The following is a 230,686-nucleotide window of genomic DNA, read 5'->3' on the forward strand; positions in this document are numbered from 1 at the left end:
CATCTTCCGGAGGAGGGGAATTACTAGGTTTTGAAGATGCCGAAAATGGACAATACCGTGTTGAACAGTACAATTTGGAAACCGCTTTTGTTTATAAGGGGATTACCTGGCAAAGTGAATGGCACCACAAGAAAATCATCGACATGCACAACGATGTCCCAGATAGGCTACTGAAAGGTTATTATTTGCAGGCAGGTTACTACCCACAGGGAGATATTCCGTGGTGGCCCAAACCTTTGGAAATAGCTGCACGCTACTCGTCCTATATCCCCGATTCGTATTTAGACCAAGACCATCAGGACGAACTTTCTTGTGCTCTAAATTGGTTTTTTAGAGGCCATAAAAACAAATTGACAGCTGAGGTCAGTCATTTTGACTATGAACAATTTGACAGGCAAGTTGATAAAAAATGGCGCTTTAGAGTACAATGGGAAGTTTCTTTTTAAAAAGGTTAAAAACTCAGCTTCTAAAATTTCAACCCATATACAAAACCAAGACCAAAAATATCGTACACGTCTTTATAAATGTAATTGAACCCAACAGAAAGTTCCCAATTATTCTTTTCCAAAAGAATAAACTCCGATCCCAAACGGACAATCCATAAGGTTTCGTGGGCATCGGTTTCAATACCACCTCCCAAGGAAACGGTCCACCTTGGTAAGGCTTCCCAAGTACCGGCCACAGACAATACGGTAGCATTTTCACGCTCCAGGAAATCGCCCTTTTCATTTTCAACATGTAAATTCACAATTTCCACATCATTATAGGTACCGATTGCCCAACGTTCGGTCAGCCAATATTCATAGGAGAACCCAAAGGTTGGCGCAATAATTACCTCCTTTTCTCCAGTATCAATGTCTCTACCTTCTGGAATCCAGGAATACCCAGCATAAAATGCCAATTTGTTTCGGTGAAAAACCTCTTCTTCTTCTTCTTCTTCAAACTCCATTTCCACCTCAGCCTCAATGGTCTCTTCTGTTTCTTGAGCAAATACGGGAACGGATAAAAGCAACATACTTAAAAACCATATATTTTTCATCATTCCAAATCGTAATACTGTGTCCATAAACGCTTTTATTTTAAAAGTTAAACAACTGAATATTAACACTTAAAGTTACAGAATTTAATTTATTCACGAACATTTTTTTATCCCCCCTTGGGATAGGTCCATAAAAAAAACCTGCCCAATGGTATTGGACAGGTTTTAACTCTCTATAAATTATCAAGAAATCCGCTTTCCTCTTATTGCAAGCTCGCCAAACTTGATTTAATAGTTTCTATTTTAGCTAAAGCGTCGGCTTCTTTTTTACGTTCGTTCGCAATCACCTGTTCTGGTGCACCATTTACGAAACGCTCGTTAGACAGCTTTTTCTGAACCGATTTTAAGAAACCTTCTGTATAATTTAACTCTTCGGTTAACTTTTTAATTTCAGCTTCTACATCAATACTTCCTGCCATAGGCACAAAGTATTCATTGGATTTTACACGGAAGGTTAAAGCACCATCTACAGCTTCAGTTACATATTCAATCGTTTCAAGATTTCCTAACTTTTGAATGATGGAATCGAAAGTTGTACTGGTATTTCCATTATTAATTACTGAAAAACCAATGGCATCTTTAAAGGCTATGTTCTTTTCTTTTCTGATATTTCTGATTCCTGAAACTACTTCTGAAGCAAAATCAAACTCAGCAATCAAGGTTTCGTTTACTGGCTTGGCTTCTGGCCATTTTGCTACAATTAAAGCTTCTTCCGGAGTACGCTCGGCGATGTAATGCCAGATATCTTCTGTTAAGAACGGCATAAATGGATGAAGAATTTTTAAGTTATCTTCAAATGCAGCGATTAATGATTTATAAGTTGCAGCATCTACCGGTTTTTGATACGCAGGCTTCACGATTTCCAATAACCATCCTGAGAAATCGTCCATTATCAATTTATAAATCGCCATTAACGCATCGCTTAAACGGTATTTACTAAAGTGATCTTCGATTTCAGTTAAAGCTTTTTGGAATTTAGAAGCGTACCAGTCTAATGCAATTTTACTTGATTCAGGCTGTGGAATAGTTTCATCGATTTCCCAACCATCAATTAATCGATAAGCATTCCAGATTTTGTTTCCGAACCCTTTACCTTGTTGACAAAGCGCTTCGTCAAACAATAAATCATTACCCGCAGCACTACTCAACAATAATCCTACACGAACACCATCGGCGCTGTACTCTTCAATCAGTTTTAAGGCATCAGGAGAATTCCCTAGGGACTTACTCATTTTACGACGTTGCTTATCACGAACAAGTCCAGTTAAGTACACGTTGTTGAATGGTCTTTCACCTTTATACTCGTATCCTGCAATAATCATTCTGGCAACCCAGAAGAATAAAATATCCGGACCAGTTACTAAATCGTTTGTTGGGTAATAGTATTTTATGTCCTCGTTTTCAGGATTGCGAATACCATCGAACACGCTCATTGGCCATAACCAAGATGAGAACCAAGTATCCAAAGCATCTGTTTCCTGACGTAAATCTTCAGCTTTTAAATCAGCGTTTCCTGTTTTATCCTGAGCCAAGGTTAAAGCGTCTTCCATAGTTTCAGCAACCACAAAATCTTCTTTTCCATCACCATAGTAATACGCAGGAATTTGTTGCCCCCACAATAACTGACGTGAAATATTCCAATCGCGGATGTTTTCCATCCAATGGCGATAGGTATTCTCGAATTTCTTAGGGAATAACTGAATCTCTGAATCTTCACCTAAAACCGCTTCGATGGCAGGTTTTACCAACTCTTCCATTTTCAAGAACCACTGATCGCTTAAACGAGGTTCGATAACGGCTTTAGTACGTTCTGAAGTTCCTACTTTATTTACGTGAACTTCAGTTTTTACCAAAGCTCCGATTTCTTCCAATTCTTTAGTAATTGCTTTACGTACTACAAAACGATCTTGTCCTTCGTAATGTAAACCGTAGCTGTTTAAAGTTGCATCTTCATTGAAGATGTCCACTACTTCCAAATTGTGTTTATCACCTAAAACCTTATCGTTTTCATCGTGTGCCGGCGTTACTTTTAAACATCCCGTACCGAATTCAACATCTACATATTCATCTTCAATAATCGGGATAACACGACCACAAATTGGTACAATGGCTTTTTTACCCTTTAAGTGTGTAAAACGCTCATCGGTAGGATTGATACAAATGGCGGTATCACCAAAAATAGTTTCAGGACGCGTGGTTGCAATGGTTAAAGTATCATCGCTACCTTCAATCCTATAGTTTAGGTAATAAAGATTTCCTTGCTTTTCTTCATAGATTACCTCTTCATCAGACAAGGTTGTTTTTGCTTCCGGATCCCAGTTTACCATGCGGTAACCACGGTAAATCATGCCTTTGTTGTACAAGTCGACAAACACCTTTATTACTGCTTCAGACATATCGTCGTCCATCGTAAATTTGGTTCTATCCCAATCGCAAGAACACCCTAATTTTTTAAGTTGTTCTAGGATCACACCACCGTATTCATGAGTCCAATCCCAGGCATGCTTTAAAAATTCATCACGAGATAAATCGTTTTTATCAATCCCCTGCTCTTTTAATTTCGCAACCACTTTAGCTTCGGTAGCAATAGACGCATGATCGGTACCCGGTACCCAGCATGCATTTTTACCTTGCAAACGCGCACGACGTATCAATACATCTTGAATGGTATTGTTTAACATGTGCCCCATGTGCAAAACACCAGTTACGTTTGGTGGTGGAATTACAATGGTGTAAGGTTCTCTCTCATCTGGCTCTGAATGAAAATAGTTGTGTTTCATCCAGTAATCATACCACTTTTGCTCTACCTCTGTGGCTACATATTGTGTTGGAATTGCCATATCCTAATTATCTTGTTTTGTAGTTTTTAACTTTCAAAGGCTAACATTACAGGGATTTCATTGCTTAACTCCCTACTAAAACAGGGCCTTTGGTACTGTTTTTGTATATGAACTGACAAAAGTACTTATATTTCTTTTTTCGTGAAATTATTAGGAGAAATAATCCCCTTGTTTTAAGCTTGCTGAGCGTTAAGAATACGGTAATACGTCTAATTAATTTTGCTGAATGATAAAAAGTGAGTAGTTTTGACTATCAATTTAAATTTTAAGTGATGAAAAATTTAGTACTGATTTTATTTGTAGGCCTTGTAAGCCTTGGTGCCATGGCACAAGAAAAAGTAGCTAAGATTGAATTTAAGAGCACAACTATAGACTACGGAACTATTGAAAAAGGTTCGGACGGCGTTCGCGTATTTGAATTTACAAATACAGGGAATGCCCCTTTGATCATTTCTAATGTAAAGTCTACCTGTGGTTGTACTGTTCCTAAAAAACCAGACGGACCAATTATGCCAGGTGAAACTGGAGAAATCTCTGTAAAATACGACACTAATAGAGTGAACCCAATTAGAAAAACCATTACCGTAACTTCTAATGCGGATACCCCAACAGTAGCCTTAAAAATTAAAGGTTTGGTGGTAGACTCTAGCAAAAACAGTGTTCTTGAGAAAAAGGACAAAAGCGTAATGGAACAATAAGAAAACGCTACTTACACAAACTAAAAAACTCCCTCTTCAGGGAGTTTTTTAGTTTAATAGACTTTCCAACCTAAATTTAAACACCATTGAGTTGCCAGCTCGATCTACCACCAGTTTGATATTGGTTTCATCATCGTCACAAAACCTTTGGGTCAATTCCTGCAATGTCATAGTATGAGTTCCTTTGTTATTTATAGACAAAATAACATCCCCAACCAATAATCCCGCTTTATAAGCTGGTGAATCCTCCCGCAGTTCCACAATAGTATACGCTGGCTTCAAGGCAAATTTGTAAATGGTATTCAACATGATTCTATTGCTAGCATTCTTATCATCCCCTTCTTTTGCATAATTAAATAAGGATTGCTCTTCCTTCACGATTCGCACCCCATTTTGCTCCAGTACAATCCCACTCTTATTGTAATGGAAGGGCTTTTTAAAATTTCCGTTTTTCTTAATGGTCATTTTAAAATTGTGGTAATCCAAAACAATGTTAAAGCGCTTGAGCAATTCCCCCGAAATACTCCCATTTCGCTCTGTAAAGTTTCGAGCTTCCGTAATGGCAACAGAATCTGGAAATGCCACATTTACCCTTTTCAAGTCAAAACCACTCAACGAGAAACTTTTTACTTTAGAGCGCTTTCCATGAATGTTGCCACTAAGTCCTTTTCCTAAAAAATCCTCAAAGAAATTATCACTTGAGGGCAACAGTTGCTGAGTGGTATCCTCAAAAAGCCAAAGGGCGTCACTACTGCCTGTATCGACCAGTAATTTTACTGGGATTTCAGCAGAATCAATACACACCAAAGCATCTACATAGGGTTTGTTTTTATACAAAATCAAATCCAGGGTTTCGCAATTGTTACATTTTTTATAGGAATAGGTTTCTGGCTTGTGCAATTTTAAATGTTTAGCGCCATAATTAATTTCTACAATAAAATCTTTAAATACATCATACCCAATGATACCGTGAACACTCACTCCTAACCTAGGGGTGAAATTGATGGAATTATCGAACACCACATACACATCTTGATTGACGTTAACCGCATCACCAATTTTAAACTTATTATGGCTAGACTTTAAGGCCTCAATTTCTCCATCACCACCAAGACCTCTGAGGAAAATCCGCTCCCCATTATAGATGTGCAAAGAGTCGGTAAGATTAAAAATATTGAAGAGAATGGGCTTGCTCACGCCAGAGTCCAATAAAAAGGATAATTCTACCCCATTAACCTCCACAGGAATTATAATTAAGTTGTTAATTAGTTGGAATTTGACCTTGCTATTATCCTGAGAAGGCATGTTGAAATTACCCTGAGCATGTAGGTTAATACTCAGCGCTAAAAAACACCATATAAAAACCCATTGTATTCGCATATTAACTAATTGACTATATACAAGTTACAACCTTTTGAGATATTATCATTTTTTAGGGTTTGTTTTTAAAAAAACTTTAAGATAATTTTCAGACCTTTGCGCTTTAAAATCAAGAATAAAATGCCATCTATTTCGAAAAAAGGGCTTGACATGCCTGCATCTCCGATACGTAAACTTGTTCCTTACGCAGAACAAGCCTATAAAGACGGAAAAACTGTATACCACTTAAACATTGGCCAGCCAGATATCAAGACTCCAGAAGTTGCTTTGGACGCTGTAAAGGTGCATTCCTTGGATATTTTAGCCTACACCCGTTCTGAAGGTTCAGAAGGGTACCGCAAAAAAATTGCTGCCTATTATGAGAAAAATGATATTCACGTAAACCACGACGATATCATTGTAACTACTGGAGGTAGTGAAGCGCTAATGTTTGCCTTTGGAAGTATTATGGATCCAGACGATGAGATCATTATCCCTGAACCATTCTATGCCAATTACAATGGTTTTTCAAAAGCTTCGGATATTAAGGTAGTACCTGTTATTTCTAAAATAGAAGACAATTTTGCATTGCCAGCAATTGAGGAGTTTGAAAAATTGATCACTCCAAAAACAAAGGCTATTTTAATTTGTAACCCAGGAAACCCAACGGGATATTTATATTCAAAAGAAGAAATCCAAAAACTAGCGCAAATAGTAATTAAGCATGACCTATTCTTAATTGCTGATGAAGTTTACCGTGAGTTTGTCTATGACGGAAACAGCTTTTATTCTATCATGCAAGAAGATAGCATAAAGGACCACGCCATTATGATTGATTCGGTTTCTAAGCGTTACAGCATGTGTGGAGCTAGAATTGGATATTTGGTTTCAAGAAACAAAACCTTTATTCAAACGGCTTTAAAGTTTGCCCAAGCACGTTTGAGTCCGCCAACTTTGGCTCAAATTGCCAGTGAAGCAGCATTAAATACTCCACAGAGCTATTTTGACGATGTCAATGAAGAATACGTACATAGACGTAACACCTTGATTTCCGAATTGGAAAAAATTGAAGGCGTAAAAGTAGCCAAACCTAAGGGAGCGTTCTACTGTATAGCAGAACTCCCTGTGGAAAACGCCGATGATTTTGCACAATGGCTTTTGGAGAAATTTGATGTTGATGGCGAAACCGTAATGGTAGCCCCTGCCGCAGGGTTCTATTCTACCCCAGGTGTTGGTCTTAATCAAATACGCATTGCCTACGTATTAAATGAAAGTAGCCTTATCAAGGCGGTAAATATATTGAAAGAAGCCCTAAAAGTTTACAATAGCTAAATGCTTGTACAACAACATATATCTCTAAAGCCCTACAATACTTTCGGTATTGATGTGTCTGCCAAACAGTTTGTGTCTGTTTCTTCCTTGGAAGCGCTCAAAAGTGCTTTGGCAGACAAGCAAAACTCCCCTATTTTTATTTTGGGAGGTGGTAGCAATATGTTACTAACTAAGGATGTAGAGGCTTTGGTAATTCATGTCAATCTTAAGGGCATAGAGGTTGTAGAAGAACAGGACAAGCATGTTTTGGTAAAGGCCCAAGCAGGTGAAAATTGGCATGAGTTTGTATTATGGTGTTTGGAACATGATTTTGGAGGCGTCGAAAACCTATCCTTGATTCCAGGGAATATAGGGACAGCCCCTATTCAAAACATTGGTGCTTATGGTGTAGAATTGAAAGACGTGTTTGAAAGATGCGAAGCAATCGATATCAAGACGCATGAACTTGTCTCCTTTTCCAAGGAAGAATGTCAGTTTGGGTATCGTGAGTCTATCTTCAAGCAAGCAGCCAAAGGCAAATACATCATTTGTAACGTCACCTTAAAATTGACGAAACACAACCACGTTCTTCATACCGAATATGGTGCCATTAAAGGACAATTGGAGCAGGACAATATTACAACTCCAAATATTAAGGACATTTCCAATGCCGTAATTGCCATAAGGGAAAGTAAACTTCCCAACCCAAAAGAAATTGGTAATAGTGGCAGTTTCTTCAAAAACCCAGTGATTTCAAAACAACAGTTTGATCAATTAAAGGAGAACTTTCCAAATATTCCAAGCTATGTCGTTTCGGAAGAAGAGGTAAAAGTCCCTGCTGGATGGCTCATTGAAACTGCAGGCTTCAAAGGTAAAACCTTCGGAACTTATGGAGTTCATAAACAACAAGCCTTGGTTTTGGTAAATTATGGAGGCGCTAAAGGCGAAGATATCTTTGAGCTTGCAAAGCTGATACAAGACACCGTCAAACGTCTTTTTGGAATTTCTATTGAAATGGAAGTCAACATTATATAAAAGAAGCCCCGTTCACTCGGGGCTTCCCTTCTATAGTAAATGTAATTGCGCTATTAACCTTTATCTGTTTAGGAAAGAAAACATTTTAACTATAGTATCTTTTTAAAAGGTTTTTCAGCAATGTTTGTAATAGTAATATTTTGCTATTTTTACTACCTTTATTTATATACGTTTTAAAGAAGACTTTTAGATGTAATCGAAGTACTCTTAAAACCTTAATACACAAACCTTTTGAGCACATCTATTGAGCAGAAAATTGTCGAACTTTTAGAAAAAGAAGACAAAACCGCCATTAATTTACTCTATAAATATTATAGCGATAGTCTTTATGGTGTCATATTGAAGGTTACCAACGATGAGGAACTTGCCCAGGATGCTTTGCAGGAAACCTTTGTAAAGGTCTGGAAAAATGCCAAATCGTACGACCCCAAAAAGGCCAAATTGTTCACCTGGTTATACCGAATTGCCAGAAACACAGCCATTGACAAATTAAGAAGTTTCAATAATCGATTTGAAAAGGAAGTCCAAATCGATCAATCCAACGTATATATACTACCAACAGCAAGTTTAAACCAAGATGTCCTTGATTTGAAAGAGCACGTTGGCAGATTGGACGAAAAGTACCAAATAGTACTGAAAGCCTTATTTTTTGAAGGCATGACGCAGCAGGAAGCCAGTGAAGAACTGGACATTCCGTTAGGTACCATAAAGTCTAGATTAAAAATTGGACTTAGAGAATTGAAAAAACTTTATGTTCATTAACGCAAAAGCAATGGAAACAACATTACAATCTTTCTTGAAGTCTGACCTATTGGACAAGTATATCCTAGGGACAGCAGATGCTTCGGAGATTTTAGAAGTAGAACATTTTATTTCCAAATACCCAGAAGCCCATGATGAGTACATTAGATTGCAGGACAATTTAGAAATCCTTGCCAAATCCAATGCGGTAGAAGCTCCCCAGTTCATTTTGGATTCCATTCACAAAGCCATCGAAAAAGAGGAAACCAAAAAGGAAACGCCTGTTATCAGCTTAACGCAAACTCGTGTAAAGCGCAAAAAAACTTGGTACCGCTATAGTATCGCGGCCAGTATTGTTGCCTTCATTTTTGCCAGTGCTGCCTTTTTGCTGTACCAACAGAACATCCTTTTACAACAGGAAAACCAAGTGGTTGTTGATGAGCTTTTTGATTTGAGAAACGACATTGAAAACAACAACGAAAAACTGGACAATCTCATGAGACAGTTCATGAAATTAAACAACCCAGAAACCGAAAAGTATGTATTGCGCGGCAACGACAGAGCCAAAGACCTTAAAACCGTAGCTTACATCAATGCCGTAGACAAAACTTCGATGATCGATGTGGTATCCTTACCTCAGTTACCTGAAGATCAAACCTATCAAATTTGGGCAGAGTTACAGGGAAAAATGGTTAACCTAGGAATTTTGGATGCTTCAGATCGCAAATTAAAACCTATTCCTTATATGGAAGATGCATTGGGACTTAGCATTACCATAGAATCTAAAGAAGGACAAAACAATGCAGCTTCTGCAGAAAATGAAGTTGCAGAAATCTCCTTAAAAAACAATTAGAAATTAGCACATTTGAAATAAAAAAACCTCGGAATTTCCGAGGTTTTCTTTTTTATTCCATCTCCGGTTTATCGAACAAGGTTTTATGAATTAATCCAGCCACAATCGCTCCTAAAATAGGAGCTACCCAAAACAACCATAGTTGCGAAATATAAGGCCCTGTAGCAAACAACGCCTGACTTGTAGATCTCGCAGGGTTAACAGAAGTGTTTGTAATTGGTATACTGATTAAATGAATTAAAGTTAATGCCAAACCAATGGCTATAGGCGCAAAACCCTTTGGAGCCCGCTCATTGGTACTTCCCAAAATTATCAACAGGAAAAACGAAGTAAGTGTAAACTCGGCCACCAATCCAGATAACATAGAATAACCTCCGGGGGACAACTCTCCGTAGCCATTGGCTGCAAAACCGCCCACATCAGTAAAATTAGGTTGACCAGAAACAATTAGGTACAACACGCCAGCCGCGGCAATACCTCCAATAATTTGAGCCGCTATGTACCCTACCAAATCTTGAGCTGGAAATTTTCCTCCTGCCCATAACCCAAAAGTTACTGCTGGATTAAAATGTCCTCCTGAAATGTGCCCAACGGCAAAAGCCATTGTAAGCACCGTTAGTCCAAAAGCAAGGGCCACCCCAGCAAAGCCAATACCCAATTCAGGAAACGCTGCAGCAAAAATAGCACTGCCGCAACCTCCAAAAACCAACCAAAAGGTTCCAAAAAACTCAGCAAATATTTTTTTCATAAGTTATAACATTAACAGTTAGCGTTTTAAATTTAACATTATTTTTCTTCCCCTGTAATTCACAAACTCAAAATCTTACAACAAACTGTCAACACTTGTTAACATCTGCTTATAGAATTAGTCATTTTACATCAAAAGCTTTACCTTTGCAGAAACCTTTTACGCATGAAATTGTTACTTATCACACTTATCCTTTTAGGATTGGGAATTGCTGGAATCGCCATTAAAATATGGGCTAAAAAGGATGGTAAATTTGCTGGAACTTGCGCAAGTCAAAATCCTATGCTTAATAAAAGTGGGGAAGCTTGTGGTTTTTGTGGAAAGACTCCAGACCAATTTGATAACTGCAACGAACCTCAACACTCCTAATCCTTAATGCTGATATTTGATGTTCTGTTCTACAGTTTTATTGTAGTTATCATTGTTCAAGCGTTTTATTATTTAGGGATTTTTCAAAAGTTTGCTTTTTCTAAAGCCCTCAAAGCGGTACCCCAAAATTTTCCGGTATCGGTTATTATTTGTGCCAAAAACGAGGCCGAGAACCTTCGTGAATTTCTTCCATCCATTCTACAACAGGATTATCCAAATTTTGAAATAGTCCTTATCAACGACAGCTCTAGCGACGACACTTTGGAAGTCATGGAAGAATTTAAATCGTCTCATGATTTCATTAAAATTGTAGACGTTAAAAATGTTGAGGCCTTTTGGGGCAACAAAAAATACGCCCTTACCCTAGGGATCAAAGCCGCCAAGAACAAACACCTCCTATTTACAGATGCCGACTGCAAACCTGTATCCAACCAATGGATTTCTGAAATGTGCAGCCATTTTTCCTACACCAAGTGTATTGTCATTGGTTATGGTGCTTACCAAAAAATTAAAGGCTCACTCCTAAACAAACTTATACGGTACGAAACCTTACTAACGGCTACCCAATACCTTTCCTATGCACAAATAGGAATTCCATATATGGCAGTTGGGCGCAACTTAGCCTATAAAAGCGATACGTTTTATGAAGCCAGAGGTTTTATGAGCCATATTGATCTCAACTCTGGTGACGACGATTTGTTTGTAAATGAAATTGCCACATCTAAAAATACGGCTGTGTGCGTAAGCCCCGAAAGCTTTACACTTTCAAAACCCAAAACCACATTTAGCAGTTGGATCTTGCAAAAGCGGCGCCATGTAAGCACAGCTCAACGGTATAAAACCAAACACAAAATAGCATTGGGTCTGTTCTATGTTTCCCAAGTTCTTTTTTGGGCATTGGCCACCTTATTGCTATCTATCCAATATCAATGGATGATTGTGGCCGGACTGGTTGGATTCCGATTTTTAATGGCCTATACCATATTGGGTTTGTCCGCTAAAAAGCTAAATGAAAAAGACGTTTTAGTATTACTTCCCTTCTTGGAACTATTTTTAATTGTGGTACAATTCTTTATATTTATAAAAAATCTAATTGCAAAACCTCATCATTGGAAGTAAAAGAAGCCATTGCAAAAGCCAAACAAAATGACCAAATGGCATTCAATTTTTTGTTGGACACTTTTTGGAACGACGTATACGGCTTTCAATTGAAACGCACCGAAAATGAGAATGATGCCGAAGATATAAGCATCCAAACATTTTCAAAGGCCTTTGACAAAATAGCCACCTATGATGAGAGCTATGTATTTAGAACATGGTTGATTACCATTTCAAAGAACATCCATATCGATTTGTTGCGCAAACGAAAATCATCAATTACGAGCACTACAAATCGAGAAGATGACAATGAGTTTTACAATATTATAGACGAATCTCCTTCACCGGAAGACAAACTCATCACCGAACAGAATCTGGCAAAACTTTTAAGGGACATCAAAAAGCTGCAGCCCCATTATCAAGAAATTATCAACCTAAGATATTTTCAGGAGCTGAGTTACAAGGAAATTTCGGAACAACTTCAAGAGCCCATCAACAATGTAAAGGTGAAACTCCTTAGGGCAAAAAAACTATTGGCAGAAATTATCACCAAAAAATAATGTCCTTTGATTTTAAAAAGCTAGGTCCTGGATTACTCTTTGCCGGTGCAGCAATTGGTGTATCACATTTGGTACAATCCACTAGAGCTGGCGCCGATTATGGTTTTGGACTTGTGTGGGTTTTACTTTTGGTAAATTTGTTTAAATATCCCTTTTTTCAATTTGGCCCACGCTATGCCATGGCTACGGGAGAAAGTCTTTTAGAAGGTTACAAAAAATTGGGCAAAGGTGTTCTTTTCACATATACTATAGTAACATTGGCTTCAATGTTCACCATTCAAACAGCCGTTACAATAGTTACCGCTGGATTGGCCCACAACCTGTTTGGAAATAGCATTTCTTTAGAAATTTGGACAGTAATTATTCTCTTTATATGTGTCTTGATACTATTAAAAGGAAAATACCGATTTCTAGATAAAATCATGAAGGGGATTGTTGTCACCCTTACCATCAGCACACTTATAGCTGTAGTTTTGGCTTTTAAAGAGCAACCAACGTCTATTTCGTTTTTACAGATACTTCCAAAAGACCATTTGCAAATAGCTTTTTTAATTGCTTTTATGGGATGGATGCCCGCCCCTTTGGATATTTCTATCTGGCATTCCTTATGGACCATTGAAAAAAAGAAAGAAGTTCAAAACTTAACAGTGAAATCCTCTTTATTCGATTTCAATATTGGATTTATAGGAACAATCATCATTGGATTAGGATTTTTAACATTGGGCGCTTTGGTAATGCACCAAAGCAGTGTGGCATTCAGTGCTAAAGCGAGTGAATTTTCAAACCAATTAATCTCCATGTATTCCAAACACATGGGAGCATGGACCTATCCCATCATTGGTATTGCCGCTTTCACCACCATGTTCAGCACTACCCTCACCACTATGGATGCCTCTCCTCGATCCATGGCCCACAGTCTGCAATTACTGTTTCCTAAAAAACAGTTTAAAGGATATCTTGCATGGATGTTCATTCTGCTTTTAGGAACCATCTTGATTTTCTTTTTCCTAGCTTCGGAAATGGGACTTCTCATCCAAATTGCTACGATTCTTTCGTTTTTAACGGCGCCCTTTTTCGCTATCGCCAATTATGTGCTTATCTGTAGCAAACATACGCCAACAGAATGGCGTCCTTCAATGGCAATGCATATTTGGAGTCTCTTGGGCATAGTTTTTCTTATAGGTTTTAGCGCTTGGTATCTTAGTACGATATAGCAAGGTATTACAATTATACTTTGTATCTTTGCGGTTGCAAATTACAGATTACATGAACACAGAAACTGCTTCAAACACGGTAACAGAAAGACAGCCAAAACCAAAATGGTTACGAGTTAAATTACCTACCGGTAAAAAGTATACAGAACTTAGAGGCTTGGTGGACAAATACAAGTTGAACACCATTTGTACTTCGGGAAGCTGTCCTAATATGGGTGAATGTTGGGGAGAAGGTACTGCAACCTTCATGATTTTAGGAAATATCTGTACCCGTTCCTGTGGATTTTGCGGAGTAAAAACAGGTCGTCCAGAAACTTTGGATTGGGACGAACCAGAAAAAGTGGCACGCTCCATCAAGTTAATGAACATCAAACACGCTGTATTAACCAGTGTAGATCGTGACGATATCAAGGATATGGGGAGTATCATGTGGGCCGAAACGGTAAAAGCTGTTCGCCGTATGAACCCGGAAACTACCTTGGAAACCTTGATTCCAGACTTTCAAGGCATCGAACAACATATTGACCGCATTATAGAAGTTGCTCCAGAAGTTGTATCTCATAATATTGAAACCGTAAGACGGCTTACCAGAGAAGTACGTATCCAAGCGAAATACGACCGTAGCTTGGGTGTTTTGAAATATTTAAAAGCACAAGGACAACGTCGTACGAAATCTGGAATTATGTTAGGTCTTGGAGAAACCAGGGAGGAAGTTATCGAAACCCTACACGACCTAAAAGCAAATGATGTTGATGTTGTAACCATTGGTCAATATTTACAACCAAGTAAAAAACACCTTCCTGTTCAAAGTTTTATCACTCCTGAACAGTTTAAAGAATATGAAACCATTGGTTTGGAATTAGGCTTTAGACATGTTGAAAGTAGCGCTTTGGTAAGATCTTCCTACCACGCGCAAAAACACATCCACTAGTCATGATTAGGGTTGCCATAAATGGGTTTGGCCGAATTGGCCGACGCGTATTTAGACTCATACAAAACCATCCCAACCTTAGTGTAGTTGCCATAAATGATTTAGCAGATGCGCATACCTTAAGTCATTTGCTCAAATACGATAGTATTCATGGTGTTTTACCAAACGAAGTGGCCTGGGATAACCACAATATCATTGTAGACAATCAAAAGATTCCACTACTGAATCATAAGCATCCTAAAGATATTGATTGGCGTCCTTATGATGTTGATTTCACTATTGAAGCTAGCGGAAAATTCAAGACTACTGAAGATTTAGAATGGCATATAAAAAATGGTGCCAATCGTGTGATTTTATCGGTCCCTCCTTTAGATGATAGTATCAAAACTATTGTCATGGGCGTCAACGACCATTTATTGGATGGTACGGAAAAAATTATTTCAAACGCCTCCTGTACTACCAACAATGCAGCGCCAATGCTAGCTGTTGTTAAGGAACTCTGTGGCGTCAAGCAGGCCTATATTACCACGGTTCACTCCTATACAACAGACCAAAGCTTGCACGATCAACCTCATCGCGACTTGCGTAGAGCACGTGCCGCAGGGCAATCCATTGTACCTACAACTACTGGTGCCGCCAAGGCTTTGACCAAAATTTTCCCCGACCTTTCCAATGTTATTGGGGGCTGCGGAATAAGAGTGCCCGTAGCCAACGGTTCCTTAACGGATATCACTTTTAACGTGGAAAACACGGTATCTATAGAAGATATAAACCAAGCCTTTAAAAATGCTTCAGAAACTAAGCTGAAAGGCATTTTGGAATACACCGAAGACCCCATCGTATCAATAGATATTGTAGGAAATACCCACAGTTGCATCTTCGACTCACAGATGACTTCCGTGATAGGAAATATGGTTAAAATTGTAGGGTGGTACGACAATGAAACTGGATATTCTTCAAGAATTTTAGATTTAATTTGCAATTTATCGGACAAATCATGACTTTTATCGAATAAATATTTATATTTGTTACAATAAAAGCGGTCTAAATATGTCCCAAATTAAGTACTTCATCCTTATTTTAGGCTTCAGTTGTTGGCTTCAGCTAGGAGCGCAAAACAACGCTGATGATCGTGATTTATTGCAAATGCGCATTGAAAATCACATCACGTATGCTTCCTTAAACAGTAGCCGTGGCGATTATTACGAGGCAAAGGAAAATCTTACAAATGCTTTGGATATAGCCAAAACTATTGGCAACAAACAAAGTCAAGGAATTATCTATACCAAGATTGCCAAACTGCAATACACCATTGAAGAGTCCAAAGAAGCAATAGTTTCCCTTAATAAAGCTGCAGAGATTCAAAGGGAGATTGAGGATTACGCCAATTTGGCAATAACCTATAATGTTTGGGGAGTTATTTACTACAGCTCCAAGGATTACCAAACGGCTTTAGACTACTTTAATTCTGCCAAAACCAAATTTGAAGAGGAAGACCTAGAGGAATACATCCCAGAAGTATGCCTTAATGAAGCCAAGGTTTACATTCAAATGGAAGACTACAAACAGGCCAAAGCCCAATTGGAAAAGGCTATTGTACTTGCTAAAAAATACAATCAAAACAATATTTTAAGTAGTGCCTTAATCAATAATGGAAAAGTTCTGCAACAACTAGGCAATAGTGATTTGGCCCTTTCTGTTACCAACGACGGATTAAAAATTGCCCAACAGAACAAGCTTATCGAAAGCCTCAACGAAAGTTACCTTACTTTGAGCGACATTTACCAATCTGAACAAAACTACAAGCTTGCCAACGAATTTTTACTCAAGCACATCAAGTTATCGGATTCTATATTGGATATCAAACGTGAGAACTTGAGCCCAGAAAAACGCACACAATTTATCAGTGAATATAAAGATGCCGAAAACCAACAGTTAAAGGCAGAAATGAAGCAAAAGAATGCCGATAGCAACCTTACCAAAATCACCACTATTTTGAGTATTGCCCTTATCACTATTCTTTCGCTGCTAACACTTTCACTCTACAAAAACAACAATATTAGGCTCAAGACCAACAACATGCTTCACAAGAAAAATGACGAGTTGGTATTGGCCAAAGAAAAGGCCGAGTTGGCGTCCAAAACAAAAGCCAATTTCCTTTCCACGGTAACGCATGAGCTTAGAACACCTTTGTATGCCGTCACCGGATTGACCAATATGCTTTTGGAAGAGCAACCAAAACCAGAACAGATACCTCACTTAAAATCATTGAAATTTTCTGGAGACTATCTTTTAACCTTCATCAACGACATTCTACAAATCAATAAAATTGAAGCCAACAAGGTAGACTTGGATCCTGAAATTTTTGATTTAAAGAAGAAAGTAGGCAATGTAATTTCTGCGCTCAACAATTCTGCAATGGACAATAACATTACCATGCATTTTGAGTACGACAAAGACCTTCCTCGCACCTTTGAAGCTGACCAACTTAAGATTTCCCAAATCTTGATCAACCTTATTGGTAACGCTATTAAGTTTACCAAAGACGGTGATATTTGGGTAAGAGTTACCAAAATGAATGAAAAAGATGGGGTATATGGGGTAAGGTTTGAAGTAGAGGACAACGGTATAGGAATTACCAAAGAAAAGCAGGAGCACATGTTTGAAAGTTTCTCTCAAGGCTCCATTCAAATAAACCGTAAGTACGGAGGAACTGGGCTTGGACTTTCCATTGTGAAAGGGCTTATAGAAATCCTGAAAGGAAAAATCTACCTAAAAAGTGAGCTCGGAAAAGGATCTACCTTCATTTTTGAAGTGCCAATGGCTTATGCTGAAAAGCTTGAGACCATCGCGAAACCAAACTATTCAAATAACATCAATCAATTGGACTTAAGCAATGTTAAAATTTTGGTTGTCGAGGACAACAAAATTAACCAAATGATCACGAAGAAGATTTTGAACAAAATGAACCTTCAGTGCGATGTCGTGGACAATGGTGAAGATGCCGTTGAGAGAGTAAAAGAAGTAAATTACAGTGTTGTTTTAATGGATATCCACATGCCTGGAATTAGCGGATTGGAAGCTACCAAAATCATTAGAACTTTCGACAAAGAGCTTACCATATTTGCCCTTACCGCGGTAACCTTGGAAGACAAAATGCATGAGTTTGATGAAGCTGGCTTCAACGATATTATCTCAAAACCGTTTAAACAGGAAGATTTTGAGAAGAAGCTATTCAACGCTTTAAGCAACCAGAATCAAGCTTCTACCATTTAATTTTAAAATTGGTTAACAAAGGTGTTCACCTTTGAATTGAACAATTCTGGTTTATCCAACTGTACTTCTATGGGTAAATAGAACAGGTCATCTTGATTTTTGAAATGTGGAGATAGGCGCATATAATCCTTTTCCGTAGTGATGATCAGTTCTTCGTTTTTCAACATATCAATCTCACTTTCTGAAAAATCGTGGTGATCCTTAAAATTTAAGTGTTTAAACTCTAGTTGAAAAGACTTCAAGTACTCCAAAAGAGGTTTTGGATTCGCTATACCTGTCACCAAGCTAAACGGTTTACCTTTTAACAAATCAAGAGCTATTTCTCCTTTTCGACCTTTAAGTACATCTGAATAATCAATTGAACTAAAAAACACCTCCTGCCCTTCATTTGGCTTTAATTGCTTTATAATTTCTGTTTTTTCAACCTCACCCAAATTGTTTGGGCATTTAGTTACTACAATCACATCAGCACGTTTGGCACCAGATCGTGGCTCTCTTAAATCGCCTGTTGGCAACAAAATATCGTTAGCGTATAATTTGGAATAGGAAGTCAACAACACATAAAATCCGGCCTTCACTTTACGATGCTGAAAAGCATCGTCCAAAAGGATAATTTCAGGAGCATTTTTCAATTCGCGTAACACCGCAATGCCATGACGTCTGTCCTCATCGACACACACCAATAGATCTTCAAACTTAGAATGAAATTGGAAAGGTTCATCTCCAATATCCTCTACTTTCGTTTCCCCATTGGCCAAAAGAAACCCTTTGGTTCCCCTCCTATACCCCCTACTCAAAGTTGCCAAGGTTCGATCTTTCCCTAATAACCTAACCAAATATTCAATCATTGGCGTTTTTCCCGTTCCACCAACACTCAAATTGCCAACTGCGATCACGGGGAAATTATATTCCGTTGACTTAAAAACACCAACATCATATAATTTGTTTCGCAACCAAGTGACCACATAATAAACAGGAACAAAAGGCAATAAAAGCTTCCGAAGTAAGTGCATAAATGACTATTTAAAACAGCATTGAATTGGTTTGGCAATATAGTCAATATTTAAATCATGCTTCTTTCCAATTTCTAACCTTCAGAAAACTGCCGAGCGTATCACTTTATTTTTATCTTTGAAACAAACAATACTTTTATGCTTATAAAAGATGTCATTGCGCATTTGGAAGATTTGGCCCCAACGGCCTATGCAGAAGATTTTGACAATGTAGGCCTTTTGGTAGGAGACAAAAACACTCCATTAACAGGGGTTTTGGTAACTTTAGACACCTTGGAAGCCGTTGTAGACGAAGCCATTGAGCACAACTGCAATCTTATTGTGAGCTTCCACCCCATCATTTTTAAAGGCTTAAAAAAACTAAACGGTAACAGTTATGTAGAGCGAGTGGTGATTAAAGCCATTCAACATAACATTGCCATTTATGCCATTCATACAGCTTTGGACAATGCCTTACAAGGCGTAAATGATATTATCTGCAACCAATTAGAATTACATTCCAAAGAAATATTGATTCCACAAAAAAGCACCATAAAAAAACTGACCACCTATGTTCCTACGGAATCTGCCATTCAGTTACGCGAAGCTTTATTTGCTGCAGGAGCGGGTAGTATAGGTAATTACGACCAATGTAGTTTTAATACGGAAGGTACCGGAACCTTTAGGGGAAATGCCTCCTCCAATCCTACAAAAGGAGAAAAGCAAGTATTGCATTACGAAACAGAAACCCAAGTTTCGGTAACCTTTCAAAAACATCACGAATCTAGTATTCTAAAGGCACTTTTTTCGGCTCACCCGTATGAGGAAGTCGCCTACGAAGTGCAAACTCTGGACAATATCAACCAAACCATTGGCATAGGTATGATTGGGCAATTGGAAAAAGAAATGGATCCCATTCCTTTTTTAAACTATGTAAAAGAAAAGATGAACGTATCGGCAATTAGACATACCGAACTCCCACAGAAACCTATCAAAAAAGTAGCGGTGTTGGGGGGCTCCGGAAGTTTTGCCGTTGGTGCAGCCAAAGCAGCCAAAGCTGACATCCTAATTACTTCAGACTTAAAATATCATGACTTCTTTTCCGCCGAAAACCAAATTATTTTAGCAGATATAGGTCATTACGAGAGCGAACAGCACACAAAAACATTTTTAGCGGACTATCTATCAAAAAAAATTACTAATTTTGCAGTCGTTTTATCGATGACAAATACCAATCCAGTAAAGTATTTATAATTATGGCAAAAAAAGCTGAAGCTTCTGTTGAAGAACGATTAAGAGCGTTATACGATTTACAATTAATCGATTCCAGAGTAGACGAAATCAGAAACTTAAGAGGCGAGCTTCCTTTGGAGGTAAGAGACCTTGAAGATGAAGTAGAAGGATTAAATACAAGACTTGAAAAATTAGGTTCAAATCTTGAAATGATTGATGAGGAAATCAAAGGGAAGAAAAATTTAATTGAAGAAGCCAAAGCTTTGATTAAAAAATACAGTGAGCAACAAAAAAATGTTAGAAATAACAGAGAATACAACTCATTGACTAAAGAAATAGAGTTTCAGGAATTGGAAATTCAATTGGCCGAAAAACACATTAAAGAGTTCAAGGCGCAAATTGAGCAGAAAAAAGAAATCATTGCTGAAACCAAAGATCGTCTTAAAGACCGTCAAACCCACCTTAAGCACAAGCGCAGTGAGTTGGACGCTATTTTAGCCGAGACTGAAAAAGAAGAACAAGCTTTACTTCAAAAATCTGAAGAATACCAAGAGCAGATTGACTCTAGATTGGTAAAAGCTTACCAAAGAATCCGTAGCAATGTAAAGAACGGATTGGCCGTTGTGCCAATTGAAAGAGGTGCCTCAGGAGGTTCTTTCTTTACAATTCCACCACAAATTCAGGTTGAAATTGCTTCTCGTAAAAAAGTAATTACAGACGAGCACAGTGGACGTATTTTGGTAGATGCACAGTTAGCCGATGAACAAAGAGAGAAAATGGAAAAATTGTTCTCTAAACTTTAGACCATCATAAAACTTCATATAAAAATCCCTAGCCTATCGGTTAGGGATTTTTTTTGTGACCACTTTCTTATAGTTTTCAATAAGGTTTTCCAAAGTCCCACGACTATTAAAAGAAAAACATCATGAAATCCATCAGCACCTTTATCATCGCCCTCTTGTTTTTTAGTTGCAACAACCATGCGCAGGTAAACCCGAAACAACAAGCCTTAATGAATGTAGAACCTGTTGAAGTCCCAATGGAAAACGGTTTGGCCCGCGCCTATTTTGCCAGTGGATGCTTTTGGTGTGCCGAAGCCATTTACGAAAGTGTAAAAGGTGTGGAAGAAGCCATTTCTGGGTACTCCGGAGGCCATTCAGAAAATCCTACGTACGAAGACAGCAACACAGGACGCACAGGACATGCGGAAGCCATTGAAGTGATTTACGATCCTAAAGTGGTGGATTTTGCCACCTTGGTGGATGTTTACTTTAACTCGCAAGACCCCACTCAATTCAACGGACAAGGTCCTGACAATGGCAGCCAATACCGCTCCATTATTTTTTACCAAAATGAAGAACAAAAACAAATAGCCATTGAAAAAAAAGCTGCTTGGGCTAAAAAACTAAACACCGATATCGCTGCTGAAATCATGCCATTCCAAAAATTTTGGGAAGCCGAAGCCTATCATCAGAACTTTGAAAAACGCAATCCGAATCACCCTTACATCAAAAATATCTCCCAACGCCGTTTGGAAAATTTCAAGCGTAGCTGCCCTATGCTCATCAAAAATGATGATGAATAAACATCAAACTCATACATAAAAAAAGCCCACTTTTATAGTGGGCTTTAAGCTGCAACAACAGTATACTATTAAACAATTATCGCCTGGATTGAACTAATTTACCAGTAACACGCTCTCCATTCACCGTTAGCACATAAATGAGCGTATTGTTTTGCGGGGCCGGTAAATTGACATTATATGAGTTTTCACCTTGCTTCAAGTCTCCTTCAAAAACCATTTTAACACGTTGCCCCAGTAAATTCATCAATTCCAAACTTCCCTTAGAATCTTCGGAAGCCACTACCTTAAAGTTCACTTGATCGTTAAAAGGATTTGGATATGCTTTGATAATGGTTTTAGAAGGAAGTTGCTTTATGGATGTGTCCTCAGGAACAGTAGTGCTTGCCATTCGTGCTTCAGCACTCGGACAATCAGAATTACTACACGACACACTTGAAGACACACATCCTGATGATTTGTCCCTCACTAAAATCCCAGAAACAGACCCTGCCGTCAAATCCGTAAAATCTGGACTATCCTGGTAAGTGGTTCCTCCATCAATACTATATTCATAATCACCACCCAATGGACTTAAAAAAGTAATACTTCCCGCATCAGGACCACACAAAGAAGGTTCAACCACACAAATTGTTGGTGCAGAAGGAGTATCCGTATCTACTGTTACGGTCACAGTATCCCTATCAAAACAACCTGTTGTGGAATTGGTTTTGGTCACCGTATAAATAGTTGTACTTATTGGATTAGCCGTTGGATTACCTATGTTAGAAGCACTTAACCCTGTTGCGGGAGACCAAGAATAGGTAAATCCTGTTTCACTAGCCTCTCCTATTACAGCTCCACTAGCATTGGAGATACAGGTCTTGATAAATGAATTTCCCGCTTCAGCTGTGACTGTAGCATTATTCACTGTTACCTCTACAGTGTCTGTATCTAAACACCCCGTAGCATCATTTGTTTTAGTCACCGTATAAGTTGTTGTACTTGTTGGGTTGGCTGTTGGATTACTAATATTAGAAGCACTTAATCCTGTAGTAGGCGACCAAGAATAGGTAAACCCTGTAACTGATGCCTCTCCTATTCCTGAACCTCCTACATTGTCTTCACAAGTAATGGTAAAATCACTTCCCGCATTGGCCGTAACAATGGCATTATCCACAGTTACGGTCACAGTATCCGTATCAAAACAACCTGTTGTGGAATTGGTTTTGGTCACCGTGTAAATAGTTGTACTTGTTGGATTAGCTGTTGGATTACTTATGTCAGAAGCGCTTAAGCCCGTTATAGGTAACCAAGAATATGTAAACCCTGCTTCACCAGCCTCACCTATTTGTGCCCCATTATCATTGGAAGTACAAGTCTTGGTAAAAGAATTCCCCGCTTCAGCTACAACATCAGCGTTATTTACAGTAACCTCCACGGTATCTGTATCAAAACAGCCAGTTGCAGTATTGGTTTTTGTAACAGTATAGGTCGTAGTTGTCGTTGGATTAGCAGTTGGATTACTAATATTAGCGACACTTAAACCTGTTGCAGGAGACCAGGAATAAGAAAATCCCGTAGTTGTATCTTCCCCTATTTGAGCTCCATCCGGATTAGAGACACAGGTTTTAGTGAAATCTGCTCCCGCATTGGCTGTTACAACAGCATTATCCACTGTTATAATCACCGTATCTGTATCTGTGCAGCCATTAGACGTATTTGTTTTTGTTACAGTATAAGTAGTTGTCACCAAAGGGACAACTACTGGATTTGCAATTGTCGAATCAAAAATCAAGTCCTCTGGTGATGATTGCCAAGAATAAGTATATCCTGTTTCTCCACTTTCCCCTATCGTACCACCACTTACGTTTTGAACACAGGTAATTTTGAAAGGAGAACCTGCCTCTGCCACTGGTGGAATTGCTGGGTTAATAGTCCTCATAAAAGTATTGGTGCACCCTCTAGAATCCGTAATTAAAACGGTATAAGTACTTGCTGCCAATGCAGAATAGGTCGTCGATCCTCCTACTTGCAACTGAACACCTGTACCTCCATTCAATTGTACGGAATATGGTGGAATCCCACCAAAAGGAGACACCTGAATAGAACCTCCTGTTGTACAATCTGCGTCTACAACACTTAAAATCCCATTTACACCTGTTTCCACCTTTATTGCATCTAAGGTTCCACATTTAGGATTAATTCCTCCTGGATCATTGGCTAAAGATTCACAGGTAGCGTTGGGACTAGCCGAAGTCCAAGCCAAGTACAAATCAGTAATTTCTAAAGAGGTATCACAAGTCACTTCAATTTCCGTTGAAGACACTAGAGTTGTTGTTGAATTTGGCGGAACAGGTCCCACACACGCGAAAATAGGCTCCGGCTCTCCTATTTCGACTCCATCTGAATCATATCTATGCAAATATCCCCAAAACGCAAATGAGGTCCTAGTCGACCCTGTTTTATTGTAAATAGACAACTCCAATAACCTTGTTCCACTACAGTTACAGGGGTCCTCATCTGGTGGGGGTAAAGCAGCCCCTACCAATTCCAAATCCTTGGAGGTACAAGAAATATCTGCTGGAGGAAAAACAATATCCTGAGCAATTGTAATGGAAGAAACCATCAAAAAGAATAACAACATAATCGTCTTAAACGATAGACTGCTCAAAATTTGTAGATGGTGGAGCTCAACAAAAATGCCAGTAGCGGATTGGTCGGAAGTACTACTTCCGTTGGTAATCTGTGTTTTCATTGGTCTTAGAATTAAATTGGTTATTAAATAATGCCTAGGTAAATCCCAGATAGATGAATGAGGTTCTAAAACCAAACACAAGAAAATATAAGTCAACAGCCATTGGGAGCTTTGCCTCTAACATAAATACCTCTAAATAGTGTTTAATTGATAGCAAAAATTCTACACAATCACAGAAGATGTTGGTGCCTGTTTGCTATTAATAAATTTAATCTTGGAGAGAATTGCGAATTAATTTCAATTCGACTTTCATATACATCTAAACTAATTTTAAAAAATAGGTCCTCAAAATAAAACCGTTGGACGACTAAAATTAACTTTAATTTACTGATTTTAAGCAGAATAAAACTACAAAACACCCATTTAAAGTGCTCATTTTCAAGAAAATTTGGGTTAAAATCATCCAAACCCAAAGCTTCACCCGTATATATTATAAAATATCCCGCAGTTTGCGTCTATATATATTGAAAGCGCTTCTACCAATGGTCGAAGCGCTTTTTCTTTAAATATTTCTTTAAGAACTATCCCCCAAAATCAATCTTTCTGTGGGTGCCGTCACAATAGGGTTTGTTAGCGGAACCTCCACAACGGCAAAAAGCAGTTGTTTTATCTTTGGTCTCAGTCCGGCCATCCGTATGGTTCACACTTAAGGTACCGTGTACCAATAACGGTCCATTTTCCATAATCTCCACTTTAGTTTCCATCGCTTTAGTATTATCTTGTTTTGCACCGTTCATATAAAAACTCAATGCGCCAGAAGGGCATTGTTTTACTTGGTTAACCAAGGCCGATGTACTCGCAGCTTGAATCTTAATCCATGGTTTATCCTGAGGTTGGAAAACATCAGGCAAGCCTTTCACACAAATTCCCGAATGAATACATTTTCTAGGTTCCCAAACAATGGTGACTTCTCCATTGCTATATTCTTTTGTAACATCCATGGCCGCGGTTTTTACTAAAGATACAAATTCCCTGTTGAAATCTCTCCTAATTTACACTTCATTCCTAGATTTATAATTCCTATTTTTGTGAACAACCCAAAAAAAAATTACAATTGTCTACATATAAATCAGGTTTGAATTTTGCCAAAGAACTAGACCAAAATGACGACCTCGCACAATACAGAACCAAGTTTCACATCCCAAAAGATTCACAAGGAAACGAGCTAATTTACCTTTGCGGAAATTCATTAGGACTACAACCTAAAACTACCAAATCTTACATTGATCAAGAATTGGAAGATTGGGCCAATCTAGGGGTTGAAGGCCATACCGATGCCAAAAACCCATGGATGCCCTACCATGAATTCCTAACGGAAAACATGGCTAAAGTAGTTGGTGCCAAACCTATCGAGGTAGTGACCATGAACACCCTTACGGCCAACCTACATTTCATGATGGTGTCCTTTTACAAACCTACCCCAAAACGCTATAAAATTGTCATCGAATCTGATGCGTTTCCTAGTGATAAGTATGCTGTAGAGTCACAATTACGCCACCATGGTTATGACGATAAGGAAGGTTTGATTTTATGGACTCCAAGAGAAGGAGAAGAATTGCTGCGCTATGAAGATTTACAAGCAATTTTGGACGCCCATGGCGATGAGATTGCCTTGATCATGATTGGAGGAGTCAACTACTATACAGGACAATATTTCGATTTAAAACTTATCACGCAAATGGGGCATCAACATGGTTGTATGGTTGGTTTCGACTGTGCCCATGGAGCCGGAAATGTGCAACTCAACCTTCACGATTCGGGAGCCGATTTTGCCGTTTGGTGTACCTACAAGTACCTCAACTCAGGACCTGGAAGTTTGGCAGGAGCCTTTGTGCACGAACGCCATGCCCATGACAAAAACCTCAACCGTTTTACCGGTTGGTGGAGCCACAACAAGCAAACCCGTTTCAATATGCGTCATGAGTTTGATGTCTTGCCGGGAGCAGAAGGTTGGCAATTGTCCAACCCTCCTATACTTTCCTTGGCTGCTATTAAGGCTTCCTTGGATATCTTTGGAGAAGTAGGCATTGAAAAACTCTCCAAAAAATCGAAAGAACTAACCGGCTATTTTGAATTCTTACTGAAAGAACTTGGCGAAGACACAATTAGAATCATCACTCCAGAAAATCAAGACGAGCGTGGTTGCCAATTGTCCATTCAAGTAAAAAATGCCGATAAAAATCTACATAAAAAATTAACCGAAGCAGGTGTGATTAGTGACTGGAGAGAGCCTGATGTGATTCGTTGCGCTCCCGTGCCGCTTTACAATTCTTTTCAAGACGTGTACCACATGGTAGACAAGTTAAAAGCTATTTTAAATTAAACACACCGTCTGACGTTAGACAACTAAAAATGAATAACACACAACAACATATATTGATTATTGGCGCCGGACTTTGCGGAAGTCTTTTGGCTCTTCGTCTTGGACAAAGAGGTTATAAGGTAACCGTTTATGAAATGCGGCCAGATTTGCGAAAAGTAGATATTAGTGCTGGCCGCTCCATTAACCTAGCCTTTTCAGACCGTGGTATCAAGGCCATGAACATGGTAGGCATTCAAGACCAAATTGAGCCATTGTGTATTCCTATGAACGGAAGAATGCTCCACGACTTGGAAGGCAACACGTCTTTTTCTCCCTATAGCGGAAGACATGAGTATATCAATTCCATATCAAGAGGAGGCCTAAATGCCCTGTTATTGGACGAAGCCGAAAAGCACGAAAATGTCACCATTCATTTCAACAAAAAATGCAAATCGGTTGACTTTGAAAATACCACTGCGCTTTTTAAAGACTACGATACCAATACCGAATTTGAAGCAAATGCCGATGTCATCTTCGCCACGGATGGTGCCGGTTCTGCCATGAGAAAAAGCTATTATTTGGGCAAAAAGTTCCTATTTAGCTTTTCACAGAATTATCTAACACATGGCTACAAGGAATTAAGTATTCCTCCAACCGAAGACGGTGGTTTTAGAACCTACAAGAACGCCCTTCATATTTGGGGTCGCGATGCCTTTATGCTCATCGCCCTTCCAAACTTGGATGGCAGTTTTACGGTAACCCTGTTTTTAAGTTTTGATGAAGGCGAATACAATTTCAATAATTTAACCACTAAAGAGCGTGTTGAAGAGTTCTTCTCTACTTACTTTAAGGATGCTTTGGAATTGATGCCAAACCTGGCCGAAGAGTTTTTTGAAAACCCATCAGCGCCACTTGGTACCGTAAAATGTTCCCCTTGGCATTACAAAGGCAACACATTATTGATGGGTGATGCCGCCCATGCCATTGTACCGTTTTATGGACAAGGCATGAATGCTTCTTTTGAAGATGTCACCGAATTGGATAAGGTCTTGGAAGAAGGCCACACCGATTGGGAAACCATCTTTAAAATCTACGAAGCCAACAGAAAAAAGGACACCGATGCCATAGCCGATTTGGCCATCGATAATTTCTTTGAAATGAAAGGCCACGTGAACAAAGCCAATTTCAGGGAAAAACGCCAATTGGAAATGGCCCTTGAAAAAACCTTCCCAACTGAATATTCCTCCAAATATTCCTTAGTAACCTTCAATGAAGAACTTGGCTATCAAGAAGCCATGTTACGTGGAAGAGCCCAAGACAAAGCCATCTTAAACATGTTGGCCGATGGCATTATTTCCAATGTTGAAGACATGACCGAAGCAGAACTTAAAGAAACCTTAGAAAACATAAAAACCGCTACCGATAACATTTTGGAAGATGACAGAATAGCGGGAATGAAACAATAAGCATGAGCAAAGAAAAGAAAGTAACCCCTAGAGGTGCCTACCCACACGTAAAAGTAGTTGGCGATTTTATTTTTGTTTCCGGAACTAGTTCCAGAAGACCAGACAACTCCATTGCCGGTGTAGAATTGGTAGATGAAATGAATACCAAAATTTTCAATATTGAAGTACAGACTCAAGAGGTTTTAAAGAATATCGACAAGACCTTACAAACCGTTGGCGCCAGCTTAAAAGATATCGTAGACGTTACCACGTTTTTGGTTAACATGAATGACTTTGCAGGCTACAACAAAGCCTATGGCGAGTTTTTTGATAAAGCCACAGGCCCTACAAGAACCACTGTGGCCGTACACCAATTGCCACATCCGGATTTGTTGATTGAAATAAAAGTAACGGCTTATAAAAAGGCCTAGAATAAAGACATCAAACCAAGAATCATTTAGAGCCTTTTCAGCATGGTTCTTCTATCTGTTAATGAAATGAATATTCAAAATTATATCAATGGTGAATTCCTCTCACCTTCTTCAGAAAGTTGGTTAGACAATTACTGCCCGGCCAATGGTGAAGTCTATGGCCAAATTCCCAACTCTTCTAAAGAAGATGTAGAAAACGCTTATATCGCAGCCAAATCGGCGTTCCCTACTTGGTCGCAAACCACTTTGGAAGAACGCAGCAGAATTCTCCTAAAAATTTCAGAACTGATAGAAGCCAATTTGGAGGACCTTGCCAAGGCTGAAAGTATCGACAATGGAAAACCATTGAGCCTGGCCAGATCCATAGACATCCCAAGAGCGGCCAGCAATTTCCGTTTCTTCGGAAATGCCATTACGCAATTCGCTAGCGAAAGTCACGAAAGCGTAGGCCAACAAGCGGTGAACTATACATTGCGTCAACCTATTGGTGTAGTAGGCTGTATTTCACCTTGGAATTTGCCTTTATATTTATTCACATGGAAAATCGCCCCTGCCATTGCTGCAGGTAACTGCGTAGTTGCCAAACCCAGTGAGATTACGCCTATGACGGCTTACCTTTTGGGAGCTATTTGTAACCAAGCAGGCTTGCCAAAAGGTGTTTTAAATATTGTCCACGGATTGGGAACCTCAACTGGACAAGCCATTATAGACCATCCAGATATCAAAGCCATTTCCTTTACGGGAGGCACTGCTACTGGAGCCCATATTGCCAAAGTTGCAGCACCAATGTTCAAAAAACTATCGCTGGAATTAGGCGGCAAAAATCCAAATATCATTTTTGCGGATTGCGATTATGATGATATGCTGAAAACAACCGTTCGATCTTCATTTGCCAACCAAGGACAAATCTGTTTATGCGGTAGCCGAATTTTTGTGGAACGACCTATTTACGAAAAGTTCAAAACCGATTTTGTTGAGAATGTAAAGGCCCTTAAAATTGGCCATCCATCTGAGGCCTCTACCAATATTGGGGCTTTGGTATCCAAGCCACATATGGAAAAAGTCATGGGCTATATTGACATTGCCAAAGAAGAAGGCGGAACGATTCTTTGCGGAGGCAAACAAGTAACTATTGAAGGTTTTGAAAATGGCTATTATTTGGAGCCGACGGTTATAGAAGTCCCTACAGACGAATGTCGAGTAAACCAAGAAGAAATTTTTGGCCCAGTAGTGACCATCATGCCTTTTGACACGGAAGATGAAGTCCTGCAAATGTCAAACAAAGTCACTTATGGTCTATCCTCTACCCTTTGGACCAACGATTTAAAACGCACCATGCGAATGAGTCAACAACTTCAGGCTGGAATCGTTTGGGTGAACACATGGTTGATGAGAGATTTGCGCACGCCTTTTGGTGGTGTAAAAGCTTCTGGAGTTGGTAGAGAAGGTGGTTTTGAAGCCTTGCGTTTCTTTACCGAAGCCAAGAATGTATGTATTTCCTACTAATCCAATACCTAGGGTTCGTTTTTTAATTTACCATGAAAAGGAAACTGAAATTTGCAGTCTTAGCTGTCATCCTATTGGTTGCTTTTGGCCTGTATTATCTAAAATTGGATTTTCAAAAAACGGCCCCCACTCTTTATTTCAACGGGAACTTTATAACCATTAATGATGCTCAACCCAAAGCCAATGCCATGTTGGTGGAAAATGGCATCATTAAACACATTGGCGAGCTAAAAGATTTTTCTGAGAAAGACCTTGAAAATGTTCTGAAAAGAGATTTACAAGGAGCAACGGCACTTCCTGGATTTATTGATGTCCATACTCACTTTGCCTTAAGCATGTTCCTTTCGGAAATGCATGACCTATCCGGTTTTACACATCCCAATAACGAGGCTATTTGGAACTCCTTTGAAGACATTGTAAAACAAACTCCTAAAGGCGAATGGATTGTTTGCAAAGGTTTGGATCCAGTGATGACAAAAGATTTACAGACACCTAGCATTCAATACTTGGACCAAATTGCGCCAGAGAACCCTGTGGTTATTTTTAGTCAAAGTTTGCATAATTACTGGGCCAATTCCAAAGCCTTTGAAATGGTGGGCATTACTTCAAAAACTCCTAATCCGTCGTCACACAGTTATTACGAACATGATGCTAAAGGAAATTTAACAGGAGCCATTGTAGAGCAAGAAGCTTTTAAGCCTTTTATAGAGAAGTTAAAGGAAGACGTGCTGACCTCCACAATGCTGAGCCGAGCAGCACAAAAAGTAATGAGAGCCTATTCCCAAAATGGCAATACAACCATTGTATCTACCGGTATTACCATCAATGATAAAAAATCGTTGCTGCTCTTTGAACATCTATCAAGTAAAGAGCCTAGTCTCCTAGGTAGCTTGCTGGAAAAATTAGGATTTCTTCCCAAAAGAGAACCAACGCCAAGACATTTTTTATACATCCGCCATGACATGGCCCATTTGCTTCCCGAGAAAAAACTGAGCAACGATTTTTACAATATTATTGGTATTAAACATTGGTACGACGGTTCACCATACACAGGTTCCATGTATATGAATGAACCGTATTTAGAATCCGATTTAACCCAGAACAAATTACACATCACAAAAAATTCGAAAGGTAAGGCTTTGACCTCCAAGGACAGTTTAAAACAGTTCATCACAACCTATCACAACAATGGCTGGCAGATGGCATTTCATGCACAGGGCGATGCTGCCAATTCGGATATTATTGAGTTCTTCCGTTCCTTGAACGGCACATTGGATTTCAGCAATTCGAGACATCGTTTGGAGCATTGTTTGTTACTTTCCAAAAATGACCTACCAAAATTAAAAACCTTGAATCTCACCCCTAGTTTTCATATTAACCATTTGTATTACTATGGAGATGCCTTAAGCAAAGACATCTTGGCAGAAGATCGCAGCCATGCCATGCTTCCATTAAAATCGGCTCTAGATAATGGTATTGTGAGCAGCATTCATGCCGATCAGCCTATGTTTGAAAGTAAACCGTTCAGGCTTATTCAAACAGCTGTGGAACGCAAAACATCCTCAGGGTATGTTATTAATGAAGATGAACGGATTTCTTTAATGGACGCCATAAAAACTTTGACCATTAATGCCGCTTGGCAAATTGAGATGGAGGATAAATTAGGTTCCTTGGAAACAGGAAAATATGCTGATTTTATAATACTTGACAAGGATCCATTTTCGGTAGCGACTGAAAATTTAGATGACATTAAATGTGTGGAAACTTTTATAAATGGGAATAAAGTAATATACTGACCCATGATTAATGAAATGTAAATATTAAGACATGAATTTAAACTTAAACAATAAATACGCTTTGGTTTGCGGAAGTACTGCAGGTATTGGAAAAGCCACAGCCATTGAATTAGCAAAGGAAGGTGCCAAAGTTACTTTGGTAGCCAGAAATGAAGATAAATTAAAAGCGGTACTTGCCGAATTACCAAACAGCGAAGAGCACTCTTATATTGTTGCCGATTTTTCCAATCCGGAAGCACTGCAACAAAAGGTGACTGATTTTATTTCAGCACATCACGGGTTTCATATTTTGGTAAACAATACAGGTGGTCCAGCTGGAGGCCCAGTTTTTGATGCCAAGTTGGAAGAATTTGAAAGCGCCTTTACCAATCACTTAAAATGTAATCACGTTTTGACACAAGCGGTGGTTCCGTTTATGAAGGAAGAAGGTTATGGGCGTATCATCAATGTGATTTCTACCTCGGTAAAACAACCTTTGGACGGACTTGGGGTGAGCAATACCATTCGTGGGGCTGTTGCTAATTGGAGTAAAACTTTGGCCAATGAATTGGGACAATTTGGTATTACGGTAAATAACGTATTGCCTGGTGCTACGGGAACTGAGCGTTTGACAGAAATCATCAAAAACAAATCGGCTAAAACTGGAACCAGTGAAGAAGCCGCTGCCGATGCCATGAAACAAGCCGTTCCTGCAAAGCGTTTTGCACAGCCAGAAGAGTTGGCCTATGCCGTAACGTTTTTGGCCAGCCAATGTGCCAGCTATATCAACGGAATTAACCTTCCGGTTGATGGTGGACGCACAAAAAGTTTGTAATTTTATAGAAACCCGCGTGAGGGGTTGAAGCAAGCTACCGTGTAGCGCGAAAAACCCGACCCGTAAGGGGCACGCCCAAAATATATTGTAATGAGTAAATTGGTAAGCCCATTAAATTTTAAAAAGTGGATTGACGAAAACCGTCATTTATTAAAACCGCCAGTTGGTAACAAATGTGTATGGCCTAACGGTGACTATATAGTGATGGTTGTTGGGGGTCCCAACAGTAGAAAAGATTATCACTATAACGAAACACCTGAGTTTTTCTACCAATTGGAAGGCGATATGATATTGCGCATCATGAACGATGGCCAACCAGAAGATATTGAAATCAAGGAAGGAGATATTTATTTGTTGCCTCCGGGTGTGCCACATTCGCCGCAACGTAAAGCCAATACGGTTGGTTTGGTGATTGAATACCCAAGAGCCGAAGGTGTGAATGATGCCTTGGAATGGTATTGCGAAAATTGCAACGAGCAACTGTATCGTGAAGAGTTTCCGGTGGATAACATTGAAACCGATATGCCTGTAATTTTTGATAAATATTATGGCGATTTGGACAAACGCACTTGTACCAATTGCGGGCACGTTATGCAACCACCAACACCTGTAAAAACCGAAGAATAACCCCAAACCAAAACACTAGCTCATCACCCACTCATGGAAAAACGCAAACTTCGCATTAACGGCCATTCCCATTTACTTCCCTATCCAGAAGAGATTCCTCAGTTTATGAAAGACAAAGGTATTTTTTGGGTAGATAAGGACCGAAAATATATGCTTCAGAAAGATTGGAGTCGTCCGGTTACGGACTCTAGTTTCTTTTTGAAGGAGAAATTGGAATGGATGGATCGTTTTAATATCGATCATGCTGTAGTACTAAATTTATCGCAACTGTACGGTAATGGTTTGCGCTTGGAAGAAATGAAGCAGGCCTTACGATTCCAAAATGATTTCAACGGAAGAATTCAAGCTGAAAATCCAAGTAAATTTACCTGTGGATTTGTGGTACACCCAGGATTTGTGAGAGGTGCTTGTTGGGAAATTGAACGTTGTGTTGAGGAATTGGGCATGAACCTATTGTGTTTGCCAACACACTACATGGACACCATTGGTACCTGGCGCTGTATTTTTGATGAAGAAAACGAGCCTATTTTTGAATTGGCCAACAAGTACAACTTGGCAGTGGAAATCCATCCTTATGATGGAGAAAAATTCATTAAGTTACAAAACACGTCTTGGAGATTCCACTTAATTTGGATGCTGGCTCAATGTGCGGATGCCTACCATTTCTTGACCTTAAATGGTTATTATGAAAAGTACCCGAACATGCGGGTTTGTTTTGCGCACGGTGGCCAATTGGCACAAATTAACCTAGGAAGACGTATTCAAGGATTTGACGGTAGACACGATTTGTTTGAAGGCAAAGTGCATCCACGAAAAGCCGTTGGCCATAAGAACATTTTCTTTGATACTTTGGTTCATGACACGGGTTCTTTGGAACTCTTGATCAAAAACCAGACTTCCAAACAAGTGCTAATGGGCTTGGACGACCCTTACCCATTGGGAGAAATGGAAAGTGCCACACAATCATCATATCCAGGGAAAATCTTGGATTTGGCCATAGAACGAAAGATTATCAACGAACAGGAAAAAGACGCCATGTGGGAAGACAACGTCCTGCAATGGTTGTTTGGTGACGACGAATCCAAAAAGCAAAATTTAATCAACAAGATTCTATCCTAATGCATTTTATACCTGAAGCCTTAGACGAGTATGTGGTTGCCCATACGGAGGACGAACCAGAATTGCTGCAACAGCTTACAAGGGAAACCTTTCAAAAGATTTTGCAGCCAAGAATGTTGAGTGGGCATTACCAAGGGCGATTGTTGAGTATGATTTCAAAAATTATCAACCCCAAGAGCATTTTGGAAATCGGTACTTATACAGGCTATTCTGCCTTATGTTTAGCAGAAGGGCTTCAGGAACATGGTGTTTTACACACGATTGACATCAATGAAGAGTTGGTGGATTTTCAACGCAAATATTTTGACATCTCTCCTTATGGTTCCCAAATCCACCAACATTTAGGAGATGCCACGGAAATTATTCCGGAACTGGACCTCACTTATGATTTGGTGTTTATTGATGCGGACAAGCCCAACTATGTCAACTACTTCCACTTGATTGTGGACAGACTCAACAAAGGCGGTATTTTATTATCCGATAATGTATTGTGGAGTGGTAAAGTTATCCAACAGGTAAAAGAGGATGATCTTTCAACCTTGGCACTTTTGGAATACAATAAATTATTGAAGGAGGATAAACGTATTGAAACCGTTTTGCTACCTATTAGAGACGGCCTTACCATAAGCCGAAAATTGTAAAAGAAACTTTACATTTTACGTCTTACAGACCCGGTAAATTGCTCCAAATCGTCCTTAACTTTAGTAAGTTCGTCTTGGACATCTTGGGTAATACTGGTATCAATCCCATTTTTTTCGGCGCTTTTGGTAATTTCCGATTTGATATCGGTAGAGGCATCGCGAAGCATGCGCATACCTTTCCCCAACCCTCTCGCTATTTCAGGAATTTTATCGGCACCAAACACCATAACTACTATAAATAGTATGAACATGACTTCGGTAGTGCCTATAAATAAAAATGTTCTTGATAGTATCACGATGCAAATATACTAAGTAGTTTATTTAGATGCTCAGTGTTTCAAAAATATTTAACGGTCAATTCTTATTCTCGTTAAGACGTTTTCTGTAGGCCTCCAATTTTTCATTGAGATATTCAAACATCAACATATCGTTATTCAATTTATAGAGTTCCATGAAGCGCTCATCTTCCGAAGCAAAATAGAAAAACTCCATTTTCTGGGATTCCTCCAACTCATCAATTTCCATAAGCATCTCCCAAAACTCAGACATGGTTTGATTCATATATTGATCCTGACGTTCCAACTTAACTAAATGCTTAAGCCGCTTGGTACGACCAGAAATCCAATTCATGATTGGGTTGAGCGGCACAATCCCGCCACCTGTGGTCGCTTCATAAAGCCTCCGTTCACTTTGGGTTTTGCGCCTCCCGGTATAACCTGGGATGCCCACATCGTAAAAATTGATATCTCGTTTGGCTTCAGAATTCTGTACATCCAGCAATAAATTGCCCGTCAATACCTTCCCCACAATCACCTCATCCAATTCATTGATTTGGTCTTCCAGAGTAACTTTTGCGGTTTTTGAATTGAAAATTTCAGTAGTTACGATTAGCTCTTTAGTTTTATACTTTATACCTGTGATTTGCAACGTATCTTGAAGACTTGCCGAAATTTCAAAACTCCCGTTTTCATCTGTTTTAGTAAATTTACTTGCTGTTTTATTAATAACGTGAATACCCTCTACATCCCCACTTGCTGAAACAATACCTTCCAAAACCTTTTGCTGAGCACAGAGTATTCCAATACCAGCAAAGTAACATAGAAAAAAAAGCTTCTTAATTTCTGCCACTCTGCGTGCTTAAAAAAAGTTTGCTTTTGTCATTAATATATTCAAGGAATTGCAATTCTTTGCCTTCGTCCAGCAAGCTATAATCCAAGCCACTATCTTCTACATAAATGATAAAATCATCTACTTGATCTTTAGGGATTCCGAAGTTTTGCTCTAGAAACTCTTCGCTATATTGACTTTTAAAACTGCTCATAGGAATATCTACCGTATCAACTTTGTCCGCACTTTTATTAGTTGGCGATTCAAATAAAGGCACCAAAAGTAGACTTACAATGTTCTTAATATTCAGGCCATTCTTCATAGTTTGTCCCTGAGAGTGCATGGTGAAATTTTCAGTTCTGGATCGGGCATCATCTGGAAACTCAAATTCTTCCATATTTCCCAATCCCAAATCAAGCCCCTTTAAATCGGCATTATAGATTTTGATACTTTCCACATCTATCATCAAATTCCCAGAAAGATCATATGGTAGCACCACCACCTCATCCAATTTGTTTACTTTTTCCACCAAAAACACTGTAAGCTGTTTAGAAATGATAATCTCCTGGTCTATAACGACCTCAAATTCCTGAAACTGCAAGGCATGGAACTCCAAAACATCGTTAACTGCAACTTTTATGGAAAACTCTCCTTTTTCATTGGTAATAGTCCCTTTACTGGAATTCCTATTAAAAACGGTCACGCCTTCAATATCATCACTATCCACCACTATTCTACCGTTTACCATGATTCTATTAAGCTGTTGCGACTGTCCTTGAACACTAAACAACAAAAAACTGATGAGCAAAAGAGCTTTAGTCATAAAATTTGGTTTTATGTAATAAAGTAACGACATCTTGTCTTAAATAAACTTCAATGGTTATATAAACTTTTGTTAAAGGGGATGTTTACTTAAATTTACGACAAATTAATGAATGATGAAAACTATAATTATCGCTAGTACCTCTACTCTACATGGTAGTGGTTCTTTGGAATATCTTTTGGAAGAATTGAGTACCTTTTTTAAGGCCACTGATGAAATTTTGTTTATCCCTTATGCCAGACCAGGGGGGATTTCCCACGATGAATATACCGCTAGAGTAAGCGAACCTTTTGCCAAAATAAACAAAACCGTCAAAGGCATCCACGAATTTGACTCTCCTACCGAAGCCGTAAAGCAAGCTAAAGCTATTTTTGTGGGAGGCGGTAACACCTTTGTATTGGTGAGCCAACTCTATAAACATGGACTTATTGAAGTCATCAAGGAAGCGGCTTCAAACGGAACGCCATATCTAGGCACCAGCGCCGGGAGTAATATTTGTGGGCTGACCATGAACACTACCAACGATATGCCTATAGTATATCCGCCAAGTTTTAAAACTTTCGGTTTTGTTCCTTTCAATTTAAACCCGCATTATTTGGATCCAGATCCAAGCAGTACCCATATGGGAGAAACCAGAGAGACCAGAATTCAAGAATTCCACAAATTCAACCCTCAACCCGTAGTTGGACTTAGAGAAGGTAGCTGGTTGCACGTATCCGGAAGTACTATTACTTTAAAAGGTAGTTTGGATGCCAGGATTTTTGAACAGGACAAGGTTCCTTATGAAGTCCCTACAGGAGCAGATTTATCCAATTTGAAATAATCATCAAATAAAAAACGGAGACAATTTCTAAAAAGAAACTGGCTCCGTTTTTACCCTAACTACTATTTAATAAAAAAGCCTCACCTTTCAGTGAAGCTTCTTGAGCGGGAGACCGGGTTCGAACCGGCGACATTCAGCTTGGAAGGCTGACGCTCTACCAACTGAGCTACTCCCGCAATTCTGGCGCAAATATATACAAACTATTCAATGTACAAAAGAGAAAAATCCATTTTTATTCAACTTTTTATTTAAGTTTGTTTTCAGTTTTATCTAACCCATTATTTTTCAAATATTTTGGCACAAACTTCAAAAGAAGATTTTTTTATAAAATTTATCACCCCAGAGGAAACACACGTAGTTCGGCACCCAGTTTTAAGGCCTGGACGTCCTATTGAACACTGTATTTTTGATAATGACGAATTGGATTCAACCTTCCATCTAGGGCTTTTTTACAAAAATGAACTATCTGGAGTGGTCACCTATCTTAAAAATAGTACGCCTCTTTTACCCAATCCTTCACAGTACCAACTCCGAGGCATGGCGGTACTTGAGCATTTACAAGGTCTCAACTTGGGTACAGCCTTAATACAACATGGGGAAACCATACTTACAAACTTAAAAGCCGATACGGTTTGGTGCAATGCCAGAGAAATAGCAGTTCCATTCTATAAAAAAAATGGCTTTGAAATCATTGGTGAACCTTTTGATATTCCTAAAATAGGCTTACATTTCTCCATGTTTAAATTGCTTTGAAAAGACGACATTTCATAAAATCTGCATCCTTGTTGGGACTGGCGTTTTCTGCCTTCCCCAACAACTTATTGGCTTCCAATCGCATTTCTTGTGAATTATTGATTGGCAAAGGTGCTCCTGCCCTTTACGGAAATGGTTACAAATTACTTTTGGAAGCGCACGAAGCTTTTTTAGAAATGAAAGCTGAAGCTTTAAAGGAAGGCATCAATATTAAAGCAGTATCCAGTTATCGCGATTTTGAACATCAAAAACGTATTTGGAACCGAAAATACAATTTGTTTACCTCTCAAGGCATGCCCGAAACCGAGGCCATCAATGCCATTATAGAATATTCAACCATTCCTGGTACATCCAGACACCATTGGGGAACCGACCTTGATATTATTGACGCCAATGCGGTTCAGCCTAAGGGAGACGTCCTATTGGCAGAACACTTTGAAGTTCAGGGCGCTTTCCATAAACTCAAACAATGGATGGATGCCAATGCCAATCGTTTTGGATTTTTCTTGGTATACACCAACAATCCATCACGAAAAGGGTTCAAATATGAACCTTGGCATTATAGTTATAAACCGCTTTCCAAACAGTACTTGGAATCTTACAAAAATTTGGACTTATTCGAAATTCTAAAAAATGAACATTTAGCTGGAAATGACTTCCTTACTCCAGAGCTTATAGCAACCTATAAAAGAGAGCATCTTTTAGATATCAATCCTGAATTATTACGCTAAAAATTTCGTAATTTTAGTTTTCACAACTATGTCACCATGAGAACTAATAGATTTAAAATCAGACTCTTGCTAGGACTCTGCATTGTTGCTTTTGCATTTATCAAGCGCTGTAGCAGTATGGAAACCAATCCTTATACAGGAAAGGATCAAGTCATAAACATGACTGCCGATCAAGAAATTGCCATTGGATTGCAAAGCGCACCAGAAATGGAACAGCAATTCGGTGGATTGCATCCCAACAACCAATACCAAGCTTTTGTAACGCAAGTGGGCAATAAATTGGTGCAAAGCAGTATTGCAAGTCAAACCCCATACGATTACCATTTTCACCTTTTGGGGGATTCCAACACTGTTAATGCCTTTGCGCTTCCCGGCGGACAAGTGTTTATTACCTATGCCCTATTTTCACAGCTTGAAAATGAAGCCCAGTTGGCCGGCGTCTTGGGTCATGAGATTGGCCATGTTTTAGGCAGGCATTCTGCCGAACGTATTGCCGAAACCGAATTTTGGAAAACCGTTACCACAGGAGCTTCCGTTGGTGCCGATATGGGCCAATTGATTGGAGGTATTGGCCAGCAAAAATTACTTACCAATAGTAGAGGCGACGAGTTGGAATCGGACGATCTTGGTATCATGTTAATGATAGATGCAGGCTACGATCCTGAGGAAATGATTGGGGTTATGGAAATCTTAAAAGCCTCCGCAGGTCCAAACCGAGTTCCTGAATATCAAAGCACTCACCCCGATCCTGATAATCGGATTGAAAAGATAAAAGCAGCCATTGCCAAGTACAAAAAAACTCCCATATAGGGAGTTTTTTTCTCTAACTAAACTAACTAACCAACTAACTAATAATAAATGCTGAATAGCACCTACTAGTGTTATTTTTATGCTTTATCCAAATCGCTAATAACGGAAAGGGCATCTTGAGCGTTGGAACGCTCTGCATAATGTGCCGCTGTTAAACCGTCCTCACTTTTTTTGTTAATATCTGCTCCGTTAGCCACCAAAAGTTTAATAATGGCCACTCTGTTGTACTTTGCCGCATACATCAATGGAGTCATTCCGTTGGATCTCTCGTTAACATCTGCTCCCAACTCAATAAGTTTTTGAACTGTTTGGATATCCCCTTTGGCGATTGCCACACAAAAAGGATTTACAGAAGTGTTAACCTTTACAGTTCTAAAATTATCAATTGTTTTGAATGAAGTTGTAGCATAGGTGGTACTTACCATAAATCCCATTGCAGCTGCAATAATAATTACCGATTTTTTCATGATGAAAGATTTTAATGATTTGATTAATGATTGTTTTTTGATTACAGTAAAGAGACGCATAAATTTTCGATTTGTTACACAAAAAAATCATATATAACACATTTTTAACTATTTAAACACAAATTTGTTAAGGTTATATTAATTTTCCCACTTGCGCTTCACCATATGATAACCCTCAGTTTTACTGGAATTTCTGCTCTTGAAATTTCGACGTCCTATTATAAAGAATTATCTTTGAGAATAAAATAAAAAGCACCATGAACAAAAAAGTAATCCTTATGATTCTTGATGGTTGGGGCAAATCTCCAGACCCTAAAGTTTCAGCCATTGACAACGCAAACACACCTTTTATAGATTCACTTTACAACACCTACTCCAATGCAAGTTTGAGGACCGATGGCCTCCATGTTGGACTTCCTGAAGGCCAAATGGGAAACAGCGAAGTTGGGCACATGAATTTAGGAGCTGGAAGAATTGTATACCAAGATTTGGTAAAGATCAACCTGGCCATCCAAAATAAGACCCTTCGTAACGAACCTGCGCTTGTAGAAGCTTTTGAATATGCCAAATCCAATAACAAACCCATTCATTTTCTTGGTTTGTTAAGTGATGGTGGGGTTCATTCACATATCAACCACTTGTTAGGACTTGTAGATGCAGCCAATGATTATGGTGTTGAACATTCATATGTACATGCCTTCACCGATGGAAGGGATGTAGATCCTAAATCTGGTTTTGGATTTGTTACCGAACTTGAAGAGCATATTGAAAACACCAACACCAAACTTGCCACCGTTACAGGGCGTTACTATGCCATGGACAGAGACAAACGTTGGGAACGTGTAAAATTGGCCTATGACGCTTTGGTACACGGTACAGGAGAACACTCCAAAAATATCTTGAAATCTATTGATCATAGTTACGAAAATGACGTAACCGATGAGTTTATCAAACCTATCATTGCCGTTGACGAGGCTGGAGAACCTATTGCCAAAATTCAAGAAGGCGATGTGGTAATCTTTTTCAATTTTAGAACAGACCGCGGAAGACAGTTAACAGATGCTTTGACACAAACCGACTTCCACGAACAAAATATGCACAAACTGAAGTTACACTATGTAACGATGACCAACTATGACGATTCTTTTGAAGGAATCCATGTAGTTTTTGACAAGGATAATTTATGTGAAACTTTGGGTGAAGTTTTGGAAAAACACCACAAAACACAAATTAGAATTGCTGAAACCGAAAAGTATCCTCACGTCACCTTTTTCTTTTCTGGAGGAAGAGAAACACCGTTTGAAGGCGAAAAGAGAATTCTTAAAAATTCACCAAAAGTGGCCACTTACGACCTTCAGCCAGAAATGAGCGCCTACGAACTTACAGATGCATTGGTTCCTGAATTGCAACAAAAATCAGCAGATTTTGTTTGTCTTAACTTTGCCAATGGAGACATGGTTGGACACACTGGGGTGATGGAAGCAGCCATTAAGGCCTGTGAGGCTGTGGACAAATGCGTAAAACAAGTAGTTGAAACAGCTTTGGAAAATGACTACACCACCATTTTAATTGCCGATCACGGAAACTGTGAAACCATGATCAATCCAGATGGTTCTCCAAACACCTCGCATACCACAAACCCAGTGCCGATTATTTTAATAGATAAAGATAAAACCAAAATTACCGATGGTATTTTAGGAGATATTGCACCTACCATTTTGAAACTGATGGGAGTGCCACAACCTGAAGCTATGACGCGCCATTCTCTTGTTGAATAAGGCTGATGAAATATATTTTGTATATTTTAGCGACCTAAATATTGACGGATGAATTTTCAGGAAAAGCTAATTATTGCAGTTGATTTTGACGGTACCATCGTTGAGGACGCCTACCCAAAAATTGGGAAGCCTAGGATTTTCGCTTTTGAAACCCTTAAGCGCCTCCAAAACGATGGCCACCGCTTAATCTTGTGGACCTACCGCAGTGGCGTGAGGCTGGAAGAAGCTGTAGAGTTTTGTGAAGAAAACGGCATTCATTTCTATGCCGTAAACAAAAGTTTTCCCGAAGAACAATTTGATTACACCAAAAGTCGAAAAATTTTTGCGGACATCTTTATTGACGACCGCAATATAGGAGGTGTTTTAGGATGGGGTGAAGTCTATCAGCTCATCACCAACGAAATGCCCCAACAGTTAAAAGAGAAGCAAAAAAAAGGTATTTTCTCCTTTTTGAGACGCTAACAACCTCTTGAAAGTTCAAAATATTGTCTATCTATAGCCTCTCTATGGTCAGGATGCGCAATATTTACAAGAGCTTTTACCCTCTCGGCAATAGTTTTACCATATAAATTCGCGATCCCATATTCTGTTACCACGTAATGGATATGGGACCGTGTTGTTACTACCCCCGCTCCAGGTCTTAATGTTGGTACAATTCTACTAATGCCGCTTTTGGTAACTGAAGGCAAAGCAATGATGGCTTTTCCGCCTTCGCTTAAGGAAGCCCCTCGTATAAAATCCATTTGTCCTCCTACTCCGGAATACATTTTTGTCCCGAAGGAATCTGCACAAACCTGTCCTGTTAAATCCACTTCAATGGCAGAATTGATAGCCACCATCCTTGGGTTTTGCTTAATAACCGAAACGTCGTTTACATAATCTGAAGAACGCAATTCCACATAAGGGTTGTCATGCACGTAATCATACAAACGTTGTGAGCCCATTAAAAAGGTGGCCAAGGCTCTTCCTGGATCGATGCCTTTATAATTTCCAGTAATGACATTACTTAAAATTAAATCAATAACACCATCTGAGAACATTTCGGTGTGCAATCCTAAATCTTTATGAGAGGTCAAACGTGTCAGCACGGCATTTGGAATATTCCCTATCCCCATTTGTAAAGTACTACGGTCTTCAATTAAACTAGCCACATAATCACCGATGGTGTTTTCCAAATCGGAAGGTTTGGCCACATGATGAATTGGCAAAGGTTCATCACAATCCACGAAAGCATCAATTTCGGATACGTGAATAATACCATCCCCAAAAGTTCTTGGCATTTGTTTGTTTACTTGGGCAATCACATAATCGGCATTGTCAATGGCCGCCAAAGTAGCTTCCACAGAAACACCCAAAGAACAATACCCATGTCTATCTGGAACCGAAACATGAATTAGCGCTACTTGCAGGTCCACGATATTTCGTTTGAACAACAAAGGCAATTCGCTTAAAAATACAGGGGTATAAGATCCGTTTCCAGCCTGCAGAGTGTGGCGTACGTTTTTCCCTAAGAAAAAAGAATTAACATGAAAACTGTCTCTTAACTCCGGATTGGCATAAGGAGCCTCTCCTTCGGTATGCAATTGGCAAATCTCTACATTTCTAAGTTCCTCATGTCTTTCCGTCAAGGCTTTAATCAAAACCTGAGGTGCCGCCGCCGCTGCCTGTAAATATACTTTATCGTTGGACTTAACTATTTTAACCGCTTCTTCTGCTGTAACTGACTTATACATAACGCTTCACATTAATACTCTTTGCAAAGTAATTAAATAATAATGGAACCCACACTGACCAAAGTCAGTGCAAAAACCAATGTAAGATAGCTAGTTTATTTTAAGTATCTTTGCACATATTTTTTTGAATCATGATTATAGCAAAAACAAGAGAGGAAATAGAAATGATGCGCGAAAGCGCCTTGATTGTATCCAAAACTTTAGGAATGTTAGCCAAGGAAGTAAAGCCTGGCGTAACCACTTTGCAATTGGATAAAATGGCGGAGGAATATATTAGGGAACAAGGTGCCATTCCCGGATTTTTGGGATTGTACGACTTCCCAAATACCCTCTGTATGAGTCCTAACTCTCAAGTTGTTCATGGATTTCCAACGGATGAGCCATTAAAGGAAGGTGACATTATTTCCATTGACTGTGGTGCTATCAAGAATGATTTTTACGGGGACCATGCCTACACTTTCCCTGTAGGTGAAATTGATCCAGAAACCCAAAAGTTATTGGACGTTACAAAAGAATCCCTTTACATAGGAATTAGAGAGTTTAAGGTTGGTAACCGCGTAGGAGATGTTGGATTTGCTATTCAACAGTTTTGTGAATCTCATGGTTACGGGGTCGTTCGTGAGCTTGTTGGTCACGGTATTGGACGCAAAATGCACGAGGATCCAGAAATGCCAAATTATGGAAAACGCGGCCGTGGGAAAAAATTCATCGAAGGTCAAGTAGTGGCTATCGAGCCTATGATCAATATGGGAACTCACCGTATCAAGCAACATAGAGATGGGTGGACCATCACCACTTTAGACAATAAACCATCTGCGCATTTTGAACATGACGTTGCCATTATTGATGGAAAACCTGAAATCCTTTCTACGTTTGCCTATATCTACGAAGCATTGGGCATCGAGAGCGATGAAGAAAATGAATTCAGACAAAAAGCATTGGTCCTTTAATCAGATTTATGAATAGAATTGATTTAATCGAGCAGGAACTCACTCCGCTTCGAGACGCACTCAATAACCACCATTTATACAGCAACCTTTCCTCTATTGAAGACATCAAAATCTTTATGGAACAACATGTTTTTGCTGTTTGGGATTTTATGTCACTTTTAAAGGCTTTGCAAAACCAGTTAACCACGGTAACATTACCTTGGGTGCCTGCTAAAAATCCAGCTACTGCAAGATTCATTAATGAAATTGTATTGGGTGAGGAAAGCGATGTCAACGAACTTGGCGAACCTAAAAGCCATTACGAAATGTACTTGGATGCCATGTCACAAATTGGTGCCAATACAACGCCAATAGAAGCTTTTGTTAACGATATATGTGAAGGAGCTACTATTAACGATGCCGCACTAAAAACGTCACTACAAGAAGAAACCTTAAAGTTTATCAATTTCACCTTTGAGGTGATTGCCAGTAATGAGGCTCATAAAATTGCATCGGCTTTTACGTTTGGTCGTGAAGATGTGATTCCTGATATGTTCTTCCAAATAATCAATCAATCGGAGGCAGAAAAAACCGATTGTAGTAAATTGACTTACTATTTGAACCGTCATATTGAATTGGATGGTGACGAGCATGGACCTTTATCCTTAAAGATGATTGCCGAACTTTGTGGTGACGATTCGCAAAAATGGGAAGAGACTTTGGAAATTGCCAAATTAGCTTTGCAACACCGCATACAACTTTGGGACAGCATTTCGGAATTGATTACATTGTCCCAACCAATTGAAATGTAATTTGCCCTTGAAGAAGCTTTTCAAAATAGTTTTAAATACCGTTCCCAGACCAGTACTTATTCGTTTAAGCTATGCGGTTAGACCAATTTTAGCCGCTTACCTTAAAGGTGATCAATTTACAGACCCTATTGACGGGAAAAGCTTTAAAACGTTCCTACCCTACGGTTATGGCAACCAAAGAAGCAATGTATTATCACCATCCACTTTGTCTTTAGAACGTCATAGACTGTTATGGCTGTATTTAAAAAATGAAACCGACTTTTTTACGGGACAGCATAAAGTACTTCATTTTGCTCCAGAGCAAGCCTTCTACAAGCGTTTTAGAGCCAAGGACAACTTGGACTATACCACCACAGACCTCAATTCGCCTTTGGCCGATGTAAAGGCAGATATCTGCAATCTTCCTTTTGAAAATGATTCCTTTGATATCATTCTATGCAACCATGTTTTGGAACACATTCCGGACGATACCAAAGCAATGCAAGAACTTTATCGCATTTTAAAACCAGGCGGTTTTGGAGTATTTCAAATCCCGCAAGACCTTAATCGAGAGGTTACGTTTGAAGACGACTCCATAACGGACAAGAAGGAACGTGACAAAATCTTTGGGCAATATGACCACGTAAGGGTATACGGCAGGGATTATTTTGACAAACTCCGAAGTATTGGATTTACCGTAGAAGAAGTTGACTATACAGCAAGGCTTTCAGAAAATGACATTGAGACCTATTGCCTTGCCAAGGGAGAAATTATTCCAGTGGTAAGAAAATAGATGCACTCAAATTTATTCTGCTGGGAAACCATTTATAGCCTTGGTTTCAAACTCGCCTTTGTCGTTTTCAAAAATCAAGAAAACTTTTAATTCTGGGTGTTTTCCCAAAAACGCTTCCACTTTTTCAATCCCCATCGCTTTGAAGGCTGTAGCGTAGGCATCTGCCGTCATACAATCCTCTGCAATTACAGAAATACTTAACAGGTTGGTTTTACTAGGGTAGCCCGTTTTGGTATCAATGATATGTGAGTAGCGATTACCGTTGTCATCAATTTTGAACTTTCTATAGGTACCAGAGGTCGCCATAGCTTCATCAACCAAATCTATAGCTTGTATGATGGATTGGGTGCCATCAAAATGCGGCATCTCCACTCCTACCTTCCAAGGTTGTTCCTTTTCAATATTCATTCCTCTTCCTCTTACTTCACCTCCAATTTCAACCAGATAATTAGCTACGTGCTGACTTTCCAAATATTCACCAATAACATCTACACCGTAACCTTTGGCAATGGCATTAAAGTCTAAAAAGGCATTAGGTCGTTTTTGGATTTTCCCGTCCCTTAGTCCCAATTTATTGAAACCAACATCACGCATTAAGCTATCAATTTGCAAGCTATCGATATGGTTGATTTTTCCTTGCGGCCCAAAATCCCAAGCGTTAACCATAGCTCCAATAGTAGGATCAAAAGCACCTTCGGTATATCTATAAATGGTTTTCGCCGAATTGAACACTTTGGTAAAATGCTCATCCACCTGTACGTCCTCATTTCTATTGATTTTAGAAATATCTGAATCCGACATATAGGTAGACATAGATTTGTTAATCACGGCAAACAGACTATCAAACTGAGGTTGGTAATTCTCGTCTGAATCATAGATTACCGAATAGGTTGTTCCGAAAACGGATCCTGTTAGTTTTGTGTTTTTTATTTCTTTACTGCAAGAAAAACAAAGAGACATTACCAATGCCAGTACCAAAGTTTTTTTCATCATAATAAGGCTAAATGAATATGGTTGCTATTTAGGGTTAGGGTGTTTAGTTGAAATGCGTATCGATTACTTGAATACCGTTATATTCAATCAAATATTCTTCATTCAAATATAAAGGAAGATCTTCACCATTAGGATTTCCAAGGCCTACGCCAGCATATAATACCTTGGCATCTTTTTCGCGCGCGTGTTTTTTGAAGGTTTCCATCCAAACCACATCATAATTGTTTGGGTTATCCGGCAACAAAACAGCCCTTACAATTACAAAATAATATTGGCTGTTTTTATCGATGCACACGAATTGCGGATGGCGTTTGAGTTGGCTATTAACGGCAACAAATTCAAATCCTCGTTGTTCCAAATCCCTTCCTACATGGTTCATGGCAAGGTTGTGAAGTTCCTGTGTGGACAATGGTTTACTCATGTTGCAAAGGTATCACAAAATGGGAATTTATATAAATGAGCCACTATCTATTTTAAACCAAACTAATATTCCTTGAGTTGGTATTCATCCAAAAGTAATTCCCAATCGTGACTTTCGGTTAACTCCAATAATGCCGTTGAAATTTGATCACGTATATCCTTGGAAAGTGTTTTTGCCATAGGCATGGCGTACAATTGAACGTTAAACCGCATAGGCAGCAATCGCAGTGAGGCAAATTCCGCATTGTTGTTTAACTGATAGTCCAGCCAAGGTTCATCATAAACAAAATAATCAAGATGATTGTTTTCAAGCTCCTTTAGACCTGAAATGAATTCTGGATATGCATGAATGTCACGGAAAAAATTCCTTTGAAGAAACCCCTCCGTAGCCGATGATGCTACAGTACCTACCTTGGCGCTCCTGTAGCTCTCCAAAGTATGTTTGCCTTGTGTGAGCTCATGAACCGTAAGACTGGAAGTGATACTGGCAGTGAAAATAGAAATTATAATCAAAGAGCACAGCATCCAAACCAAAGCAATAAACCGACCCAAATTGGAAACCGGGACTTTATCACCATACCCTACTGTCGTCATGGTAACAGCAGACCACCAAAAACTACTTACCAGCCCCTTTTTTCCCCTTTCAAAATGGTTGTTCTGTTTTTCCACCAGCCAAATCAAAAAGCCAAAAATGAGTACCAAAGCAAACAACATCAAAACAAGATACAATAGACGAATACTAAAAATAGCCTTTAACACTGTAACTATGGAGCCCATTTTAGAACCTTTCTTCTCTGCAATGGTAAGATTCCCTACGTAGAAAGGATAGGTAAAATTAATTTGATGGTTCCTCTCGCTTGTAATTGTTATAGGATTGATGGCTAAATCAATCTTGCCTGTTTCTAGATCATTTAAAAGCGCCTTTAAGGGCTGCTCTGAGGAATAAGGCACCAACTTATATGGAAGGCTCAGATCTTCCTTTATTTGCTCCCATAACCACACACTAACACCTTGCATGCTTTGGTCCTCCTTAAAAATAACAAATGGCGCAGATTCATAAACTCCCACTTTTAAAGTGTCTTGGAAAGATTGAGCGATCGCCCTTACTCCAAAAAATGGAGCTAGAAGAAATATAAGTAAACCGGAAAGTCTTAAATAGTTCTTCATGGAATGGAATACGATGTTCTAATTTAAGAAATAAAAACGAAGGAAAATCCGACGAATAACAAAATAAAAACTTAACACTAAGACAATTAACACCTGCGTCGAACAAATTTTTAGTAACTTAAAGCAAATATGAATGTCATGACTACTACTTATAGATTCGATCAAGCCATTAAAAAGCTGTATAAGGCCTTCCATAATGATACCCTACATCCTGAATGTTGTAAGCAATGTGCTGTTGGAAACATTTTGGACAATAGAGATTCATGGAAACATTTATCAAATGACCATGGTTCTTTAGAATTGAATTATCTGGGCATTGTACACCAAAATCTAGGCAGAAAATTTAATGGGTATACGCCAATGGAATTATTACAAATTGAGGCCACTTTTTTAAAGGCCTGCGGATTCAAATTACCATTGCATCATAAAAATAAAAAACCAGAACATCCCACAGCTAAAAATGTATTGTTTGAAGGACTGAGTGCTGTTGTGGAATTATTGTGTGAAATCGATGGCATTGATAATGTAATGGACTGTTCAGCCCTGTTTAACTTTGAAAAATCTCAAAACACTGTTCTAAAGAATTTCAAAAATCATCATAAAAAAAGCCGATTCAATTGAATCGGCTTTTCTGTATTCATCATTTGGATTATCCACCAAAGTCATCAAAACGGATGTTTTCATCTGGAAGACCAAAATCTTGTCCCATTTTTTCTACGGCCTTGTTCATTAACGGTGGTCCACAGAAATATAATTCGATATCTTCAGGAGCATCGTGATGATCCAAGTAGTTTTCGATTACACAGTTGTGAATGAATCCTACGAATCCATCTCCAGCCTCATCATGGATATCTTTCTTCACTTTCCAGTTATCTTCTGGAAGTGGCTCAGATAATGCCAAGAAGAACTTAAAGTTAGGGAAATCTCTTTCTAAAGCTCTAAAGTGCTCAATGTAGAATAACTCACGCTTAGAACGTCCTCCGTACCAATAAGTCACTTTTCTACCCGTTTTAAGAGTTTTGAATAAGTGGTACAAGTGCGAACGCATTGGCGCCATACCAGCTCCACCACCTACATATAACATTTCTGCGTCTGACTCGTTGATGAAGAATTCACCATAAGGTCCCGAAATGATCACTTTGTCTCCCGGTTTTCTTGAGAAAATGTAAGATGATGCTACCCCTGGGTTTACATCCATCCAACCATTTTTAGCTCTATCCCATGGTGGAGTGGCAATACGCACGTTAAGCATAATGTCACGTCCCTCTGCTGGGTAAGAGGCCATGGAGTAAGCTCTTTCAACCGTTTCGTCATTCTTCATTACCAATGGCCAAAGACCAAATTTGTCCCATTCAGCTTGAAACTTATCTGGAGTTTCGTGCTCTTCTGGGTGGGCAGTAATGTCTATATCAGAATATTTAATTTCACACTGAGGGATTTCAATTTGAATATATCCACCAGCTTTATAGTTCATATCCTCTGGGATACGTACCACGAATTCCTTGATGAAGGATGCCACGTTGTAGTTACGTACAACTTCAGCTTCCCATTTTTTAATACCAAATACTTCTTCCGGAATGGTGATTTCCATGTCTTGTTTTACCTTAACCTGACATGCCAAACGCGCACCATGTTGCAACTCCTTACGAGTAAAGTGAGGTGTCTCGGTTGGAAGCGCTTCACCTCCACCAGCTAATACATGACACTCACATTGGATACAAGTTCCACCTCCACCACAAGCGGAAGGCAAGAAGATTTTTGAATTTCCTAAAGTAGACAATAAACTCCCTCCTGAGGCTACTTCAATTTCCTTTTCCCCGTTAATTTTAATCTTAACCGGCCCTGAAGGAGATAATTTTTGTTTTACGAATAATAACAAGGCCACCAATAAAAGTGTTACTACCAAAAAGGCAGCGACCGTTGCTACTATGGTTCCTACTGTACCTGCTGCTAATATCATGTTACTCGTTTACTTTTGTATTGTTAGCTAACTTATTCTCTGTGTCCTTCTTTACAGTTTCTACCTGTGCAGTTTCAGCCTCTTCTTTAGCGCCTTCATCACCTCCAGTCAACATACCACCAAAGCTCATGAAACCAATAGCCATAAGACCTGTAATGATAAACGTGATACCTAAACCTCTCAAAGGCGCAGGAACATTGGAATATCTAATTTTCTCACGGATAGCAGCAATTGCTAAAATAGCCAAGAACCAACCAATACCAGAAGACAATCCATAGTTGAATGCCAATCCGATAGAAGGAATCTCACGAGATTGCATAAATAAAGATCCTCCCAAAATAGCACAGTTTACAGCAATAAGCGGCAAGAAAATACCAAGAGAGTTATACAATGCTGGAGAGAACTTCTCTACAACAATCTCTACCAATTGTACCATGGTTGCAATAGTAGCAATAAACATGATGAAAGAAAGGAAGCTCAGGTCGTAATCGGCATACTCTGCCCCTAACCATTTTAAAGCTCCTGGTTGTAAAATGTATTGGTCCAACAACCAGTTTACTGGCACAGTAACCGCCAATACAAATATAACGGCAGCTCCTAGACCTACAGCTGTAGACACTTTTTTAGACACTGCAAGGTAAGAACACATTCCTAAGAAAGTGGCAAATACCATGTTGTCTATAAATATCGATTTGAAAAATAATTCTATGTGCTCTAACATAATCTATCTTTTTAAGTAACCCGCTAAGGATTAATCTTCAATTAAATCTTTGTTTCTGCTACGTTGTACCCAGATGATGATACCCACCACGATCAATGCCATTGGCGATAACAACATAAATCCGTTGTTTTCATATCCTAAAGCATACAATCCAGTTTTTTCAATTGGGTCTCCCAATACTTTAAATCCCAATAAAGTACCAGAACCTAAAAGTTCTCTGAAGAATCCAACGATTACAAGAATGATCCCGTATCCTAAGGCATTACCAATACCATCCAAGAAAGATCTCCACGGTCCGTTACCAAGAGCAAAAGCCTCAAAACGTCCCATGATAATACAGTTCGTGATAATCAAACCAACGAATACAGAAAGCGTTTTACTTAATTCGTATGCAAACGCCTTTAGTACTTGGTCAACGATAATTACCAAGGCAGCAACTACTGTTAACTGAACGATAATTCTAATTTTAGAAGGAATGATGTTTCTGATCAATGAAATAACTACGTTCCCCATTCCCAATACAAACATTACCGAAATAGCCATTACAATAGACGCTTTCAATTGAGCAGTAATAGCCAAGGCAGAACATATACCTAATACCTGAATGGTAATAGGGTTATTGTCCGCTAATGGGTCTGTAATTAACTTGGCGTCTTTTTTTGATAAAAGTCCCATATCTTATTAGTTGTTTTTTAAGTTATCGAAAAAAGGCTTGTACAATTGTAAGTCGCTTTTCAACATTGCAGCAACACCATTACCAGTAATAGTGGCACCAGCAATTGCGTCTACCTCGTTATCGGTTTTGTTTTCGTTCTTAGGGTCTGCATTTCCTTTAGCTACATCAACTCCTTTGAAGTTTCCGTTGCTATCCAATAAATGCTCTCCAATAAAGTCATCCATAAAGAAACGCTCCTTAATGTTGGCCCCAAGTCCAGGAGTTTCTCCTTTGTGATCAAAATAGGCGCCTTGAACAACCATGTTTTCGTCCATAGAAACATAGCCCCAAATAGCATCCCAAAGTCCTTTACCATAAACTGGAGCGATATAGAAAGTTTTTCCATCCTTCTCTCCTACAAATATTGGCAACTGTCTTTTGGAAGCATCTCCAGCAGCAGCTTCTTTAGCTTTTTTGATATCGATTAAATAAGCGTTAGCATCTTCTGACACTTCACCACCTTGCATTACCAATTGCTTAGTGATGTACTTTGAAAACAATTCTGGAGCTTGAGATTTATCTACAAAAACAGCGCTACTCTCATCATTTTCGTTTACACCCATAGCATACAAAATGTTTTGTTTCTTTTCCAACTCCACATTTTTTCCAATTGTATCCTTAAGTGACGCCGCAGTAAAAGCCAACAAAGCTCCTACTACCACTACCATACCAATGGCAAACAATACGGTATATACGTTACTATCTGTTTTATTACTCATCTTAAGCTGTTTTTGCTTTTAAACGTTTCATTCTTTTCTTAACATTTCCTTGTACCACGTAGTGGTCAATGGTCGGTGCAAATACGTTCATCAATAAAATGGCCAACATCACACCTTCTGGGTAAGCCGGGTTGAACACACGGATCAAGATTGAAATGAATCCTACTAAGAATCCATAAATCCATTTTCCTTTATTGGTTTGAGAAGCCGTTACAGGATCTGTAGCCATAAACACAGTACCAAAGGCAAAACCTCCAATTAATAAATGGTGCCAGAATTCAGTGCTCATCAATCCGTAGAATTTACTGCTTACAGTTACCCAACCAGCATCAACAACACTGTTAAAAATCAATCCCATTACCAAAGCTCCCAATACAGAAGACAACATAATTCTCCAGCTTCCAATTTTAGTGAAGATCAAGAACAATCCTCCCAAAAGAATCAAGAAGGTAGAAGTCTCTCCAACAGAACCAGGAATAAATCCGTAGAACATATCGGCAACAGAATATCCTGCTCCATTTCCTTGTGCTAAACTTCCTAAAATGGTTTCACCTGAAATCACATCAACATTTGCTCCACTGGCAATTTCATTGGCACGCTCTACAGCACCGTGTACCCATACTTTATCTCCAGACATCCACGTTGGATATGCGAAGAACAAAAACGCACGAATCGTTAATGCAGGGTTAAGGATGTTCATCCCTGTACCTCCAAATACTTCTTTACCAATAACTACCCCAAATGCTACGGCAACTGCCAACATCCATAATGGTAAATCGATTGGTACAATAAGTGGCACCAACATTCCAGTTACCAAGTAACCTTCTTCAACTTCATGTCCTTTAATAATAGCGAACAAGAACTCGATTCCAAGTCCTACACCATAAGACACAATAATTAAAGGCAATACTTTTATCAATCCAATAGAAAAGGAATCCCAAGACAAGAAATCTACAGGAGTTCCCAATGCATGATAATGTTGGTATCCGGCATTGAACATACCAAAGATCAAACACGGAATCAAAGCCATGATTACCGTATTCATGGTACGCTTCAAATCGTCGGCAGCCTTAATATGAGTTCCACCATGAGTGGTATCGTTAGGCAAGTATAAAAAGGTATGCAATGCGTTAAACGCAGGCGCCATCTTGGTGCCTTTATACTTTTCTTTTAAGTTATGTAATGTACTTTTCAAACTCATGGCTATCCTATTTCTTTAATCATTAAGTCCAAACCTTCTCTAATAATTTTTTGGTGAGGTTGTTTAGACACACAAACAAATTCGGTCAAAGCAAAATCTTCTGGGGCAACTTCATACATCCCCAAAGCTTCCATTTCGTCAAGGTCCTTGTACATACAAGCCTTTAAAAGTTGCATTGGATACATATCCAGAGGGAATACTTCCTCGTAGTTTCCAGTTACCACAAATGCTCTGTGCTCTCCGTTGGTATTAGTATCTAAATCAAACTTCTTCTTAGGGTTCAACCATGAAAAAGTCAATGCTCTAGAAGTTGATATTTTATTGAAAACAGGTTTGTTCCAGCCAAAGAATTCGTAATCATCTCCCTCAGGAATTACCGTAATGGTGTTGCTGTAGTAATCCAAACAACCATCTGGCTTCACTTGTTTTCCTGTAAGTACATTTCCAGAGATAATTCTGCAGTTACTGTCTTTATCAATGCCATTGTCATAAACCATAGTAGCGACTTCGCTACCAATTTTGGTTCTGAAATATCTAGGCTTCTTCACTGAAGATCCTGCCAAGGCAACAATACGTTCTGCGTTGAATTTTCCAGTTAGCAACAATTCACCAATAATCACCAAATCCTGAGGAGCTAAGGTCCAAACCACTTCTCCCTTATTGATTGGATCAATTTTATTGATCTGTGTTCCTACATTCCCAACCGGGTGTGGTCCAGACACCTTGTGCAAGGTAACCCCTGAAAGCCCCGCCAATGGTGAATTGGAACCAGCACCTACAGACACGTGCACGGCACCTTCTGTAAGTTTTCCAAGAGCCGTAATTGCAGCCTGAAGCTCTGCCTCTTTACCTTGCAGCGCATAATCGTAATCTGCTGCCAATGGCGCCGATGCATATCCCGATACAAAAATAGCCTTAGGGCTTTTGTTTGGATTGGCAATAACATCGTAAGGACGTTGCTTGATAAAAGGCCAACAACCCGCAGCCAACAAATGAGATTTGATAGCCTCTGCTTTTGCAGAAGCCACATCCAATTTGCCGCTTTCTAGGTAAGATTGCTCTTTATCCGCTTGGATCTTGATTGCTAAAATTCTTCGTTTTGCACCACGTTGTACCTCTACTACCTCTCCAGAAACTGGAGACACAAATTTCACAAGTTCATTCGCTTTGTCATAAAAAACAGTTTCACCTGCTTTTACTTTTGCGCCTTCTTTTGCTACTAATTTTGGGGTAACGCCGTGAAAGTCTTCGGGCCTGATGGTGCAGAAATTACTGATGATCGCGTTCTCTGTGGACCTATCAGCTTCACCTTTTAGGTTTATATTCAGACCTTTTTTAATCTTAATGTCGTTTGACATATGTTTGATATTGAAATTAATTGTCTAAAAATCGACGCAAATTTACGAATTAATAGCTAAATTATATTTGAAATAATAGCTAGTTATTTATTTATACCAATTCTAAATAAACAAAATTTACGTCCTATAAAATTAACTATATTTACATCAAAATAAGACTTTAATGACATCTAAATTCAACCTCATCGCCTTAATTTTCCTATCACCTCTCCTTATTTTCTCACAAGTTTCCGAAGTCGCCCCTCCAGATTTCATTAAAACTATCACATTTAAGGGTGATACTCAGGAGAGTCAACTCCCAATCTTGACCTTGGGACGACCTTTGGTTTTGGAGTTTGATGCCCTAACGGGGAATGAGGAAGATTTCTATTATATCATTGAACATTTCAATTTTGATTGGACACCTTCACAACTGGTTAAATCCGAATATCTAAAAGGTTTCGACAACCAACGAATCCGCAACTATGAAAACTCATTCAATACTTATCAAATTTATTCCCACTATACCCTCCAAATCCCAAACAACCAAACAGGCAACATTTTAAAAAGTGGCAATTACCTCATTTCAATCTATGACCAATACGAAGAATTGATGTTCTCAAGAAAATTTATGGTCTATGAAGATTTAGTGAGTGTTGGCGTAACATTAAAGCGCTCTAGAGATGTGAGTGTCATTAATGAAAAGCAGTCGGTTGACTTTATCATTAATTCTAGAGGATTGAACCTGAACAATCCAAGCGAAACCGTTAAAACCCTGGTAATCCAGAACAATAACCTTAACACAGCTATATCCTCTCTGAAACCTCAGTATACCATGGGTAAAGAACTCATTTACAAATACACTACCGAATCGAGTTTTTGGGGAGGCAATGAATATTTGTTTTTTGAGAACAAGGATGTTCGCGCAGCGAATGTTGGTGTTCAGTTTATTGACTTAAGGGATATTTACCACGGATTCTTGTTCACTAATACAGCTAGAGCAGGACAGCCCTACACCTACAACCCCGATATCAACGGAAATTTTGTAATCACAGCCTTAGACACCGACAATCCATCTATTGAAGCAGATTACACCAGTATTCATTTTTCATTGTTACTGCCTGAACTTCCAATAGGACAATCCATCTATGTTTACGGCAACTACAATAATTACATTACAGACGAAAGCAACAAGATGGCCTACAACCCTAGCAAAGGTATCTATGAAGCTGAAATAAAACTGAAACAAGGATTTTACAACTACAAATACGTAGTTCGTGATGAAAATGGGCAATTGGACGAAGGTGCTATTTGCGGTAATTATTACCAAACCGAGAACAATTATAAAGTTTTGGTGTATTACCGCGACCTAGGAGCTCGCTATGACAGGTTGATCGGCCTAGGCGAAGGTACTTCTGTAAATATTACAAATTAAAAAGTTTTGACAACGAAGTCCGTAATGTTAGATTACAGAATGAGACAAAGTCATTATCAATTCATTCAAATCTTACTAGTTTTCAATGGTTTTGATAGTAATTTTTAATAATTTTAGACTTGCTTGTAATTTCAGGCTTTCAACACGGAATTCATGGAGAAAGATTTAAAGCTGTTTAATGAACTGGCCCAAATACTTTTAGAAGAAGAACAAAGCCAGCCTGTTGCCAAGCCAATTGACACAGAACAACTATATGACAGCCTAGACCTTGAACTGCCCGACGAACCAACTTCCGAAGAAGACTTTAAAGCTTCCTTACTAGAAATCATAAAATATACGCCCAAAACCGCCTCCTCTTCCTTTTTCAATCAATTGTATGGCGGACGTGTGGAAAAGGCCACCTTGGGAGACCTATTGGCCGTCATGCTAAACACCAGCATGTATACTTATAAAATAGGAGGCCCACAAATAGGAATTGAGAAAATCATCCTTAAGAAAATCTGCGAAATGATTGGTTATGGCCCCAGCAGCGATGGTACCTTCGCCCCCGGAGGATCTATGAGCAACTTTATGGCCATGGTCATGGCACGCGACAAACACAGTAAAACGGCACCCAACAAAGGAGTTACTTCCAAAATGATTGTTTACACCTCCGAAGTTTCCCATTACTCCATCAACAAAAATGCAGCACTAATGGGGATTGGAAGAAATCAGGTTCGTGAGGTTAAAACCAATGATCATGGAGAAATGCTTCCTGAAGACCTTGAAATGAAAATCAAACAAGATCTTGCCGAAGGGCACCATCCCTTTTTTGTGAACTGCACTGCTGGCACCACCGTCATGGGAGCTTTTGATGATGTTACAGAAATTCACAAAGTAAGCAGCAAATACAACCTTTGGCTGCATTTGGATGGCGCTTATTGTGGATCGGTGATTTTCAGTAAGAAATATGCTCATTTAGTAAAAGGCATTGCACTAACAGACTCCTTCAGCGTCAACGCCCACAAAATGTTGGGAACACCTTTGAGCTGCTCCATCATAGTTACCCAAAACGCTGAAGACCTTCATATTTCATTTTCCAGTGAAGCTGAATATTTATACCAAACGGATGGAGACGATTACAACCTGGGAAAAACCTCGTTGCAATGTGGAAGACGCAATGACGCCCTAAAATTTTGGACGCTTTGGAAAAGCATCGGCACGGAAGGATTGGAAACGATTGTTGACAAACAATTCCAATTGGCTGATGTTGCCAGAAATTATGTTAGCAGCCACCCAGACTACACTTTGTATAGTTTTGACAATTCCATATCCGTTTGCTTTAATTACAAAAACACTCCAGCAAAACAACTCTGCACAGCACTCTATGAAAACGCCAAACTTATGGTAAGCTACGGCACGTTTAAAGGGCAGGAATTTGTTAGATTGGTTACCATTAATTCCATTTTGAAGGAAAAAGACATTATGAATTTCTTCGCAGAACTGGAAACATTTGTGCAAAACAACAATTTCAATCCAAAATAAGTCTTTAAAACTTTAAAGCTGTTAAAAATCACCCCAGTAAAAGCTAAAAACCTGCAAGCAAAAGAAAAATACGTTAAATTAGCATTTTTAAGGTCAACTTCATGGTACAACAAGTTACAAGCGGAATCAAAATTTCCGTAGAGACAACATTCGAAGGAACATTTTATAAAAATTATAAAGTGCACTTTGCCTTTGGCTACAAAGTAACTATTGAAAACCAAGGCAAGGATGCCGTTCAACTTAATTCGAGACATTGGAAAATTTTTGATGCTCTTAATAATGTTGAAATTGTTGAAGGCGAAGGTGTCATTGGCAAAAAGCCTGTTCTTCAACCTGGAGAATCCCATACTTACAATTCAGGATGTTTATTAACATCGCCATTTGGCGCTATGAAGGGTTACTACAACATGGTAAACTTCACCTCCACCAATAATTTTAAGGTCTACATTCCCGCCTTTAAATTAAGTGCACCGTTTGCACTTAACTAAAATCTCAGTTCAAATCACTTTTAAGATTTATTCCCTCTTCTTCTTGAAAACAGAGGCAGTTTAGATATTGAAAAAGCCCCATTTATTTCTATCTCATTCTCAATTATTGCCACTAGATACCTCACAAAATCCTTGCGAATTTTAATACGGTTTTAAGAAGTTATCGCTCTCATAAATATCCAAAAAATCGTACCTTTGGCTATGAAAATTTTGAATAACCCTATAAATAAAATACCCATGGGAAAAGGATTTTTTAATGTACCCGTTGCTATTAATGAACCGGTAAAATCTTACGCTCCCGGATCTCCGGAACGCGAAGCTGTTTTAAAAGCTTACAAAGAAATGTTCAATAGCAAAGTGGACGTGCCCCTATATATCAACGGACAAGATGTAGAAACAGGTAACACCCGCACTATGTCCCCTCCACACGACCACCAACATGTTGTTGGAACCTATCATGTAGCTGAACAATCTCACGTAGAAGAAGCGATTGCTACTGCTTTGGAAGCCAGAAAAACATGGTCGCAACTTCCATGGGAACAGCGCGCAGGCATCTTCCTGAAAGCCGCCGAATTGATTGCAGGTCCTTATAGAGCCAAAATAAATGCTGCCACCATGATTGCGCAGTCCAAAACCATTCACCAGGCAGAAATCGATTCAGCCTGTGAATTGATTGACTTTTTGCGTTTCAACGTACAGTTTATGGCAGACATCTACCATGAGCAACCAGAAAGTACCAGCGATGCCTGGAACAGAGTTGAATACCGTCCATTGGAAGGATTCACTTATGCGGTTACACCTTTCAACTTTACAGCTATCGCAGGAAACTTGCCTGCATGTATGGCTTTGATGGGGAATGTGGTAGTTTGGAAACCTAGCGACAGTCAAGTATATTCTGCAAAAGTAATTATGGACGTCTTTAGAGAAGCTGGAGTTCCTGCAGGAGTTATCAATGTTGTATTTGGAGACCCTGCCATGATTACCAATACGGTAATGGCTAGCCCAGATTTCTCTGGATTGCATTTTACAGGATCTACTTTTGTATTCAAGGAACTTTGGAAGAAAATAGGAGAAAACATCCACAACTATAAAACCTACCCAAGAATCGTAGGGGAAACAGGAGGAAAAGACTTTATCGTAGCGCACAAAACAGCTAACCCAAAACAAGTAGCAACAGCTATTGTAAGAGGTGCATTTGAATTTCAAGGACAGAAATGTAGTGCCGCTTCTAGAGCTTATATCCCAACCAATTTATGGGGAGAGGTTAAAAACTACGTTTTGGAAGATCTTAAATCCTTTAAAATGGGATCTCCTGAGGACATGAGCAACTTTATCACTGCAGTAATCCATGAAGGATCTTTTGACAAACTTGCCAAATATATCGATGGAGCGAAAGCCGATAGCGACGCAGAAATTATTGCTGGAGGAAACTACGATAAATCTAAAGGCTACTTTATAGAACCAACTGTAATTGTTACTACCAATCCTAAGTACACCACCATGTGTACCGAATTATTTGGTCCAGTAATCACTATTTACGTATACGATGCAGAGGCTTATTCTGAAACTTTGAAATTGGTAGACGAAACAAGCGAATACGCTCTTACAGGCGCTATCCTCTCAACTGACCGATATGCTATTGAAGAAGCTACAAAAGCATTACAAAATAGTGCCGGAAACTTCTATATCAATGACAAGCCAACAGGAGCAGTTGTAGGACAACAGCCGTTTGGAGGCGCAAGGGCATCAGGAACCAATGATAAAGCGGGTAGTGCACAGAACTTGTTGCGTTGGGTTTCACCTAGATTAATTAAAGAAACCTTTGTAACACCTACAGATTACCGTTACCCGTTCTTAGGCTAAGAAATTTCATTTTGAAATATATTAAAAACCTCAAAAATTAACTTTTGAGGTTTTTTTTATGCATTTTAATTTCTCCTCTAAACAGTATTATCACACACTGAAATAATTCGTATCTTTAAGTTTCCATTAATCTTAAATCGACCTTATATGAAATTAAATTACTTTTCGCTTTTTTCTTTCCTAACCATTCCCCTGCTATTTTACGGACAAACTCCTGGGGTTGAAAGCGACATTACGTCCATTAATTCCTCTATAACCTACCAAGGTTTTGGAGAAACTATGGCACATGCCGGAACTGGAGAATATAAAATATACTACGATAACATAGATGGTGTATTTGATAAACCAATTATTGTTGCAGACGGGTTTGACCCCAACGACTCAAGAACAATAGACCTTATGTACAGCTTATTGGACTACGGAGAACCTGTACAGAATTTAGCCGATGCCTTACGAGATGAAGGCTTTGATATTGTGGTTCTGAACTTCCCAACCTACATAAGCAGTTCAGACAACACTACTGAAATAAATGGAGGCGCAGACTTTATCCAAAGGAATGCCTTTATCCTAACTGAACTCATAGAAACAGTTAATGAGTTAAAAGAAGGTGACGAGCAAAATGTAGTTATTGGACCAAGTATGGGAGGATTGGTATCACAATACGCACTTCGCTATATGGAGCAAAACAGCTTGGACCACGACACTCGTTTGTTCATATCGTTCGATACACCTCATTTAGGAGCCAATGTTCCAATAGGCGTGCAATACATGTTCAATTACATGTATAATGGAGACCCTGAAATTGCAGAAGCCGAAAACCTAGTAAACGGATTTCTGAACAGTGCTGCCGCAAAACAAATGTTGATTGACCATTATTTGGGACATCTACAATCAGGCTCTGATGTAGACCAAGATCCCACCATAACATTACCCGTAGGTGCGCCAAATTTCAGAGATACCTTCCAAGCAGAATTAAACACCATGGGCATGCCACAAGATTCCCGCAATGTTGCTATCGTTAATGGTAGCGGCACCGGAGAAATGACAGGCACTCCTGGAATGGAATTGATTAATCATACTTTTGACACGGGTGTTGTAGGAACCACACAAACCAGGGCCGCTGTTACAATTAACTTTGCCCCATTAGCTTCGCAAACCATCACCGTAACCGATTTAGCTGGACAAATTAATATTTTAGGGAATTGGATTAACGTTTACACTTTTGAAGCCTCAGCAGCCTCTCCAGCCACCTCCGATGGATTGGACAGTGCTCCAGGAGGACAATTTGACATGTCTTCCTTTGGCGATGAATCTGTAGATTTGATTTCAGAATTTGTGGACAACTTAAATTCTCAGTATTTCTGCTTTATACCCACATTAAGTGCACTTTCTATAAGTGACAACAATTGGTATACAGCACCTGTTACAACAAACTCTCCATTTGATAATACTTATATTCCAGATAGCAATGAACCACATGTTACTTTAACCACTGGTAATGTTGCATTTGCCATATCGGAAATTCTAGAAGACGCTTTAAGCCTTCCATCCTACGAAATGGACATTGTGAAACTCACTCAAAATCCGATAAAAAACCAAATGACCATATTAAGTTCCTCAAACTTTGACAACACTGAAATAGCCATTTTTGATCTTACCGGAAAGCAAGTGTACCAAGCCAACACTTCACTAACCAGCTATAACTATTTCAATATAGAATTGGATTCCGGATTGTACTTATTACAGGTTCGCAACAACTCTAAAACTTTATTAAACACAAAGCTGGTGGTGAACTAAAATTGAGGGATCTCGAAAAACAAAAAAGGAGCGCGAATTGCACTCCTTTTTGTTTTTGTAATTAATCTTGCGCTTAAAATGCTGTAGCAATATTTAAAGTAAAACCAGTATTTTGAGGAACATATCTACAGATACCACCTACACAAACCAATCCTCCTCGCTGTCTTCCATAACTAGCTCCAATTCTGGTGGAGCCCTTTGTAAAACTACCTCCGAAATTATAGTAGTGAATTTGCCTATCTTCATCCGGATTCCCGTAATTCCAAATATCCGTTGCAAACACAGCAAATTTCGAATTAAAATTATATTCCAAAGTTCCTCCTGCCCAGTTTTTTGCCCTGTCATGATCTTTATCATCTGACCACATATGCTGTCCTTCTATCCTAATAGATTTACTAGAACCGAATTTATAAGTTGCCTCTGCAATTGTAATAAAAGCATTAACCTCCCCTGCGCGATCCTCAACATATTTAGTATTATAATAAGTATCAACAAGCGTCACAATTGTAGACCATTTAGAAGATATTTTCTTTCTAACCTCCATACTAGTTTCCCTAAAATACTTCTGTCCAAAAGCGAGAAAATCTCCTGAGTCATAAGTCCTCTCAACGGCATTAAATTTACTATCTAAGCCATACCATGTAGCATAGTTTAATGCTATTTTAGTACCATACTTTCCTCCTAAAATAGTACCACGATTAAACTTTTTGTACACGTCTATTTGCCCCCCAATTTCACCAGCTTTAGCAAGTGGATTAAAAACCAATTTAGGTTGAGATTGATAAACATATATATTCGCTAAACTATAATCATGTTGCTTTGTTAATGCAGGTAAATAGTTAACCACATCTTGATTATATGGATTATCCCCATATTGCCCTTGATCTCGCTGAGAATAAAAAGCCATATTTTCCATCCTTCTAAATGTTGCATCAATACCTAAACCAGATTTAGCATACCCTAGATTTAGTAAAAGAGCGTTACCATCAAAATAAGTATCTTCATAAAGATCACCCAATTCTTGGTACATATCTTTTCCTTTTAAGACATATTCTCCTGAAGCATAAAAACTACCCTCTGAAAAATCTAATCTTGTTGAAAAAGCATTGGTCATAGGATTAAACTCTGTGTTATCTACTTCCAAATCTTCGTACCTACCAACATAACTAAATCCTAAATCTAACCCAGTAGTTTCGAAACCAAGAAAATTCCCAAGTCCCAATTCTGTGTTAAATCCATAAATATCTCCTCTTGAAACTTCAAAGCCGTCACGTTGCCTACCATACAGGGCAGTAACTTCAACCGCATCAAAAGGACGATAAGTTACATGACCTCCCCTTAGTGAATTATTGATGCCTAATTGACGGTCTTCCCAAGTTCTAAGAACCAACCCACTTCCAAATTGTTCGTAAAAATTCCCTACGGTAACTTCAAGTTTTTGAGACTTATATCCAACTGAAAACGTCCCCAAATCAGTCCCCTCATATTTTGGATAATAATTGAGAAGAGCCCTAGGTTCAAACGATTCCAATTGAACATTAGCAAACCAATTTTTGATAGTGTAATCTAAACGCAAGTAATTATTAGATCGAAAACGATCATCTTCTGTAAAATCACCCGTTTTTTTATCATCAACATAATATTGTGAATTAGACTCTAATCCTCCACTCAATTGCCCATAATCTTGAGCTTGGGCAAAAGCACTCCAAAGCAGCGCAACTGCTGCAAAACGCATGTACTTCATTTTAGTTATTGGAATTTAAATATTACTTGGAAAATTCTTTGATTTTTTCATAAAGCTCCTCTTCACTACCAGGAGCATAGCCAGAGTGCCTAAAAAGAATTTTATTGTCTTTCACTATTAATGTTACTGGAACGGTTGGAGCATTCAACAACCTCTTTAAATCACCATTAGTGTCTAACAATACTTCAAATTCCCAACCTTTACCATTAACTAAAGGCTTAACACGCTTAACAGTCCGCGAGTCATCAACCGAAATGGCATATAGCTTTACATTAGTTTCGTCCATCCAATCTGCATAAACCTCACCAATGGCATCCAATTCATTTTTACATGGTACACACCAAGTTGCCCAAAGCGAAACTACAATAAGTTGTCCATCCTTGGATATATCTTGTAAGGCAATAGTTTTTCCTTCTAGGTTTTCTAATTGCAAATTAGGCAGTACATCTTGAGCATTGGCAAAAACACTAAATATTAGCGTAAATAATAATGTGGTTAGGGTTTTCATTTTTATAGGGGTTTTGAAAATTTACGCGCAAAGTTAGTTTTTTTTAAAGAACATCCCCGCGCGGATGTTTTTTTTATAAAATTTAACAGATACCATAAATTATCTGTTTAAAATCTTTATATTCGGCACTTAAAAATTTAACCCTAATATAACTTTATGAAAACAACACGTCTATTACAATTATTTTTACTTGTTGTATCTTCTGCTTTCTTTTCATGTAGCTCTTCAGATGATGGAGGCGAAGGGCAAGGTCAAGCATCCGCAATTACAATTTCAGTGGACAATAATGCTATCAACCTTGGGCAAAGCGTAACTTTTACAGTAACAGATGACCAAAATGCCAACGTTACATCAGAAGCCACGATTTACTTTTCCGGGACAGCAATCTCCGAATCAACCTATACTCCTACCCAAGCAGGAAGCTTTGTTGTTAATGCTAAACTTGGAGGTGTAACCAGTAACAATATTTCTGTAACTGTATCCTCTCTTGTAATTAGCGCTAGTAAGACTAGTGTTTTCCCTGGAGAAACAATTACTTTAACTGCTACAGGAAATCTAGGAAACGATTTAACTTCTGAAGCTACATTTTTTGTTAATGGTGTAGAAATTTCTGGAAATTCTTATACTACGTCTGAATTTCGCGGAGTAGACCAAGTTACAGCAACACATGGAACACTTGAGAGTAACGTAAAATCAATTTTAAAAGGATATTCCCAAAAGGTTCTTGTTGAAGATTATACTGGAACATGGTGTGGATGGTGTCCAAGAGTTGCTTACGGCATCGAACTTGTGGAAGATGCTACAGACAATGCAGTAATAGCTGCTATCCACAGAGGACCTAATGGATACGACCCATTTAATTATCCTGCGGGAGACTTAGAAAGCAAACTAGGTATAAAATCATATCCTGCTGCAATGCTTAATCGCACCACAGAATGGAACACTCCTGAGCCTAGTTACGTGAACCAAGTAGTAGGTCTAACACAATCAGTTTCTCCTACCGCAATAGCATTATCGTCTGCACTTAACGGAACTACATTAGATGTAAATGTTTCAATGGACATATTGGACGAGACATTAGGAGCTAAACTTGTTATTTATGTTTTGGAAGATGGATTAGTGGCAGAACAAACTAACTATACGGATTACTACGGTGGGGCTGACTACTTATCAGATTTTGTTCATGACAACGTTCTTAGACAAGTTCCTACAGGTTTATTTGGAGAGAACATTACTGAATCTGACTTAGATGGAAACACTAATCTTTATGTTAAAAACTATAGTTTCCAGCTAGATTCTAGTATTGCAGATACATCAAAAATCCATTTAGTTGTTTTTGTAACTGATATCAGTGGAAAAGCATTAAATGTTGTTGGTTCTCAAATTGGAGAAAAAATCGTTATTGAAGACTAATTTATAGTCACATATAGACATAAAAAAAACCAGAGCAGTGCTCTGGTTTTTTTTGCTTTAAATCTTAAACAATCAACCTTTATATTTCAATGGAAGATGAACCACCTTTTTGGTATCAAAGAAATCTTCCTTGAAGTAATCACTCAAATTATAGATAGCAGCCGTTTTATAGCTTTCCAATTCTTCACTTAAATCCCCTCCCTTTAAATACAAAATACCATTTTTAAGTTCATGATTTTGAGGTTTAGCAATCTTTCCTTTTACCCAATGTACGAAGGTTGGCATAATTGCCACGGCACGGCTGACAATAAAATCAAATTGCTCATCAATCTCTTCAACCCTGCTATGCGTCGTTCTTACATTGGTTATTCCCAAACCTTCAACGACTTCATTTACCACCTTCAACTTTTTGGCAATACTATCTACTAAATGAAAATTGGTCTCCGGAAACATGATAGCCAATGGAATTCCAGGAAACCCCCCGCCAGTTCCTACATCCAAAACATTTGCACCTGGCTTAAACTGCATCACCTTGGCAATCCCCAGTGAGTGCAACACATGTCGCAAATACAATTCATCTATATCCTTTCGGGAAACCACATTAATTTTTAGGTTCCAATCCTGGTACAGGGTTTCCAACTTTTCAAACTGTGCTATCTGCTGCTCTGTCAAGTCTGGAAAATAATACTTAATAAGCTCCATCTATCTAAATTTTCTACAAAAGTAGACATTTTTGTGTGGATAATTTTTAGGTTTTTCATAACCCTTTACAGCCGTTTATTAATTATATTTGCATTTTCAAACATTACACTAAATTTTATCGGTGTATTATTGAATTAATGCCTTATGACGAAGCAAACATTATCATTTTCAAGAACAGATTCGGCCAAGTTTTTTAGAACCTTAAACAAACGCGTCAACGATTATTTTAAAGAAAATAACATTAAGCGCACCGGTAACTGGAAAATTTGGGTTAAAACCATAGTGATGTTTGCCATCTTTTTAACCCCTTACTTTTTACTGTTGACTTTAGATATCCCAGGTTGGCTGCAATTGTTGTTCACAGTTATCATGGGAATTGGAATGGCCGGTGTTGGTATGAATGTAATGCACGATGGCAACCACGGTGCCTTTTCAAACAAAGAATGGATCAACCGCTTAATGGGAAGCAGTATTTATATCTTGGCAGGAAACGTATACAATTGGCAAGTACAACACAATGTATTGCACCATACTTATACGAATATCCATGGTCACGATGAAGATTTGGACGCCGGACGTATTTTACGCTTTTCAAAACACACCAAGTGGAAACGTTACCATAAGTTTCAACATTATTATTCTATTTTTCTCTATGGTTTGCTTACCCTTAACTGGGCAATCACTACAGATTGGATGCAAATGAAACGTTACATGAAACGTAAACTGTCCTATGGAAAATTCCCAAACCCTGTTTGGAACTGGAGTAAATTGGTAATTTCAAAAATCATTTATATGTGTATCTGGATTGTTATTCCAATGCTGATTCTAGATATCGCTTGGTGGAAGATCCTTTTAGGATTTTTTGTAATGCACTATGTAGCGGGACTTATTCTTAGTGTTGTATTCCAATTGGCACACGTTATGGACGAAGCCGAAATGCCACTTCCTGAAGAAGGAGGCACCATGAAAAACACCTGGGCTATCCACCAGTTGAAAACTACCGTTAACTTCGGTAGAACCAACAAATTGGTTAACTGGTTCACCGGAGGACTTAACCATCAGGTTGAGCACCACATTTTCCCTCACATTAGTCACGTGCACTATTTTAATATTTCAAAAATTGTGAAGGATACCGCAAAAGAATTCAATTTACCTTATAACGAATATAAATCTACACGAAAAGCAATAATCGCCCACTTCAGGTTTTTAAAGGAAATGGGAATGAAGCCTGCACTACAAGCATAATCAGATTTTTACATGAAAAACCATCTTTCAGACAGAATCAACAGTCTGCCTACTTCCGCCACCTTGGCCATGGCAGCCAAGGCTAGAGAATTAAAAACCCAAGGAATCGACATTATTGGATTGAGCTTGGGAGAACCAGATTTTAACACTCCAGACTTTATTAAGGAGGCCGCTATCCAAGCCATTAATGACAATTATAATTCGTATTCACCGGTAGACGGTTATGCCGAATTAAAAGATGCCATTATCCTAAAGTTCAAAAGAGACAATAATCTAGATTACAAACCGAGCCAAATTGTTGTTTCTACCGGAGCCAAACAGTCTATTGCCAATGTAGCGCAAGTATTGCTTAACCCAGGGGATGAAGTGCTTTTACCTGCTCCTTATTGGGTGAGTTATTCTGCTATTGCAACCTTATGCGAAGCAACTTTTAAGGAAATTCCTTCTACCATTGAGAACGATTTTAAAATCACACCTCAACAATTGGAAGAAGCCATTACTCCTAAGACCAAAATGGTATTTTTCAACTCTCCAAACAACCCAAGTGGCACTATTTATAGTGAAAGCGAATACCGTGCTTTAGCCGAAGTTTTGGAGAAATATCCAGATATTTTCATCCTTTCGGATGAGATTTACGAGCACATTAACTACGGAGCCAAAAACTTCAGTTTCGCAGCCATACCAAGCATGTACGACCGTACTATTACTGTTAACGGTGTTGCTAAGGCATTTGCTATGACTGGATGGAGAATTGGATATATTGGTGCTCCGGAATGGATTGCCAAAGCGTGTACTAAAATGCAGGGACAGATTACTTCTGGAACCAATTGTATTGCACAAAGAGCCACCATTACAGCTTTAAACGAATCTCCAGAGCGTATTCAATATATGGTTGATGAGTTCAAAGTAAGAAGAGACTTGATCTTGGATCTGCTTAACGAAATTGAAGGTTTCAAAACCAATGTTCCTGAAGGCGCTTTTTATGTATTCCCTAACGTGTCTTACTACTTTGGAAAAACCTTAAGAGGAAAAACCATCAACAATGCTACAGATTTTTCATTGTACTTGCTTGAAGAAGCGCACGTAGCAACGGTAACTGGAGAAGCCTTTGGAAATGCAGATTGCATTAGAATTTCTTATGCAGCCTCTCAAGAACAAATTGTTGAAGCCCTTAAGCGTATTAAAGCCGCTTTAAGCTAAAACCAGAATTATTTCTAATCATAATATAGAGCATCCGTACTTTTAAAGTTATGGATGCTTTTGTTTTAGAACATAACGTAGACAAACAGAGCACACAGGATGACAAATCCTACGGTAAAAACAATTTTGATTTTCAAATCACGCTGCTTCCTTTCCAACAAAATCTTTTCTTTAATACCATTTAACATTTTAGGTGAAGCTTCTGGAAATTCATAAACCTTTTTGGATTTATTGCCGCCTCCCAACCTATTTTTAAGTTTATCTCGTTTTGATAGCAGTTTTCTATTATTGTTGATAGAAGTAATAGCTCCTTGCATTGATCCAAAGCTCATAATGAATATTTTAAAAGGTGAAACTTAAATGTGAACAAAAACTCCCCTACATCAATCCACGAACCGTGATGATCACAAAACAATTAGAAAACTTGGATGAAAACCAAGTCTATTTAAAAAGTAAAATAAATACGAGAAAGAAGAGAATCACTCTTAGTATCGTTGCAGTATCCGAAGTCCTGAAAAACAATCGTTTCTCTATACGACTTCTATAACTGAATAGCTTATTGTATGAATATTGATTAAAGTTGGTTCTGGCACTTTGTTTGTACTCAGAATTCAATAAACCTAAATTGTTTTCCTTTACCCAAAAGGGAAAAGGTTCCAAATCTTGTGTAGCTTTTAACGTTTTCATGATAATTGATTAATTGGTTACATATCATATGACGCAAAAAAACATGTTTTGTTACATAGACCACTAATTCACAAGTGTCTAACAGAAAAAACAAGCACTTATAGAAATCTTAGACCGCTTAATGATCTATCTATTCCTCCAAAAGAAAGGAGTTAAAAGGATAAGGACCGTAAAGAGCTCTAATCTTCCTAAAAGCATTAAAAAGGAAGCCCACCATTGCCCTAACATAGGTAATGCCGCATAATTATTTACCGGGCCAAATTTCCCCAGTGCAGGCCCAATATTCCCCAAACTGGACGCTGCCAAACCAATAGAGGATTCAAAATCAAGTTTAAACATCGAAAAACCTAACCCCCCAACAATAAATGCCAACATATACAGGATAAAGAATCCTAAAATATTAAACACAATATCCCCTTGAATGGATTTGGTATTATATCTCACGGGCAATACCGCATTGGGATGCAAAGCTCTTCTAAATTCCAAAAAACCATTCTTGATCAAAATAAGATGCCTAACTACTTTCACGCCCCCTGAGGTACTTCCTGCAGACCCACCCAAAAACATCAATCCAAAGAAAAACACCACTAAAAATGGCGTCCAAAGCGTATAGTCGGCCGTGATAAATCCTGTTGTGGTAATTACTGTCAACACCTGAAATAGAGCATGCCTAAACGAACTTTCGGCGCGCCCCCATACCATTGGGTGTTCTATGGACGAAATTCCCAAATCTGCCCTAAAGTATATGATTACAGCGGCAATAATTGTAAAAGCCGTTACAAACTTAAAATACAGTCGAAACTCCTCATCTCTAATTGCCTTTTGCACGGTACCTTTGAACACAAAATAACTCAGCACGAAGTTGGTTCCTGCCAAAAACATGAAAAGAATGATAATGTACTGTATCAAAGGTTGGCCATTCCAATAGGCTACACTAGCATTTTTTGTTGAAAATCCACCTGTAGAAAGTGTACTCATGGAATGGTTAATGGCATCAAAAAAAGACATACCCGCTACCTTAAGCAAAATAGTTTCTGCGGCAGTATATCCAAAATAAATCAACCATAAACGTTTGGCTGTATCGGTAATACGCGGGTGCAATTTATCGGCACTTGGCCCAGGGGCTTCGGCAGCAAATAGCTGCATCCCTCCTATTCCCAAGAGCGGCAAAATGGCTATGGCAAGTACAATAATCCCCATACCGCCAATCCAATGCGTGGTACTTCGCCAAAACAACACTCCTTTAGAAACAACTTCAATATCATTCAATATCGTGGCTCCGGTTGTCGTGTACCCAGACATAGTTTCAAAAAAAGCACTCGTAAAAGTGGGAATAGTTTCGGTAAGCAAATAAGGTAAGGCCCCTGAAGCCGCCATCACAATCCACCCAAAAGTCACTATAATGTAACCTTCCCGTTTATTCATTTCCTTGTTGTACTTCCTTGTACTTACCATCAAGAATGTCCCTATCAGCAAAACAAGGATTCCAGACATGAATATCCGCAAAGCTTCGGATTCATGATACAAAGCACTTACAAGTGCAGAAATGAGCATAAACCCACCATTAAACAACAGCAACAGCCCAAAGAAGTGAAAGATAATTTTATAGTTGAGTTTCTTCATTTTTACAAGCTTCTTTAAAAGAAAAATTTCTCAACCTCAACAATCGATCTTGGGAGACAACATACCACTACACGATCTCCATCAGAAATTTTGAAACTTCCCAATGGAATCATTCCTTCACCATCTCTAATTACCCCCCCAATAATAGCAGAACGCGGAAAGTCAAGATCCTTAATCATCTTGTTACAGATTTTGGAACTTTCATTTACCACAAACTCCACCAATTCGGCATTCATATTATTAAGCTTGGTCATGGCCACAATCTCTCCTTTTCTAATGTATCTAAAAATACTGTTGGCCGCCAATAACTTTTTATTGATCAACGTATCAATTCCGATGGATTGCGACAATTGGAAATAGTCCATATTCTCAACCAATGCGATGGTTTTCTTTACTCCTTTTGATTTCGCCACCAAACAAGACATAATGTTGGTCTCGGAATTCCCTGTTACAGAAATAAAGGCATCCTGAGCATCAATATTCTCTTCTTCCAGAAGTTCCACATTACGTCCATCTCCATTAATTACCAGCGCCTTTGGCAATTCATCGGCCAACTCAAAAGCAATATTCTTATCCTTTTCAATAAGTTTCACCTTAAACTTGTTTGCACACAAATCTTTGGCGGTTTTATAACCAATTTTACTTCCTCCCAGAATCATCACATCCCGGACATCTATTTTCACCTTCCCAGAAAGCTCGAACAATTCATCGTCACCACCTTTAGAAGTAATAAATACCACTTTATCACCTTCTTTAAACAGCGTATCGCCACGAGGAATGATGGTATATTGTGTACCATAACGCTGAATGGCTATAGGTACAAAATGTATTTCGGTCAACACTTCTGCCGCTTCTTTTACGGTTTTATCCACAAAAGCTGCATTTCTGGACAATCGTAAACTCAACATCGTCAAGGCGCCATCTTCAAATTCGTAACTATCGTTAAAAGCGTATTGATTCAATAGCAACTGAATTTCTGAGGCTGCCAAATCTTCTGGAGAAATCAACTCGTCAATACCAAACTTGGTAAATCCTACCTCATCTTTCTGCTCCAAAAATTCAGAATTGGCAATTCTGGCAATGGTACGTTCGGCTCCCAATTGCTTGGCTAAAACACATGCGGTGATATTGGTGGTTTCTGAAGACGTTACTGCTATGAACAATTCCGAAGTGTCAATCCTCGCTTCCTTTAAAATAGCAATAGAAGTGGCATCACCCCTAATCACTTTAATATCCAAGTGATTGTTGGCATAGGCCAGACTTTCTTTGTCGGTATCTAAAAGCGTGATTTCTTGAGATTCGTAGGATAATAATTTTGCCAAATGAAACCCAACTTCACCTGCTCCTGCAATAATTATTTTCATTTGTTAACGTTTAGTTGTTCAAAATAGCTGGGATCTGTAAAAAGAACGCCCATTAATAAAATGTTCGATTGGTTGTAAAATTGTTCCCTTCAAAGAACAAAAGCATTCAAAAATAGCTAAACAAATATAGTATAATTTTATTTCGAAAGCTTTTTCTCGATTATACGTGAAGTTAAGCATATGTTACTGACGCAATAACTTATTCACACCAACATATTTAAAACTTCTGTCGTCATTTATTTTTAGGTTGCCTGAAGCCCATTAGCCATGAAAATTTATGTAGTTTTGCCAAAAAAAGATAGAATGTCCACAAAAGTGAAGCCATATAAAGACAGTGACCTGAACAAAAAGCAACAGGTTACCAAAATGTTTGATACCATTTCTAAAGAATACGACGGACTTAACCGAGTGATTTCCTTTGGAATTGACATTAAATGGCGCAATAAAGTTGTGGATATTGTTGCTCAAAAGCAGCCCAACAAAATTTTGGATATCGCCACTGGTACTGGAGACTTGGCCATTACCCTAACCAAAACTGGGGCAAAAGAAATTATTGGATTGGACATTAGTGATGGTATGCTTGAAGTGGGCCGCAAAAAAGTTGCCGCAAAAAATCTTGAGGATACCATTTCTATGGTTTTGGGAGATTCTGAAAGCCTTCCTTTCCCAGACAATACTTTTGATGCCATAACCGTAGCTTTCGGAGTGCGCAATTTTGAAAATCTGGAACAAGGCCTTTCTGAAATTTTAAGAGTACTAAAACCTAATGGTGTTTTTGTGATTTTAGAAACTTCGGTTCCTACCCAAACTCCTTTTAAACAAGGCTATAAATTTTATACCAAATATATCTTACCAACCATTGGCAGAGTCTTCTCAAAAGACCAATCGGCATATGCGTATTTAAGTGAATCTGCCTCGGTTTTTCCTTATGGAGAAGCTCTAAACAATATTTTGCGTAAAATTGGGTTTATAGATGTCAGTAACAAACCCCAAACATTTGGAGCGGCTACCATTTATTCCGCTTCCAAAAAATAATGTGACACCTTTTGAACCCTTTGATTGTAAATTAAATTTTCAATGAAAAAAGTAGTTTTTATTCTCTCTTTGTTCCTGTTAAGCCAAGCAGCGTCTGCCCAATTGTTCACGAAGGAAAAAATCAAGAACAATGAAAATTTTGACAAGCAGCGCCTAAGTTGGGGGTTCTTTTTAGGGTTCAACAGTTATGATTATCAATTTAACTACGAAGAAGATTTAAAGGACATTTTAGTAGACAACACCGTAGGTTTTAACGTAGGCTTAATTTCCGATTTACGCCTTACCGAATACCTAAACCTGCGCTTTGAACCAGGATTGTACATTACGCAACGTAACCTGCAATATGACCCGGGCTATTTCTCAGGAATGGATTACAATGCTTCGGATTTGCTTCGCGAAGTAAAATCTACCTATGTACATTTCCCTCTGCTTTTGAAATTTTCAACCAAACGTATCAACAACTTTAAACCGTTTATTGTTGGAGGGGTTTCTACAGCCATTAACCTTTCCAGTAATCAAGAAAACCCAGACGACAATTCTGTTGGGGAATTCAGATCGGAAAGAAACATGATGTTCTACGAACTGGGATTTGGTGTTGATTTTTATTTGTACTGGTTCAAGTTCACGCCTTCTATTAGAGGTGTATTTGCCCTAAACAATGAAATTATTCAGGATAGAGATCCAAATAGTCCTTGGACAGGCAATGTCCATACCATGAAAACCAGAGGGGTATTTGTTAACTTCACCTTTCAATAGAAACGTAAATTCTTTACTGCTTCCCTCTTCTAAACTCGCTTAAGAAGATAGCTGTTGCCGTAGCCACATTTAAGCTTTCGGTAGCCTGCAAATTACCGTAACGCGGGATACTAAGTTTAGTCTGAACGATTTCTTCAATTTCAGAAGAAATGCCGTTAGCCTCATTTCCCATTACCAAAATGCCTTTATCTGGTAAGTTTTGGTTATAGACATTGTCGCCATCCATAAAGGTTCCAAAAACTTCTGATTGCGTACTTTTCAAAAATGAAGTCAAATCCAAATACGTAATATTCACTCTGGTCAAAGAGCCCATAGTTGCCTGCACCACTTTGGAATTATAACAATCCACCGTAGCCGAACTGCACACCAAATCACTAATACCAAACCAATCACACAAACGAATGATTGTGCCAAGATTCCCTGGATCTCTCAAATCATCAAGGGCCACAATCAAGCCATCTTCTTTAATGGATTTCGACTCGGGAATTCTAAATAGAGCCAAAGCAGTATTAGGAGTTTTTAATGCACTGATCTTTTTCAACTCTTGCTCGGAGACAGAGACAACTTGTTCCGAAGCAACTCCAAAATCCGTTCCATTGGTATACAACTTAAAGAGCTCGAAAGAGGAATTTAAAAACTCTCCAATCCCTTTGATCCCCTCCACCACAAACAAACCTTCCTTAGTGCGGTTCTTTTTTTGTGCTAAACTTGTAATTAATTTTATTTGGCTCTTTGTTAACATCAAAATGTCTTTACTTTTGTTATCGTTGTAACTACCGTACAAAGTAATGCTTTTTTGGAGTAATTTTTGATATGCTACAGCAACAATGCCATAAATTTGACCTTATAACGATTTCTGTTTGAAGCAAACTTTTAAATATATATTGGTTTTCCTTTCCTTCGCTTACCTACTAGCATCCTGTAATGTGATGAAGCGTGTTGGTGAAGATCAATTTCTTCTTTCAGGAAACACTACTATGGTAAACGGAAAAAAGGTAAACACCGAGGCCATCAACAATTCCTATTACCAAAAACCTAACGGAAAACTTTTAGGCTACCCTTTGCGCTTGCACATTTACAATTTGGCAAGGCCAAACTTGGACTCCATCCTTAAAGACAAAATTTACAACGATCCAAAAAAGTTGGCTTGGAAAACGAGATTGCTTTCCAGAAAGCAATTGGATAAAGATGTCCAATCCCGTTTGGACTTTAATGCTTGGCTGAAAAAAACTGGTGAAGCTCCCGTAATTGTAGATTTGCCAAAAACAGAAAAAACCACAACCAACCTCAGCCGATATTTTATTAGCAACGGATGGTTTGATGTGCAAACTTCATACAGTATTTCTAAAACGGATAACAGACGGGCTAGCGTCACTTATTTTGTTGAAACAGGAAAACCCTATATTTTGGATTCCATTTCGGAGAAAATTGCCTCGCCAATTGTGGATTCGCTCTATCAGAATTTAAAAAAGGAATCACTTATAAAATCAGGAGAGCAGTACAAAGAAACCAATTTCACCAACGAAAGGGAACGCCTCACATCGGCCTTGAGAAATTCTGGGCTTTTCCATTTTGGCCAGGATTATATCACTTTTGATATTGATACCATTGGATCTTCAAAAAAGGTATTTACAGACCTTATTATTAAAAACAGAAGTATTCGATATGAAGATTCCATTGCTAGGGTTCCTTTCAAAATCTACAAGATAAAACAGGTCAACATCTATACTGACCATACTTATACTAACAAGGAAACGGAAACATTGGATTCCATAGAATATAAGGGCTACAAACTTTATAGTTATGGCAAATTAAGGTATCGCCCAAAAGCGCTTACCGATGCTGTTTTTATTTCTAAAGATGAACTTTTTAGGGACCTCGACAGAAGTAGGACCTACCGCTATTTAACCGACCTCAAAGTATTCAGATACCCCAACATTGAATATATCGAAAACCCACAGGATACAACACTTACTGCCAATATTTACCTTTCTCCAAAGAAAAAGTACGATCTTGGATATGAAATAAATGTCACGCAAAGTAACATCCAAACCATTGGGTTTTCCTTAAGTGGCGGATTGATAATTCGTAACGTATTTAGGGGTGCTGAAACATTGGAAATGTCCGCTTTAGGTTCTATTGGTTCCTCCAAAGATGCATCTATTTCTCAAGACCAATTTTTCGACATCAATGAAGCCGGGGGAAATATCAAACTCACCATTCCCCGCATATTCTTTCCAATCAGAACCAATAAAATCATACCAAAATACATGTCTCCAAGCACCCGTATTTCAGTAGGGGCCACCACGCAAAGAAATATTGGATTGGACAAACAAACCTTAAACGGTACTTTAAACTACAATTGGACCCCATCCAAAAGAACCACAAATAGTTTGGATTTCTTCAATCTGCAATTTGTGAAAAACCTGAATCCCGACAATTATTTTGGAGTTTACCAAAACTCGTACAATACGCTTAATGATATTTCCAATAGCATCGATTACAACAACGGCGAAGATTTGACCTATCCAGGACAAACAGACCAATTTATAAACGATGTCTTAACTGGCAATACCTCTATAACCCCAAGCGACGATGACTTTGAAACCGTTTCGGCCATCAGTGAGCGCCAAAACAGACTAACAGAAAACAACTTGATTTTGGCCTCCAGTTTCAATTATGTATTGAACAAACGTGAAAACCTTTTGGATAATGATTTTTCTATCTTCCGATTTAAGTTTGAGGTTGCGGGCCCACTACTTAACACCTTTTCAAGATGGACGGGTTCTAAAAAAAATGCCAATGATCAATACGAAATACTTGGCGTGGCTTTTTCCCAATATATGAAAGGAGAACTGGACTATGTGAAATACTGGGATTTGGGCAAAAAGAATATCGTGGCCGTGCGTAGTTATTTGGGAATGGCCATTCCCTATGGCAACTCCAACAGTATTCCTTTCTCCAAGAGTTTCTTTTCGGGAGGACCTAACGACATCAGGGCTTGGACTGCCTACAACTTAGGCCCCGGAAGCTCGCAATCCATTAATGAGTTCAACGAAGCCAACATGAAAATCACCTTGAGTCTTGAGGAACGCTTCAATGTTTTGGGGAACCTTAACGGCGCCCTATTTGTGGATGCAGGAAACATCTGGAACATTGCCGATAACGTAAATGACGATAGAGCTACATTTAGTGGAGTTGACTCTTTAAAAGACATTGCCGTAGGTTCTGGTTTTGGTTTGCGCTACGACTTTACATTTTTTGTTCTAAGGGGAGATATCGGGTTTAAAACCTATGATCCTTCATACGATTTGGGTGAGCGCTGGTTCAAGGACTACAATTTTGGAAATGCCGTTTACAACATCGGTATCAACTACCCTTTCTAATTCCTTTTTTCACTTTCATTTCGATAACGTTATAGTGCAATTTTGATGCAACAATGCTCAATTTCAGTCTAAGATGTGCAAAAAATTGATTATTTTTGAACTTATTATTTCAATATAAAATACACTAAAAATGAGTCACAATATCAAAGCAGGAGTTGCTACAGGAAAAGAAGTTCAGGAAATTTTCAAACTTGCAAAAGAAAAAGGGTTTGCCCTTCCAGCAGTAAACGTAATTGGTTCCAACACTATCAATGGTGTTTTGGAAACAGCGGCAGCACTTAATGCCCCTGTAATTATTCAATTCTCAAACGGAGGAGCGCAATTTAACGCCGGAAAAGGATTAAGCAATGAAGGTCAAAAAGCAGCGATTGCAGGATCTATTGCAGGTGCCAAGCACGTTCACGAAATGGCCGTAGCCTATGGAGTTCCAGTAATTCTTCATACAGACCACTGTGCAAAAAAACTATTGCCTTGGATTGATGGCCTATTGGATGCCAGTGAAAAGCATTTTGCCGAAACAGGAAAGCCTCTTTATAGCTCTCACATGATCGATTTAAGTGAAGAGCCTCTTGAAGAGAACATTGAAATTTGCAAAACCTACCTTGAACGTATGAGCAAGATGGGAATGACCTTGGAAATTGAGTTAGGAATTACAGGTGGAGAAGAAGACGGTGTTGACAATTCTGATGTTGATGATTCTAAACTTTACACCCAACCAGAAGAAGTTGCTTACGCTTATGAAGAATTGAGCAAAGTAAGCGATCAATTTACCATTGCAGCTGCCTTTGGAAACGTTCACGGTGTTTACAAACCTGGTAACGTAAAATTGACTCCAAAAATCCTTAAAAACTCTCAAGAGTACATTTCTGAAAAATACAATGTACCTCACAACCATATCGATTTTGTATTCCATGGTGGTTCTGGCTCAACAGTTGAAGAAATTAGAGAAGCCATTGGATATGGTGTGATCAAAATGAACATCGATACCGATATGCAATATGCATTTATGAGCGGAATCCGTGATTACATGGCCGATAACAAAGACTATTTACAAGCCCAAATTGGTAACCCAGAAGGTGATGATGTACCAAATAAAAAGTTCTACGACCCTAGAGTTTGGTTGCGTGCAGGAGAAAATACGTTTGTTGAAAGATTAAAAAAGGCATTTGAAGACCTTAATAATGTAAATACTTTATAAATTTGCACCCGAAATAATTAACTAAAATTAGTTTTAATGTCTTGGTTTAAAAGAAAAACAAAAGGGATTACTACCACTACCGAAGAAAAAAAGGACACTCCTAAAGGTCTTTGGTACAAATCCCCTACGGGTAAAATTGTAGACACAGAAGAGTTGGAAAAGAATTTTTATGTGAGTCCAGAAGACGATTATCACGTAAGAATTGGCAGCAAGGAGTATTTCGAAATTTTATTCGATGACAATAAGTTTGAAGAACTGGATGCAAACCTAACTTCTAAAGATCCTTTAAAATTTGAAGATACCAAAAAATACCCAGACCGTTTAAAGTCTGCCCAAGAGAAGACCAAATTAAAAGATGCTGTAAGAACAGCTGTTGGTAAATCGAAAGGGAAAAACTTGGTGGTTGCCTGTATGGATTTTGCGTTTATTGGAGGTTCTATGGGAAGCGTTGTTGGTGAAAAAATTGCCCGCGCTGCCGATTATTCCCTTAAAAACAATGTCCCATTAATGATCATTTCTAAATCTGGAGGTGCCCGTATGATGGAAGCGGCGTTGTCTTTAATGCAATTGGCTAAAACTTCTGTGAAGTTGGCTCAATTGGCCGAAGCTAAAATCCCTTACATTTCTCTTTGTACCGATCCAACTACTGGGGGTACTACGGCGTCATTCGCTATGTTGGGAGACATCAACATTGCAGAGCCGGGAGCCTTGATTGGTTTTGCTGGCCCTAGAATTGTAAGAGACACCACAGGTCAGGAATTACCTGAAGGATTCCAAACTTCAGAGTTCCTGTTGGAACACGGTTTCTTGGATTTTATTTCGCACAGAAAGAATCTTAAAAACAAAGTCAACCAATACATTGACTTAATCACAAATCAGCCCTTAAGGGCATAATAAAAAAGCGACCTAATTAGGTCGCTTTTTTTATTACCATTCACTTCCAATCCCTTTCCTAATTCATCCAATGTTAAAAAGATTTAACTGAACAGCTTACCAATATTTCTTGTAAAAAATATCCTAATTGGTAACTTGCCGTTCAATTAACCTAATCTTTAACATGAATTACTTTTATTCCCAAAAAAGCAAACTTCTTTTTAGCTTACTTTTTTTGACATTCTTTATGGGAATGTCCCAATCCAATCAATATCTTCACTTCGACGGTGTTGATGATTATGCATCCTTACCCAACGGCGCACAGTTTATCAATGGCAGCAACACTATTACCATGGCAGGCTGGTTCTATACAGATGAACTAGGATATGCCCAAGGTATGATGGGTATAAGAGGTGGTGGAACAGGTGATGGCGAAATGTATGTCAACCAAAAACCTAATGGAGGTCTTGAATGCAGATTGGTGACAACAGCTGGGTTTCATAATATCACGCTTCCTGACGGCACTATTGTAGCGGGGCAATGGCAGCATGTTTCTTGGGTATTCAACCAAACTTCCCTTGAACTATTTATAGATGGTGTTTCAATTGCAACCACTCCTGCATCCGGTGTATTTTCATCTACCGACAGACCCTTTACAATAGGAAAATCCATTCTTGCAAGTTACAACTTTGTATTTCCAGGAAGAGCCGATGAAGTATCCCTTTGGAACAAGGCCTTGACACAAGCCGAAATTCAGGACATGATTGCCAATGAGTTGACTGGAGATGAAGCGAATCTTCAAGTTTATTACAAATTCAACCAAGGAACTCCTGGGGGAAACAACACTAGCATTACACAATTGATGGACATTAGCGGAGAGGAAAATAAAAATGCGACTTTGAACAATTTTGCCCTCGATGGAGAAACCTCCAATTTCAATGGTGAATTGGAATCGACTTTTCAAGCAATAAATTTCCCTCAAATTCCTTCAAAGTTAATTACAGACACTCCATTTCAACTTCAAGCAACGGTTAATTCCAATCTTCCTATTTCCTATGAAATAATTTCAGGTCCAGCCACAGTTAATGGAGATATCCTTACTCTTGACGGAGTGCCAGGAGAGGTTAGCGTCAAGGCTAGTCAGCCTGGAAATGACATCTACGAGCGAGCAGAAGACATCGTCATAACCTTTGCTGTTTTAGATCCAGATACAGTTTTAGCTGAAGCTGAAATATTACATCCCTTAGCTGGAAACGCGTACACTTCAAGCTTAATGCCAATTCAAATTGCATTTAGAGCAGACATACCATATACTGAACTATTTTCAATTGCATCAATTACCGCAACTGTTGACGGTGAAGAAGTATCCTTAACAAGTTACGGAAACGGTTATTATACAGGATGGTGGACACCTAGCTCTTTTGGAAATCATGACTTAGAGATTGCTTCAACCAACAATTTTGGAGCAGAAGGAAGCCATACCAGCACCTTCAATTTGACTTCAACAACTCCTACGCAAACATTCAATGCAACAGAAGATGTTTGGGTATATGCCGACGTTCCTTCTGTAACGGTCGAAACAGACTTACCCAGTTTTGTTGGTGCCTATAATGAAATTACCGGAACTCTATTTATAGACTGTCCAGATGGAGGTTGTGACCCTTGGGATAGAATTTCTTCTGTTGAAGCATTGGGTAAAGATGGTCAATGGTATGAAATTATTCGTTATTTAACTCCTTATGGCGTAAGCTGCCAACACGAAATAGACCTTACGGATTTCATGTCTCTACTAAGTGGAAAAACAAAATTCAGAGTGAATCTTGGCACCACAGGAAATGGTTTTCTTTACACACTACAATTGAGTTATACGCCAGGAACTCCAGAAAACCCTTATAGCCAGATTCAAAAATTATGGAACGGCACTTACCAATTTGGAGACATGGCCAACTTGCAACCTACAGAAGATTTCACAAAATCGTTCCCTGAAAGCACACAATCTGCGAAAATCAAGTTGGTATCTACTGGTCATGGTTGGGGAAGTACCAACACAGGAAATGCTGCAGAATTCAAACAAAACACCCATCATATTTGGGTAGACGATGAGCAAACCTTTACACAATTGAATTGGGTAGATTGTGATCCTAACCCAGATAATTGTAGCCCACAAGCCGGAACTTGGAAATATAATAGAGCCGGATGGTGCCCTGGAAGCATTGCCCAATTTTTTGATTATGATATGACACCATATATCAATAATAGCTCTGTAGACCTTGAATATGTTTTTGATGAAAGTTATACTGACTATTGCCACCCTAACAACCCAAACTGTATAACTGGTGAAACCTGTTCTGATTGTAATGATGGTTTCAATCCTCACCTAAAAGTGAACTCGTTTTTGATATCCTTTGGAAACACTCCCATGGACAATTCATTAAGTGTAAATGACCTTTCAGTATCTAATAACATGCAGTTGTACCCAAACCCTTCCGCAGGAACATTCTTCGTTGAATTCAACAACGATACTCAAGTTGACAATATTGAGATTTTTGATGTGACAGGAAGATCAATTTTGCAAACTCCTGTCACCAATGGCACCACCATAAAACAAATTAACCTAGATGGGAAAGCAGGAATTTATTTAGTAAGTCTAAAAAATGGCAGTGATGTATTGGCGACAAAACGATTGATTGTAGAATAAATTCATGATTGGGTCTTTTGAAGCTTTGTAAATTTTATTAAAAAATCATTTTTTGGATCATTATCTTATAAATGATTTAAAATTACTATATTTGCCGCTTGAAAGAAACCCTTTCATAGTACATAAAAATCATTAAAACAATATTGGAATGTATTTAACTAAAGAAAAGAAAGAAGAAATCTTCGAAAAGCACGGAGCTGGAAAAAATGACACAGGAAGTGCTGAAGGGCAAATTGCATTGTTCACTTACAGAATTAACCACTTAACAGAACACCTAAAAAAGAATCGTAAAGATTTTAACACTGAGCGTTCTTTGGTAAAATTGGTAGGAAAGCGTCGTGCTTTGCTAGATTATTTGACTAAGAAAGATATCTTAAGATACCGTGCTATCGTTAAAGAATTAGGATTAAGAAAATAATTGTGAAAAGAGGCTTTATGCCTCTTTTTTTTATTTATATATTAGCTCAAGCGAAAGAGTTTAAAATTCGCATAAGAAGCTCATAATAGTTTTTCATTGGTCATCACAACAACTACAACAACACAACGACCATTGTTTAATTAGAATAAAATATTTATGATTCCACAAGTTTTCAGAGAGGTCATCGACCTTGGAGATGGCAGAGAAATCTCTATCGAAACCGGAAAATTGGCAAAACAAGCCCATGGTTCGGTCGTTGTTCAATCAGGAAAATGCATGCTTTTATGTACTGTTGTTTCCAATTATCAACAAAGTGATGTCGACTTTTTACCATTAACAGTAGATTACCGCGAAAAATTCGCAGCCGCAGGGCGTTACCCAGGTGGTTTCTTCAAAAGAGAAGCAAGACCTAGTGACGGAGAAGTACTGACTATGCGTTTGGTAGACCGTGTATTGCGTCCACTTTTCCCAAAAGATTACCATGCCGAAACTCAAGTAATGATTCAGTTAATGTCTCATGACGAAGAGGTAATGCCAGATGCTATGGCAGGTTTGGCCGCTTCGGCCGCAATTCAATTGTCAGACATTCCATTTGAAACACCTATTTCTGAAGTACGTGTAGGACGTGTTGACGGAGAATTGATCATCAACCCTAGCTTAGCGCAATTGGAAGCTTCAGATATCGATATGGTGATTGGTGCTTCTGCTGATTCCGTAATGATGGTTGAAGGTGAAATGAGTGAAATTTCTGAAGAAGAAATGGTTGAAGCAATCGAGTTTGCTCATGCTGCTATCAAAGTTCAGTGTGAAGCACAAATAAAATTAGCTGAAGCTTTTGGTAAAAAAGAAACTCGTGAATATGATCCAGAAAGAGAAGATGAAGAATTAGCTAAGAAAATTCACGACATGGCTTACGACAAAGTATATGCCGTAGCCAAAGCAGGTTCTTCAAAACACGAAAGAGGAGCTGCATTTGCCGAAATCAAAGAAGAAATTTTGGCAACCTTCACAGAAGAAGAATTAGAAGATATAGGTGGATTAGTTTCCAAATATTACAGCAAAGCTGAAAAAGCTGCCGTAAGAGACTTGACCTTAAACGAAGGATTGCGTTTGGATGGCCGTAAAACTACAGACATCCGTCCTATTTGGTGTGAAGTAGATTATTTACCATCTACTCACGGATCCTCAATCTTTACTCGTGGGGAAACTCAAGCCTTAGCAACTGTTACTTTGGGAACTTCAAGAGAAGCAAACATGATTGACATGCCGTCTTTTGAAGGGGAAGAGCGTTTCTATTTACACTATAACTTCCCACCTTTCTCAACTGGTGAGGCTCGTCCAATTAGAGGAACGTCTCGTCGTGAGGTAGGACACGGAAACTTGGCGCAACGTGCACTTAAGCGTATGGTACCAGCAGACTGTCCTTATACGGTTCGTGTTGTTTCTGAAGTATTGGAAAGTAACGGATCATCATCTATGGCAACAGTATGTGCAGGAACCATGGCATTAATGGATGCTGGTGTGCAATTGATCAAACCTGTTTCAGGTATAGCCATGGGATTGATTTCTGATGCTGAAACTGGAAACTACGCTGTATTATCAGATATTTTAGGTGATGAAGATCACTTAGGAGATATGGACTTTAAGGTAACCGGTACTGCCGACGGTATTACTGCTTGCCAAATGGACATTAAAGTAAAAGGATTGTCTTACGAGATTTTGGTGAAAGCCTTAAAACAAGCTCGTGATGGACGTTTACATATCCTTGGAAAACTAACAGATACTATCGAAACTCCAAATGCAGATGTGAAACCTCATGCTCCTAAAATGGTGACAAGAGTGATTCCAAACGAATTTATTGGAGCCTTGATTGGTCCTGGAGGAAAAGTAATCCAAGAACTTCAAAAAGAAACCAAAACAACGATTGTTATCAATGAAGATCCTGTTACCGAAGAAGGTATTGTGGAAATCCTTGGAACAGATCAAGAAGGTATCGACAAGGTATTGGCTAAAATTGATTCCTTATTGTTCAAACCTCAGGTTGGAAGCGTTTACGAAGTAAAAGTAATCAAGATGTTGGATTTTGGTGCCGTGGTAGAATATATGGAAGCTCCAGGAAACGAAGTTTTGTTACACGTAAGCGAATTGGCTTGGGAACGTACTGAAAACGTAAGCGACGTTGTGAAAATGGGAGATGTTTTTGATGTGAAATACTTCGGTATCGATCCTAGAACCAAAAAGGAAAAAGTATCTCGCAAAGCAATCTTACCAAAACCAGAAGGTTTCAAGGAAAGACCTCCAAGAGACAATAACAGAGACAACAAAGGATCTCGAGACAACCGCGGACGCGATAACCGTAATCGTGACAACCGTAGTGACGACAGAAGACCTAGAGAAGACAAGAAAGAGTAACAATTCCCTTTCTTAGTGCATATAAAACCTCAAGTAAAATTATTTACTTGAGGTTTTTTCTTTATTAACATTTGCTTTCCTACGGTTTTAAAACTTTTATCTTAAAATAAACCCAAAAAACATCTAAACCACATCCATCTCCGTACATATAGCATCTAAAAACCTATGTATTAATTAAATGATAGAATGACAGATGGAGACAATTAAACTTACTCTTAACAAATTAAAGACCAACAGCGAAAACCCCAATAATAAGCTAACCTTAATAAGCACCTTTATACTCATCCTAATAGGATTGTATTTCTTTTCAGTATTCCACAACGATTTTGAACAATTTAATGAAATGGGCAGACAGAGCATTGTAGGCGCAACCTTCCTTACGATTGCCACTGTATTGTTCTTCTTTAAAATTTTCTATTTCCTTTTTATTGCCTACAAGTATTTTAAGTACAAACCCGTTGCTTCTGTGAGTGATGAAGAATTGCCTACCTGTACCGTAATTGTACCTGCCTATAATGAAAGTAAACATGTTTGGGATACCCTAATAAGTTTGGCTGAAAGCGACTATCCTGAGGACAAATTACAGATTTTGGCCGTAGATGATGGAAGTTTGGATGACACTTGGGACTGGATGGTCGATGCTAAAAAGAGATTGGGAGATCGTTTGGACATTTACAAACAACCTAAAAACCAAGGAAAACGTCATGCATTGTACCGTGGTTTCAATATAGGAACTGGTGACATTTTTGTAACGGTAGACAGTGATTCTGTAGTAGAACCAGATACCCTTAGAAACTTAGTGAGTCCTTTTGTAAACAATGAAGATTGTGGGGCCGTTGCAGGAAACATACGTGTATTGAACAACGAAAAGGAAATGCTTCCAAAAATGTTGGACGTAAGCTTCGTGATGAGTTTTGAATTTGTGCGATCTGCCGAAAGTGCTCTAAACTCCGTACTCTGTACTCCAGGAGCTTTGGCCGCCTATAGAAAAACGGCCGTTCACGAATGCCTACCAGAATGGATCAACCAAACCTTTATGGGACAACCTTCAGATATTGGTGAAGACCGTGCCATGACCAATATGATTTTAAAACAGGGAAAACATGTATTGTTCCAAAGAAATGCTGTCGCTTACACCAACGTACCAGAGCAATATAAAGGTCTTTACAAAATGTTTATCAGATGGGGACGTAGCAACGTTAGGGAGAACATTGCAATGGCGAAATATGTATTCACCAACTTTAGAGAAGGCAACAAATTTGGAAGTCGATTGTTATTTTTAAGTCAATCCACAAGAATCTTAATGAGCTTTCCTTTTGTACTGTTCATGTTATTATTCGTTTTGACCCATCCCCTACTATTTTTAGGATCTACTCTATTGAGTATTTTAATCACCTCTACCTTTTCAGTCCTATTCTATTCATCCAAATACGAAACAAAAGAAGCCATTTGGGCCTATACCTATAGTATCTTTTACACCTTTGGATTATTCTGGATTACGCCTTACGCACTGGCAACAGCAAGTAGAAGAGGCTGGCTGACTAGAGGATTGGCCGAGAAACGATAGCAAATATTAGTATTAGGCAACTTTCAAAAAAATGAAAAAGAAAAATGCCATATACTGAAAAGCCCCGCAAAATAATGCGGGGCTTTTCCTTTTAAACAGGTCCACCAAACTGCCAAATTCAGACAGTATGTCATAAAACTGAAATAATTTCACCTTGGCCAAATTGGAAATTTTCTAACAATTTCCTTCAAACCTTCACAATACTTCAAACATATACGCCATCATTATCATATTCGTGATTTTTTAAATCCATTATTTTTTTTGGCACTTCCGCATGGTCCTTGTGGCTATTTAGCCAAATAATATTGATAATCAATAACAAAACAAATGAAAGTATTAGTAATTGGAGCAGGAAACATGGGTTTAACTTATTCCGAAGGAATGGCGACCTCGCCTTTATTGGGAAAATACAAGCTTAACATCTATGACACTGACCCAAAAAAAATTACAACATTACAGAAAGACCCAAAATTCAAGGTGTATGACAATCTGGAAGATTGCCTACCCAATGCAGACCTGGTTTTTATAGCCGTAAAGCCATATCACAGTGAAGCGCTTTTTGAGCAAATGAAACCAATGATCAATGACAGCCAAATATTTGTATCCCTAATGGCTGGTGTTACCATTGATTTTATAAAAGAACATCTAGGGATCTCAAAAGTGGTGAGGACCATGCCAAACCTTCCTGCAAAAGTAGGCAAAGGCGTTACCTCCTACACCGAATCTGAAGCAGTTTCAAAAGTAGAATTGATACTTGTAAGAAACCTTTTGGACACCACGGGAACATCCGTTCACGTAGATTCTGAAAAATATATAGATGCCTCAACCGGTATCTCGGGTAGTGGACCTGCATACGTATTTTATTTTATGCAATCCATGCTTGAGGCTGCTCAAAAAATGGGCTTTTCAGATTACGATTCCAAAGTTTTGGTGAGCAACACCTTTGAGGGTGCCATCGAACTTTTCAATCAGTCTAATTTGTCCCCTGAAGGATGGATTGACCGGGTAGCTTCAAAAGGAGGCACTACCCAAGCAGCTATTGATTCTATGGAAGACAACAATGTAAAACAATTGATACAAGATGCCGCCTATGCAGCATTTAATCGTGCAATTGAATTAGGAAAGGAGCATTAAGATGGAAGATATAAAAAGAGTCGTTGTAAAAGTAGGAACCAATGTTCTCACCAACAAAGACAATAGAATTCTAGGCCCAATTTTAAGAGAATTGGTTCGCCAAATTTCGGTATTATATGAACGTGACATCATGGTTATATTGGTATCATCAGGATCTGCCATTGCAGGAAAAGAGGTTTTAGGAGATACCAAAATCTCAGAACCCTCTATCAGGCGCCAAGTTTATTCCTCCGTTGGGCAACCACGAATGATGCGTCATTACTATAATTTATTTAATGATTACGGAATGCGTTGTGCCCAAGTTTTAGCAACCAAAAGAGATTTTGATCCAGGAAAACACAGAGAGAATATGATCAACTGCTATGAAGGGTTACTCTCCGAAGGTGTGATTCCTATCGCCAATGAAGATGATGCTGTATCCTTGACCATGTCCATGTTTACAGACAATGATGAATTGGCAAGCTTGGTGGCCGAACTTTTGGATGCTGATAGACTGATTATTCTTTCGGACACCGATGGATTGTATACAGGGCATCCTGATGATGAAAACTCTAAAAAATTAAATGAGGTTACTGTAGACCAAGACGTCGAAAAATACGTCAAGGCCTCCAATAAAAAAGAAGGTGAAGGCCGAGGAGGCATGGCTTCAAAATTGCGAATTGCCAAGGGCACTGCCAAGAAAGACATTCCCACATACATTGCCAATGGTAAACGTGAAAATGTGATAGTCGATATTATAGACGACAAAGAAGTGGGAACAAAATTCATTCACTAAAAACAAAACACATGAAACTTTTAAGTTCTGATATAAAAAACAAAGTTCTCGATTCCATGATTACAATTATTGACAGGAAACGTGAACAAATTTTGGAAGCAAACAAGAAAGACCTTGATGCTTTCAACAAAGATGACCAAGCCCTTTATGATCGTCTGGTAGTGGAAAACCACAAAATAAACGGCATGATAAAAGCCATACAGGAGGTAAGAAACCAAGAAGATCCGGTTGGCAAAACCATATCTGATCTCACTTTGGAAAGTGGTTTAAAAATAACCAATAAAACGGCTCCCTTTGGAACCATTTTAATCATTTATGAATCCAGACCAGATGTTACCATTGAAGCCGCTGTTTTGGCCTTTAAAGCCAATAACAAGATCCTACTTAAAGGAGGAAAAGAAGCCCTTCACAGTAATATGGTATTGGAGCAATGTTGGCACGATGCCTTGGAGGAAAATGGTCTGAGCAAAGACTGGATCAAGTTACTGCACTTACAACGAGAGGAAACAAGAGAATTTCTGAAAAATCCAACAGAAAAATTAGACTTGATTGTTCCCAGAGGAGGTGAACGCCTCATCAAGTTTGTGAAGGATCACGCTAACTGTGCAGTTCTGGTAAGCGGCCGCGGGAATAACTTTTTGTATGTCGCAAAAGATGCCGACTGGAACAAAACAGTTAAGGTGATAGTTAATGCCAAGACCAATAAAATTTCGGGGTGTAATGCCTTGGATAAAGTGCTTATCGACAAACACATTCCTGACTACGAAAATAAATTGTCAGAACTCCAAAAAGTCCTTTCAAGCTTAAATGTAGATATCGTTGCTGACGAAAACATCGCAAAAGTAATTGACAGTTCATCCATTGTACCAAGCGAAGAAACTTGGTATGAGGAGTTCTTGGCTTTAAAAATTTTATTAGCTGAAGTTGACAATGAAGAAGAAGCCATTGAAATGATCAACAAATATTCCGGCGGACATTCAGCTGCTATTTTAACTGAAAGCAATGAAAATGCTGCTAAGTTCATGGAACAAGTTGACAGCGCTGCGGTATACCATAATGCCTCTACCAGATTTACCGATGGAGGACAAATGGGCGTTGGTGCCGAATTGGCTATTAGTACAGATAAGCTACATCACAGAGGGCCATTAGGACTCAAACAATTGGTAACAAACAAATACTATGTCTTTGGAGATGGACATATAAGAGAATAGAACATAATCTTATTATTTCTCATGCCTAGCCCCAATGAAATATTGGGGCTTTGAATGTCATTTATTTATAAATCAAATAATTACTAATGTTAAACCCTCTTCAAAATTTGCATTTCTAGTTTTTTTTATTACATTGTTAGTTATGATTTATACAGACAAAGACAAATATTCAGAATTTTTAAATGATTCGGTTGATTACCTAAAGCAACATGGTTTCGTCAACATTAAAGCCGACCTAGAGGGATATGAATCCCCAAAGTCCTACACCAAAGTAGGAAGTGACATCGTGATAACTCCAGATATCGTTGCAGAAAAAGAAGGCCGGAAACATATATTTGATATTGGGCTAAAATCTTCCAAACCCAATTTGTTAAAGTCCAAATGGTTATTCTTGAACACACTAAGCAACCTTAAATCACACAGATTCAGATTAATCACCACAAGAGGACACTATAAATTTACCAACGAAATGTTGGACGCCATCAACCTTAACGATAAAAAGTTGATAAAAATTTAAATCCTTGTAACATTTTATCGGGAACTTACGTATAACCACTTAGCAACTTTAAATTCACGCTTTAATTAGAGGATCTTAAATGAGACAACTTAAAATTACCAAGCAGGTTACCAATAGAGAAACTGCTTCATTAGACAAGTATTTGCAGGAGATAGGAAAGGTAGATTTGATTACTGCCGATGAAGAAGTAGAATTGGCTCAGCGCATCAAAGCAGGTGACCAAGTAGCTTTGGAAAAATTAACAAAAGCCAATTTGCGTTTTGTGGTTTCCGTAGCCAAGCAATATCAAAACCAAGGGTTAACCTTGCCCGATTTGATCAACGAAGGTAATTTAGGATTAATAAAGGCAGCTCAAAGATTTGATGAAACCAGAGGTTTCAAATTTATCTCTTATGCTGTATGGTGGATTCGTCAATCCATTCTTCAGGCTTTGGCCGAACAATCAAGAATTGTTCGTTTGCCTTTGAACAAAATTGGTTCCATCAATAAAATCAACAAGACATTTGCATTTTTGGAGCAAAGTCACGAACGTCCACCAAGTGCAGAAGAAATTGCCAAGGAATTGGATATGACGATCAACGACGTTAAGGAATCTATGAAGAATTCTGGCCGTCACGTAAGTATGGATGCCCCTTTGGTTGAAGGAGAAGATTCTAACCTTTATGACGTATTGCGAAGTGGAGAATCTCCAAACCCAGATAAAGATTTACTACACGAATCTTTACGTACAGAAATTGAGCGCGCTTTGGAAACACTTACACCTCGTGAAGCAGATGTAATTCGTTTATACTTTGGATTGGGAGATCAGCACCCAATGACTTTGGAAGAAATCGGCGAAACTTTTGATTTAACGAGAGAGAGAGTCCGTCAAATAAAAGAAAAAGCAATTCGTAGGTTGAAACATACCTCACGAAGCAAAATATTGAAAACATATTTAGGTTAGTAATTAATGATAATTACGACTAAATTACGGTAACTAACAGTTACACATAACTGTTCGTTTTTTGATTGATGAAAGAACCCCCGGCTGATTACCGGGGGTTTATTTTTTTGACTACTTTTGCAAAAACTTTTATACACGTTAAAATCATGAGTTCTAAATTAATAGCACCATCAGTTTTGGCCGCCGATTTCGCCAATTTGCAGAGAGATATTGAAATGGTGAATAGCAGTGATGCCGATTGGTTTCACATTGATATTATGGATGGTGTCTTTGTTCCAAATATTTCCTTTGGAATGCCAGTTTTGGAAGCCATTGCAAAACACGCAAAGAAGACAATCGATGTTCATTTAATGATTGTCGACCCAGATAGATACATAAAGACTTTCGCCGAATTGGGGGCAAATAACCTTACCGTGCATTACGAAGCCTGCACCCATTTACATAGAACACTCCAAGCCATTAAAGCAGAGGGAATGAAAGCGGGTGTGGCTTTAAATCCTCATACAAACATCAATGTTTTAGAAGATACTATTAATGATATTGATTTAGTATGTATTATGAGTGTAAACCCTGGATTTGGAGGACAGAGTTTTATTGAGAACACCTACTCAAAAGTTAAGCAATTAAAAGACTTGATTATTCGAAAAGGAGCCAATACAAAAATTGAAATTGACGGAGGTGTTACCAGTAAAAATGCCAAAGCATTGATTGACGCTGGAGCCGATGTTCTGGTGGCTGGTAGTTTTGTGTTTAGAAATGATGACCCCATATTTACAATCGCAAACTTAAAAGAAATAGCAAACGATTAAAATCAAACTAATATTATTAACGTTATAATCCAAAGCCTCTATTTTTTAAATAACTTCATTCTAGCCAAAGTTTTAGGAAGATTTATGTAATTTACCAAAGAGATTACAATTTTTACCATTTTTAAAAATAAATAGTTACCTTTATTCCTGCTTTTTACAGATTTTTAATACACTAGCAAACTAAAGCATAATGAAAAAATTTACCACTATTTTATTTCTATTTATTGGAATTTTTACTGCAAAATCTCAAATAATGCGAGGAACTGCATATGACCATTGGGCAGTAAGTGTGGGAATCAACTTCGTTGATAATGATGGAGAACGCTTTAAAAGCCCATTCAAAACCAAAGACTGGAACACCGATTTACCTATTATGTTTGGAGTTGAACGTAAATGGAGTGAATTATTTGGTACTGAATTAGCTGTTTCCTTAAACAAGATTAGTGCAAGCAATCAACAAGATTATCTTAAAATAGACAAAAACTACGTTTATTTTGCACTGGACATCAACGGTAAGTTTTTCTTTGACCATTTAATTTATCAATCTCCATTTAACGATTGGTTTGAATCCTATGCTATTTTAGGGGTAGGCGCTCCATTTTTTGAAAATGACAGTAACGTCACTTTAAATACAGGTTTGGGATTTAACTTTTGGTTTGATAAGCAGTTTGGAATTCGCATACAAACAGTTGGAAAGTTTGCTGCCGACACACAACCTATTAATAGTAATCATATACAACATTCTTTAACGTTTTTATACCTTTGGCATTAGAAAGAAAAAGAGAGTATTCCATAAAAAAGCCTTCTATAAAATAATAGAAGGCTTTTTTATGGAATGCATATATTTTAATTGAACAAAACTCATTTACTTAACCTTCACTAAATATGCGATAATCCATACAAATCAAACTCAATAGCAATGTGCTTTACAGCTTTCATAGTCTCATCTTATAATCATTATATCTTTATCAATAAGATGTTTGCAAAAATTCCAATTTAGCGAATTTAGCAACAAAACTTGTATACCACACTTTTCAAATTCGCGAAAAAATACGCTTATACCAAGACAACTTTTCATTATAGGCTTCATAACCATACCCGTAGCCATAATTATAACCATACCCTTTTGACTTTAAGCTCCCAACACCATTGAGAACATAATTAACATTTTTAAGCTTTCTATCTCTATTCAATTCTTTGGAAAACTGCAAAATATTCTTATCAGTATAATTGGACCTAGCAACATATAAAGTAGCATCAGAAAATTGAGAAATTAACAAAGTATCTGTTACCAATAAGGTAGGAGCTGTATCTATTACTATATAATCATAATCCGATTTCAAATCTGCCAGCAGACTTTCAAAACGACCATTGACAAATAATTCTGAAGGATTTGGAGGAATGGTACCGGCTAACAGTACACTGAAATTTACATTATTGACTAATGGAGGATGAACAATAAGATCTTTATAGTTTAATTCTAAATCAAACAAGTAATCGGATAAACCTTTATCAGTTTTTCTTAACCTTAAATTATTGTGCAATTGTGGGTTTCTTAAATCAGCGCCTATTAACAATACTCGGTAATTAACACTTGCAAAAGCAAGCGCTAAATTAGTAGCTACAAAGGTCTTCCCTTCCCCTTTAATTGTGGAAGTAACATATACAACTTTACCAGATTTTTCTTTATCTCCAAGAACATAATTTACATTTGTAGTTAATATCCTAAAAGATTCAGCCAAAACACTCTTATCATGAGCATTTAAAAACAATTTTTGATCTTCCACCAATGGAATTTCACCAATAACCGAAATTTCTGGCACCTGGTGTTCCAATTGTGACTTTCCATGTATTTTGGTATCAAAATAATTTAAGCCATAAATAATTCCAAAGGGGACCAACAAGCCTGCCAAAATGGCCATGATGTATATTTTGTTTCTATCAGGAGAAATGGGGCCCGAAGTAGTCGCATTATCCAAAACCTTAATGGAATCTGCGGTAATGGCAAAATTAATAGCCGCCTCTTCTCGCTTTTGAAGCAAAAACAAATACAAAGTCTCTTTAATCGTTTGCTGACGCTCAATGGCTCTTAATAGCGTTTCCTTACCTGGCACACTAGCTACCATACCTTTTGCCATAAGCTCTCTTTGCTTAAATTGAGCTTCTGTTACTTTTAGCTGATCTAAATAATTATCGATGGACGCATTCAAGTTGTCCCGTATTTTTAACAAATTTTCCTCGAGACCTACAACTACGGGATTTTCATCTCCAGCACTTTGTATCAAATTATCCCGCTCCTGAACCAAGATATTGTATTGAGCAATCAAACTATTGGCACTAGCATTCTCAAGACCAATACTTTCCGGCAATAAGTTAAACTCTGGATCCGACATTAATGACTCCTTTAAAAATTGCGCCAACGCTTTTTGAGTTTCCAAATTAAATACTAGCTGATCAGAGGTCATCATCCTCCCCATACTATATCCTGCATCCGCTTCAATAGAAATCAAATCATGATTCACCTTAAAGTCCTCTTTTACCTTTTCAATGGAATCCAATTCTGTAGCCAAAAACACAAAACGATCATCTACGAAATCCATGGTTCGTTTATGTACCAATTGGCGATCCTGAATCCCATCTAAATTAAATTGCTCAACTACTTTGTTAATAATATCTTCTGATTTTTTCCTATTAGTGCCATTCAAACTAATCGTTAAGATATCCCCACTGGTATTATGCTTGGCTATTTGTAACTGCCCGGCTAAGCCTCTCGCAACGCCATTAACCGATCCAAACCAAACTCTATAGATATCCCCAACCTTTTTACCCATTTCAAACTCTGATGCTGGAATAATTGAGAATGGAAGCCCCTTGTTTCCAGCATTAACAACATAACCTTCTAAGTTAAAATCCGAATACTTTTCCTGTTCATTGGTAATCAAGTAGCCTTCTTTTAATACCTCAATAATAAATGACAGTCCCACCAAAGAGAAATCTGGTTTTTCTACAACTTTAAAAGGAGCGGGCCATAATTCAGTATCCCGAAATTTTCCTATTTGAGTATAAGTCGTGGTTAAATTCAAATCTTCTACCACTTTGGTCAATAAGCGCTTAGATTTAATGAGCTCCATATCGTTGTCAAGATTGATCGAAGAGCGATTAAACACAAATGAAGACGACGGCAATTCCAAGCCTTTACCTTCATCCAAAACGCGAATCTTGGCGGTTGTCCTAAAAGTATCTGGCGTATACCTAGAATAAAAATAAGCGGCCAAAACGCCCACAGCAATTGAAAGTAAAAACCAAGGCCAATGGGTAAGGTATTTACCCAATTCTTCTTTGATATCAAACTTAGAATCGTTATTAAGTATTTGTGAAGTTGTATTTGTCATGTAATGCTTATCTAGAGAGTAACAATGCAAGGCTAATGGAAAAAGAAATGATGCCCAATAAGGCCCCAAGATCCCCAATAATCCCTGCTTTTTTTACTGCGGAATAATTTTGGTCCACCACAATGACATCATTTTGCTTAATATAATAATAGGGACTATTAAACCAATCCGTAGTAGTCATATCGATATGGGCAACTTCACGAACTCCAGACACCTCCCGTATCACCACAATATCTTCACGTTTGCCCTTAATTGTCAAATCACCAGCCATTCCAAGAGCTTGGGTCAGCGTAATACTTTGCTCATTAAAAGTATACAAACCAGGTGAGCCCACCTCTCCTAATACTGTAAATTTCCCATTAATAATTCTTACGCTAACTGTTGGCATTTTTAAATGCCCTCCCTCAACTAGTAAATTAGTAATGTGTTTCTCCAATTCAGTAGTCGTTTTATCACGAACATCAATGTATCCTAATATGGGAAACAAAATTGCATAATTGCTAGACACTAAATAAGCATCCAAATTGGCTTGATTTGAGTTTCCTCCTCCAGATTGCGTACCTGAATTCGCTCTTTTATTATATGGCTCTGCCGCGACAGGATCTAAAGCACTAACGTTTATTTTCAACAAATCATTTACTTGAATAGTACTGGTTGGATATTCTAGAGATTTAGCAACCTCATCCACATCTTGAAAGTATAACACCTGTTTTTTGGTTGCACAGGAAGACATAAGCAAACAAAGGATAATCCCTTTGAGAAGTAGTTTCATCTAGTACTGTTTAGAATTATTAGGAAATGACAAACCTTTTGAGTTTATCGGATAATTATTTTCACAAACAAATATACCTACAATTTCAATACGTACCAAACGATAAGCTAGATAGAAAATATCGATATTATACGCTAAGATAATTTGAATTTCAACTTGATTTGCCCCTTAATCTTTATCAGTCGTAATCGCATAATACTCATAAAAGCAAGTGTACCCAAACTCACCAACAAAACCAACTGCCAACCAATAGGCAAGAACATAACATTTACCGCAATAATAACTATCATTAATGATGTAAAAGATATAATAAAAGTAGTTTGCCAATGCTTAAATCCATTGTTTATGATGCGATGATGAATATGGTTATTATCTGGTTGAAAAGGACTTGTCTTTAAAATAAACATTCGTATGCAGAATACTCTAAAGGTATCAAACAATGGAAAAAACAATATCGCTAAAGCTATTACTGGAGCAGAACTACTGAAAGAGTTAGTTTCCTGTATTTGACTATACCAAATAAAGTTTACTGCCTGAAAAGCTAATAAAAAACCAATAATCATGGATCCAGTATCTCCCATAAATATCTTTTGTCGGCTAGAAAAATTATGTCTCAAGAAAGGCACCAAAGCTCCAACAGTGATGAAGGCAATAGCTGCCAAAACAAACTGCTCAGTAATACAGAAAAATATCCCAAAACATGTACTGGCCAGCAATCCAATACACCCCGCCAATCCATCAATGCCATCGATTAGATTATATGCATTGATTATCAACACATAGACAAATAGTGTAAACAAAACAGACACTACATAAGGCAACTCTCCTATATCAATAATCCTAGAAAAGTTCATGATTCTTATATCCGTAATCAATATCACGACTAAAGAACTAAATATTTGTCCAACAAACTTTTTTCGTGGAGACAGCACCAATAAATCGTCCTTAATTCCCAAAAAGAATAAGACTATCAACCCTGCCAGAAGCGTCAAAATCTTATTATCATACAACATACTACCCAATAAGGAAAGCACAACAGAAATCCCCAAAAATATTCCTACACCTCCAAGTGTTGGGATGCCTTTATTGTGTACACTTCTAACCCCAGGCTCGTCAACTAAGTGTTTCGTCTTAGCCACGTGAATCACTACTGGTAATGCTGAAAAAGAAATAACAAATGCCAAAAAACTAGGCACCAGCAACCATAAGTACACATAATCGCCCCTAAAAAAATTGTAAATAATCGGATTCATGGTTGTTAAGATAATTGTTAATAGCTGTAATCAGGATAACAAAAATACAACTTTCAAATTATTAACCTTTACATTTCATCTAGAATAACTTTTTTTTTATAATTATTTAATATTCAAACACATATTAAATAATTATATCAATTTTAACCATAAAAAAAAGTGAAAAACTCATTCTCACTCTTTTTTAAAATCCGACAACAAAATTGTTAAAAAAACTAACTATCAAACTGTTAATAAACCCCACTTTTAATAAAAACCTTTTGGAAACACCTATTTAAGACTTTTTAAAAAATTGAGGGATTTTAGAAAAATTCTTAAGCACTAAAGACCATAGCGGACAATCTAAACGATTCTTTTTCAGAGCAATATAATCCTCGTTAGACTTAGTGACAATGTTCTTTAAACTTCTATTGCTTGCACCTCCAACCCTCATTTTTGTTATCACTTCAGGCAAAAATTTAAATCGTAGCGACTCATCACTAAAAACACGAAGCATCATATCGTAATCTGCTGCGATTTTGAACCCCATATTAAAAAGACCATGTTTCTTGTAAACGTCTTTTTTAAAAAATACCGTTGGATGCGGAGGCATCCATCCTCGATTCAATAACTTTTTGGAAAAATTCTGACTTTTCCAATGCCTTACAATTTTGTTGGAATCCTTCGAATTTACATAATCCAAATTACCATAAACACCATGAATTTGCCCCTTATTAAATTCTTCAACTATATTTTTAATAGTCCGTTTTGTATTGAAAAAATCATCAGAATGTAAAAAGCCGACAACATCTCCTGAGGCTACTTTAATTCCTTTATTCAACGCATCATAAATCCCGTTATCAGGCTCTGAAATCACAATAATGTTACTATGCCGTTGTTTATAAGCATTAACAACAGACAAGGTATAATCTGAAGAATTACCATCAATAATAATATACTCAATATTGGGATAATCTTGAGACAATACTGATTTTATACACCCCTCAATAGTTGCTTCACTATTATAGGTAGCGGTAATAATGGATACTTTCATTTATTCTGTTATTCTGTTTCTGACTAATATAGCAGGGTTACCCTGATAAATCCTAAAAGCCTCCAAATCTTTTGTCGCTACAGAATTTACAGAAAGGACAGAATGGTTTTTCAATATAACCCCTGGACACACAACTGATTTAGCCCCTATCCAAGCACCATTTTTAACAGTGATACCTCCAATGATCAAATCAAAAGTAGATTTTTTATAATTGTGGTTTCCACATAACAACATAGCTCCCTGAGAAATACATACGTGCCTTCCAATATTCACATCGGCTAAATTATCAATCCACACCTTCTCTCCTATCCAAGAAAAATCACCAATTGACAACTTCCATGGATATTTAATATTAACACCTGGTTTAATCACAACCCCTTTGCCTACTTGTGCTCCAAAGCACTTTAAAAAGAACACCTTTAAACCCGAAGACGGATTTAAAGGATTCTCAAAAAACAATACATTAATAAAATACCAACTCAGGCGCTTCAAAGAACCTCCTGGCCGATACCAATCGTTATTGTATGTTGACAAGTCAGTTTTCAAAAATTATGCCTCTTTTAAAAGTTTATCGAAATATGCGATGGTCTTCACAAGTCCCTCTTCCAAATGTACTTTTGGCTCCCATCCATTCAACTCCTTCTGAGCTAAAGTGATGTCGGGTTTACGTTGCATAGGATCATCTTTAGGCAATGGCAAATGAATTAACTTTGATTTGGAATTAGTTAATTTTAGAACTTTTTCTGCCAATTCAATCATCGTGAACTCTCCCGGGTTTCCAATATTAACAGGCCCCATAAAACCATCTCTACTGTTCATCATTCTGATGGTTCCTTCTACCAAATCCTTCACATATTGAAAGGAACGTGTTTGGGTTCCATCTCCAAAAATTGTAATATCCTCACCTTTTAATGCCTGAACAATAAAATTCGACACCACTCTTCCATCATTTGGATTCATGTTAGGTCCGTAAGTATTAAAAATACGAATGATTTTAACATCTACATTGTTTTGGATATTATAGTCCATGAACAATGTTTCCGCACAACGCTTTCCTTCATCATAGCAGGAACGCAACCCAATAGGATTCACATTACCCCAATAAGATTCCGGCTGTGGATGTACCGATGGGTCTCCATAAACCTCACTAGTTGATGCCTGCAAAATCTTTGCCTTAACACGTTTTGCCAAACCCAACATATTTATGGCTCCCATAACAGAAGTTTTAATAGTCTTAATTGGATTATACTGATAATGCACTGGTGAGGCGGGACAAGCCAAATTGTAAATTTCATCAACCTCAATCATGTAAGGCTGAGTTACATCATGACGCACCAATTCGAAATAATGATGATCCATTAAATGTTCAATATTTTTTTTACTCCCCGTAAAGTAATTATCCAAACAGACCACTTCGTTACCTTCATTAAGTAAACGTTCACATAGATGAGACCCCACAAAACCAGCCCCCCCAGTAATAAGAATTCTTTTCATCATTTATTTTTTAATTGTTCATTCCCATCTAACAGGGATCTATATAATTTTTCCAATTGGTTACCTATTTTCTCGTTTGTATAATTCTCAATCACAAATTCTCTACATTTCCTCCCTTGAGATTTAATTTCCTCTAAAGATAACTGTTCAACCTCATCTAGAACCATTTTTACCATAATTTCTTCCGGTTCCAAACTCATTGCCAAATCTTTATCGAAAACCTCAGGGAAGTTACAGCCTTCAGATATTAATGGCATTAAACCATACATCATAGCCTCAAGTACACTCGTCGGAAATCCTTCACTATATGACGGTAAAACATACACATGGCTTTTTTTCAAAAGCCCTTCTTTCTCTTCACCATACACACCTCCCAAATAATGAATATTCTTACTCTTAGAAATCCAATCATTCAAAACATTTAACTCTCCATCATCAGGACCTGCTATGAGTAGTTCATGATTTTGAGAATTGGCAAGTGAACTTTTCATCCATCCTTTAACCAAGGGGACAATTCCCTTTTTATGATGCAACCTTGCCATGAATAAAAATCTTATTTTATCATTTCCTTTTTCTTCATTCCTATTGGAATTTGGTACCCCATTAGGTATAAGACAAACTTTATTATCAAAAATAGATTTTAAATTTAAAGCTTCTGGAGTCCCTACGGCTCTTATGACATCTGCTTGCAACAAACGTTGCTTTTCTATTAGGTTCCAATATATTTTCTTCTTTATAGCCTTTTGTTGCATTGACCATGGTTCTAACATGCCATGCGGTACAGCAATCCATTTATAACCTTCAGACTTTAACTTCCCCCCTAAACGAGTGGGCCATCTCCAACATCCATGAGAAACCACAATTGTATTCTCAGGAATTAATCCCTTTTGCCCCATTAACATTCTTAATGATTTAAATTCTGTGGCCTCAAGTTTATTAACAGCTGGATAATTAAAGGAATCATTCTTTGGAATAGCCGCATAACTAACAATCCCTAATTCCCCCAGAAATCCTGAATTTGTTAGAGCTGCATTCCAAATTCCAAAATTAACCTGGTCTACTGAATCTATAAGGTGAAGAATATTAAATGCCATTTAATAATGTATGTAAGGTTTGCCCCCAAGTCTCAGGTGTAAATTGTTTTATAATATTGAAAGACCGTTCTCCATTTTTAAATAAATCATCGGTAGACATTTTTTCGAGATTATTTAATACTTCTACCAAATTGTTTAGATTTTCCGCATCAAACAAATAACCATTTCCATCTAATAAATCGGGCATACACCCACATTCGTTTGATAGTATAATTGGTAGGGAAGCAGACATGGCCTCGTTCACTACTAAGCCCCAAGGCTCAAATTTACTCGGCAAGATAAAAGCACTCGCATTTTTGTACAGGCTTGGCAATTCATCATATGATAGCCAAGAACTTAGTTCTACTTTTTTTATGTCTTTCACCAAACTCTCTAATTGAGCAGTGATTGGCCCTCCTCCAACAATTTGCAATTTCCAATCCGCATATAAATTTGATGCTTGAAACCCCTTAATAAGTACCTCCAAATTTTTCTCTGGAGCATGACGTGCCACGCATAATAAAATAGGCCCTTCTTTGTGATTTCTTATAACGTCTTCTCTTGATCGTTGATATTCAAAATGTTTGTTATCAACAATACTATATCCATTTTTAATCTTACTGACAGGAAACTTGAGCCTATTGGAAAAATGAATCTCTGCTCGTTTACCTGAAACAAAAATACGTTTCACAAATTTTCTTAAAAAAAGGCCTTTAACATAGTTTACGTATTTATTTCCCGCATACCAAGATTCAGCAAAATAATAGCAATCAATTTTTTTCAATTTCAGCCACAAAGTGAACAAAAGATATTCTGGTTTACCATATCCTGCCAAGACCACTTTGTTAATACCGTACTTCTCTACAATATTTTTAAAATTTTTAAACCGATTAGTCAAATCTTTCACATCCGCAGGTTGCTCTGAAAGGCAATAATGGGTTTCATTTTCAGTAGCATTCCATCCATAAAGACTATCCGACGCCCCTAAATCTGCAGTATATAGACTATCTTCTTTAAATAATCTAGAATAGGTCTCCGTGCGGACACGATGATAATCTCCCATACGGTCCCAAACAATTAAAATTTTGTTTTCAACTTTATTATCTGCCATTAAGGTCTTTTAATTCTAAATATTTTTTGTTTGAATCTTTCCTTACCTAATCCATTTCTGAACATATTTTCTAATAACTCAGGTATTCTAATTTCAAAAATTGGAAAGAATAGGTATGCAAATAGCAAACTACCCAAAACCCCTAACAAAGTATATCCAAAATGAATAGGTAAATTCCCGTGGTTATTATTCATTAAAACAGAACTTCCAACAACTAATAAAGGAAAATGGACAATATACAGAGTATACGACATATCACCCAACTTTTTGAATTTTGCATATCTGTTTATAAACGAACTAAATTTAAGGCATAAACTTAGTAAAGCACCAAAAACCAATGCCATAAAAAAATCCTTCCCCATAAAAGGATAAATGTAATATAAAATGGATAGAGACAAGCAAACAAATACAAATCCTTCCAAATTTAATTTTGTTCGCTTCAAATAAATTTCAGCAAGCAAACAACCTATTGCCCATGATGCCATGCCTATAAAAATTTTATCAAAAAAAACTGATCTAAAAGACAAAAAAGCACTAAACAATGCAGCTAAGAATATTAAGGTATAAAACAAATAAGTTTTATCATTTCTCTTGATATACAACACAGGATAAAACATATAAAACCACCATTCATACGCCAAAGACCACAATGGCCCATTTGATCCAAAAACAGGAAATCCAAGTCTTCCCATATTAAACAGACCTCCAAATACTGCAGCGAAGCCATGATTGAAAGTAATAAATTCGTTTATTGTTTTATAATTTGTATCTCCCCAGACAAAATCCGGATTTAATTGTAAAATAAGACTATCGCAAATAAAAGTTAAAACAAGAGCAAAAATTAAAACTGGGTATATTCTTTTAAACCTTTTAAAATAGAACTTTAATATATTAGATTTCGTTTCCTGAATAGTCCCAAATTTATTGTGATAATTAAGATGTATTACGAATCCAGATAAAACAAAAAAGAACAATACAGCTTCATGACCATATTTAAAGACACCCATAAAATAAACCATACACTTTTGAAAAAAAGTATAGTCTTGTGTATGGTGCACATAGCCGCTACTATAGCCTTCCCATAGTAACCAACGCGAATGACCAACTACCACATAAAATGCCGCTATCCCCCTAAAAGTGTCTAAAAATTTCAACTTATCTTTTTGCATACCCCCAATGAAACAATCAAATTAAAATTATGTTCAGAATAATTGCTCGAAAAATAAAACTATTAAATCCAAAATTTATTCAACATTTTTTAAACTTAAGAAGATCTTTAGGCTCAATTACAGGATAATTCAATAATTTCAAGTTATCAGCCATTATTCAATATAAAAAATAAGACCTTTTTATGAAAAGGACCACCCTTGTAAGAAGCCAAGATAGTTATATTATCAAGATATCTAGATAAAAAACGCCATTGCAATTGCAATTCATTGTTTGTCTCAGGTGGAAGTAAAAGTTCAGCTCCTGGCTGGTTTTAAAATAATCGACTCATACGACAACCTGAAAACATTTGTATTTGACAAAACCTATTCACTTTACTACCACAAAACCCATTCTATTTGGCTCCCCCGCAAAAGGTTACTTGATAAAGGTACTCAGCCCTTATCCCATAGCATCATTTTCAAATGCTCACATATAGAAATATTTAGAAAATATTACCCTATATATACCATTTTCCCCAATAGCTAAAAATTCATCCAAAAAGGATTCTTTTCTCTAAGAACCCCTTTCCGAATACCCGTCCATTTCGCTCTACTTTTTGAACGTCAGTTTTGCATCAAGAAGCACTCAATAGAAAAATATAAATTATCTACACCCCAATAAAAGTATTGAGGATAGAACATTCTTTGCACTACCATCACAAAAAATCAATACACAGAAGTGTTCCAGACCTTGGATGATTAGCCACGATAACAGGTTAATTATCCCTAGGCAACAATAGTATTGACATACGAAATCTTTAAAAATTTATTATATCTATATAAAAAAATAAACACAGGCCAAAAAGACATCCCAATAAATGCATAAATCCCGGGTAAATCTCCTCCTCTCAATAAAGGTATTAAAGAAGCAATAATAACCCCCTTAATCAAAAAGCGAAGTTTAGAACTATAACCATTTCCTAAAAACAGCAGCCAAGCTAATAATTTAGCATAAATTAGACCAAATATCACAATTCCCAACAAACCTCCTTCACCATAAAAAGAACCATATAATGTTTGTGAAATTCCAATAGTTCCACTTTCAAGATCGTTCAAACCAAGTTTATTAGCATATCCTCCTAATGGCTTACCCGGCCACCAAGACCTAGGTATTGGACGCAAAAGAATCTCTACATGCTCCATACCAAATTGAAAATCCAAATAATTAGGATATACGTCTAATACCATCATAAATCCATCCAACATATTTTGATCTTCATTACTCAAAGTCCTATCAATAGCCAGTTCCAAATTTTCACTCCAACTTAAAGCCTTAATATTCGATTCGCGAGCAGCTCCCTGCAATGAAAAAAACAAAATAACCGCAATCCCAAAGGGAATAGCATATCTCATTTTTTTTACTGGTCTCATATCCTTAAAAACCAGAAAAGAAATACCAATTGCCCATGATAAAAACACAAATCGAGCGTGAGGACTATAAGATGATATAATCCCCAAGGCTAAGCATCCCATATAAATTATCTTTTTTTGACCTTCTATACTCCCAGAAAAAAGTAATAACGCCAACAACAAATTAAATCCTCCTAAACCAAATTTAAATAAATTAAAATACCCCCTACCTAATGCAATAGGACCTGAAGCTCTTCCCATTAGAGCCGCATTAATAATTAAAAACACAAAAAAACCAACAATAATCAATTTCTGATTATTAACTAAAAAAAGCTCCAACAATGCGTCATTGTCCTTTGGTAACTGAAACTTACTTTTATATTTCGAAGCAAACACCTTATAACACAACATCAAAGTAAAGGTTCCCAATAAAATATAATTCATTGCTTCAATTGCCTTAGCATCGTTAAGGTTAAATATATTATAGGTATAATTAACCCGTACATATTCTATAACACCCGACTGTATTAAATCGAATCTACTTATTGAAATAGAATAATTAAAAAGCGCTAAAATAACAGGGATTTCATCATTATTTTTCAAATAATACCATCCTCCGTAAATCAAAAGAAGAATACTTAATATATTTAAAGATTCGTAACTAAGCATCAGGTCGATTTCCGATTTCCAACAGGGAACACTGCACTCCCTTCATTAATAATCAACAATTTATCTTTCAAACGCCCTTCATAATTTTTCCATGTCACTTGACTTAGAGCCTTCTTAGCCTCCCTAGATAATAGCTTATATTTTTCGTCATTTAATTTCAAAATATAATCAAAAATCTCTTTTAAATCCTCTACAGAACGAATCTCTACCAAAAAACCATTCCTTTTATTCTCAATCAGCTCTGCTCCAAAAGTATGTTTAGTTGTAATTACAGGAACTCCGGCTGCCATAGCCTCTACTATTACCAATCCAAACCCCTCAAATACTGATGGCAACACCAAAAAATCAAAATTCTTATATAGTTTAAACAATTCCTTCTGACTCACTGCTCCATGATACTTAACCTTATTACTATACGTTTTGAATGCTTCTCCACTACCTTGGACATGCCCATAAATATGCAGTTCAATATCTTTTTCGTCAAAATCTTGGAGAGCGTCCAATAAATATTTAATTCCTTTACGTTGCGTAACAGTTCCCGCATATAGCAATTTAATAGGTTTTAATAAAACCGATTCACTCTTCCTTTCAACACTATCAGTATCCACGCCTAAAGGAAGATATATTACCTTATCTGGTAGAATCCCTACCTCCTCCAAAGTAGAGCTTGTAAATTCTGAAGCAGCCACAACATAATCTGCCAAGTGGGGCTCATGAATAAGTTGTTCCTCATAATGGGGAGGAAAATATAAATTATCTATACTATCGGCCCATTCAGGATGCAAACCCTTCTCTTCTCCCAAAATCCTATGGGCAGCAGTCACATGAGCTGTTGCCAACTCAATCACCGTAATCATTCCGGCTTCTTTAGCAGCAATTAAAGACTCATGGCAGGAGCCTTGAAACCCCCAAAAGATTCCTCCTTTGGGAAGAGTTCCTTTTTTATAGCGTTTTTTGATTTGCTTGGCCACGTAGGCATCAAATTGAACATCTCGAGCATATACGGCATCCTGAGCTTTTTTGGTCTTTCCAAACAATTTCCGAAGTACAATTTCCTTTAACTCAAAGCGCCAATTAGCATCTACTTTTTGACCTACAACACCAGATATAAACCGACGCGTAAAATAATCATTTCTTGTCTTCAAAAAGAAAGCTTGTAACCATGAGGGTGTCACATAGGCGCTAGTATAAAACGTATCCAACACTCCTAAGTTGACCATAGCCCTAGCTACTTGATAACTGTGCTGTTTTCCGGAATGGGATAAAAGTATTTTACCAGCCATAATTAATCAAGTAAGGGTTTATAATTGATGTTATAGTTTAAATTGTTATCACGCATTTTAATATGTCTTGCTGGGTTACCCGCTACAATTTCCTTTTCACCAACACTTTTATGAACCACAGAAGAAGCCCCTACTACCGCTCCTCTCAATAATTTAACACTAGGTAAAATGGTAACTCCGGAAGCTATCCAAACATGATCCTCGATCAATACATCCCCTCCATACAACGCATGAAGTTCATTGTTGGGGTTATGCCCTAAGGTCCAAATACGCGAAAAAGGGCCTATATCTACGTTGGTTTTTATAATAACTCTATAATGCCGGCAATCGATATGACAATACTGGTTGATGATAGAATTGCTTCCTATTTCCAAATTCCAAAAATTAGGAATTTTAGAATGCATCAAAATCACAGAACTTTTATGTATGTTTTTATTGAAAGCCCGCAAATATAATTTACGTAAGGCATGACAGGGCACATGCGTCACCACTTCATTAAAAATATAGTTAATAATCGCGCCAAATAGTCTCTTCATGATTCAGCAAATTTAGATAAAATTAAACTCACATTATGTTCCCAAGACGCATAAGCCCTATAACGTTTCCAACTCTTATGGTGGTTATTGGCAAAATTCTCATCAATTTTAGTAAAAGCCTGAATAAGGGCTTCCCTATTATCTGCTTGTATCATATGGCCTAACCTAAATCTTTCGCATAATTTGGATAAGGCGCTAGAGGTCTGGGACACAATGACATTGGGACTATACGGTGCAATAAGATTTAAAATACCACTTTGTGATGTAAAGGACGAGGCATAGTTAAGTAAAATGATATCCAGCTCGGAAATAACGGTATTCAGTTCATCATTTGTTAGGTATTTGTTAATCCAGTAAATCCTGTCTGCCACACCTAATGAAGTCGCTAAAGTTTTAAAAACATTTAGATCAACCTCCGAATTAGACACCTTACCCGCAATTACCAATTGAATATACTCACACTGCGCTAATGCACAGATGGCGTCCTCATAATTTTTCTCCTTCCTAATATTCCCCAATACCCCAACAAGCTTATTGTCTCCTTTCAACGCCTGTAATTGAGTTTGTAAATGGAGGTCTATGTGATAAGCCTGTTCATAAATCCCATGGGGGATGGAAGTAAACACAATGGCCTTATTTTGATAATACACCTTATTCGGCAGCATTTCATGATAAAAAGCAAGATGCATCACACTCATCACTTTCCCCATCGAAACAGTGGACCACTTGACTTTCGAAAAATAAGCATCCCTATCGGGGTCGTGCAAGATCACGGCAAAGCTGTGTTTGCGTTTCAACAAACGATAAAAAGGACTCCAAAAGATGGAGGTTGTTTGATCAAAATCATTAAAAATAACCTTGCTTTTTGAATGCATCAACAAATACACCCAAAAAATCATAGGGTTCAAAAAACTTCTAAAAACAAAATATAATTTTCTAAATAGTGTTACACGAATAGGCAGTATATCTGGCAACAATAAAAACTTGGCACCTCCAAAATTAGATTTTGAATTCTTTGGCAATACCAGCTTACAATCAACAGTATGTCTCTTACTAAACTCTAAGGCTATCTCATGGGCATATTCATAGTTTCCTCCAAATGAATTGGGATTGTAAATAATGATGTTCAAAACTTATACCGGTGGATTTATATTAGTTTTTACTCTAATTAATTCAATATCACTCTCGGCTAAATAATCCTTCCATGAATTTTTAATTTGAGCCCTCGAACGATTCATTTGGTGGGTTTCATCCGCCATAGACGTTTTATTCTCCTTTTTAGCAACGTAAAAATCAATTTTAGATTGTACATTATTATCCATTTGAACTCCATAAAACTCTAGAATATCACTAAAGACTTTATTGGGATCATTCAACACTTGTTCATGTCTAATCTCTAGCAAAGGAATCTGTTTTTGCTTTAAGATTTTGATATGTTCCTCAAAAACCAACCACCAAATAAGCACATTGCCCACCAAATCATTAGGGGTCTCCCTATGGTAATGGGCAATTTCCCTTTCAAACCGCTGTTGATACTCCAATGGCAAATAGCTAAAATCCAAATACCAATGCATTCGTTTCATAGAGGCTGTAAACCGATAGGGATCCCTTTTTACCACAACAATCTTCGCATGATAAGCATGATATAAATAAGAAATCATAAAAAGGCCTATGGGATCTTTGGTAAAGATAGGCTTCTTATTAACCATATACATCAAATGCTTCACCAGTCTAAGGTAATTTTTAGGGTTAACAACCCTTTTTTGTAACAGAATTCCATAACGTTTCAGAAAAAAAAGATAATCTTTTTCAAGCAACAAAGCTTTGGAAATACGATGTTCCAACCGTCTGGGAAGCGTCGTTTCATTCACAAACCAAGGTAGCTCATCCAATCCAAAAGTTTCCGCCGAGGTGCCTGGATTAAACACTTCTCCCGACAAAAAGTTAAAGGCTCCGTGCGCACCTAGAATATCGGCTAGCCAAGTAGTACCTGATCGTGGCAACCCAGTTAGAAAATTTAATGTTTTACCCATATGCTAGAAGTTGCTTACAAAAATTATAGGGCTGAAAATATGCAATAGAACGTGTTTTATTTTGCAAACTAATCGTTTTATAGTCCTTAAAATTACCAATGATCTCCTTAATACCCTTTACCAAGGCTTCAACAGATTCATCATCTATACCAACACCCGATCCGTATTCAGAAATCGTATCTTCCAACCAGCCGCCTTTAGTGTATACACATGGAATACCCATATTGGTAGCTTCAATAGCTACCCGAGAGACTCTGGCGTAATACGACGAATTGCGGTAGGGTAGCAACATTCCGTCTGTCCTTTTTAGCCAGGATTGGTATTCATCACTATTCATTGCCTTATCAATAATGGTCACTTGAGAGGATTGCTTTAAAATACTATTCACCTCACACTTGGTACCATCTGGAGAATCGAAACCATCGGTCCATTGAATCGTGAAATGAACATTTTCAACCCCTGTTTCAAGCAAATGTGTAATAGCTTCCTGTAATATATCCGAACCTTTCTCGTAACGAGCGAAACCATAACAAGCCAAATGGATAGCATTGCCCTTTTGTTGATCCTGTTCCAATGCAAATGGTACCGGGTGTGGAAACAAAGCAAAATTCACTCCCGAAATATGCTCGAACTCAGTTTTTGCCCCTAGAGTTTCTACCCCTAACACCACTTTCCCTGCTTCTACATATGACCCAAACTTTTCCAATATACGCCCAAAAATCTTACTAGATTTAGGGTAAACCACAGTTTGTGTATGCGCATCCCATACCCCTGGATTAGTCACGAAAAACAAACACAGCTTTTGAATGTTTTGGGGGTACAGCTTTAATAGTACATACCAAGCTAATAAATGGTGGACTGTTACTGTTGGGCAAAACACATAATCAAACTGGTTTTGTTTAACAATTGGTTTCATAGCTTTAAACACTCGAATACTATGCAAAATAAACCCATAATAGTGCTCGCCGGGTAATTTTTTATTCCCGGAATCCAAATATCTCGCATACTTAAAAATAGGCAAGCAATCTAAATCTTGTTTGATTACATCTTCTACATCCCCATGGCAAGCTACTTTTGTTTTCCACCCTAAAGATGAAGCAGCCGCTGTGATATGCTTAATATATTCAAACCAATGCGCTTTGCGATCCCTTAGTGATTCTTCTACGATTAATAATTTATTCACTTCGAAAATTTATTCCTATCATTTTTTCAATATCAACATACGTTTTATTGAAATACCTCTCTAAATATTCTCTTTCTTGTTTGGAAATTTGAGGTTTTTCATAATTAACGCGCCTTAATTTATTCTTTAAAGATATTGGCATGCAACCCTTAACAAATTTCATTAATGATGAATTTGATATCTGTAAATTATGTATAAATTGATTTTTTATAAAACCGCCTTCATTTCTGGAAGTTGTATGATTTGCGATAACATTTCCCTCATTTGTATGGAGACTTAAAAAATCAAAACACTTTTTTTTAATTTCATTTTGATTTACCATCTCTTTACTATTTATAAACAGTATATCAGCTTCATCAAAAATGTTTAATAACTGAGATATCCATTTTTCATATTGCCCGCCCATTTTATAACGCCATAAATACTCATAATTATCATTAATTCTAATATTCTCATTTTGCAAGGCTTCATAAAATGTTAAATTCTCTCGCTCACCGGCTTTTAAATGCATCCAAGCTGAAAAAGCTCGCATTACAGGATCCCTTAAACACACAATTATTTTAACCTCACTAAACTTTTTACGTATGTTTTCAAGAGCATGTGTACTGTAGATATAGTTTGTAGACCCCTCCATTAAGTATTCCGTTTTAGGAGATGTTGAGAATAATTGATTGTATTTCTCCTCGGAAGTCACCACCATTTTTTGCCAGACATCATCTCCTTTGCCTTGAAAATTTAAAACCTCATTCCTATCCATAAAAAAGTGGGGCTCTTTCTTTGATGAACTTGCTATCGCTTCATGCTTCGCAAGTACATCAAACAATGAGCTGGTGCCGCACTTTGGGAAACCTATAATAAATAATCTCTTTTGTTCCATTACCAATAACAACCGTTTTCTATTTTATTTGAACATTTTGGGACATTGCCTTCTCCTGGTCGTATCCAATATTCATTGATATATTTTGCAAACCAATCTTGCTGTTCATAACGTTTTCCTTTTATACCAAATAAGAACTGTAATGCGCCTCCTAAATGAATGCCAACTTTCCCTTGTTGTTTCATGACATCGGCAAATAACATCCCCATAAATCCACAACCAAATAGCCCAACATCTGCATCGCTGTCAATGAGTTTTCTCTTTACTTCATTATATATATCCTCCCAATGGAGCTCATTATCACGATCTATTAAATAAGGAAACTTTATAACTTCTATCTCAAAATCATTTACTATGATATTATGACTTGCCCAAACAAATTCCATAATAGGAAATTGTTGTAAAATTTCCTCCTGAAAAGGAGATACTACAACAATTTTTTTTCCAGACAGACTATCTGTCCATGATTTTCCTGCAACTTGCTTAAATGGCAAAAATTCCAAATGACCACAAAATTCAGGAGAAATCTGTAAATTCTCCACTATACTCTTTTCCCCTGCAAGTTTGAATATTGGCAATAAATCAAGGTTCAACAAAGAGGCTCGAAATAAATTTGCAATTTTTTGGTACTCTTTCTTAGTTCGTGGTTTTGCCCCTGCATTTGTGAGGCAAGGAGAAGTTTGAAAAAAGAAAGGAGAAATTTCACCAAAACCAGATAACTCTATAGGTATCTGGAAAGCCCATTGAATTAAAACTTGTTCATTAGAACCTATCTTGCCTGCTGAAAACGGTTTTTTTTCCAAAATGGCCTCAGAGATCTTTTCTTGGACTTGATCTGCCTTTAACAACATACCATTTACCCTCCAAATCTCCTTACCTATTGCAACATTTTCTTTTGAATAAAAACTATGAAACTTCTTCTGAATCCTATTCATTAATAAATACTTTATATCCTAGCTGATAAATTAATTCTTTGTGTGCCTCACTCAACTTAGACACTTGATATGCGTGCGACCAACGATGACCTCTTATCCGCTGTTGCACACCTTGTTTAATACGCTTCCGAATAGAAAAAAAACGCAAAACCCAATGAGCCTTGTTTATATATACCTCACTTTTTTCAATTCTAACCCCATAATTTTCTAACTCCTTCATTAAATGAAATAATTTTAATTGAAACTTTTTATCCCCATAAACATCCATTGAATTAGAATAACCAAATAGTTTTTCATAAAAAGAAAGGTTATCCTTAAGTTTCCGTTCATTTGAAGCGCCTTTATTTGTTAGCTTGTCATCACTTCCCAACCTATATAAAGTCAATGATTCTTGCTCAAAAATGATTTTTGAATCAGCCAATAATAATTTAACAAACAGATCTGCATCTTCCATAATCTTCATTTCCTCATCATAAAGGCCCACCTTAAAAAGTTGGTCCCTACGCACTAAGGCTTGCTGAAAAACCATGGACCATTCTGTTAGAAACCATTCTAAAACAGACTTATGGGAGGGCAGTCCCCCATTTTGTAGCACCATATTTTCCGGCTCAAAAACGGCATCATCAAACCAACCTTTAATCCAAGGCCCCAATACAAGATCTGCATTTTCTCTTTGTAAAGCTGACACTTGAACTTCTAATTTATTTAAGGATGGAATGTCATCACTATCCATAAACTGAATGAATTCTCCCGAAGACGCTAATACACCCTTATTACGAGCAGCTCCTGGCCCCCTATTTTCTTGTTGAAGAATTTTGATATGGTCTCCATAATCCCTTAAAACTAGCAGGGAATTATCTGTAGATCCATCATCAACAACAATTATTTCATAAGGTTTCAACGTCTGTTTTAACAATGCATCTATTGTTTCTCCAATGACATTGGCACGATTATAATTAGGTATAATAACTGATACTTTTGGCTCCATTTCTAAACCGATACAAAATCATTAATTAGTACAAGCAATCTCTTAGAAGGATTATTTATGTTTAATTCATTTGCTGCTTTAAATGCCTGAAAACCGATGTTTTGCCATGATTCTCTTTTAACCCATGCATTTTCCAATGCTATATTGAAAGCATTTACGGTATAATTTTCAGCAATAAACCCGGATACACCATCCTCCAAAATCTCCTTATTCCCCCCAACATCCGTACAAACCACAAGTTTACCACACATCATGGCTTCTATAACTGCTAAAGGCATTCCTTCTCCACGGCTGGGCAAAAGCAATACGTCATTCGTCTGCCATAACTGTTTGACATCTTTTTTGTAACCTTTTATGGTCACTTTAGCTTCCAAACCGTACATTTCAATTAGACCTCTTATATACTCTTCATCATGACCACTTCCATATAAATTCAACCGCCAGTCCCTAGCCTTCCATTTATCAGAACTCAACAATTCTAACAACATATCTTGTCCTTTCCATAAGGTTTCAAACCTAGCCACCGAGGCAAAACAAACAGTATCTCCATTTTGGAATGGCAATGGAGCATCCAGCTGAAATTTAGAAGCATTCGGAATAACACAACTATGTGGTAACCTATTTGCCAATTGGCGCTGGGCTAGACTTTTATTGTGTACGGACACAAAAATAACAGACTCGCACTTATTTAAAAGAGTATTTATAGCGTTCCGATCATGAGGCACTAATAAATCAGCAACAAAATGACAGAAAAAAATTTTTTTGCAGACCACTAAACTCACCAAACGCTTAAGGTAGGGTAAATTATTAACATCCAACAAACTGCCGGAATTAATCAACAACACATTAGCTTTAAATTTCTTTAAATCTTTAAGATGTTCCGGTAGATAACGCTCCTTAGCCAAATACAACCGTGTTGGTTTAAAAGGATTTCTAATGGAAACTTTAACTCCTTGTCCCTTTAACTCCTTTACTTGATCAGATTCAGAAACATTTTTATGCACCAAAACCAAAACCTCATACTCATTTTCTAATGCGTATTTGGCAAACTGATACCAAACTTCTTCGGTCCCAGCCCAAATAGAATTTTCTATGGTTGAAAGTATTGCAATTCTCACTTGAATTTAATTTCAGATAGTTTAATTTCTCCTTTATGAAGAGTCACCAAGGTATCATTTGGAATGTCCATATTCAAAACACAGCCAGCTCCAATTACGACATTATTCCCTATGGTAACACCTTTTAAAATTACCACATTACTGCCTACCCAAGTATTATTCCCAATAGTCACTTTACCCAAAGAATAATTTTGTTCTTTTAATAGCTGGCCTTTAACATTAAAACGGTGATTATGATCATAAATCTTAACAGACTCCCCAAATAAACAATTTTCGCCAATCTTAACTTCATCCAAAGCATTAAAGGAACAATTGGTATTCACAAAAGTTCCCTGTCCTATTTTTAAAACCCCTCCATCTAATGCTAATAGCTTAGACTTTCCCGCGAAGTTTACATTTTCATTTATCTGGATGCTACTTTTCAAATCCAATTTAAATATTAAAGGCAAATCAGATATCTTATATTTTTTAAGAATAAGTCGTCCCTTATGATGCTTAACCCAAAACCAATGGGATATGACCACTTTACAATGCGCTATTTTTGAAACAGAATAATAAAGAATTTTAATAATCAATTTTATTTATATTAAGGCTTTCATTTTCTCTACTAACCTTTTATGGATGAGATCTGGATGAAAACGATTTTGGTACATTTGCAAGCTATTATTCAATAACTCTTGTTGTCGTTTTGGATTTTCCAATACCTCATCAAATAATTTCACAAACTCCTTAACATTCTCAGATGCACATTTAGCTGTAGCATCAAACTCTTCCGAAGCCTTATATGCTGTGCAATAATTTGGGCCCCATAGAAAAATAGGCTTTCTAAAGGTTAAATAGTCTAAAAATTTAGTTTTAAAACTGGTCCGTTCCACTAGCTCAATATCACTTCCAAAACCCATCAACAACAACAACCCGTCCACATTTAACATCTCCTTTTGTAACACTTCAAATGGCACTTGACCTTTAAAGTAGCCTCTTTGTTTAATAAAAACATCAAATTGAGCAGACCAACTCGCGTTAGATCCAAAAACCTTAAAATCATATCTTTCTAAATTAGAATTAGTTATAATAGCTTCAATCATCGTTCCATACCAATCCCCCAAATTACCCCCAAATGCCAGTGTTTTTTTAGCGTTCTCCTGTCCTAAAGGTTCTTGATTTGTCAAATAAGTCCCTGTAGGATAGGACACCAAACAATTCCTGTGCTCACCTAACTCTTCAAACATTCCTTCAGAAGTACAGAGTACTAAGTCGCATTTTTGATAGAATTTTCTAAACTTATACTCTATTATATCAGAAAAACTAGGATAGTAAATGCTATTATAATTCCACCAATCATTAAAACTTCCCACTAAGGGCAATTGGTATTCCTCAGAAACCTTTTGAGCCAAAATTGCCATCCAAGACCAACTTCCTGCAACAGTGAAAATAGCATCCGGCTTAAAAGTTTCAACTGTTTGCTTAACTACACTATGAATTCCTCTTACACCAATATAATTACTATACGTATGAGCTACTTTGGCAAACCTTGTCCTACTTAATTTCTTAAAAACATTGCCATGATTTACCAGATAATACCTATAGGGAACTTCATAATTCAAAATATCCCTATTATCTGTAACCACCTGTATTTCAAAATCACCCTTTTCACAGAAATGCCTAAAAAATGTCATGGCACCTCCCCAAGATGGAATCGGCGGCGTATTGGTAATCAGCAATACTTTCATAATGTCTTCAATGCTCCTTTTAAAGCATCCGTCATATCCCTCTTTTCCTTATCTAAAGAATCAAAATCCAAAGAAACCGGTCTATTAAAAATATCTGAGACTCCTATTCTCTCAAAGATATTAGATCTTTTTTCATACGACCTTGTCGACTTAGGTATATACTGGGCTTGCCCCCCTAATATTAGAGTTGCAGCACAGGTATGAACTCTTTCTGAAAATACAGCTTTAGCCCCTTTCAAAATACTTAAATATCCATAAGGTAAATCAGAATGATAAGTATTTTGTCTTTTATATATCTCAGCATAACCTAAATCTATCTCATTATTGTTGGTTCTCAAAATTGGAAAGCCATTTAAAGTATCATCCAAATCATTGTTTGACTTAAAAAAAGATTTCCTATTTTCCGAAACTTTCACTTCCCCATTCTCAAAGGTTATCTTAGGCTCATCCGATTTATCAAAATTGTAGACATAGTAATTATCCTCATTAATCAAGTTTGGAATTGATATTTCATCATTTAAAAACATACTTGTACACAAACCATCATAAAATATTGTATCTGAAACTTTGTTATACAAAAACTCTAAAACTTGAGTATCCCGAGAGAAAAGAAAACTAGGCTTAACTTCATTTAGAAATTTCGCAACATGCTGAGCCTCTCCTTCATCATACAAACTCATACCTGCACTTACAAAACCAATCTTAACGCCTCTTGCTTTAAGTCTATTAAATGTTTCCTTAAAAATTTTATCTAAACGCAAGTTTAAACATGGCCCCGTCAAAATAACAAGGTCAACATCCAAATTTGAAATCAAATCAAAATCATTTTTTGCCTCAGCCTTCCAATGAGGTGGATCAGGTATAAAAAATGCCTCCACCCCATCAATTTGATCGAATAAAGCCTTAGTTCCGAGATTATAAAAGGCATTTCCTATATTTGAACTCCAAGACCCTCCTATATATGCAATTTTCATTATTTTTTCCTGTGATATATTTTAAAATTTATAAACTCCAAAATTCCTTTGTTTTATTGTTATAATTCAAAAACTCCTCAGCATCTCCCTTAATAAAGTCTTTAAATTCCCGTAAAATATCTGAATTATAATTGATCTCTGGATACGCAATTTCTTTTATAGTTTGAGCACTCAATTGTTTCCTTATTCCACTAGGAATTAATTTATTTAACCCAAAATTAGAAAGAGTTCGTTTAAAACTCCCAAAAGCATCATAAGTTCTTTCTCCCGTGTTTTCCTTTTTAAGGATTGCAACTTCCGTTAAATTCTCCTCTAAATCTAAAAACTGTAAAACCTTATTTACTTCTTCCTTCTGATTATGCTTCCAATCTTCTAAAAAAGTAACATGTATTTTGTCTTTAGAAAAAAACTCTCGATAAGCATTTAATTGAAAATTATATCTATTAACATCCCATTGTTTTACTTCATACTGATTTTTCAACCAATATTCAAATCCCCTAGCTGCCCAACCATATTCTATTTTCCAATCTTTAGATTTTGAATCTAATATTTCAGATGCTGCATATTGCATTTTCCATGCAGATATTTGACGCTGTATAGGGTTTCTTACCATATAAATGAGTCGCATTTCAGGATTAAACTCATAAATCCTTTGAGCAGTTTTAGAAGATCTTGTTCGATCTGTATATGACGGGGTTGCTTCACCTACAATTGCTTCCCCTCTAAAATGCCCAAAAGCCTTTTTATACCATTCCCAACCCTTTTCATAATTAGGGTTTGGCTTAAAATCAATGGTATCCTGAAAAAAACAGACTTCTTTAGGGGTACTCATACATACATCTAGGTGCTCATCTAATATAGATGCTAAAGTTGTTGTTCCACATTTAGCTGCTCCAATAATAATTAAATTAGGCTTCTTTATATTTTTCATAAGCCCAAAAATAATATGTTTTATCGGTTTTAACTAAAAAGATTACATTCGAAGTTCTATATTTCGTAATTCATTATAAAAACATTATAATCGTAATCGTTGAGTGTAATTATTTACCCTTTCCAAAAAAGACTGTAAAGGAGTTAGACTATATTTCCGTAGCAGATTCTTCCGGCAAATTCTATTTCTAATTTTTTCAAGCTCATCCCAAAACTCTTTGTGAAATTTATCTGATTTAGTCAAAACTGCGTTCCAAAGCTCAAAATCATTATTCTTAATTTGCTTCAAAACTAATTCTAATTGACTCTCTAACTTAAAGTATTTTTCCTTCTTCACTTTTGGCCCTTCATTTCTTATAACGTAACTACAGTCTTTAAATTCTTTTGGAAAGCGATACTCCAATATAGCACAAGAAATAAGAAAACACTCAGTTGGAAAGATTAATATATTGTCGTTTTCTATCAATTCATCTATACTCGATATGTTAGTCCCACTAACTAGATATCGAAATTGGTATGATGCAAATTTCACAAGCTCATCTTCATTCCTAATTAACTTATAAATAAACTCCTCATAACTTGAAGCCGCATAAACTCCCTTAACCTTTAATCTGAGTGTTTTTAAATAATGATATTCTGAACGCAATCGATCAATTGGATTTCTCACATAAGAAATAGCATACAAATTAAGCTTATCTATTTTATTCCAAGGCAAGTTAAATCTAACTCTATGCCCTCCAAACGCTTTAACACACTCATTGTCGATAACAAATCTTTTAATAGCTTCCGAACTTAAGGGACTTTCAGTTATACCTAGCGAAGAAACATGAACAAAACTACGTCCAAAATTGCGTTCTAATATTTGATAAAATGAAGTGCCTGCTGTTTTTGGAATGTGAGCGAAAGCATAAAAGTTTTTCATCTAGAGGAATAGTGTTTTTATTACATTAAAAACAGGAAAACCCAATATTCTTCTTAAACTCATAGACAATGAGTTGGGAGAATTATGTAGATGTAAATTAAGAAGCTCCCAATATTCCCTATTAGATTTAGAAATATGAAATCTATCGTTTAGCGACTCAAGAAGCCTAAATACTGATTCATGTTGTCTTTTCGACATTTTTCCCACTGAACTTATCCATCGAACATTTGATTTCACAACTTCAAGCACCCCTTTAACATACTTATCCGAATTGGTATGGTCCCTTGAATTATCAAGGATACGATACACTGCCCCACAATAATCAGTAAAAACAACTTCCCTTTGATATGTAAGCTTAAACCAAAATGCGGTATCCTCTGAAACATATTTATCCAATGTTTCATCCCAAAGGTTTTGTAAATTCAAAATACTGCGTTTGATTATAGCTGCATGTAAAATCCATGGAGCATAAGCCACTGCCGTGTCCTCTATACAGTTAGTTCTTTCCAAAATCCCTGAAGAAATAGGCTTTCCTATTTTTCCATTCTGTAGTTTACACCAACGGCCAACAATCACTTCACTCTCTTTATTTTCTTTAACAATTTCAGCAAGTTTCAAAAGGTAGTTTTGTTTCAAAAGGTCATCGCCATCAAGAAATAAAACCCAATCTCCTGTAGCATAATTTAAAGCATAGTTTCTACTCGCACCCGGTCCTTGCCTATTTATGAATTTTTTAAGTATTATATTATTACTACCCTTAAAGCTTCCCAAAACATCTTCTAACACTTTGAAACTAGAATCTGATGAATTATTATCTATTATAATTAATTCCCAATCTTTATAAGATTGCTTAAAAACTGAATCAATTGTTTTCCAAACATAGTTTTCTTTGTTATAAACAGTAACCAAAATAGAAAAAGTTGCCTTCATAAATCTTGCAGTTTTGTTATTAAATTGACACCTTAGAATTACCCCATGCCCAATATTTTAAATGGATTATATAGTTCTGAATTAAAGAGATGAGAAGTCCCAATTGCTAGGATTCTTCATCTAAACCAACATAAAACATTGTAATACGGCTATTACATTTAGGAAAGACAATTATTCTTATCGACTGTGTATTATCTTTGATTTCGCAAACAAACCTCCCCCCCTACAACATAAAGCAACACACTGGTAATTAATAGGTTACAGATCACTAAAATACAAAAAAAAGTCAACCTTCAATCATATTTAATACACAAAAACCTAAAAATCAGTTGATTAGACAAAACCTAAGAAGTCACAAGTCAATTAATCCAAAATTGAACTTAATTAGAAACTACACCACATATCTGAAATGTATCTACAATCTTAATTGATAAGACATTTCTAATAATTATATCCCTTGAAGTTAGGTCTTATATTAGAAGAATATTTTAGGCATCAACCTTATTCTTTGCACTCAATTAATTGAATAGCAAACTCCTTTCTATACATCAATTAATAGCTAATGTGAATACTTTTCACAATCGTCAATCCGCAAATAACTTACCCGAAACAATTCACAAAATTTACCGCTACTGACATGATTTGGACATATCGTACATGATTGAAGAAGAAGAAGAAGAAGAAGAAGAAGAAGACAAAAAAGCTAACCATACATAGTAATAAAATATAATTAGGCAGTTAATTCCTTGATGGTATCCTTTAATATACTATGAATATTTTCTGCATTAAGAATAGTGTCAGAAACTTTTTGAGCATTTTCACCAAACAAACGCACCAAGCTTCTGTCCTTTAGCGCCTTTTGAAAACTTCCCATGACCAGTTTGGCATCATTTATATCACAAACAAATCCACACCTATGCTTTTCAGCAAAAATTGAAGCACTTGAATATTTGGGAGCCCAAACAAAAATTGGTTTTCCATATGGCGCATAATCAAGCCATTTAGTTGTAAAACTTGTTTGAACAAATGGCTTTTCTTCCTCTTTAAAACTCATTACCGTTAAAAAGGCATCCGCTTTTTGAAGTTCCTTCTTAAGCTCCTCAAATGGCAAAAAAGACTGGTAAATCCCTGCATTTGCCATAAGGGAAATATCATCTTTACTCCAATCATTTCCGGCAGGAAAAATTTTTAGGCGTAAATTTTCAGATTCCATAATTTCCTTAGCTAATCTTAGCAACATCTCGCCGTAAGAACCATAGCAATTTCCTGCGTAAAGAATCGTAAATTTCCCATTATCATTAGTCTCTAAAGCTGATTCAATTTGAGGTATGGCGTGACCAATAGGATACAACACTTTCCCATTTCTAGAACGCCCAAAAAAATCAAACATCCCCTCACTTGTATAAAGCACCTTATCTGCAGAAGCATTTAATTTATGGTATTTCTTCATTAAAAACTTCCTAACCCAATTGTAAGGCTTACAATATTGAGGAAAGAATAAAGACAAAGGAAAAAGATCCTGGTAATCTGCCACCAATGGCTTATTAAGTAGCTCAGCCAATTGAAGTGCAAAACCCGAATGCAGATTATCAGGAACTGTCATTATGACATCCGGATCGAAAGCTTTCACATAATTCACTAACCCTTTTGGCATCAAATACCAATTAGAAATGAAAATAAAATTATAGTAGTATCGTGCAAATCTTGTTTTATACAAAATTTCACCTAATTTTCGACGTTTTATTGAAAATTGGTCTTTGATATGTTCATTTTTTAGATCATAAGAAGCAATAGCGATATGGAAATCATCCCTCAACACAAAATGCCTATAAATGGCTATTCTGGCACCACAACTCGTATCCGGCAATACAGATGAAATGTAAAGTATTTTTGGTTTGTCCATATTATATTGTTGTTTCCTTAAATATAAACATTCCGTAAATAACTCACCATTTAAAAAATCATTTTCGAAACGAATTTGAACTAAACAATTTAAACTTGATAAAATTCCGGATACAGATTCTTTCCAAAATCAAAAGTAGTTTTCCTTATGTCATCAATTTCTGAAGAACTTAACCTATTTTTCCATGAATTAATATCAAATTTTGAATTCCGATTACGAATATGTGCACGACGATCATTTTCTGAAATGACAACATTATTATTCATAGTTTCATTAAGATAAGCCAATGTTCGATGTGTAAATTCAAGGCCAGTTTTCAAAAATAAATTTTCTGTCATATTAATTGGATCCATTATTAAATCTTCAAGTTTGATAAACCCCCAATTTTTATAAACTTCCGCCCACTTTTCAATTACATGAATAAAAAAATTCCATATTTCACATATCTCTTCAACATCTGAATCATACTTTTGATAATTAGTTTTCCAACGATCTAAATCAAGCCCCAAACTTTCCAAACCTTGCATCAAATTTTTGTTTTCAACTAAATGTGACATTCTAAACTTCCATCCAACTCGTTGGGCGCTACAAACTATGGACGCAGGATGTTTTATTATAATGACAGGCAGCATCTCATAATTTCGATAGAAAAAATCTGCATTAAAAAAACCTATGGGATCTTTGAGTAAAATCCGTTTTGAAAACAACATAAGCTTCACATTTCCTAGAGCATATCTAAGACCATTTGCACTATTGTAATTTATCTCAGTCCAAAACCATTTTAAATCTGTTCTAAGACCTAAAGCTCTTTCCAATGAGGCACTCCTATTTTCAATATAATCATACCACCCCGTCACCTTATAATGCCAGTTTTTAACAACAGGATTAAATGGTTCAGATTTTTCATTAAACTCCCCAGAGGAAAGAAAAATTTTCCCCAACCATGTTGTACCAGATCTAGGCATTCCTGTAATAAAAATTGGAGGTTTCATCGGATAGTAAAGTTAATTTAACAAACAACGAATATTATATTTTTAAGCTCATATCGAACAAAAATTATCAGTTACAAAAAAGCATCAATAAATATTTAAAATCACAATATTACTGCCTCCCTAAAAGTCAAACCGATCCTTACCTTTTTTAGTAAAAGCTTACTCTATGTATTTAAAAATATGAATGACTAGAGCTATTCGTATTTGATTTCTCTATTAAATTGCCATTTGCAACTTCAAAGACCTTGGAAAAACCTTTCAAATGATCAAGATTATGAGTAATGTAAACAATTGCCAAGTCCTTTTTCAACTCCATAATTGTTTTCGTAATCTGTTTCTGGGTATCTTGATCTAATGCAGAAGTAGCCTCATCCAATAGCAAAAAATCGATGTTTTTATACAACTCTCTTGCTATAGATAATCTCTGCTTTTGACCACCACTTAGATTAGCACCATTCAATCCTATAACCTCATGTTCCTTTAAAGGCAAACTATCAATAAAATCAAAAATATGCGCCTTCCTAACGGCACTACAAAATCGATCTAGATTTGCTTTTGAAGGTGTATCCCAAAAAGTAACATTATTAAAAATTGAATCCTCAAAAATTATAGGTTCTTGAGTGATATATCCTATTCTATTTTGGTAAGAAGGTACATTAATATCAACAAGACTTGCTCCGTCAATTTTAATATCCCCTCCTCCAGGTCTTATTAAACCCGCAATTAAATTAATCAAAGTAGTTTTACCAGAGCCGCTTTCCCCTATAACACCTATCAATTCACCTTTATTTACTCGAAAATTAACATTGCTTAATATAACCTTATCATTATATGCGAAAGAAACATTTTCAAAGACTACGGAATTACGAATGTCTTGAATCTCATTATCTGAAAACTGCTGTACACCTTTTTTTAATTCATTATTTAACTTATCGTAATTTTCTATAGAGCCATGAAAACTTAGAAATCTATTATAAGAACTTTGTAGAAGCACTACAGACGACAAACCTCGATAAAGAAACAATAGACTTACAATCACTGACCCTATATTACCTTTAAGAAAATATGCTTGAATACAAATAACCACTATAAGAATATAAATCAATAATGGTTCTCGGAATCCCGCAGACAAACTATCAATCTCTCCAATTTTACGATTAGTTAATTCTACTTCTATAATTTTATCTCTTAGATGTTTTGAATAATTTTTAGTTCTATTGGTCGCTTTAAGATATTTAAAATTGGCCACAAATTGAATCACCAAACTTTGTAAACTATTTTGCTCTGAAACGAGACATAAAGACAGTTGTTTGGTCTTTTTATAAAACATTCTAAACAAGAAATTAGTCAAGCCTCCTCCAAGCATAACCATAATGGCGAAAGTGGGGTTGGCAAAAAAAGCCAAAGCCAAGTAAGTAATCAACAATATTAAATTCTGGAACATAGCACTATAGCTATAGAAACCTTGGGCCAAACGCCATACTTCTCCCGTCATAGCATTTTGCAATCGCCCAGAACTGTGATTTATAAAAAAACTGTAATTTAAATTAGTAAGATTTCTTAATAATTGCAATCTCGCGTTCCTTATTAGTTTTTGATTGTACACTACTCTTAAAAATTGTTCGAGCCATTTAGCAATCCCTTTTAACGTAAAAAAGAAAGCTATAACAGATAAAACAACTATTAAATTCAATTCTAGTCCAAAAGAATTTAGGCCATCAATTAAGAATCTTAAATTACCAATCATCTCAGGATTAATCTTCCGATCATCCCCAGAAACAAGTTGTAATAAAGGCACAAACATAGCAAGACCTAGACCATCCAACAACCCGACTAACAAGCTCATAGCTAGCATCCAAATAATTGAAAACCCAAGAAACCTGTAATAAAAAGCTAGACTCGAAAAATTATGTTTCAGTAATTCTTTTATTTGTGATTTCATAGAGCAACAAGTTCTCAACTAATTTTTTTTTCATTCAAAATAAAGCAATTCTCTGATTTCTTAACAAAACGGTTATTCAATGTCCTAAACCTTGTTAGATCTTAACTTACTAGAATAGACAAAGACTAAACGTAAACCTTTAATTAACTCAATTATTAAATTTCACCCCCGCCAAGGAGATTACTTTTTAGTATATTTAACAATATCACTTTTTCTTTCTGTATATAACCTCTTGGTATAAATTTTAGAAAAAGCCCTCCCGACGAGCCTAATAATTATTCCTTCATAGCTTAATTACTCCCCAATATTTTAAAACAATATTGTGTTGCGAAAAAACAATATTAAAACAAACGAAAATCAACAACTTAACCTATCCTTTTGAAAATGCAAAGCTTACTAAATTTATCAGTCCTAGAGATGAAGTCCTTTTTATTTAATCGAATAAGTTTTCTAAGACAAGTTTTTTTTCTAATTCCGATTAATCAATTTTACCAAAAAAAAACTCAATCACCTAACACTAAGATAATTATTTTAGTAAAAGCACAATAATAAGCTACGTAAAAAATCTTAGCCTTGCTACCTGAAATATTCAAATAATGGTTTTATTGAATGTGAGTGAAGACATAAAATCACTAAAATATTTGCCCTAAACCTAGTGGAGCTAACATTTTTTATCAAACTGACATTAAAATGATTCAGCAAATATTTCTTTTCTTCTAAACCAGACAAATACCGAAGTGCTAAAATTCTAGTCTGGTAATATTTATCATAGTTAAATTCATCCCTATTCAGTGAATTGGATACTTGATGTTCATCCCAAGAAGAACGATAATACATATTACACTCCTTGTTTTGCAAAAAAATAATTCCTTTAGCCAATGCTTTAACATTTAACAGCCAATCCTGCCATTTCATGATACCTTCATCAAAACCACCAACGCCAACAATGGCCTCTTTCTTCCAAAAAACAGCAGAAGTCAACCATGAACATTTTCTCTCAAGATAGCCTGCTAAATTTATTTCAAAATCATGATTCCTTTCCTTACCTAAAGATATGTCATGTTTAAATTCTATGATTCGGGAAATCATTGCATCTGCTTCAGAACTATTCAAAGCATTTAATTGAGACTCCAAAAAATTATCGCTAAGTATATCATCTGAGTCTAAAAAAACGACATATTCAGCCTCAGCTTCTTTTAAACCCATATTCCTACAGGTATTTGCTCCTTTGGGAAGTCGATTCCTATGAATTAGTCTAAATCGACTATCTTGGGAGATATACTGCTTTACAATTGTAATTGTATTATCAGTTGAACCATCATCTACAATTATACAATCAAACTCCGGCAATGATTGACGGGATACGGATTGAAGAGTCTCTAAAATAACACTTTCCCTATTGTATAAGGGGATAATTACAGATACCAATGAAAAATTGCTCATAGGAAGATCTTATTTAACTCTTTTGGAATTCCTTCTTTGTTAACTGTCCCAAACGTAAAGTCAAAATATCCATTTTAATAGTTTTCTTCAAACAATCATTTTTTCCGAAATACACAAAATAAAGAACAAAATAGTCTGCAATTAATTTTCTCCAAAAAAAATGCTTCTTTGCTTTTTCACCATTTTTAGCCCGTAATAACGATTTAAAATAAACTTCATTGTCATAAAATTTATTATTCATTTTTCCTTCTTGTGGCCTATCATGATAAATTTTTGCAGTTGGTACAATTCCTAATTTAAATCCATTTTTATGCAAACGATTTAAATAATCATCATCCTCACCATAATGATCAAACAATGGATCAAATTCCCCAACAACACTAATACACTTTTTTGTCACCAACCAAGCTGCAGCATTGGCGTATGTTGAAATGTAATAAGGCTTTTGCCTATCAAGATATAAATCGGAATAGAATGATGGCGTATATTTTGGACTTAAATACCACTGAAATTTTTTATCAATGGCATCTCCTTGGCCGTTTAAATGTATAGGGCTTATAATCCCCAAATCTAAATCTTGCAGGGAAACCTTCAATAAGGTTTCTAAAGTATCCGGTTCTATCCAGGCATCTTGATTCAGTAAAAAGGCATACTCATAGCCTTCAACCAAAACACGTTTCAACCCAATATTATTAGCTTTTCCAAACCCTAAATTTTCACCAGTTTCAATTACTTCAACTTCGGGATACTTTGTTTTTATTAAACTAAGGGTATCATCTGTAGAGCCATTATCAATGACCAAAGTATCTACAGATACACGAGAATTTTGAAGACTTGAAAAACACCTATCTACCCATTTGGAACCATTATAGGTGACAATAATAACAAGTATACTGAAGGCATCTCTAATCATTCCCTTTAAGAGTTCTTTTAATTGCTTCCAAATACTGTAAACCCCATTTTTTACATGGTTCTAAATGATTACCTTCCGCCCATTCATTCCAGGCATTTATAAAAATAAAGTTTTCTTCTTCACTAAAAGGTTTAAATTTTTCTATCTTTTTAGAAAACCATTTTTCAAATATTGTTGGGGTACTATTTTTAAATATAATTGCTCTTTGATTTTCCCTTCTAGATGTATTATCCCACATAGGTGATACTCCAGGGTAAATTTTATATTTCGGTTGTTTTCTTTTCAAATCAAATTCAACAAATTCACTGTAATCAAAAATATCATCTTTTACAGTATTATCTTGTTTACCAAATACATTTTCAATCTTTTTATCAATCTTTATAATGCATTTTTCCACTATTGATTTGTTACAATATTCTTGATGAGCTTTCCTTTCTAAATGTTTTACAAATTCCTTCAAAGAGGGAGAAAGGGGTTGAAATTCTATTGCTGCATCAAAACCTATTTCCTCATCATTATATGGTTTTGAATCAATCCATCTTTCAAATCGACATAAATAAAGTTCTATTCCATGCTTTAATGCCTCTTCCCTAAATACCTCTATGGTCCTCTTCATGTTTGGAAAAAGGTCCGGCTTATAGAAAATAAACACCGGCTTTCCATTAACTTTAATATATCTATCGTCCTTAAAATACTTTATTAAATAATTTATATGTTCTTTATCATCTTGCTCTGAATAACTTTGCTCAAGCAAGATATCCCTCTCACTTCCATCCCATGCTCGTGTCCAATTTTCATTAGCCCAACATAAACAGAAAGGAAAATCTGGCTTCTTACTTTCGAATACTTCCTCAAAAGGCCTGTCCAAAACCCTTTTTCCATTAAACCAATAATGATAATAACAAAACCCATAAATTCCATTATCCTTAGCCAGTTGTACCTGCTGTTCTCTTATTTCGTGTAATCTTAAATCATAAAATCCAAGATCCGCAGGCAAATGTGGTTGGTAATGATTTTCAAATCTAGGTTTCGCCTTTACAACATTATTCCATTCTGTAAATCCTTTTCCCCACCACCAATCATTTTCTGGAATGGGATGAAACTGCGGTAAATAAATAGCTATAGGCTTTATCTTAGAATTCATATGTTATCATGCTATAATTCAAATTTTCAAAATCTTCTTTATACAGTTCATTGATTTTCAATATAACTTCTCTTGGCCATTCAGAATAATTAATAATATTTTTAGATTTATTAGAATTCAAAACAGGGATATTTTCTTCATTTTTCAGATAATTAGGAATTTTCACATAATCCTCATTAAGAGATTCAAATTTCCCAATAAAATCAAGTATTATTTCATTTTCATTATTTACCAAAAAATGTGTTTGTGTTTTAAAATGATTAACTTGATTCATTGTATCAGTATTTAACCAATTAAGAACAAAATCATTAAAATTTTCACAAGAAGAAATTAAAGATTGGTAATGTAAATCTATATCCTCCTGTCTTCCTCCCTTTTTCAAATAAAAAAAAGCTGATGCCAACCTATCATAAGGATTTCTAACAAAAGAAAATTTATAAGAGTTATCAAAATCTTCTTTGGGCATTAATTCTTTATAATAAACTAATCTCTTATGATCAAAAGAACCTCTTCCGAATAAAGCTTGATATATCGAAATCCCAGCTGTTTTAGGTATATGAATAAAAATAGCCCTTTTGCTCATAAAGAATAGAACGTCTTTAGGCAAAGTAACTTTTCCTTCCTTTCGTATTTTAATTTTAAAAAACTCTTTTATTTTATTATACATAAATATTATTATTCATTGAAACAATCTTCAAATAGAAAATAGAATCCATTAAGCAAAATTTCCTTTTTAAAATTAATGTTCAAAATAATGTTCAACAAATATCCCATCTTTTTTAACTGGAACATTACCTGTTAAAAAAAAGTCTCCTTTTTCAACATCCAATTTCAATACTGATTCGATATCATCCTCAATTCCTTTATCAGAATACGCACTAAGTTGAATAAAATATTCCCCTTCTGGTAAAGGAAATTTTGGTATTCTAAAAACAAATTTTCCCTCAGAATTAATATCTATTCTTTTATCGCTAAAGGCATTGTTACATAAAAACAAATCTTGCCCATCAATATTAGAAATCACTAATCTAAAAGCTACATTTTTAAGAGATATCTTTAAAGAATAGCTAATCTCAAACTTTACTTCCATTCCACTCATTGCCTGTTCTACAACTTCTCCCTTAAAGTTTAAAAGTTTAATATCTGTAAACCTTAAATTCTTACCATTGGTTCTATCCATTCTCTCATTCAATTTTAATGAAATTTGTTCCCTACTTTGCTTTAAATAAAAATTAACGCCATCTTCAGTGTCTCCCATATAGGCGAACGTACCATTCTGCATAACAAGAACCTTGGAACACAAATTCTGAATACTTGCCATGTTATGACTTACAAACAACACAGTACGTTCCCCTCCCCTGCTAACCTCTTTCATTTTACCTATAGCCTTCTTTTGGAATTCGGCATCACCAACCGCCAATACTTCATCCACAATTAAAATTTCAGGTTCCAAATGCGCGGCTACCGCAAAAGCCAAACGCACATACATTCCAGAAGAATAGCGTTTAACAGGCGTATCAATATAACGTTCGCAACCTGCAAAATCTACAATTTCATCAAATTTTGAGGATATTTCCTGTTTGGTCATCCCCATAATGGCCCCATTCAAAAATACATTTTCACGCCCTGTTAATTCAGGATGGAAACCTGTACCTACTTCTAATAAGGAAGCAATCCGCCCACGAGCCTTGATACTCCCCGTTGTTGGAGACGTAACCCTACTCAGCAATTTTAACAACGTGGATTTACCAGCGCCGTTTTTACCTATAATTCCCAAGACCTCCCCTTGATGAACCTCAAAGTTGATATCTCGCAGTGCCCACACATAGTCCGAGTTTCCTTTACTCGTTCTATCATTGGTTTCGCCAATTTTCAAATATGGGTCTTCCTTCCCCCTCAAAGTATGCCACCAACGGTTCATATCATGGGCAAAAGAGCCCGTTCCCACAGTCCCCAATCGGTACTGTTTACTTAAATTTTTTATTTTTATTGCAGGTTTCATATAACTGCTTGCCTTTATTTGTTATCAATTTTCAACGTCAGTTCGAGTGATTTCCACTCCCTAGGGAGTGGAAATCGTATCGAGACCCCAAACTATACCGTATCCATAAAACTCTTTTCTACTCTGTTGAAAGTAACAACTCCAATAACCAACAATACTAGCATCACTACTAAACTGTAGCCCAAAGCCAACCAACTAAAATGGCCTACTCCCAAAAAGGCATAACGAAACGTTTCTATAACAGCACTCATAGGATTGGCCATTATGGCCATTCTCATTTTTCCATGAACAGAACTGGCCGGATAAATAATGGGCGTGGCATACATCCCCAATTGAATGGCAAACCCCAACAAAAAGGTAAAGTCACGATACTTAGTTGTTAAGGATGTTATGACTAAGCCAAGCCCTAATGACAGTCCTGCTGTCATGACTATTAATACAGGTAGTAATAAAATCATTACATTAGGTCGTAATGGAGCCTCTGTAAATACAAGATAATATAGATAGATTACTAAGAATAGGACAAACTGCACTCCAAAGGTCAACAATTTAGATACAATTAAACTCAAGGGAGTTACTATACGAGGGAAATATACTTTACCAAATACAGCTTTGTTTGCTACAAAGGTATTGGACACCAAGGAAAAAGCAGTTGCAAAATAATTCCATAACACAATCCCCGACAGATAAAATACGGCAGGCGGCATACCCTCAGTACTCATCTTGGCAATCCCCCCAAAAACAACCATAAACATAATAGTAGTTAATATGGGTTGAATAAAAAACCATAAAGGCCCAAAAATGGTCTGCTTATATACCGCTACAAAGTCACGACGCACAAACAGCATTAATAAATCGCGATAACGCCAAACTTCCTTTAAATTTAAATCTAATAATTTTGATTTGGGATTAATTTCAATAGTCCAATCATCATTTTGGATAGTCTCTTGCATACTTTTAGCTATAGTAGTTTCTTTAGGGCTATTCTTTTTTATAATAATTCTAAAATATTGCCGTTTTATTTTTTATATTATCGCGTTTATTTTTTATATTATCGCGCACTCAACTCACACCACCCCTCTTGAGTCTTGGCAAAAGTGGCTATTTCCAGTAAAATAGTTTCTATACTTATTTTAGGAGCCCAGCCCCAAACGTCTTTTGCTTTTTGAGAATCCAAAACCATCCAAGGAATATCAAATGGGCGTTCTGTATTGGTACTCTCTACCATATTTTGACCAATATTTGTTTCACACCAAGTGGTTAATTGTGCTAATGACATGGAATTCTGTACACCGCCGCTTACATTCACAATTTTTGGTTTACTAGAAATACTAGGCTCCTTCATTTGTATTAAAATAAGGGCTGCTAAATCATTGGGGTGCAAACAATCCCTAACTTGATAGCCTGACCCACCAAAACCGATATATTTTAATGGTCGATTCTCTTGGAAACTGTGAATCCAGAAGGCAAAAATACCTTGAGCAGGGTGTCCAAACTGCCCTGCACCCGCAAGCACCCCACAACGGTTCACCCATACTGGAAACCCAAAGGTTTCTCCATATTCCAAGGCTAAATGTTCAGAAGTTACTTTTGTACTACCGTACAAAGAAACCGGAGGTAAGGTACTGTAAGTTTCATTAACACCATTCACAGTAATACCTACAGGAAAAGTTTGCTCAAGACTAGGTTTAAAAGCATTGTTCTGCTCAGACATTTGTAGGTTTGCCAAATCTGGGATGGAATACACTCTACTTGTAGATAATAATACAAAGCCAGCTTTATATTTTTTACAATATTCTAAAAGATTAATAGTTCCTCCTAAATTATGCTCCACTAGCTGTCTACTACTAGTTTTCCCATCGACTCCTGCCAACACAGAAGGGTTAGCCGCCGCATCAATTAAAAAATCAGCTTGAGGAATCACTTCCAAATCACTAGTATTCCTAATATCGCCTTTAAATACCGTAATACCCAAATCCTGCAGAGGTTTCAGATTGGTCCAACTCCCAGAGCGAATAAAACTATCCAACCCGAAAATTTCGAAATCCGGATTTGTTTTTTTCAAATGTCTAGCAATGGTAGATCCAACAAACCCACAGATTCCTGTAATAAAAATCTTCATATATTACCCTTCTTGTTCCACCAAACGTGTTTTCCACGACTCAACTATCTGCCTGATGGTTTCATCTAAGGAGATTGTAATATCCCAATCAGGATAGTGTGCTTTCATTTTCCTTAAATCACTGTAATAACAGATGTGGTCACCCTCTCTGTTCTTATCAGAATACACATAGTTCATAGTTTTACCAGAATACTTTTCGGCAATTTTGAAGGCTTCCAAAATAGAACAGGTATTATCCTTTCCTCCTCCTAAATTATATACCTCGGCAACTCTCGGAGCCTTAATAAACTCTTCAATGAATCTTGAAATGTCATATGAATGAATATTATCCCTTACTTGTTTTCCCTTATAACCAAAAACAGTGTACTGTGTCCCATCCAAATTACATTTCACCAAATAACTCAAGAAGCCATGAAGTTCTACACCTGTATGATTTGGACCAGTTAAACAACCTCCTCGAAGCACGCAGGTTGGCATATTAAAATATCTTCCGTACTCCTGCACACAGACATCAGCAGCAACTTTAGAGGCTCCAAACAAAGAGTGTTTACTTTGATCGATGGTAAAATCTTCAGCAATTCCAGTTAAATACTTCTCATCCGCATAGTCCCAACGCGTCTCCAATTCTACCATTGGAATTCTATTAGGAGCATCACCATACACCTTATTAGTGGACAAATGCACAAAAGGAATATTTGTAGAATATTGACGTGTCGCTTCCAACATATTGAACGTTCCTACAGCATTAGTATCAAAATCATCAAATGGAATGTCTGCCGCACGATCATGACTTGGTTGTGCAGCGGTGTGCACGATGGCATCTGGAGCGATGTCTTTAATGGTTTTCAAGACCCCTTCGCGATCGCGAATATCCAACTCTACATGCGTAAAAGCGTTCAATTCTTTTTCTAATCTAGCTTGATTCCAACGCGTATCGCCTTTCTCTCCAAAAAAGACAGCTCTTTGATTGGCATCGATGCCATAGATTTTCCAACCCAATTTATCAAAGTGCTTACAAACCTCAGACCCAACCAATCCCGATGATCCTGTTACTATTAATTTTTTCATATCCTAAATATTTCTTATCTGTGTTTCTAAATTCAGTTCAACCAACCATCAATACAACTGACAATCAGAGACATTACATTTTTACAACTCTCAAATTTAAATGAATTCTACTATAAATCAAGTGAATTCATAAATATTAAATATAGCTTTACAAGCTATTAAAATTGTCCTTTAAATGCCGCTATGCAACTTTAGCACAACCCTATCAAAATATAACTCTTTTACTTTCCTATCACGTAAACATCAAACCCCAAAGCGTCTAATTTCCCATAATCCAAAATAGTACGCCCATCAAACACAAATGCCGGCTTCATCATATTCTCATATACCTTGTCCCATTCGTAAGCTTTAAACTCATCCCATTCTGTCAACACAGCTACGGCATGTGCTTGTTCCATAGCGTCATATGGATTATCGACCACTGTTACTCTATTTTTTATTTCTTCGGAAGACAGCGTTCCTAAATATTCTAAATCGGAATATATTTGTTCTTCGGTAACCTTAGGATCAAACACGACGATATTGGCCTGTTCTTGAAGTAAGTGCTCTGCCACATAAATGGCCGCACTCTCCCTAGTATCGTTAGTATCCTTTTTAAAAGCCCACCCCAAAAAGGCGATCTTTTTATCTGCAATAGTATTATATAAAGTTGTAATGATCTTTTTAGCAAAACGATACTTTTGGTAATCATTCATGATGATGACCTGCTCCCAGTAATTAGCCACCTCATTTAGTCCTAGAGATTTGGAAATGTATACCAAGTTTAAAATATCCTTTTGAAAACAAGAGCCTCCAAAACCAACAGAGGCTTTTAAAAACTTAGGTCCAATTCTAGAATCTTTCCCAATTGCTCTAGATACTTCCTCTACGTCTGCTTCGGTAGCTTCGCATAATTCCGAAATAGCGTTAATAGAAGACACACGCTGAGCTAAGAAAGCATTAGCTACCAATTTGGATAACTCAGAAGACCATACATTGGTTGTTAAAATCTGTTCTTTTGGAACCCAGCTAGCATAGATATCCACTAAAGCTTGCATTGCTTCTTTACCTTCAGGAGTATCCTCTCCTCCAATCAGCACTCTATCTGGACTTTGCAAATCCTCCACTGCAGTACCTTCAGCTAAAAACTCAGGATTGGATAAAATAGAAAATTTATGACCATTTCCTGTATTCGCTAAAATACTTTTCACCGCTTGAGCTGTTCTTACGGGAAGGGTAGACTTCTCAACAACAATCTTATCTCCCTTAGCTACTCTAGCAATTTGACGTGCACACAATTCTACATATTTTAAATCGGCGGCCATTCCTTTTCCTTCTCCGTAGGTTTTGGTAGGCGTATTTACTGAAATAAAGACCATTTCAGCCTCTTCGATAGCCTTGTCTACTTCAGTAGAAAAAAAGAGATTTCTTCCTCTTGCCTCTTCTACTACTTTATCCAAACCAGGTTCGTAAACCGGTAATTTCGACAAATCTTCGTCATTCCAAGCTGCAATCCTAGCCTTATTAAGATCTACAACCGTTACTTTTACATTAGGATTTTTTTGGGCAATTACAGCCATTGTAGGACCACCGACATAACCAGCCCCTATACAGCATATATTTTTTATTGTCATTACTTTAATTTGAAAGTTTTACTTGCTTTATATCTTCTATGTGTTCTAAAAACCATTGATAGGTTTCTGCTATCCCCTCTTTCAAAGGAATAGAGGCTTGCCAACCTTGTTGGTTCAATTTAGACACGTCCAATAATTTTCTAGGTGTTCCATTAGGCTTGGTCGTATCCCAAATAATTTCCCCATGATGACCAACTATTCCCTGAATAGTCAGTGCCAATTCTTTAATTGTGATATCCGTTCCTGTACCAACATTATATAAATGTTCTGATAGTTTATTCTCTATTGCAAACACTACAGATTTAGCCATATCATCCACATGCAAAAATTCACGCATAGGTTCACCACTTCCCCATAAAGTTACGGGTACATTATCGTTTAGTTTGGCTTCATGAAACTTTCTAATCATAGCCGGTAGCACATGGGAAGTTTTTAAATCGAAATTATCATTTGAGCCATACAAATTGGTAGGCATCAAACTTACAAAATCCTTCTTGTATTGTTTCCTAATAGCCTCACATCCCTTTACACCTGCAATTTTAGCGATGGCATACCACTCGTTTGTCGGCTCCAAACTATCGGTTAAAAGATATTCTTCCTTTAAAGGCTGTGGTGCCAACTTTGGATAAATACATGAACTTCCTAAAAACACAAATTTAGCGACATTATGTTTATGCGCTGCATCAATAAGATTGTTTTGAATTTGTAAGTTCTCCATTAAAAATTGGTAGGGGAAGTCATTGTTTGCCAAAATACCACCTACCCTAGCTGCAGCGTCAACAATAACATCTGGCTGCTCTTGAGCAATGAAATGCATAACTGAACTTTGATTCCGCAAATCCAACTCTGTACTGGATTTGCCCATCAAATTATTATATCCTTTTTGCTCTAATGCTCGCCAAACGGCAGAACCCACCATGCCCTTGTGGCCTGCAATATATATTTTTGAAGATGTATCCATTCTTAAAAACTATTCAAAATAATTTAAAATTTGATAATCTCCTTCTTTAAGATACTGTTCCTTTTTCATTAATTTAAGGTCACTTTGCATCATATCGTTCACCAAATCCTTCAAATCATATTTCGGAGTCCAACCTAATTTATTATTTGCTTTTGAAGCATCTCCAATAAGCAAATCTACCTCAGTTGGTCTAAAGTACTTAGGATCCACAGCAAGAACTTCTTTCCCTATTTCAATTTGATATTCCGGATTATCACAGGACACTACATAAGCTTTTTCTTCAACACCTACACCTTTAAATTCTAAAGTGACACCAACTTCGGCAAATGCCATACGTACAAAATCGCGTACTTTTGTAGTCTTTCCAGTAGCAATCACCCAATCTTCGGCCTCATCTGCTTGTAAAATCATCCACATCATCCGCACATAATCCTTAGCATGTCCCCAATCGCGCTGCGCATCAAGATTCCCTAAGTAGAATTTATCCTGTAAACCTAAGGCAATCCTTGAAACAGCTCTGGTAATCTTTCTAGTCACAAACGTTTCCCCTCTAATTGGAGATTCATGATTAAATAAAATACCATTACAAGCATACATTCCGTAGGCCTCACGATAGTTTACAGTAATCCAATAGGCATACATTTTAGCAACCGCATAGGGGCTACGTGGGTAAAAAGGGGTTGTTTCCGACTGCGGAACCTCTTGCACTTTTCCATACAATTCAGATGTTGAAGCTTGATAAATCCTTGTTTTCTTTTCCAATCCCAATAGTCGCACCGCATCCAAGATCCTTAACGTACCAAGACCATCTGCATTTCCAGTATATTCAGGCACTTCAAATGACACATGAACATGACTCATGGCCGCCAAATTGTAAATTTCATCTGGCTGAATCTCTTGAATCAAACGAATCAAGTTTGTACTATCGGTCATATCTCCATAGTGAAGAATGAAATTTCTATGGGATTCATGTGGATCTTGATATAAATGATCAATTCTATCAGTATTGAATAAAGAAGAGCGACGTTTCAACCCGTGTACGACGTACCCTTTTTTTAACAAGAATTCACTTAAATAAGCACCATCTTGACCTGTCACCCCTGTAATAAAAGCTATTTTTTGCTTCATGCAGTTTATTTTCTGTTATAAATATTCAAAACGAAAAGTATAGATATTAATTATTCCTCTATCATTAGACCAATCTGGACGCCGTTCAAAATAAACAATACCAAAAACACCCAAACACAATCATTACCAATCAATTACAAAACATCAAACTCTCACTATATTATCCAATTCAACATATTCAATATACAATTGAAACCTCCTCATTTTAATTTTTTCTTTTCCTTTGTAAAAATAAACCGAATCTAACAACCAAAAAAATTATACATCGAAAACATTAAATTTTTAATAATTAAACAATTAAATTATCATTACCCTTGATTTTTACGTCTTTTTTTGCGATTACATCACATCCGACCTAACACCCTTAATCATATTACAAAAATCCATTTTCATCGTTTAAAGACCTATAAATTCGACACAAAGTTACATCTCAAAATTTGTATGATTAATCATTCAAAATTAGTATCTTTATGTGCATATTTGCAGAACAATCAACTTTTTTATCTTAGAAATTATGGAAAAAATTACTTTTTCGTTCTTAATATTGTTATTTTCAGTCACTACCGGTTTCTCCCAAGACATTACCTTGGTAGCCATTGATAATGACAATTCTAATGACCCCACCTTAACAGGTAGTGCCCTCTCTTTGTCCTCTGAGGGCTTCACAATAGGCCTTGGCATTTCTCCACAAATAGCAACTGCCGCTTTTACCGCCAACAATTGGGTTGTAAACGGGACAGAAGTAGACGCTACTGAATATTTTCAATGGTCCATAACCGCAGATACAGGTTATGACGTTGTTGTAAATGGTATCCAAATCGAGTTGAGACGAAATATTTCAGGACCCAATAATTATGTAATCCAGTATAGTACTGACAACTTTGCTACTCCAGGTACAATTGCCGGAAGCGGAACGCTTCCTGTAGATTTAACTAATTACAACCCAGATTTCACTGGACTAAACATTTCATCGGGAACAGGTGGCACCATTACCTTTCGCTTATATGCCTGGGGAGCAACCGCTAATGCTGGCTGGCTACGTGTAATGAGTGTGAATTCTTGGGACGAATTAGGCATCGATAATGCTGGTGCCCTAATTACAGGAACCGTAACGGCTAATACCCCCAACAGTACTGAATCGGATATTATAAGTACAGACTTCGATCCAGCTGACAATTTTATATATAGCAATTACAATGATACTTCTGGATTAACTACAGAGAACGCCTTAATGATTGGGGAATTTGAAATACGAGATGGAGGAGCTTCTGCACCAGATGCAGATGATCAACCCACCATTCTAACCGATCTAGGATTCACTATTTCCAATTACGAGAATATTGCAACCTTGGCACTTATGGACGCTCTTGGAACTAACGTCGCGGAAATAACCTCTGTTGGTGAAAATACACAGTTTTTGGATATCTCAGGCTTACAAACAGAAGATGACGAATCCAATACCTTTAGCTTGTATGCTACATTCAAGACAGAAGTAACAGATAATGATCAAATTCAAGTCACTATTACAGACGCTGCAGCAGATGCTATTAACGGCTCAAGTTTTGCGAGTATAGATGCAGGCGGCGCCGCAACGCCAATTGTTGGAGATGACAACCGCATAGAAGTTACCGCTGTCCAAATTGTATTTGACCAACAACCTACCGACACAAATATTTATGTTATCATGACTCCTTACCCAACCCTACAAGCGGTGGACAATAATTTAAATATAGATCTAGACTATGCAGAATCATTTACTGTATCATCTTCTGGTAGCATGGAACCTCCTGCAGGAGCATACAGTTTTGTAAACGGGATTGCTATACTTGATGAAATAATGTTTACTGCCGAAGGCTCGAACATATGGCTCACAGTAACTATTGGCACACCTCCCATACCATCTTTTACGGCCTATTCTGAGCTTTTTAACGTTAATGGTCCTTTGTTTACGATAGCCCAGCAAGATTTTGACGGAAGTACTCCCGAGTGGCCTTACACAACAGATTTGGCTTTCTTTGGTTCTACATGGGGAGAAGCTTATTACGGAATTGTCGATGCAGCTTCTGCTACACCACTAAGCAAACCCGAATTTTCCGGAAATATTTTAGGCATAAATGATTTAAGCGATGGAACCACACCAACCACTTATGCCATAATCACCTTTGAAGATGTTAACGTGAGTATTTTTGACAACATGATCTTAACCTTCGATTGGGAAGTGATTGGATTTAACAACGATAACGACGATGTTCTTTACCAACTAGTGATAGATGGCATAGGTCAAGGCTACAATTATCTATTTGACGGAAACAGTAGCAGCTCTATAACAGATGGATCTGGTTCTGAAGCCATTTCTATTCCAGATACAGCGAGCACCGTTGGCTTACAAATCCAAGTAAGCAACAACAACCTTAATGATTTTGCCGGTTTTGACAACTTTAAACTTAAAACCGCCTTTGACGGTTTAGTATATAGTAACAACAACTGGCTAAACTCTGAGGCGCCAGATGGCACTACGAATGCTGAAGACGCCCTTATCCTCAGCGGAACTTATAACGTAGGCACCAATATTGGGTTAAATCATCTTTTAATCAATGAAAATGCAGCTGTCACTATTTCCCTGGGACAATCACTTACCTTGAACGGCAACATGATCAACAATGGAACTTTAGAGCTCAATTCGGCTTCAACTTCATATTCAAGCTTAATTGTAAGCGGTACTGTTAACGGTGAGGTAATTTACAACCGACATGTTAATGAAAACCAAAGTGTAGGAGGAAATGATTTGATTGCCCCTCCATTAGTAGGTCAAACTTTTGGGGAGTTTGCAGCAAACAATTCAAACATCCTTTCAAACCCTTCCATTCCGAGTCAAAAGCTTTTTGGCCCATTTGAAAAATCATCGGGCACCTATCTTCTTTATGATTCAGTAGACAATGCAAACACTATGTTAATGACAGGTACTGGTTATCGAGCAGCATCATCTGACACAGGCGGATCTACCTTTGCTTTCGAAGGAAATGTAATTACAGAAGATATAAACATACCTATAACTAACAGCGGCCCCTCCTATTCTATTTGGAATTTAATAGGCAACCCCTATCCTTCATATGTTAAATTGTCAGAATTTTTAAGCGCCAATAACAGCAAATTCAATTCCATTAAATCAGGTGTTTATGGTTATGACGGTAACGCCCAAGATGGTTGGACCATATGGAACCAAGCTTATTCCGATGCCAACATAAATGCAAAGATAACTCCTGGTCAAGGTTTTTACGTATCCTGTGCTACTAGTTCCGCTAATATTAATTTTACTACATCAATGCGAACTACAGGTACCACAGATGATTTTATTGCAGGTAGAATGGACAATACTAGCCCACATAAGGCCTTTTTTAGCATAGAACTCTTTAATGAAAACAGTTTTTACCAAACTGAATTCTATTTAAATGACAATGCTTCTCTTAGCTTTGACCAAAATTATGATTCGGCACTTTTCGGCAATATTCCCTCATTCTCGGTTTATTCAAATTTAGTAGAAGGCAATGATAATTCCCCTTTAGGCATTCAATCACTCCCAGGAACTATTTCAGAAAGCATAACAATTCCGTTAGGAGTAGAAGCAAAACAAGGGCAACAAATCAATTTTTCTCTTTCCAATTCTACATTAGACCCAAGTGCCGAAGTATATTTGGAAGACAATGTAAAAAATACTTGGACTCTACTTAACACTTCAAACTACTCTTTGACAACAGATGCAGACCTTAGTGGTGTAGGAAGGTTTTATCTTCACCTTTCAGCTAATGCTTTAGGAATTGAACATAACCTTTTGGACAGTTTAAAAATTTATTCCAACAGCAACTCCATTAGAGTAGTTGGAGATATAATTCGGAATACTTCTCTAAAAGTTTATGATATACAAGGTAGACTGGTTTTAAGTGAAAACACACCTAAAGATACGACTTCGCATACTATCGACACATCAAACTTAAGTCACGGCACTTATGTGATACAAATTGAAAATGAAAATGGTAAAAAAACTAAAAAACTAATTCTATAATGTTAGTCATAAACAATTTGCCAACTATAAATATTTAGTACTTTTGACTCAACTCGATTGTCTTATGAAAAAAGAGAAACAACAAAATAACATAACAAGAAAAGAGGCTATGGCCAAAATGGGGAAATACGCAGCTTTAACGGCAGTGGGAACCTTTTTGATTCTCAGCCCTCAAGAATCTCAAGCCCAATCAATTACAGACCCTTCTGATCCTGGAGGAAATCCTTTTGGCGGTATAGGGGGGTAACAAACTTATTTTTATCATTTTTTTGAAAGAAAATCTACAACCTAACTATAAAAGCACGATAGGACAATCTATCGTGCTTTGGTTTTTTAACAGTAATCGATATGTTATTGTTAACAAATCTACATACAATTATATAAAATTGTATTTGAGCTGTGATTCTATTGATAATTTTCAAAAACAAATATCCAATCATAAAATCAACTCAAAAGAGCTTTATCAAGATTTAGAAACCTTCCTTATTGATTGCAAACAAAAAGACCCAACTGCTCTCGATACAACTTATTCAAATCTTGACAAAAAATCCAAAATAACCATTTCATACCAATACAATATTTTTCAAAAGCCAACACAAGTCAACTACGCCACACCAGCCCTAAAATCTTATTTACACCCAAATATTAGCCATCTTATAGCTAAAAAAAACAATAAACTTGACTGCCGGTTTGATATATTGAGTAATGAAAAACATATTCTCCTCTATAAAAACAATGACTTTCTTTATGCTTTTCCAAAAAAGAAGTATCATATGCTTCAAGGAAAATTCAACTTCTTGTTGCTATGTGAGCTTTACAACAAAGAAGAACGCGATTGGTTAGGAACTTTCCATGCATCAACATTGGGAAATGGAAAAGAGGCGATCATGCTTATAGGTGATTCTGGTAATGGAAAAAGCACTTTAAGCGCTCTTCTCATGGCTCACGGTTTGGATATAATTTCGGATGATATTACGGCTATGTTAGCCGATAATTTACATGTCTACAGAAACCCCAATGCTATTTCTATAAAACAAGGAGCCGTTAAAATACTAAAGCCATTCTTTCCAGATATGGACGACTATGATGAAGTTTTCATCAACGAGAGCAAAGGATATGTCAAGTATATTCCACCCACTAACATCAATCCTAAAAAATTTGATTTCCCTTGCAACAAAATTGTCTTGGTAAAATACGACAAAAATACTCCTAACACTGTACTAGTGGAACTAGACCCTGCAAAAGCATTAGAAACACTCATTCCTGAATCGTGGATCTCACCGGATCCCAAGCATGCTAAATTGTTTTTGAATTGGCTGGAAACGGTTGAATTTTATTCATTAACATACAATAATAATGAAGAAGCAATTTCTAAATTTAAATCATTATTTTCCAATTAATCGTATATTACTCTTCTCAATAATTTCAGTAAATGCCTTCCCTAGAATCTACATTTTTAAGGATCGCTGAGATCTTAAGCTTCGAATCTAATGATTCTCAATTACGACAATCCCTTTCTTCCCCAGAAATGGATTGGGATAATTTGGTAAGAGTTGGCAGCAGCCATCTCATACTCCCTGCAATTTACAATAGGCTGCAAGAAAAGCAATTATTGGACACACTTCCCAGAGAACTCATTGAATACCTGGAGAAAATTAACAGCTTAAATCTAGAAAGGAATACACAGATCTTCAAGGAAGTTCAATTTATTTGTCAACTTCTTACCAAACATCAAATAAACCATGTTTTCGTAAAGGGCACAGCCTTGTTGGCAAGTGGTTTGTACAAAAGCTTGTCTGAGCGGATGATTGGAGATATTGATATATTGGTTCAGGAAAACCAAATTGAACAAGCTTTTAAATTACTACAAGAGGAAGGCTATAACAAATATTACACCTTCAGTTACCAAGTCAAAAACCACAGACATTTCCCAAGACAAGTGTCGGATGGTAAATTGGCTGCTGTAGAATTACACACAGAGCTGCTACAATTTCAACACAGGAAATTAATTAACCTTGACGAAATGCTTCAAACCAAACAATTGGTTAATGGTATCTCGATTCCTAATAATTATTATCTCAATCTGCATACCATCCTAAGTTGGCAAATAAATGACCATGCCTACTTCTACAACCGTTTATCGCTTAAAAATAGTTATGACAGCCTCGTTCTTGGTCTTAATAAAGATGAAAAGCTATTGAACTCTTTACTTTCAATTAATATATGTGCCGCTTACATTTCCTTAAATACAGCTTTGTTTAAAGAATATGACCAGATTAAATTTGTTGGAAGCCTAAAGTTTAAACAAAAAAAATACCTATACACCTTAAGCCATCAACGCTATGCCAGACTTGATTACACCATAAAATATGCTTATGTAAACACAAAAGAAAGAGTGGTTACCTTTGCTACCAATAAAAGCTATAGAAGCCATATTCTCAAAAATAAATTTTTCAAGAGGAAGAAAACCTAGTAACCAGCAAAGTGGAAGTTGAGCATTTGCTTGGTCTTGGCATAGATCTCAGGAAATAGAGATTTAAACTCTTGAGGTGTTTCGATAAAAGTCTCAATAATTACAGCAATAAATTCAAATTGATTGGTATAGGCATAATTCCTAAAGTATTCTGACTCTACCAATGATTTTCTCAACTCTTCATCCTTAGATAATAAATCTATCAACTCCTTGAATGAATCGGAAAAAATTGCTGAACTAACATCCCCTTCCTTGTAGCTATTCAAATGAATGGCATGGGCAAATTCATGGATCCCTAAATTCAAATTATCATTTTGAATTTCATAACCTGCTTCAAAATCTTTCCATGACAATACCAACGCTTGCAATTTAGGGTTGAATTCTCCTTTATGGTAGGAATCATTCATTTTAGAATAAAAGGCTTCTGGATAAATAAAAATCTTATCAATGAGCCCAATGTAAAAATCCCGGAATCCAAAGGTTAACATTACAGCAGTAGCAGAAATAAGCACTTTCATTTCTTCTGTCACTTCAACCCCATCTCTTCCAATAAAATCCTTATCCGAGATAAAAGAAGCCACCCTGTGCTCAAAAAAGCGTTGTTGTTTGGGATACAACTTTTTGTAGAAACTGAATTTATTTCGAAGAATGGAACGCTGTTTCTTATTTAATGACTTCAACAAAAAAGGAACATGCACGTAAAGTGGTCTTTTATATCTAATCACATATCTAAATTCAAACATTCTCCATGCAAAGTACATAAGCATAAAAAAAAGTCCGACTAAAAAAACTCCCATTACAGTTGAATCTACTCCCGTCAAAATATTATGAAGATTTGATAATTAGTTTCACAAATAACGAGAAATACTTTGATTGATTATAAAAAATATCAACATTAACTTAACATTTTTTATACCATCGTTCAACAACAACAAAAAAGCTCAGCATTTATAATGCTGAGCCTTAATTTGTGACCGCGGAGGGATTCGAACCCCCAACCCTCAGAGCCGAAATCTGATATTCTATCCAGTTGAACTACGCAGCCAATAATACTTTATCTCTCACTAAGACAATTTAGCCTTAACTATACTTGCAATAGTCTTTCCATCAGCTTTTCCCGCCAATTCTTGGTTAACAGCTCCCATTACTTTTCCCATATCTTTCATTCCCTCTGCACCAACTTTTGCTATAGTAGCAACCACAACAGCTTCTACCTCTTCATCGCTCAATTGCTCCGGTAAAAATTGACTGATTACTTCTGCCTGAGCCAATTCTGGCTCGGCCAAATCCTCCCTATTTTGCTCCATAAAAATAGTGGCGCTATCCTTACGTTGCTTTACAAGTTTAGAAACAATTTTCAATTCCTGCTCTTCGGTTAGACCTTCTGCAGATCCTGATTCGGTTTGCGCCAACAAAATCTCAGATTTAATAGCTCTCAAAGCCGCCAAAGCTGTTTGATCTTTAGCCTTCATTGCCGTTTTCATAGCAACCATTACTTCTTCCTGTAAACTCATAATAGGGTGTTTTATTGAACTGCGAAGATAATAAAAAATTAAGATTGCATCTGTCAGTTTTGGGATTGAAAAACCACTTGTTTTACAAAAATAAAAAACCCGGAAAGCCACCATAATACCTCCCGGGTTTGACACAAGTGTGATACACTAAACTAAATTTGCTATTAATCTACGTTGTCGTGTAAAAATGAATTGTTACTCCTTAATTGAATGTCATCGTTGTCGTCAGTTCCAACAGACATTCTGGAAGCATTGGTTTCAGAAGAGTGCTGAGACTCTGCCAAATTCACACCCTGTCGTTTGTAAGCAGGTTCTTTTTCTATTTCGTCAATTTTCGCTGTATTGAATTTATAGTTGAAGTCCTTCATTTTACGACGTCTCTCATCGGCACGCTCTTTTAGAAGGTCAGAGATAGGACTATTCATAGGATCCACTTCTTCTACTTCACGTCTTTGAGGTTGCTCAGGCTCTACGACCTTACGTTCAAAAATGATATCCTCTTCAACTTTAGTTTCTCTTTTCAACTTAGCTTGACTGCTAGATGTATCATTATCCATAAAGTCGTCCAAAGCGTAACGTTTTTCACCTTGTTCATTGGCTTCTGTTACTGGAATAACTTCAATATGGTCATTTACCTTTATGTTTTTGATCTCTCTAATGCTTCGTATTTCATCATCAAGATTGAACAACATTTTAGGCTCATTTCCCATACCATGCTTAGGCTTCTCTTCCTGTTTTGGAGGTGTACTTAAAGGCAAATCGAAAGTCAAGGAAATCTGCTCTTCTTGCTCATATTCCCTTGTAATCTTCTTCTCTTCCTTAACCTCTTGAACCGGAGTGATGATAAAATCTTCTTCACTCATAGTTTTGTGGTCTAAAACCTCTTCGTAAGAAACATTGATATTCTTGATAAACTCGGTTGTTGGAATCAATTCAGAATGCGGCTTAGCTTGAGCCACTTCTTCCTCTTCTTCATCCATCAAGGTGTGAACTACCATTTTTGGAGCCTTAGGCTCTTCCTTTTCCAAAACAATATCTGGAGTAATGATCGCAGGATCTTGTTCCTTCACCTTTACTTCATCCTTATCATCTTCAAGGGCGTGAACCACTTTCTTTATTTCGGTATTGGAAATCTCGTGTTGTTGATCAATGTTAAATCCAGTAGCAATGATGGTTACAGAGATAGATTCTTGAAGCGATTCATCTTCACCTACCCCCATAATGATATTGGCACCATGACCAGCTTCGTTTTGAATGTGGTCATTGATTTCTCCAATTTCATCGATAGTAATTTCCTGAGATCCAGAAACGATAAGCAACAATACGTTTTTGGCTCCAGTAATTTTATTATCGTTCAACAATGGCGAATCCAAAGCTTTCATAATAGCTTCCTGTGCACGCGTTTTACCGGAAGCAGAAGCAGACCCCATTATAGCGGTTCCACTATTGCTTAATACGGTTTTGGCGTCACGTAAATCGATGTTTTGGGTATAGTGATGCGTAATTACTTCCGCTATACCTCTAGACGCGGTGGATAACACCTCATCAGCCTTTGAGAATCCAGCCTTAAACCCTAAGTTACCATAAACCTCACGCAGTTTGTTGTTATTGATAACGATCAAGGAATCTACATGACTTCTCAGTTTTTCAATTCCTCTTTGGGCTTGCTCGTTTCTTGTCTTTCCTTCGAATTGGAAAGGCATGGTCACAATTCCTACAGTTAAAACATCCAGTTCTTTCGATAATTTGGCGATTACAGGAGCTGCTCCAGTACCAGTTCCACCGCCCATTCCTGCAGTAATGAATACCATTTTTGTATTGGTATCCAACATGCGTTTGATATCTTCTAAACTTTCCAAAGCAGCTTGCTCCCCAACTTCTGGGTTGGCACCTGCTCCTAATCCTTCGGTTAAATTTACCCCTAATTGGATCTTGTTTGGGACACCACTATTTTGTAGTGCTTGAGAGTCTGTATTACAAATCACAAAGTCAACGCCCTTAATTCCTTGCTGGAACATGTGGTTGATGGCGTTGCTTCCTCCACCTCCAACACCAATCACCTTGATAACGTTGGATTGGTTTTTTGGTAAATCGAATGCAATATTCCCAAATTCGTTAATGTTGCTCATATAATTAGTTCTTTACTGGATTTATATTAATTATTCTGCGTTATCTAAAAAATCTTTTACTCGTTCTGTTAGTTTATCCAAGAAGGATTTTCGCTCCTTTCTTGGCGGTTCCTGAGGTTGCTCTTCCTCAACAATATCTTCAGCAGGAGTCGGCTCTACTTCAGGTTCTTCAACCACTTCCTCAACAACTTCTTCCTCAATCCGTCTGCGCTCTTGACGTTTCAAACCGTCCATCACCAAACCAACAGCTGTAGCATATAGAGGGCTAGCCACATCTTCGTCACTGTCTCCAGCCAAATGCTCGTTAGGATACCCAATTCTGGTATCCATTCCTGTGATATATTCTACCAATTGCTTTAGGTGTTTTAATTGGGCACCTCCACCCGTCAACACAATTCCTGCAATCAGTTTCTTTTTCTGCTCTTCGTGGCCATAGTTTTTGATTTCCACATAGACTTGTTCTATGATTTCAACCACACGTGCATGGATAATCTTGGACAGGTTTTTCAAAGTAATTTCCTTTGGTTCCCTTCCTCTCAATCCTGGAATGGACACAATCTCGTTATCCTTGTTTTCACCTGGCCATGCCGATCCAAACTTTATTTTCAACAATTCGGCCTGCTTTTCAATGATTGAACAGCCCTCCTTGATATCTTCTGTAATTACGTTTCCTCCAAAAGGAATTACCGCCGTATGACGGATGATTCCATCCTTGAAAACCGCTAAATCGGTAGTACCTCCCCCTATGTCGATAAGCGCGACTCCTGCTTCCTTTTCTTCTTGGCTCAAAACGGCATTAGCAGATGCTAAGGGTTCCAAGGTAATGCCTTCCAACTCCAACCCGGAACTTTTTACACATCGACCAATATTTCTGATAGAGGACACTTGCCCAACTACCACATGGAAGTTAGCTTCCAAACGTCCACCATACATTCCAATTGGCTCTTTGATTTCGGCTTGACCATCTACTTTGTACTCTTGAGGCAATACATGAATGATCTCTTCACCAGGCAACATCACCAATTTGTGCACTTGATTGATCAACATGTCAATATCATCATCATCAATTACCTTATCGGAATTTGTTCTAGTGATATAATCGCTATGTTGCAAACTACGAATGTGTTGTCCTGCGATACCTACAGTTACCCCTTCAATTTTATATCCAGATTCCGCTTCGGCTTCTTGAACCGCTTGCTGAATGGACTGAATGGTTTGGGTAATGTTGTTAACCACACCTCTGTGTACACCTAAACTTTTGGATTTTCCAATTCCAAGAATCTCAACTTTTCCGTAATCATTTTTACGACCTATCATGGCCACAATCTTTGTGGTCCCTATGTCTAATCCTACTGAAATCTTATTATTTTCCATTCCTTACTTTTTGGTGCAGATGACCTGGTTATCAAATTTTAAGTTCACCGCTCTATAACTGTCAAGTGTTTTATCTTTATAGGCCATTTGGTAAAAAGCCTTGAGATTATTTATTTTTTTGTCAAGTTGTTTTAAGGTTCCAACCTTCACTACAAAGTCGTTCAATCTAAATTTTAGTTCTATGGATTTGTCTTCGTTCTGGTGAATTTCTACAACGTGCTGTTTTAAAAATTCATCTGTATAAACCTTATTAGCAATCTTGTAAACGTTTTGCAAATCGTTTTTCACTACAGTGCCAGTAACTAAAGGCACTCTTGCGGAATAATTTGCAGACAAAGGCATGTAGGAGCCTTCGGTGTCTATATAGTAGGATGCGTTTGTATTTACTCTTGCAATAGGTTGTTTTTGCTCAATTTCTGTGGTGATCACTCCATCAACACTCATAAATACTTGAGCTTCCTTAATCAATGGGTTAGAATTCAGGGCAGTCTCTAGGTATTTCAAATCTATAATTTCTTTAGGCTTGTTTGCAATTGGCTGTTCATTTTGTATTAACAACTTACTAACAGCCTGATGCGTAATGAATAAATTATCATCTCCAACAAAGTTGATTTGCGGGGCACTTACCCTGCGTTTGGCATTTCTTACAGAGGAAAACGCAAACAGCCCACTCACCATAATGAGCAGGATCATCAGCTTTATATGTCCTTTGTTAATTCGCAACGCTCAACGCCTGTTTTATAGATTGCACTTCTTCTCCTATATCGCCAGCCCCCAATGTTAAAACCACTGTAGCTTCCGATGCTTTTATAGCCGAAATCAACTCCGATTTTTCAACCAAAGCCTTATGGCTATTTGATACTTTATCCAACAACCATTGAGAAGTTACCCCTTCAATTGGCAACTCTCTAGCTGGATAGATATCCAATAATATCAATTCATCAAATTTTGACAACTGCTCGGCAAATTCATCCACAAAATCACGCGTTCTACTGAATAAATGAGGTTGAAATACAGCCAAGACCCTTTGCCCTGGATACATTTCCCTTACAGCTTCATAAACAGCTCTAATTTCTTCCGGATGATGCGCATAGTCATCAATCAATACCTTATCATTTGTTTTGATATGATAAGTAAATCTGCGTTTAACCCCCTTATAAGACGCTAATGCTTTGGCGAGCTGCTGGTGAGGGACTCCATATTCTGCAGACATCGCCAAGGCAATTAACGCATTCGACAGATTGTGTCTACCAGGTAGGTCAAATTTGAAATCTTCAAGTATGGTTCCATTAGGTGTTTTTACATCAAACACATAGGCACCACCTTCTATTCTAATATTTTGTGCAGCATAGTCGGAATCATCCTCTATACCGTATGTTATTCCTTTTAAAGGCAAACCATTTCTAACAAACAGTTTCCCTTCTGGTTTTAATTGCTTTGTAAACTGAACAAACGATTCCTGAAGCGCTTCCTTTTCGCCATAGATATCCAAATGGTCGGCGTCCATAGAGGTGATACAAGCCATATTTGGAAACAAGGTTAAAAAGGACCTGTCAAATTCATCTGCTTCAACAACTGTGACCTCAGTTCCTTCCAAAATCAAGTTGGAATTATAGTTTTGACTGATTCCTCCCAAAAAAGCGGTTACTTCTACCCCACACTCCTTCAACAAATGCCCAAGTATACTAGTGGTTGTGGTTTTCCCGTGAGTTCCCGCCACAGCCAGACAGAAGGTTTGCTTGGTAATTTCTCCCAACACCGCCGAACGCTTCATTACCATAAAACCATTGGATTTGAAATATTCCAATTCTTTGTGATCTTTTGGCACTGCGGGTGTATACACCACTAAGGTATTTTCAGTATTTAGAAAACGCTCCTCAATTTGACCTACAGCATCTTCAAAATGAACTTTAACACCGAGTTCTTCCAAGGCAACCGTCACTTCGGTCTTGGTTTTATCATACCCAGCCACATACTTATTGTTGGCCGCAAAATATCGCGCCAAAGCACTCATGCCAATACCTCCAATTCCTATAAAATAGACGTTATGTATGTGTTTAAATTCCATTTATTTCTTCAAAAGTTTTTCAACTTCATCCACAATGTCCTTGGTAGCATTTACCAAAGCCAATGTTTTAATATGTTTACTCAACGACTCTCTTTGCTCTTTTGAACTCAATAATTTTGAGAACTCAGATTGAAAGTCGTTATCTAAATCTTGTTCCTTTATCATTACCGCGGCCTGTTTTTCAACAATGGCCATGGCATTTTTGGTTTGGTGGTCTTCGGATACATTTGGCGACGGGATAAAAATCACAGGTTTTCCAACCACACATAATTCCGACACCGAACTTGCACCTGCCCTTGAAATGATAACATCTGCAGCAGCATAAGCCATATCCATATTGTTCAAAAATGGATGCACCTGTACACCTTCCATTTCATTGTAGCGTTTATATTGTTGATAATACAACTTGCCACATTGCCAAATTATCTGGACATTTTGCTCTTGCAAATACTCCAGTTGGCTTTCCACCAATTCATTTATTCTTCTAGCCCCAAGACTTCCTCCCAAAACCAACAAGGTATGTTTACCGTGTTTTAATTTGAAGATGTCTTTGGCTTCAATTGTTTTATTGTCTATCTCTAATAAATCCTGACGGATTGGGTTGCCCGTTTTTACCAATTTCTCCTTTGGAAAAAAACGTTCCAAACCATCATAGGCCACACATACTTTATCTACCTTCTTTGCCAAAAGCTTATTGGTGATTCCTGGAAAGGAATTCTGCTCTTGGATCAAACTTGGAATATGTTTGGAAGACGCCACATACAGTAACGGCCCACTTGCAAATCCACCAGTACCAATAACGATATCCGGCTTGAAAGTTTTGATAATTTTCCGTGAACGCAACAAACTAAGCCCCAATTTGAAAGGAAACATGGCATTTTTCAAAGTCAACTTACGTTGAATTCCAGAAATCCAAAGTCCCTCGATAGAATACCCAGCTTGGGGCACCTTTTCCATCTCCATTCTATCGCTAGCACCTACAAATAAGAATTTAGCCTTCGGGTAACGGGACTTTAATTCATTTGCAATGGCAATGGCAGGATAGATATGACCTCCTGTACCGCCTCCAGACAATATGATTTTATAGTTCCCCATTATATCGCTTCACTTAAAATTTCAAGTGGATTTTCTTCAATATTTATATCTTCTTCCTGCACTTTTATTTCTTCCCTTTGAGCACTTACACTCAAAATGATTCCTACCGCCAAACAGGTCATCCAAATAGAGGTTCCCCCACTACTTATCAATGGCAACGTTTGTCCCGTAACAGGGAACAATTCTACGGCAACCGCCATATTGATCAAGGCCTGAAATACGATTGGTAAACCAACACCTAAGACCAGTAATTTTCCAAACACAGTATCCGACTTTTGGGATACAATTACCACCCTAAACAAAAACCATGAGTACATTAATAACAAAAACAAACCGCCTAAAAGACCGTACTCTTCTATGATAATTGCAAAAATGAAATCGGATGATGACTGTGGCAAAAAGTTCTTTTGAACACTTTTACCAGGACCAACCCCCTGGATACCTCCAGAAGCAATTGCTATTTTGGCTTTTTCTATCTGATAATCTTCTTCGGTGTCTTCACCATTGGAGAAATTTTCTATTCGGCTTATCCACGTATCTACCCTGTTGGGCATTAAATCGGGGAATGCTTTCGCTACCAAAACAAAGAATGCTAACCCTAAAATTCCAGAACCTACTATAACCGCCAAATGCCTTATGGGATACCCGCCAATAAAGGTGAGCACCAATACCATTGCAAACATTATGGCCGTTGTTGAAAAATTCGCCGGCAAAATTAATATTAATACGAAAAAAACAGGCATCCAAAGCGGCAAAATACTTTCCTTAAAGGCTACTTTTTTATCTTGAATTTTCGAAAGGTATCTCGCTACATACACCATCAACACCACAAAGGCCAAGGTTGAAGTTTGAAATGACATTCCCACAAGAGGAATCTGTATCCATCTACTCGCGTTAGCGCCCTCAATAGTAGTTCCTTGCAACATAGTAACCACCAACAACACCAAAACCACCGGCAACATTACCATGGACAAGCCCCTAAAATAGCGATACGGAATCTTATGCGTACCATACATGATTACAAAGCCCAGAAACAAATGCACAAAATGCTTCACAAAAAATGTAAACGTGCCTCCTCCACCTACAGAGTACGCCAAATTACTGGACGCACTGTATACAGGAAGGAATGAGAAAATTGCCAACAGGGCCACAATAGCCCATATTAAACGATCTCCTTTTATATTTTTAAACAACTTTTGCACGTTACTGCTACTTTTTATTCTTTATTCTATAAATTTCTTACTGCCTCTTTAAATTGACGCCCTCTATCTTCGTAGTTTTCGAACAAATCGAAACTAGCGCAAGCAGGCGACAACAATACATTATCTCCAGCTTCGGCCAATTTGTAGGCCATTTTAACCGCTTCGGTCATACTTTGAGTTTCTACAATAACATCAACCATCCCCGAAAAACTATCCAATAACTTTTGATTGTCAACCCCTAAACAAATGATAGCTTTTACCCTTTCGTTTACAAAACGATACAACTCATTATAATTATTCCCTTTATCTTCACCTCCAACAATCCATACCGTAGGCGCATCCATGCTTTCCAATGCAAAATAGGTAGCGTTTACATTGGTTGCTTTAGAATCGTTAATGTATTGCACCTTGTTAATCTTAAGCACATTCTCCAAACGATGTTCTACACCTTGGAAATTCTCCAAACTTTCGCGTACCGTTTGTTTTCTAATTCTTAATAAATGTGCTACTGTTGATGCCGCCATGGCATTTTTCACATTGTGTTTACCTTCCAGTGCTATACTTTTTGTAGGCATAATAATAGGGTTGTTATCAATTGTTATTATAATATTTTCATTGTCTAAATAGGCGCCATTCTCTAATGTCTTCGTCAAAGAAAACGGCAATAATCTTGATTGAACAGGATGTTTCTCCAACCATTCATTGATTACTTCATCATCGGCGTCGTAGATTAAGTAATCATCCTTAGTCTGATTCATGACAATCCTAAATTTGGATGCGATATAATTTTCAAACTTATAATCGTATCTATCCAAATGGTCAGGCGTAATGTTGGTGATCACGGCAATATGCGGTTTGAAATCCACGATATCGTCCAGTTGAAAACTACTAATCTCCAAAACATAGTTTGGATAGTCCTTTTCCAAAATCTGTTTTGCAAAACTATCACCTATGTTTCCTGCCAATCCAATTTCCAGTTCCTGTTTGAGAATGTGATGGGTTAACGACGCGGTAGTTGTTTTACCATTACTCCCTGTGATTCCGACGATAGTTGCATCCGTATATCTTGATGCAAATTCTATTTCCGAAATCACGGGAACGCTGGCTGCTATTAATCGTCCTACCAAATTCACTTTATTAGGAATACCTGGACTTTTCATTACTAGGTCTGCATTGAGAATCTTAGCCTCGGTGTGCTGCTCTTCCTCCCAATCAATCTCATGATGTATAAGAACCTGTTTATATTTTTCTTTTATTTTTCCCTTATCGGAAACAAATACTTCAAAACCTTTCGCTTTTCCTAAAAGTGCCGTTCCTACGCCACTTTCGCCGCCTCCAAGAATGACCAATCGCTTCATCTATCTAATTTTCAAGGTCACTATGGACAGAATGGCCAACAATATTCCCACAATCCAAAATCGGGTTACAATCTTACTTTCATGATATCCCGATTTCTGATAATGGTGGTGCAAAGGCGACATCTTAAAAATGCGTCGACCTTCACCAAATTTCTTCTTGGTATATTTGAAATAACTCACCTGCAATACCACAGATAAATTTTCAGCAAGGAAGATTCCACACAACACAGGAATCAACCACTCCTTTCTTACTGCAATTGCAATCACAGCTATAATTCCTCCAATGGTTAAACTACCGGTATCCCCCATAAACACTTGGGCAGGATAGGTGTTGTACCACAAGAACCCAATTAACGCTCCAACAAATGCCGTGATGTAAATGGTAATTTCCTCCACCCGTGGGATGTACATAATATTGAGATAATCGGAGAAAATAATGTTACCCGACACCCATGCAAAAATTCCCAAAGTGAGCACTATGATGGCCGAAGTTCCCGCTGCCAAACCATCAATCCCATCAGTAAGGTTAGCACCATTGGATACTGCCGTAATGATAAAAATGGCCACGATTACAAACACTATCCAGGCGTATTGCTTTAAATCTGGGTGGATCCAAGTAATCAAATCGGCATAATCAAACTCGTTACCCTTCACAAAAGGAATTGTGGTTTTTGTTGATTTCTCCTCCTCCTGAAACAACTTTGAAGGCAGCACATTTGGATCTTCCATCAAAATTTCCTGTTGTTGAGCAACCGGCAATTTCTCCTTAATAGTAACATGGTCATTAAAGTAAAGCGTGGTTCCTACAATAATCCCAAGACCCACTTGTCCCAACACTTTAAAACGGCCTTTTAACCCTTCTTTATCGTTTTTGAATTTCTTGATATAATCATCAATAAACCCTATTGTTCCCATCCAAACTGTGGTGACGATCAACAACAAAATATAAACGTTATCCAACTTAGCCAATAAGAGCACTGGAATCAAAGTCGCCATAATGATAATGATTCCCCCCATAGTTGGTGTTCCCGCCTTTTCAACCTGTCCCTCCAGACCTAGATCCCTAATAGTTTCACCTACTTGCTGTCTGCGAAGGAAATTGATGATACGCTTTCCATAGATGGTAGAAATCAACAGAGACAAAATAATCGCTATAGCTGCCCTGAATGTTAAATACCCAAAGAGTGATGCCCCAGGAAACTGGAATTCTTTTTCTAAATATTCGAATAGGTAATACAACATTGGTAACTTCTTATTTTTTCAACTGTTTTAAAAAATCCTTCACTATTTCGTAATCATCAAAATCAAAGCGCTCGCCTTTGATTTCCTGATAAGTTTCATGCCCCTTTCCAGCTACCAAGATGATATCGTTGGGCTGCGCCATTTGACATGCTGCTTTAATGGCTTGTTTTCTATCTACAATAGACAGGGTTTTTTTGAAATTTTGCGGCTCCACACCTTTTTCAATCTCCTCGATAATGGTTTCTGGCACCTCACTTCTAGGGTTGTCACTTGTAAAAATGACCTTGGTACTTAAAGCCGAAGCAATATGTCCCATTTTAGGACGCTTGGTTTTATCCCTATCGCCACCACAGCCCACAACCGTAATCAACTCTTCATTCTTGGTCCTGATACTATTGATAGTTTCCAACACATTTTTCAAGGCATCGGGCGTATGCGCATAATCTACAATAGCCGTAATTTTATCTTCGGAAACAAAATATTGGAAACGTCCACTAACACTCTCCAACTGACTCACCAACTGAAGCACCTCAACAGTTTCCAACCCCAAAAGTTTGGCAGTTCCGTAAATAGCCAAAATATTGTAGGCATTGAAATTCCCAATCAAACGCGTCCACACTTCATTGTCATCCAGTTTCAACAACAGACCTCCAAATTGGTTTTCCAATATTTTCGCCTTAAAATCAGCATACGATTTTAGAGCGTATGTATATTTTTTAGCTTGGGTATTCTGCAACATTACCAAGCCATTTTTATCGTCAATATTCACCAAAGCAAAAGCCGTTTTTGGCAACTGATCGAAGAACATTTTTTTTACATCGCGATATTCCGCAAATGTTTTATGGTAATCTAAATGATCATGCGTAAGATTTGTAAAAATCCCTCCTAGAAAATGAAGCCCTTCCGTTCTACTTTGATGAATTCCATGAGAGCTCACCTCCATAAAACAAAACTCCACACCTTCCTCATTCATCTCCTTCAAATACTTGTTGATAGTCAGAGAATCTGGCGTTGTATGGGTCGCCTTATATTCCTTATCATCCACCAAAATTTTCACTGTAGACAATAAGCCCACTTTAAAGCCTGCCTTTTTGAATAATTGATACAATAAGGTAGACACGGTAGTCTTTCCGTTAGTCCCTGTTACCCCAACCAACTTCAAATTTTCAGATGGATTACCGTAATAATTGGCCGCCATAAAAGCCAAGGCCTTATTGGCATTTTCCACTTCTATATAAGTAACACTCTCCTTCAACTCCTTTGGTAAGGCCTCACAAACAACCGCTACCGCACCATCGTTAATTGCCTTTTCAATAAACTCATGACCATCAACTACGGTTCCCTTGATAGCAATAAACACATCATTCTTCTTGATTTTACGAGAATCAAAATGAATTTCAGCCACCTCAACAGCAGTACTTCCTACCACTGCGTTTATGGTCACTTTATATAATATGTCCTTTAGCTCTATCATTAAATATTCAATACTACCGTTTGGTTAGGTGCTATTTTCACACCCTTATCAATTGACTGTTTTCTCACATCCCCAACGCCGTCAACCTTCACTTTTAATCCCATATTTTCCAAAAGGGCCATGGCATCCATAACCGGCATCCCTACCACATTTGGCATGATTGTTTTATAGGTTTTAGCTACTTCATAGTACGTTTCAAAATCCTTTTCAGCCTTTGCATCGGCAAACTCTAATTGCTCAACTTCATCTATCAAAGGCGTATCGGTAAAGATTTTCTGTGCAATCTTTTTAAACACCGGACCAGAAACATCTGCCCCATAGTACCCTACGCTTTTATCTGGCTCATGAATCACCACAATGCATGAATACTTCGGATTCTCTGCAGGAAAAAAACCAGCAAAAGAAGAGATATAATTCAGCTTCTCTTTATTTCTATAGTCCTTCTGACAAGTCCCCGTTTTTCCAGCCATGGAAAAATTTGGAGAATACAATCCATGTCCTGTACCATGTCTTTTCTCTACTACATTCTTCAACAACTGAGTCACCTTAGCCACTGTTTCTTCAGAACATATTTGAGGATTAATTACCTCCTTCTTAAAAGGAACGATGGTTTTATCAAACTCTCTCACTTCCTTCAAAAACTGAGGCCTCACCATTTCCCCTCCATTAGCAATGGCATTATAAAATGTCAATGTCTGTAAAGGCGTAAACGACACCCCATATCCATAAGCCATCCATTGCAAAGCAATTCCACTCCATCTATTCTTGTCATCCGGATGCGGAATAACAGGCTCACCTTCCCCCGAAATGGAAATGGGCAACCCTAGCTTTTGGTTCAGATTCATACTATAAAGATGCTCCACAAACTTCTTAGGATTCTTACGATAATGCTTATCAATTGCCGACACAATTCCCGTATTGGAAGAGACCTCAAATGCTTTTGCTATAGAGATTTTCCCATAGCCCCCTCTTTTAGAATCCCTCACCTTTTTCCCATAAAATGACAACACACCGTTTTGAGTATCCACCACATCACTAGTATCAATCACCTTATCTTCTAAAGCTGCCGTAACCGCCATCAATTTAAAAGTAGACCCCGGTTCATGCGATTCCCAAACCGCATAGTTCCTACGCTCATAATAATATCCCTCTGGATTTCTTCCAAGATTAGCAATAGCTTTCACCTCTCCCGTTTTAGTCTCCATCACTACAACACAACCATGATCTGCCTTATATTTTTCCAATTGCTCCAATAAGGCATGATGTGCAATATCCTGTATATTCACATCTATAGTTGTATACACATCATAACCGTCCTGAGGCTCCACCTCATTATAATCAGCAATTGGCTTCCATTGTCCGTTGCCAATTTTTTGTTTAAGTCTGTGACCGTTAACACCACTTAAATACTCTTCCCCGTACGCTCCATCTATCCCCGCTCTCGTTACGTTCCCGTCACTATCAACTTTTTCATACCCAATGGAACGATGTGCAATAGCACCCATTGGGTGCTCGCGACGTGTAGTTTGCTCTACGATCAATCCTCCTTTATAAGCTCCAAGGTTTAACATTGGAAAATTCCTAATCCTGATATAATTGGAGTAACTAATATTTCGAGCTATTAAATAGTAGCGATTTTTATTGGCTCGCGCCTTCCTTAATGAGTTTTGATACAAGGCCGAAGGTTTCCCCGAATATTTTGCCAAGGAATCACAAAGCGGAATCAAATACTTTTCAAACGTACGCGCTGAAGGTGTCAAGGCATCAAACCTAATATCGTACTTAGGAATAGAGGTTGCCAACAAACTACCATCTGCAGAATATACATTCCCCCTGTTTGCTGGAATTTCAACATTCTTAACGGTTCGCTTTTCTGCCAAATCACGGTACTTCTCCCCTTGCACAAACTGAATCACAAACAGCTTGAACACCACGGCAAGCACAAAGACAAACATGGTCCCCGCCACAAAATACAATCTGTTCAATATGTTCTTTTCCGTCACTGCCACTAGACTATTCCTGCGATTTTACTTTTATTTTTCTTGGAGGGATTTCTGAAGGCACCACTCCTTTTACTGCCATTTCCTTTACTATGGAAGATTCCATCTTCAATCTCATTAATTGCGAACGTCCATCTACAAATGCCGAACGCAACTCCTTTACCTCATTATTCAAACGTGCAATCTCATGCACTTTCTTATCGGCACTGTGTGAACTTGCAATCATAATTAGCGCCAAGACAGAAATAAAAATGATAACTCTCCAATTTTTAAAAGAATCATCACTCACCAAAAACTTCCCTTTCAGAATACTATAAACGTTGTTCTTCATAGTTTCTCCGCAATTCTTAATTTAGCACTCCTGGCCCTACTATTCTGAGCTATCTCTGCTTTCGTTGGCACAATCAACCCGCCTACCTTTTTTAATGGAACTTCAAAATTCCCAAACATATCACGCTCTGGCTCTCCTTCAAACAGTCCATTTCTTATAAATCGTTTCACCAACCTATCTTCCAAAGAATGATAGGATATAAAACTCAAACGCCCACCTTGTTTCAACAATTCAGGCATTTGCAACAACAATTCCTTCAACACTTCAATCTCTTGGTTCACCTCAATACGAATGGCCTGATAAATTTGAGCCAACATTTTATTCTCATTTTTATGCCCCAAGAAACGCTTCAACACTTCCTTTAGTTGCTCACTTGTTTTTATAGGCTCACTTTTTCTCGCCTCCACAATGACCCTCGCCATTGCAGGAGCTTGACGCAACTCCCCATACTGAAGAAGCACATTCTTTATTTCTTCCTCTTCATAATCATTCACCACATTATATGCCGAAAGCATCCCCTTTTGGTTCATGCGCATATCAAGGTCCGCTTCAAAACGTGTAGAAAAACCGCGTTCCGCCACATCAAATTGATGAGAAGACACTCCAAAATCCGCCAAAACACCATCTACTTCTTTCACGCCGTAAAACCTTAAAAAACGCTTGATAAATCTAAAATTCTCATTTATCAACGTAAACCGAGGATCGTCGATAGCATTCGCCAAAGCATCCTGATCCTGATCAAAAGCAAACAACTTCCCGTCCGGCCCCAAACGACTTAAAATCTCCCTACTATGCCCTCCACCTCCAAAGGTGACATCTACATATACACCATCAGGCTTAATATTTAAGCCATCAACAGTTTCCTTTAACAATACCGGATTATGATATTCCATACTCGTCATCTTGTCCCATTACCTCTTCAGCCAAATCCGCAAAATCATCAGCCGCTTCGTTTATAGATTGCTCATACTTATCCTTATCCCAAATTTCAATGATATTAATTGACGAAGACAGAACCACCTCTTTAGAGATACCTGAGAATACAATTAAATCCTTCGGAATAAGCAAACGGCCCGCAGCATCTACCTCCACTACTTTCACACCCGCCGTAAAACGTCTAATAAAATCGTTGGTCTTTTTCTTAAACCTGTTAAGTTTGCCTACCTTTTGCATGAGCGCCTCCCATTCTGACATTGGATACAATTCCAAGCAAGAATCGAATACCGCTCGCTTAAGCACGAAACCGTCCTGAGACAATTGAGAAAGCTGCTTTTTCAGCGCAGAAGGTAACATAAGCCTACCTTTGGCATCAACTTTACATTCGTATGTTCCTATTAATGAATTCAAAACGACCGGCTTATACTGCAAACGATAACAATTCAAATATATTGAAAAATTTACCACATTTTACCACATTCTACCACTTTTGTTAATAATTTCTATATTATGAAGCATTTAACCGTCAAAGCGCAGACAGGTAAAACAGCTAAATATTTTAGCTTCAAGCCCTTGAATTGTTCATAACATTTGACTTTCGACGACCCTAAAATGTTAACAATAAAACACCATTTTTCTCCACTTCAACCACCACACATACCTATATTCCAACCGCAAAAAAACAGAGAAAACCGTAATTGAATTTTACAGGATTTCATAATCAAAAAACAGTACGAATAATCAGATAAATACCTATATTTGCTTTTGATGAAGATGACTAACCTATATACATGAAGCACCTTTTAAAAACAGAGAAAAACTATAATTACATTGAAGTTGGAGAAGGAAAGCCTATAGTTGTTTTACACGGGTTAATGGGTGGACTTAGCAATTTTGACGCTGTTACCCGCCATTTTAGCAACAAAGGCTACAAGGTCATCATCCCCGAGCTACCAATTTACACCATGTCTTTACTTAAAACCAACGTTAAGAGTTTTGCAAAGTATCTACATGATTTTATAGCACACAAACAACTTGACGAAGTGATTTTGTTAGGCAACTCCCTAGGAGGCCATATTGGGTTATACCACACCAAACTTTTCCCTGAAAAAGTAAAAGCACTTATCATTACAGGAAGTTCTGGACTTTACGAAAGCGCCATGGGAAGTGGTTATACCAAGCGAAGTGACTACGAAGTAATCAAGAAAAAAGCACAGGATGTATTTTACGATCCAGAAGTTGCTACTAAAGAAATTGTTGATGAAGTTTACGAAACGGTAAACGACAGAAATAAGTTGGTAAAAACTTTAGCCATTGCCAAAAGTGCCATCAGACACAATATGGCTAAAGACCTACCATACATGGAAACACCTACTTGCATTATTTGGGGGAAAAACGATACAGTTACTCCTCCTGAAGTTGCTGAGGAATTCCACTCGCTCCTACCCGACTCTACCCTATATTGGATTGACAAATGTGGCCACGCAGCCATGATGGAGCATCCAACTGAATTCAATGCCATTTTAGACAAATGGCTTACTGAAAGAAATTTTTAAAAAAAAGTAATGTTAATCAAAACCGCTGAATTTATCATCAGTAATTCCGACGTTTCCAAATGTCCGAAGGACCCTATTCCAGAATACGCTTTTATTGGAAGAAGTAATGTTGGAAAATCCTCATTGATCAACATGCTTACCAACCATAAAAGTCTTGCAAAGACTTCTGGAAGGCCAGGAAAGACACAATTGATCAATCACTTTTTGATCAACAAGAATTGGTTTTTGGTCGATTTACCTGGTTACGGTTACGCTAGAGTCTCCAAAACAGCTAAGAAAAAATTTCAAAAATTCATCACCAACTATTTTGAGCAACGCCAACAATTGGTATCGGCATTTGTGTTGGTAGACATTCGTCATGAACCCCAGAAAATTGATATGGAGTTCATGGAGTACTTAGGAGAAAATGGCATTCCATTTTCTATTATCTTCACAAAAGCCGACAAGCTTAAGCCAATGGCCATTGAAAGAAACGTTGAAGCATACACTAAAGAAATGCTCAAAGTTTGGGAAGAAATGCCTCCTTATTTCATTACATCCTCCAGCAAAACCATTGGTCGTGACGAACTCTTGAATTTTATTCAAGACACCAATACCGAAATCAATAATTTAAAAAACCAATAATCTAGCTTTTTACATCCAAAGCATCACGAAGTGCATTTCCAATAAGCATAAATGCCATTACCAAGATCATGATGCACACTCCTGGGATCAAGGCCAAATATGGCTTTCCTAAAATAATATAATTGTAATGGTCCTTAATCATGCCTCCCCAACTAGGCATAGGCGGTTGCGCACCAATTCCCAAAAAACTCAAACCACTCTCAATTAATATAGCCGCTGCAAAGTTAGCTGCAGAAATCACGATAATTGGCGCCATGATATTAGGCAAAATATGTCTGGAAATGATTCTAAAATCTGTATACCCTAAAGCTCTTGCCGCTGTTACATATTGCATTTCCTTCACACCTATCACCTGTCCCCTTACCACACGAGCCACCTCCACCCACATGGTCAATCCAACCGCAATAAACACTTGCCAAAAGCCCTTTCCCAAGGTCAAGGTAATCGCGATTACTAAAAGTAACGTTGGGATAGACCAAGTAACATTTATGAGCCACATAATTACAGCGTCTATTTTCCCTCCAAAATAACCAGCAATACTTCCCATGAAAATTCCAATAATCAAAGAAATAAACACCGCTACAAAGCCTATAAAAAATGAAATACGAGAACCGATTAAAATTCTACTCAACAAATCCCTTCCATATTTATCGGTTCCGAAAAGAAAACGGCGCTCCTTTATATAAGGGAGATATTCATTGGCGGGAAATTTATTCAACGGAATTTCTTTAACGATGCCTTCAAGCCCATCCGAAGCGTATTCGGTATATACCAAACGGTCATCGACGACTTCGTAAGCTGAAATAGAGACTTCAGAATCGGCATTTTGCACTCCAAAAAACGCTTTAGAAAACCAAGACTGATTGGATTGAACTTCCGAAGGAATGGTAAGCATGGTCACCTTGAATCCAGGCTTCTTCGAATGAATAGCCAAATGCATCTGATTGGCACTTTGACTTTCATCGGGTGCCAATACATAGGCAAACACAGCAATAAGTCCTATTATAATGACCACACCCAAACTTAAAACGCCCCAAAAGTTACTTTTGAACTTTTGGAGCGCCAATTGAGATAATGAGTTATTATGTATACTCACCTATATTAATCTTTTACTGTCGCAACTTTGGTTTTAACATCGTATGTCATTTTCAAGTCATTCAAGACATGAATTGCCTCTTCAATATATACATCCTGACTTAAATTTTCATGCCAACGCTCTCTTTTCTCTTTTAATACAGTATCCTTTGCCATAAGCTCCTGCTCATAAGGAAGGGAATTAAAGGTAAGATCTGTTTTGTAATCCGAAATCTTTTCAAAACGCTTCGCCTCTTCTTCGTTAAGTTTTAATTCCGCTTTGTACTTATCGTAGTTAAGCGAATATACTTCCTGATCTCTAATTTTCTTCACCCATTGCGCATTGGCATCAATCAACTTTAATTGCTCATTGTTGGCCATACGCTCTTTACTTTGCTTGATGGTTACATCATAATCGTAATAATTCTTCCAAACATCATAATCAACCGCATCAATCTTATCCCAAGCCAAAGGATTTTCTTGATCTTTCTCTCCTATATTGATATAACTATATCTGTCCGGCACAACCACATCACTTTTAACACCTTCTAATTGCGTAGAACCTCCATTTATTCTGTAGAATTTTTGGGTGGTGAATTTCAAGGCTCCCATATCGCCACTTGAACTGTTTCTCACCATACGGTTAAGGTCCAATACATTTTGAACGGTTCCTTTACCATAGGTTTGTTTACTTCCAATAATGATGGCACGTTTGTAATCTTGCATTGCCGCCGCTAAAATCTCGGAAGCAGACGCTGAAAGCTCATTTACCAATACAACCAAAGGACCATCCCAAACAATAGATTTATCCCTATCATTAAGCACTTCTTTCTCTTCCCCTGCAGTTTTCACTTGCACAACTGGACCATCCTTAATGAACAATCCAACCATATCTACCACAGTCTGTAGAGAACCACCTCCGTTATTTCTTAAATCCAACACAAGTCCTTGTGCACCGGCATCTTTCAGTCTAATCACCTCCTTTTTAATATCAGAAGCTGCGTTTCTTTTATTGTAGTCTTCAAAATCAACATAAAACTTCGGCAAATTGATTACCCCAAAAGTTTTCCCGTCCTTTTCAACCGTAGAAGACTTAGCATAAGTTTCTTCGATTTCTACCACATCACGAGTTATGGTGATATCTTCAACGGTACCGTCAACTTTTTTAAGCGTAAGGGTTACTTTGGTTCCTTTAGGGCCTTTTATAAATTTAATCGCATCGTCTAAACGCATTCCAATAATACTAAGCGCATCCTTCTCACCTTCCTGTCTTACTTTCATGATTTGATCTCCTACTTCCAACTTATTTTGTCTCCATGCAGGTCCTCCACTGATGATTTCATTTACGATGATGGCATCCATTTTCTTTTGTAATCTCGCTCCAATACCTTCAAAATTTCCAGACATGGCCACGTCAAAACGATCCTTCTCCTCAGGCGCAAAGTAGAATGTATGAGGATCAAACTCTTCAACAATAGCATTAATGTAAACAGAGAACCAATCCTCACGTTGTCTGTCATTTATAAACTCATGAAGTTCGTCTAAAGAGCTAAGTGTTGCCTCTCTAGCCTCTTGCTCCATTTGAGCTTTGGTTTTTATTTCCTTTTTCTCGACTGAAACATCCTTATCACTTTCAGTTTCTCCTGAGAAATCTGTCTCCCATTCTTTATGAACTGCTCCACCTTCCTGTTCTGTAACCAAATTGTCATAGTTGGCAATAGTTGAGAATTTCAACAATTTTCTCCAACGCTCTTTCATTTCCTTTTTGGAAGTCACATATGGCATAGAATCGTAATCTGTAGAAATTTCCTCATCGACAGAAAAATCAAAAGGCTGCGCCAATACTTCTTTGTAAATGTCTTCAGATTCTTTGATACGTTGCAATAAACGCTCATGTGTCAAGTTGAAAAATGACACATCATACACCTTGATTTGATCATCCAATTTATCCTTGTAAAGCATAAATTCCTTGATGTCTGATTCATAAAAATAACGCTTGAAAGGATCTAGTTGTTTCAGATAATCTTCAAAGACCTGTTCTGAAAATTCATCGTTAATATCTTTAGGTTGAAAATGTCCATTTTCCAACACGTAACTAATCAACTGTACTAGCAATCTATCTTTATTCGGGTCGTCAAAAGTCTTGGTTGTAAAGCTACAAGACGCAAAGGCCAAGAGCAAAACCAACAATAAAAGCTTATAATTCCTTCTCATGATTCTATAAAATTGCATACTTTATTTTTCACTAAAGTAAAAGAAAAAACTATGCCATAGAAACCGAAGGCTACTAATTTTTTGTTAAACCAGAATTTACGGGAGTTTCCAGATGATTTTATGTAATTTAGTATTTTGAAAAAAAGTAAACCTTTCATGACAAAAAAACCGCTCATTTTAGTCACTAACGACGATGGCATTACCGCCCCAGGAATACGAACTTTAATCAGTATTATGAACGAAATTGGCGAAGTAGTTGTGGTAGCCCCAGACAGCCCACAAAGCGGCATGGGACATGCCATTACTGTAAACTCGACCATTTTTGTTGAAAAAGTCGTAGTTGACAATGGTCCCCAAGCGGAATACAGCTGTTCAGGAACTCCAGCCGATTGTGTAAAACTGGCCAACCGCCAGATTTTAAAGCGCAAACCAGACCTTTGCGTATCGGGCATCAACCACGGCTCCAATTCATCCATAAATGTGATTTATTCAGGAACTATGAGTGCTGCCATTGAAGCCGGTGTAGAGGGAATTCCCGCTATTGGGTTTTCGTTATTGGACTATAATTGGAATGCCAATTTTGAAGGTACCAAACGTTATATAAAAACCATTGTTGAGAATGTTTTGAAAGAAAAACTCCCTAAAGACGTGGTTCTCAATGTCAACCTCCCCAATTTACCAGAAAAGGAAATCAAGGGCATAAAGGTTTGTAGACAAGCCAGAGCCAATTGGGTGGAAGAATTTGACAAACGTCACAGTCCACAGGGAAGGGAGTACTATTGGTTAACGGGCAAATTTGTAAATTTGGACCATGGTGAAGACACGGATGAATGGGCACTTGAGCACGGTTATGTTTCGGTAGTTCCCGTTCAGTTTGATTTAACGGCGCACCATTGTATTCAAAATTTAAACACTTGGAATTTTAATGATTAAAAAAGAAGTTATCATTGGTCTTGTAACTGGATTTGCGGCCAATTTTTTAGGACTGTTATTGGCAGTCTACATTTTTGGAAACGGAGAAGGCTTTTCAACCACAATCAACCAAGCCATGGCTGAAGGTTTTTTTAGTAAATTAGTGAGTATAGGAGCTATCCTAAACTTAGTTGCCTTTTTTATTTTCATCAAAAAGAAACAAGATTACAGAGCAAGAGGTGTGTTACTTGCCACCATACTTGTAGCTGTATTTACATTTTTATTAAAATTTTGGTAATTCTAGGATGAAATACTACATCATTGCAGGAGAAGCCTCGGGAGATCTTCATGGATCCAACCTAATGAAAGCATTGTCTCAATTGGATGTCAATGCCGAATTCAGGTTTTGGGGAGGGGATTTAATGCAGCAAGTGAGCGGTAATTTAGTAAAGCACTACAAAGACTTGGCCTTTATGGGTTTTGCCGAAGTAGTAATGAATTTGCGCACCATTGCCAACAACCTGTCCTTTTGCAAAAAAGATATTGAAGCCTACCAGCCAGATACCATCATTTTTATTGACTACCCTGGATTCAACATGCGCATTGCCAAATGGGCCAAGGACAAAGGGATTAGAACCCAATATTACATTTCGCCACAAATTTGGGCCTGGAAAGAAAATAGAATCCATGCCATAAAACGCGATGTGGACAACATGTATGTCATCCTCCCTTTTGAAAAGGATTTTTACAAAAAACATGAATACAAAGTTGAATTTGTAGGCCATCCACTAATTGACGCCATCAATGATCGCACACAGGTGGACGAGTATATTTTTAGGGCAGAACACGGACTTACAGATAAGCCTATTATAGCCTTACTACCGGGAAGCAGAAAACAGGAAATCAAAAAAATGCTTTCGGTAATGCTTAGTGTGGTTGATGATTTTCCAGAGTACCAATTTGTAATTGCTGGCGCACCCAGCCAAGAACGTAGCTTTTATCAAGGTTTCATCAAAAAGGCCAATGTAGCCTTTGTGAGCAACGAAACCTACGATTTGCTTAGTGTGTCCTATGCCGCATTGGTAACTTCAGGTACTGCCACTTTGGAAACAGCACTGTTTAAAGTTCCGGAAGTGGTGTGCTACAAAGGAAGTTGGCTTTCCTACCAAATAGGGAAACGATTGGTAAAGCACATCAAATACATCTCTTTAGTTAACTTGATCATGGACAAGGAGGTGGTCACCGAGCTTATTCAAAACGATTTTAGTTCTACCCGATTAAAAAATGAACTGAACAGCATCCTTGATGATTATGAGCGCGTAAAATTCTTCTTGGATTATTACGATCTAGAGAAAAAATTGGGAGGAAAAGGAGCAAGTCAAAATACTGCAGAATTGATTTTTAAGGATATAACTTAAATCAGGAAATCTTTGTAATAGCAAAAAAGGAATAAGATTTAAACTAAAAAATTTCATTTGAAAAGAATTTTATGTTTCACTCTCTTTCAGTTTAGGAGAAATTGATATTTTTAAAAAATTAAAAGTCCCTGAATGAAAAAAATTGCCCTTTTATTAATTCTCCTTATCAGTTTCAGTAGTTGTAAATCTTCCAAACGCGCTAAAAACAGCGCTCCAAAAACAACCAAAACCACAAAAGCTACCGACTCAAAAACTGCCGATAAAATTGTGAAATACGCCATGCAGTTTGATGGCGTAAGATACAAATATGGAGGAACTACAAAAAAGGGAATGGACTGCTCTGGCTTGGTAACTACTGTTTTTCAAAGTGAGAACATTCAATTACCAAGGACCACCAGTTCGATGGCCACAACTGGAGATTGGATTGATCTAAAAGAAGTTCAAAAAGGAGATTTACTATTTTTTGCCACAAGTAAAAACAGCCGAAAAGTCAACCATGTTGCTTTAGTCACTGAAGCAAGGGGAGACTACGTAGAATTCATCCACGCCAGCACCAGTAAAGGGGTTATCATTTCAAATTTAGCCGAACGTTATTGGTATTATGCTTTTGTTCAAGCTCGCAGAGTCTTATAATTTGTTAAAATTTGGCAACTTTCAGTATGAAGTTACTAAATTTCATCATCATTAAACTTACAGTTTGCCTTATTTTGGGCATTGTAACTTCCTATTTCCTCCATATCCCTTTTCATATTGCTACTTGCACTACTTTTTTGGGACTTCTTCTACTTTTTATACTCTATCGAATTTCCAAATCCAAATTTCAACAAAACATATGGTTTGGCGCAACGGTACTTTTAACGACTTTCTTTTTAGGTTCTTTTACCTACCATCTTCATGACCAAAAGAATTTCAAAAGGCATTATTCCCAACACACAAAAAACACCGAAACAAAATCGTCCTTGTTATCTCTCAGGGTTAGAGAACAACTAAAAACTGGGATGTATCATGACAAATATGTTGTAGACCTTATTAAAATTGATTCCATTCCAGTTCAAGGAAAAACCTTACTGAATGTACAGATTGATTCTCTTTCCTCACCTTTCAAAGTTGATGATATTATTGTAACGCAATCAACTTTAAAAGCCATCATCCCTCCTTTAAACCCAAATCAATTTGACTATAAGGCGTATTTAGAGAAACAATCCATTTATCATCAGTTATTTACAAGCAACCAAGAGATTTTCACCCTAAACTCAAAACCATATACCTTACTTGGATATGCTGCAAGCATCAGGGAGCACATCTTAAGGAAATTAAGAAACACCCATCTTGAAAAGGACGACTTTGCCATGCTAAGCGCCCTTTTGTTGGGGCAACGACAAAACATAGACCCTATAACTTATGAGCAATTCACCAATGCGGGGGTTATTCATATTTTGGCAATTTCGGGTTTACATATAGGAATCATTCTTTTGATACTAAATTTGGTTTTAAAACCCCTTGATTACATGCCCAGAGGGCGCTTTTATAAAACCATTCTTATTTTGATCATGCTTTGGGGCTTTGTTATCATCACTGGACTCTCTGCTTCAGTAACCCGCGCTGTGACAATGTTTAGTGTTCTAGCTATAGGTATGAACCTTAAACGCCCAAGCAATATCTACAATAGTATTGCCGTTTCTGTGTTCATTCTTCTACTCTTTAAACCTTTATTCATTTTTGATGTTGGTTTTCAATTAAGTTATTTAGCCGTAATTGCTATTGTCTCCATACAACCACTGCTTTCCAAGGTTTACAAACCAAAAACTAAATTTGACAAATTGCACTGGAATATAATTACTGTAACCATAGCTGCCCAAATTGGAGTCCTGCCTTTAAGCATCTACTACTTCCATCAATTCCCTTTACTCTTCTTTGTATCAAATTTGCTTGTAATCCCTATTTTAGGACTCGTCCTAGGCCTAGGACTCCTAATAATCATTCTATCACTTTTAAACACCTCAAACAGCCTTTTTACGGAAGCATTCCATTATTTGATAACATACATGCAATCTGTGATTGCTTGGACTGCTGATAAAGAAGATTTGATCATCAGGAACATTCCCTTAAGTGCTTTTATGGTTCTTGCTTTTTACTTATTAATCATATCAACAGTCAGACTTTTCGGAAAGAGAAGTTTGCGGCGTCTTTCATGGCTAATGGCATCTGTAATTTTATTACAAATAACATTCATCTACAACAAACACAAATCACATAAGGACGCATTTATAATCTTTCATAAAAATAGAAGCAGTATTCTAGGTTTACATAAAATCAACCAAATTAGCATACACCATAACTTAGACCCGACAAATATTTCACAAGAAAAAATATTGCAAAACTATGCGGTTGAAAATTTCGTTTCCAAAATTGAAGTAGCTTCTATTAAAGACCTATACATGATCAACGACAAGCTTTTGTTGGTAATTGATAGTTTGGGAGCCTACAATGTACCCCATTTCCGGCCTCATTTTATCCTTTTAAGAAATTCACCAAAGATTAACCTTAAGCGATTGATCGATTCCATTCATCCTAAATACATCATTGCAGATGGGAGCAATTACAAATCTTACATTGAAACTTGGGAAGCGACCTGCCAAAAAGAAAAGCTCCCTTTTCACCATACAGGCAAAAAGGGAGCTTTTATAATCACAGACTAAATATTTTATCCTTTAAATTCTGGTGCAAAAGCATTGTAATATTCATTAAAATCCTCTTGAGAATTCATATTTACATGGTCATTGTTATGAAACAATTTTAAGTACAACTCCAATTGTTGCGGTTTCTGATATCCTCTAATTGGAGCCAAAATTTTCCCTTCTTCATCAAAGAACACTACAGTTGGGTAGGCACTCACTTGCAGATATAACGTTAACTCATGTACACCATTCCTACGATTTGTCAGAGCAGGGTCATAATTCTTATTGGAAAATGTTTTACCATCATAATTAACAGTTTCATTTCCCTCCGCATTAAATTTAACAGCGTAATAATTTTCATTCACATACTTAACCACATCAGAATTATGAAAGGTGTTTTTATCCAACATTTTACATGGACCACACCAATTGGTATACACATCCATCATAATCTTTTTGGGGTTCTTTTTTTGTAATTGAAGTGCTTCATCCAAGCTAATCCAATTAATTTCCTGGGCAATGCTACTTACAGAAGTCAACAGAGCCAATAGTACAATATATCCTAGTTTCTTCATAAATCCTTTGTTGTATTAATTCGTTGTAACTTACAAAAAATGCTCCTCGTAAGGAGCATTTTACAGGTAATTTAACTTTTTTATCGATTATCGCACTCCGTGCATTAGTTTTTTAAGAACTGGATTCAAAGCGAATACCAACGCCCCTGCAACCATTGGCACAATTGTAAATATCAAAAAGAACGTAGACAAGCTATATGCCTCAGTAATATTCTCAATTTGGCCACCTAGAACTGCCGCCAACTTGTTACCGATAGCAATAGCCAAATACCACATACCAAACATTAAGGCAATCATTCTTGCCGGCACCAATTTACTAACATAAGACAACCCTACTGGAGACAAGCAAAGTTCCCCCAAGGTATGGAATAGATAAGCCAAGATCAACCAAATCATACTTACTTTCATAGTACCTTCAACACCACTAGACCCCCAAGCCAAAAGTCCAAATCCTACACCCATGATTATTAAACCAAGTGCATATTTTGCAGCCGCCGAAGGGTTATATTTACTCTCCCACCATTTTGAAAAGAATGAAGCAAACACAATAATGAAGAATGAATTAAGAATACTAAACCAAGAAACAGTAATCTCTACCTCGCTTTCTTTAATTTGCGCCACTTTAGCTTTAACCACTGAAGACTCTCTGTTCATTGCTTCAGCTTGAAGCCTAACAGACTCCAATCGCTCTTCGTCTAAATACCCAAAAGCAGTTCCTTCATTGTTCTTGCTTATCATATGTATTTCATCTCCCAACATAAAATCAATTGGCTCAGCGATAGAAACGGTACGCTCAACAACCTTATCAGTATCTAAGACCTTTGTTCCTTCTCCAATAGCAATATATTCAAATTGCAATTCGCCCTTTTCATCTTTAGATTGATTTCCATTCTCATCTAAAACAGGACGTTCAATCGCCGCATATTTCACATCATAAGCTGTGGTGTTAAAATCTCTGTTCAACATCCAACCTACAATACCCCACATGAAGACAAAACATATCACCAATACAATATTGGAACCCGGAATTTTATGAAATGTCTTTTTCCAAAGTAAAACCAATACCCAAGAAATAATCAATAAAGGAACTACTGTAAGCAAGGTATTGATAATATTAAACGTTGTAGCAGCTCCACCACTTAACATTCTATCTACATTGTCTCTTGCAAAAATTACCAATGAAGAAGCTCCCTGCTCAAAAGACAACCAGAAAAATACCGTAAAGAAGGCGAAAATGATAAAGGCCAACATACGATCCCTAACTACTGGTGTATATCTCATAATACGACCAATAACCAACACCAAGAACAACGCCAAAGCAAATAAAATTGCAGTATACTGTCCTTCCAAGTTACCTATTCTGAATGCCGAGAACATATCTATTCCTGCAATTTTGGACATTGGATCGTTAATGGCATAACCTAGTCCAATAACTGTACATACTACAATCAATATTTTATCCAAAAGCGTAAATGGATTTTCTTTACCAACATTAGCTTCCTCTCCTAGTTCCTTTGCGGGATCATTAATATTTTCAACAAGCTTATCCTTTTTTGAAGGTTTCGCTCCAATTGCTCCAAAGAGTTTCCCAGACAAACCGAATTGTAAAGTACCCAATAACATGAATACTCCCGCCAATCCAAACCCATAAGACCATCCTATTTTTTCAGCTAGATAACCACAAAGCATCATTCCAAAAAAGGCACCAGCATTCACTCCCATGTAGAAGATTGTGTAGGCACCATCCTTTTTCTCAGGATTATCTTTGTACATTCCTGAAATAATGGAAGTAATATTCGGTTTAAAAAATCCAGTCCCTATTACCAATAAGGCAAGTCCTAAATAGAGAGAGAACTCAGTCTCCAAAGCCATGGAAGCATGACCAAGGGTCATAATAAGGGCTCCAATAATTACCGCCCCACGATACCCTGTAATCTTATCGGCAACAATTCCTCCAAGAATTGGAGTGATATAAAGTAACATTGCATAAGTTCCAAAAAGAGCCCCCGCATTTTCAACTGACCACTCCCAACCTGGATTGTAACCTATCAATGCCATAGTCAAGAAATTCACCAAAAGCACACGCATTCCATAGAAGGAAAAACGTTCCCACATTTCAGTAAAAAACAGTACAAACAATCCTGCTGGGTGCCCTAGCACCTTATCCTTAAAAAGGTTTTCAATATCCGTATTCATATGTAAATTTAGCTTAGTATAGTTCGGTATCGCAAGAAGACTAGGCTTCGTCGCTGTGCATCATTCTTTCATTATCTTCCGCTCCGTGCGTTAAGCGTTTTAACGGTTTTAAGATGAGGATAAACAAAGTTCCAACTATGATGGTAAATATTAAAATCCCTAAAAACACCGTGTATTCTCCAAAATCACTAGCAGATTCTCCAACAATTCCAGCTACTTTACTACCTAATCCAGTGGCTGCAAAATAAACCCCCATCATTAAAGACGCATATTTTATTGGCGTTAATTTTGTTATGAAAGACAATGCTACCGGAGATAAACATAACTCTCCAATGGTATGGAACAAATAAGCCATTACCAACCAAAGCATACTTGAACTTCCTGATTTTTCAAATTGCATAGCTGCAAATACCATAAATAAGAATCCAAATCCCATAATGATAATCCCCAATGCCATTTTAAAAAGTGAAGAAGCTTCTTTTCCTTTCAATTTACGTTTCGCCCATATAGAAGCTACAATAGTTGCAAAAATGATAATAAATCCAGCATTTAAACTTTGGAACATGATTGTTGGAATTTCCAAACCAAACAACATGCGGTCAGTCTTAGTATCAGTATATAAGTTCATCAAACCTCCTGCTTGTTCAAAGGCTCCCCAAAACACGATTACCATGATAAAAGAAAGCAACAATACCAAGAAACGGTCTTTAAAAACTTGAGAATCCAAATCTTTATAAATCATCATCAACAAAGCTGTGATAGCCGTAAGGAATACAAACAATAATCCATATCCCCAACCTAAGGCATACCATCCATAAAGAGAAACCAATAACAAAACCAAGGTAATCACCAATTGCTTAGGCGAACTTCCCAATTTCCCGTACAATTCACCATAAGAAACTTCGTCATCTCCTCCTGTACTTGGCTCATGGTTTCCTACTTGAGATAGGTACTTTTGCCCATATAAATAATTCAACAATCCTAATAACATTACTATTCCGGCCAATCCGAAACCTGCATGCCATCCATAGAATTTCACAACAATTCCCACAATAAGGGTTGCCAATAAAGACCCTAAGTTAATTCCGATATAGAAAATACTGAATCCTTTATCTCTACGGATATCCCCTTCTTTATAAAGTCCTCCAACCATTGTGGATATATTCGGTTTTAACAAACCAACCCCGAGAATCACCAAGCCGAGACCTGTGTAAAAGGCCCAAGTATCGGTAAGAACCAAAACGCCATGTCCTAGACACAGAATAATCGCTCCCCATAAAACGGCTTTCTTTTGACCTATCAATTTATCGGCAATCATCCCTCCTGGAATCGACATGACATATACCAACATAGTGTACCAACCATACAAAGCCAAAGCCTCTTGACTAGTCCAACCTAAACCGGCACCTCTTGGATCATCTCCCATAGTGGAAGCAGTCATGTACAATACCAATATGGCTCTCATCCCATAATATGAAAAACGTTCCCACATTTCTGTAAGGAACAATATGTAAAGGCCTATTGGCTGTCCAAAAAGTTCTTTTTGGTGCGGTTTTAAAGTTGTGCTCGACATAATTTTAGTATTAATTAGAAACTATTAGTTAATTCTTTGATTTTAAACAAGAAACAACACCTCCATTAGGGAGTTAGGTGTTGACCCCTAAATTTTTGACAAAATATTGCCAAGTTTACTAAAAATAAAGCAAAAAGCCATCAGTATTAACAGATAAATCAGTATTGCGGTCCGTTGACTGAATATTAACGCTTATAATAGTATCTTTGCGTGTTAAAACATGACCTGATGAGTAAAACGATTTCCGGTTTTTCTAAACTGTCCAAATCCAAAAAAATCGATTGGCTAGTAGAAACCTACTTTTCAAATAAAGAAGCTGCCAAAACAGTTTTAAAGCAATATTGGAACTCGAATGACAAGCTACAACAACTGCATGACGAGTTTATTGAAAATACCATTTCCAACTATTACCTTCCTTTGGGTGTGGCCCCTAATTTTATCATCAATGAGAAAACCTATACCATCCCAATGGCTATTGAAGAGAGCTCTGTGGTGGCAGCAGCAAGTAAAGCGGCTAAGTTTTGGGCAACCCGTGGAGGTTTTAAAACCGAAGTTATTTCTACTACAAAAATAGGTCAGGTACATTTCAATTTTTCTGGTGAATTAGACACGCTTCAAAAGTATTTTGAATGGGTGAAACCAAAACTTATAGAAACCACAAAACCTATTACCAAAAACATGGAAACCCGTGGTGGAGGTATTCTTGATATTGAGTTACGAGACAAAAGTGATACTTTGGAAGGTTATTTTCAATTGCATGCCACTTTTGAAACCTTGGACGCCATGGGCGCCAATTTCATCAATTCCTGCTTGGAGCAATTTGCCAAGACCTTTGTTTCGGAGATTGCCGATTACGAGGTTATTGCCAATACCGATTTGGACATCCAAATAATCATGAGCATTCTTTCCAATTATGTTCCAGATTGTTTGGTAAGAGCGGAAGTAAGCTGCAAAGTAGAAGACCTTCAGGAAGATCCTTCTATCCCCGCCGATGAGTTCGCCAAAAAATTCATTCAAGCCGTGAAGATAGCCGAAATCGAGCCATTTAGAGCCGTCACCCATAATAAGGGTATCATGAACGGTATCGATGCAGTGGTATTGGCAACAGGGAACGATTTTAGGGCTGTTGAAGCTTGTGTCCATGCCTATGCTTCAAGAAACGGACAATATGGAAGCCTCACCCATGCTAGTATTGAAAACGGCATCTTTAAATTTTGGATAGAAATCCCATTGGCACTAGGTACTGTTGGTGGCCTGACAAGTTTACACCCATTGGTAAAATTGGCTTTGGAGATGCTACACAAACCGTCGGCTAAAGAGCTGATGCAAATTGTAGCTGTGGCTGGTTTGGCACAGAACTTTGCAGCATTACGATCACTAACCACAACCGGTATTCAAGAAGGTCACATGAAAATGCACTTGATGAATATTTTAAATCAGTTTGAGGCAAGCAATGAAGAAAAAGCGCACTTGGTAGAACATTTTAAAACCAACGTGGTTACCCATAGTGCTGTAGTAGAAGCCTTAAATAATTTGAGACAATAAACGTGGATTCGCTCAAGTATTACAGTCACGGCAAATTATTGCTAACAGGAGAATATGTGATTTTAGATGGCGCATTGTCTTTGGCCATTCCAACTAAGTTTGGACAAGGTTTAATTGTAAAACCCATTGAAGAGCCAATCCTTCATTGGAAAAGCTTAGACCATGAAGGTAGGCTATGGTTTGGAGGCAAATTCAAAATTGAGAACAATCAAATAACATCTATTCAACATACCAATCAAAGTGTTAATGAGCGCTTAATACAGATTTTAGATTCTGCTAAAAAATTAAACCCAGAGTTCCTCAATACCTCAAATGGTTTTGAAGTAACCACCACTTTGGAATTCCCAAACAATTGGGGACTTGGCACCTCTTCTACCTTAATTAACAATATTTCAAACTGGGCAAAAGTAGATCCTTACGCCCTCTTAGAAGCAACTTTTGGAGGTAGTGGTTACGACATCGCCTGTGCTAGTCATGACACCGCTATTTTATATCAATTATCAGAAAACAATCCTAAGGAAAGAAAGATTACCCCGGTAACTTTTAATCCTGCATTTAGCTCGCATTTATACTTTGTTCACTTGAACCAAAAACAAGACAGCAGAGAAGGTATTGCGCATTACAAAGCAAACAGAGGAGGGAATTCTTCGGCCATTTCTGAGATTAGCGATATTACTAAAGGATTTTTAGAATGTAATAATTTATTTGATTTAGAAACACTTATCGAGACTCATGAAAGTATTATCTCCAAGCTTACCAAACAACCAACAGTAAAAAACCGTTTATTTCACAATTTTAACGGGGCTGTTAAGAGCTTGGGAGCATGGGGAGGGGATTTCGTCATGCTTACTTCAGAAGAGGATCCAAGACCTTATTTAAGCTCTAATGGCTTTACAACCGTCTTGCCTTTTTCCGAAATGATACTCAGGTAAAAAAACTTTATAAAACAAAAAAGCTCCACTTTTCAGTGGAGCTTTTTTTTATACCTAAGAGACTATTTCAATTAATAGAAATTAGCTCTGTTATCTTCGATGTCTGCAGCATCTTTAAGCGCATTGTAGGCTTTAGCTTGAACTGCATTCACTCTTGTAGTTGTCAATCTGTTTGCAATTGGCTGGTAGTTATCCAAACCTGCAGCTGGAGTTACCTTAGTAACTTCAACCATATACACACCTTTGTTACCGTCGATCAATTTAGAAGTTTCTCCTTCTTTCAATCCAAAGGCTACACCAATTACTTTTGGCTCCAAACCAGCACCAGACAAGGTTGGGTTTTTCATATTTACCGCAGAAGCTGTACGCGTATTTACACTTTGCTCCTTCGCTACATCGGCAACAGTAGATGCAGAAATCTTCTCACGGATCATCTTCGCTTTTTTCTCATTTCTGATTTCAGCAATTGCAGTAGCAGAAGCATTCTCAGGAGACATTAAACCTTCTGGAGTTACTTTTACCAATTCTACAACAGCATAACCTCCACCAGGAATAGAGAAACGTTTGTAATCTCCAACTTTAGTTTCAGCATCAAATGCCCAACGCACCATTGATCTTTGGCTTCCCAAACCTGGGATATTTTCATCCAATACTTTTAAGCTAACTGGCTTTACAGTATAGTTATTTTCTTTTGCTACCGCTTGGAAATCTCCTTTTTGGATAGCTACTTCAAATTTAGAAGCAGAGTTGAATACGTCATCAATAGTTTCTTCTGAAGGCTCGATTTTTTGAGCAATAGTAGCCACCTTAACCGCTCTAGATTTGTTCTTTTGATCTAAGATCTCGATGATGTGGTATCCAAAAGACGTTTTTACCACGTCGATGTCACCAATATTGTTCTCGAAAGAATATGCTTTGAATTCTGGAGCAAAAGATTGGTTGTAACCAAACTCGATAACTCCTTCTTTTTCGTTACTTACTTTATCTGAAGACAATTCCAACAAATCAACAAATTTGCTTTGCTTAGTCTTGATCAAGTTCAAGATGCTGTCAGCAGTAGCCTCAGCTTCTTCTTCTGTATCTGTGATAGAAGGATCCACTCTTGTAGCTCCAATAAAAGGTACCAAGATGTGTCTAACTTTTACTGAGTCTGGCATTTGCTTTTCAGCAACTACTTTGCTCAACTTGAAGAATCCGTTGTCTTTGTATGGACCGTAAAAACTTCCAACAGGCAAGTTATAGATACTATCTGCAGCTACCGTTGGCAACGCCGATTTAAACACAAAGTTGTCGTTGTATTTGATATCAGAATTTGCGTTTACAAAATCCTCAATATTTTTAGTGTTCTTGAATCCGTATACAGTTTCATTGGCTTTAGTTACTTTGTTGAATTCCTCGTGGTCATCCAACAACTTCACCAAATTAGCTTTGATAGCTTCCTCGTCTTGTACGGAAGCTACTTCTTCAAACTCTACAAAGGCAATATCTCTGCTCTCTTCAACTTCGTACTTACCTTTGTTCTCGCTGATGTATTTAGAAATATCAGCTTTGGTTACTTCCACCAAACTATCAGAGATAGTAGTATAAGGAATGCTAACGTATTTTAAATCTACAGTTTCATTTTCCAACAAATAATCCGTTTCAGCTTCAGCTAAAGTACTTGCCACACCAGCTTTGATCATGTTGAAATATACTTGCTCCTTGGCACGCTCTGCAATAGCAGCTTCGTTGTTTACCCACTCGTTATAGTTAATTTGGAAGTTTCCAAGAGGAGCACGGTTAGGAGTATTATTTTGAATAGCCTTTAAGTTTGCAATGAATTCGTTCAACTTGTTTTCGTCAAACATCCCAGCCTCATTGCTGAATTCTGGATAAGACGAAAAGTTTTGCTTCAACAAATCTCTCATTTGGTCCTTCTCAACAGACAATCCCAACTCTTCAAACTGTCCTTCCAACACAGCTTTTCTCACTTCCTGCTCATACACTCTGTTCATAGTTTGTGTAGATGAAGCACCTGGACCTTGCATTCTTTGTGCATTTTCCACTTTTTGCATGAACTCTACCCTATCGATATCGGTTCCGTTTACGGTTGCTACCACATCTTGGGCACTAGCCGCGGATCCATTTCTAAAAAGATCTGATAAAACGAAGGAAAATAATGCTAATGCAATGATTAGAATTAAAAAGAGTGAACGTTGTCTAATTTTACTTAAAACTGCCATTTTATTGTATACGTTAAAAAATATAAGTTCGCGAAAATAACGTTTTATATGAAATAATAAAAGATATATTAGGTTTTATTGTAGATTTTAAATATGGAGGCAATACCCAATAAAACCTACCGAAAAGCAGAAGATAAAACCTTACAGACAGGCTTTTATTTGAAGTAAAAAGAAATAGTAGATTTTTAGAAACTATTCTTCCTCCAGAACTTTTAAAGAGACCACGTCAATTTTGGTTGAAGAGACTTCCAAAATAGTAAACAGATAGTTTTCAATCATGACCTGATCATTCAATTGCGGAATCTCCTCCGTTTCATCCACAATCAAACCACCCAAAGTTTCATAATTTTCCCCTTCTGGCAGATCCAATTTATAGGTTTCGTTAATATAGTCTACTTCCAGACGTGCAGAGAATTTATAATTCCTGTCATCAATTTTTTCCTCTATCAATGCAATGGTATCGTGTTCGTCCTCAATTTCACCAAACAACTCCTCTACAATATCCTCCACAGTCATGATGCCGGCTGTTCCGCCGTATTCATCAATTACCACGGCGATACTCTTACGTTTTTTAGTGAGAATGTTCAACACATCCTTTGCCAACATAGTTTCCGGGACAAACTCTACCGGAAGAATAATGGATTTTATGGAAGTTGGCTTTTTGAACAATTCAAAGGAATGCACATAACCCAACACATCATCAATAGAATCTTTGTAAACCAAAATTTTGGAAAGCCCAGAGGCGGTAAACAGTCCACTGATGTTCTTTATAGTATCATGCACTTCAACAGCGATAATTTCGGTTCTTGGCACCATTACTTCTCTCGCCTTTACTTCGGAAAACTCTAAAGCCTTTTGGAAAATCTGGATTTCACTGTCTACTTCATCATGCTCTTCCACCGATTCCATTTGTTCACTGATGTAGTTCCCTAATTCCACTTTAGTCATAGCCAAACGTACATCATCGCCATCGGTTTTAAAAAAACGACGCAAAACACTGTCTGAAATCCACATTACAAAAGAGGAAATAAACCAAAACAACAAATAGAATAGATAGGCTGGAAAAGCGAAAATCTTTAAAAAGGAATTGGCATAAATCTGAAAAAATACCTTTGGCAAAAACTCAGCCGTGATCAAGATGACCAGGGTAGAAATCACCGTTTGGGAGAGCAAACTTAAATCGGAGAGTAGATAGTTTATAAAACCATAATTGGTGGGTAAAATGGATTGGAACCACTCCATCAACACATCCCCCATCACAAAACCGTAAATAACCAGAGCAATATTATTACCAATAAGCATGGTAGCGATATACTTGGAAGGCTTTTCGGTTAAACGCTTTAATATTTTGGCCAGGAAGTCGCCTTGCTTCTTCTCAATTTCAATATGGATTTTGTTGGCCGAAACATAGGCTATTTCCATTCCGGAGAAAAACGCCGAAAGCAATAGGGAAACTACAATGATAACTCCGTTAATGTCCATTGGGCATTACTTGTTTCTGTCTTCAAACTTCTTTCTGAAACGGCTCCTGAAGAAAAACATAAAAACCGCCAAAGCTGCCAATAGCAAAGAGGTATAGGCTCCATTACGGTTGGTGTCCCATTTTGAAATCCCATCATAGGTAAACAATACCGCAAACACAATGTAAGCGTATTGAAAAATCTTCATTAATTTCATGAATCTTGGTGTTAATTACCTCACAAAGATAGCTAATTATTTAAGTGTAGGATTTAGTTTGAAGGGGATTCTTCGGTATCATCTAGATACAATACGCCACTCATTTCGGTAATTTCGAAGTTTTCGAAATTGGAATCGGAATCTAGACCTTGCCCTTTGGTAAGTTCGGAGCCTGAACGAAGGGTAAACTCACCATTGGTAAACAACCATTCATTTTTTTGATCGTAGTACAGTTGGTCTGCATAAAGCGTGTCCTTGGAGTAGGTAGATATCACCACATTCCCTTGAAGGTCTATAAGGTCTGTGTCATTATACACAATGGCATAATCTGATACGATAACATTTTTACGGAAATCGTCATCAAAGACCGTAAGATGAATACCATCAGGAAACTCCGTAAAGGAAAACTTTCGGTTTGAAAAGTCCAACATTTTTGGACTCACCAAATTGGCTTTCATCTTTGCCGTATCACTCAATTTTTCGGTATACTTTAAATTGATATGCTCCGCTTCGCCAATAGGTTTGTTTTGGGAAATCCCAATTTTTTGGACTTCCTTTAAATTGTTTTGACACGAAAAAAACAAGGTCACAGCAATTGCTGTGACCAGTTTTATGTTAGTATATAAATGTTTCTGTTTCATTTACAAACTTGGCACCACTACGCTACCATTGATCCAACAACCAATTTTAATAGTTTGTCCAGCGTTACCTTTAGTAAAGATATCTCCTTTTGTAGGCGCATTACCTTCGTAGCTAGCAGCTGTTTGGTTAGCTACTTTAGTTAATGTAGCATCTACTTTCCCAGCTTTTCTAGCTTCTTGAGCTGCATACCAAAATACGGCTCTTTTATCAAAACTGTCTGCACCACAATCATTGGCGCTAGCTGCATACATTGCTGCAATGTTCAAATGAGGTCTTCCGTTTGAAGGGTTCAACTTCAAAGACTCTCTATAGTAGTTTCTAGCTTCGCTATAACGACCTTTTTTCTTTAAGATCCCACCAATTCTCTCGGCCAATCTTCCTTTCTTGTACTTATCAGTTTCCAAATCGAAAGCTTGCTTTAAGTAGTTTACAGCTTCGCTATCTTTATTTTGCTTAAACAAAATAGTTGCTACGAAATACTTAGTGTCTGCAGAAGGAGCTGTAGCATCATAAGCTTTTACCAATTCAATATAAAGAGGATCGTCCGTACACTCCTTGTTGTACATTCTGCTTACCGCTCTCTTCAACCAAACAGCATCGTTCTTATACGTTTCGAAATCCTTTTTGTACAATGGAATTAAGTTTTCACAATTTGCCAATTGTCCTAATTTGCTATCGATACTACCTCCGATTTTCTCATAGTTTTCAAGGTAGTTAGTATAGTATTTTCTGTATTTCTCCTCCTTAGAAGTCAACGTTTGCCCTGCCTCTTCCTTTTGAACTAATTTGTTCAACTCTTCTGTGCAGATTTCTACCTCAGTACCAATTTTATCAGATACATCATCGTATTTATCAAATACAGACTGAAGTGGTAATTTCCCTTCGTTATACAAATCTACCGCTGTAGAAAAGTACACGTACAATCCTTTAGGGTTTTTAAAATTTTTCAAATCTTCCTTATATGCTCTATCAAACATATCATAGATCTCCTGATTTGAAACGCCCAATTCCTTTTTGTTATCATACATCAATAACCCTTTATCATTAAGTACTTCTCCTTTTTCGTACTTATTTGGGAAATTAGCAAGACCTTCATCCAACAACTTCATTTTATCATTCACAAAAGCCGCTTTATCTGCTCCTGAAGAATTCTTGATTTTATGGTCTAGAATTTTCTCTCCATACCCGTAAATAGCATAATTAAACTTTGGGCATTTGTTACGCACCTTCATCCATGGCTCATATGCCTCATCGTATTTTTTGCTCTTTACATAGTCTGAAAAGATCATTAGGTTAGTCATGCACTCTTCGTCTTGTTGAGCAAACCCGATGTTAACGCTCAAAAACAGGGCAACTAATACTAAAGTTATTCTCGCTTTCATTGTTTAATTATTAATTACTGTAAATTTAGTTATATTTTAATTTCTGGAACCATCTGTCGTTTAAAGACAAACTGATTAGGATATTGGCGAAATTTTCCTGAACCAAATTTTGGTTTGTGGTTCCTCTTTTTCCGAACTCCAACCCAAGGTTTGCATTGGAAAACACACCTCCCACTGGAAACCCTGCTCCAAAAGATATGCCAAACTCCTTAATATCCTCATCACTTATTTTCAAACCTGTGTGCTCAAAGTGCATTCCAGCCCTATAGGTGATTCGTTTCCAGTATTTTGAAAAAGAATCGTACTCAGGAATAAAAAATCCTCCAAATGAGAAATTCGATCCATCTACAAAGTTAGTATTATTACTGTCCATAAATGGATTTGAGAACGCACTTATATTTTGGGTGGTATATTCCGCCCCAACAAACCATCTTCTTGGCTGCCCAATCCCTGCTCCAAAAGACAGACGTGACGGCATCGTCAAATCGGTTTCATCCAATCCCTGCGATTCCAAATCGGCCTCAAGACTTGTTCCATCTCCAGTTAATATCGTTCTGGTATTTTTCGAAGTCAAGCTCCCTTCTGGCGCATAGGTTAAAGAGGTTACCAATTCAAACTTCTCCTTAATCATAGTTTTATAGGTCACTCCAAAATTAACCGTGAACCCACTTAAATTGGAACGATTTCTCTCTAAAGTAGGATATTGGATATAATCTCCTTCATCAAAGAAATACTCCTGAACGTTATTTCTAACATTTCCAAAGTTATAACTTAAATCAACACCAACACTCAATTTTGGTGTCACGGCATATCCCAGACCAAGATAAGTTCTATTTAAACCACCTTCTCCTGTATATTTATTGGTGATATTCCCCTCTTCATCTTTAGACTGAATTTTATAACCAACCGATGTATAAGGCAACAAACCAAAGCCAAAACCAAATTTTCCCATTGGGATAGACATGGCCAAATAGTCAAAAGTGGTTGCAGATGATCTATCGCTTCCACTATCACTTTGCAAATTCAAACTTTGTTGGCTTCCGGCAAGGGCAAATTTCACTGGACGGCTTTCCTCTTTAAATGACTTTAGGTTTGGGGTAGCGTAACTTGCAGGGTTTCTTAAATTAACATGGATACTATCGGTATAAATACTCAAACCTCCCATACTTCTGTTTTCAACAGTTCCCTTGAACTTTAAACTTCCAATTCCAAAAAACGAATAGGGTGAAACTGTACCTTGTTGTGCATGTAACTGCAATGCAAAAGAAGCTATAAAAACTACTACAAGTTTTTTTATCATTTAGTACAAATTATATTCTAATATAAAGTTTAAACCTTCTAAAAGAAAATTAGAGTTGGCAAATATGCCATTTTTTAATTGTTTTGACAAGAAATCTGAGTCCCCTCCTGTTAAAATAACTGTTAAATCTCTATATTCCTGACGATAATCATCAACTACTCCATTAATTTCTTTTAAAACACCGCCCACAACCCCCGAATGTATGGAAGTAATGGTAGAATCTCCAATTAAACCTCTAGGCATCTCTGTTTCAAGTAACGGCAAATTGGCCGTTAAATTGTTAAGCGATTTATAGCGCATCCTAATCCCAGGAGAAATAGCGCCTCCTTTATAAGTACTTTCAGCATCTGTAAAATCGTAGGTAATACAAGTACCTGCATCGATTACCAAGACATTTTGCTGGGGAAAGTTTTTAACCGCGGCGCTCACCAATGCCACACGATCCACCCCTAAGGTATGTGGTGTACTGTAAGCATTTACAAAGGGAAGTTTAGTCTCCGCATCCAAAACCAAGACTGGCAATTTTGACTGAATCAATTTCAGCATGCCATTGTCCAAATCGCCCACCGAAGAAAGAATGCATTTCTGAATGCTTTCATAATTTTCAAAAAGCCCCTCAAACTCGGTTTCAAAATGAGCAAGATCGAAACTGCACTTAAAAATAATTTCCTCCTGCTGGAAAATGGCAAACTTTACAAAGGTATTGCCAACGTCGACAATTAAATTCATAGCTTTAAAAAGGGTAAAATTACAAAACAAGTATGTAACAGTTTAAAAAGGCAAAAAAAATTTATTCCTAAATCGCTAGAATTTAAGCCCTAAAAGCAACGGAAATAAAAGAATTAAATTTTTTCTAAAATTATCTTTGCGAATATCAAAATTGCCCTTATATTTGCATCCGCAATTAAGCGACTGGTGCCTTAGCTCAGTTGGTAGAGCAAAGGACTGAAAATCCTTGTGTCCCTGGTTCGATTCCTGGAGGCACCACCACCAAAAACCCGAACAACTTTGTTCGGGTTTTTTGGTTTTTAAAGGTTTTTATATTGAAAAGTGCTTAAAAACGGTATTCAATTTTTATTTGCTTTTTTAGCCTCTCGCTCCTGTTCCCGTTCCAATTTCTTGAAATAACCTCTAAAAAGCGCATTGTGCCTTAAAGCTTCCATGTTTTCATTAAACTTATCAGTCCCTTGTTTGATGTTATCAGCTGAGGCTTTTAAATCCTGCACCAGGATAGTGTCGTTTAAAATATAATTAAGGGTTCCCTCACTAGATTGAATATCCAAAACCATTTTATTGATATTACCAACAACATTTTCCATATCCACACTCAAACTTTCCATATTTTGGACTACGGTTTTTAACCTTTCCCCCGAAATGGTATCGTTCAGCAATACTCCCAATACCGATTCATCATTAGTTTTCAGAGTTTCCACCAAGCCATTTAATTTGTTCACGGTAAGAGAAGCCCCTTTACTGGCTAGATTTAAATTGGCTATGGTTTGCTTTAATTCTTTAGCCATAATGGTATCATTCAGCAAGACCCCAATGGTGCCCTCTCCATCCACAATTCTATTGGTAATCTTTAACAGATCCGAAGTAAGGATTGCTGCATTTTCATTGGTCGTGCTTAAGGTATTCAAAATATCATCGGCACTTATTTTACTATAAGACTCTAAAACATCGCCATTATCAACCACGGGAGCACTTCCCTTTCCCGGAACGATGTTCACTACCATATTCCCTACAAGACCATCCGCCCCTATGGTTGCAATGGCATTTTTCCTGATGTGGCCTATTATTTTTTCATCCAAAGCCATATCTACACGTATAATAGAGTCATTGATCATATAGACTTTTTTCACGGTACCAATATCCAAACCTGAATAACGCACATTATTTCCATTCTTTAAACCATTAACATTTCTGAATTGTGCACTTATGGTAAATGTTTTTTTGAACAGTTCCTGACGTTGCCCAATAAGATAGACCGCCGCTACAAACAAAACAGACCCTATGACTACAAGAAGCCCTAATTGTATTTTCTTTGAATCCATCGTTTTCATACTTCTTCTTTAAAAAATGCCTTCACTTTTGGATCTTTGGAACTGGACAACTCAGCAAAAGTCCCAACCGCATAATCCACGCCATCTATCAACAATACCATCCTATCGGCAATCACCCGGGCACAGTCCACATCATGAGTAATGATAAGGGACGAAGTATTGTACTGCTTCTGCACTTTTTGCATCAGGATGACAATTTCCTTGGCCGTAATAGGATCCAGACCACTGGTGGGCTCATCATAAATAATGATTTTTGGCTGCATAATTAGCGTCCTTGCTAACGCAATACGCCGTTTCATTCCTCCCGATAATTCCGAAGGCATCAACTCTATGGCCTTTTCTAAACCAACATTTTCCAAAGCTTCCATCACCAACTTTTCTTGATTCTCTTCCCCTCCAAACTTCTTGGTATGCCAACGCATAGGAAATTTAAGATTTTCCCTTACCGTCATGGAATCATAAAGAGCACTACCCTGAAACAAAAAGCCAATTTCCCGTCTTAAAATATCTAATGATTCATGGTCCAACTTTGTAATATCGTTGTGCATCACCGAAATAAAACCACTGTCGGCCTCCATCAAACCTACCAAACATTTTATCATTACGGACTTTCCCGATCCCGACTTCCCCATAATGACTAGATTTTCCCCTTGATAAAGCTGCATGTTGAACCCGTTCAGCACGTAGTTATCACCAAAACTCTTGTGAAGATCCCTCACTTCTAGGACCACATTAGGCTCTTCTATGTGATTCTGCTCCATCATAAATCATAGAAAATATCTGTCACCAAAACCGCTACAAAGTCAATAATAAACAACATTAAAGAGGTTACTACCACCGCCGAATTGGCTGCCATCCCAACACCCTCAGTTCCTTTATTACAGAAATACCCTTTATAACACCCAACAAGCCCAATGGCCAAACCAAAAAAAAAGGTTTTAATCGTCGCTGGAAAAATATCACTGAACTCCAGAGCATCAAACACCTGATTGAAATACAACATAAATGATACATTCCCTTTAACGTTCTCCACCAAATAAGAACCAAATAGCGCAACAGCATCTCCAACAATCACCAAAATAGGCAGCATTAAGGTGGCAGCCAGTACACGGGTAACCACTAAATATTTAAAAGGATTAGCTCCCGAAACTTCCATGGCATCAATCTGTTCTGTAACCCGCATAGAGCCCAACTCTGCTCCAATTCCAGAGCCTATTCTTCCGGCACAAACCAAAGCCGTAATTATAGGCCCTATTTCCCTCACTATGGAAATTCCAACCATAGAAGGCATCCAGGACACCGCACCAAATTCCATTAAGGTGGGCCGCGTTTGCAAGGTCAAAACCAAACCAATAATAAAGCCTGTAATCACCACCAACAACGAGGAGCGATTCCCAATATTGTAACATTGCCGCAAGAGCTCTTTGAACTCAAAAGGCTTATTAAACAACTCCTTAAAAAACCTAGAAGTAAAATAAGTCATATCCCCTACCTCCATCAGAAAGTCTTTCACATGCAAACTTATATTACTGGATTTAACCATATTGCCCCATAAATATCTATTAAAGATATGAAATTGAAAGCATCCGCAATATGATGTAAGTCAATTATCAACATTGACAATTCTCATTTCAAAAAACCAAATATCATTGTATATTTAAGCAATACTTTCCATTACATCTATTTTATGAACATAGGCTTAGTACTTTCTGGCGGGGGTGTTAGAGGCGCAGCCCATATAGGCGCCATAAAAGCCCTTGAAGAACACGGTATTTTCCCAACACAAATTTCAGGCACCAGTATTGGTGCTATCGTAGGCGCATTGTATGCCTATGGACATCATTGGAGTGATATCCTGCATTTTTTTAAAAAGTTTCAAATTTTCGACGTTACCAAGTACGCTAAAGGAAAACCAGGCCTTATTGATACCGAAAAGTTTTATGCTGAATTCAAGAACTACCTAAAGGAAGACAGTTTTGAAGCGCTACAAATACCACTTAGCATAACGGCCACAAACATTTTGGATGGCAACCTCGAAATATTCAACCAAGGAAAGTTAATCATGCCCATACTGGCCTCTGCCGCCTTTCCCGGAATTTTTGCCCCTGTGAAAATAAAAGACGATTATTATATTGATGGAGGGACACTCAATAATTTTCCTGCAGAATTATTAAAACCCCATTGCGACAGCATCATTGGAAGCTACGTGAATGGCATAGATACCATCAACATCACCGATGTCAAGCACATGTTCCACATCATGGAGCGCGCCATTAAACTAAAATCCTTTCAGGAAGATTACAGTAAATTCAATTTGTGCAATGTGGTTGTGTACCCAAAAGAGCTCAGCAAATATGGTACTTTCGACAAAAGACATGTTGATGAGATTTTTAATATAGGTTATCACAGAACAAAAGAAATTCTAGACAACAATGAGGCACTTCTTCAGCAAACAGCTGCCTTAGTTCTAAACAACAAACAATTGTAGCACGGACCTAAAATGAGCTATAAACTATTGGCAATTTTTATTCTCGGAATCCTGTTAAAGAGCTCTCTTTTTCAGGAGAAAAATTTCTTTTTATCACAGTTCAATACCCAACAAGACACGATTTCCACCGAAAAAGCATGGCGGACCATCAAGATTGATCGCAATATTACCATTGAAAACTATTTTCAATATGTAGATTCCCTAGTAAAGCAATACGACTCTTTAACAAAATACCCGCTTACAGAACACCTATTGATACGGGCCAATCCCTGGGTAATCGACACCTTATACAACACCGATTACTACCTAATGAAAGCACGCGATTCTTTTATCTACGACCAGAAGAAAATGATTGCCTTGCCCAAGGGAAATACGCTTAAGGTTCCAGATTCCCTAACCGCCAAGGGCCTTCTTACGGCGTTCCAAAACACCCGCATAGATGTAAACATCCCCGAATTCAAACTCCGAATTTACGAGGGAGAATCAGAGCTTTATGAATTTCCCGTAAGAGTAGGAAGACACGAAACAAAATACCTAAAGATGTCCGACAAAATTGAAGATTTACGGACCAAAACCGGGGAAGGCCATATTGTAGCCCACAACAAACATCCACGCTACGTCAACCCGGCCACCAACCACGAATATTTTGTAACAAGACGAGACGACAACAAGGTCACTAAATTGCCCTTGATTCCATTTACAGAAACCGAACTGGATGGCCAGAAATACGGACAAATGATCCACCCTACCACCAATCCGGTTACCTTAGGGAAAGCCTATTCCAATGGCTGCATTGGCACCCGAGAATCAGACGCTTGGATTGTTTATTATTACACTCCCATTGGCACACAAATACAGGTACGCTATGATTTAAAGGTAGTGAACAAGGAAGGGGACACCTTGATCTTAAAGGATATTTATAAGAAGGGAGACTAAGTAATTAATGCTCATAAGAAAAAGAGGAAAACTCCTTAATATTCGATTTCAATGGTTAAATCATAAATATAACCTTCCACTTCCTCCCAATATTTATGAACGACCTCTTCACCTTGAGAATTCTGAAACTCCTGTACTACTTGCCTGAATGAATAGGTCCCTTCATCTTTTGGAACAATTGACTTGACCGCCGCTCCATAATTATTATGCCCCGATGTACTGGAAAAATACAAAACCTTCTCGACGTTATAATGCTCATCTTCAGGATAAGCTTCTTTAGATAAGGTCTGAAATCCCACGAAAATACCATTCTTTCCAAATGCCACATTATAACTTTTATCGATGCTTACAAAAACTTCCGAAGGCCTTCCAATCTTTCTTGATGCAACAATCCACGGCAAAAGGGTATCCGAAACATTTGGATATTTAGTGTTTTTATTGGTAGAAAACAGATTTACCTTAAATGGATAATACCGCCTTTTTTTCGACCTCAGTCCAGTGGTATTAATTACAATACTTTTTATTCTAGCATTATCAGTTGACAGGTTCTCAGGAAATGGCACGAATGTCAAAACCAACTGGTCGTACCCAAAACCTCCTACATCTAGATTTAGATTAAGCATTTTTTTATGATGTTTTAAAACTTTTCTGAATCTTGACTTTAGGTATATTTCATTCAGCCCTAATGCCTCTCCTTTCAAAGGGATAATCCTTTCGTCTTTCAGACTGTTAACATGAATCTTTTTACTTTTATACCCTATACACGAAATGCGAATTGAATCCACTAAAGTTTCTAAAGGCATTGTGAACATGCCATTATCATCAGAATAGGTTCCCTTTCCATTTAAAAAATCTATATGTGCGAAAGCAACGGGAGCTTCCGTTTTCTCGTCTATAATTTCATACTTCTGTGCAAGCGACAAAGACGATACAAAACCCAAAACGCATAAAAATTTCTTCATAAGAAAATACTCTATTAAGTTTAAAGCAATCACTTCACCTCCCCAAACACCTCCATAAACTGTGGAGTATCTACTGGAGTTGGAGCATTAAACAACAACACCTCATTGTTTTCATCCAAAACTGCATAATGAGGGACAGCAACAACATTAAAAAAAGACCTTAAGATATCATGTTCATCACCAACAATCACATACTGGTTTTCAAGCATGCCATAAACTTTCAACTCTTCTCCTCTTGCCATCCATTTATCACGATCTTTATCTATGGAAACATATAGAAATTCAACGTTTTTATTCTTTGTGATTTTTTCTCTAAACAAATGACCTTCCTTGATTTCCTTTATACAAGGCACACACCAACTGGCCCAAAAATCAATCACCTTATATTTTCCTTCATGCGATTCCAAAACCTCATTAAATGTCACCTGCCTCCCTTCTCGGTCCAACAACACTGCTTTATTTACCGCTTCCGTCAATTGTTTGTCAAAACTGCCTAAACGCACTTCTATTTTCTCTAAAACACCTTTGTAGGTTTCGTCATTTATTTTTGGCAAATAGGCGGCAACCACTTCTAGCAAATCATTTATATCTTCCGGCCTTATATGACCATCATAATCAGAGATTATTTTAGTCAGCGCATACTCCTTGGTTAATCCTTGTAAGTTTTCATCAATTAGCTGCAGCTGATATTGCAAAGCTTCACTGGCATTAGCCTCACCAAATTTCTCCTCAGAAACCAAATACACATACTTGATGAGAGCCAAATAAAAATAAGGATTATCTGCTTGGTCATTTCTATTAAACGTTTCCATAGTAACGCCTTCCAAAAAGGTAGAATAATCGGTTATAGCTCCTATGGGAATCATGTTCCTATTGAACAACCAATTAATATATTCAAATCGCAACACTTCCTTTATGCTACTATAAAAGGACTGAGACGTATTTTCTTTTTTTACATACGCCTCCAAAACCTGCAACCGCTCTTGATAGATGTCTTTGGTTTGTTGTTTAAAAGCATTCAAACCAAGCTCTTCATCATAACCTGCATAAGAAAATTTGGACTCAAAAAGTGTCTTGAAGAAATTGTAGTGTGCCGCATTCCTTCCTTCAAAAACAATCATTTGGTTTTCCAATCGATAACTTAAGGAATCCCCTGGAGTTACATAGATATAAAAAGGATAGGATTGCGGGTCATAACCATAAAACCGAAACAGCTTTGGACCATCCAAATCAAAAGAAAAATTGAGGCTTTCTTGATTGGCAATTGATTTCAGAAGATATGGTGGCTTGTCTAATTCAGTAAAAGCATAATCTAGCAACACAGTTTTAAATAGCGTATCTCCTGAATATAGGTTCACCTCGTTAGATGCCCCCGTATACTTAGGCGTTTTTTTAATAGGATTACACCTAAAAAACAACAAGGCAATCAATAAAAGTAAAGGAATATTAAAAGTTCTGTTCATCAAATTTTGGTTAGTTAGATAAAAAGCAAAGCCACCTCAAGCAAAGGCGGCTTCACATAAATTTTCACTTTGTATTGGAAAGGCCTAGAGTAACTATATTGCAACTACCCTCCCTAAATTTACGCCACAACCGTTTCCAAGGTCTTCACACCTTCTAAATAGGCTAGCATACGGTCTCCAGATTTTACCAAGCCAACACCTTTGGCTGGCGTTCCTGTTAAAATAATATCTCCAGGTTCAAGGGTCATAAATGAGGACACCACTTCCACAACCTCTCCCAATGAATAAATCATCAATGACGAATGCCCGGTTTGCACTACCTCGCCATTGATTTCTAAAGTAAAATTGATATTGCCCAAGTCTTGAAAGCCTTCCATAGACACAAATTCCCCTAGTGGCGTTGCGCCATCAAAGCCTTTCGCTAAAGCCCACGGCCCTTTGCTTTCTCTACTAGCAGCCAATACATCCTTAGCCGTAAGGTCATTAGCAAGGGTAACACCATCAATATAAGCTATAGCCTCTTCAGGAGATACATTCTTACAGGTCTTACCAATTCTAAAGGCCAATTCTATTTCGTACCAAACCTCGTTGGACACTTTTGGCAACTGCAGAGTCTCCCCTGATTTTAGAATGCTGCTTTCTGGTTTTGTAAAGATGACCGGCATGCCTTTTTCCGAAGGCATTTCAGAAAGATCACTCACGTAATTCTTCCCTATTCCTATTATTTTCATATGTGGTTTACTGATTAATTTTTATTGCAAGATAAAGAATTTCCCCACACACAAAGCAATAAACCAACCGCCAAAAACCATAATCCCTCCCTGTTAATTTCCTCCTTAGAAACCAATTAATTACAAAGGAAATAGTATCTTAACACTTGGTTACATTTGTAAGAACAATCTATCAATTGAAGGAAGGACAAACAGCACACAAACCTACGCCATCCCCAAAAAAGAAATACCGAGCATTGCGCATTCTAGGTAAATTGCTTTTGGGTATCCTGTTGTTATTTTTCCTGCTCGTCCTTTTTATAAGAAGTCCATGGGGCCAAGACATTATTGTTGGCAAAGCCGTGAATTTTATCTCCAAAAAGACCCACACCAAAATTGACATTGAAAAACTATTTGTAACGTTTGATGGCGACATCCAATTGGAAAAATTCTACCTCGAAACCCCTAAGGGAGACACCTTGGTCTATTCCAAATCATTGGAAGTTAACATGCCCCTCTGGGCCTTGATTACTGGAAAAGGAGTTGGAGTCGATGACCTACAATGGGACGGACTTCGAGCCAATATTATAAGAACCGACAGTATTGAAGGCTTCAATTTTCAATTTTTAATCGATGCTTTTGCTTCGGAAGAAGACAACGAAACCGAAAAAGACACGATTTCCCAGCCCCTCAATTTAGTTCTTGGCAAACTCAATCTTAATGATTTTGACATTGTTTATAACGATGCTGTAACAGGTATTGATAGCCATTTTGTGTTCAGAGAACTCCAACTTGATATGGATGACACCAATTTGGAAAACATGATATTTAAGGCTTCGGAATTGACACTCAGCGATGCCAATATCAACTTTATTCAAACGGACTCAGCACCATCCAGCGAATCGAAAAGTACCACACTCCCCTTTCTCGCTGCCGATGAAATTACCCTGAAAAACGTCATTGCCAATTTCGAATCTTCCAAAAGTCACATCAAGGCAGAAGCCAACATTGATGAGTTTTACACAGAACTAGAGGCCATTGACCTTGCACAAAATTCCTATAAAATTGGAGACCTCAGCTTAAAACAATCCAACATTGTGGTTCATACTAACACCAACAATAGTCCACTGCCACAACCAGATTTAAACACTACAACTTCTAACGAGTTTAACTGGCCCGACCTGAATATTGACATTGGTAATATTGATTTCGAAAACAACAATTTCTCCTATTTTTCAGGAGACAACACACCTAAAAAGGACAACTTTAACCCCAAGGCCATCGCCTTAAAATATGTCAACTTAAAAGCGAACGAGATTTTCCTTAAAGATAAAACCGCGGGTCTTGAATTGGAAAACATCCAATTTCAGGAAGCCTCCGGAATCAACCTAAATGAATTTGGTCTAAAATTAAGTGCCAATGACCAACAGCTAAATATTGAGCAACTCAACGCTAGCGTCAACAACAATGAATTGAAAGGAAGTTTAACCATTGACTATGCTGAATTGTCACAGCTCATAAGTAATCCAGAACTTTCCACCATCGACTTAAACCTACCCCAAATACAACTTGACCCAAATGATATTTTTAAATTTCAACCCACTTTAAAAGACAACCCATATTTACAAACTGTAAGCCACAATACCATAAAAGGACACTTGAACGTGAATGGTACCTTAGCGTCACTAAACATTTCAGATCTTGGCATCAATTGGGGAAAAGACACACAATTAACAGCCAAAGGCAACATTCAAAATATCACTAAAACGGATAGTATCCAGTTTGACATTCCTTCTTTTTCGGCAACCACCACACGTGAGGACCTTATCAAATTTGTTGCTGAGGATTCTCTTGGCATTCAATTTCCGGACAGTATACAACTTACGGGAACCATCAAAGGCAATTTAAAGGTTATAATAGCCAAAGCTGAGCTCAACTCCTCACAAGGGCTTGCCAACATAGATGGTCATTACAACAATGAGAGCGGTTTATCTTTTGAAATTGAAGCCAATATTAACCAATACAGATTGGACGAACTTCTTAAAAATGAGGAATTGGGGCCGCTTAGCTTGAGCATTAAGGCTGATGGCTCAGGCGACAATATCAACCAACTAAATGCGAATTTCGACGCGGTTATTTCTCAGTTTGCCCTAAAACAATACAACATTGCCGACTTAAAACTCACCGGAACTATCGTAGATGGGAGCGGTACTGTGAGTTCGGTATATAAAGACGACAACCTCGATCTTGATCTCAATGCTTTGGTCACTTTAGACTCTATTGCTCCACAAGCATCAATTGACCTGAACCTAAAGGGAGCCAACCTCAATGCTTTGGGACTAATGGAACGGAACATCCGCACGGGTTTTCTGTTAAAAGCTGATTTCAAAGGCAATTCAGAAACATTTGACCTATCCTCCAACCTTACGGAAGGTGTTGTGGTTTACGACAATAAATCCTATTTAATTGGCGACCTCAATGCCATTGCACATTTAAGCATCGATACCACTTCAGTCGAAATCCATAACAAACTTCTGGATGCAGAACTAGCTTCCAACACCAACCCTCAAATATTTAGCAAGGCTCTAAAACATCATATCCAAAGTTACTTTTTTGATGACGATCGATTGGTAGACACTTTGGAGCGCCCTGTAAACTTAACATTCAAAGGAACGATTAATCCATCCTCATTGATGAACGACGTCTTTTTGGTCAACCTCAAAGACCTCGACACCATTAAAATGGCCATGGACTTCAACGAAAGTGCTAAAGTTTTAAATGCGAATATTTCGGCGCCACGAATTAACTATAGCAGTTTTGAGCTAGATAGCCTGGCTTTTTCCATAGACACCGATGTGGATAATTTTGAGTTCGACCTCAACTTTAAAGAATTTACAACCGGCCCTTTAGCCATTCCCAGAACCAGTTTTAATGGCAAGCAGCAAAACGGAGAGATGCTACTAAAGTTTTTGGCTCAAGATAATGATGAGACACTCATAAATATCGACTCCAAAATCACTTCGAATGACAATATTTTAGAATTGCAGACAATTCCCTCAAACCTTACCATCAACAAAGAAGCTTGGAACATTCCAGAATCAAACTTCATCCGTTATAGTGATAAAAAGTTAGAGTTTCAAGACTTTCAACTCAGCAATAACAACGAACTTGTCGAGCTTACTCATCAACAGCCCGATATCACTAAAGACGTCGTAGCCATTAATTTTTCCAATTTCAACCTAAATGAATTGCTCAGCTACCTCAACCCAAACAAAAGCATTGCTTCAGGATATTTAAATGGCATTCTTGTTTTGGTCACTCCTTTTGAAGAAATGGGGTTGATTGCCAATCTGGACATCACAGAACTGAACGCCCTTGACGTCGATTTGGGGAGATTAAGCCTAGAAGCCACTTCACAAGGCAACAACGCTTACAATTTCACCACTTCATTAAAGGAAGGTGATGTTGATTTGGATTTGAAAGGAGATTATATGGCTAGCTCAACAAATCCAACTATAGATTTAGACCTAACCATTAATTCATTTCAAATGAAGGCTTTGGAAGGCTTTAGTCTAGGCGAGATTTCTGAAACCAAAGGCGAGCTCTCGGGAAGCTTTACTATAAATGGCCCAACGGCAAGCCCTAATTACCAAGGGCAACTTAATTTTAAAGATGCTGGTTTTGAAATTACAAAGTTCAATGCTAGTTTTTCTATGGACAATGAAACGGTCTCCCTTCAAAACGACCTGATTTCAATGGAAAATTTCACCGTCAAGGATGCCAACAATAATATCCTTGTCGTCACTGGTGATATTGGCACCAACGATTTAGCCAATCCAACTTTCAATTTAGATATAAAGGCAGACAATTTCCAAGTATTGAATGCCTCCCGCGAGGATAACGACCTCATATACGGAACAGCCGTTTTTGATGCCGAGGCCAAGTTAACAGGCGACCTTCAAATCCCTAAATTGGACATAAACGCTACTTTGGGCAAAGAAACAGACATTAAATACATTATGCCTTCAGCTTCCGTAAATATGGAGCAGCGTGATGGCGTGGTCATTTTTGTAAATCGCGACAATCCCGATGCCATTCTAACCCAAAAAGAAGAAAAAACCGCTACTGTTAAAGGGTTCGATGTCAAAGCCCTTATCAAGGTAGACAAAGAGGCCGCCGTCACTATTATTATCAATGAAAGCACCAACGACAACTTTATGGTTTCGGGTGAAGGCGACTTTAATTTTACGATGAAACCCAACGGACAAATGAACCTTTCGGGAGTCTATGACGTCACAGATGGCCATTATGAAATGAGCCTGTATAATTTGGTGAACCGCAAGTTTGAACTTACTCCAGGAAGTCGCGTGACTTGGTCCGGAGATCCTTTTGATGCCCAACTGGACATTCGTGCCATGTACCAATTAAAAACTTCGGCAGGACCTTTAATGGCCTCCCAAACTTCCAATGCAGACCCTTCGGTGAAAAGCAAATATCGAGAAGTATTGCCTTTTGAAGTTTTTCTGAATATTGATGGCGAATTGATGAAACCTGTCATTTCCTTCGATATCGACATGCCGGAAGACGAACAAGGAGCCATTGACGGGCAGGTGTACGGACGTATCCAACAAGTAAACCGACAGGAAGAGGAACTCAACAAACAAGTCTTTTCCCTTTTGGTTTTAAACCGTTTTTACCCAGAACCCGGCAGTGACGGAAGCTCAGGTGGAATGGCCACAATCGCACGGGATAACCTTAACGATGCGGTATCCGATCAGCTAAATATGTTTTCGGACAAGCTTTTGGGAAATACCGGTTTCGAACTCAATTTTGGCTTGGACAGTTTCACCGATTACCAAGGCAGCACACCCCAAGACCGTACCCAATTGGATATCGCCGCGCAAAAAAAACTGTTCAACGACAGGCTAACAGTACAAGTAGGAAGCGAAGTTGACATACAGGGCAGCAATCCCGAAGACGAGGAAGCCCCCATCATTGGAAATGTGACGTTGGAATATATGCTCACCAAAAATGGCCGCTATAGAATAAAAGGATTTAGACGCAATGAATTTGAAAATGTGATTGATGGCCAAACCATGGTAAGCGGCATCGCCCTTATTTTCACCTTGGAATTTAATAAATTCAGTGAATTTTGGCACGCCCTTGTGCATCCACAACCTAAAGAGGACGAAAATGAAAAGAATGAGAATACAAAAACAGAAACCGACAACTAAAACATAAAGTATAGCATCCACTTGAACACGATTTCAAAATATCGCCATTATTACATCCTGCTTTTATCGATTTGGATGGTTCAATCCTGCTCTATTACAAAGCACATTCCTGAAGGTGAACACCTATACACCGGCGCCACGCTTTCAATGGAATCGGATTCTACAATTACCAACGAATCACTACTCAAGGACGAATTGAAAAAAGTGCTTTTGCCCGAGCCGAACTCTACCTTTTTAGGGATGCACCTAGGCTTATACTATTATTACAAAATGCAAAAGAAACATCCCGGATTTATCAACCGATGGCTATACAAAAAATATGGAGAGGAGCCTGTCTACCAATCGGATGTTGAAACTTCCGAAGTACGGGATCTTATCTTAAACCGATTGGAAAACCGTGGTTTCTTTTACAGTAGTGCCGATTCGGAAATAACCGAAGAAGATTACAAAAGTTCTGTTCATTATACTGCCAGAATTGCACCGCCTTATACCATGGAACGCTATGAACTGGATTCGTTCTCAGACCCCATTCATTCCGAAATTGCCCAAACCCTTAACAACACCCCTTTCAAAAAAGGCATGCGCTTTGACCTTTCCAATTTTGAATTGGAGCGCAGTAGAATTGATGCTGAATTGAAACAAAAAGGCTATTACAACTTCAACTCGCAGTTTTTAATTTTTGAAGCCGATACCAATCGCTACAAAAACAAACGCTTCGATCTTTATCTGCGACTGAAAAAGGAAGTGCCTCAAAAGGCTCAAGTTCCTTACAAAATCACTAAGGTGAACATCTACTCCAATTATGATTTGGCGAAGGACTCTTTGGTTTCAAACCCTACTAGGTTCAACAACAAAAATTTTATAGAAACGGAACCCTTTTTCAAACCAAAATACCTCGACCCATTTGTCACTCTGGAAGAAGGGCAACTTTACAACCCACAAAAGTCCAGAAATACTGCCAGACGACTCTCTACCATAGGCGCCTATAAATATGTGAACATTCAGTACAAGGAAATAGACTCGCTCACCAATGATTCCCTTGGGCATTTACAAGCCGACATTTATTTATCGCCGTTGAACAAACGAAGTTTAAGAACCGAACTGCAGGCCGTGTCCAAATCCAACAACTTTGCAGGCCCTGCTTTGGCCATTACCTATACCAACCGTAACATTTTTAGCGGCGGCGAAACCTTTAGTGTGAGTGGAAAATTAGGATTTGAAAAGCAAATTGCCAGCGGCAACAGCAATAGCCTTAACAGTACCGAGTTGGGTATTAAAAGTGAACTTGTGGTACCACGCATGCTCTTCCCCATTAAATTTGACGACAATTATTTTAAATACTCCATTCCAAAAACCAAAACCTCATTGGGCATTGATTATTTAAGCCGAAGTAATTTGTACGCCCTGCTATCGGGCAATATAAAATTCGGATATACTTGGGATGCTAATAAGTTTGTGACGCACGAAATCAATCCTGTCACTGTCAACTACACCCAACTTTTGAACACTTCCCCAGAATTTGAACAGATTCTGGATGAAAACCCTTATTTACAGGAAAGTTTTGACCAAGAGTTTATTTCGGGGCTTATGTATTCCTTTACATACAACGGCATGGTAAATAACAAAGATAAACACCAATTTTATTTTAACGCCACTTTTGACATTGCAGGAAATTCGATTAGTTTATTTGGAAAAGATCAAGGTGCCAATCAACCCAAAACCTTTTTGGGGCTCGCCTATGCACAATACGCCAAACTGGATCTGGATTTTCATTACCATTTGGACATAGGAAAACAACAGGTGATTGCCACTAGATTGTTTGGTGGCTATGGATTGGCCTATGGAAATTCAAACATCCTCCCCTTTGTGAAACAATATTATGCAGGAGGACCTTATAGCGTTAGATCTTTTAGAATACGCTCTTTGGGACCTGGAACTTTTAGTGAAGAAACCGATAATGACGACACCTACATAGATCAAGCTGGAAATATCAGGTTGGAAGCCAATATTGAATATCGCTTTCCTATTATCTCCTTCTTAAAAGGAGCCGTTTTTGTGGATGCCGGTAACATTTGGAATTCCAAAGAAAATGAAACCCTTCCCGGAGGGAAATTCAGTAGTTCGTTTATCAATGAATTGGGAATGGGAGCCGGCATTGGCGCTCGAATTGATATCCAAGGCTTTGTGGTTAGATTTGATTTGGCAGCACCATTTCACGACCCATCCCTACCCGAAGGACAGCGTTATGACTTTAGAATTGATGAGCCTATTTTCAACTTCGCCATTGGCTACCCTTTCTAACAATTACATCAATCTTTTCGCAACAGGGCATCTACTCCCATTTCGTGCTCATCTTTCACTTTCATCAATGCTTTTGTAGGCGGTTCAAGATTATAATCTGTAATCAACAGCTTCCATGAAGCTTTTAAACGCAGTCCATCCTTTTCCTTGCTAAACTCCAAGGGAATACTTACCTCCTTGGAAGTGCCCACCAATGTAAACGTACCTCGGGCAGTAATGGTTTGCGAACCTAGAGATTCCACATCTAAAGGTTGCTCCAAAGTTCCTTTAAACGTCACATAAGTATATTCCTTGCTTTTTAACAATTCAAACATGTGTTCATTTCGTTTATTGATTCCTGTATCTATGGAATTCACAGCTACATGAAACTCAAATTCCCCGGTATCAACATCCAAATGTCCTTTTAATTCTTTAGACTCTCCTGTATAGGAGTTAATGGAAATTTTCGCCCTGAAGAAAGCTGTTCCATTGGCCACATCATAGGTCTGGGATTTCATAACATAACTGCTGCACAACAAGAATCCTATCAACAGTATACGTAGTGTTTTAACACATAGTTCCATAATACGTTTTTGAAAAATTGCTTTATTAAAGTTACGCATAATTAGCTAAAAAAGAGACTGGAAAATAATTCCCAAAAAGTCCGAAATAATTTAAAATAATTACTCCAACATTTTTTAATACATCACCTTAAATACTTTTGAATTGAATAAAAATATCTCCCCATCATATACGCGTCCTTTCAATTTTCTTGATATTTTTATAGAGCGCAATAGTTTATCACAACGCTTTTTAAGCGTTTAAAGCAATCCTGCAAGGGCATTGCTATAGGTCTCAAAACAGCAACATATGGCAGTATACAAGTGTTTCCTTTCTAAGGCTAAATATTTCTTGTGCCCTTCAAAGCTATGGTTGGCAGTACTGTTTTGTTGCTTGTACGCCACTACAAACCTATATGCACAAACCGAGGAACCTCAGGTTGAGGACACCTCAGACTTCACCCGACAGCTATGGGTAGATTTCAGGCCCTATTGGAACATTGGCTCCAACCAACGCTTTACCCTGGAAGTTGGCTACCGCACCGTTTGGCCCAAACATTGGCACCGCTTTGTTACCCGGCTCCATTACCAATACACAACAGATACCCTTCTGTTTAAAGCCTTTAAACACAAAGAAACCCTGTATGCAGGAGCTGGTCTGTTTTTTCTAAGTTCCAAAAGAGATATCAACTCTTTAGAGATACGGCCCCACCAAGGGTATACCTTTGCCTTTAATTGGGCCCCGCGCTTTGAGTTTGCCCAGTCCATTCAGCTGGAAGAGCGCTTTATGTTTACAGAGTTAGACGATGACGATGTGTTTGGGATGCGTTTGCGCTACAAGGTAAAGGGTACCATTGGCTTGGAAGGTGTTGGCTTTGGAGAAGAACAGGGCTTTTATGTTCCCTTGGAAATAGAGTTCTTTTTCAATTTGATAAAGTCTACCCAGTTTAACGATGTCATTCGTATAACCCCTGGCATAGGCTACAAAATCAACAAAGGGTTTAAAATTGAAGCCAATGCCGCCTACCACTACACCAAATACGAGGTATATGAGCGCACCAACGATATCGTTTTTAGATTGAAGGTGTTTAAGAAGTTTTAAAGCATAAAGCCTTATACCTCAATATTTTTTCTTAAATTAAAACTCACGCCCCTGGTAAAGAGAAACTTAAACAATAAATATAAATTAAGTACTCATGGAAAAAACAATTAAATGCAGGGATGTTGGGTTTGACTGTGATGGTGTTATCAAAGCCAGCTCAGAGGAAGAAGCCCTAAAAATGGCGGCCGAACACGCCAAAACCGTACACGGCTTAACCGAGATTACACCCGAAGTGGTTGAAAAAATCAAATCGGTGATGACTTGACACTTAAGCAATACCCCAAGGGATTTGTCTTCTATACATTATTAAAACATAATGGAAGTATAGGGTTTCCTTTGAAACAGTAGCGTCTTGATAATCGCGCTAGCAAGTGTCTCCCTTCCTAAGCACATAATTTATTTTAGCCATAACATTCAAAGCCAGTGACCATAAAAACGTGACTGGCTTTTTAATTTGTAATACCTTCGCATAAATTGGATACCCTAACTTGAAACAACCTGTGAGCACACCACAACTTATCGCCGTTTTGGAAAACCCCAACTATATCATGAACATTGGCACCGTAATAAGAAACGTCAATGCCCTTGGGGTAGACAAGCTTTATGTTATTGACGGCCTTAACCGCCTTGAAAGCGATTTGGAACAACTCCGCCAGCGCAAATCTATTCTAAAACACTCCAAAGGCGCCGTAAAATACACCCATGTACAACGCTTTGACACTACCGATGAATGCTTTGACTTTTTGGAGAAACAAGGATTTTGCAGCATGGCAACCTCACCACATAGCCACGAAGTTCAACATTACCGCCTCCCCGAAAGCCCATTAACCCAGCCCCAATTGGCCATTTGGTTTGGCGATGAGGCCAATGGCCTAAGTGATACCGTGCTACAACGCTGCCAGTTTTGCATTAGCATTGATATGATGGGCAATGTAGAAAGTTTGAATTTGTCCACCGCAACCGGCATTGTGCTTTACGAAGCCCTTAGGCAACGCCGGAACATGCCAACTTAAAGTTCTTATAAAACAATATAGTACCCTTTAAAACACTAGCAGCCCACAACAATTGATTGTCGATAGTTTTTAGGGATTTGTAGATGACTTTTCCACAGCAGTAGATCTCTTTTTGAGGACACCTCAACATTAGGCTAATTTGTAAACAAAAAGACCTTGTTTACAAAATCACTTTATTCTTTGCTGTTAATTATTACAGCAATCTGTTCGGTAAACGCTCAACTGTGCGAGGGCAGTTTGGGGGACCCTATTGTAAATATAGATTTTGGTTCGGGAACCGCTACCCATGGTTCGCCTTTGGGCAGTGATATCACCAGTTATAGTTGGACCACGGCCGATTTTCCACAGGATGGCTACTATACCATAGAAAGCACCACCAACACCCCAAACACTTGGTGGACCACAACAGACCATACGGGAGGTGGATACATGATGGTAGTGAATGCCAGTTTTTCCATCACCGATTATTTTTATAAGAAAACCGTAACTGGACTTTGCCCTAATACTACCTATGAGTTCGCGGTATGGATCATGAACCTGCTCCGAAGTACCGACAACAGCTTGCCAAACATTACCCTGACCATTGAACAGGAAGATGGCACAATCTTGAACTCATATAATACCGGAGACATCCCTTTGCAGTCTAGCGCGGTTTGGAAACAGTATGGCTTCTACTTTACCACACCCGCCAATATTGAAACAGTCGTAATAAGAATGCGCAACAACAAGGTAGGCGCTGCACCTGGAAATGACATTGCCTTAGATGATATTACTTTTCGTCCCTGCGGGCCAACAGTCACCACAGCCGTGGAAGATGAATCGAGCGCCACCCTAACAGTCTGCGAAAACGAAACGGTAAACTATACCTTGCAGGGCACCGTGTCCTCCGGATATACCAATCCTATGTACCAATGGCAATCTAGTACCGACGAGGGAAGCACCTGGATAGATATTCCGGGAGCCACAGCTATTGACTATACGTTTACGGTAAGCTCAACACCGGGTACCTACATGTACCGATTAGCCGTTGCCGATGATGGCAATATCGAAACTGCGGCTTGTAGGATAGTTTCGGAGATCATTACCATTGAAGTATTGGAAACCCCGATGGTTTTGACCGGTGAAACAGAGCAGGAATTTTGCACAACACAACAGCCCACCGTATCAGATTTGGAAGTTAATGGATCGGCAGTTTGGTACGACAGTTTGGAAGGAGGCAACCAACTTTTGGATACCACGTCGTTGGTTAGTGGAGCTACATACTATGCTGCCCAAGAAACTGTAAACGGCTGTGAAAGTGATGAGCGTTTGGGCATAACCGTAACAATCGTTTCCCCTACCCTTGCCGTTTTTGATGTGTCGGATATTTTTTGTGACGAATTGAACAATGGGGAGGAAACCATTAACATCACCACATATGAAGCCGAAATGGCGACCTGTACCGATTGTATCTTTACGTACTTCACCTCTTTGGAAGGCGCTGAAAATGCTTCAGGAGATTCACAAATTAGCTCCCCGGAAGTCTATGAATTGACTTCAGAAGATGAAACTGTATTTGTTAGAATCGATTCTTATGATCAATGTTATCAAGTAGCCCAATTGAACTTGCAATTACAAAGTACTCCGGAGACTCCCTTAGAAGAAACTATGGTCCTTTGCGAAGATGCCACACTTACTCTGGATGCGGGTTCAGGGTTCTATGACTATCTATGGTCCACTGGAGAAACTTCTTCTTCCATAATGGTTTCCGAGATCGGCACCTATTCGGTGACCATTACCCAAGAGTTGGGTGATATATTCTGTTCGTCAACTCTAGACATTGATGTGGTACTGGGCAATGCCCCTAATATACAAAACATCGTCATCGACGATTGGAGCGATTCCCAAAATTCCATAACCATCAATCTTACGGACAGCAGTATTGGGAATTATGAATATTCTATAGATGGTTTTATATTTCAGGACAGCAATGTGTTTACAGACCTGCCAAGTGGCGAGTATACGGTATATGTACAGGAGAAAAATGGCTGCGGAAATGCTTCGGAAGTGGTATACCTGCTGTATTACAGAAAGTTTTTCACCCCCAACGGCGATACCTACAATGACACTTGGAGCATTGAGTTTACCGACGAAGAGCCCACATTAACCACTAAAATCTATGACCGATATGGTAAGCTCTTGGCACACCTAGGGGCAGACGATGCTTGGGACGGTACGTTTAATGGCCGAATGATGCCATCCAATGACTATTGGTTTGTGGTAACACGAGCAAACGGCAAAACCCACACAGGTCATTTTACCTTGAAACGATAACTCATCTATTTTTAGTTCCTCTTAAGTTAAGGGCAAATATGTATCTTTAGGACACTGCAATTAGAAACAAGAGTCCAGGATGACAAACCCACAAATAAAACAGCTATCCACCGAAGCTTCAGAATCTATATTAAACACCTTGCAACAACGCTTTGAAGCGAATAAGCATCGTCACAACAATTTGGAATGGCAACATATAGCGTCTAAACTTCAAGACAGCCCTAGCAAGTTGTGGTCTTTGTTCCAAATGGAAGAAACAGGTGGCGAACCCGATGTGATTGATTACGATTCCTCTGCAGATACCTACCTGTTTGTGGATTGCGCTCCCGAAAGTCCTAAAGGTAGACGAAGTGCCTGCTATGACAAAGCGGCCCAAGAATCGCGTAAAAAGTTCAAACCCGAATACAACGTCCAAGATCTTGCTGCGGATATGGGCATTGAATTGCTCAACGAAACCCAATACCGACACCTACAAACCTTAGGCCATTTTGATGCCAAAACCTCCAGTTGGATTGTTACACCCGAAAACATCAGAAAATTAGGTGGCGCCCTCTTTGCCGATTACAGGTACGATACCATTTTTGTATACCACAATGGTGCCGAAAGCTACTATGCCTCCCGTGGTTTTAGAGGCTGCCTTCACGTTTAGACATCTTTACATTAGCTATTCGCTTTGCTGAAAACGCTTTCAATGTTAAGAAATAGCCAATAAGTTGTTAAGTGCTTTTGTTGGCACAAACATTGAAAGAAGAAGATTACAATCTTAAAAATTTAATTATGAAAAAAGTATTGATGATCTTCACAGTATTACTCCACGGTGCTTTAAGTGCACAAGAAAGTCCACAGGACAAAGACAACTTCCAAATAGACAAGGGTATTTGGAGCATTGAAGGGGATGTTTCCTTTAATTATGGAAAAAGTGAGAACCTCCAAAATTATATAGGAGAATCCACGGGATACGGCTTTGCCATTTCTCCTAAGGTTGGATACACCCTTAACAACAATTTAATTTTGGGCTTAGGATTTGACTACGCTCACACTTCTAGAGAGACTGAAAGGGAAGACCCCGCTGATAACTCCACAAATAAAACCGACCGCTATGGTATATTTCCATATATAAAAAAATACTTCCCTCTTAGCAAAAAATTAGCATTGCATGTTCAAGCTGAAACTAGATACACGAAATACAAACCAAGTATTGAGAATGCTTCAGCCGATATAACCACTAGCATGGAAAGCCATGAGTTGTTTATAGGCCTGCGACCTGGAATTTCCTATAGTTTATCAAAAAACATTTTAATGCAAGCAAACATAGGCGCTTTAGGATATAATTCTGGTAAATCTGAAAGAGATGGCGAGGACTACGCAAAAGGTAATTCCTTTGAATTCTCACTAAAGTCATCCAATATATATTTCGGACTTGTTTGGCTTATCTAAAAAGCGTAAGGAATAAACAATTGTCAAAAATTCAGAACTTAATTTATAGTACAAAGCAACAGAAGCCACTGCAATAATACAGTGGCTTTTTTGTAACTTGTAATTACCATATAGAGCCCATAAAAAACTAAAAAAATGGTGGATATTGAACATTTTATTACCAGTTTGGAGCACACTCCTGCAATTCTCCAAAACTTGTTGAATTATATCCCTACAGACCTGTACAAACTTAGACGTTTAGAAAACAAATGGAGCATTCATGAGCAAGTTTGCCATTTGGTGGGAGCGCAAGCAATCCTGATGGCGCGTTTTAAAAAATTTGAAACAGAAGAACACCCACACATTCAAAGCTACATCCCTGACGCAAAAAGACCTCATGACTATTACCTTCAACAAAACTTGGAAGCAGCCCTCGAAGCATTCCCAAGGCTAAGAAGCCAATTGGTGACAATGCTTAAAGGTTTTGATGATAGCTATTGGCAAAAAAGTGGTACCCACGATGCCTTTACGCCTTACAATACGCAGTTGTTACTTACCCATACCTTGAATGTAGATCATGTTCATTTGTTTAGTATTGAACAATTAGGATTGACTAAACCAGGCTTGGAAGCTGAAATCATGACACTTCCCTAACAAACAAAACAACCCAAAATGATCAAAAGCAGCTACAACCCAATATTTAAAAGACAGTTTTGGCACTTGGCCTTTCTTTTAGGTCTATTGATGGTTTTATCGCTGCTTTTTAGCAATCTCCCCAAATTAAGCGAAGGCCAACTTTGGGGGATTTCAACAAAAACTTGGAGCCTTTTGGCTATTGCCGTCCCTATTGTGCATCAAGTATATGTACTCTTGTGCTGGCGTTTCGAACTATATTTTCAGAGTCTTTCCAAATGGTTTGGTTCTAAAGGGTTTCAACTTTACAAAATTGGCTTTGCGGTTCTTATCCTCTTGCGCCCCATAAGCTTGGTTCTTTTGGCCATCTCCAATGCCCATACTTTACATTTACCTAGGTGGCTTTCACTGTTAGGATCACTCGTCTTGTTTATTCCTGCAGCGTATTTATTCTACTCTGTAAAAACCTATTTCGGAATGGATAGAGCCTTTGGCATTGATCACTTCTACCCCGAGCTATACAAAAACACGCCCATTGTAAGCCAAGGTATTTTTAAATACACCAGCAATGGCATGTATGTTTTTGGCTTCTTTCTACTTTGGATTCCTGGTTTGCTTTGGGAGTCGAAGACGGCCTTATGGCTTGCCCTCTTCAATCATTTATACATTTGGGTACATTACTACACTACGGAGAAGCCAGACATGGTAAAAATCTATGGATAAAACCCGTTTAATAAAAAAAGGCCAACCCTAAGGTCAGCCTCTTTCATTCTAATTAAAGGAACTATTTATTTATAGATCAAATCAAAGCGATCCAACTTCATTACCTTATCCCAAGCTGCCACGAAGTCTTTTACAAACTTAGCTTCAGCATCGGCACTTCCGTATACTTCTGCCAAGGCTCTTAACTCAGAGTTAGAACCAAAGATAAGGTCGGCACGAGTAGCAGTATACTTCAACTCACCAGTAGCTCTGTCTCTTCCTTCGAAGGTTTCTTTGGTGTCGTCGATAGCTTTCCACTCAGTGCTCATATCCAATAGATTTACAAAGAATCCATTGTTTAATTGTTCATTGCTATCTGTGAAAATTCCGTGCTTAGAACCGTCATAGTTAGCTCCCATAGCTCTCATTCCACCAACCAATACAGTCATTTCAGGAGCTGTAAGGGTTAACAATTGTGCTTTGTCCACCAACAATTCTTCTGTTGAAATGGTGTATTGCGTTTTCAAGTAGTTACGGAATCCGTCAGCCATTGGCTCCAACAATCCGAAAGATTCTACATCTGTTTGGTCTTGAATGGCATCCATACGTCCAGGTACAAATGGTACATTTACGCTATGTCCAGCGTTAGCCGCTGCCTTCTCAACTCCTGCTGCTCCAGCCAATACAATTAAATCGGCCATAGATACTTTCTTAGCTCCAGACTTAGCATTGAATTCCGCTTGAATGTTTTCAAGAACTCCCAATACTTTAGCCAATTGCTTAGGGTTGTTTACTTCCCAATCTTTTTGAGGCGCCAATCTAATTCTCGCACCGTTGGCACCACCTCTTCTGTCTGAACCTCTATAGGTAGATGCAGAAGCCCAAGCAGTACTTACCATTTCGTTAATCGTCAATCCTGAGTTAAGGATGCTAGCTTTCAAGCTTTCAATATCTTTTTTGTTGATCAATTCGTGGTTAACCGCAGGAATTGGATCTTGCCAAATCAAATCTTCAGTTGGCGCTTCAGGACCTAAATAGGTTGTTTTTGGCCCCATATCTCTGTGGGTCAACTTAAACCATGCACGAGCAAAAGCTTCGTTGAATGATTCTGGGTTCTCATAGAATTTTCTAGAAATCTTTTCAAAACTAGGATCCATTCTTAAAGACAAATCGGTAGTGAACATAGTAGGCTTGTGCTTCTTCTCAGAATCGTAAGCATCTGGCACCATCATTTTAGGCTCACCTTTGGCTACCCATTGGTGACCTCCAGCTGGGCTTTTAGTCAATTCCCATTCGTTTTCAAACAAACTGAAGAAGAACATATGACTCCATCTTGTAGGCGTAGCAGTCCAAGTTACTTCCAAACCAGAAGTAATGGCATCGGCACCTTTTCCAGACTTATAAGAACTCTTCCATCCAAAACCTTGCTCCTCTATTCCAGCACCTTCTGGATCTGCTCCTACATGAGTTGCAGGTCCTGCTCCGTGGGCTTTCCCTAAAGTATGTCCACCAGCGATAAGTGCAACTGTTTCCTCTTCATTCATTCCCATTCTACCAAACGTAGCGCGAATGTCGTCTGCTGCCAATAATGGATCTGGCACACCGTTAGGTCCTTCTGGGTTTACATAGATCAATCCCATTTGTACTGCTGCCAAAGGATTTTCTAATTCACGTTCTCCGGAGTAACGCTTTTCGTCACTTAACCATTCTTTCTCAGCTCCCCAGTATACATCAATTTCTGGTTCCCACATATCTTCTCTACCTCCAGCAAAACCAAAAGTTTCAAAGCCCATATCTTCCAAGGCAACGTTTCCTGTCAATACCATTAAATCGGCCCAAGAAATCTTCTTACCATACTTTTGTTTGATTGGCCAAATTAAACGTCTCGCCTTATCCAAGTTGGCGTTGTCTGGCCAGCTGTTAAGCGGTGCAAAACGTTGTTGTCCCGCACGTGATCCTCCACGACCATCGGCAGAACGATAGGTCCCGGCACTATGCCAAGCCATACGGATGAACAATCCTCCATAGTGACCAAAATCTGCTGGCCACCAATCTTGAGACTCTGTCAAAACTTTTCTAATATCTCCTTTAAGAGCGTTATAGTCTAGGCTGTTGAATTCTTCAATGTAATCAAAGTCTTCCGCCATTGGGTTAGACAAGTCTGAATTTTGTCTAAGAATCCCCAAGTTCAATTGATTTGGCCACCAATCGCTGTTGCTGGTCGCCTTCATATTGGAACTACTTTTCTTAGTGGCACCAGAACTGGCATCCACTTGAGCTGTGTGCTCTGAGTTTCCCTGACAGGCCACCATAGTTACACCTATGGCTACCAATAAGGCACGTGTTAGTGTTTTTTTCATATCCTTTATGCTTAGTTAATGAGATTTTACGGTGCAAGAATACTCCATATACCAATGGCCAACACTATAAGTACCATCAATAGTTTTTATTTTACCATCATTAAAATCAATACAGATTCACCATTTTAAATAAGAACCTTAAGCCCTTATAGTTAGAAAGCCCTTACAAAGGGGTTTCTTTACGAAATACCTGCTTATTCCAAAAAAAGATTAGTTTTACAACCATCATGATTTTAAAACACATAAGTTATTTATGAAAACTTTACGATTAACCCTTGCTTCCCTAGCCATGATAAGTCTTGTGGGCTGTGGAGAAGACAAAGCGCAAAAAGATAAAACGGAGTTCACAGTAGATCTCATTAAAGAGAATTCAGATAAAGCCAATGCCTTTTTTGATAAAAGTTTCGATCTTGGCCTTGATCGCTCCCCAATGGAACAAAGTTATTTGGGCATAAAAAAAGACTACGATAAATGGGATGATATTTCTCCAGAACATTTGGATGAATCTCTGGAAATTGCCAAAACAGAATTGCAATACGCCAAAGATTCCATTGATCCCAAAGCTTTAGATACCCAAACAAAACTGAGCTATAAATTATTTGTTGAAGGCTTGGAGCATAACATTGCAGATTACAAATGGCGTTTTTACAACTATCCTGTCAACCAAATGCATGGGATGCACTCAGAAATACCATCATTCTTAATTAACATTCACACAGTAGCAGATTCCAGTGATGCAGTTGCCTACATTTCCAGACTGAAAGGGGTTGAACCCTTATTTGACCAATTGATTAAGAATTTGGAAATTCGTGAAACCAACGGTATTGTAACTCCAAAATTTGTATTCCCAAGAGTCATTGAAGACTGCAAAAATATTATCAAAGGTGCTCCTTTTGATACAGGTTCGCCTTCTACCCTTCTTAATGATTTTGAAACCAAAGTAAATGCCTTGACTATTGCTGACACCAATAAAGCAGCTTTGATCAATGATGCAGAAGAAGCATTAAAAACCAGCGTAAAACCAGGCTATGATAAACTCATCGCATTTTTGGAATCCCAAGCTACCAGAGCTACTACAGATGACGGTTGTTGGAAATTCCCTGAAGGCGAAGCATTTTACCAAAACCGTTTACAACGCATTACCACCACCAATCTAACTGCTGATGAAATCCATGAAATAGGATTGAAAGAAGTGGCTCGTATTCATGGTGAGATGAAGGAAATCATGAAAGAGGTAAACTTTGAAGGCAGCTTACAGGACTTCTTTAAATTCTTAAAAGAAGACGAGCAGTTTTACTATCCAAATACCGAAGAAGGCAAAGCGGAATATATTGCTAAAGCTACGGACATCATCAACACGATGCGCGGACGTTTGGATGATATTTTTATTACCAAACCTAAAGCTGAAATCCAAGTAAAACGCGTAGAAGCCTTTCGTGAAAACTCAGCTGGAAAAGCTTTTTACAATTCAGGAACCCCAGACGGGTCACGTCCTGGAACTTACTATGCCAATCTAGCCAACACCAAAAACATGCCTAAATTTGAAATGGAGGCCTTAGCGTATCACGAAGGTATTCCTGGTCACCATATGGACAGAAGCATTGCTCAAGAGCTAACCGGGATTCCTAAATTCAGAAAATTTGGAAGCTACACCGCTTATGTTGAAGGTTGGGGACTTTACAGTGAGTTCATCCCTAAAGAAATGGGCTTCTATGAAGATCCTTACTCTAACTATGGGCGTTTGGCCATGGAACTTTGGAGAGCCTGCCGCTTAGTTGTCGATACAGGAATCCATGCAAAAAAATGGACTAGACAAGAAGGTATCGATTATTATATGACCAATACTTCTGGTAGCGACCGCGAATGTGTGCGTATGGTAGAGCGCCATATTGTGATGCCAGGACAGGCTACGGCCTACAAAATTGGAATGCTCAAGATTTTGGAATTGCGTAAGATGGCCAAGGAAAAATTGGGAGATAAGTTCGATCTTAGAGAATTCCATGAAGTGGTATTGACCAATGGAGCCGTTCCTTTAAGCGTGTTGGAAGATTTGGTTAACGAATGGATTGCCTCCAAAGAATAATCAAAAAACAATAATCCTAGATAAAAAAAGCCGAGATGTAATTGTCTCGGCTTTTGCATTTTTATTCCTCTTTTAAAGTTTCCAAAACAGCTAGCAATAAGGGCGTACTTAACCGCACCTTATAATTAGGATTGATATATTCAAACAGAATATTGCCGGAAGTATTCAACACAAAAACAGAAGGCACGGGCAAAATATTTGTAGCGTCCAATTTGGTTTTATTGGCGATGTACATTTTTGTCATGTCAGGAGTTTCAAACCCAATACCAAGCTCTTGTATTAATTTGGCCTCAGGATCGGCATACACTTGGTAATTCATGGCATGCGTAAAAACTGTCGGCTTCAAATATTTGAAATGATCTGGGCTTATTGCAATTATTTGGTAACCCAAATCCAAAATTTCTTGTTCTGCCTCAGCCAAAGCCCCAGCTGAGTATTACAATAAGGACACCAGCCTCCTCTATAAAATACCAGAACCGTTGGCTTTTCCTTTATCAAATTTTGCAGAGACACTTCATCTCCATTAAGATCCAAAACCTTGGCTTTTGGAATGGTTTCCCCTACAAGTAAAGGACTAACATCTTCTGCTTGTTTAGGAATTTGTGACTGAAGCATTAAGGTAAAACAGCAAAATAGAATGAGTAATTTGGAAGTCATGTGTTATTTCAATTTAGTTTATAGGTGTATTATTACAATTTCTACCTTTGGTCTTGGCAATGACCTACGCCTTACATTTAGCAACAATTTAGCTATTTAATTGTTTGAAATTCGTGGTATAATGGATATTTTTGAAAGTAATAAACGTACTGCACATGATTAACTACATCACTGAAACCGTTGAGTATTTAAAGGAAAAAGGATTTGACGCTCCCGAAGTGGGTATCATCTTAGGAACTGGCTTGGGCTCCTTAGTTGACGATGTCACCATTTTAAAGGAAGTCAGCTATAACCACATCCCTAATTTTCCCACCGCCACGGTTGAATTCCATAAAGGAAAATTGATTTATGGAGAACTGGAAGGCAAAAAAGTAGTGATCATGCAGGGGCGTTTTCACTTTTACGAAGGCTATTCGTTACAGGACGTTACGTACCCGGTACGCATCATGGAGAAACTGGGCATCCACACCCTTTTAGTTTCTAATGCTTCAGGTGCCATCAATCTTGAATTTAAGAAAGGTGAATTGATGCTTATCACTGACCACATTAACTTGTTGGGAAATTCTCCATTGGCTTTTAAAGGAGTGTCTCAATTAGGAGAACGTTTTGCCGATATGAGTCAGCCCTATGATGACGAATTGAACAATACCCTTAGAGCATTGGCACAACAACATAACATTAAATTGAACGAAGGTGTTTATGCGAGTGTATTGGGACCTCAATTAGAAACCAAGGCCGAATATCGTATGTTGAAGATTTTAGGAGCCGATGCTGTTGGTATGAGTACCGTTCCTGAAATTATTGTGGCCAACCATTTAAAATTACGTGCGGTGGCTATTTCTGTCTTGACCGATGAAGGTGATCCGGACAATCTACAGCCTGTGAATATTGATGATATAATTGCCACAGCCGCTTTGGCCGAGCCCAATTTAATTGTCCTTACCAAGGCTTTTATAGCTTCTCTTTAGTTCTCTTAGATTGAAAATAAATCCAAAGAAAATACTCAGGCGATTTCTACGCATCCTTCTGGGGCTGGTAATATTATATTTTGCCACTTTGACCTTTTTATACTTTAAACAAGAACGATTTTTCTTCAATCCCAAACTTTTGGACAAGGCCTATGCCTTTCAGTTCAAACAACCTTTTGAAGAGTTCAATATTGAAGTGGAAGACCATATTTCTTTGAACGCAGTCCTGTTTAAAACCCACAATCCAAAAGGTGTTATTTTGTATCTGCACGGCAATGCCGGAGCTATCCATGATTGGGGAAAACGGGCACCACTTTACTTAGGTAATGGTTACGACATTCTCTTTGTGGATTATCGAGGCTATGGAAAAAGTGATGGGGAATACACTAACAGCGACCAACTTTTCAACGATGTGCAAAAGGTCTACGACTTTACCAAAACACATTATTCTGAAGATAACATTGTAGTATTGGGCTTTTCTTTGGGCTCTGGCCTAGCGGCTTACCTAGCCGCCAATAACCATCCAAAAATGCTCATCTTAAATGCTCCCTATTACTCTTGGCAAACCTTGATCACGGAAGAAATTGCACCACCCGTGCCAAAGTTTCTATTGAAATATGACATCCCAACCTATCAATTCATCAAGGATATTAAGTGCCCAATCTATATGTTCCATGGTACTAAAGATTTCTTGATTAAGACTGAAACGAATTCTCAAAAATTACAGCAACTCAACCCCAACAACATTGAGTTAACCCTTATACAAGAAGCCTCTCACAATAGCATTCACATTTCTAAACAGTACTACGACGCGCTAAAAAAGATCCTTTAGAGGATTAATTTGGCGATAAACAAATCAACCACTTCTATTACAATAAGAATGATGATGATCCACTCCAACCTACTGCTTTCATTGTGGTCCATGATATCTTTGAAAAGCTCCAAATTTTCTTTGATGATTTCAATGCGGTCGTGAATAAGGTTATAGCGATCCTTTAAATCGAAGGATTGTTTTAAGTCGTAGTTAAGTTTGTTGAGCTGTTCGTTTTCCCAGGTTATTATGGGTGCATCAAAAATATAGAGGTTTTCGGAAATCCTGTTTTTAATATTCAGTACCTTCCCGATAAAGCGTTTCAATTTGTTACCGGAAATATCCAATTTACCATTGGTTTCCAAATATTGGGTATGCCTATTGGTTTCAATAAGCAATTCTTCGGTAATTTCAGAATAACGGTTTAAAGCCACAGATTGTGAAGCATTGAGCATGACCAACCGAACCATTTCACTATTGATCTCTGGAAGTATTACCTGTTCAAATTCCACCTTCAAAATTCCAGATTGGATGACCACTTCAACTTCTTCAGAGATTCTATCATCCATGAAATCCCTACAGAAAGGTTTGATCTTCTCCAAAGCATCTTCAATTTCCTGTGAAGACATATTGAAAAAACTCACCATGCCATATTGGAAAATATAAAAGAATTTCGTTTCGGCAACACGATAGAATAGTTCATCGCTGTCTGAAAACAACAGTCGCCAACCCAACCTATTCCTACACTCCCTAATCTGAATAGCCGCGGCTATTTGGTAGGCAATTACAGTATACATTAGTATTTAAAAATTTCGTCTGGATTTGTAAAACATTTAAACTCTACAGTGTAATCATTGGGATCCTTTATAAAAAAGGATTGGTGCTCACCTGATTTCCCAGAGAGAAAATCTAGTTCGGATTGTAGCAGCTCCTCCTTTTGACTTAATTTTTGAAACAACACTTTCCATGATCGGCGATCTAATATCACTCCAAAATGAAACGAAGGCAATATCTGCCCTCCGAAACTGTAGTTTTTGAAATCAAAATTGAAGGGGCCACTTTTGGTAAAGGTAATTTGGTGCCCAAACAAATCGATATCTACCCAATTCTGGGAAGAACGCCCAGCTTTGGCGCCCAATACGTCTGTATAAAACGCTTTGGTTTTACTAATACTCAAACAGGGCAATGAGAGGTGAAATTGAGTTTCCATAGGCCATTGATTTATATAAATTTAGAGTATTTTTTGACACACAGTACAGTTGGCAACAAAAAATAGACCTTTGAAAACACAAAAAAAATCTGTAAAACTTGAGAGAAAAAAAGCTGCTCAAATTGAGCAGCTTTTTCTGTATTTTGAAATATTCCACCTTTTTGAAAGACATATTTCACAGATGAATTATGACGTTTTAATCCTCGTCGCTACTCTCGTCTTCTACAGGTAGCTCAGGATCTTGAACAGCTTCCGGATCGTTGCTGTCGTAATCTTCATAATCATCTTCATCATAGTTTTCCATCGTCACGGCAAGCTTGGTACTTACTTTTACCAAGTACTTGGTATCCTCTGTTGACACCTCCACACATTCTACCCATTCATTTTTGGCATTCTTGAAAGATATAATTTGGTCGTCATCATATCCATCAGGATACTTTTGTACCAAAAGGGACAAAATTTCAGGGGTTAGCTTTTTAAAGTCAACTATTACACGTTTTCTATTGTCTTTCTTATTCATAATTACATGTCTAATAAATAGGCAAAAATTAGAGGTGCAACGATGGTTGCATCACTTTCTATTATATATTTTGGTGTATCTATATCTAATTTACCCCAAGTTATTTTCTCATTAGGAACAGCGCCTGAATAAGATCCATAACTGGTGGTTGAATCACTAATTTGGCAGAAATAACTCCAGAACGGGGTATCTGTTCTTTCCATATCCTGATACAGCATCGGTACCACACAAATAGGGAAATCTCCAGCGATACCTCCTCCTATTTGGAAGAACCCAATTCCGTTTTCAGAATTCTCTGTATACCAATCTGCCAAGAAGGTCATGTATTCAATTCCAGACTTCATTGTACTGGCTTTCAACTCACCTTTAAGAACGTAGCTTGCAAAGATATTACCCATGGTACTGTCTTCCCAACCTGGTACAATAATAGGCAAATTCTTTTCCGCAGCCGCATACATCCAAGAATCTTTTAGGTCGATTTCGTAGTATTCTTCCAAGACTCCAGACAACAGCATTTTATACATAAATTCGTGTGGAAAATAACGTTCGCCATTGTCTTCTGCATCTTTCCAAATTTTATGAATATGCTTTTGAAGACGTCTGAACGCTTCTTCTTCTGGGATACAAGTATCGGTTACCCTATTCAATCCCTGCTCCAATAAATCCCATTCTTCCTGAGGCGTCAAATCTCTATAATTTGGCACTCTTTTGTAATGGGAATGTGCCACTAAATTCATGATATCCTCTTCCAAGTTGGCACCTGTACAAGAAATAATCTGTACTTTATCTTGGCGAATCATTTCGGCAAATATCTTACCTAATTCTGCCGTACTCATGGCTCCAGCCAAGGACACCAACATTTTGGCTCCCTTGTTTAATTGTTCTTCATAACCCTTTGCAGCATCTACAAGAGCAGCCGCATTGAAATGTAAATAGTACTTTTCAATGAACTGTGAAATATGTCCTTTAGTTGTCGTCGTCATTATCACTAAATTTAGAAAATTTATTTATACCTAAACTATTCTCGTTAAAATTATTATCAAAATCTTCATCAGCCTCACTTCCTAAGAATTTGTAAGACAGCATTTTATAATACAAGGTTGCACTTAAAAAGTCTGAAGCTTTGCTATTTTCATTTGGACAAAGCCCTACAATATTAAAACCAACCACGTTGCGCTCTTCAAACACCTGTTTCAAGAATTCCAAGGTTTCGTACCAAAACAAGCCTCCTGGTTGTGGTTTGCCTACACTTGGCATGATGGAAACGTCTAAAGCATCCAAATCGAAAGAAATGAATACATTATCAGTTAACTGATCGACTACGTTGTCCATCCAGGCATCATCTACAGCCATTTCGTGGGCAAAGTAGATTTTTTCTTCATCCATTACGGAAGTTTCCTTGATATCCATAGAACGAATACCAACCTGAATCAAATTTGTAGTTTGACTCGCTTCGTACATGGCACAAGCCTGATTGAATTTGGAACCATTGTATGACTTACGCAAAGAGGCATGGGCATCGATATGCAAAACCGTAAGGTTATCGAAAAGCTCGTTGAAAGCTCTAACACTTCCAATGGAAACGGAATGCTCCCCTCCAAACAAAGTTACAAATTTATTGCGCTTAATATACTTTTTTGTGGCTTCATGAACAGCCTCCACCACGGCTTCCGGAGAAGCATTTTCAGTTACGGGATTTGAAAGATAAATTCCTTGTTTGTATACTTCGGTATCGGTTTCTATGTCATAAAGTTCCATATGTTCCGAAGCATTCAAAAAGGCTTCAGGGCCTTTGTCGGCACCTGTTTGCCCAGTACTTGCACCCTCATAAGGTACAGGGATCAACACAATTTTTGAACTGTCTAACTTGGAATATTCCTCAGAAATCCCAGCATAAGATTTATTGCTCATGGTAACCTAAAATTTTAAGTAAGTCTTCACTTTTTTGTTGTTCACTAAATAATTTTGTTGTGATGTTGCCATCTTCGTCTTTGTCTATTAATATATGTTTTGGCGTCGGGATCAAACAGTGTTGCAGCCCTCCAAATCCGCCAATGGTTTCTTGATAGGCCCCTGTGTTAAAGAACCCTATATACAGTGGTTTATCTTTGTTGTACTTAGGCAGATAAATCGCATTCATGTGCTGTTCGCTATTGTAATAATCGTCACTATCGCAGGTCAAACCACCAAGTAATACGCGTTCATAAGTATCGTTCCATCTATTTACCGGCAGCATCACAAAACGCTTATTGATGGCCCAGGTATCAGGCAAGGTCGTGATGAACGAAGAGTTGATCATGTTCCATTTTTCACGATCGTTTTGTTGTTTTTGATACAACACTTCGTAAATGGCACCTCCACTTTCACCAACGGTAAAGCTTCCAAATTCAGTAAATATATTAGGAACGTCTACTTCTTCTTCTTGACAGAATAAGTTGATTTGGTTAACGATTTCATCAACCATGTATTCGTAATCAAACTCAAATCCCAATGAATTTTTAATTGGGAAACCACCACCAATGTTCAAACTGTCTAAGGTTGGACAAATTCTTTTCAAGCTTACATATACTTTCAAACATTTGGCAAGCTCGTTCCAATAGTAGGCATTATCGCGAATTCCCGTATTGATGAAGAAATGCAACATTTTTAGTTCTACCTTCTTGTTGTCCTTGATCTGTTTGTTGTAAAAAGGCACTATATTTTTGTAGCCAATTCCCAATCTAGATGTATAAAACTCAAATTTTGGCTCCTCCTCAGAGGCAATGCGTATTCCAACTTTATACTTCCCCTTGATTTCTTGGGAAAGCAAATCCAATTCCTCATAATTATCGATAATTGGAATACAGTTTTTGTGACCTTCATTGATCAATCTTGCAATATTGGTAATGTATTGCGCTCGTTTGAACCCATTACTGATCACATAGGTCTTATTGGTAATTTTCCCTTCCTTTTTTAGGGACTCCACAATATCAATATCAAATGCCGAAGAGGTTTCAATATGAATATCATTCTTCAAAGCCTCGTTCAACACATGTTTAAAGTGCGAACTCTTGGTGCAGTAACAATAGTTGTACTTGCCTTTGTAATCATGCTTTTTAATAGCAGCAGCAAACCACTGTTTGGCCTTGTTGATATTATTTGAAATTTGTGGTAAATAGGTGAATTTTAATGGAGCACCATAGGCCTCCACCAACTTCATTAAATCTATATCGTGAAACTGCAGGTTGCTTCCTTCCAGTTTAAATTCTTCTTGCGGAAAATAAAAGGACTGATTGATTAAATCAATATATTTTGTATTCATTTTTTATTTTAAAGTTTAAAGGTGTGAATTATGGTCTAATTCAATATTAAATTAAGAATAAAAAAAGAATATCAAAGCTGTAATTGAGCTTCGGTTGTAGGAATAAAGCCATAACAATGTTGGCTCACCAGAGGGTTTCGGGCGGAAGTTAGCTTTAAAATTCGGATACTCATCTTATGAGTTACTTTTGAATATGACTTCCTAATTTTCAAAAGCCCGAACATAAAAACAGTACTCATTTGTTCAGCTATAAGAAGTACAAATGAAATATAAAATTTTGAATTAAAACCCTTTTTTTAGAAAAAATTCTAAATTTTTAACTACATCATTTTCAATAGGTTAACCTCCTGTTCGGAAAGATGTTTCCAATGTCCTCTAGGAAGGTCCTTTTTGGTAAGATGCGCAATGGCCACACAGTCAATTTTAATAATATCGTAGCCCAAATGGTCAAAAATAGTTCGGATGATCGTATTACCTGTGTTCTTGATTTTTAGGCCTATTTGGTTCTTGCTCTGTCCTTCGATATAGCTTACTTCCTCAACGGCTACAAGCTTATCATCAATCTTAAGGCCTTCTTGAATTTTTTTCAAATCTTCGAACTTCAAGTTCTTGTCCAAATCGATTTGAAACAACCTTGACACCCCATTTTTGGAGTTGGTAAATTTCTTTACAACAGACTCATCGTTGGTAAACAACAACAGCCCTGTAGAGTTGCGTCCCAAACGCCCAATAGGCTTCACGCGTGAGGAAGTTGCGTTGGCTACCAAATCCATTACGGTCATTCCTTTGGAGTTACTTGTAGTAGTAGCAAACCCCTTAGGTTTATTTAAAAGTACGTAGGCCTTTTTCTCTGGATTAATGCGAGCGCCATCAAAGCGTACCTCATCCTCCAATTTCACTTTATAGCCCATTTCTGTAACCACTTTGCCATTAACAGTCACCAATCCCATGGCAATGTTCATATCGGCATCGCGTCTAGAACATATCCCTGAATTGGCAATATATTTATTGAGCCTAATCTCATCTGGATTGGAAACAGTGTTTGGTTTGGATTGCTGCTTTATTGGTGCATTGCCCCTTGCATAGCTCTTTTTGTGGCTAGTTCTTCCACCTCTTCCTGAAGGTCCACCCTTTTTATCACTCCCCTGTTTTCTGCTCATGGTTACTAAATTTTACTTTGCAAAGATAGACGATAATTGTTTGCTTAAACAATTAAAGTGATTTTATCCAAAACCAAGGAAATATCAATAAGCGGGATACTCACAACCCCAGCTAATATGATAACCTTCAAAATATTATGCAAAATCAAATATTGCAATTTGGAATGCGAGCGCCATAACAATAATTGAAAGATCATAAGCAGTGCCAAACTAAAATAAAAAAAGTAGCTCATTTTACCTATTTGAAACTTATAGATAAGCAATAATGCAGGCACCAAAGTCAAAATTCCCAAGGCCGTCAACATCAATTTGGAAGCCTTTTCACCATATACAATTGGGATGGTATGATAGTTTTGCGCCAAATCACCTTTAATGTTCTCAAGATCCTTGGTAAGTTCCCTCATGGATATGATCAAAAACAAAAACATGGCATGGACAAAGATGACATGCTCAAAGTTTTTATAATATATAAAAATCACGAAAAAAGGTGTAATGGTAAGTACAGCAGACGTTAAATTCCCAATAAAAGGCAAACGTTTCAACTTATGTGAATACAGCCAAATGGCAAAAATATACACCGAAAAGAACAACACTGCCTTAAACGAAACATAGCTAGCCAAAATCACTGCGATAAAATTGAGGACGAAGTAAAATGACAATTTGGTATTTTGACTCACCAACTTATCCAGCATAGACTTTTGCGGACGGTTAATCAAATCTTTTTCAGAATCGTAAAAGTTATTGATAATGTAGCCACCGGCAATCACCGCTGAAGAAGCCAATACCAGCATCAACAAATTCACATCGAAAATAACCTCCTTGACAGACTTGTCGTGGGCAAGAATGTAGATAGAAGCCAAGTACTGGGCTACAACCATCATCAAGATATTGTAACCTCGAACCACAGAAAACATGCTAAAAAACTTTAGCAGGATATGTTTTTGTTTTCTGGATAGCATTAAGGGCTCTGTTTAAAAGTTATAAACAACCTCCAGCTTATGTCCCTTAAGTGCCTGTTTAGCCTTTTCTAAGTCTTCCGTAAATCCAAGAATGTAGCCTCCACCACCAGAGCCACATAATTTCAGGTAGTAATCGTTGGTTTCAATCCCTTGTTTCCAAAGGTCGTGGAACTGTTTTGGGATCATAGGTTTAAAATGATGCAGAACCACCTTAGACAATTGCTTGGTGTTTTTGAACAAAGATTTAAAATCGCCTTTCAAGAAATCCTCCACACAGGCATCGGTATGCTTAATGAACTGATCTTTGATCATGTTTCTAAACCCTTCCTGCTTCATGTTTTCCATGAAAATCTGCACCATAGGCGCGGTTTCCCCAATAATACCACTATCCAATAAAAACACAGCGCCTTTTCCATCGGTTTTCTGCGACGGAATTCCAGTAGCTTCAATATTGTCTTTGGAATTGATGAGAATAGGTAAACTCAAATAACTGTTTAAAGGATCAAGCCCAGAAGATTTTCCGTGGAAAAAGGATTCCATTTCAGAAAAAATAAGTTTCAGCTTTAAGAGCTTCTCTCGGGTTAAATTTTCAAGAACCGTAATTTTATCTTGGGCATACTTATCGTAGATAGCTGCAACCAAAGCGCCACTACTCCCTACTCCATAGCCCTGAGGAATGGAAGAGTCAAAATACATCCCGGCATCAATATCCTTTTTTAACGTTTCCAAATCAAAAGTTACCAAGCCTGAAGCCAACTGCCCCAAGAACGTTACAAAGTCGCGTAGATTTTGATTGGATTTTTTAGAAGCTTCGGTTGGCACATCGGCCACTTTAAGAGCTCCGTTGTAAAAGTTATAAGGTATTGATAATCCCTTGGAATCCTTGATGATTCCATATTCTCCGAAGAGTAATATTTTAGAGTAAAATAGAGGTCCTTTCATGTATAAGAGCAATTACCTTAAACAAATATACGATTAATTATAATATTTGGTTGGCGCCAAAACCAATTTGGTCGCAAATATATTGCTCATTTTGACAATAGCCAACCAACTCGTCCTTAATAAATTCCAAAATTTGGGTTGCTTCTGCTTTTGGATACAATACATGTACATTCGCACCAGCGTCCAAGGTAAATCCTATGTGAAGGCCTGTCTTTTCCCTGAAAGCCCAAATCTTTTGGATGATTTCAAGCGTATTTGGTTTCATTAAAATGAAGTATGGCATGCTCGTCATCATCATGGCGTGAAGGGTAAGCGCCTCACTTTCTATGAGGGCAATGAATTGCTTTAAATCGCCAGTTTCTAGAATCGGCTTTAATTTTGCTAGATTCTCATGTGCTTGTTCAAAACGCTGTGCCGCAAAAGGATGACCATGCATCAAATTGTGTCCAACCGTACTGCTCACCTGTTTTTCACCTCGATCCACCAACAATATTGTATCTTGATAGTCCTTAAAATTATCGTGAACTGCATATGGATACTTTACACCAAACAAATCAGTACTACCTTCAACCGTTTCGTTTTCTCCCCAAACAATCAAATCGCCTTCTATACTTCTGCAGGCACTTCCAGATCCCAAACGTGCCAAAAAAGAGGCTTTGGCTTTAAAGTCAACCTCTGAAATTCCAGGATTCAATTCCCTCTCGATACTCATAAGGCACAATGCCAAGGCACTCATGCCGCTTGCAGAAGAAGCAATCCCAGAACTATGAGGAAATGTATTGGACGTCTCTATTTTGAATTGAAAATGCTTTAAAAATGGCAAATAGCTTTCTACTCTCTGAAAAAATGTAGCAATTTTCGGTTTAAAATCCTCCTTTTGCTTGCCATCCAAAAACACTTCAAACTCAAAATCATCATGATTATCTTTGGCTGTATATGTAAGGGTGGTAATGGTTTTACAATTGTTCAACGTAAAACTGATGGATGGATTCTCTGGAATTTGATTTTTCTTTTTCCCCCAATATTTCACCAATGCAATGTTACTTGGCGACTCCCAAGTCACCTTCCCATTTGCTACTTGATTACTGTATGGCTTTGGGATAAAATCGTTTGCTGTCATTTGCTCATTTTATGCCGACAAAGATAACAACTTTAGCATAGTTTTATAGTTTCTTGCTGTGGCAGTAACCTTTAATTTCCGTTCAAAGAAATTATTACTGTATTTGGCTCTTCCATAACCTGTAGCACAATAAAAATAGATGCAATCTCCTATTATGACAAATTCTTCATTGGGATAAGATACTTGCGAAGCTTCCGCTACCAATGTTTCATCCGGGGTTTCAAATAACAAGGTGAAATAGCTGTTTTGTTTTTTCTCTTCGGAAAAAGGGCAAGCATCAAAAACCTGTTGCAATTTCTCCGGTGACACCATCAAAACAGGGACCTCAAAACCAAACTCCGATTGAATGGCAGATTGAATTTTCTCCTGCAAATTCAAAAGATTGGCTTCTGAAGACTTAAAAACCACATTCCCGCTTTGAATATACGTTTGCACCTCTTCCAAACCGGAAACCGTTAGAAGTTCCCTCAATTGGGCCATGGGAACTTTTTTCTGTCCGCTCACGTTAATCCCTCTTAATAATGCAATGTAAGTGTTCATGATGATATCGCTTTAGATGCTAAATAAGCCCCTGTCCAAGCATTCTGAAAATTGAAACCTCCTGTAACCGCATCAATATTCAACACTTCCCCTGCAAAAAAGAGTCCCGGAAACAACTTGCTTTCAAAGGTCTTAAAATTGACTTCTTTCAAATCTACACCTCCTGCCGTTACAAACTCATCTTTAAACGTGCTTTTGCCATCTACTTCAAAAACGGCTTTGGTAAGTTGTGAAGCCAATGCTTCCAATTGTTCCTTATTCAAATCGGCCCAACGGGTATCAGGATTGATATTGGCTGCCAATACCAACTGTTGCCACAAACGTTTGGGCAATTCATATTGCGCCAATTTATAGACTGTTTTTTTTGCCAAAGATTGCTTCAAATCCTTCAACATTGCCAAGCAATCTTCAAAAGATTGTTTTATAAAATTGACTTCTATTTGAAATTGATAGTTCTTTTCTGCCAACTCAAGGGCCCCAAAAGCCGAGAGTTTTAAAATTGAAGGCGCGCTCATGCCCCAATGGGTAATTAATAAGGGGCCCTCACTCCTTAAATCGGAATCCAAAACGTTTACTTCCACATCCAAAGCGACCACTCCAGGGATGTCTGCAATGCGTTTATCTTTTATATTGAAAGTAAACAAAGAGGGTACCGGAGCAACCACAGTATGTCCTAAGCGCTCCAAAAGTTTCCAAAACTTCACGCTGCTTCCTGTGGCTATCAAAAGTTTATCGCAAACGAAGTCCATGTCCTTAGTTTGCACTTTAAAACCTTCCGTTTCACAATCAACACTCTTTTCAACATCCAAACTGGTTACGTTTTGACTGTAAAGTACTTCAATCCCGTATTTTTCGGCTTCGGATAAAAAACAATTGATTATGGTTTGTGAAGAATCGGAAACCGGAAACATCCTTCCGTCCTCTTCAATTTTAAGTTCCACACCTCGTTTTTCAAACCATTCAATGGTATCGCCTGTCATAAATTGATGAAACGGCCCCAAAAGCTCCTTTTCACCTCTAGGATAATTCAACACCAATTCCTGCGGAATGAACTCTGCATGGGTGAGGTTGCACCTCCCTCCACCAGATACTTTCACCTTTTGAAGACCTTCCTTATTCTTTTCCAGAATACAGATTTGTAGTGAAGGATTTTGCTCTGCAATATTGATGGCCGCAAAAAAACCAGCTGCACCACCTCCCACTATAATGACGTCGAAATGCCTCATTTTTTTAAAGGACGCATTAAACCTTCTTGGGCTACAGAAGCCACCAATTTCCCATCTCTGGTAAAAATATTTCCTTTGGCAAACCCTCTGGCATTGGACGCATTCGGCGACTCAATGGCATAAAGCAACCAATCGTCAAAATCAAAATCCCTAAAATACCACATGGAATGATCCAAACTAGCCGTTTGTGTATTCCCCCAATGAGCTTTACTGGCATGCCTGTTCATAGCGGCAGCCAAAATATTATAATCGGAAATATAGGTTAGAATCTGTTGTTTTTGGGACAGATCCAAGTTGGAACTGTCTCCCTTCAGCTTAAACCAAACATTGGTGGAAGGCGGCAAATCTTTTTTATTGAATGGGTCTACAACCTCAACAGGTTTAAATTCTATAGGCCGCTCAATTTGCAAAAAGCCTTTAGTCCTTGGCGGAATCGCTTCGCCAAACTGCTCCAACATATCACTCCAACTCAACAATTCCTCTGGCTGTTTAATATTCTTCGGAATTTCAATTTGATGATCGTAACCTTCCTCCCTTTTATGAAAAGAAGCCGATAAAATAAAAATAACCGTTCCGTTCTGGCTAGCTGTAACACGTCTTACCGAGAAACTTCCACCGTCCCTCATACTACCAACATCATAAGTTATGGGCAATTCCAAATTACCAGCTTCCAAAAAATAGGCGTGCATAGAATGCAATACTCGCTGATTGGTAATTGTGCGGTACGCAGCATTTATGGCCTGGGCCAACACCTGACCTCCAAACACATTGGGACTCCCAACAGTTTTACTAAGACCTTGAAATTGGTTTTCAGAATTCGAATCTAAATGGAGTAATTGTAATAAGTCGTTTACTGAAGTCATACGATTGGCTTTAAAGACACTTGGCAAAGGTCTTAAAAAATACGCAAAACCCTACAATTAAGTCTTAGACTTCAATTTAGACTGAAACATTTGTCTTAATTTGGACAATTTTGGAGCAATCACAAAACTGCAATACCCCTGATCGGGATTATTACGATAATAATTCTGATGGTAGTCCTCTGCTTTATGGAATGTTTGCAACTCAGTAATTTCAGTTACGATCGGAGATTCAAAATACTGCGCCATATCTCGCAGCACCTCTTCAGCCTTTTGTTTTTGATGATCGTCATGATAAAAAATCACCGAACGATACTGCGTCCCAACATCAGCGCCTTGTTGGTTCAAAGTTGTTGGGTTGTGAGTGGTCATGAAGACTTCCAAAAGTTCCTTAAATGAAATTTTAGAAGGATTGAATGTTACTTGCACCACTTCGGCATGCCCCGTCAAACCAGAGCAGACCTCCCGATAGGTTGGAGTTCCTGGAACGGTTCCACCCATATACCCTGAAACAACGGCCTCAACGCCATCAAGCTCCTGAAACACAGCTTCGGTACACCAAAAACATCCGCCACCCAAAGTGGCTATTTCATATTGATTATTATTCATTCTATAATTTCACATACTCCCCCACCTTTTACCTAGGCCATTTTACATTAAAGAGGTAAATTAATTAGTTTTTTTCCAATAATACAGTATCAAAATTGGAATCTACAGTTACTTTTCCAGATACAACCGTAACCTCTTGATTCGAATAAAAATCATATAAGGTTTCACCCTCTGCAAAGATATTTGACACATTCAATTCCTTTGGTCCTTTATTCAAATAAATGCCAACAACCACCTTATCTTTAAACCCATCTTTAGAATAGGTTCTGGCAAACACATAAGGTTCTTTGGATAACATTTGGTGTGTTCCGGCTCCTACTGCAGGATGATTTCTTCTGAATTGTCCCAATTTTTGCCAATGGGCTAAAATAGTTGCTGTCTTAGGGTTACTTTGTAAATCTCCCCAATTCATAAAAGACCTTAAAGTAGCATCTCCCTGGGTTCCTTCAATCACTAATGGTCTCGCCAATTCATCCCCATAATACACTTGGGAAGCTCCTGGGCACAACAGCAACCTATTGGCTGTCTCAAAAGGTTTTTCTCTCTTTGGATCGAACGGCTGAGCGTCGTCATGGGAACTCATATAATTGAGCACACTATAGCCTTTCAAAACAGAATTCAAGCTATCTGAGTACTTTTTGAACATACTCTCATAGTTCATTTGCTTGGCATTCCATTTCGCTTCAAAATTGATTAGACTATTAAAGGCCTGATCAAAGTAGTTGACTTTTTGATCTCCAAAATCGAAGTATTTTCCACCACTAATCCCGTAATTATACACCTCTCCAATTAAGTAAAACTCATTATCATCCAATACTTTTTCTGGATGGCTCATTCTCCATTGAGCAAAGGCATAATCGCATTCTTTTTTAAATTCTTGCCAAACATAAGGCTCGGTGTGCTTTACAGTATCCACCCTATAGCCATCTATCCCGAATTCGGTGATGTAATCGGTGAGCCATTTCATGATATAAAAACGAGGTGCTCTTGGATGACCTGTTCTTTCAAAAAAGGCTTCCAACTCTGCCACTTCTTCTTCATAACGCCCTTCGGCCTTCCATTTTTCTACAAGTTGCGGAGGCAACTCAACATCGTCATTACTTTCAGTTCTAATATCCGGAAGATTAGCCACCAAAGTGCATTCAACAGTAGTTCCATAATCTTTATAGGAACATTGCGGATTGGTCCGCACCCAAGTATCTGGCCAAACAGGATCCATATTTGTCACTGGCCCCGTATGGTTAATGACAGCATCCAACAAAATACGAATACCATGTTCGTGAGCCACCTT

General features: G+C 37.8%; 205 protein-coding genes, 3 tRNA genes and 1 pseudogene (2 of these 209 running past the window's edge). 88 read left to right on the forward strand and 121 right to left on the reverse strand.

Translation table 11 applies throughout. The annotated features are described in order from the left end of the window. Positions 1-446, forward strand: the 3' end of a protein-coding gene (locus ZA06_RS03345; RefSeq protein WP_240472196.1) for an OprO/OprP family phosphate-selective porin. Its footprint begins 814 nt before the window's first position; the window shows 446 of its 1,260 coding nt (coding positions 815-1,260); its start codon lies beyond the left edge, outside the window; it ends in the stop codon at positions 444-446. 20 nt (positions 447-466) lie between these two features. Here the strand turns inward: ZA06_RS03345 and ZA06_RS03350 are convergent, their stop codons facing one another. Both ZA06_RS03350 and ZA06_RS03355 read right to left on the reverse strand, forming a co-directional pair. Continuing rightward, positions 467-1,066, reverse strand: a complete 600-nt coding sequence (locus tag ZA06_RS03350) for a hypothetical protein (protein ID WP_157503075.1) — start codon at positions 1,064-1,066, stop codon at positions 467-469. Positions 1,067-1,242: 176 nt separating this feature from the next. Then, positions 1,243-3,879, reverse strand: coding sequence for a valine--tRNA ligase (locus tag ZA06_RS03355; protein ID WP_053975977.1), 2,637 nt, complete (start codon positions 3,877-3,879; stop codon positions 1,243-1,245). A 272-nt stretch (positions 3,880-4,151) separates the two neighbouring features. On the opposite strand from ZA06_RS03355, the gene ZA06_RS03360 reads away from it, so the two are divergent. Continuing rightward, complete coding sequence (locus ZA06_RS03360; RefSeq protein WP_053975978.1) at positions 4,152-4,577, forward strand: DUF1573 domain-containing protein; 426 nt, start codon at positions 4,152-4,154, stop codon at positions 4,575-4,577. Positions 4,578-4,625: 48 nt separating this feature from the next. Here ZA06_RS03360 and ZA06_RS03365 read toward each other — a convergent pair whose 3' ends face one another. Continuing rightward, complete coding sequence (locus ZA06_RS03365; protein WP_240472197.1) at positions 4,626-5,882, reverse strand: pepsin/retropepsin-like aspartic protease family protein; 1,257 nt, start codon at positions 5,880-5,882, stop codon at positions 4,626-4,628. Between the two features lie 195 nt (positions 5,883-6,077). On the opposite strand from ZA06_RS03365, the gene ZA06_RS03370 reads away from it, so the two are divergent. From ZA06_RS03370 to ZA06_RS03385, 4 genes are all read left to right on the forward strand, one after another. Continuing rightward, a complete protein-coding gene (locus tag ZA06_RS03370) occupies positions 6,078-7,268 on the forward strand; it encodes a pyridoxal phosphate-dependent aminotransferase (protein WP_053975980.1) in 1,191 nt (396 codons plus the stop codon). Beyond that, on the forward strand, positions 7,269-8,282 hold the full coding sequence (gene murB, locus ZA06_RS03375) for a UDP-N-acetylmuramate dehydrogenase (RefSeq protein ID WP_053975981.1): 1,014 nt from the start codon (positions 7,269-7,271) through the stop codon (positions 8,280-8,282). Positions 8,283-8,513: 231 nt separating this feature from the next. Next, positions 8,514-9,044 (forward strand): RNA polymerase sigma factor, encoded by a 531-nt coding sequence (locus ZA06_RS03380; protein ID WP_053975982.1) that lies wholly within the window; start codon positions 8,514-8,516, stop codon positions 9,042-9,044. Between the two features lie 10 nt (positions 9,045-9,054). Continuing rightward, positions 9,055-9,876, forward strand: a complete 822-nt coding sequence (locus tag ZA06_RS03385; protein WP_053977053.1) for an anti-sigma factor — start codon at positions 9,055-9,057, stop codon at positions 9,874-9,876. 52 nt (positions 9,877-9,928) lie between these two features. Here ZA06_RS03385 and aqpZ read toward each other — a convergent pair whose 3' ends face one another. Further along, a complete protein-coding gene (aqpZ, locus tag ZA06_RS03390; RefSeq protein WP_053975983.1) occupies positions 9,929-10,624 on the reverse strand; it encodes an aquaporin Z in 696 nt (231 codons plus the stop codon). Positions 10,625-10,789: 165 nt separating this feature from the next. Here aqpZ and ZA06_RS03395 point away from each other — a divergent pair, with 165 nt between their 5' ends. The 7 genes from ZA06_RS03395 to ZA06_RS03425 are packed head-to-tail and all read left to right on the forward strand — an operon-like array spanning position 10,790 to position 18,072. Further along, positions 10,790-10,993, forward strand: a complete 204-nt coding sequence (locus ZA06_RS03395) for a membrane or secreted protein (RefSeq protein ID WP_053975984.1) — start codon at positions 10,790-10,792, stop codon at positions 10,991-10,993. Positions 10,994-10,999: 6 nt separating this feature from the next. Next, a complete protein-coding gene (locus tag ZA06_RS03400; protein ID WP_053975985.1) occupies positions 11,000-12,112 on the forward strand; it encodes a glycosyltransferase in 1,113 nt (370 codons plus the stop codon). Continuing rightward, a complete protein-coding gene (locus ZA06_RS03405; protein ID WP_082331916.1) occupies positions 12,103-12,651 on the forward strand; it encodes an RNA polymerase sigma factor in 549 nt (182 codons plus the stop codon). Before ZA06_RS03400 ends, ZA06_RS03405 begins: the two co-directional genes overlap by 10 nt. Further along, positions 12,651-13,865 (forward strand): Nramp family divalent metal transporter, encoded by a 1,215-nt coding sequence (locus ZA06_RS03410; protein ID WP_053975987.1) that lies wholly within the window; start codon positions 12,651-12,653, stop codon positions 13,863-13,865. The genes ZA06_RS03405 and ZA06_RS03410 overlap by 1 nt, the downstream gene beginning before the upstream one ends. Before the next feature lie 52 nt (positions 13,866-13,917). Then, entirely contained in the window at positions 13,918-14,796 is an 879-nt protein-coding gene (gene lipA / locus ZA06_RS03415; RefSeq protein WP_053975988.1) for a lipoyl synthase, read from the forward strand. A 2-nt stretch (positions 14,797-14,798) separates the two neighbouring features. Then, entirely contained in the window at positions 14,799-15,797 is a 999-nt protein-coding gene (gap, locus tag ZA06_RS03420) for a type I glyceraldehyde-3-phosphate dehydrogenase (RefSeq protein WP_053975989.1), read from the forward strand. A 49-nt stretch (positions 15,798-15,846) separates the two neighbouring features. Continuing rightward, positions 15,847-18,072 carry an ATP-binding protein gene (locus tag ZA06_RS03425; protein ID WP_053975990.1) on the forward strand — a complete coding sequence of 742 codons (2,226 nt, stop codon included), beginning with the start codon at positions 15,847-15,849 and terminating at the stop codon, positions 18,070-18,072. A 2-nt stretch (positions 18,073-18,074) separates the two neighbouring features. Here ZA06_RS03425 and lpxK read toward each other — a convergent pair whose 3' ends face one another. Further along, a complete protein-coding gene (gene lpxK, locus ZA06_RS03430) occupies positions 18,075-19,085 on the reverse strand; it encodes a tetraacyldisaccharide 4'-kinase (RefSeq protein WP_053975991.1) in 1,011 nt (336 codons plus the stop codon). A 138-nt stretch (positions 19,086-19,223) separates the two neighbouring features. On the opposite strand from lpxK, the gene ZA06_RS03435 reads away from it, so the two are divergent. The 3 genes from ZA06_RS03435 (at position 19,224) to msrA (ZA06_RS03445) (ending at position 21,882) form a co-directional block, all read left to right on the forward strand. After that, positions 19,224-20,318 carry a Nif3-like dinuclear metal center hexameric protein gene (locus ZA06_RS03435; protein WP_053975992.1) on the forward strand — a complete coding sequence of 365 codons (1,095 nt, stop codon included), beginning with the start codon at positions 19,224-19,226 and terminating at the stop codon, positions 20,316-20,318. A gap of 2 nt (positions 20,319-20,320) precedes the next feature. Further along, the gene (locus tag ZA06_RS03440) at positions 20,321-21,100 is read left to right on the forward strand and encodes a zinc ribbon domain-containing protein (RefSeq protein WP_053975993.1); all 780 of its coding nucleotides are present in this window, start codon (positions 20,321-20,323) and stop codon (positions 21,098-21,100) included. 122 nt (positions 21,101-21,222) lie between these two features. Continuing rightward, entirely contained in the window at positions 21,223-21,882 is a 660-nt protein-coding gene (gene msrA / locus ZA06_RS03445) for a peptide-methionine (S)-S-oxide reductase MsrA (protein WP_053975994.1), read from the forward strand. Positions 21,883-21,958: 76 nt separating this feature from the next. Here msrA (ZA06_RS03445) and ZA06_RS03450 read toward each other — a convergent pair whose 3' ends face one another. Together ZA06_RS03450 and ZA06_RS03455 are read right to left on the reverse strand one after the other, a co-directional pair. After that, entirely contained in the window at positions 21,959-24,616 is a 2,658-nt protein-coding gene (locus ZA06_RS03450) for a T9SS type A sorting domain-containing protein (RefSeq protein ID WP_082331917.1), read from the reverse strand. A gap of 521 nt (positions 24,617-25,137) precedes the next feature. Further along, on the reverse strand, positions 25,138-25,557 hold the full coding sequence (locus ZA06_RS03455) for a (4Fe-4S)-binding protein (RefSeq protein WP_053975996.1): 420 nt from the start codon (positions 25,555-25,557) through the stop codon (positions 25,138-25,140). Between the two features lie 113 nt (positions 25,558-25,670). Between ZA06_RS03455 and kynU the strand changes: the two genes are divergently transcribed. From kynU to ZA06_RS03500, 9 genes are all read left to right on the forward strand, one after another. Further along, a complete protein-coding gene (gene kynU / locus ZA06_RS03460) occupies positions 25,671-26,939 on the forward strand; it encodes a kynureninase (RefSeq protein WP_053975997.1) in 1,269 nt (422 codons plus the stop codon). A 29-nt stretch (positions 26,940-26,968) separates the two neighbouring features. Beyond that, a complete protein-coding gene (locus tag ZA06_RS03465) occupies positions 26,969-28,384 on the forward strand; it encodes an FAD-dependent oxidoreductase (RefSeq protein WP_053975998.1) in 1,416 nt (471 codons plus the stop codon). Between the two features lie 2 nt (positions 28,385-28,386). Further along, positions 28,387-28,794 (forward strand): RidA family protein, encoded by a 408-nt coding sequence (locus ZA06_RS03470; protein WP_053975999.1) that lies wholly within the window; start codon positions 28,387-28,389, stop codon positions 28,792-28,794. A gap of 66 nt (positions 28,795-28,860) precedes the next feature. Next, on the forward strand, positions 28,861-30,300 hold the full coding sequence (locus tag ZA06_RS03475; RefSeq protein WP_053976000.1) for an aldehyde dehydrogenase: 1,440 nt from the start codon (positions 28,861-28,863) through the stop codon (positions 30,298-30,300). A 32-nt stretch (positions 30,301-30,332) separates the two neighbouring features. Next, positions 30,333-32,096, forward strand: a complete 1,764-nt coding sequence (locus ZA06_RS03480) for an amidohydrolase (RefSeq protein ID WP_053976001.1) — start codon at positions 30,333-30,335, stop codon at positions 32,094-32,096. A gap of 31 nt (positions 32,097-32,127) precedes the next feature. Continuing rightward, entirely contained in the window at positions 32,128-32,910 is a 783-nt protein-coding gene (locus ZA06_RS03485; RefSeq protein WP_053976002.1) for an SDR family oxidoreductase, read from the forward strand. Positions 32,911-33,000: 90 nt separating this feature from the next. Beyond that, positions 33,001-33,537: a 3-hydroxyanthranilate 3,4-dioxygenase gene (locus ZA06_RS03490; RefSeq protein ID WP_053976003.1), complete on the forward strand. Its 537-nt coding sequence runs from the start codon at positions 33,001-33,003 to the stop codon at positions 33,535-33,537. A gap of 33 nt (positions 33,538-33,570) precedes the next feature. Further along, entirely contained in the window at positions 33,571-34,656 is a 1,086-nt protein-coding gene (locus ZA06_RS03495; protein ID WP_053976004.1) for an amidohydrolase family protein, read from the forward strand. Then, on the forward strand, positions 34,656-35,297 hold the full coding sequence (locus ZA06_RS03500) for an O-methyltransferase (RefSeq protein WP_053976005.1): 642 nt from the start codon (positions 34,656-34,658) through the stop codon (positions 35,295-35,297). The genes ZA06_RS03495 and ZA06_RS03500 overlap by 1 nt, the downstream gene beginning before the upstream one ends. A gap of 8 nt (positions 35,298-35,305) precedes the next feature. Here ZA06_RS03500 and ZA06_RS03505 read toward each other — a convergent pair whose 3' ends face one another. From ZA06_RS03505 to ZA06_RS03515, 3 genes are read right to left on the reverse strand one after another with little or no spacing between them, the layout of a single operon-like run. Continuing rightward, positions 35,306-35,593: a Sec-independent protein translocase subunit TatA/TatB gene (locus tag ZA06_RS03505; protein WP_082331919.1), complete on the reverse strand. Its 288-nt coding sequence runs from the start codon at positions 35,591-35,593 to the stop codon at positions 35,306-35,308. Positions 35,594-35,651: 58 nt separating this feature from the next. Next, a complete protein-coding gene (locus tag ZA06_RS03510) occupies positions 35,652-36,425 on the reverse strand; it encodes a carboxypeptidase-like regulatory domain-containing protein (RefSeq protein ID WP_053976007.1) in 774 nt (257 codons plus the stop codon). Then, positions 36,412-37,227: a carboxypeptidase-like regulatory domain-containing protein gene (locus ZA06_RS03515; protein WP_168155205.1), complete on the reverse strand. Its 816-nt coding sequence runs from the start codon at positions 37,225-37,227 to the stop codon at positions 36,412-36,414. The genes ZA06_RS03510 and ZA06_RS03515 overlap by 14 nt, the downstream gene beginning before the upstream one ends. A gap of 115 nt (positions 37,228-37,342) precedes the next feature. Between ZA06_RS03515 and pepE the strand changes: the two genes are divergently transcribed. Next, the gene (pepE, locus tag ZA06_RS03520; protein ID WP_053976009.1) at positions 37,343-38,050 is read left to right on the forward strand and encodes a dipeptidase PepE; all 708 of its coding nucleotides are present in this window, start codon (positions 37,343-37,345) and stop codon (positions 38,048-38,050) included. A gap of 103 nt (positions 38,051-38,153) precedes the next feature. On the opposite strand, the gene ZA06_RS03525 is transcribed toward pepE, so the two are convergent. Then, positions 38,154-38,226 (reverse strand) — tRNA-Gly (locus ZA06_RS03525). A 118-nt stretch (positions 38,227-38,344) separates the two neighbouring features. Here ZA06_RS03525 and ZA06_RS03530 point away from each other — a divergent pair. Genes ZA06_RS03530 through ZA06_RS03540 form a run of 3 tightly spaced genes read left to right on the forward strand, consistent with a single transcriptional unit; the run spans position 38,345 to position 40,344 of the window. Then, on the forward strand, positions 38,345-38,803 hold the full coding sequence (locus tag ZA06_RS03530) for a GNAT family N-acetyltransferase (RefSeq protein ID WP_053976010.1): 459 nt from the start codon (positions 38,345-38,347) through the stop codon (positions 38,801-38,803). Beyond that, on the forward strand, positions 38,800-39,534 hold the full coding sequence (locus tag ZA06_RS03535) for a M15 family metallopeptidase (protein WP_053976011.1): 735 nt from the start codon (positions 38,800-38,802) through the stop codon (positions 39,532-39,534). Before ZA06_RS03530 ends, ZA06_RS03535 begins: the two co-directional genes overlap by 4 nt. A 36-nt stretch (positions 39,535-39,570) precedes the next feature. Continuing rightward, complete coding sequence (locus ZA06_RS03540) at positions 39,571-40,344, forward strand: M48 family metalloprotease (protein ID WP_053976012.1); 774 nt, start codon at positions 39,571-39,573, stop codon at positions 40,342-40,344. Between the two features lie 77 nt (positions 40,345-40,421). Here ZA06_RS03540 and ZA06_RS03545 read toward each other — a convergent pair whose 3' ends face one another. Then, entirely contained in the window at positions 40,422-40,811 is a 390-nt protein-coding gene (locus ZA06_RS03545; protein WP_076663013.1) for an ankyrin repeat domain-containing protein, read from the reverse strand. Between the two features lie 257 nt (positions 40,812-41,068). Here ZA06_RS03545 and gpmI point away from each other — a divergent pair, with 257 nt between their 5' ends. Both gpmI and ZA06_RS03555 read left to right on the forward strand, forming a co-directional pair. Beyond that, positions 41,069-42,589 (forward strand): 2,3-bisphosphoglycerate-independent phosphoglycerate mutase, encoded by a 1,521-nt coding sequence (gene gpmI / locus ZA06_RS03550; RefSeq protein ID WP_053976014.1) that lies wholly within the window; start codon positions 41,069-41,071, stop codon positions 42,587-42,589. A 48-nt stretch (positions 42,590-42,637) separates the two neighbouring features. Next, positions 42,638-43,051, forward strand: a complete 414-nt coding sequence (locus ZA06_RS03555; RefSeq protein ID WP_053976015.1) for a BT0820 family HAD-type phosphatase — start codon at positions 42,638-42,640, stop codon at positions 43,049-43,051. Here the strand turns inward: ZA06_RS03555 and ZA06_RS03560 are convergent. Continuing rightward, a complete protein-coding gene (locus ZA06_RS03560; protein ID WP_053976016.1) occupies positions 43,048-44,322 on the reverse strand; it encodes an acetyl-CoA hydrolase/transferase family protein in 1,275 nt (424 codons plus the stop codon). The genes ZA06_RS03555 and ZA06_RS03560 overlap by 4 nt on opposite strands. Before the next feature lie 131 nt (positions 44,323-44,453). Here ZA06_RS03560 and map point away from each other — a divergent pair, with 131 nt between their 5' ends. From map to ZA06_RS03575, 3 genes are read left to right on the forward strand one after another with little or no spacing between them, the layout of a single operon-like run. Beyond that, a complete protein-coding gene (map, locus tag ZA06_RS03565; protein WP_053976017.1) occupies positions 44,454-45,272 on the forward strand; it encodes a type I methionyl aminopeptidase in 819 nt (272 codons plus the stop codon). An 8-nt stretch (positions 45,273-45,280) separates the two neighbouring features. Beyond that, the gene (locus tag ZA06_RS03570) at positions 45,281-46,063 is read left to right on the forward strand and encodes a DUF3050 domain-containing protein (protein ID WP_053976018.1); all 783 of its coding nucleotides are present in this window, start codon (positions 45,281-45,283) and stop codon (positions 46,061-46,063) included. A gap of 7 nt (positions 46,064-46,070) precedes the next feature. Continuing rightward, positions 46,071-46,835: a class I SAM-dependent methyltransferase gene (locus ZA06_RS03575; RefSeq protein WP_053977054.1), complete on the forward strand. Its 765-nt coding sequence runs from the start codon at positions 46,071-46,073 to the stop codon at positions 46,833-46,835. Between the two features lie 12 nt (positions 46,836-46,847). On the opposite strand, the gene ZA06_RS03580 is transcribed toward ZA06_RS03575, so the two are convergent. From ZA06_RS03580 to ZA06_RS03590, 3 genes are all read right to left on the reverse strand, one after another. Next, positions 46,848-47,828: an FAD:protein FMN transferase gene (locus tag ZA06_RS03580; protein WP_316931744.1), complete on the reverse strand. Its 981-nt coding sequence runs from the start codon at positions 47,826-47,828 to the stop codon at positions 46,848-46,850. 43 nt (positions 47,829-47,871) lie between these two features. Further along, positions 47,872-48,249, reverse strand: a complete 378-nt coding sequence (locus ZA06_RS03585; RefSeq protein ID WP_053976020.1) for a hypothetical protein — start codon at positions 48,247-48,249, stop codon at positions 47,872-47,874. Between the two features lie 62 nt (positions 48,250-48,311). Beyond that, entirely contained in the window at positions 48,312-49,415 is a 1,104-nt protein-coding gene (locus ZA06_RS03590) for a transporter substrate-binding domain-containing protein (protein WP_053976021.1), read from the reverse strand. A 138-nt stretch (positions 49,416-49,553) separates the two neighbouring features. Here ZA06_RS03590 and ZA06_RS03595 point away from each other — a divergent pair, with 138 nt between their 5' ends. Continuing rightward, positions 49,554-50,036, forward strand: coding sequence for a hypothetical protein (locus ZA06_RS03595; protein ID WP_053977055.1), 483 nt, complete (start codon positions 49,554-49,556; stop codon positions 50,034-50,036). A 28-nt stretch (positions 50,037-50,064) separates the two neighbouring features. Here ZA06_RS03595 and nqrF read toward each other — a convergent pair whose 3' ends face one another. The 6 genes from nqrF to ZA06_RS03625 are packed head-to-tail and all read right to left on the reverse strand — an operon-like array spanning position 50,065 to position 56,089. Then, complete coding sequence (gene nqrF, locus ZA06_RS03600; protein ID WP_053976022.1) at positions 50,065-51,375, reverse strand: NADH:ubiquinone reductase (Na(+)-transporting) subunit F; 1,311 nt, start codon at positions 51,373-51,375, stop codon at positions 50,065-50,067. Between the two features lies 1 nt (position 51,376). Beyond that, positions 51,377-52,096: an NADH:ubiquinone reductase (Na(+)-transporting) subunit E gene (gene nqrE, locus ZA06_RS03605; protein ID WP_076662224.1), complete on the reverse strand. Its 720-nt coding sequence runs from the start codon at positions 52,094-52,096 to the stop codon at positions 51,377-51,379. Positions 52,097-52,126: 30 nt separating this feature from the next. After that, positions 52,127-52,771 (reverse strand): NADH:ubiquinone reductase (Na(+)-transporting) subunit D, encoded by a 645-nt coding sequence (locus tag ZA06_RS03610; RefSeq protein WP_053976024.1) that lies wholly within the window; start codon positions 52,769-52,771, stop codon positions 52,127-52,129. A 6-nt stretch (positions 52,772-52,777) separates the two neighbouring features. Beyond that, positions 52,778-53,530, reverse strand: coding sequence for a Na(+)-translocating NADH-quinone reductase subunit C (locus ZA06_RS03615; protein ID WP_053976025.1), 753 nt, complete (start codon positions 53,528-53,530; stop codon positions 52,778-52,780). A 1-nt stretch (position 53,531) separates the two neighbouring features. Further along, a complete protein-coding gene (locus tag ZA06_RS03620) occupies positions 53,532-54,731 on the reverse strand; it encodes an NADH:ubiquinone reductase (Na(+)-transporting) subunit B (RefSeq protein ID WP_053976026.1) in 1,200 nt (399 codons plus the stop codon). 2 nt (positions 54,732-54,733) lie between these two features. Continuing rightward, positions 54,734-56,089: a Na(+)-translocating NADH-quinone reductase subunit A gene (locus ZA06_RS03625; RefSeq protein WP_053976027.1), complete on the reverse strand. Its 1,356-nt coding sequence runs from the start codon at positions 56,087-56,089 to the stop codon at positions 54,734-54,736. A 163-nt stretch (positions 56,090-56,252) separates the two neighbouring features. Between ZA06_RS03625 and ZA06_RS03630 the strand changes: the two genes are divergently transcribed. From ZA06_RS03630 to ZA06_RS03650, 5 genes are all read left to right on the forward strand, one after another. Then, entirely contained in the window at positions 56,253-57,503 is a 1,251-nt protein-coding gene (locus ZA06_RS03630) for a type IX secretion system plug protein (RefSeq protein ID WP_053976028.1), read from the forward strand. Between the two features lie 153 nt (positions 57,504-57,656). Beyond that, positions 57,657-59,027 (forward strand): pyridoxal phosphate-dependent decarboxylase family protein, encoded by a 1,371-nt coding sequence (locus tag ZA06_RS03635; protein ID WP_053976029.1) that lies wholly within the window; start codon positions 57,657-57,659, stop codon positions 59,025-59,027. Between the two features lie 101 nt (positions 59,028-59,128). Beyond that, positions 59,129-59,515, forward strand: a complete 387-nt coding sequence (apaG, locus tag ZA06_RS03640; RefSeq protein ID WP_053976030.1) for a Co2+/Mg2+ efflux protein ApaG — start codon at positions 59,129-59,131, stop codon at positions 59,513-59,515. A gap of 237 nt (positions 59,516-59,752) precedes the next feature. Continuing rightward, positions 59,753-61,378 (forward strand): L-glutamate gamma-semialdehyde dehydrogenase, encoded by a 1,626-nt coding sequence (gene pruA, locus ZA06_RS03645; RefSeq protein ID WP_053976031.1) that lies wholly within the window; start codon positions 59,753-59,755, stop codon positions 61,376-61,378. Between the two features lie 147 nt (positions 61,379-61,525). After that, entirely contained in the window at positions 61,526-63,175 is a 1,650-nt protein-coding gene (locus ZA06_RS03650; protein WP_053976032.1) for a T9SS type A sorting domain-containing protein, read from the forward strand. A gap of 73 nt (positions 63,176-63,248) precedes the next feature. Here ZA06_RS03650 and ZA06_RS03655 read toward each other — a convergent pair whose 3' ends face one another. Then, entirely contained in the window at positions 63,249-64,910 is a 1,662-nt protein-coding gene (locus ZA06_RS03655) for a DUF6029 family protein (protein WP_157503077.1), read from the reverse strand. Positions 64,911-64,941: 31 nt separating this feature from the next. Next, the gene (locus tag ZA06_RS03660; protein ID WP_053976034.1) at positions 64,942-65,427 is read right to left on the reverse strand and encodes a TlpA family protein disulfide reductase; all 486 of its coding nucleotides are present in this window, start codon (positions 65,425-65,427) and stop codon (positions 64,942-64,944) included. A 156-nt stretch (positions 65,428-65,583) separates the two neighbouring features. Between ZA06_RS03660 and ZA06_RS03665 the strand changes: the two genes are divergently transcribed. Further along, positions 65,584-66,840, forward strand: a complete 1,257-nt coding sequence (locus ZA06_RS03665) for an Omp28-related outer membrane protein (protein WP_053976035.1) — start codon at positions 65,584-65,586, stop codon at positions 66,838-66,840. Between the two features lie 72 nt (positions 66,841-66,912). Here ZA06_RS03665 and rsmG read toward each other — a convergent pair whose 3' ends face one another. Beyond that, positions 66,913-67,542, reverse strand: coding sequence for a 16S rRNA (guanine(527)-N(7))-methyltransferase RsmG (gene rsmG, locus ZA06_RS03670; RefSeq protein WP_053976036.1), 630 nt, complete (start codon positions 67,540-67,542; stop codon positions 66,913-66,915). A gap of 144 nt (positions 67,543-67,686) precedes the next feature. Between rsmG and ZA06_RS03675 the strand changes: the two genes are divergently transcribed. Both ZA06_RS03675 and ZA06_RS03680 read left to right on the forward strand, forming a co-directional pair. Further along, positions 67,687-68,787 (forward strand): fatty acid desaturase family protein, encoded by a 1,101-nt coding sequence (locus ZA06_RS03675; protein WP_053976037.1) that lies wholly within the window; start codon positions 67,687-67,689, stop codon positions 68,785-68,787. 12 nt (positions 68,788-68,799) lie between these two features. Further along, positions 68,800-69,987: a pyridoxal phosphate-dependent aminotransferase gene (locus ZA06_RS03680; protein ID WP_205625692.1), complete on the forward strand. Its 1,188-nt coding sequence runs from the start codon at positions 68,800-68,802 to the stop codon at positions 69,985-69,987. Positions 69,988-70,052: 65 nt separating this feature from the next. On the opposite strand, the gene ZA06_RS03685 is transcribed toward ZA06_RS03680, so the two are convergent. The 4 genes from ZA06_RS03685 to trkA all read right to left on the reverse strand — a co-directional run bounded on the left by ZA06_RS03685 (position 70,053) and on the right by trkA (position 73,661). Continuing rightward, positions 70,053-70,319 carry a hypothetical protein gene (locus tag ZA06_RS03685; RefSeq protein ID WP_157503079.1) on the reverse strand — a complete coding sequence of 89 codons (267 nt, stop codon included), beginning with the start codon at positions 70,317-70,319 and terminating at the stop codon, positions 70,053-70,055. Positions 70,320-70,428: 109 nt separating this feature from the next. Next, complete coding sequence (locus tag ZA06_RS03690; protein WP_053976039.1) at positions 70,429-70,674, reverse strand: hypothetical protein; 246 nt, start codon at positions 70,672-70,674, stop codon at positions 70,429-70,431. 126 nt (positions 70,675-70,800) lie between these two features. After that, complete coding sequence (locus tag ZA06_RS03695; protein WP_053976040.1) at positions 70,801-72,297, reverse strand: TrkH family potassium uptake protein; 1,497 nt, start codon at positions 72,295-72,297, stop codon at positions 70,801-70,803. A gap of 14 nt (positions 72,298-72,311) precedes the next feature. Continuing rightward, positions 72,312-73,661 (reverse strand): Trk system potassium transporter TrkA, encoded by a 1,350-nt coding sequence (trkA, locus tag ZA06_RS03700; protein WP_053976041.1) that lies wholly within the window; start codon positions 73,659-73,661, stop codon positions 72,312-72,314. Between the two features lie 303 nt (positions 73,662-73,964). Between trkA and ubiE the strand changes: the two genes are divergently transcribed. Together ubiE and porT are read left to right on the forward strand one after the other, a co-directional pair. After that, on the forward strand, positions 73,965-74,696 hold the full coding sequence (gene ubiE, locus ZA06_RS03705; protein WP_053977057.1) for a bifunctional demethylmenaquinone methyltransferase/2-methoxy-6-polyprenyl-1,4-benzoquinol methylase UbiE: 732 nt from the start codon (positions 73,965-73,967) through the stop codon (positions 74,694-74,696). Between the two features lie 42 nt (positions 74,697-74,738). Then, positions 74,739-75,452, forward strand: a complete 714-nt coding sequence (gene porT, locus ZA06_RS03710) for a type IX secretion/gliding motility protein PorT/SprT (protein ID WP_053976042.1) — start codon at positions 74,739-74,741, stop codon at positions 75,450-75,452. A gap of 13 nt (positions 75,453-75,465) precedes the next feature. Here porT and ZA06_RS03715 read toward each other — a convergent pair whose 3' ends face one another. After that, on the reverse strand, positions 75,466-76,194 hold the full coding sequence (locus tag ZA06_RS03715) for a TrmH family RNA methyltransferase (protein ID WP_053976043.1): 729 nt from the start codon (positions 76,192-76,194) through the stop codon (positions 75,466-75,468). A 118-nt stretch (positions 76,195-76,312) separates the two neighbouring features. Between ZA06_RS03715 and tamL (ZA06_RS03720) the strand changes: the two genes are divergently transcribed. The 14 genes from tamL (ZA06_RS03720) (at position 76,313) to ZA06_RS03785 (ending at position 94,165) form a co-directional block, all read left to right on the forward strand. Beyond that, positions 76,313-78,838, forward strand: a complete 2,526-nt coding sequence (gene tamL, locus ZA06_RS03720; RefSeq protein ID WP_053976044.1) for a translocation and assembly module lipoprotein TamL — start codon at positions 76,313-76,315, stop codon at positions 78,836-78,838. Positions 78,839-78,968: 130 nt separating this feature from the next. Further along, entirely contained in the window at positions 78,969-80,036 is a 1,068-nt protein-coding gene (gene fbaA / locus ZA06_RS03725) for a class II fructose-bisphosphate aldolase (protein ID WP_053976045.1), read from the forward strand. Positions 80,037-80,072: 36 nt separating this feature from the next. After that, on the forward strand, positions 80,073-80,930 hold the full coding sequence (gene accD, locus ZA06_RS03730) for an acetyl-CoA carboxylase, carboxyltransferase subunit beta (RefSeq protein WP_053976046.1): 858 nt from the start codon (positions 80,073-80,075) through the stop codon (positions 80,928-80,930). A 163-nt stretch (positions 80,931-81,093) separates the two neighbouring features. Continuing rightward, positions 81,094-83,607, forward strand: coding sequence for a LamG-like jellyroll fold domain-containing protein (locus tag ZA06_RS03735; RefSeq protein ID WP_082331921.1), 2,514 nt, complete (start codon positions 81,094-81,096; stop codon positions 83,605-83,607). A gap of 148 nt (positions 83,608-83,755) precedes the next feature. Continuing rightward, positions 83,756-84,025, forward strand: a complete 270-nt coding sequence (gene rpsO / locus ZA06_RS03740; RefSeq protein WP_053976048.1) for a 30S ribosomal protein S15 — start codon at positions 83,756-83,758, stop codon at positions 84,023-84,025. A gap of 156 nt (positions 84,026-84,181) precedes the next feature. Further along, on the forward strand, positions 84,182-86,437 hold the full coding sequence (locus ZA06_RS03745; RefSeq protein ID WP_053976049.1) for a polyribonucleotide nucleotidyltransferase: 2,256 nt from the start codon (positions 84,182-84,184) through the stop codon (positions 86,435-86,437). 193 nt (positions 86,438-86,630) lie between these two features. After that, positions 86,631-88,004 (forward strand): glycosyltransferase, encoded by a 1,374-nt coding sequence (locus ZA06_RS03750; RefSeq protein WP_053976050.1) that lies wholly within the window; start codon positions 86,631-86,633, stop codon positions 88,002-88,004. Positions 88,005-88,331: 327 nt separating this feature from the next. Further along, a complete protein-coding gene (gene proC / locus ZA06_RS03755) occupies positions 88,332-89,138 on the forward strand; it encodes a pyrroline-5-carboxylate reductase (RefSeq protein ID WP_053976051.1) in 807 nt (268 codons plus the stop codon). Position 89,139: 1 nt separating this feature from the next. Then, positions 89,140-89,913, forward strand: coding sequence for a glutamate 5-kinase (proB, locus tag ZA06_RS03760; protein ID WP_053976052.1), 774 nt, complete (start codon positions 89,140-89,142; stop codon positions 89,911-89,913). A gap of 11 nt (positions 89,914-89,924) precedes the next feature. After that, positions 89,925-91,124, forward strand: a complete 1,200-nt coding sequence (locus ZA06_RS03765) for a glutamate-5-semialdehyde dehydrogenase (protein ID WP_053976053.1) — start codon at positions 89,925-89,927, stop codon at positions 91,122-91,124. Positions 91,125-91,266: 142 nt separating this feature from the next. Beyond that, positions 91,267-91,641: a hypothetical protein gene (locus ZA06_RS03770; RefSeq protein WP_053976054.1), complete on the forward strand. Its 375-nt coding sequence runs from the start codon at positions 91,267-91,269 to the stop codon at positions 91,639-91,641. A gap of 79 nt (positions 91,642-91,720) precedes the next feature. Then, positions 91,721-92,584, forward strand: coding sequence for a sigma-70 family RNA polymerase sigma factor (locus ZA06_RS03775; protein WP_053976055.1), 864 nt, complete (start codon positions 91,721-91,723; stop codon positions 92,582-92,584). Between the two features lie 146 nt (positions 92,585-92,730). Further along, complete coding sequence (gene rpe, locus ZA06_RS03780; protein ID WP_053977058.1) at positions 92,731-93,393, forward strand: ribulose-phosphate 3-epimerase; 663 nt, start codon at positions 92,731-92,733, stop codon at positions 93,391-93,393. A 190-nt stretch (positions 93,394-93,583) separates the two neighbouring features. Beyond that, on the forward strand, positions 93,584-94,165 hold the full coding sequence (locus tag ZA06_RS03785; protein ID WP_053976056.1) for a porin family protein: 582 nt from the start codon (positions 93,584-93,586) through the stop codon (positions 94,163-94,165). Between the two features lie 262 nt (positions 94,166-94,427). Here ZA06_RS03785 and ZA06_RS03790 read toward each other — a convergent pair whose 3' ends face one another. The 39 genes from ZA06_RS03790 to gmd all read right to left on the reverse strand — a co-directional run bounded on the left by ZA06_RS03790 (position 94,428) and on the right by gmd (position 138,418). Further along, positions 94,428-96,785, reverse strand: coding sequence for a GumC family protein (locus ZA06_RS03790; RefSeq protein WP_053976057.1), 2,358 nt, complete (start codon positions 96,783-96,785; stop codon positions 94,428-94,430). A gap of 7 nt (positions 96,786-96,792) precedes the next feature. Further along, a complete protein-coding gene (locus ZA06_RS03795; protein WP_053976058.1) occupies positions 96,793-97,557 on the reverse strand; it encodes a polysaccharide biosynthesis/export family protein in 765 nt (254 codons plus the stop codon). A 134-nt stretch (positions 97,558-97,691) separates the two neighbouring features. Further along, positions 97,692-98,810 (reverse strand): glycosyltransferase family 4 protein, encoded by a 1,119-nt coding sequence (locus ZA06_RS03800; RefSeq protein WP_053976059.1) that lies wholly within the window; start codon positions 98,808-98,810, stop codon positions 97,692-97,694. A 274-nt stretch (positions 98,811-99,084) separates the two neighbouring features. Next, the gene (locus ZA06_RS03805; protein WP_053976060.1) at positions 99,085-99,843 is read right to left on the reverse strand and encodes a glycosyltransferase family 2 protein; all 759 of its coding nucleotides are present in this window, start codon (positions 99,841-99,843) and stop codon (positions 99,085-99,087) included. Further along, positions 99,844-100,389: a WcaF family extracellular polysaccharide biosynthesis acetyltransferase gene (locus ZA06_RS03810; protein WP_053976061.1), complete on the reverse strand. Its 546-nt coding sequence runs from the start codon at positions 100,387-100,389 to the stop codon at positions 99,844-99,846. A 3-nt stretch (positions 100,390-100,392) separates the two neighbouring features. After that, a complete protein-coding gene (locus ZA06_RS03815; RefSeq protein ID WP_053977059.1) occupies positions 100,393-101,337 on the reverse strand; it encodes a UDP-glucuronic acid decarboxylase family protein in 945 nt (314 codons plus the stop codon). After that, complete coding sequence (locus ZA06_RS03820; protein WP_053976062.1) at positions 101,337-102,431, reverse strand: glycosyltransferase; 1,095 nt, start codon at positions 102,429-102,431, stop codon at positions 101,337-101,339. The genes ZA06_RS03815 and ZA06_RS03820 overlap by 1 nt, the downstream gene beginning before the upstream one ends. Next, positions 102,421-103,521, reverse strand: coding sequence for a glycosyltransferase family 4 protein (locus tag ZA06_RS03825; protein ID WP_053976063.1), 1,101 nt, complete (start codon positions 103,519-103,521; stop codon positions 102,421-102,423). The genes ZA06_RS03820 and ZA06_RS03825 overlap by 11 nt, the downstream gene beginning before the upstream one ends. Further along, positions 103,521-104,690, reverse strand: coding sequence for an acyltransferase family protein (locus tag ZA06_RS03830; protein WP_053976064.1), 1,170 nt, complete (start codon positions 104,688-104,690; stop codon positions 103,521-103,523). Before ZA06_RS03830 ends, ZA06_RS03825 begins: the two co-directional genes overlap by 1 nt. 765 nt (positions 104,691-105,455) lie before the next feature. Then, a complete protein-coding gene (locus tag ZA06_RS03835; protein WP_053976065.1) occupies positions 105,456-106,748 on the reverse strand; it encodes a hypothetical protein in 1,293 nt (430 codons plus the stop codon). Continuing rightward, on the reverse strand, positions 106,748-108,031 hold the full coding sequence (locus ZA06_RS03840) for a glycosyltransferase family 4 protein (RefSeq protein ID WP_053976066.1): 1,284 nt from the start codon (positions 108,029-108,031) through the stop codon (positions 106,748-106,750). The genes ZA06_RS03835 and ZA06_RS03840 overlap by 1 nt, the downstream gene beginning before the upstream one ends. 2 nt (positions 108,032-108,033) lie before the next feature. Further along, positions 108,034-108,567 (reverse strand): acyltransferase, encoded by a 534-nt coding sequence (locus ZA06_RS03845; protein ID WP_053976067.1) that lies wholly within the window; start codon positions 108,565-108,567, stop codon positions 108,034-108,036. Continuing rightward, the gene (locus tag ZA06_RS03850; protein ID WP_053976068.1) at positions 108,564-109,697 is read right to left on the reverse strand and encodes a glycosyltransferase; all 1,134 of its coding nucleotides are present in this window, start codon (positions 109,695-109,697) and stop codon (positions 108,564-108,566) included. Before ZA06_RS03850 ends, ZA06_RS03845 begins: the two co-directional genes overlap by 4 nt. A gap of 3 nt (positions 109,698-109,700) precedes the next feature. Next, positions 109,701-110,600 (reverse strand): sulfotransferase family protein, encoded by a 900-nt coding sequence (locus ZA06_RS03855; RefSeq protein ID WP_053976069.1) that lies wholly within the window; start codon positions 110,598-110,600, stop codon positions 109,701-109,703. Beyond that, complete coding sequence (locus ZA06_RS03860) at positions 110,593-111,783, reverse strand: glycosyltransferase (protein WP_053976070.1); 1,191 nt, start codon at positions 111,781-111,783, stop codon at positions 110,593-110,595. The genes ZA06_RS03855 and ZA06_RS03860 overlap by 8 nt, the downstream gene beginning before the upstream one ends. Further along, positions 111,776-112,660, reverse strand: a complete 885-nt coding sequence (locus tag ZA06_RS03865; protein ID WP_053976071.1) for a sulfotransferase domain-containing protein — start codon at positions 112,658-112,660, stop codon at positions 111,776-111,778. Before ZA06_RS03865 ends, ZA06_RS03860 begins: the two co-directional genes overlap by 8 nt. Beyond that, the gene (locus tag ZA06_RS03870; RefSeq protein ID WP_053976072.1) at positions 112,660-113,595 is read right to left on the reverse strand and encodes a hypothetical protein; all 936 of its coding nucleotides are present in this window, start codon (positions 113,593-113,595) and stop codon (positions 112,660-112,662) included. The genes ZA06_RS03865 and ZA06_RS03870 overlap by 1 nt, the downstream gene beginning before the upstream one ends. Next, the gene (locus ZA06_RS03875) at positions 113,588-114,583 is read right to left on the reverse strand and encodes a glycosyltransferase family 2 protein (protein WP_053976073.1); all 996 of its coding nucleotides are present in this window, start codon (positions 114,581-114,583) and stop codon (positions 113,588-113,590) included. The genes ZA06_RS03870 and ZA06_RS03875 overlap by 8 nt, the downstream gene beginning before the upstream one ends. A gap of 2 nt (positions 114,584-114,585) precedes the next feature. Beyond that, positions 114,586-115,701, reverse strand: a complete 1,116-nt coding sequence (locus ZA06_RS03880; protein WP_053976074.1) for a glycosyltransferase family 4 protein — start codon at positions 115,699-115,701, stop codon at positions 114,586-114,588. Next, complete coding sequence (locus ZA06_RS03885) at positions 115,698-116,150, reverse strand: acyltransferase (RefSeq protein WP_157503081.1); 453 nt, start codon at positions 116,148-116,150, stop codon at positions 115,698-115,700. The genes ZA06_RS03880 and ZA06_RS03885 overlap by 4 nt, the downstream gene beginning before the upstream one ends. A 132-nt stretch (positions 116,151-116,282) precedes the next feature. After that, positions 116,283-117,431 (reverse strand): glycosyltransferase, encoded by a 1,149-nt coding sequence (locus ZA06_RS03890; protein WP_053976076.1) that lies wholly within the window; start codon positions 117,429-117,431, stop codon positions 116,283-116,285. Further along, entirely contained in the window at positions 117,428-118,405 is a 978-nt protein-coding gene (locus tag ZA06_RS03895; protein ID WP_053976077.1) for a hypothetical protein, read from the reverse strand. The genes ZA06_RS03890 and ZA06_RS03895 overlap by 4 nt, the downstream gene beginning before the upstream one ends. 28 nt (positions 118,406-118,433) lie before the next feature. Next, the gene (locus tag ZA06_RS03900; RefSeq protein WP_053976078.1) at positions 118,434-119,336 is read right to left on the reverse strand and encodes a sulfotransferase family protein; all 903 of its coding nucleotides are present in this window, start codon (positions 119,334-119,336) and stop codon (positions 118,434-118,436) included. 84 nt (positions 119,337-119,420) lie between these two features. Further along, the gene (locus ZA06_RS03905; protein WP_053976079.1) at positions 119,421-120,257 is read right to left on the reverse strand and encodes a sulfotransferase family 2 domain-containing protein; all 837 of its coding nucleotides are present in this window, start codon (positions 120,255-120,257) and stop codon (positions 119,421-119,423) included. Continuing rightward, on the reverse strand, positions 120,258-121,187 hold the full coding sequence (locus ZA06_RS03910) for a glycosyltransferase family A protein (protein ID WP_053976080.1): 930 nt from the start codon (positions 121,185-121,187) through the stop codon (positions 120,258-120,260). A gap of 730 nt (positions 121,188-121,917) precedes the next feature. Next, a complete protein-coding gene (locus ZA06_RS03915; protein ID WP_053976081.1) occupies positions 121,918-123,090 on the reverse strand; it encodes a glycosyltransferase family protein in 1,173 nt (390 codons plus the stop codon). An 89-nt stretch (positions 123,091-123,179) separates the two neighbouring features. Then, positions 123,180-124,082, reverse strand: coding sequence for a sulfotransferase (locus ZA06_RS03920; protein ID WP_053976082.1), 903 nt, complete (start codon positions 124,080-124,082; stop codon positions 123,180-123,182). Between the two features lie 172 nt (positions 124,083-124,254). Further along, positions 124,255-126,024, reverse strand: coding sequence for an ABC transporter ATP-binding protein (locus tag ZA06_RS03925; RefSeq protein ID WP_053976083.1), 1,770 nt, complete (start codon positions 126,022-126,024; stop codon positions 124,255-124,257). Between the two features lie 576 nt (positions 126,025-126,600). Next, on the reverse strand, positions 126,601-127,467 hold the full coding sequence (locus ZA06_RS03930; protein ID WP_082331924.1) for a glycosyltransferase family 2 protein: 867 nt from the start codon (positions 127,465-127,467) through the stop codon (positions 126,601-126,603). 13 nt (positions 127,468-127,480) lie between these two features. Beyond that, on the reverse strand, positions 127,481-128,380 hold the full coding sequence (locus tag ZA06_RS03935; protein ID WP_053976085.1) for a glycosyltransferase family 2 protein: 900 nt from the start codon (positions 128,378-128,380) through the stop codon (positions 127,481-127,483). Then, complete coding sequence (locus tag ZA06_RS03940) at positions 128,373-129,524, reverse strand: glycoside hydrolase family 99-like domain-containing protein (RefSeq protein ID WP_053976086.1); 1,152 nt, start codon at positions 129,522-129,524, stop codon at positions 128,373-128,375. The genes ZA06_RS03935 and ZA06_RS03940 overlap by 8 nt, the downstream gene beginning before the upstream one ends. Continuing rightward, complete coding sequence (locus tag ZA06_RS03945) at positions 129,514-130,191, reverse strand: sulfotransferase family 2 domain-containing protein (protein ID WP_082331925.1); 678 nt, start codon at positions 130,189-130,191, stop codon at positions 129,514-129,516. Before ZA06_RS03945 ends, ZA06_RS03940 begins: the two co-directional genes overlap by 11 nt. Before the next feature lie 72 nt (positions 130,192-130,263). After that, positions 130,264-131,526 carry an ABC transporter ATP-binding protein gene (locus ZA06_RS03950; RefSeq protein ID WP_053976087.1) on the reverse strand — a complete coding sequence of 421 codons (1,263 nt, stop codon included), beginning with the start codon at positions 131,524-131,526 and terminating at the stop codon, positions 130,264-130,266. 92 nt (positions 131,527-131,618) lie between these two features. Further along, positions 131,619-132,479, reverse strand: a complete 861-nt coding sequence (locus ZA06_RS03955; RefSeq protein WP_053976088.1) for an ABC transporter permease — start codon at positions 132,477-132,479, stop codon at positions 131,619-131,621. A gap of 98 nt (positions 132,480-132,577) precedes the next feature. Next, on the reverse strand, positions 132,578-133,648 hold the full coding sequence (locus ZA06_RS03960; protein ID WP_053976089.1) for an NAD-dependent epimerase/dehydratase family protein: 1,071 nt from the start codon (positions 133,646-133,648) through the stop codon (positions 132,578-132,580). A gap of 3 nt (positions 133,649-133,651) precedes the next feature. Beyond that, the gene (locus tag ZA06_RS03965) at positions 133,652-134,716 is read right to left on the reverse strand and encodes an NAD-dependent epimerase/dehydratase family protein (RefSeq protein WP_053976090.1); all 1,065 of its coding nucleotides are present in this window, start codon (positions 134,714-134,716) and stop codon (positions 133,652-133,654) included. A gap of 221 nt (positions 134,717-134,937) precedes the next feature. Further along, positions 134,938-136,329: a UDP-glucose 6-dehydrogenase gene (locus ZA06_RS03970; RefSeq protein WP_053976091.1), complete on the reverse strand. Its 1,392-nt coding sequence runs from the start codon at positions 136,327-136,329 to the stop codon at positions 134,938-134,940. 4 nt (positions 136,330-136,333) lie between these two features. Then, a complete protein-coding gene (locus ZA06_RS03975; protein ID WP_053976092.1) occupies positions 136,334-137,290 on the reverse strand; it encodes a GDP-L-fucose synthase family protein in 957 nt (318 codons plus the stop codon). A 9-nt stretch (positions 137,291-137,299) separates the two neighbouring features. Further along, a complete protein-coding gene (gene gmd, locus ZA06_RS03980) occupies positions 137,300-138,418 on the reverse strand; it encodes a GDP-mannose 4,6-dehydratase (RefSeq protein ID WP_053976093.1) in 1,119 nt (372 codons plus the stop codon). A 514-nt stretch (positions 138,419-138,932) separates the two neighbouring features. Between gmd and ZA06_RS03985 the strand changes: the two genes are divergently transcribed. The 4 genes from ZA06_RS03985 (at position 138,933) to ZA06_RS04000 (ending at position 144,951) form a co-directional block, all read left to right on the forward strand. Next, positions 138,933-142,478, forward strand: a complete 3,546-nt coding sequence (locus tag ZA06_RS03985) for a T9SS type A sorting domain-containing protein (RefSeq protein WP_053976094.1) — start codon at positions 138,933-138,935, stop codon at positions 142,476-142,478. A gap of 64 nt (positions 142,479-142,542) precedes the next feature. After that, positions 142,543-142,725, forward strand: a complete 183-nt coding sequence (locus ZA06_RS03990) for a hypothetical protein (protein WP_053976095.1) — start codon at positions 142,543-142,545, stop codon at positions 142,723-142,725. 526 nt (positions 142,726-143,251) lie between these two features. After that, positions 143,252-143,878, forward strand: a complete 627-nt coding sequence (locus ZA06_RS16870; protein WP_157503083.1) for a phosphoenolpyruvate carboxykinase (ATP) — start codon at positions 143,252-143,254, stop codon at positions 143,876-143,878. Between the two features lie 32 nt (positions 143,879-143,910). Next, positions 143,911-144,951, forward strand: coding sequence for a nucleotidyltransferase family protein (locus ZA06_RS04000; protein WP_053976097.1), 1,041 nt, complete (start codon positions 143,911-143,913; stop codon positions 144,949-144,951). On the opposite strand, the gene ZA06_RS04005 is transcribed toward ZA06_RS04000, so the two are convergent. From ZA06_RS04005 to mraZ, 16 genes are all read right to left on the reverse strand, one after another. After that, positions 144,948-145,676, reverse strand: a complete 729-nt coding sequence (locus ZA06_RS04005; RefSeq protein WP_240472198.1) for a zinc-dependent peptidase — start codon at positions 145,674-145,676, stop codon at positions 144,948-144,950. The genes ZA06_RS04000 and ZA06_RS04005 overlap by 4 nt on opposite strands. A gap of 246 nt (positions 145,677-145,922) precedes the next feature. Beyond that, positions 145,923-145,996 (reverse strand) — tRNA-Arg (locus tag ZA06_RS04010). Between the two features lie 19 nt (positions 145,997-146,015). Then, on the reverse strand, positions 146,016-146,465 hold the full coding sequence (locus ZA06_RS04015) for a GatB/YqeY domain-containing protein (RefSeq protein WP_053976099.1): 450 nt from the start codon (positions 146,463-146,465) through the stop codon (positions 146,016-146,018). Positions 146,466-146,629: 164 nt separating this feature from the next. Then, a complete protein-coding gene (ftsZ, locus tag ZA06_RS04020) occupies positions 146,630-148,594 on the reverse strand; it encodes a cell division protein FtsZ (protein ID WP_053976100.1) in 1,965 nt (654 codons plus the stop codon). Positions 148,595-148,624: 30 nt separating this feature from the next. Continuing rightward, positions 148,625-149,968 carry a cell division protein FtsA gene (ftsA, locus tag ZA06_RS04025; protein ID WP_053976101.1) on the reverse strand — a complete coding sequence of 448 codons (1,344 nt, stop codon included), beginning with the start codon at positions 149,966-149,968 and terminating at the stop codon, positions 148,625-148,627. A 3-nt stretch (positions 149,969-149,971) separates the two neighbouring features. Next, complete coding sequence (locus ZA06_RS04030; RefSeq protein WP_053976102.1) at positions 149,972-150,691, reverse strand: cell division protein FtsQ/DivIB; 720 nt, start codon at positions 150,689-150,691, stop codon at positions 149,972-149,974. After that, a complete protein-coding gene (murC, locus tag ZA06_RS04035; RefSeq protein WP_053976103.1) occupies positions 150,681-152,036 on the reverse strand; it encodes a UDP-N-acetylmuramate--L-alanine ligase in 1,356 nt (451 codons plus the stop codon). The genes ZA06_RS04030 and murC overlap by 11 nt, the downstream gene beginning before the upstream one ends. After that, positions 152,037-153,131 (reverse strand): undecaprenyldiphospho-muramoylpentapeptide beta-N-acetylglucosaminyltransferase, encoded by a 1,095-nt coding sequence (gene murG / locus ZA06_RS04040; protein WP_053976104.1) that lies wholly within the window; start codon positions 153,129-153,131, stop codon positions 152,037-152,039. Then, entirely contained in the window at positions 153,131-154,333 is a 1,203-nt protein-coding gene (locus tag ZA06_RS04045) for an FtsW/RodA/SpoVE family cell cycle protein (protein WP_053976105.1), read from the reverse strand. The genes murG and ZA06_RS04045 overlap by 1 nt, the downstream gene beginning before the upstream one ends. A gap of 26 nt (positions 154,334-154,359) precedes the next feature. After that, complete coding sequence (gene murD / locus ZA06_RS04050; RefSeq protein ID WP_053976106.1) at positions 154,360-155,691, reverse strand: UDP-N-acetylmuramoyl-L-alanine--D-glutamate ligase; 1,332 nt, start codon at positions 155,689-155,691, stop codon at positions 154,360-154,362. Continuing rightward, a complete protein-coding gene (gene mraY, locus ZA06_RS04055) occupies positions 155,692-156,933 on the reverse strand; it encodes a phospho-N-acetylmuramoyl-pentapeptide-transferase (protein WP_053976107.1) in 1,242 nt (413 codons plus the stop codon). It abuts the gene before it with no gap. Between the two features lie 10 nt (positions 156,934-156,943). Further along, positions 156,944-158,407: a UDP-N-acetylmuramoyl-L-alanyl-D-glutamate--2,6-diaminopimelate ligase gene (locus ZA06_RS04060; protein WP_053976108.1), complete on the reverse strand. Its 1,464-nt coding sequence runs from the start codon at positions 158,405-158,407 to the stop codon at positions 156,944-156,946. Next, on the reverse strand, positions 158,407-160,362 hold the full coding sequence (locus ZA06_RS04065) for a penicillin-binding protein (protein WP_053976109.1): 1,956 nt from the start codon (positions 160,360-160,362) through the stop codon (positions 158,407-158,409). The genes ZA06_RS04060 and ZA06_RS04065 overlap by 1 nt, the downstream gene beginning before the upstream one ends. A 58-nt stretch (positions 160,363-160,420) precedes the next feature. Continuing rightward, positions 160,421-160,738, reverse strand: a complete 318-nt coding sequence (locus ZA06_RS04070; protein ID WP_053976110.1) for an FtsL-like putative cell division protein — start codon at positions 160,736-160,738, stop codon at positions 160,421-160,423. After that, positions 160,735-161,631, reverse strand: a complete 897-nt coding sequence (rsmH, locus tag ZA06_RS04075; RefSeq protein WP_053976111.1) for a 16S rRNA (cytosine(1402)-N(4))-methyltransferase RsmH — start codon at positions 161,629-161,631, stop codon at positions 160,735-160,737. The genes ZA06_RS04070 and rsmH overlap by 4 nt, the downstream gene beginning before the upstream one ends. After that, the gene (gene mraZ, locus ZA06_RS04080; protein ID WP_053976112.1) at positions 161,618-162,085 is read right to left on the reverse strand and encodes a division/cell wall cluster transcriptional repressor MraZ; all 468 of its coding nucleotides are present in this window, start codon (positions 162,083-162,085) and stop codon (positions 161,618-161,620) included. The genes rsmH and mraZ overlap by 14 nt, the downstream gene beginning before the upstream one ends. A 380-nt stretch (positions 162,086-162,465) precedes the next feature. On the opposite strand from mraZ, the gene ZA06_RS04085 reads away from it, so the two are divergent. Both ZA06_RS04085 and yihA read left to right on the forward strand, forming a co-directional pair. Beyond that, positions 162,466-163,230: an alpha/beta fold hydrolase gene (locus ZA06_RS04085; RefSeq protein ID WP_053976113.1), complete on the forward strand. Its 765-nt coding sequence runs from the start codon at positions 162,466-162,468 to the stop codon at positions 163,228-163,230. A gap of 9 nt (positions 163,231-163,239) precedes the next feature. Further along, positions 163,240-163,854: a ribosome biogenesis GTP-binding protein YihA/YsxC gene (gene yihA / locus ZA06_RS04090; protein WP_053976114.1), complete on the forward strand. Its 615-nt coding sequence runs from the start codon at positions 163,240-163,242 to the stop codon at positions 163,852-163,854. A gap of 1 nt (position 163,855) precedes the next feature. On the opposite strand, the gene ZA06_RS04095 is transcribed toward yihA, so the two are convergent. Further along, positions 163,856-164,950 carry an ABC transporter permease gene (locus ZA06_RS04095; protein WP_053976115.1) on the reverse strand — a complete coding sequence of 365 codons (1,095 nt, stop codon included), beginning with the start codon at positions 164,948-164,950 and terminating at the stop codon, positions 163,856-163,858. A 5-nt stretch (positions 164,951-164,955) separates the two neighbouring features. Further along, on the reverse strand, positions 164,956-167,142 hold the full coding sequence (locus ZA06_RS04100; protein WP_053977061.1) for a carboxy terminal-processing peptidase: 2,187 nt from the start codon (positions 167,140-167,142) through the stop codon (positions 164,956-164,958). Between the two features lie 156 nt (positions 167,143-167,298). Here ZA06_RS04100 and surE point away from each other — a divergent pair, with 156 nt between their 5' ends. The 5 genes from surE (at position 167,299) to ZA06_RS04125 (ending at position 172,171) form a co-directional block, all read left to right on the forward strand. Beyond that, positions 167,299-168,075, forward strand: a complete 777-nt coding sequence (gene surE, locus ZA06_RS04105; RefSeq protein ID WP_053976116.1) for a 5'/3'-nucleotidase SurE — start codon at positions 167,299-167,301, stop codon at positions 168,073-168,075. Next, entirely contained in the window at positions 168,068-168,352 is a 285-nt protein-coding gene (locus ZA06_RS04110; protein WP_053976117.1) for a hypothetical protein, read from the forward strand. Before surE ends, ZA06_RS04110 begins: the two co-directional genes overlap by 8 nt. A 7-nt stretch (positions 168,353-168,359) precedes the next feature. Continuing rightward, on the forward strand, positions 168,360-169,472 hold the full coding sequence (lpxB, locus tag ZA06_RS04115; protein ID WP_053976118.1) for a lipid-A-disaccharide synthase: 1,113 nt from the start codon (positions 168,360-168,362) through the stop codon (positions 169,470-169,472). Positions 169,473-169,604: 132 nt separating this feature from the next. Further along, positions 169,605-170,105: a C40 family peptidase gene (locus tag ZA06_RS04120; protein ID WP_053976119.1), complete on the forward strand. Its 501-nt coding sequence runs from the start codon at positions 169,605-169,607 to the stop codon at positions 170,103-170,105. A gap of 26 nt (positions 170,106-170,131) precedes the next feature. Then, positions 170,132-172,171, forward strand: coding sequence for a ComEC/Rec2 family competence protein (locus tag ZA06_RS04125; RefSeq protein ID WP_053976120.1), 2,040 nt, complete (start codon positions 170,132-170,134; stop codon positions 172,169-172,171). Between the two features lie 5 nt (positions 172,172-172,176). Here the strand turns inward: ZA06_RS04125 and ZA06_RS04130 are convergent, their stop codons facing one another. The 3 genes from ZA06_RS04130 to ZA06_RS04140 all read right to left on the reverse strand — a co-directional run bounded on the left by ZA06_RS04130 (position 172,177) and on the right by ZA06_RS04140 (position 176,494). Beyond that, positions 172,177-172,725, reverse strand: a complete 549-nt coding sequence (locus ZA06_RS04130) for a thioredoxin family protein (RefSeq protein WP_053976121.1) — start codon at positions 172,723-172,725, stop codon at positions 172,177-172,179. An 87-nt stretch (positions 172,726-172,812) separates the two neighbouring features. Then, positions 172,813-174,921, reverse strand: a complete 2,109-nt coding sequence (locus ZA06_RS04135; protein WP_053976122.1) for a peptide MFS transporter — start codon at positions 174,919-174,921, stop codon at positions 172,813-172,815. A gap of 40 nt (positions 174,922-174,961) precedes the next feature. Further along, positions 174,962-176,494 (reverse strand): peptide MFS transporter, encoded by a 1,533-nt coding sequence (locus ZA06_RS04140; RefSeq protein WP_053976123.1) that lies wholly within the window; start codon positions 176,492-176,494, stop codon positions 174,962-174,964. Between the two features lie 228 nt (positions 176,495-176,722). Between ZA06_RS04140 and ZA06_RS04145 the strand changes: the two genes are divergently transcribed. Further along, positions 176,723-178,039 carry a hydroxymethylglutaryl-CoA reductase, degradative gene (locus ZA06_RS04145; RefSeq protein ID WP_053976124.1) on the forward strand — a complete coding sequence of 439 codons (1,317 nt, stop codon included), beginning with the start codon at positions 176,723-176,725 and terminating at the stop codon, positions 178,037-178,039. Between the two features lie 2 nt (positions 178,040-178,041). Then, entirely contained in the window at positions 178,042-178,971 is a 930-nt protein-coding gene (locus ZA06_RS04150) for a GYDIA family GHMP kinase (RefSeq protein ID WP_053976125.1), read from the forward strand. A gap of 71 nt (positions 178,972-179,042) precedes the next feature. Here the strand turns inward: ZA06_RS04150 and ZA06_RS04155 are convergent, their stop codons facing one another. The 7 genes from ZA06_RS04155 to ZA06_RS04185 form a co-directional block, all read right to left on the reverse strand. Beyond that, positions 179,043-181,193 (reverse strand): SurA N-terminal domain-containing protein, encoded by a 2,151-nt coding sequence (locus ZA06_RS04155; RefSeq protein ID WP_053976126.1) that lies wholly within the window; start codon positions 181,191-181,193, stop codon positions 179,043-179,045. A 192-nt stretch (positions 181,194-181,385) separates the two neighbouring features. Then, positions 181,386-182,675 carry a hemolysin family protein gene (locus ZA06_RS04160; RefSeq protein ID WP_053976127.1) on the reverse strand — a complete coding sequence of 430 codons (1,290 nt, stop codon included), beginning with the start codon at positions 182,673-182,675 and terminating at the stop codon, positions 181,386-181,388. Between the two features lie 6 nt (positions 182,676-182,681). Continuing rightward, the gene (locus ZA06_RS04165; RefSeq protein ID WP_053976128.1) at positions 182,682-182,870 is read right to left on the reverse strand and encodes a hypothetical protein; all 189 of its coding nucleotides are present in this window, start codon (positions 182,868-182,870) and stop codon (positions 182,682-182,684) included. Between the two features lie 53 nt (positions 182,871-182,923). After that, on the reverse strand, positions 182,924-183,511 hold the full coding sequence (gene lptC, locus ZA06_RS04170; RefSeq protein WP_053976129.1) for an LPS export ABC transporter periplasmic protein LptC: 588 nt from the start codon (positions 183,509-183,511) through the stop codon (positions 182,924-182,926). Then, positions 183,512-184,894 carry a tetratricopeptide repeat protein gene (locus tag ZA06_RS04175; protein ID WP_053976130.1) on the reverse strand — a complete coding sequence of 461 codons (1,383 nt, stop codon included), beginning with the start codon at positions 184,892-184,894 and terminating at the stop codon, positions 183,512-183,514. A 25-nt stretch (positions 184,895-184,919) separates the two neighbouring features. Next, complete coding sequence (locus ZA06_RS04180; RefSeq protein WP_053976131.1) at positions 184,920-186,194, reverse strand: hypothetical protein; 1,275 nt, start codon at positions 186,192-186,194, stop codon at positions 184,920-184,922. Next, positions 186,195-186,923 carry a type III pantothenate kinase gene (locus ZA06_RS04185; protein ID WP_053976132.1) on the reverse strand — a complete coding sequence of 243 codons (729 nt, stop codon included), beginning with the start codon at positions 186,921-186,923 and terminating at the stop codon, positions 186,195-186,197. 185 nt (positions 186,924-187,108) lie between these two features. On the opposite strand from ZA06_RS04185, the gene ZA06_RS04190 reads away from it, so the two are divergent. Next, positions 187,109-187,184, forward strand: a tRNA-Phe gene (locus ZA06_RS04190). A 77-nt stretch (positions 187,185-187,261) separates the two neighbouring features. Here ZA06_RS04190 and ZA06_RS04195 read toward each other — a convergent pair. Genes ZA06_RS04195 through ZA06_RS04205 form a run of 3 tightly spaced genes read right to left on the reverse strand, consistent with a single transcriptional unit; the run spans position 187,262 to position 189,770 of the window. Then, the gene (locus ZA06_RS04195) at positions 187,262-188,248 is read right to left on the reverse strand and encodes an MlaD family protein (RefSeq protein WP_316931747.1); all 987 of its coding nucleotides are present in this window, start codon (positions 188,246-188,248) and stop codon (positions 187,262-187,264) included. 5 nt (positions 188,249-188,253) lie between these two features. Next, positions 188,254-189,021 carry an ABC transporter ATP-binding protein gene (locus ZA06_RS04200; RefSeq protein ID WP_053976134.1) on the reverse strand — a complete coding sequence of 256 codons (768 nt, stop codon included), beginning with the start codon at positions 189,019-189,021 and terminating at the stop codon, positions 188,254-188,256. Continuing rightward, positions 189,018-189,770: an MlaE family ABC transporter permease gene (locus tag ZA06_RS04205; protein WP_394332241.1), complete on the reverse strand. Its 753-nt coding sequence runs from the start codon at positions 189,768-189,770 to the stop codon at positions 189,018-189,020. The genes ZA06_RS04200 and ZA06_RS04205 overlap by 4 nt, the downstream gene beginning before the upstream one ends. A gap of 174 nt (positions 189,771-189,944) precedes the next feature. Here ZA06_RS04205 and ZA06_RS04210 point away from each other — a divergent pair, with 174 nt between their 5' ends. Further along, a complete protein-coding gene (locus ZA06_RS04210; RefSeq protein ID WP_053976136.1) occupies positions 189,945-190,745 on the forward strand; it encodes a patatin-like phospholipase family protein in 801 nt (266 codons plus the stop codon). Between the two features lie 12 nt (positions 190,746-190,757). Next, positions 190,758-191,681, forward strand: a complete 924-nt coding sequence (locus tag ZA06_RS04215; RefSeq protein ID WP_053976137.1) for a L,D-transpeptidase — start codon at positions 190,758-190,760, stop codon at positions 191,679-191,681. Positions 191,682-191,716: 35 nt separating this feature from the next. Here the strand turns inward: ZA06_RS04215 and ZA06_RS04220 are convergent, their stop codons facing one another. The 3 genes from ZA06_RS04220 to ZA06_RS04230 form a co-directional block, all read right to left on the reverse strand. After that, a complete protein-coding gene (locus tag ZA06_RS04220) occupies positions 191,717-192,643 on the reverse strand; it encodes a carboxypeptidase-like regulatory domain-containing protein (RefSeq protein ID WP_157503085.1) in 927 nt (308 codons plus the stop codon). Between the two features lie 29 nt (positions 192,644-192,672). Next, positions 192,673-194,106 carry a TlpA family protein disulfide reductase gene (locus ZA06_RS04225; RefSeq protein WP_053976139.1) on the reverse strand — a complete coding sequence of 478 codons (1,434 nt, stop codon included), beginning with the start codon at positions 194,104-194,106 and terminating at the stop codon, positions 192,673-192,675. 119 nt (positions 194,107-194,225) lie between these two features. Continuing rightward, complete coding sequence (locus ZA06_RS04230) at positions 194,226-194,837, reverse strand: fumarylacetoacetate hydrolase family protein (protein WP_053976140.1); 612 nt, start codon at positions 194,835-194,837, stop codon at positions 194,226-194,228. A 146-nt stretch (positions 194,838-194,983) separates the two neighbouring features. Here ZA06_RS04230 and ZA06_RS04235 point away from each other — a divergent pair, with 146 nt between their 5' ends. Then, positions 194,984-200,050 carry a translocation/assembly module TamB domain-containing protein gene (locus ZA06_RS04235; protein ID WP_157503087.1) on the forward strand — a complete coding sequence of 1,689 codons (5,067 nt, stop codon included), beginning with the start codon at positions 194,984-194,986 and terminating at the stop codon, positions 200,048-200,050. A gap of 30 nt (positions 200,051-200,080) precedes the next feature. After that, complete coding sequence (gene tamL / locus ZA06_RS04240; RefSeq protein ID WP_449405303.1) at positions 200,081-202,351, forward strand: translocation and assembly module lipoprotein TamL; 2,271 nt, start codon at positions 200,081-200,083, stop codon at positions 202,349-202,351. An 8-nt stretch (positions 202,352-202,359) separates the two neighbouring features. Here the strand turns inward: tamL (ZA06_RS04240) and ZA06_RS04245 are convergent, their stop codons facing one another. Then, positions 202,360-202,848 carry a YceI family protein gene (locus ZA06_RS04245; RefSeq protein WP_053976143.1) on the reverse strand — a complete coding sequence of 163 codons (489 nt, stop codon included), beginning with the start codon at positions 202,846-202,848 and terminating at the stop codon, positions 202,360-202,362. Between the two features lie 352 nt (positions 202,849-203,200). On the opposite strand from ZA06_RS04245, the gene ZA06_RS04250 reads away from it, so the two are divergent. From ZA06_RS04250 to ZA06_RS04280, 8 genes are all read left to right on the forward strand, one after another. After that, positions 203,201-203,992, forward strand: coding sequence for a DUF2490 domain-containing protein (locus tag ZA06_RS04250; RefSeq protein WP_082331927.1), 792 nt, complete (start codon positions 203,201-203,203; stop codon positions 203,990-203,992). 94 nt (positions 203,993-204,086) lie between these two features. After that, positions 204,087-204,257 (forward strand): DUF1059 domain-containing protein, encoded by a 171-nt coding sequence (locus tag ZA06_RS16730; RefSeq protein ID WP_082331928.1) that lies wholly within the window; start codon positions 204,087-204,089, stop codon positions 204,255-204,257. 223 nt (positions 204,258-204,480) lie between these two features. Continuing rightward, complete coding sequence (locus ZA06_RS04255) at positions 204,481-205,005, forward strand: TrmH family RNA methyltransferase (RefSeq protein WP_053976145.1); 525 nt, start codon at positions 204,481-204,483, stop codon at positions 205,003-205,005. A gap of 180 nt (positions 205,006-205,185) precedes the next feature. Next, entirely contained in the window at positions 205,186-207,318 is a 2,133-nt protein-coding gene (locus tag ZA06_RS04260) for a T9SS type B sorting domain-containing protein (RefSeq protein WP_157503089.1), read from the forward strand. 79 nt (positions 207,319-207,397) lie between these two features. Further along, entirely contained in the window at positions 207,398-207,967 is a 570-nt protein-coding gene (locus ZA06_RS04265; protein WP_053976147.1) for a DUF4256 domain-containing protein, read from the forward strand. 128 nt (positions 207,968-208,095) lie between these two features. Continuing rightward, entirely contained in the window at positions 208,096-208,755 is a 660-nt protein-coding gene (locus ZA06_RS04270) for an outer membrane protein (RefSeq protein WP_157503091.1), read from the forward strand. Positions 208,756-208,890: 135 nt separating this feature from the next. After that, on the forward strand, positions 208,891-209,388 hold the full coding sequence (locus ZA06_RS04275) for a DinB family protein (RefSeq protein WP_053976149.1): 498 nt from the start codon (positions 208,891-208,893) through the stop codon (positions 209,386-209,388). Positions 209,389-209,406: 18 nt separating this feature from the next. Next, on the forward strand, positions 209,407-210,090 hold the full coding sequence (locus ZA06_RS04280; protein WP_082331929.1) for a methyltransferase: 684 nt from the start codon (positions 209,407-209,409) through the stop codon (positions 210,088-210,090). 65 nt (positions 210,091-210,155) lie between these two features. On the opposite strand, the gene katG is transcribed toward ZA06_RS04280, so the two are convergent. Continuing rightward, positions 210,156-212,429: a catalase/peroxidase HPI gene (katG, locus tag ZA06_RS04285; RefSeq protein ID WP_053976151.1), complete on the reverse strand. Its 2,274-nt coding sequence runs from the start codon at positions 212,427-212,429 to the stop codon at positions 210,156-210,158. Between the two features lie 253 nt (positions 212,430-212,682). On the opposite strand from katG, the gene ZA06_RS04290 reads away from it, so the two are divergent. After that, the gene (locus tag ZA06_RS04290; protein WP_053976152.1) at positions 212,683-214,512 is read left to right on the forward strand and encodes a DUF885 domain-containing protein; all 1,830 of its coding nucleotides are present in this window, start codon (positions 212,683-212,685) and stop codon (positions 214,510-214,512) included. Positions 214,513-214,573: 61 nt separating this feature from the next. On the opposite strand, the pseudogene ZA06_RS17250 reads toward ZA06_RS04290, so the two are convergent. Beyond that, positions 214,574-215,169 (reverse strand): annotated as a pseudogene (locus tag ZA06_RS17250) (peroxiredoxin-like family protein). Positions 215,170-215,324: 155 nt separating this feature from the next. Here ZA06_RS17250 and ZA06_RS04305 point away from each other — a divergent pair. Together ZA06_RS04305 and ZA06_RS04310 are read left to right on the forward strand one after the other, a co-directional pair. After that, positions 215,325-216,137, forward strand: coding sequence for a purine-nucleoside phosphorylase (locus ZA06_RS04305; RefSeq protein ID WP_053976155.1), 813 nt, complete (start codon positions 215,325-215,327; stop codon positions 216,135-216,137). Between the two features lie 88 nt (positions 216,138-216,225). Further along, positions 216,226-216,969, forward strand: coding sequence for an alpha/beta hydrolase (locus ZA06_RS04310; protein ID WP_240472199.1), 744 nt, complete (start codon positions 216,226-216,228; stop codon positions 216,967-216,969). Here ZA06_RS04310 and ZA06_RS04315 read toward each other — a convergent pair. The 15 genes from ZA06_RS04315 to ZA06_RS04385 all read right to left on the reverse strand — a co-directional run. Continuing rightward, on the reverse strand, positions 216,966-217,745 hold the full coding sequence (locus ZA06_RS04315; protein WP_053976157.1) for an RMD1 family protein: 780 nt from the start codon (positions 217,743-217,745) through the stop codon (positions 216,966-216,968). The two genes, ZA06_RS04310 and ZA06_RS04315, sit on opposite strands and share 4 nt — an antisense overlap. Next, a complete protein-coding gene (locus ZA06_RS04320) occupies positions 217,745-218,158 on the reverse strand; it encodes a VOC family protein (RefSeq protein WP_053976158.1) in 414 nt (137 codons plus the stop codon). The genes ZA06_RS04315 and ZA06_RS04320 overlap by 1 nt, the downstream gene beginning before the upstream one ends. Positions 218,159-218,354: 196 nt before the next feature. Further along, positions 218,355-218,678, reverse strand: coding sequence for a hypothetical protein (locus ZA06_RS04325; RefSeq protein ID WP_053976159.1), 324 nt, complete (start codon positions 218,676-218,678; stop codon positions 218,355-218,357). Between the two features lie 2 nt (positions 218,679-218,680). Beyond that, positions 218,681-219,661: a deoxyhypusine synthase family protein gene (locus ZA06_RS04330; protein ID WP_053976160.1), complete on the reverse strand. Its 981-nt coding sequence runs from the start codon at positions 219,659-219,661 to the stop codon at positions 218,681-218,683. Beyond that, the gene (gene speB, locus ZA06_RS04335; RefSeq protein WP_053976161.1) at positions 219,645-220,589 is read right to left on the reverse strand and encodes an agmatinase; all 945 of its coding nucleotides are present in this window, start codon (positions 220,587-220,589) and stop codon (positions 219,645-219,647) included. Before speB ends, ZA06_RS04330 begins: the two co-directional genes overlap by 17 nt. After that, complete coding sequence (locus ZA06_RS04340) at positions 220,579-221,979, reverse strand: arginine decarboxylase (protein ID WP_053976162.1); 1,401 nt, start codon at positions 221,977-221,979, stop codon at positions 220,579-220,581. The genes speB and ZA06_RS04340 overlap by 11 nt, the downstream gene beginning before the upstream one ends. Before the next feature lie 320 nt (positions 221,980-222,299). Beyond that, positions 222,300-223,139, reverse strand: coding sequence for a pseudouridine synthase (locus ZA06_RS04345; protein ID WP_053976163.1), 840 nt, complete (start codon positions 223,137-223,139; stop codon positions 222,300-222,302). Positions 223,140-223,183: 44 nt separating this feature from the next. Next, positions 223,184-224,098: a geranylgeranylglycerol-phosphate geranylgeranyltransferase gene (locus ZA06_RS04350; RefSeq protein ID WP_053976164.1), complete on the reverse strand. Its 915-nt coding sequence runs from the start codon at positions 224,096-224,098 to the stop codon at positions 223,184-223,186. A gap of 12 nt (positions 224,099-224,110) precedes the next feature. After that, the gene (locus tag ZA06_RS04355) at positions 224,111-225,040 is read right to left on the reverse strand and encodes a mevalonate kinase family protein (RefSeq protein ID WP_053976165.1); all 930 of its coding nucleotides are present in this window, start codon (positions 225,038-225,040) and stop codon (positions 224,111-224,113) included. Positions 225,041-225,077: 37 nt separating this feature from the next. Further along, a complete protein-coding gene (locus tag ZA06_RS04360) occupies positions 225,078-226,160 on the reverse strand; it encodes a diphosphomevalonate/mevalonate 3,5-bisphosphate decarboxylase family protein (RefSeq protein ID WP_053976166.1) in 1,083 nt (360 codons plus the stop codon). A 9-nt stretch (positions 226,161-226,169) separates the two neighbouring features. Next, complete coding sequence (locus ZA06_RS04365; RefSeq protein WP_053976167.1) at positions 226,170-226,700, reverse strand: DUF1697 domain-containing protein; 531 nt, start codon at positions 226,698-226,700, stop codon at positions 226,170-226,172. Then, a complete protein-coding gene (locus ZA06_RS04370; protein ID WP_053976168.1) occupies positions 226,697-227,926 on the reverse strand; it encodes a BaiN/RdsA family NAD(P)/FAD-dependent oxidoreductase in 1,230 nt (409 codons plus the stop codon). The genes ZA06_RS04365 and ZA06_RS04370 overlap by 4 nt, the downstream gene beginning before the upstream one ends. After that, positions 227,923-228,789: an acyl-CoA thioesterase gene (locus tag ZA06_RS04375; protein WP_053976169.1), complete on the reverse strand. Its 867-nt coding sequence runs from the start codon at positions 228,787-228,789 to the stop codon at positions 227,923-227,925. Before ZA06_RS04375 ends, ZA06_RS04370 begins: the two co-directional genes overlap by 4 nt. Before the next feature lie 57 nt (positions 228,790-228,846). Beyond that, on the reverse strand, positions 228,847-229,395 hold the full coding sequence (msrA, locus tag ZA06_RS04380) for a peptide-methionine (S)-S-oxide reductase MsrA (protein WP_053976170.1): 549 nt from the start codon (positions 229,393-229,395) through the stop codon (positions 228,847-228,849). Between the two features lie 64 nt (positions 229,396-229,459). Further along, on the reverse strand, positions 229,460-230,686 hold the 3' portion of the coding sequence (locus ZA06_RS04385; RefSeq protein WP_053976171.1) for an alpha-amylase family glycosyl hydrolase. 432 nt of this gene lie beyond the right edge of the window; only the last 1,227 of its 1,659 coding nucleotides appear in the window; the start codon falls outside the window, past its right edge; the stop codon is at positions 229,460-229,462.

Source organism: Mangrovimonas xylaniphaga, assembly GCF_001280435.1.
GTDB lineage: Bacteria > Bacteroidota > Bacteroidia > Flavobacteriales > Flavobacteriaceae > Mangrovimonas_A > Mangrovimonas_A xylaniphaga.

Bases quoted from the DNA above. Each gene is read 5' to 3' on its own strand.
- ZA06_RS03895 (WP_053976077.1), bottom strand. From the start codon at position 118,405: ATGAAAATTGCATATATAGGAGGGTCTTGGAGTTCAAATATAGGAAAT.
- ZA06_RS03620 (WP_053976026.1), bottom strand. From the start codon at position 54,731: ATGAGTTTGAAAAGTACATTACATAACTTAAAAGAAAAGTATAAAGGC.
- ZA06_RS04375 (WP_053976169.1), bottom strand. From the start codon at position 228,789: ATGACTTCAGTAAACGACTTATTACAATTACTCCATTTAGATTCGAAT.
- ZA06_RS04145 (WP_053976124.1), top strand. From the start codon at position 176,723: ATGAGTAAAACGATTTCCGGTTTTTCTAAACTGTCCAAATCCAAAAAA.
- surE (WP_053976116.1), top strand. From the start codon at position 167,299: ATGACAAAAAAACCGCTCATTTTAGTCACTAACGACGATGGCATTACC.
- speB (WP_053976161.1), bottom strand. From the start codon at position 220,589: ATGAGCAATAAATCTTATGCTGGGATTTCTGAGGAATATTCCAAGTTA.
- ZA06_RS04085 (WP_053976113.1), top strand. From the start codon at position 162,466: ATGAAGCACCTTTTAAAAACAGAGAAAAACTATAATTACATTGAAGTT.
- ZA06_RS16730 (WP_082331928.1), top strand. From the start codon at position 204,087: ATGGAAAAAACAATTAAATGCAGGGATGTTGGGTTTGACTGTGATGGT.
- ZA06_RS04290 (WP_053976152.1), top strand. From the start codon at position 212,683: ATGAAAACTTTACGATTAACCCTTGCTTCCCTAGCCATGATAAGTCTT.
- ZA06_RS03910 (WP_053976080.1), bottom strand. From the start codon at position 121,187: ATGAAGGCAACTTTTTCTATTTTGGTTACTGTTTATAACAAAGAAAAC.
- ftsZ (WP_053976100.1), bottom strand. From the start codon at position 148,594: ATGAGCAACATTAACGAATTTGGGAATATTGCATTCGATTTACCAAAA.
- ZA06_RS03890 (WP_053976076.1), bottom strand. From the start codon at position 117,431: ATGAAAGTATTGCTGATTACCAATACGCCGCCGATTCCATCTTGGGGA.
- ZA06_RS04365 (WP_053976167.1), bottom strand. From the start codon at position 226,700: ATGAACACTTACATTGCATTATTAAGAGGGATTAACGTGAGCGGACAG.
- ZA06_RS04230 (WP_053976140.1), bottom strand. From the start codon at position 194,837: ATGAAAATAATAGGAATAGGGAAGAATTACGTGAGTGATCTTTCTGAA.
- murG (WP_053976104.1), bottom strand. From the start codon at position 153,131: ATGGGGAACTATAAAATCATATTGTCTGGAGGCGGTACAGGAGGTCAT.
- ZA06_RS03635 (WP_053976029.1), top strand. From the start codon at position 57,657: ATGGAGAAAGATTTAAAGCTGTTTAATGAACTGGCCCAAATACTTTTA.
- ZA06_RS03500 (WP_053976005.1), top strand. From the start codon at position 34,656: ATGCATTTTATACCTGAAGCCTTAGACGAGTATGTGGTTGCCCATACG.
- ZA06_RS03455 (WP_053975996.1), bottom strand. From the start codon at position 25,557: ATGGATGTTACAAAAGAATATAGCAATGGAGAAGTCACCATTGTTTGG.
- ZA06_RS03745 (WP_053976049.1), top strand. From the start codon at position 84,182: ATGATTCCACAAGTTTTCAGAGAGGTCATCGACCTTGGAGATGGCAGA.
- ZA06_RS03675 (WP_053976037.1), top strand. From the start codon at position 67,687: ATGACGAAGCAAACATTATCATTTTCAAGAACAGATTCGGCCAAGTTT.
- ZA06_RS03815 (WP_053977059.1), bottom strand. From the start codon at position 101,337: ATGAAAAGAATTCTTATTACTGGGGGGGCTGGTTTTGTGGGGTCTCAT.
- apaG (WP_053976030.1), top strand. From the start codon at position 59,129: ATGGTACAACAAGTTACAAGCGGAATCAAAATTTCCGTAGAGACAACA.
- ZA06_RS03355 (WP_053975977.1), bottom strand. From the start codon at position 3,879: ATGGCAATTCCAACACAATATGTAGCCACAGAGGTAGAGCAAAAGTGG.
- ZA06_RS04340 (WP_053976162.1), bottom strand. From the start codon at position 221,979: ATGAATACAAAATATATTGATTTAATCAATCAGTCCTTTTATTTTCCG.
- ZA06_RS03965 (WP_053976090.1), bottom strand. From the start codon at position 134,716: ATGAAAAAATTAATAGTAACAGGATCATCGGGATTGGTTGGGTCTGAG.
- ZA06_RS04325 (WP_053976159.1), bottom strand. From the start codon at position 218,678: ATGAATAAGAAAGACAATAGAAAACGTGTAATAGTTGACTTTAAAAAG.
- ZA06_RS04345 (WP_053976163.1), bottom strand. From the start codon at position 223,139: ATGAGCAGAAAACAGGGGAGTGATAAAAAGGGTGGACCTTCAGGAAGA.
- ZA06_RS03350 (WP_157503075.1), bottom strand. From the start codon at position 1,066: ATGGACACAGTATTACGATTTGGAATGATGAAAAATATATGGTTTTTA.
- ZA06_RS04135 (WP_053976122.1), bottom strand. From the start codon at position 174,921: ATGAATACGGATATTGAAAACCTTTTTAAGGATAAGGTGCTAGGGCAC.
- ZA06_RS03395 (WP_053975984.1), top strand. From the start codon at position 10,790: ATGAAATTGTTACTTATCACACTTATCCTTTTAGGATTGGGAATTGCT.
- ZA06_RS03770 (WP_053976054.1), top strand. From the start codon at position 91,267: ATGATTTATACAGACAAAGACAAATATTCAGAATTTTTAAATGATTCG.
- ZA06_RS03940 (WP_053976086.1), bottom strand. From the start codon at position 129,524: ATGAATTCTAAGATAAAGCCTATAGCTATTTATTTACCGCAGTTTCAT.
- ZA06_RS04200 (WP_053976134.1), bottom strand. From the start codon at position 189,021: ATGATGGAGCAGAATCACATAGAAGAGCCTAATGTGGTCCTAGAAGTG.
- ZA06_RS03915 (WP_053976081.1), bottom strand. From the start codon at position 123,090: ATGGACAAACCAAAAATACTTTACATTTCATCTGTATTGCCGGATACG.
- ZA06_RS03855 (WP_053976069.1), bottom strand. From the start codon at position 110,600: ATGGGTAAAACATTAAATTTTCTAACTGGGTTGCCACGATCAGGTACT.
- ZA06_RS03450 (WP_082331917.1), bottom strand. From the start codon at position 24,616: ATGAAAACACAGATTACCAACGGAAGTAGTACTTCCGACCAATCCGCT.
- ZA06_RS03610 (WP_053976024.1), bottom strand. From the start codon at position 52,771: ATGGGACTTTTATCAAAAAAAGACGCCAAGTTAATTACAGACCCATTA.
- rpe (WP_053977058.1), top strand. From the start codon at position 92,731: ATGAGTTCTAAATTAATAGCACCATCAGTTTTGGCCGCCGATTTCGCC.
- ZA06_RS03625 (WP_053976027.1), bottom strand. From the start codon at position 56,089: ATGTCAAACGACATTAAGATTAAAAAAGGTCTGAATATAAACCTAAAA.
- ZA06_RS03800 (WP_053976059.1), bottom strand. From the start codon at position 98,810: ATGAATCCGATTATTTACAATTTTTTTAGGGGCGATTATGTGTACTTA.
- ZA06_RS03990 (WP_053976095.1), top strand. From the start codon at position 142,543: ATGAAAAAAGAGAAACAACAAAATAACATAACAAGAAAAGAGGCTATG.
- ZA06_RS03960 (WP_053976089.1), bottom strand. From the start codon at position 133,648: ATGAAGATTTTTATTACAGGAATCTGTGGGTTTGTTGGATCTACCATT.
- nqrF (WP_053976022.1), bottom strand. From the start codon at position 51,375: ATGATATTAGCAGCAGGTACAGTAGGAACCATAGTAGCAACGGTCGCT.
- ZA06_RS03775 (WP_053976055.1), top strand. From the start codon at position 91,721: ATGAGACAACTTAAAATTACCAAGCAGGTTACCAATAGAGAAACTGCT.
- ZA06_RS03570 (WP_053976018.1), top strand. From the start codon at position 45,281: ATGAATAGAATTGATTTAATCGAGCAGGAACTCACTCCGCTTCGAGAC.
- ZA06_RS03690 (WP_053976039.1), bottom strand. From the start codon at position 70,674: ATGAAAACGTTAAAAGCTACACAAGATTTGGAACCTTTTCCCTTTTGG.
- ZA06_RS04100 (WP_053977061.1), bottom strand. From the start codon at position 167,142: ATGAGAAGGAATTATAAGCTTTTATTGTTGGTTTTGCTCTTGGCCTTT.
- ZA06_RS03470 (WP_053975999.1), top strand. From the start codon at position 28,387: ATGAGCAAAGAAAAGAAAGTAACCCCTAGAGGTGCCTACCCACACGTA.
- ZA06_RS03360 (WP_053975978.1), top strand. From the start codon at position 4,152: ATGAAAAATTTAGTACTGATTTTATTTGTAGGCCTTGTAAGCCTTGGT.
- ZA06_RS04225 (WP_053976139.1), bottom strand. From the start codon at position 194,106: ATGAACAGAACTTTTAATATTCCTTTACTTTTATTGATTGCCTTGTTG.
- ZA06_RS03905 (WP_053976079.1), bottom strand. From the start codon at position 120,257: ATGAAAAACTTTTATGCTTTCGCTCACATTCCAAAAACAGCAGGCACT.
- rsmH (WP_053976111.1), bottom strand. From the start codon at position 161,631: ATGGAATATCATAATCCGGTATTGTTAAAGGAAACTGTTGATGGCTTA.
- ZA06_RS03865 (WP_053976071.1), bottom strand. From the start codon at position 112,660: ATGGAACAAAAGAGATTATTTATTATAGGTTTCCCAAAGTGCGGCACC.
- ZA06_RS03370 (WP_053975980.1), top strand. From the start codon at position 6,078: ATGCCATCTATTTCGAAAAAAGGGCTTGACATGCCTGCATCTCCGATA.
- proB (WP_053976052.1), top strand. From the start codon at position 89,140: ATGGAAGATATAAAAAGAGTCGTTGTAAAAGTAGGAACCAATGTTCTC.
- ZA06_RS03545 (WP_076663013.1), bottom strand. From the start codon at position 40,811: ATGAAAAAATCGGTAATTATTATTGCAGCTGCAATGGGATTTATGGTA.
- ZA06_RS04270 (WP_157503091.1), top strand. From the start codon at position 208,096: ATGAAAAAAGTATTGATGATCTTCACAGTATTACTCCACGGTGCTTTA.
- ZA06_RS03920 (WP_053976082.1), bottom strand. From the start codon at position 124,082: ATGAAACCTCCAATTTTTATTACAGGAATGCCTAGATCTGGTACAACA.
- ZA06_RS03485 (WP_053976002.1), top strand. From the start codon at position 32,128: ATGAATTTAAACTTAAACAATAAATACGCTTTGGTTTGCGGAAGTACT.
- ZA06_RS03630 (WP_053976028.1), top strand. From the start codon at position 56,253: ATGACATCTAAATTCAACCTCATCGCCTTAATTTTCCTATCACCTCTC.
- ZA06_RS04370 (WP_053976168.1), bottom strand. From the start codon at position 227,926: ATGAGGCATTTCGACGTCATTATAGTGGGAGGTGGTGCAGCTGGTTTT.
- ZA06_RS03495 (WP_053976004.1), top strand. From the start codon at position 33,571: ATGGAAAAACGCAAACTTCGCATTAACGGCCATTCCCATTTACTTCCC.
- ZA06_RS03540 (WP_053976012.1), top strand. From the start codon at position 39,571: ATGAGAACTAATAGATTTAAAATCAGACTCTTGCTAGGACTCTGCATT.
- ZA06_RS03615 (WP_053976025.1), bottom strand. From the start codon at position 53,530: ATGAGTAATAAAACAGATAGTAACGTATATACCGTATTGTTTGCCATT.
- yihA (WP_053976114.1), top strand. From the start codon at position 163,240: ATGTTAATCAAAACCGCTGAATTTATCATCAGTAATTCCGACGTTTCC.
- ZA06_RS04155 (WP_053976126.1), bottom strand. From the start codon at position 181,193: ATGGCAGTTTTAAGTAAAATTAGACAACGTTCACTCTTTTTAATTCTA.
- ZA06_RS16870 (WP_157503083.1), top strand. From the start codon at position 143,252: ATGCTTCAAGGAAAATTCAACTTCTTGTTGCTATGTGAGCTTTACAAC.
- ZA06_RS04195 (WP_316931747.1), bottom strand. From the start codon at position 188,248: ATGGATTCAAAGAAAATACAATTAGGGCTTCTTGTAGTCATAGGGTCT.
- ZA06_RS03685 (WP_157503079.1), bottom strand. From the start codon at position 70,319: ATGAGCTTTGGATCAATGCAAGGAGCTATTACTTCTATCAACAATAAT.
- ZA06_RS04355 (WP_053976165.1), bottom strand. From the start codon at position 225,040: ATGAAAGGACCTCTATTTTACTCTAAAATATTACTCTTCGGAGAATAT.
- ZA06_RS03425 (WP_053975990.1), top strand. From the start codon at position 15,847: ATGTCCCAAATTAAGTACTTCATCCTTATTTTAGGCTTCAGTTGTTGG.
- ZA06_RS03660 (WP_053976034.1), bottom strand. From the start codon at position 65,427: ATGAAAACCCTAACCACATTATTATTTACGCTAATATTTAGTGTTTTT.
- msrA (WP_053975994.1), top strand. From the start codon at position 21,223: ATGAAATCCATCAGCACCTTTATCATCGCCCTCTTGTTTTTTAGTTGC.
- ZA06_RS03765 (WP_053976053.1), top strand. From the start codon at position 89,925: ATGAAACTTTTAAGTTCTGATATAAAAAACAAAGTTCTCGATTCCATG.
- ZA06_RS03560 (WP_053976016.1), bottom strand. From the start codon at position 44,322: ATGTATAAGTCAGTTACAGCAGAAGAAGCGGTTAAAATAGTTAAGTCC.
- ZA06_RS03835 (WP_053976065.1), bottom strand. From the start codon at position 106,748: ATGCTTAGTTACGAATCTTTAAATATATTAAGTATTCTTCTTTTGATT.
- ubiE (WP_053977057.1), top strand. From the start codon at position 73,965: ATGTCCACAAAAGTGAAGCCATATAAAGACAGTGACCTGAACAAAAAG.
- ZA06_RS03585 (WP_053976020.1), bottom strand. From the start codon at position 48,249: ATGAGTAAACCATTGTCCACACAGGAACTTCACAACCTTGCCATGAAC.
- ZA06_RS04330 (WP_053976160.1), bottom strand. From the start codon at position 219,661: ATGACGACGACAACTAAAGGACATATTTCACAGTTCATTGAAAAGTAC.
- ftsA (WP_053976101.1), bottom strand. From the start codon at position 149,968: ATGGAAAATAATAAGATTTCAGTAGGATTAGACATAGGGACCACAAAG.
- ZA06_RS04305 (WP_053976155.1), top strand. From the start codon at position 215,325: ATGATTAACTACATCACTGAAACCGTTGAGTATTTAAAGGAAAAAGGA.
- ZA06_RS04015 (WP_053976099.1), bottom strand. From the start codon at position 146,465: ATGAGTTTACAGGAAGAAGTAATGGTTGCTATGAAAACGGCAATGAAG.
- fbaA (WP_053976045.1), top strand. From the start codon at position 78,969: ATGAGTCACAATATCAAAGCAGGAGTTGCTACAGGAAAAGAAGTTCAG.
- ZA06_RS03695 (WP_053976040.1), bottom strand. From the start codon at position 72,297: ATGAAGAAACTCAACTATAAAATTATCTTTCACTTCTTTGGGCTGTTG.
- ZA06_RS03900 (WP_053976078.1), bottom strand. From the start codon at position 119,336: ATGAAAAATATAAAGAAGCCTAATTTAATTATTATTGGAGCAGCTAAA.
- ZA06_RS03480 (WP_053976001.1), top strand. From the start codon at position 30,333: ATGAAAAGGAAACTGAAATTTGCAGTCTTAGCTGTCATCCTATTGGTT.
- ZA06_RS03490 (WP_053976003.1), top strand. From the start codon at position 33,001: ATGAGTAAATTGGTAAGCCCATTAAATTTTAAAAAGTGGATTGACGAA.
- proC (WP_053976051.1), top strand. From the start codon at position 88,332: ATGAAAGTATTAGTAATTGGAGCAGGAAACATGGGTTTAACTTATTCC.
- ZA06_RS04275 (WP_053976149.1), top strand. From the start codon at position 208,891: ATGGTGGATATTGAACATTTTATTACCAGTTTGGAGCACACTCCTGCA.
- ZA06_RS03970 (WP_053976091.1), bottom strand. From the start codon at position 136,329: ATGACAATAAAAAATATATGCTGTATAGGGGCTGGTTATGTCGGTGGT.
- pruA (WP_053976031.1), top strand. From the start codon at position 59,753: ATGGGAAAAGGATTTTTTAATGTACCCGTTGCTATTAATGAACCGGTA.
- ZA06_RS04060 (WP_053976108.1), bottom strand. From the start codon at position 158,407: ATGATAGAGCTAAAGGACATATTATATAAAGTGACCATAAACGCAGTG.
- nqrE (WP_076662224.1), bottom strand. From the start codon at position 52,096: ATGTTAGAGCACATAGAATTATTTTTCAAATCGATATTTATAGACAAC.
- ZA06_RS03365 (WP_240472197.1), bottom strand. From the start codon at position 5,882: ATGCCTTCTCAGGATAATAGCAAGGTCAAATTCCAACTAATTAACAAC.
- ZA06_RS03935 (WP_053976085.1), bottom strand. From the start codon at position 128,380: ATGATTAGAGATGCCTTCAGTATACTTGTTATTATTGTCACCTATAAT.
- ZA06_RS03580 (WP_316931744.1), bottom strand. From the start codon at position 47,828: ATGATGAAAAAAACTTTGGTACTGGCATTGGTAATGTCTCTTTGTTTT.
- ZA06_RS04000 (WP_053976097.1), top strand. From the start codon at position 143,911: ATGCCTTCCCTAGAATCTACATTTTTAAGGATCGCTGAGATCTTAAGC.
- ZA06_RS03925 (WP_053976083.1), bottom strand. From the start codon at position 126,024: ATGAAATCACAAATAAAAGAATTACTGAAACATAATTTTTCGAGTCTA.
- murB (WP_053975981.1), top strand. From the start codon at position 7,269: ATGCTTGTACAACAACATATATCTCTAAAGCCCTACAATACTTTCGGT.
- ZA06_RS03805 (WP_053976060.1), bottom strand. From the start codon at position 99,843: ATGAAAGTATCCATTATTACCGCTACCTATAATAGTGAAGCAACTATT.
- ZA06_RS04220 (WP_157503085.1), bottom strand. From the start codon at position 192,643: ATGAAGAAATTTTTATGCGTTTTGGGTTTTGTATCGTCTTTGTCGCTT.
- ZA06_RS03820 (WP_053976062.1), bottom strand. From the start codon at position 102,431: ATGGCATTTAATATTCTTCACCTTATAGATTCAGTAGACCAGGTTAAT.
- ZA06_RS03655 (WP_157503077.1), bottom strand. From the start codon at position 64,910: ATGCGTTTTGCAGCAGTTGCGCTGCTTTGGAGTGCTTTTGCCCAAGCT.
- lpxK (WP_053975991.1), bottom strand. From the start codon at position 19,085: ATGCACTTACTTCGGAAGCTTTTATTGCCTTTTGTTCCTGTTTATTAT.
- ZA06_RS03555 (WP_053976015.1), top strand. From the start codon at position 42,638: ATGAATTTTCAGGAAAAGCTAATTATTGCAGTTGATTTTGACGGTACC.
- ZA06_RS04315 (WP_053976157.1), bottom strand. From the start codon at position 217,745: ATGTATACTGTAATTGCCTACCAAATAGCCGCGGCTATTCAGATTAGG.
- ZA06_RS04185 (WP_053976132.1), bottom strand. From the start codon at position 186,923: ATGAATTTAATTGTCGACGTTGGCAATACCTTTGTAAAGTTTGCCATT.
- ZA06_RS03875 (WP_053976073.1), bottom strand. From the start codon at position 114,583: ATGGAGCCAAAAGTATCAGTTATTATACCTAATTATAATCGTGCCAAT.
- ZA06_RS04165 (WP_053976128.1), bottom strand. From the start codon at position 182,870: ATGAAATTAATGAAGATTTTTCAATACGCTTACATTGTGTTTGCGGTA.
- ZA06_RS03930 (WP_082331924.1), bottom strand. From the start codon at position 127,467: ATGAGCAATTTTTCATTGGTATCTGTAATTATCCCCTTATACAATAGG.
- ZA06_RS04160 (WP_053976127.1), bottom strand. From the start codon at position 182,675: ATGGACATTAACGGAGTTATCATTGTAGTTTCCCTATTGCTTTCGGCG.
- accD (WP_053976046.1), top strand. From the start codon at position 80,073: ATGTCTTGGTTTAAAAGAAAAACAAAAGGGATTACTACCACTACCGAA.
- katG (WP_053976151.1), bottom strand. From the start codon at position 212,429: ATGAAAAAAACACTAACACGTGCCTTATTGGTAGCCATAGGTGTAACT.
- ZA06_RS03475 (WP_053976000.1), top strand. From the start codon at position 28,861: ATGAATATTCAAAATTATATCAATGGTGAATTCCTCTCACCTTCTTCA.
- ZA06_RS03385 (WP_053977053.1), top strand. From the start codon at position 9,055: ATGGAAACAACATTACAATCTTTCTTGAAGTCTGACCTATTGGACAAG.
- ZA06_RS03735 (WP_082331921.1), top strand. From the start codon at position 81,094: ATGAATTACTTTTATTCCCAAAAAAGCAAACTTCTTTTTAGCTTACTT.
- ZA06_RS04110 (WP_053976117.1), top strand. From the start codon at position 168,068: ATGATTAAAAAAGAAGTTATCATTGGTCTTGTAACTGGATTTGCGGCC.
- ZA06_RS03650 (WP_053976032.1), top strand. From the start codon at position 61,526: ATGAAATTAAATTACTTTTCGCTTTTTTCTTTCCTAACCATTCCCCTG.
- ZA06_RS03955 (WP_053976088.1), bottom strand. From the start codon at position 132,479: ATGCAAGAGACTATCCAAAATGATGATTGGACTATTGAAATTAATCCC.
- ZA06_RS04245 (WP_053976143.1), bottom strand. From the start codon at position 202,848: ATGAAATCCCAGACCTATGATGTGGCCAATGGAACAGCTTTCTTCAGG.
- ZA06_RS03435 (WP_053975992.1), top strand. From the start codon at position 19,224: ATGCTTATAAAAGATGTCATTGCGCATTTGGAAGATTTGGCCCCAACG.
- ZA06_RS03950 (WP_053976087.1), bottom strand. From the start codon at position 131,526: ATGAAACCTGCAATAAAAATAAAAAATTTAAGTAAACAGTACCGATTG.
- ZA06_RS03985 (WP_053976094.1), top strand. From the start codon at position 138,933: ATGGAAAAAATTACTTTTTCGTTCTTAATATTGTTATTTTCAGTCACT.
- ZA06_RS04065 (WP_053976109.1), bottom strand. From the start codon at position 160,362: ATGTTTGTCTTTGTGCTTGCCGTGGTGTTCAAGCTGTTTGTGATTCAG.
- ZA06_RS03750 (WP_053976050.1), top strand. From the start codon at position 86,631: ATGGAGACAATTAAACTTACTCTTAACAAATTAAAGACCAACAGCGAA.
- ZA06_RS04125 (WP_053976120.1), top strand. From the start codon at position 170,132: ATGAAGTTACTAAATTTCATCATCATTAAACTTACAGTTTGCCTTATT.
- ZA06_RS04360 (WP_053976166.1), bottom strand. From the start codon at position 226,160: ATGACAGCAAACGATTTTATCCCAAAGCCATACAGTAATCAAGTAGCA.
- ZA06_RS04280 (WP_082331929.1), top strand. From the start codon at position 209,407: ATGATCAAAAGCAGCTACAACCCAATATTTAAAAGACAGTTTTGGCAC.
- gmd (WP_053976093.1), bottom strand. From the start codon at position 138,418: ATGAAGCAAAAAATAGCTTTTATTACAGGGGTGACAGGTCAAGATGGT.
- ZA06_RS03440 (WP_053975993.1), top strand. From the start codon at position 20,321: ATGGCAAAAAAAGCTGAAGCTTCTGTTGAAGAACGATTAAGAGCGTTA.
- ZA06_RS03465 (WP_053975998.1), top strand. From the start codon at position 26,969: ATGAATAACACACAACAACATATATTGATTATTGGCGCCGGACTTTGC.
- ZA06_RS04250 (WP_082331927.1), top strand. From the start codon at position 203,201: ATGGCAGTATACAAGTGTTTCCTTTCTAAGGCTAAATATTTCTTGTGC.
- lpxB (WP_053976118.1), top strand. From the start codon at position 168,360: ATGAAATACTACATCATTGCAGGAGAAGCCTCGGGAGATCTTCATGGA.
- ZA06_RS04140 (WP_053976123.1), bottom strand. From the start codon at position 176,494: ATGTCGAGCACAACTTTAAAACCGCACCAAAAAGAACTTTTTGGACAG.
- ZA06_RS03790 (WP_053976057.1), bottom strand. From the start codon at position 96,785: ATGACAAATACAACTTCACAAATACTTAATAACGATTCTAAGTTTGAT.
- rsmG (WP_053976036.1), bottom strand. From the start codon at position 67,542: ATGGAGCTTATTAAGTATTATTTTCCAGACTTGACAGAGCAGCAGATA.
- ZA06_RS03590 (WP_053976021.1), bottom strand. From the start codon at position 49,415: ATGAAGAACTATTTAAGACTTTCCGGTTTACTTATATTTCTTCTAGCT.
- ZA06_RS03665 (WP_053976035.1), top strand. From the start codon at position 65,584: ATGAAAACAACACGTCTATTACAATTATTTTTACTTGTTGTATCTTCT.
- pepE (WP_053976009.1), top strand. From the start codon at position 37,343: ATGAAAACTATAATTATCGCTAGTACCTCTACTCTACATGGTAGTGGT.
- murD (WP_053976106.1), bottom strand. From the start codon at position 155,691: ATGAAGCGATTGGTCATTCTTGGAGGCGGCGAAAGTGGCGTAGGAACG.
- ZA06_RS03410 (WP_053975987.1), top strand. From the start codon at position 12,651: ATGTCCTTTGATTTTAAAAAGCTAGGTCCTGGATTACTCTTTGCCGGT.
- aqpZ (WP_053975983.1), bottom strand. From the start codon at position 10,624: ATGAAAAAAATATTTGCTGAGTTTTTTGGAACCTTTTGGTTGGTTTTT.
- ZA06_RS03515 (WP_168155205.1), bottom strand. From the start codon at position 37,227: ATGACTAAAGCTCTTTTGCTCATCAGTTTTTTGTTGTTTAGTGTTCAA.
- gpmI (WP_053976014.1), top strand. From the start codon at position 41,069: ATGAACAAAAAAGTAATCCTTATGATTCTTGATGGTTGGGGCAAATCT.
- ZA06_RS04180 (WP_053976131.1), bottom strand. From the start codon at position 186,194: ATGATAAAAAAACTTGTAGTAGTTTTTATAGCTTCTTTTGCATTGCAG.
- porT (WP_053976042.1), top strand. From the start codon at position 74,739: ATGAAAAAAGTAGTTTTTATTCTCTCTTTGTTCCTGTTAAGCCAAGCA.
- ZA06_RS03825 (WP_053976063.1), bottom strand. From the start codon at position 103,521: ATGGCAGATAATAAAGTTGAAAACAAAATTTTAATTGTTTGGGACCGT.
- map (WP_053976017.1), top strand. From the start codon at position 44,454: ATGATTATAGCAAAAACAAGAGAGGAAATAGAAATGATGCGCGAAAGC.
- trkA (WP_053976041.1), bottom strand. From the start codon at position 73,661: ATGAAAATAATTATTGCAGGAGCAGGTGAAGTTGGGTTTCATTTGGCA.
- ZA06_RS03715 (WP_053976043.1), bottom strand. From the start codon at position 76,194: ATGTTAACAAAGAGCCAAATAAAATTAATTACAAGTTTAGCACAAAAA.
- ZA06_RS04070 (WP_053976110.1), bottom strand. From the start codon at position 160,738: ATGAAGAACAACGTTTATAGTATTCTGAAAGGGAAGTTTTTGGTGAGT.
- mraY (WP_053976107.1), bottom strand. From the start codon at position 156,933: ATGTTGTATTACCTATTCGAATATTTAGAAAAAGAATTCCAGTTTCCT.
- ZA06_RS03830 (WP_053976064.1), bottom strand. From the start codon at position 104,690: ATGCAAAAAGATAAGTTGAAATTTTTAGACACTTTTAGGGGGATAGCG.
- murC (WP_053976103.1), bottom strand. From the start codon at position 152,036: ATGGAATTTAAACACATACATAACGTCTATTTTATAGGAATTGGAGGT.
- ZA06_RS03840 (WP_053976066.1), bottom strand. From the start codon at position 108,031: ATGGCTGGTAAAATACTTTTATCCCATTCCGGAAAACAGCACAGTTAT.
- ZA06_RS04215 (WP_053976137.1), top strand. From the start codon at position 190,758: ATGAGCTATAAACTATTGGCAATTTTTATTCTCGGAATCCTGTTAAAG.
- ZA06_RS03785 (WP_053976056.1), top strand. From the start codon at position 93,584: ATGAAAAAATTTACCACTATTTTATTTCTATTTATTGGAATTTTTACT.
- ZA06_RS03795 (WP_053976058.1), bottom strand. From the start codon at position 97,557: ATGAAACTACTTCTCAAAGGGATTATCCTTTGTTTGCTTATGTCTTCC.
- ZA06_RS04130 (WP_053976121.1), bottom strand. From the start codon at position 172,725: ATGAAGAAACTAGGATATATTGTACTATTGGCTCTGTTGACTTCTGTA.
- ZA06_RS03845 (WP_053976067.1), bottom strand. From the start codon at position 108,567: ATGAAGAGACTATTTGGCGCGATTATTAACTATATTTTTAATGAAGTG.
- gap (WP_053975989.1), top strand. From the start codon at position 14,799: ATGATTAGGGTTGCCATAAATGGGTTTGGCCGAATTGGCCGACGCGTA.
- msrA (WP_053976170.1), bottom strand. From the start codon at position 229,395: ATGAATAATAATCAATATGAAATAGCCACTTTGGGTGGCGGATGTTTT.
- ZA06_RS04265 (WP_053976147.1), top strand. From the start codon at position 207,398: ATGACAAACCCACAAATAAAACAGCTATCCACCGAAGCTTCAGAATCT.
- ZA06_RS04320 (WP_053976158.1), bottom strand. From the start codon at position 218,158: ATGGAAACTCAATTTCACCTCTCATTGCCCTGTTTGAGTATTAGTAAA.
- ZA06_RS04175 (WP_053976130.1), bottom strand. From the start codon at position 184,894: ATGAAAGCGAGAATAACTTTAGTATTAGTTGCCCTGTTTTTGAGCGTT.
- ZA06_RS03595 (WP_053977055.1), top strand. From the start codon at position 49,554: ATGACTACTACTTATAGATTCGATCAAGCCATTAAAAAGCTGTATAAG.
- ZA06_RS04120 (WP_053976119.1), top strand. From the start codon at position 169,605: ATGAAAAAAATTGCCCTTTTATTAATTCTCCTTATCAGTTTCAGTAGT.
- lptC (WP_053976129.1), bottom strand. From the start codon at position 183,511: ATGAAACAGAAACATTTATATACTAACATAAAACTGGTCACAGCAATT.
- ZA06_RS03870 (WP_053976072.1), bottom strand. From the start codon at position 113,595: ATGAATAGGATTCAGAAGAAGTTTCATAGTTTTTATTCAAAAGAAAAT.
- ZA06_RS03945 (WP_082331925.1), bottom strand. From the start codon at position 130,191: ATGTATAATAAAATAAAAGAGTTTTTTAAAATTAAAATACGAAAGGAA.
- ZA06_RS04350 (WP_053976164.1), bottom strand. From the start codon at position 224,098: ATGCTATCCAGAAAACAAAAACATATCCTGCTAAAGTTTTTTAGCATG.
- rpsO (WP_053976048.1), top strand. From the start codon at position 83,756: ATGTATTTAACTAAAGAAAAGAAAGAAGAAATCTTCGAAAAGCACGGA.
- lipA (WP_053975988.1), top strand. From the start codon at position 13,918: ATGAACACAGAAACTGCTTCAAACACGGTAACAGAAAGACAGCCAAAA.
- ZA06_RS03975 (WP_053976092.1), bottom strand. From the start codon at position 137,290: ATGGATACATCTTCAAAAATATATATTGCAGGCCACAAGGGCATGGTG.
- ZA06_RS03400 (WP_053975985.1), top strand. From the start codon at position 11,000: ATGCTGATATTTGATGTTCTGTTCTACAGTTTTATTGTAGTTATCATT.
- ZA06_RS03680 (WP_205625692.1), top strand. From the start codon at position 68,800: ATGAAAAACCATCTTTCAGACAGAATCAACAGTCTGCCTACTTCCGCC.
- ZA06_RS04210 (WP_053976136.1), top strand. From the start codon at position 189,945: ATGAACATAGGCTTAGTACTTTCTGGCGGGGGTGTTAGAGGCGCAGCC.